At 45.0% G+C, this 230,686-nt stretch carries 251 protein-coding genes and 5 pseudogenes (2 of these 256 cut by a window edge); 35 read left to right on the plus strand and 221 right to left on the minus strand.

Annotated elements, in window-relative coordinates; all coding sequences use genetic code 11:
- Both ACFYU8_RS05650 and ACFYU8_RS05655 read right to left on the minus strand, forming a co-directional pair.
- Positions 1–61: the 5' portion of an SOS response-associated peptidase family protein gene (locus ACFYU8_RS05650; RefSeq protein ID WP_391365458.1), read on the minus strand. Its footprint begins 203 nt before the window's first position; only the first 61 of its 264 coding nucleotides appear in the window; it begins with the start codon at positions 59–61; its stop codon lies off the left edge, out of view.
- 63 nt (positions 62–124) lie between these two features.
- The gene (locus ACFYU8_RS05655; RefSeq protein WP_390295027.1) at positions 125–1,015 is read right to left on the minus strand and encodes a GNAT family N-acetyltransferase; all 891 of its coding nucleotides are present in this window, start codon (positions 1,013–1,015) and stop codon (positions 125–127) included.
- A 698-nt stretch (positions 1,016–1,713) separates the two neighbouring features.
- On the opposite strand from ACFYU8_RS05655, the gene ACFYU8_RS05660 reads away from it, so the two are divergent.
- Positions 1,714–1,977, plus strand: coding sequence for a CD3324 family protein (locus ACFYU8_RS05660; RefSeq protein WP_390295025.1), 264 nt, complete (start codon positions 1,714–1,716; stop codon positions 1,975–1,977).
- A 157-nt stretch (positions 1,978–2,134) separates the two neighbouring features.
- A complete protein-coding gene (locus ACFYU8_RS05665; protein WP_390295023.1) occupies positions 2,135–2,773 on the plus strand; it encodes a FusB/FusC family EF-G-binding protein in 639 nt (212 codons plus the stop codon).
- 59 nt (positions 2,774–2,832) lie between these two features.
- On the opposite strand, the pseudogene ACFYU8_RS05670 reads toward ACFYU8_RS05665, so the two are convergent.
- The 3 genes and pseudogenes from ACFYU8_RS05670 to ACFYU8_RS05680 form a co-directional block, all read right to left on the minus strand.
- Positions 2,833–2,994: pseudogene (locus ACFYU8_RS05670) on the minus strand (SRPBCC domain-containing protein); the annotation flags it as partial.
- Positions 2,995–3,069: 75 nt separating this feature from the next.
- Complete coding sequence (locus tag ACFYU8_RS05675; RefSeq protein WP_390295021.1) at positions 3,070–4,035, minus strand: SDR family NAD(P)-dependent oxidoreductase; 966 nt, start codon at positions 4,033–4,035, stop codon at positions 3,070–3,072.
- Positions 4,036–4,145: 110 nt separating this feature from the next.
- Positions 4,146–4,652, minus strand: a complete 507-nt coding sequence (locus ACFYU8_RS05680; protein ID WP_390295019.1) for a TetR/AcrR family transcriptional regulator — start codon at positions 4,650–4,652, stop codon at positions 4,146–4,148.
- A gap of 125 nt (positions 4,653–4,777) precedes the next feature.
- Here ACFYU8_RS05680 and ACFYU8_RS05685 point away from each other — a divergent pair, with 125 nt between their 5' ends.
- The 6 genes from ACFYU8_RS05685 to ACFYU8_RS05710 all read left to right on the plus strand — a co-directional run bounded on the left by ACFYU8_RS05685 (position 4,778) and on the right by ACFYU8_RS05710 (position 9,484).
- Positions 4,778–5,089, plus strand: coding sequence for a hypothetical protein (locus ACFYU8_RS05685; protein WP_390295017.1), 312 nt, complete (start codon positions 4,778–4,780; stop codon positions 5,087–5,089).
- Positions 5,090–5,851: 762 nt separating this feature from the next.
- Positions 5,852–5,989, plus strand: a complete 138-nt coding sequence (locus ACFYU8_RS05690; protein ID WP_158265767.1) for a hypothetical protein — start codon at positions 5,852–5,854, stop codon at positions 5,987–5,989.
- 452 nt (positions 5,990–6,441) lie between these two features.
- Positions 6,442–6,810, plus strand: a complete 369-nt coding sequence (locus ACFYU8_RS05695; protein WP_390295015.1) for a hypothetical protein — start codon at positions 6,442–6,444, stop codon at positions 6,808–6,810.
- A 575-nt stretch (positions 6,811–7,385) separates the two neighbouring features.
- Entirely contained in the window at positions 7,386–7,472 is an 87-nt protein-coding gene (locus ACFYU8_RS05700; RefSeq protein ID WP_016743434.1) for a YjcZ family sporulation protein, read from the plus strand.
- A 592-nt stretch (positions 7,473–8,064) separates the two neighbouring features.
- Positions 8,065–8,436, plus strand: coding sequence for a VOC family protein (locus ACFYU8_RS05705; RefSeq protein WP_390295013.1), 372 nt, complete (start codon positions 8,065–8,067; stop codon positions 8,434–8,436).
- A gap of 643 nt (positions 8,437–9,079) precedes the next feature.
- Positions 9,080–9,484: a hypothetical protein gene (locus ACFYU8_RS05710; RefSeq protein ID WP_390295011.1), complete on the plus strand. Its 405-nt coding sequence runs from the start codon at positions 9,080–9,082 to the stop codon at positions 9,482–9,484.
- 767 nt (positions 9,485–10,251) lie between these two features.
- Here ACFYU8_RS05710 and ACFYU8_RS05715 read toward each other — a convergent pair.
- Positions 10,252–11,199: an ABC transporter substrate-binding protein gene (locus tag ACFYU8_RS05715; protein ID WP_390295009.1), complete on the minus strand. Its 948-nt coding sequence runs from the start codon at positions 11,197–11,199 to the stop codon at positions 10,252–10,254.
- A 473-nt stretch (positions 11,200–11,672) separates the two neighbouring features.
- On the opposite strand from ACFYU8_RS05715, the gene ACFYU8_RS05720 reads away from it, so the two are divergent.
- Complete coding sequence (locus tag ACFYU8_RS05720) at positions 11,673–12,209, plus strand: hypothetical protein (RefSeq protein WP_390295007.1); 537 nt, start codon at positions 11,673–11,675, stop codon at positions 12,207–12,209.
- Positions 12,210–12,397: 188 nt separating this feature from the next.
- A complete protein-coding gene (locus tag ACFYU8_RS05725) occupies positions 12,398–12,670 on the plus strand; it encodes a YesK family protein (protein ID WP_390295005.1) in 273 nt (90 codons plus the stop codon).
- 218 nt (positions 12,671–12,888) lie between these two features.
- Here the strand turns inward: ACFYU8_RS05725 and ACFYU8_RS05730 are convergent, their stop codons facing one another.
- Complete coding sequence (locus ACFYU8_RS05730) at positions 12,889–13,095, minus strand: hypothetical protein (protein WP_390295003.1); 207 nt, start codon at positions 13,093–13,095, stop codon at positions 12,889–12,891.
- A 38-nt stretch (positions 13,096–13,133) separates the two neighbouring features.
- On the opposite strand from ACFYU8_RS05730, the gene ACFYU8_RS05735 reads away from it, so the two are divergent.
- Positions 13,134–13,955, plus strand: coding sequence for a DUF6492 family protein (locus ACFYU8_RS05735; RefSeq protein WP_390297235.1), 822 nt, complete (start codon positions 13,134–13,136; stop codon positions 13,953–13,955).
- Positions 13,956–14,436: 481 nt separating this feature from the next.
- Positions 14,437–14,901 carry a hypothetical protein gene (locus ACFYU8_RS05740; protein WP_390295001.1) on the plus strand — a complete coding sequence of 155 codons (465 nt, stop codon included), beginning with the start codon at positions 14,437–14,439 and terminating at the stop codon, positions 14,899–14,901.
- 300 nt (positions 14,902–15,201) lie between these two features.
- Here ACFYU8_RS05740 and ACFYU8_RS05745 read toward each other — a convergent pair whose 3' ends face one another.
- Both ACFYU8_RS05745 and ACFYU8_RS05750 read right to left on the minus strand, forming a co-directional pair.
- The gene (locus tag ACFYU8_RS05745; protein ID WP_390294999.1) at positions 15,202–15,420 is read right to left on the minus strand and encodes a stalk domain-containing protein; all 219 of its coding nucleotides are present in this window, start codon (positions 15,418–15,420) and stop codon (positions 15,202–15,204) included.
- A 74-nt stretch (positions 15,421–15,494) separates the two neighbouring features.
- Positions 15,495–15,782: pseudogene (locus ACFYU8_RS05750) on the minus strand (M23 family metallopeptidase); the annotation flags it as partial.
- Between the two features lie 823 nt (positions 15,783–16,605).
- Here ACFYU8_RS05750 and ACFYU8_RS05755 point away from each other — a divergent pair.
- On the plus strand, positions 16,606–17,715 hold the full coding sequence (locus ACFYU8_RS05755; RefSeq protein WP_390294997.1) for an acyltransferase family protein: 1,110 nt from the start codon (positions 16,606–16,608) through the stop codon (positions 17,713–17,715).
- A 108-nt stretch (positions 17,716–17,823) separates the two neighbouring features.
- Here ACFYU8_RS05755 and ACFYU8_RS05760 read toward each other — a convergent pair.
- From ACFYU8_RS05760 to ACFYU8_RS05780, 5 genes and pseudogenes are all read right to left on the minus strand, one after another.
- Positions 17,824–18,083 (minus strand): annotated as a pseudogene (locus tag ACFYU8_RS05760) (TSUP family transporter); the annotation flags it as partial.
- 45 nt (positions 18,084–18,128) lie between these two features.
- Positions 18,129–19,232 carry a threonine synthase gene (locus tag ACFYU8_RS05765; protein ID WP_390297232.1) on the minus strand — a complete coding sequence of 368 codons (1,104 nt, stop codon included), beginning with the start codon at positions 19,230–19,232 and terminating at the stop codon, positions 18,129–18,131.
- 73 nt (positions 19,233–19,305) lie between these two features.
- Positions 19,306–19,680: a RidA family protein gene (locus ACFYU8_RS05770; RefSeq protein ID WP_390294994.1), complete on the minus strand. Its 375-nt coding sequence runs from the start codon at positions 19,678–19,680 to the stop codon at positions 19,306–19,308.
- A 10-nt stretch (positions 19,681–19,690) separates the two neighbouring features.
- Positions 19,691–20,341 (minus strand): helix-turn-helix transcriptional regulator, encoded by a 651-nt coding sequence (locus ACFYU8_RS05775; protein ID WP_390294992.1) that lies wholly within the window; start codon positions 20,339–20,341, stop codon positions 19,691–19,693.
- A 1,255-nt stretch (positions 20,342–21,596) separates the two neighbouring features.
- Positions 21,597–22,163, minus strand: coding sequence for a DUF4062 domain-containing protein (locus ACFYU8_RS05780; RefSeq protein WP_390294990.1), 567 nt, complete (start codon positions 22,161–22,163; stop codon positions 21,597–21,599).
- 123 nt (positions 22,164–22,286) lie between these two features.
- Between ACFYU8_RS05780 and ACFYU8_RS05785 the strand changes: the two genes are divergently transcribed.
- Positions 22,287–22,418: a hypothetical protein gene (locus tag ACFYU8_RS05785; protein ID WP_390294987.1), complete on the plus strand. Its 132-nt coding sequence runs from the start codon at positions 22,287–22,289 to the stop codon at positions 22,416–22,418.
- Positions 22,419–22,718: 300 nt separating this feature from the next.
- On the opposite strand, the gene ACFYU8_RS05790 is transcribed toward ACFYU8_RS05785, so the two are convergent.
- From ACFYU8_RS05790 to ACFYU8_RS05815, 6 genes and pseudogenes are all read right to left on the minus strand, one after another.
- Entirely contained in the window at positions 22,719–23,405 is a 687-nt protein-coding gene (locus ACFYU8_RS05790) for a hypothetical protein (protein WP_390294985.1), read from the minus strand.
- A 367-nt stretch (positions 23,406–23,772) separates the two neighbouring features.
- Positions 23,773–23,898, minus strand: a pseudogene (locus ACFYU8_RS31490) (hypothetical protein); the annotation flags it as partial.
- Between the two features lie 145 nt (positions 23,899–24,043).
- Positions 24,044–24,736 carry a hypothetical protein gene (locus tag ACFYU8_RS05800; protein WP_390294982.1) on the minus strand — a complete coding sequence of 231 codons (693 nt, stop codon included), beginning with the start codon at positions 24,734–24,736 and terminating at the stop codon, positions 24,044–24,046.
- Between the two features lie 784 nt (positions 24,737–25,520).
- Positions 25,521–25,850 carry a helix-turn-helix domain-containing protein gene (locus ACFYU8_RS05805; RefSeq protein ID WP_390294979.1) on the minus strand — a complete coding sequence of 110 codons (330 nt, stop codon included), beginning with the start codon at positions 25,848–25,850 and terminating at the stop codon, positions 25,521–25,523.
- Between the two features lie 351 nt (positions 25,851–26,201).
- On the minus strand, positions 26,202–26,558 hold the full coding sequence (locus ACFYU8_RS05810) for a hypothetical protein (protein WP_390294977.1): 357 nt from the start codon (positions 26,556–26,558) through the stop codon (positions 26,202–26,204).
- 45 nt (positions 26,559–26,603) lie between these two features.
- Complete coding sequence (locus ACFYU8_RS05815; RefSeq protein WP_390294975.1) at positions 26,604–27,401, minus strand: hypothetical protein; 798 nt, start codon at positions 27,399–27,401, stop codon at positions 26,604–26,606.
- A gap of 359 nt (positions 27,402–27,760) precedes the next feature.
- Between ACFYU8_RS05815 and ACFYU8_RS05820 the strand changes: the two genes are divergently transcribed.
- Entirely contained in the window at positions 27,761–28,033 is a 273-nt protein-coding gene (locus ACFYU8_RS05820) for an HU family DNA-binding protein (RefSeq protein ID WP_173621504.1), read from the plus strand.
- Positions 28,034–28,360: 327 nt separating this feature from the next.
- Here ACFYU8_RS05820 and ACFYU8_RS05825 read toward each other — a convergent pair whose 3' ends face one another.
- The 13 genes from ACFYU8_RS05825 to ACFYU8_RS05885 all read right to left on the minus strand — a co-directional run bounded on the left by ACFYU8_RS05825 (position 28,361) and on the right by ACFYU8_RS05885 (position 35,823).
- Positions 28,361–29,728: a DJ-1/PfpI family protein gene (locus tag ACFYU8_RS05825; protein ID WP_390294973.1), complete on the minus strand. Its 1,368-nt coding sequence runs from the start codon at positions 29,726–29,728 to the stop codon at positions 28,361–28,363.
- Positions 29,729–30,174: 446 nt separating this feature from the next.
- Positions 30,175–30,888: a hypothetical protein gene (locus ACFYU8_RS05830; protein ID WP_390294971.1), complete on the minus strand. Its 714-nt coding sequence runs from the start codon at positions 30,886–30,888 to the stop codon at positions 30,175–30,177.
- 224 nt (positions 30,889–31,112) lie between these two features.
- Complete coding sequence (locus ACFYU8_RS05835) at positions 31,113–31,358, minus strand: YolD-like family protein (RefSeq protein ID WP_390294969.1); 246 nt, start codon at positions 31,356–31,358, stop codon at positions 31,113–31,115.
- Between the two features lie 12 nt (positions 31,359–31,370).
- Positions 31,371–31,712, minus strand: a complete 342-nt coding sequence (locus ACFYU8_RS05840) for a YolD-like family protein (protein WP_390294967.1) — start codon at positions 31,710–31,712, stop codon at positions 31,371–31,373.
- Positions 31,713–31,714: 2 nt separating this feature from the next.
- The gene (locus tag ACFYU8_RS05845) at positions 31,715–31,939 is read right to left on the minus strand and encodes a LexA family transcriptional regulator (RefSeq protein ID WP_390294965.1); all 225 of its coding nucleotides are present in this window, start codon (positions 31,937–31,939) and stop codon (positions 31,715–31,717) included.
- A 135-nt stretch (positions 31,940–32,074) separates the two neighbouring features.
- Entirely contained in the window at positions 32,075–32,509 is a 435-nt protein-coding gene (locus ACFYU8_RS05850) for a hypothetical protein (RefSeq protein ID WP_390294963.1), read from the minus strand.
- Between the two features lie 116 nt (positions 32,510–32,625).
- Complete coding sequence (locus ACFYU8_RS05855) at positions 32,626–32,796, minus strand: hypothetical protein (RefSeq protein WP_390294961.1); 171 nt, start codon at positions 32,794–32,796, stop codon at positions 32,626–32,628.
- A 5-nt stretch (positions 32,797–32,801) separates the two neighbouring features.
- Positions 32,802–33,536 (minus strand): peptidoglycan DD-metalloendopeptidase family protein, encoded by a 735-nt coding sequence (locus ACFYU8_RS05860; protein ID WP_390294959.1) that lies wholly within the window; start codon positions 33,534–33,536, stop codon positions 32,802–32,804.
- Between the two features lie 8 nt (positions 33,537–33,544).
- Positions 33,545–33,997: a phage holin family protein gene (locus tag ACFYU8_RS05865; protein WP_390294957.1), complete on the minus strand. Its 453-nt coding sequence runs from the start codon at positions 33,995–33,997 to the stop codon at positions 33,545–33,547.
- An 82-nt stretch (positions 33,998–34,079) separates the two neighbouring features.
- On the minus strand, positions 34,080–34,202 hold the full coding sequence (locus ACFYU8_RS05870) for a hypothetical protein (protein WP_390294955.1): 123 nt from the start codon (positions 34,200–34,202) through the stop codon (positions 34,080–34,082).
- 731 nt (positions 34,203–34,933) lie between these two features.
- On the minus strand, positions 34,934–35,098 hold the full coding sequence (locus tag ACFYU8_RS05875) for a hypothetical protein (RefSeq protein ID WP_390294953.1): 165 nt from the start codon (positions 35,096–35,098) through the stop codon (positions 34,934–34,936).
- A 13-nt stretch (positions 35,099–35,111) separates the two neighbouring features.
- Entirely contained in the window at positions 35,112–35,411 is a 300-nt protein-coding gene (locus tag ACFYU8_RS05880; protein ID WP_390294951.1) for an ORF6C domain-containing protein, read from the minus strand.
- 16 nt (positions 35,412–35,427) lie between these two features.
- Positions 35,428–35,823 carry a Rha family transcriptional regulator gene (locus ACFYU8_RS05885; RefSeq protein WP_390294949.1) on the minus strand — a complete coding sequence of 132 codons (396 nt, stop codon included), beginning with the start codon at positions 35,821–35,823 and terminating at the stop codon, positions 35,428–35,430.
- 210 nt (positions 35,824–36,033) lie between these two features.
- On the opposite strand from ACFYU8_RS05885, the gene ACFYU8_RS05890 reads away from it, so the two are divergent.
- The 3 genes from ACFYU8_RS05890 to ACFYU8_RS05905 all read left to right on the plus strand — a co-directional run bounded on the left by ACFYU8_RS05890 (position 36,034) and on the right by ACFYU8_RS05905 (position 37,989).
- Complete coding sequence (locus ACFYU8_RS05890; protein ID WP_390294948.1) at positions 36,034–36,159, plus strand: hypothetical protein; 126 nt, start codon at positions 36,034–36,036, stop codon at positions 36,157–36,159.
- Positions 36,160–36,773: 614 nt separating this feature from the next.
- Entirely contained in the window at positions 36,774–37,313 is a 540-nt protein-coding gene (locus ACFYU8_RS05900) for a hypothetical protein (RefSeq protein ID WP_390294946.1), read from the plus strand.
- 412 nt (positions 37,314–37,725) lie between these two features.
- Positions 37,726–37,989 carry a hypothetical protein gene (locus tag ACFYU8_RS05905; RefSeq protein WP_390294944.1) on the plus strand — a complete coding sequence of 88 codons (264 nt, stop codon included), beginning with the start codon at positions 37,726–37,728 and terminating at the stop codon, positions 37,987–37,989.
- Between the two features lie 66 nt (positions 37,990–38,055).
- Here ACFYU8_RS05905 and ACFYU8_RS05910 read toward each other — a convergent pair whose 3' ends face one another.
- The gene (locus ACFYU8_RS05910; protein ID WP_390294942.1) at positions 38,056–38,322 is read right to left on the minus strand and encodes a hypothetical protein; all 267 of its coding nucleotides are present in this window, start codon (positions 38,320–38,322) and stop codon (positions 38,056–38,058) included.
- 249 nt (positions 38,323–38,571) lie between these two features.
- Here ACFYU8_RS05910 and ACFYU8_RS05915 point away from each other — a divergent pair, with 249 nt between their 5' ends.
- Positions 38,572–38,706, plus strand: a complete 135-nt coding sequence (locus tag ACFYU8_RS05915) for a hypothetical protein (RefSeq protein ID WP_390294940.1) — start codon at positions 38,572–38,574, stop codon at positions 38,704–38,706.
- Positions 38,707–39,055: 349 nt separating this feature from the next.
- Here the strand turns inward: ACFYU8_RS05915 and ACFYU8_RS05920 are convergent, their stop codons facing one another.
- The 12 genes from ACFYU8_RS05920 to ACFYU8_RS05975 form a co-directional block, all read right to left on the minus strand.
- Positions 39,056–39,217, minus strand: a complete 162-nt coding sequence (locus ACFYU8_RS05920; protein ID WP_390294938.1) for a hypothetical protein — start codon at positions 39,215–39,217, stop codon at positions 39,056–39,058.
- A 28-nt stretch (positions 39,218–39,245) separates the two neighbouring features.
- Positions 39,246–39,377, minus strand: a complete 132-nt coding sequence (locus ACFYU8_RS05925; protein ID WP_390294936.1) for a hypothetical protein — start codon at positions 39,375–39,377, stop codon at positions 39,246–39,248.
- A gap of 364 nt (positions 39,378–39,741) precedes the next feature.
- Positions 39,742–41,463, minus strand: a complete 1,722-nt coding sequence (locus ACFYU8_RS05930; RefSeq protein WP_390294934.1) for a DNA cytosine methyltransferase — start codon at positions 41,461–41,463, stop codon at positions 39,742–39,744.
- Positions 41,464–41,511: 48 nt separating this feature from the next.
- Positions 41,512–41,964, minus strand: coding sequence for a tyrosine-type recombinase/integrase (locus ACFYU8_RS05935; protein WP_390297226.1), 453 nt, complete (start codon positions 41,962–41,964; stop codon positions 41,512–41,514).
- A gap of 190 nt (positions 41,965–42,154) precedes the next feature.
- A complete protein-coding gene (locus ACFYU8_RS05940) occupies positions 42,155–42,415 on the minus strand; it encodes a replication protein (RefSeq protein ID WP_390294932.1) in 261 nt (86 codons plus the stop codon).
- 258 nt (positions 42,416–42,673) lie between these two features.
- Positions 42,674–44,008 carry a type I glutamate--ammonia ligase gene (gene glnA, locus ACFYU8_RS05945; protein ID WP_390294930.1) on the minus strand — a complete coding sequence of 445 codons (1,335 nt, stop codon included), beginning with the start codon at positions 44,006–44,008 and terminating at the stop codon, positions 42,674–42,676.
- Positions 44,009–44,043: 35 nt separating this feature from the next.
- A complete protein-coding gene (locus tag ACFYU8_RS05950; protein WP_106842173.1) occupies positions 44,044–44,454 on the minus strand; it encodes a MerR family transcriptional regulator in 411 nt (136 codons plus the stop codon).
- 168 nt (positions 44,455–44,622) lie between these two features.
- Positions 44,623–45,900, minus strand: coding sequence for a methionine gamma-lyase family protein (locus ACFYU8_RS05955; RefSeq protein WP_390294928.1), 1,278 nt, complete (start codon positions 45,898–45,900; stop codon positions 44,623–44,625).
- Between the two features lie 7 nt (positions 45,901–45,907).
- Entirely contained in the window at positions 45,908–47,200 is a 1,293-nt protein-coding gene (hflX, locus tag ACFYU8_RS05960) for a GTPase HflX (RefSeq protein ID WP_390294926.1), read from the minus strand.
- Between the two features lie 86 nt (positions 47,201–47,286).
- Positions 47,287–48,204, minus strand: a complete 918-nt coding sequence (locus ACFYU8_RS05965; protein ID WP_390294924.1) for an RNA ligase family protein — start codon at positions 48,202–48,204, stop codon at positions 47,287–47,289.
- A 168-nt stretch (positions 48,205–48,372) separates the two neighbouring features.
- Complete coding sequence (locus ACFYU8_RS05970) at positions 48,373–48,930, minus strand: DUF3221 domain-containing protein (RefSeq protein ID WP_390294922.1); 558 nt, start codon at positions 48,928–48,930, stop codon at positions 48,373–48,375.
- A 69-nt stretch (positions 48,931–48,999) separates the two neighbouring features.
- The gene (locus ACFYU8_RS05975) at positions 49,000–50,331 is read right to left on the minus strand and encodes a S1 family peptidase (RefSeq protein WP_390294920.1); all 1,332 of its coding nucleotides are present in this window, start codon (positions 50,329–50,331) and stop codon (positions 49,000–49,002) included.
- Positions 50,332–50,991: 660 nt separating this feature from the next.
- Between ACFYU8_RS05975 and ACFYU8_RS05980 the strand changes: the two genes are divergently transcribed.
- The 3 genes from ACFYU8_RS05980 (at position 50,992) to ACFYU8_RS05990 (ending at position 53,536) form a co-directional block, all read left to right on the plus strand.
- Positions 50,992–51,567: a matrixin family metalloprotease gene (locus tag ACFYU8_RS05980; protein ID WP_390294917.1), complete on the plus strand. Its 576-nt coding sequence runs from the start codon at positions 50,992–50,994 to the stop codon at positions 51,565–51,567.
- Positions 51,568–51,588: 21 nt separating this feature from the next.
- Positions 51,589–52,185: a hypothetical protein gene (locus ACFYU8_RS05985; RefSeq protein ID WP_390294915.1), complete on the plus strand. Its 597-nt coding sequence runs from the start codon at positions 51,589–51,591 to the stop codon at positions 52,183–52,185.
- Positions 52,186–52,585: 400 nt separating this feature from the next.
- A complete protein-coding gene (locus ACFYU8_RS05990; protein WP_390294913.1) occupies positions 52,586–53,536 on the plus strand; it encodes an AAA family ATPase in 951 nt (316 codons plus the stop codon).
- Between the two features lie 80 nt (positions 53,537–53,616).
- On the opposite strand, the gene ACFYU8_RS05995 is transcribed toward ACFYU8_RS05990, so the two are convergent.
- Together ACFYU8_RS05995 and infC are read right to left on the minus strand one after the other, a co-directional pair.
- Positions 53,617–54,369 carry a DUF4184 family protein gene (locus tag ACFYU8_RS05995; RefSeq protein ID WP_390294911.1) on the minus strand — a complete coding sequence of 251 codons (753 nt, stop codon included), beginning with the start codon at positions 54,367–54,369 and terminating at the stop codon, positions 53,617–53,619.
- Positions 54,370–54,390: 21 nt separating this feature from the next.
- Positions 54,391–54,876: a translation initiation factor IF-3 gene (infC, locus tag ACFYU8_RS06000; protein ID WP_390294909.1), complete on the minus strand. Its 486-nt coding sequence runs from the start codon at positions 54,874–54,876 to the stop codon at positions 54,391–54,393.
- A gap of 202 nt (positions 54,877–55,078) precedes the next feature.
- Between infC and ACFYU8_RS06005 the strand changes: the two genes are divergently transcribed.
- The 3 genes from ACFYU8_RS06005 (at position 55,079) to ACFYU8_RS06015 (ending at position 57,370) form a co-directional block, all read left to right on the plus strand.
- Positions 55,079–55,546 carry a MarR family winged helix-turn-helix transcriptional regulator gene (locus tag ACFYU8_RS06005; protein WP_390294907.1) on the plus strand — a complete coding sequence of 156 codons (468 nt, stop codon included), beginning with the start codon at positions 55,079–55,081 and terminating at the stop codon, positions 55,544–55,546.
- A 47-nt stretch (positions 55,547–55,593) separates the two neighbouring features.
- Positions 55,594–56,826, plus strand: coding sequence for a multidrug effflux MFS transporter (locus ACFYU8_RS06010; RefSeq protein ID WP_390294905.1), 1,233 nt, complete (start codon positions 55,594–55,596; stop codon positions 56,824–56,826).
- A 112-nt stretch (positions 56,827–56,938) separates the two neighbouring features.
- The gene (locus ACFYU8_RS06015; protein ID WP_390294903.1) at positions 56,939–57,370 is read left to right on the plus strand and encodes a VOC family protein; all 432 of its coding nucleotides are present in this window, start codon (positions 56,939–56,941) and stop codon (positions 57,368–57,370) included.
- Positions 57,371–57,505: 135 nt separating this feature from the next.
- Here the strand turns inward: ACFYU8_RS06015 and hfq are convergent, their stop codons facing one another.
- From hfq to ACFYU8_RS06070, 11 genes are all read right to left on the minus strand, one after another.
- Positions 57,506–57,745 carry an RNA chaperone Hfq gene (hfq, locus tag ACFYU8_RS06020; protein ID WP_007719110.1) on the minus strand — a complete coding sequence of 80 codons (240 nt, stop codon included), beginning with the start codon at positions 57,743–57,745 and terminating at the stop codon, positions 57,506–57,508.
- A gap of 29 nt (positions 57,746–57,774) precedes the next feature.
- Entirely contained in the window at positions 57,775–58,734 is a 960-nt protein-coding gene (gene miaA, locus ACFYU8_RS06025) for a tRNA (adenosine(37)-N6)-dimethylallyltransferase MiaA (protein WP_390294900.1), read from the minus strand.
- Positions 58,731–59,516: a class I SAM-dependent methyltransferase gene (locus ACFYU8_RS06030; RefSeq protein WP_390294898.1), complete on the minus strand. Its 786-nt coding sequence runs from the start codon at positions 59,514–59,516 to the stop codon at positions 58,731–58,733. Before ACFYU8_RS06030 ends, miaA begins: the two co-directional genes overlap by 4 nt.
- A gap of 285 nt (positions 59,517–59,801) precedes the next feature.
- Complete coding sequence (locus ACFYU8_RS06035) at positions 59,802–60,998, minus strand: hypothetical protein (protein WP_390294896.1); 1,197 nt, start codon at positions 60,996–60,998, stop codon at positions 59,802–59,804.
- Positions 60,999–61,126: 128 nt separating this feature from the next.
- On the minus strand, positions 61,127–63,202 hold the full coding sequence (mutL, locus tag ACFYU8_RS06040) for a DNA mismatch repair endonuclease MutL (protein ID WP_390294894.1): 2,076 nt from the start codon (positions 63,200–63,202) through the stop codon (positions 61,127–61,129).
- Positions 63,203–63,226: 24 nt separating this feature from the next.
- Positions 63,227–65,815 (minus strand): DNA mismatch repair protein MutS, encoded by a 2,589-nt coding sequence (gene mutS / locus ACFYU8_RS06045; RefSeq protein WP_390294892.1) that lies wholly within the window; start codon positions 65,813–65,815, stop codon positions 63,227–63,229.
- A gap of 88 nt (positions 65,816–65,903) precedes the next feature.
- Positions 65,904–67,193: a putative amidoligase domain-containing protein gene (locus ACFYU8_RS06050; protein ID WP_390294890.1), complete on the minus strand. Its 1,290-nt coding sequence runs from the start codon at positions 67,191–67,193 to the stop codon at positions 65,904–65,906.
- A gap of 110 nt (positions 67,194–67,303) precedes the next feature.
- Positions 67,304–67,864 carry an outer spore coat protein CotE gene (gene cotE / locus ACFYU8_RS06055; RefSeq protein ID WP_390294888.1) on the minus strand — a complete coding sequence of 187 codons (561 nt, stop codon included), beginning with the start codon at positions 67,862–67,864 and terminating at the stop codon, positions 67,304–67,306.
- A 136-nt stretch (positions 67,865–68,000) separates the two neighbouring features.
- The gene (locus ACFYU8_RS06060; RefSeq protein ID WP_390294886.1) at positions 68,001–68,444 is read right to left on the minus strand and encodes a YlbF/YmcA family competence regulator; all 444 of its coding nucleotides are present in this window, start codon (positions 68,442–68,444) and stop codon (positions 68,001–68,003) included.
- Positions 68,445–68,450: 6 nt separating this feature from the next.
- Positions 68,451–69,962 (minus strand): tRNA (N6-isopentenyl adenosine(37)-C2)-methylthiotransferase MiaB, encoded by a 1,512-nt coding sequence (miaB, locus tag ACFYU8_RS06065; protein WP_390297223.1) that lies wholly within the window; start codon positions 69,960–69,962, stop codon positions 68,451–68,453.
- 604 nt (positions 69,963–70,566) lie between these two features.
- Positions 70,567–70,743, minus strand: a complete 177-nt coding sequence (locus ACFYU8_RS06070) for a hypothetical protein (RefSeq protein WP_390294884.1) — start codon at positions 70,741–70,743, stop codon at positions 70,567–70,569.
- A gap of 89 nt (positions 70,744–70,832) precedes the next feature.
- Between ACFYU8_RS06070 and ACFYU8_RS06075 the strand changes: the two genes are divergently transcribed.
- From ACFYU8_RS06075 to cbpB, 4 genes are all read left to right on the plus strand, one after another.
- A complete protein-coding gene (locus ACFYU8_RS06075) occupies positions 70,833–72,080 on the plus strand; it encodes an S-layer homology domain-containing protein (protein ID WP_390294882.1) in 1,248 nt (415 codons plus the stop codon).
- Positions 72,081–72,244: 164 nt separating this feature from the next.
- Complete coding sequence (locus ACFYU8_RS06080) at positions 72,245–73,087, plus strand: lipoate--protein ligase family protein (protein ID WP_390294880.1); 843 nt, start codon at positions 72,245–72,247, stop codon at positions 73,085–73,087.
- A gap of 56 nt (positions 73,088–73,143) precedes the next feature.
- Positions 73,144–74,283: an acyltransferase gene (locus ACFYU8_RS06085; RefSeq protein ID WP_390294878.1), complete on the plus strand. Its 1,140-nt coding sequence runs from the start codon at positions 73,144–73,146 to the stop codon at positions 74,281–74,283.
- A 265-nt stretch (positions 74,284–74,548) separates the two neighbouring features.
- Positions 74,549–75,016 carry a cyclic-di-AMP-binding protein CbpB gene (gene cbpB, locus ACFYU8_RS06090; protein ID WP_390294876.1) on the plus strand — a complete coding sequence of 156 codons (468 nt, stop codon included), beginning with the start codon at positions 74,549–74,551 and terminating at the stop codon, positions 75,014–75,016.
- 69 nt (positions 75,017–75,085) lie between these two features.
- Here cbpB and ACFYU8_RS06095 read toward each other — a convergent pair whose 3' ends face one another.
- The 3 genes from ACFYU8_RS06095 to ACFYU8_RS06105 all read right to left on the minus strand — a co-directional run bounded on the left by ACFYU8_RS06095 (position 75,086) and on the right by ACFYU8_RS06105 (position 77,694).
- The gene (locus ACFYU8_RS06095) at positions 75,086–76,186 is read right to left on the minus strand and encodes a YheC/YheD family endospore coat-associated protein (RefSeq protein ID WP_390294874.1); all 1,101 of its coding nucleotides are present in this window, start codon (positions 76,184–76,186) and stop codon (positions 75,086–75,088) included.
- 164 nt (positions 76,187–76,350) lie between these two features.
- On the minus strand, positions 76,351–76,911 hold the full coding sequence (gene mnmM, locus ACFYU8_RS06100; protein ID WP_390294871.1) for a tRNA 5-(aminomethyl)-2-thiouridylate-methyltransferase MnmM: 561 nt from the start codon (positions 76,909–76,911) through the stop codon (positions 76,351–76,353).
- 33 nt (positions 76,912–76,944) lie between these two features.
- Positions 76,945–77,694: an MBL fold metallo-hydrolase gene (locus tag ACFYU8_RS06105; RefSeq protein WP_390294869.1), complete on the minus strand. Its 750-nt coding sequence runs from the start codon at positions 77,692–77,694 to the stop codon at positions 76,945–76,947.
- Positions 77,695–77,747: 53 nt separating this feature from the next.
- Between ACFYU8_RS06105 and ACFYU8_RS06110 the strand changes: the two genes are divergently transcribed.
- Positions 77,748–78,782: a YkvI family membrane protein gene (locus ACFYU8_RS06110; RefSeq protein ID WP_390294867.1), complete on the plus strand. Its 1,035-nt coding sequence runs from the start codon at positions 77,748–77,750 to the stop codon at positions 78,780–78,782.
- 46 nt (positions 78,783–78,828) lie between these two features.
- On the opposite strand, the gene ACFYU8_RS06115 is transcribed toward ACFYU8_RS06110, so the two are convergent.
- The 112 genes from ACFYU8_RS06115 to ACFYU8_RS06670 all read right to left on the minus strand — a co-directional run bounded on the left by ACFYU8_RS06115 (position 78,829) and on the right by ACFYU8_RS06670 (position 191,484).
- Positions 78,829–79,695, minus strand: a complete 867-nt coding sequence (locus ACFYU8_RS06115; protein WP_106840354.1) for a 2-oxoacid:ferredoxin oxidoreductase subunit beta — start codon at positions 79,693–79,695, stop codon at positions 78,829–78,831.
- Complete coding sequence (locus ACFYU8_RS06120; RefSeq protein ID WP_390294865.1) at positions 79,667–81,445, minus strand: 2-oxoacid:acceptor oxidoreductase subunit alpha; 1,779 nt, start codon at positions 81,443–81,445, stop codon at positions 79,667–79,669. The genes ACFYU8_RS06115 and ACFYU8_RS06120 overlap by 29 nt, the downstream gene beginning before the upstream one ends.
- Positions 81,446–81,638: 193 nt before the next feature.
- Positions 81,639–82,577 (minus strand): dipeptidase, encoded by a 939-nt coding sequence (locus tag ACFYU8_RS06125; protein WP_390294863.1) that lies wholly within the window; start codon positions 82,575–82,577, stop codon positions 81,639–81,641.
- Between the two features lie 107 nt (positions 82,578–82,684).
- The gene (gene spoVS, locus ACFYU8_RS06130; RefSeq protein ID WP_003385776.1) at positions 82,685–82,945 is read right to left on the minus strand and encodes a stage V sporulation protein SpoVS; all 261 of its coding nucleotides are present in this window, start codon (positions 82,943–82,945) and stop codon (positions 82,685–82,687) included.
- Between the two features lie 118 nt (positions 82,946–83,063).
- The gene (locus ACFYU8_RS06135) at positions 83,064–83,858 is read right to left on the minus strand and encodes a TIGR00282 family metallophosphoesterase (RefSeq protein ID WP_390294861.1); all 795 of its coding nucleotides are present in this window, start codon (positions 83,856–83,858) and stop codon (positions 83,064–83,066) included.
- A gap of 121 nt (positions 83,859–83,979) precedes the next feature.
- Positions 83,980–85,521 (minus strand): ribonuclease Y, encoded by a 1,542-nt coding sequence (gene rny / locus ACFYU8_RS06140; RefSeq protein WP_390294859.1) that lies wholly within the window; start codon positions 85,519–85,521, stop codon positions 83,980–83,982.
- Between the two features lie 272 nt (positions 85,522–85,793).
- Positions 85,794–86,435 (minus strand): RecX family transcriptional regulator, encoded by a 642-nt coding sequence (locus ACFYU8_RS06145; protein WP_390294857.1) that lies wholly within the window; start codon positions 86,433–86,435, stop codon positions 85,794–85,796.
- A gap of 69 nt (positions 86,436–86,504) precedes the next feature.
- The gene (gene recA / locus ACFYU8_RS06150; RefSeq protein WP_390294855.1) at positions 86,505–87,563 is read right to left on the minus strand and encodes a recombinase RecA; all 1,059 of its coding nucleotides are present in this window, start codon (positions 87,561–87,563) and stop codon (positions 86,505–86,507) included.
- 167 nt (positions 87,564–87,730) lie between these two features.
- Complete coding sequence (locus ACFYU8_RS06155; RefSeq protein WP_327951498.1) at positions 87,731–89,320, minus strand: DEAD/DEAH box helicase; 1,590 nt, start codon at positions 89,318–89,320, stop codon at positions 87,731–87,733.
- Positions 89,321–89,328: 8 nt separating this feature from the next.
- Positions 89,329–90,573, minus strand: coding sequence for a competence/damage-inducible protein A (locus ACFYU8_RS06160; RefSeq protein WP_390294851.1), 1,245 nt, complete (start codon positions 90,571–90,573; stop codon positions 89,329–89,331).
- 107 nt (positions 90,574–90,680) lie between these two features.
- Positions 90,681–91,256, minus strand: a complete 576-nt coding sequence (gene pgsA / locus ACFYU8_RS06165) for a CDP-diacylglycerol--glycerol-3-phosphate 3-phosphatidyltransferase (protein WP_173607964.1) — start codon at positions 91,254–91,256, stop codon at positions 90,681–90,683.
- Positions 91,257–92,603, minus strand: coding sequence for a 30S ribosomal protein S12 methylthiotransferase RimO (rimO, locus tag ACFYU8_RS06170; RefSeq protein WP_390294848.1), 1,347 nt, complete (start codon positions 92,601–92,603; stop codon positions 91,257–91,259).
- A 111-nt stretch (positions 92,604–92,714) separates the two neighbouring features.
- Positions 92,715–93,614, minus strand: a complete 900-nt coding sequence (locus ACFYU8_RS06175; RefSeq protein ID WP_390294846.1) for a helix-turn-helix domain-containing protein — start codon at positions 93,612–93,614, stop codon at positions 92,715–92,717.
- A 12-nt stretch (positions 93,615–93,626) separates the two neighbouring features.
- Positions 93,627–94,406 carry a YmfK family protein gene (locus tag ACFYU8_RS06180; RefSeq protein WP_016743377.1) on the minus strand — a complete coding sequence of 260 codons (780 nt, stop codon included), beginning with the start codon at positions 94,404–94,406 and terminating at the stop codon, positions 93,627–93,629.
- 108 nt (positions 94,407–94,514) lie between these two features.
- Complete coding sequence (locus ACFYU8_RS06185; protein WP_390294844.1) at positions 94,515–94,784, minus strand: DUF3243 domain-containing protein; 270 nt, start codon at positions 94,782–94,784, stop codon at positions 94,515–94,517.
- A 99-nt stretch (positions 94,785–94,883) separates the two neighbouring features.
- Positions 94,884–95,621, minus strand: coding sequence for an elongation factor P 5-aminopentanone reductase (ymfI, locus tag ACFYU8_RS06190; protein ID WP_390294842.1), 738 nt, complete (start codon positions 95,619–95,621; stop codon positions 94,884–94,886).
- A gap of 7 nt (positions 95,622–95,628) precedes the next feature.
- A complete protein-coding gene (yfmH, locus tag ACFYU8_RS06195; RefSeq protein WP_390294840.1) occupies positions 95,629–96,921 on the minus strand; it encodes an EF-P 5-aminopentanol modification-associated protein YfmH in 1,293 nt (430 codons plus the stop codon).
- Between the two features lies 1 nt (position 96,922).
- Positions 96,923–98,218, minus strand: coding sequence for an EF-P 5-aminopentanol modification-associated protein YfmF (gene yfmF, locus ACFYU8_RS06200; RefSeq protein ID WP_390294838.1), 1,296 nt, complete (start codon positions 98,216–98,218; stop codon positions 96,923–96,925).
- A gap of 207 nt (positions 98,219–98,425) precedes the next feature.
- On the minus strand, positions 98,426–98,581 hold the full coding sequence (locus tag ACFYU8_RS06205) for a hypothetical protein (protein ID WP_164724468.1): 156 nt from the start codon (positions 98,579–98,581) through the stop codon (positions 98,426–98,428).
- 53 nt (positions 98,582–98,634) lie between these two features.
- Positions 98,635–99,678: a stalk domain-containing protein gene (locus ACFYU8_RS06210; RefSeq protein WP_390294835.1), complete on the minus strand. Its 1,044-nt coding sequence runs from the start codon at positions 99,676–99,678 to the stop codon at positions 98,635–98,637.
- Positions 99,679–99,806: 128 nt separating this feature from the next.
- On the minus strand, positions 99,807–100,766 hold the full coding sequence (locus ACFYU8_RS06215) for an ABC transporter permease (RefSeq protein WP_390294832.1): 960 nt from the start codon (positions 100,764–100,766) through the stop codon (positions 99,807–99,809).
- Entirely contained in the window at positions 100,766–101,839 is a 1,074-nt protein-coding gene (locus tag ACFYU8_RS06220; protein WP_390294830.1) for an ABC transporter permease, read from the minus strand. Before ACFYU8_RS06220 ends, ACFYU8_RS06215 begins: the two co-directional genes overlap by 1 nt.
- A complete protein-coding gene (locus ACFYU8_RS06225) occupies positions 101,832–103,373 on the minus strand; it encodes an ABC transporter ATP-binding protein (RefSeq protein ID WP_390294827.1) in 1,542 nt (513 codons plus the stop codon). The genes ACFYU8_RS06220 and ACFYU8_RS06225 overlap by 8 nt, the downstream gene beginning before the upstream one ends.
- A gap of 93 nt (positions 103,374–103,466) precedes the next feature.
- Positions 103,467–104,513, minus strand: coding sequence for a BMP family ABC transporter substrate-binding protein (locus ACFYU8_RS06230; protein ID WP_390294825.1), 1,047 nt, complete (start codon positions 104,511–104,513; stop codon positions 103,467–103,469).
- Positions 104,514–104,570: 57 nt separating this feature from the next.
- On the minus strand, positions 104,571–105,296 hold the full coding sequence (locus ACFYU8_RS06235) for a GntR family transcriptional regulator (protein WP_390297220.1): 726 nt from the start codon (positions 105,294–105,296) through the stop codon (positions 104,571–104,573).
- A gap of 239 nt (positions 105,297–105,535) precedes the next feature.
- Positions 105,536–107,914 carry an FtsK/SpoIIIE family DNA translocase gene (locus tag ACFYU8_RS06240; protein WP_390294823.1) on the minus strand — a complete coding sequence of 793 codons (2,379 nt, stop codon included), beginning with the start codon at positions 107,912–107,914 and terminating at the stop codon, positions 105,536–105,538.
- A 120-nt stretch (positions 107,915–108,034) separates the two neighbouring features.
- A complete protein-coding gene (locus ACFYU8_RS06245; RefSeq protein ID WP_390294820.1) occupies positions 108,035–108,265 on the minus strand; it encodes a YlzJ-like family protein in 231 nt (76 codons plus the stop codon).
- The gene (locus tag ACFYU8_RS06250; RefSeq protein ID WP_390294818.1) at positions 108,262–109,086 is read right to left on the minus strand and encodes a ClpP family protease; all 825 of its coding nucleotides are present in this window, start codon (positions 109,084–109,086) and stop codon (positions 108,262–108,264) included. Before ACFYU8_RS06250 ends, ACFYU8_RS06245 begins: the two co-directional genes overlap by 4 nt.
- 123 nt (positions 109,087–109,209) lie before the next feature.
- On the minus strand, positions 109,210–110,886 hold the full coding sequence (locus ACFYU8_RS06255; protein ID WP_391365495.1) for a ribonuclease J: 1,677 nt from the start codon (positions 110,884–110,886) through the stop codon (positions 109,210–109,212).
- 145 nt (positions 110,887–111,031) lie between these two features.
- On the minus strand, positions 111,032–111,898 hold the full coding sequence (dapA, locus tag ACFYU8_RS06260; protein WP_390294816.1) for a 4-hydroxy-tetrahydrodipicolinate synthase: 867 nt from the start codon (positions 111,896–111,898) through the stop codon (positions 111,032–111,034).
- Between the two features lie 56 nt (positions 111,899–111,954).
- Complete coding sequence (gene dapG, locus ACFYU8_RS06265) at positions 111,955–113,181, minus strand: aspartate kinase (RefSeq protein ID WP_390294814.1); 1,227 nt, start codon at positions 113,179–113,181, stop codon at positions 111,955–111,957.
- An 11-nt stretch (positions 113,182–113,192) separates the two neighbouring features.
- Entirely contained in the window at positions 113,193–114,233 is a 1,041-nt protein-coding gene (locus ACFYU8_RS06270) for an aspartate-semialdehyde dehydrogenase (RefSeq protein ID WP_390294812.1), read from the minus strand.
- A 57-nt stretch (positions 114,234–114,290) separates the two neighbouring features.
- On the minus strand, positions 114,291–114,887 hold the full coding sequence (locus tag ACFYU8_RS06275; protein WP_390294810.1) for a dipicolinate synthase subunit B: 597 nt from the start codon (positions 114,885–114,887) through the stop codon (positions 114,291–114,293).
- Positions 114,884–115,786 (minus strand): dipicolinate synthase subunit DpsA, encoded by a 903-nt coding sequence (gene dpsA, locus ACFYU8_RS06280; protein ID WP_390294808.1) that lies wholly within the window; start codon positions 115,784–115,786, stop codon positions 114,884–114,886. Before dpsA ends, ACFYU8_RS06275 begins: the two co-directional genes overlap by 4 nt.
- 137 nt (positions 115,787–115,923) lie before the next feature.
- Positions 115,924–116,184, minus strand: coding sequence for a YlmC/YmxH family sporulation protein (locus ACFYU8_RS06285; RefSeq protein WP_390294806.1), 261 nt, complete (start codon positions 116,182–116,184; stop codon positions 115,924–115,926).
- Between the two features lie 72 nt (positions 116,185–116,256).
- Positions 116,257–117,510, minus strand: coding sequence for a M16 family metallopeptidase (locus tag ACFYU8_RS06290; RefSeq protein WP_390294804.1), 1,254 nt, complete (start codon positions 117,508–117,510; stop codon positions 116,257–116,259).
- Positions 117,511–117,623: 113 nt separating this feature from the next.
- Positions 117,624–118,601, minus strand: coding sequence for a polysaccharide deacetylase family protein (locus ACFYU8_RS06295; protein WP_390294802.1), 978 nt, complete (start codon positions 118,599–118,601; stop codon positions 117,624–117,626).
- A gap of 158 nt (positions 118,602–118,759) precedes the next feature.
- A complete protein-coding gene (pnp, locus tag ACFYU8_RS06300; protein WP_390294800.1) occupies positions 118,760–120,907 on the minus strand; it encodes a polyribonucleotide nucleotidyltransferase in 2,148 nt (715 codons plus the stop codon).
- Between the two features lie 266 nt (positions 120,908–121,173).
- Positions 121,174–121,443, minus strand: coding sequence for a 30S ribosomal protein S15 (rpsO, locus tag ACFYU8_RS06305; RefSeq protein ID WP_015891708.1), 270 nt, complete (start codon positions 121,441–121,443; stop codon positions 121,174–121,176).
- 133 nt (positions 121,444–121,576) lie between these two features.
- The gene (locus tag ACFYU8_RS06310) at positions 121,577–122,518 is read right to left on the minus strand and encodes a bifunctional riboflavin kinase/FAD synthetase (RefSeq protein WP_390294798.1); all 942 of its coding nucleotides are present in this window, start codon (positions 122,516–122,518) and stop codon (positions 121,577–121,579) included.
- Between the two features lie 3 nt (positions 122,519–122,521).
- Positions 122,522–123,448 (minus strand): tRNA pseudouridine(55) synthase TruB, encoded by a 927-nt coding sequence (gene truB / locus ACFYU8_RS06315; RefSeq protein WP_390294796.1) that lies wholly within the window; start codon positions 123,446–123,448, stop codon positions 122,522–122,524.
- Entirely contained in the window at positions 123,441–124,436 is a 996-nt protein-coding gene (locus tag ACFYU8_RS06320) for a DHH family phosphoesterase (protein WP_390294793.1), read from the minus strand. The genes truB and ACFYU8_RS06320 overlap by 8 nt, the downstream gene beginning before the upstream one ends.
- Positions 124,426–124,791, minus strand: coding sequence for a 30S ribosome-binding factor RbfA (rbfA, locus tag ACFYU8_RS06325; RefSeq protein WP_007719226.1), 366 nt, complete (start codon positions 124,789–124,791; stop codon positions 124,426–124,428). The genes ACFYU8_RS06320 and rbfA overlap by 11 nt, the downstream gene beginning before the upstream one ends.
- 26 nt (positions 124,792–124,817) lie before the next feature.
- On the minus strand, positions 124,818–125,099 hold the full coding sequence (locus tag ACFYU8_RS06330) for a DUF503 domain-containing protein (protein ID WP_390294790.1): 282 nt from the start codon (positions 125,097–125,099) through the stop codon (positions 124,818–124,820).
- Positions 125,099–127,690 (minus strand): translation initiation factor IF-2, encoded by a 2,592-nt coding sequence (gene infB, locus ACFYU8_RS06335; RefSeq protein WP_390294788.1) that lies wholly within the window; start codon positions 127,688–127,690, stop codon positions 125,099–125,101. The genes ACFYU8_RS06330 and infB overlap by 1 nt, the downstream gene beginning before the upstream one ends.
- Positions 127,691–127,711: 21 nt before the next feature.
- The gene (locus ACFYU8_RS06340) at positions 127,712–128,011 is read right to left on the minus strand and encodes a YlxQ family RNA-binding protein (RefSeq protein ID WP_016743350.1); all 300 of its coding nucleotides are present in this window, start codon (positions 128,009–128,011) and stop codon (positions 127,712–127,714) included.
- Positions 128,008–128,298, minus strand: a complete 291-nt coding sequence (rnpM, locus tag ACFYU8_RS06345; protein WP_390294786.1) for an RNase P modulator RnpM — start codon at positions 128,296–128,298, stop codon at positions 128,008–128,010. The genes ACFYU8_RS06340 and rnpM overlap by 4 nt, the downstream gene beginning before the upstream one ends.
- Before the next feature lie 2 nt (positions 128,299–128,300).
- Positions 128,301–129,392 (minus strand): transcription termination factor NusA, encoded by a 1,092-nt coding sequence (gene nusA / locus ACFYU8_RS06350; RefSeq protein ID WP_390294784.1) that lies wholly within the window; start codon positions 129,390–129,392, stop codon positions 128,301–128,303.
- A gap of 53 nt (positions 129,393–129,445) precedes the next feature.
- The gene (rimP, locus tag ACFYU8_RS06355; protein ID WP_390294781.1) at positions 129,446–129,904 is read right to left on the minus strand and encodes a ribosome maturation factor RimP; all 459 of its coding nucleotides are present in this window, start codon (positions 129,902–129,904) and stop codon (positions 129,446–129,448) included.
- Between the two features lie 167 nt (positions 129,905–130,071).
- Positions 130,072–134,376 carry a PolC-type DNA polymerase III gene (locus ACFYU8_RS06360; RefSeq protein ID WP_390294779.1) on the minus strand — a complete coding sequence of 1,435 codons (4,305 nt, stop codon included), beginning with the start codon at positions 134,374–134,376 and terminating at the stop codon, positions 130,072–130,074.
- Positions 134,377–134,491: 115 nt separating this feature from the next.
- On the minus strand, positions 134,492–136,237 hold the full coding sequence (locus ACFYU8_RS06365; protein ID WP_390297214.1) for a proline--tRNA ligase: 1,746 nt from the start codon (positions 136,235–136,237) through the stop codon (positions 134,492–134,494).
- 43 nt (positions 136,238–136,280) lie between these two features.
- Positions 136,281–137,363, minus strand: a complete 1,083-nt coding sequence (gene ispG / locus ACFYU8_RS06370) for a flavodoxin-dependent (E)-4-hydroxy-3-methylbut-2-enyl-diphosphate synthase (RefSeq protein WP_390294777.1) — start codon at positions 137,361–137,363, stop codon at positions 136,281–136,283.
- A gap of 55 nt (positions 137,364–137,418) precedes the next feature.
- Positions 137,419–138,684, minus strand: a complete 1,266-nt coding sequence (gene rseP / locus ACFYU8_RS06375) for an RIP metalloprotease RseP (protein WP_390294775.1) — start codon at positions 138,682–138,684, stop codon at positions 137,419–137,421.
- Between the two features lie 43 nt (positions 138,685–138,727).
- Positions 138,728–139,876 (minus strand): 1-deoxy-D-xylulose-5-phosphate reductoisomerase, encoded by a 1,149-nt coding sequence (locus tag ACFYU8_RS06380; RefSeq protein WP_390294773.1) that lies wholly within the window; start codon positions 139,874–139,876, stop codon positions 138,728–138,730.
- 40 nt (positions 139,877–139,916) lie between these two features.
- Positions 139,917–140,702 (minus strand): phosphatidate cytidylyltransferase, encoded by a 786-nt coding sequence (locus ACFYU8_RS06385; protein ID WP_390294771.1) that lies wholly within the window; start codon positions 140,700–140,702, stop codon positions 139,917–139,919.
- 17 nt (positions 140,703–140,719) lie between these two features.
- On the minus strand, positions 140,720–141,490 hold the full coding sequence (locus ACFYU8_RS06390; protein ID WP_390294769.1) for an undecaprenyl pyrophosphate synthase: 771 nt from the start codon (positions 141,488–141,490) through the stop codon (positions 140,720–140,722).
- A 66-nt stretch (positions 141,491–141,556) separates the two neighbouring features.
- Positions 141,557–142,114, minus strand: a complete 558-nt coding sequence (gene frr, locus ACFYU8_RS06395) for a ribosome recycling factor (RefSeq protein ID WP_390294767.1) — start codon at positions 142,112–142,114, stop codon at positions 141,557–141,559.
- 2 nt (positions 142,115–142,116) lie between these two features.
- Entirely contained in the window at positions 142,117–142,839 is a 723-nt protein-coding gene (gene pyrH, locus ACFYU8_RS06400; RefSeq protein ID WP_106840312.1) for a UMP kinase, read from the minus strand.
- A gap of 159 nt (positions 142,840–142,998) precedes the next feature.
- Positions 142,999–143,886 (minus strand): translation elongation factor Ts, encoded by an 888-nt coding sequence (tsf, locus tag ACFYU8_RS06405; protein ID WP_390294764.1) that lies wholly within the window; start codon positions 143,884–143,886, stop codon positions 142,999–143,001.
- Between the two features lie 138 nt (positions 143,887–144,024).
- A complete protein-coding gene (gene rpsB, locus ACFYU8_RS06410) occupies positions 144,025–144,735 on the minus strand; it encodes a 30S ribosomal protein S2 (protein WP_390294762.1) in 711 nt (236 codons plus the stop codon).
- A gap of 247 nt (positions 144,736–144,982) precedes the next feature.
- A complete protein-coding gene (locus ACFYU8_RS06415; protein WP_390294760.1) occupies positions 144,983–145,660 on the minus strand; it encodes a DNA polymerase III subunit gamma/tau in 678 nt (225 codons plus the stop codon).
- A complete protein-coding gene (locus ACFYU8_RS06420; RefSeq protein WP_390294758.1) occupies positions 145,653–146,168 on the minus strand; it encodes a DUF6115 domain-containing protein in 516 nt (171 codons plus the stop codon). Before ACFYU8_RS06420 ends, ACFYU8_RS06415 begins: the two co-directional genes overlap by 8 nt.
- Before the next feature lie 32 nt (positions 146,169–146,200).
- Positions 146,201–146,539, minus strand: a complete 339-nt coding sequence (locus ACFYU8_RS06425; RefSeq protein WP_390294756.1) for a hypothetical protein — start codon at positions 146,537–146,539, stop codon at positions 146,201–146,203.
- A gap of 46 nt (positions 146,540–146,585) precedes the next feature.
- Positions 146,586–148,004, minus strand: coding sequence for a flagellar assembly protein A (locus ACFYU8_RS06430; protein ID WP_390294754.1), 1,419 nt, complete (start codon positions 148,002–148,004; stop codon positions 146,586–146,588).
- 31 nt (positions 148,005–148,035) lie between these two features.
- Positions 148,036–148,824 (minus strand): FliA/WhiG family RNA polymerase sigma factor, encoded by a 789-nt coding sequence (locus ACFYU8_RS06435; protein ID WP_390294752.1) that lies wholly within the window; start codon positions 148,822–148,824, stop codon positions 148,036–148,038.
- A gap of 16 nt (positions 148,825–148,840) precedes the next feature.
- The gene (locus ACFYU8_RS06440) at positions 148,841–149,224 is read right to left on the minus strand and encodes a hypothetical protein (protein WP_390294749.1); all 384 of its coding nucleotides are present in this window, start codon (positions 149,222–149,224) and stop codon (positions 148,841–148,843) included.
- Positions 149,225–149,227: 3 nt separating this feature from the next.
- Positions 149,228–149,713 (minus strand): chemotaxis protein CheD, encoded by a 486-nt coding sequence (locus ACFYU8_RS06445; protein WP_390294747.1) that lies wholly within the window; start codon positions 149,711–149,713, stop codon positions 149,228–149,230.
- Positions 149,700–150,326, minus strand: coding sequence for a chemotaxis protein CheC (locus tag ACFYU8_RS06450; RefSeq protein ID WP_390294744.1), 627 nt, complete (start codon positions 150,324–150,326; stop codon positions 149,700–149,702). Before ACFYU8_RS06450 ends, ACFYU8_RS06445 begins: the two co-directional genes overlap by 14 nt.
- 5 nt (positions 150,327–150,331) lie before the next feature.
- Complete coding sequence (locus ACFYU8_RS06455) at positions 150,332–150,808, minus strand: chemotaxis protein CheW (protein WP_390294742.1); 477 nt, start codon at positions 150,806–150,808, stop codon at positions 150,332–150,334.
- A gap of 16 nt (positions 150,809–150,824) precedes the next feature.
- Positions 150,825–152,849: a chemotaxis protein CheW gene (locus ACFYU8_RS06460; protein WP_390294740.1), complete on the minus strand. Its 2,025-nt coding sequence runs from the start codon at positions 152,847–152,849 to the stop codon at positions 150,825–150,827.
- A gap of 21 nt (positions 152,850–152,870) precedes the next feature.
- Positions 152,871–153,986, minus strand: coding sequence for a protein-glutamate methylesterase/protein-glutamine glutaminase (locus ACFYU8_RS06465; RefSeq protein WP_390294738.1), 1,116 nt, complete (start codon positions 153,984–153,986; stop codon positions 152,871–152,873).
- Positions 153,987–154,017: 31 nt separating this feature from the next.
- Positions 154,018–154,881 carry a MinD/ParA family protein gene (locus ACFYU8_RS06470; RefSeq protein WP_390294735.1) on the minus strand — a complete coding sequence of 288 codons (864 nt, stop codon included), beginning with the start codon at positions 154,879–154,881 and terminating at the stop codon, positions 154,018–154,020.
- 4 nt (positions 154,882–154,885) lie between these two features.
- Positions 154,886–156,232 (minus strand): flagellar biosynthesis GTPase FlhF, encoded by a 1,347-nt coding sequence (gene flhF / locus ACFYU8_RS06475; RefSeq protein ID WP_390294733.1) that lies wholly within the window; start codon positions 156,230–156,232, stop codon positions 154,886–154,888.
- Complete coding sequence (flhA, locus tag ACFYU8_RS06480) at positions 156,229–158,271, minus strand: flagellar biosynthesis protein FlhA (RefSeq protein ID WP_390294731.1); 2,043 nt, start codon at positions 158,269–158,271, stop codon at positions 156,229–156,231. The genes flhF and flhA overlap by 4 nt, the downstream gene beginning before the upstream one ends.
- 18 nt (positions 158,272–158,289) lie before the next feature.
- Positions 158,290–159,387: a flagellar biosynthesis protein FlhB gene (flhB, locus tag ACFYU8_RS06485; RefSeq protein WP_390294729.1), complete on the minus strand. Its 1,098-nt coding sequence runs from the start codon at positions 159,385–159,387 to the stop codon at positions 158,290–158,292.
- Positions 159,384–160,166, minus strand: coding sequence for a flagellar biosynthetic protein FliR (fliR, locus tag ACFYU8_RS06490; RefSeq protein WP_390294727.1), 783 nt, complete (start codon positions 160,164–160,166; stop codon positions 159,384–159,386). The genes flhB and fliR overlap by 4 nt, the downstream gene beginning before the upstream one ends.
- A gap of 3 nt (positions 160,167–160,169) precedes the next feature.
- On the minus strand, positions 160,170–160,439 hold the full coding sequence (fliQ, locus tag ACFYU8_RS06495; RefSeq protein ID WP_007719290.1) for a flagellar biosynthesis protein FliQ: 270 nt from the start codon (positions 160,437–160,439) through the stop codon (positions 160,170–160,172).
- Between the two features lie 30 nt (positions 160,440–160,469).
- Complete coding sequence (gene fliP, locus ACFYU8_RS06500) at positions 160,470–161,231, minus strand: flagellar type III secretion system pore protein FliP (RefSeq protein ID WP_390294724.1); 762 nt, start codon at positions 161,229–161,231, stop codon at positions 160,470–160,472.
- Positions 161,228–161,908 carry a flagellar biosynthetic protein FliO gene (locus ACFYU8_RS06505; RefSeq protein ID WP_390294722.1) on the minus strand — a complete coding sequence of 227 codons (681 nt, stop codon included), beginning with the start codon at positions 161,906–161,908 and terminating at the stop codon, positions 161,228–161,230. The genes fliP and ACFYU8_RS06505 overlap by 4 nt, the downstream gene beginning before the upstream one ends.
- Positions 161,908–162,270 (minus strand): response regulator, encoded by a 363-nt coding sequence (locus ACFYU8_RS06510; protein WP_007719294.1) that lies wholly within the window; start codon positions 162,268–162,270, stop codon positions 161,908–161,910. Before ACFYU8_RS06510 ends, ACFYU8_RS06505 begins: the two co-directional genes overlap by 1 nt.
- 36 nt (positions 162,271–162,306) lie before the next feature.
- Complete coding sequence (gene fliY / locus ACFYU8_RS06515; protein ID WP_390294720.1) at positions 162,307–163,665, minus strand: flagellar motor switch phosphatase FliY; 1,359 nt, start codon at positions 163,663–163,665, stop codon at positions 162,307–162,309.
- Complete coding sequence (gene fliM / locus ACFYU8_RS06520) at positions 163,658–164,653, minus strand: flagellar motor switch protein FliM (RefSeq protein WP_390294718.1); 996 nt, start codon at positions 164,651–164,653, stop codon at positions 163,658–163,660. The genes fliY and fliM overlap by 8 nt, the downstream gene beginning before the upstream one ends.
- Before the next feature lie 39 nt (positions 164,654–164,692).
- Positions 164,693–165,148, minus strand: a complete 456-nt coding sequence (locus tag ACFYU8_RS06525; protein WP_390294715.1) for a flagellar basal body-associated FliL family protein — start codon at positions 165,146–165,148, stop codon at positions 164,693–164,695.
- A gap of 15 nt (positions 165,149–165,163) precedes the next feature.
- Complete coding sequence (locus ACFYU8_RS06530) at positions 165,164–165,385, minus strand: flagellar FlbD family protein (protein ID WP_106840290.1); 222 nt, start codon at positions 165,383–165,385, stop codon at positions 165,164–165,166.
- A gap of 70 nt (positions 165,386–165,455) precedes the next feature.
- Positions 165,456–166,274 (minus strand): flagellar basal body rod protein FlgG, encoded by an 819-nt coding sequence (gene flgG / locus ACFYU8_RS06535; RefSeq protein WP_106840289.1) that lies wholly within the window; start codon positions 166,272–166,274, stop codon positions 165,456–165,458.
- A gap of 101 nt (positions 166,275–166,375) precedes the next feature.
- Complete coding sequence (locus tag ACFYU8_RS06540) at positions 166,376–166,771, minus strand: TIGR02530 family flagellar biosynthesis protein (RefSeq protein WP_390294712.1); 396 nt, start codon at positions 166,769–166,771, stop codon at positions 166,376–166,378.
- Positions 166,772–166,794: 23 nt separating this feature from the next.
- Positions 166,795–168,018: a flagellar hook-length control protein FliK gene (locus ACFYU8_RS06545; RefSeq protein ID WP_390294710.1), complete on the minus strand. Its 1,224-nt coding sequence runs from the start codon at positions 168,016–168,018 to the stop codon at positions 166,795–166,797.
- Positions 168,019–168,079: 61 nt separating this feature from the next.
- Complete coding sequence (locus ACFYU8_RS06550; RefSeq protein WP_390294708.1) at positions 168,080–168,982, minus strand: MotE family protein; 903 nt, start codon at positions 168,980–168,982, stop codon at positions 168,080–168,082.
- Positions 168,983–168,994: 12 nt separating this feature from the next.
- Positions 168,995–169,441: a flagellar export protein FliJ gene (gene fliJ, locus ACFYU8_RS06555; RefSeq protein ID WP_390294705.1), complete on the minus strand. Its 447-nt coding sequence runs from the start codon at positions 169,439–169,441 to the stop codon at positions 168,995–168,997.
- Position 169,442: 1 nt separating this feature from the next.
- Positions 169,443–170,762 carry a flagellar protein export ATPase FliI gene (fliI, locus tag ACFYU8_RS06560; RefSeq protein ID WP_390294703.1) on the minus strand — a complete coding sequence of 440 codons (1,320 nt, stop codon included), beginning with the start codon at positions 170,760–170,762 and terminating at the stop codon, positions 169,443–169,445.
- On the minus strand, positions 170,759–171,577 hold the full coding sequence (fliH, locus tag ACFYU8_RS06565; RefSeq protein ID WP_390294701.1) for a flagellar assembly protein FliH: 819 nt from the start codon (positions 171,575–171,577) through the stop codon (positions 170,759–170,761). The genes fliI and fliH overlap by 4 nt, the downstream gene beginning before the upstream one ends.
- Positions 171,561–172,574: a flagellar motor switch protein FliG gene (gene fliG, locus ACFYU8_RS06570; protein ID WP_390294698.1), complete on the minus strand. Its 1,014-nt coding sequence runs from the start codon at positions 172,572–172,574 to the stop codon at positions 171,561–171,563. Before fliG ends, fliH begins: the two co-directional genes overlap by 17 nt.
- Positions 172,575–172,586: 12 nt before the next feature.
- Positions 172,587–174,176 (minus strand): flagellar basal-body MS-ring/collar protein FliF, encoded by a 1,590-nt coding sequence (gene fliF, locus ACFYU8_RS06575; RefSeq protein WP_390294696.1) that lies wholly within the window; start codon positions 174,174–174,176, stop codon positions 172,587–172,589.
- A gap of 30 nt (positions 174,177–174,206) precedes the next feature.
- On the minus strand, positions 174,207–174,503 hold the full coding sequence (gene fliE, locus ACFYU8_RS06580; RefSeq protein WP_390294694.1) for a flagellar hook-basal body complex protein FliE: 297 nt from the start codon (positions 174,501–174,503) through the stop codon (positions 174,207–174,209).
- Positions 174,504–174,521: 18 nt separating this feature from the next.
- A complete protein-coding gene (gene flgC, locus ACFYU8_RS06585; protein WP_390294691.1) occupies positions 174,522–174,980 on the minus strand; it encodes a flagellar basal body rod protein FlgC in 459 nt (152 codons plus the stop codon).
- Positions 174,981–174,982: 2 nt separating this feature from the next.
- Entirely contained in the window at positions 174,983–175,396 is a 414-nt protein-coding gene (flgB, locus tag ACFYU8_RS06590; RefSeq protein WP_390294689.1) for a flagellar basal body rod protein FlgB, read from the minus strand.
- A 372-nt stretch (positions 175,397–175,768) separates the two neighbouring features.
- Positions 175,769–176,548 carry a GTP-sensing pleiotropic transcriptional regulator CodY gene (gene codY, locus ACFYU8_RS06595; protein WP_390294687.1) on the minus strand — a complete coding sequence of 260 codons (780 nt, stop codon included), beginning with the start codon at positions 176,546–176,548 and terminating at the stop codon, positions 175,769–175,771.
- A 40-nt stretch (positions 176,549–176,588) separates the two neighbouring features.
- Positions 176,589–177,986: an ATP-dependent protease ATPase subunit HslU gene (gene hslU / locus ACFYU8_RS06600; RefSeq protein WP_390294685.1), complete on the minus strand. Its 1,398-nt coding sequence runs from the start codon at positions 177,984–177,986 to the stop codon at positions 176,589–176,591.
- A 20-nt stretch (positions 177,987–178,006) separates the two neighbouring features.
- A complete protein-coding gene (gene hslV, locus ACFYU8_RS06605) occupies positions 178,007–178,549 on the minus strand; it encodes an ATP-dependent protease subunit HslV (RefSeq protein ID WP_015891764.1) in 543 nt (180 codons plus the stop codon).
- 15 nt (positions 178,550–178,564) lie between these two features.
- Positions 178,565–179,506 carry a tyrosine recombinase XerC gene (xerC, locus tag ACFYU8_RS06610; protein ID WP_390294682.1) on the minus strand — a complete coding sequence of 314 codons (942 nt, stop codon included), beginning with the start codon at positions 179,504–179,506 and terminating at the stop codon, positions 178,565–178,567.
- Positions 179,507–179,567: 61 nt separating this feature from the next.
- The gene (trmFO, locus tag ACFYU8_RS06615) at positions 179,568–180,881 is read right to left on the minus strand and encodes an FADH(2)-oxidizing methylenetetrahydrofolate--tRNA-(uracil(54)-C(5))-methyltransferase TrmFO (RefSeq protein ID WP_390294680.1); all 1,314 of its coding nucleotides are present in this window, start codon (positions 180,879–180,881) and stop codon (positions 179,568–179,570) included.
- Between the two features lie 39 nt (positions 180,882–180,920).
- Positions 180,921–182,999 carry a type I DNA topoisomerase gene (gene topA / locus ACFYU8_RS06620; RefSeq protein ID WP_390294677.1) on the minus strand — a complete coding sequence of 693 codons (2,079 nt, stop codon included), beginning with the start codon at positions 182,997–182,999 and terminating at the stop codon, positions 180,921–180,923.
- Between the two features lie 106 nt (positions 183,000–183,105).
- Positions 183,106–184,224 (minus strand): DNA-processing protein DprA, encoded by a 1,119-nt coding sequence (dprA, locus tag ACFYU8_RS06625; protein WP_390294675.1) that lies wholly within the window; start codon positions 184,222–184,224, stop codon positions 183,106–183,108.
- 133 nt (positions 184,225–184,357) lie between these two features.
- On the minus strand, positions 184,358–185,260 hold the full coding sequence (gene sucD / locus ACFYU8_RS06630; protein ID WP_007719376.1) for a succinate--CoA ligase subunit alpha: 903 nt from the start codon (positions 185,258–185,260) through the stop codon (positions 184,358–184,360).
- Positions 185,261–185,303: 43 nt separating this feature from the next.
- The gene (gene sucC / locus ACFYU8_RS06635; RefSeq protein ID WP_390294673.1) at positions 185,304–186,464 is read right to left on the minus strand and encodes an ADP-forming succinate--CoA ligase subunit beta; all 1,161 of its coding nucleotides are present in this window, start codon (positions 186,462–186,464) and stop codon (positions 185,304–185,306) included.
- Positions 186,465–186,650: 186 nt separating this feature from the next.
- A complete protein-coding gene (locus ACFYU8_RS06640) occupies positions 186,651–187,706 on the minus strand; it encodes a hypothetical protein (protein WP_390294671.1) in 1,056 nt (351 codons plus the stop codon).
- Between the two features lie 36 nt (positions 187,707–187,742).
- Positions 187,743–188,636: an AlbA family DNA-binding domain-containing protein gene (locus ACFYU8_RS06645; RefSeq protein WP_390294669.1), complete on the minus strand. Its 894-nt coding sequence runs from the start codon at positions 188,634–188,636 to the stop codon at positions 187,743–187,745.
- Positions 188,637–188,720: 84 nt separating this feature from the next.
- Positions 188,721–189,059, minus strand: coding sequence for an SCP2 sterol-binding domain-containing protein (locus ACFYU8_RS06650; protein WP_390294666.1), 339 nt, complete (start codon positions 189,057–189,059; stop codon positions 188,721–188,723).
- A 72-nt stretch (positions 189,060–189,131) separates the two neighbouring features.
- On the minus strand, positions 189,132–189,446 hold the full coding sequence (locus tag ACFYU8_RS06655) for a YbjQ family protein (RefSeq protein WP_390294664.1): 315 nt from the start codon (positions 189,444–189,446) through the stop codon (positions 189,132–189,134).
- Between the two features lie 123 nt (positions 189,447–189,569).
- Entirely contained in the window at positions 189,570–190,379 is an 810-nt protein-coding gene (locus ACFYU8_RS06660) for a CBS domain-containing protein (protein WP_390294662.1), read from the minus strand.
- The gene (locus tag ACFYU8_RS06665) at positions 190,376–190,732 is read right to left on the minus strand and encodes a hypothetical protein (RefSeq protein ID WP_390294660.1); all 357 of its coding nucleotides are present in this window, start codon (positions 190,730–190,732) and stop codon (positions 190,376–190,378) included. The genes ACFYU8_RS06660 and ACFYU8_RS06665 overlap by 4 nt, the downstream gene beginning before the upstream one ends.
- 29 nt (positions 190,733–190,761) lie before the next feature.
- Positions 190,762–191,484 (minus strand): EAL domain-containing protein, encoded by a 723-nt coding sequence (locus tag ACFYU8_RS06670; protein WP_390294658.1) that lies wholly within the window; start codon positions 191,482–191,484, stop codon positions 190,762–190,764.
- Between the two features lie 477 nt (positions 191,485–191,961).
- On the opposite strand from ACFYU8_RS06670, the gene ACFYU8_RS06675 reads away from it, so the two are divergent.
- Positions 191,962–192,270, plus strand: coding sequence for a protease inhibitor I42 family protein (locus ACFYU8_RS06675; protein ID WP_390294655.1), 309 nt, complete (start codon positions 191,962–191,964; stop codon positions 192,268–192,270).
- 489 nt (positions 192,271–192,759) lie between these two features.
- Here ACFYU8_RS06675 and ACFYU8_RS06680 read toward each other — a convergent pair whose 3' ends face one another.
- Positions 192,760–194,304 (minus strand): YifB family Mg chelatase-like AAA ATPase, encoded by a 1,545-nt coding sequence (locus ACFYU8_RS06680; protein WP_390294653.1) that lies wholly within the window; start codon positions 194,302–194,304, stop codon positions 192,760–192,762.
- Between the two features lie 85 nt (positions 194,305–194,389).
- On the opposite strand from ACFYU8_RS06680, the gene ACFYU8_RS06685 reads away from it, so the two are divergent.
- On the plus strand, positions 194,390–194,644 hold the full coding sequence (locus ACFYU8_RS06685; RefSeq protein WP_391365709.1) for a DUF6979 family protein: 255 nt from the start codon (positions 194,390–194,392) through the stop codon (positions 194,642–194,644).
- A 181-nt stretch (positions 194,645–194,825) separates the two neighbouring features.
- Positions 194,826–195,065, plus strand: a complete 240-nt coding sequence (locus ACFYU8_RS06690) for a DUF7660 family protein (RefSeq protein ID WP_390294651.1) — start codon at positions 194,826–194,828, stop codon at positions 195,063–195,065.
- Between the two features lie 103 nt (positions 195,066–195,168).
- On the opposite strand, the gene ACFYU8_RS06695 is transcribed toward ACFYU8_RS06690, so the two are convergent.
- From ACFYU8_RS06695 to ACFYU8_RS06755, 13 genes and pseudogenes are all read right to left on the minus strand, one after another.
- Positions 195,169–195,333 (minus strand): hypothetical protein, encoded by a 165-nt coding sequence (locus ACFYU8_RS06695; RefSeq protein ID WP_390294649.1) that lies wholly within the window; start codon positions 195,331–195,333, stop codon positions 195,169–195,171.
- 127 nt (positions 195,334–195,460) lie between these two features.
- On the minus strand, positions 195,461–195,991 hold the full coding sequence (locus tag ACFYU8_RS06700) for a 3'-5' exonuclease (protein ID WP_390294647.1): 531 nt from the start codon (positions 195,989–195,991) through the stop codon (positions 195,461–195,463).
- Between the two features lie 26 nt (positions 195,992–196,017).
- A complete protein-coding gene (locus ACFYU8_RS06705) occupies positions 196,018–196,434 on the minus strand; it encodes a GNAT family N-acetyltransferase (RefSeq protein WP_390294645.1) in 417 nt (138 codons plus the stop codon).
- A 26-nt stretch (positions 196,435–196,460) separates the two neighbouring features.
- Complete coding sequence (locus tag ACFYU8_RS06710; protein WP_391365522.1) at positions 196,461–196,643, minus strand: hypothetical protein; 183 nt, start codon at positions 196,641–196,643, stop codon at positions 196,461–196,463.
- A gap of 198 nt (positions 196,644–196,841) precedes the next feature.
- The gene (locus tag ACFYU8_RS06715; RefSeq protein ID WP_390294643.1) at positions 196,842–197,261 is read right to left on the minus strand and encodes a hypothetical protein; all 420 of its coding nucleotides are present in this window, start codon (positions 197,259–197,261) and stop codon (positions 196,842–196,844) included.
- 874 nt (positions 197,262–198,135) lie between these two features.
- The gene (locus ACFYU8_RS06720; protein WP_390294641.1) at positions 198,136–198,354 is read right to left on the minus strand and encodes a hypothetical protein; all 219 of its coding nucleotides are present in this window, start codon (positions 198,352–198,354) and stop codon (positions 198,136–198,138) included.
- Positions 198,355–198,383: 29 nt separating this feature from the next.
- Positions 198,384–198,698, minus strand: a complete 315-nt coding sequence (locus ACFYU8_RS06725; RefSeq protein WP_390294639.1) for a hypothetical protein — start codon at positions 198,696–198,698, stop codon at positions 198,384–198,386.
- A gap of 268 nt (positions 198,699–198,966) precedes the next feature.
- Complete coding sequence (locus tag ACFYU8_RS06730) at positions 198,967–199,161, minus strand: transcription initiation factor TFIIIB (protein WP_390294637.1); 195 nt, start codon at positions 199,159–199,161, stop codon at positions 198,967–198,969.
- Positions 199,162–199,189: 28 nt separating this feature from the next.
- Positions 199,190–199,588, minus strand: coding sequence for a hypothetical protein (locus tag ACFYU8_RS06735; protein WP_390294635.1), 399 nt, complete (start codon positions 199,586–199,588; stop codon positions 199,190–199,192).
- 234 nt (positions 199,589–199,822) lie between these two features.
- A complete protein-coding gene (locus tag ACFYU8_RS06740; protein WP_390294633.1) occupies positions 199,823–200,314 on the minus strand; it encodes a hypothetical protein in 492 nt (163 codons plus the stop codon).
- Between the two features lie 40 nt (positions 200,315–200,354).
- Entirely contained in the window at positions 200,355–200,600 is a 246-nt protein-coding gene (locus ACFYU8_RS06745) for a hypothetical protein (RefSeq protein ID WP_390294631.1), read from the minus strand.
- Positions 200,601–201,065: 465 nt separating this feature from the next.
- A pseudogene (locus tag ACFYU8_RS06750) lies at positions 201,066–201,725 on the minus strand (magnesium chelatase domain-containing protein); the annotation flags it as partial.
- Between the two features lie 274 nt (positions 201,726–201,999).
- Positions 202,000–202,476 (minus strand): DUF2716 domain-containing protein, encoded by a 477-nt coding sequence (locus ACFYU8_RS06755; protein WP_390294629.1) that lies wholly within the window; start codon positions 202,474–202,476, stop codon positions 202,000–202,002.
- A gap of 183 nt (positions 202,477–202,659) precedes the next feature.
- Here ACFYU8_RS06755 and ACFYU8_RS06760 point away from each other — a divergent pair, with 183 nt between their 5' ends.
- Together ACFYU8_RS06760 and ACFYU8_RS06765 are read left to right on the plus strand one after the other, a co-directional pair.
- Positions 202,660–202,968, plus strand: a complete 309-nt coding sequence (locus ACFYU8_RS06760; RefSeq protein ID WP_390294627.1) for a hypothetical protein — start codon at positions 202,660–202,662, stop codon at positions 202,966–202,968.
- A gap of 18 nt (positions 202,969–202,986) precedes the next feature.
- On the plus strand, positions 202,987–203,403 hold the full coding sequence (locus ACFYU8_RS06765) for a hypothetical protein (RefSeq protein ID WP_390294624.1): 417 nt from the start codon (positions 202,987–202,989) through the stop codon (positions 203,401–203,403).
- 47 nt (positions 203,404–203,450) lie between these two features.
- Here the strand turns inward: ACFYU8_RS06765 and ACFYU8_RS06770 are convergent, their stop codons facing one another.
- From ACFYU8_RS06770 to ACFYU8_RS06930, 33 genes are all read right to left on the minus strand, one after another.
- Positions 203,451–203,597: a hypothetical protein gene (locus ACFYU8_RS06770; RefSeq protein WP_390294622.1), complete on the minus strand. Its 147-nt coding sequence runs from the start codon at positions 203,595–203,597 to the stop codon at positions 203,451–203,453.
- Between the two features lie 101 nt (positions 203,598–203,698).
- The gene (locus tag ACFYU8_RS06775) at positions 203,699–204,244 is read right to left on the minus strand and encodes an RNA 2'-phosphotransferase (RefSeq protein ID WP_390294620.1); all 546 of its coding nucleotides are present in this window, start codon (positions 204,242–204,244) and stop codon (positions 203,699–203,701) included.
- A gap of 36 nt (positions 204,245–204,280) precedes the next feature.
- Positions 204,281–204,436 carry a hypothetical protein gene (locus ACFYU8_RS06780; RefSeq protein ID WP_390294618.1) on the minus strand — a complete coding sequence of 52 codons (156 nt, stop codon included), beginning with the start codon at positions 204,434–204,436 and terminating at the stop codon, positions 204,281–204,283.
- A gap of 16 nt (positions 204,437–204,452) precedes the next feature.
- Positions 204,453–204,644 (minus strand): hypothetical protein, encoded by a 192-nt coding sequence (locus tag ACFYU8_RS06785; protein WP_390294616.1) that lies wholly within the window; start codon positions 204,642–204,644, stop codon positions 204,453–204,455.
- Positions 204,645–204,748: 104 nt separating this feature from the next.
- Positions 204,749–205,078: a low molecular weight protein tyrosine phosphatase family protein gene (locus ACFYU8_RS06790; RefSeq protein WP_390294614.1), complete on the minus strand. Its 330-nt coding sequence runs from the start codon at positions 205,076–205,078 to the stop codon at positions 204,749–204,751.
- Entirely contained in the window at positions 205,075–205,629 is a 555-nt protein-coding gene (locus ACFYU8_RS06795) for an NADAR family protein (protein WP_390294612.1), read from the minus strand. The genes ACFYU8_RS06790 and ACFYU8_RS06795 overlap by 4 nt, the downstream gene beginning before the upstream one ends.
- 34 nt (positions 205,630–205,663) lie before the next feature.
- Positions 205,664–206,440 (minus strand): nucleotidyltransferase domain-containing protein, encoded by a 777-nt coding sequence (locus ACFYU8_RS06800; RefSeq protein ID WP_390294610.1) that lies wholly within the window; start codon positions 206,438–206,440, stop codon positions 205,664–205,666.
- A gap of 96 nt (positions 206,441–206,536) precedes the next feature.
- On the minus strand, positions 206,537–208,387 hold the full coding sequence (locus tag ACFYU8_RS06805; protein ID WP_390294608.1) for an Ig-like domain-containing protein: 1,851 nt from the start codon (positions 208,385–208,387) through the stop codon (positions 206,537–206,539).
- Between the two features lie 337 nt (positions 208,388–208,724).
- Positions 208,725–209,111 carry a YraN family protein gene (locus ACFYU8_RS06810; protein ID WP_390294606.1) on the minus strand — a complete coding sequence of 129 codons (387 nt, stop codon included), beginning with the start codon at positions 209,109–209,111 and terminating at the stop codon, positions 208,725–208,727.
- Positions 209,108–209,401 carry an EscU/YscU/HrcU family type III secretion system export apparatus switch protein gene (locus tag ACFYU8_RS06815; protein ID WP_390294604.1) on the minus strand — a complete coding sequence of 98 codons (294 nt, stop codon included), beginning with the start codon at positions 209,399–209,401 and terminating at the stop codon, positions 209,108–209,110. Before ACFYU8_RS06815 ends, ACFYU8_RS06810 begins: the two co-directional genes overlap by 4 nt.
- On the minus strand, positions 209,398–211,287 hold the full coding sequence (locus tag ACFYU8_RS06820) for a hypothetical protein (protein WP_390294602.1): 1,890 nt from the start codon (positions 211,285–211,287) through the stop codon (positions 209,398–209,400). Before ACFYU8_RS06820 ends, ACFYU8_RS06815 begins: the two co-directional genes overlap by 4 nt.
- A 40-nt stretch (positions 211,288–211,327) precedes the next feature.
- Positions 211,328–212,104 carry a ribonuclease HII gene (locus tag ACFYU8_RS06825; RefSeq protein WP_390294600.1) on the minus strand — a complete coding sequence of 259 codons (777 nt, stop codon included), beginning with the start codon at positions 212,102–212,104 and terminating at the stop codon, positions 211,328–211,330.
- 84 nt (positions 212,105–212,188) lie between these two features.
- Positions 212,189–213,082: a ribosome biogenesis GTPase YlqF gene (ylqF, locus tag ACFYU8_RS06830; RefSeq protein WP_390294598.1), complete on the minus strand. Its 894-nt coding sequence runs from the start codon at positions 213,080–213,082 to the stop codon at positions 212,189–212,191.
- 28 nt (positions 213,083–213,110) lie between these two features.
- Entirely contained in the window at positions 213,111–213,674 is a 564-nt protein-coding gene (lepB, locus tag ACFYU8_RS06835) for a signal peptidase I (RefSeq protein WP_017249364.1), read from the minus strand.
- Between the two features lie 135 nt (positions 213,675–213,809).
- The gene (gene rplS, locus ACFYU8_RS06840; protein ID WP_007719703.1) at positions 213,810–214,157 is read right to left on the minus strand and encodes a 50S ribosomal protein L19; all 348 of its coding nucleotides are present in this window, start codon (positions 214,155–214,157) and stop codon (positions 213,810–213,812) included.
- Between the two features lie 167 nt (positions 214,158–214,324).
- A complete protein-coding gene (trmD, locus tag ACFYU8_RS06845; protein ID WP_390294595.1) occupies positions 214,325–215,056 on the minus strand; it encodes a tRNA (guanosine(37)-N1)-methyltransferase TrmD in 732 nt (243 codons plus the stop codon).
- A gap of 12 nt (positions 215,057–215,068) precedes the next feature.
- Positions 215,069–215,596, minus strand: a complete 528-nt coding sequence (gene rimM / locus ACFYU8_RS06850; protein ID WP_390294593.1) for a ribosome maturation factor RimM — start codon at positions 215,594–215,596, stop codon at positions 215,069–215,071.
- Positions 215,593–216,030: a YlqD family protein gene (locus ACFYU8_RS06855; protein WP_390294591.1), complete on the minus strand. Its 438-nt coding sequence runs from the start codon at positions 216,028–216,030 to the stop codon at positions 215,593–215,595. The genes rimM and ACFYU8_RS06855 overlap by 4 nt, the downstream gene beginning before the upstream one ends.
- Before the next feature lie 86 nt (positions 216,031–216,116).
- Positions 216,117–216,344, minus strand: coding sequence for a KH domain-containing protein (locus ACFYU8_RS06860; RefSeq protein WP_007719711.1), 228 nt, complete (start codon positions 216,342–216,344; stop codon positions 216,117–216,119).
- Positions 216,345–216,367: 23 nt separating this feature from the next.
- Positions 216,368–216,640, minus strand: coding sequence for a 30S ribosomal protein S16 (rpsP, locus tag ACFYU8_RS06865; RefSeq protein WP_007719713.1), 273 nt, complete (start codon positions 216,638–216,640; stop codon positions 216,368–216,370).
- 113 nt (positions 216,641–216,753) lie between these two features.
- Positions 216,754–218,166 carry a signal recognition particle protein gene (gene ffh, locus ACFYU8_RS06870; RefSeq protein WP_390294589.1) on the minus strand — a complete coding sequence of 471 codons (1,413 nt, stop codon included), beginning with the start codon at positions 218,164–218,166 and terminating at the stop codon, positions 216,754–216,756.
- Positions 218,167–218,176: 10 nt separating this feature from the next.
- A complete protein-coding gene (locus tag ACFYU8_RS06875; RefSeq protein ID WP_390294587.1) occupies positions 218,177–218,515 on the minus strand; it encodes a putative DNA-binding protein in 339 nt (112 codons plus the stop codon).
- A 143-nt stretch (positions 218,516–218,658) separates the two neighbouring features.
- Entirely contained in the window at positions 218,659–219,666 is a 1,008-nt protein-coding gene (gene ftsY / locus ACFYU8_RS06880; RefSeq protein ID WP_390294584.1) for a signal recognition particle-docking protein FtsY, read from the minus strand.
- Between the two features lie 45 nt (positions 219,667–219,711).
- Positions 219,712–223,284 carry a chromosome segregation protein SMC gene (gene smc / locus ACFYU8_RS06885; protein ID WP_390294582.1) on the minus strand — a complete coding sequence of 1,191 codons (3,573 nt, stop codon included), beginning with the start codon at positions 223,282–223,284 and terminating at the stop codon, positions 219,712–219,714.
- A gap of 259 nt (positions 223,285–223,543) precedes the next feature.
- Positions 223,544–224,230, minus strand: coding sequence for a ribonuclease III (gene rnc, locus ACFYU8_RS06890; RefSeq protein WP_026043146.1), 687 nt, complete (start codon positions 224,228–224,230; stop codon positions 223,544–223,546).
- 54 nt (positions 224,231–224,284) lie between these two features.
- Positions 224,285–225,526, minus strand: a complete 1,242-nt coding sequence (gene fabF / locus ACFYU8_RS06895) for a beta-ketoacyl-ACP synthase II (RefSeq protein WP_390294579.1) — start codon at positions 225,524–225,526, stop codon at positions 224,285–224,287.
- 138 nt (positions 225,527–225,664) lie between these two features.
- A complete protein-coding gene (gene acpP / locus ACFYU8_RS06900) occupies positions 225,665–225,898 on the minus strand; it encodes an acyl carrier protein (RefSeq protein WP_005834336.1) in 234 nt (77 codons plus the stop codon).
- A gap of 85 nt (positions 225,899–225,983) precedes the next feature.
- The gene (gene fabG / locus ACFYU8_RS06905) at positions 225,984–226,724 is read right to left on the minus strand and encodes a 3-oxoacyl-[acyl-carrier-protein] reductase (protein WP_047068008.1); all 741 of its coding nucleotides are present in this window, start codon (positions 226,722–226,724) and stop codon (positions 225,984–225,986) included.
- Positions 226,718–227,668 carry an ACP S-malonyltransferase gene (gene fabD, locus ACFYU8_RS06910; protein WP_390294577.1) on the minus strand — a complete coding sequence of 317 codons (951 nt, stop codon included), beginning with the start codon at positions 227,666–227,668 and terminating at the stop codon, positions 226,718–226,720. Before fabD ends, fabG begins: the two co-directional genes overlap by 7 nt.
- 2 nt (positions 227,669–227,670) lie before the next feature.
- The gene (locus ACFYU8_RS06915; protein WP_390297208.1) at positions 227,671–228,687 is read right to left on the minus strand and encodes a beta-ketoacyl-ACP synthase III; all 1,017 of its coding nucleotides are present in this window, start codon (positions 228,685–228,687) and stop codon (positions 227,671–227,673) included.
- Positions 228,688–228,692: 5 nt separating this feature from the next.
- Positions 228,693–229,700 (minus strand): phosphate acyltransferase PlsX, encoded by a 1,008-nt coding sequence (gene plsX / locus ACFYU8_RS06920; protein WP_390294575.1) that lies wholly within the window; start codon positions 229,698–229,700, stop codon positions 228,693–228,695.
- Between the two features lie 13 nt (positions 229,701–229,713).
- On the minus strand, positions 229,714–230,304 hold the full coding sequence (gene fapR / locus ACFYU8_RS06925) for a transcription factor FapR (RefSeq protein ID WP_390297205.1): 591 nt from the start codon (positions 230,302–230,304) through the stop codon (positions 229,714–229,716).
- 126 nt (positions 230,305–230,430) lie between these two features.
- Positions 230,431–230,686, minus strand: partial view of an ABC transporter ATP-binding protein gene (locus ACFYU8_RS06930; protein ID WP_390294573.1) — the final stretch only. Its footprint extends 713 nt past the window's final position; the window shows 256 of its 969 coding nt (coding positions 714–969); its start codon lies beyond the right edge, outside the window — the gene reads right to left on this strand; its stop codon occupies positions 230,431–230,433.

A 230,686-nucleotide genomic window follows, 5' to 3' on the forward strand; every position in this document is an offset into this window, starting at 1 on the left:
TTTCCAAGTTCGTTACGAGAGTAAAACGGCCGCACATGCTTTTCCCCTCACATCCTTCCATACTGGACGTCTGCTTTTTTCTCTTCTATTTTACTGTTTCACCCTGCGTGTCATTTCAAACCTTTTATGCGTGTGAAGTAAGTGGAAAACGAAAATGTTCTCTCTCCATTTTTAACGAAGGACGAACAAATAAGACATCCTCTGTCGTGGTCATCAATGCAGACTGGATTTTTTCACTCTCACTATCCGGCATAAAATGAAAATGAATGATCGTTGTCTCAGCCGATATCAAGTGAGAAGTGACCGCTTCTATATCAACTGCTTTTTTACTTACGAGATCAAATACATGCAGCTGGTCATCTTCTTGTTCAAATAGGACAATCACATCCTCCTCTTCGACATAATAGATCGCATCCCGAAAAACGAGAAGAAAGTAAAACATCAACAGATGCTCGCTATCCTTGACGCCAAATCTCGATGAAACGGGGATTCGTTCGGCAGCAAATTCCTTCATGACGATAAAATCAGCCTCGTTATCAACATCCAGCTTGCGCAAGGCCGATTTTTGTCCTACTTGCTTTTTCAAATCGGATGCCAATATGTGAAAGCTACTTTCCTGTACTCTCTCAAATCCGAATTTCGGATAAAAATCGAGGACAGTTTCGTTGGCAAACAAATAAATAAAATCGTATTCCATCTCACATGTCTGGAGGATATGGTTCATCAATTTCGCTGCCAATCCTTGATTGCGATAATCCGGATGCGTCATGACCGTTCCGATCTGAAGTGCCTTATAGTCCTTACCGTTGGATGTCACGACCATCTTACTTGCAGAAGCGTTGGCAATGACCTGATCCCGATCCATATAGGAATAGCAGACATAGTTATCATTCCAAAAGCCCTTGTTATACCATTCTTTAAAATCGAGCTGAAAGACCTGCGTGGCGAGGTCATTAAAGCTTTCCCTGTATTTTTCGATCTGCTTGTAGTCGCTAATCAATTGATAGTCACCCATGTGAAAACCTCCCATTTGATTGTTTGTACATTTGGTAATCATCCATTTCTTTTCAGCAATCCCTTCCTTCAAATAAAAAAGACCACAAGAAGAATTCTCTTCTCATGGTCAAATTTATCGTTGTAATGAAGATACCTATCCCGAACAGAATAGATATCGTGCACAAACGTGAAATTTGTTTTGATGAGATATAATGCCTTCTAATCGCTTTTGAAAAAAGGTACAAAAAAATAAACCAAGGGCACGCCCTTCATTTGACCTTTTCCCATATAAAATTCATTAGAATTTTACTTAGCGATTGTCAGTTTCATCATACTCAGTCAAAACCTCTTTTCACGTTAGATATCTTTACTATATTTGAACTTCCATAGTTTGTAAATGTGCAATTCATTTCTTTTCGTTGTGTAAGTATCGTTATACAAAAAAGCCATTTTCTTATATAATTACAAATACTCCCTTCGCATACAGGAAGGGAACACCGTTTTCAAAATGGACCTCGAGGGGGGTGTACCAATGGCGAATGCTCTCAATTTGCCACATACCGCAGCGGCTCATGCAAAGCCTAGAAATAGTAAGGCGATACTTTGCATGAGGTGGTCTCTCGTTTAATCGATTCATCGCCTTCATTTGCGTATCTCATTTCCTATTTCTTGGCTTTGCCCCTTATTTGCCTATCTATAAATAAGGAGCGAGCAGAAATGAAATGTGTGAAAGCAAATTTAATCCTTCCTGAAACGTTACTGGCAGAAATTCAAAAGTACGTGCAAGGAGAAACCATTTATATCCCAAAGACAAAAGTAACACACCAAAAATGGGGGACACGCACAGGCGGAAGAAAACTCCTGGATGAGCGAAATACGGCTATTAAAAGCAGCTTTCGGGCCGGAACGTCTATTTCCCAGTTAGCGGAGGAATACTTTTTGTCTACAGAGACGATTAAAAAAATCGTATATACCAAATAGACGTTAATAAAGCACTGACGACCTTTTCATTCAGGTTGTCAGTGCTTTTTTATGGCGAGTATTTTTGCTAAATGTCTTACCCCTTTCTCCCCGCTTGTAAACACACTAAAGTAAAGAAGAACCCACCTAACAAGACAGAAACAGGAGGAACCGAAAGATGGAACCTTTTATCCATACGCATCAATTTCACTTCATAAAATCACGCGTTCAAGCGATCATGAACGCCTATGCCACCAGTACAGATGCCAACGTCATTCGTGCTCGCAAAGAAATCGCCCATGAAGAAATCTTTCAGTTGTTCCCGAACATAACGGAGGAACAAAAAGAGATTTTGCATCCGATTGACTCGATTAAAGAAAAAGCAGAAGGAAAGCAGTTTTTGCATCAACTTTCACCGTTTGTGATTCCATTTCCTGAACTCGCAGAGTCGTCCATTAAGAAGCTCTTTCCAAAAGTAAAGAAGCTGAAAGTCTCAAATTTAGCTGAGATCAATTTTTCAGAAATCTCATATGTAAGCTGGCTAGACACTGCGACGGAAAAGAAATACATTGTTGCCTACCACGAAGGAAAACTGATTGGCATTCACGGACAGTTTACAAACGTAAACAAAAAAGGCGTCTGTGCGATCTGTAATCGCCTTGAGGAACTCGGCATGTTCGTCCTTGAAGCCAAAGTATCTGGGGATGGAACGTATTTGAAAAAAGGAAACTACATTTGCCAAGACAGTGTGACGTGCAATCAAAATATCATTGCGTTAGATAAGCTAAACGATTTTATTGCACTGATGGTGAAATAAATCTGTTGACCAAAATGAAAACGGCCGCCGGGTCTCCATGCCAGGGGGCCTTTCATGCTTTACTTGATCGCGTTCAGACTCTCTTCCAAACGATCCCACGTTTGGGTGATACCCTCTAGCATGCCCATGTCCACAACTGTCTTAAGTGCTTATGCGGACACATATTCACTACGGCTAACCAGCTTCGTCTTGCCGCCCAAATCGATGAATTCCATCGTGACCTATGAGGTACGCTCTTTCAAAAACGCAGCGACAAGACAATCGTTAGTGATTGATCAATAACTAGTGGCTATTATTTATTTCATTGAAGTACGATTCTGCAAATGCTGGATCGTTGCCGTTATCCCCTCCTCGAACTTCGTCGCTGGGATTGGTCCAATTAGTCGTTTATATTTTTCTCCGCTTAAGATCAACGGTTTTTCGGTTAAGTACAGCATCTCAACAACCTCCTTCATCACTGGGACGAGCATGCCCAACAAAGACAAACCAATTTTCCCAAGAGGAATGACAGGTTTCACAGTGCCACTAGCTTTTTGGGCGATTCGGACGATGTCTCGACCGGAAATGATGCCTCCACCTGGAATGTGCCAGTTTTGTCCATAAGCAAACTCCCGGCTGGCCAACTCTACAATCATCTTCGCCGCATCCGGCAAATAAACAAACTCGCGAGGAACATGCATATTTCCAATGAAAAACCCCGGTTTTCCATCCGCAATTGCCTCAAGTGTGGAACCCAAATACGATGCTTGATTAGCAGTAGGTCCGTAATAATCCGGTAATCTGACAATCATCGTTCGCACATGATCCCAGCGGCTGCTAAACAGCATCTGTTCAAATTCAAACCTGATTTTTCCTTTCTTCGTATGCGGTTGCTTTGTGTGCTCCTCCGGTACTGGATCCATTTGCTTTCTCCCGTACGGATAAATGCCGTCTACCGCAACAACCTTCAAACCTCTCTTGTTGGCGGCTTCCATGATGGCTTCGCCAAGAGGGATCAGCTTATTTACCATCTCGTGATACGGGACGTTTGCACAATGGAATAGTACATCCGCTCCTTCCGATGCAGCTACAATGTCTTGAGATCGGAATGCATCCCCGACGGCCAGTGACAAATGTGCGGGATTCCCCAATTGTGAGGCCATTTGTTCTAGCTTTTGTCGAGAACGCCCAAAAGCAATCGTTTCAATTCCTCGCTTGATAAGCTCCTCCAAAATTACCGCACCCGTTCCGCCTGTTGCCCCGACTACAATTGCTTTTTTCATTCGTATCATCTCCACTTGTTTGATTTGTGATTGATCAATCACTAACTAATTTGAACTATAACGCCTTAGTTAGTGATTAGTCAATAACTAATTGTCAAAATTTTTCTCCACTACACCTCCATCAATTCTGGCATGTCCAAAGCCACTGAAATGTTACACAGCATTCCTCTTGCCAGGAAAACAAGCGTTCTCTCTTCGGAACTCGCGATGCCCGCTTCACGAAAAGCTGTTAGGACGATTTGACGAACCTCCCGAAATCCTTTGCGCATTTCCTCTCGAATCGCAGGCTCTTGTATCGTCTGAGACTGCATTTGAAGAAGCATCTCATTTTGATGGGAAGCCAAAATTCTTTCATATGCCTTGATTAAATCCTTTTCCAATTGCTCTTTTGATGCGGACTCCACAACGAGACGGAAAGAGTCAATAATCCGCTCCCACGAAGCCTCCAAGGCTGCCTGTAACAGAGCTTCCTTCGATGCAAAAAACTTGAAAATATACGGCTGTGAGATCTTCGCTCGCTCTGCAACCTGCGCAGTTGTTGCCCGGAAATATCCGATTTCAGCAAAGACTTCAATGGCAGCTGAAATGATTTCCGTTTTACGATTGACCGACGTCATTGCAAGATCGCCTCCCTTTTTTAGTGATTAATCAATAATACCTGATTATACGTCAGTTTGTGATCGGTTTCAAATGACATATATCACTTCCATACAGGCATCACGCTCAAGAAAGGTTGTTGCAAATGTTTAAGAAAGCCTTGATCATGCTGGCTGTAAGCTCTGTTGTCACGGTACCAAGTTTAGCTACAACCGCCCAAGGAGCAACGCGCCCTTTACAAGAGAAACCGACCAGCTTCGCAGCAAACATTACCCAGAATGACTGGAAAGGGAAAGAAACTAATTCAAAATCAACTGGGACTAAGCACGTAACTACTAAAATCAAAAATGCTGCATTTGGTGAGCAAATTTGGGTAATGCTAGGCTCCCCTATTCCTCCTGGCTGGATCATGGTTCAATCAACAGGAACAAGAAACCTAATCAGGTATATTGGCTAAATAAAACAAGTAGAATAACGTTTTCAAAACAACAAGCTGACGTTGAAACCCCATCGACTTCAGCTTGTTTCCTTTACTTGGTTCATTGGCTATGATTTCAAATGATGTTCCCATCCGTTTATGGTTACAAAATATTGTTATAGCAATCCTAGGAGAATTTATATCTTGTTTTATCCTTTTCCATCTAGGATAGAGACTAGGATCGTGCGTTGGAGAATACGTTCACATTTACTCCTCCCTGTTTATCACAATTAGCAGTTTGTAAAACTACCATACATACTTTTTATATCACCGAAATTATTTTCTGAATTTTTAGTAACTAATATATCAATTTTCATTCGGATGTGTTACTATATTACTGGAAGTTATATTTTTCCATTTTAGGAGGTGAATAGCAATGTTTAAGAAACTACTTCAAAAACTGGGTGCTAACTCATACCGTGCATGTCCACCGGAGTGCATACCAGCAGGAAAATACTGTATGTGTCCGGCGTAATGCTAGATAGTACTTAAAAAGGCTGTCCCAAAAGCCATTTATATGGTAGAGGGATGGTCTTTTTTCGTCTAAGTCCCAAAAGAGAAGTGGTATTGAACGTATTGGATCTACCCTTTGCAACAATGGTTGAATACGTTACTTTACGATTTGGCGGATTCGCTCCATGAGTAGCTCACTAGCTGCTCGATTTATTTTCAGAATATATGCTGTTCCAAAGCGTATACTTTTTTTGGAAGTTATACGTTAAACTTACGAGGGGGAAGATTATGAAAAAGTTTGCTCTGTTTGGTATTGCAGCTGCTTTATTTCTATCGCTTTCATTCCCTGGTGTTAGCAGCGCAAAAGAACAACGTGTACCTTGTGAAGCTGACGGGTATTGCGGATGGCCTACCTATAGCGTTTAACACAAGCCATTCAAATAAAGACTGTGATGGAACTTGGAAACAATCAACTGTCCAAGACCCTGAAGGCGACAAAGGTGCTACTAGTAAGGTAAAGGAAAGCACACGAAAACTACACCATTTATTTTAATAAAACATCATACCACCGACTATTTAACGATCGGTATGATGTTTTTCTTTTTTTCTCATTTGCTAAATCACAAGCAACCAATCGCGCAATAATCGTTTGTTTTGTTAAACCATGGAAATAAATTCGATTTTCGTGATACCATTTCACCAATCAAACCTTTTAAAGACGGAGCAAATTATGAAAAAACACATATGGATGTAAGCTGAGAATTGGGGTGATGCTGAACCAGATGATGACCTCTACCCTCCATTCTTTTTTGATTCATACTAGAATCTACTTTTTTCAATTACCGATTTGTAATAGAAATTGTCAGGGAGAAGAAAGCATGAAAAGTCTTATGAAAATGATAATCGGTTTGGCATTTGCTTTTTGGTTCTTTATTCTTTGGGCCTGTAAATCGCTTCTCTCAAGCGATATACCAGTAACCATTTCGACCTGGGACACGATCCTTTTCTCTTTCAGTTATCTCGTTTCTACGGTAGTCGCTCTTATCTATGTCAGGTTTACGAATAATGGAAAAATACATATCTTCCTGTCTATTCCAACCCTCTTGTGGCTACTTTCTACTGCTCAGGTATTTACTCATCAGTATCATCCTTATGATACGCTGATGAGTGTTATTGGCTTTATAGGCTCTGGAGCGGCCATGTTCTTTTCAATTTGGATGCAGCGTAGAGCTAGTACTTTACCTTAAAAGTTATTTTGTAAATACCCATTTCAATTTCAAATTAATTTATTGGAAGTATCTTGAGAAGATAGACTCCGATTTAGACGAAATCACTTCAGATTATTTTCAAGTCCTTCAAACCGACTTGAAACTTTGACACAGTACACAATTTGGAAATTCGTGTTCTAATATTCACTTCCCTACTATAAATATGGCATTACATGGAAATTAAATCTATCTGGGAGGTGAGTTTTCATGCTGAAGAAACTCCTTAAACAGTTAGGTTCAAATTATGCAATGGAGCCTTGCGGAGATTCATGCATTATTTATCATGGCAGATGCTTATGCCCTTGGTAGTGTGACTAAACTCATAAAAGTTTCAAGAAGGCTGTCCCAAATGCCATGAATGTGGCTAAGGGATGGTCTTTTTCGTCGTGTATCTTTCCTGATCATTTAACATAATTGAGCCTGTGGACATGACTGGTAACTGTTTGTTTCATGCCCAAATTTTCCACTTACTGTGGTATCGCCCGTACATAGCTCCTCAATTTGCATAGCTTGAGTTTGAGGTTCTTCCTCATACCTTTGAAGGGGTGATATCGATGGGATTCTTTGACGACAATTTTGCTTTGGTTTTGGTACTTTTCGTTTTGTTAACAATTGTTGCTTGCAGCTGTGATGAGTGCTAATATCTGTCCAATGTCATGGGCAGCTAAGCTGCCCTTTTTCCTCCCACGTTACGCTTTAGTAGAAGGAGTGTAGTATTTGTGGAGAGATTCTTTTACGATTTGGTCATCTAGTCAGGAACGAATTCACTAGTTAGGGATTATTCGATCGATTTTTCCGTTTGCACTCGTTTTTAAGTGGCTGCGTCGCCTCTGTTCTTTTCCACCCCAGCATAACTGTACCGTATCTTTTTGGGATGCATGCCAATCTGCTGATTTCCCACACTTTCCTCCCTCGCTTTGATGTTAGATTTGGACTCTCTGTTTTACCGCAGAAATTTTCAGCTCTATGTCTTTCACCTATCCTTTCAACAAAAGAGCCGCCCGGTTCTTTACCCGAGCGGCTTAATCATCATAGGTTGCACTCGTGTAATTGTCCCACTCCCGTCATGTTTCGCCTTAATTTGAGGCTTCTTTTCTCTATATCGTTTTCAATGAAAATAATGTTTTAGATTCAGAAGAAAGTGGAAGACTGTGAAAAAATAGTTCTGCCAGCTATATGAGGCGGAAATAGCTAGAAGTTCAAATGGTTAAACTAAATGGTAAGGAGAATAACATGAGCATTGGTGCATTTTCTATAAGTTTAAGTGTGAAAGACATCCATGCATCTAAAGAATTTTACGAAAAGATTGGGTTTCATGTTTTTGGCGGAGATATTACACAAAACTGGTTAATCATGCAGAATGGCGATTCCACAATAGGGTTGTTTCAAGGTATGTTTCCAAAAAATTCATTGACCTTTAATCCGGGGTGGAATAGCAAAGCTGAAGAAATAAATCCGTTCAAAGATATAAGAGACATACAAGAAGATTTTCGAAATAAAGGAATACATATTATTGGCGATGCAAGATTAACTCCAACAGGACCAGCCAGTTTTGCGATTGAAGACCCAGATGGAAATCCAATACTTATAGACCAACACAGATAGAACAAAAAGTTTTCATGTTTGAGTGTGAGTATTTTCGGCAGTCACTTAGCATTTTTGATAAGCATACGATTTTTATTAGATGAGTTCCTCATGCTTTCTCGATTGAGAAGGCATTTTATTTATTTCACAAAGTGTTAAAAGTCATGATCTGTCTGCTAACAATCATAAATCCACTCAAGGGCATTGTAGAGAGTGCTTTAATCTGCCTCTTATTGGATTCCCAATACTGCATTGAGCACAATGTCAAAATCGAGGCTTCTCATCAAGCGGACTCACTCTTTCTCGGCTTCTGTGAAGGCTGGATCAGAGTTATCTTCATCGCCGCCCTTTCGACATAGGAATTAGCTTCTTCAATACCCCCTGGAGAGATCCCCCTGTTGCTGATCCATGTCATTTACCATGTCAGCCAACGTGATTTTGGAATCAGATTGTCCGTGTGAGATACAACTTTGAAAAAACATTAGTGTACGGCATTCAAAAGTTGCGGAACACCTCTAGACTATGTAGTCATGAGGATATGAATAGGGATATTTCTAACATTTCATTATGTAAATATTTACCAAATCGTTTAATTTGATTATAATTACCTTTAGTTCATGTATTTAGAATTTAATCAGAATTAATACAAAGGAGTGTACTAGGTATGAAAAAACAGCTTCTCTCTATTACAATGCTCGCTTTACTACTCTCTGGCGCACCTGCTTATGCTTCCGCTTCTACAAATGCTCAAGTACAAGGTGAATCAAACAAAGTATCTACGGAGCAACAAAAACAAGCGCAACAATTCACAAAGTATTACTATCTTTCTCCTGGACAGTTAGGCCAGAAAGAAGCGATTTATCTAAAGAAAGGGCAGGAGCTCCGTATTAGTCCAAAAGGTAGCTTTGCTAATTACACAGTCTATGATGCTCAAAATAAACGGATTTGGAGCGGTACGACAGGAATCATTATTAAAGCTGATGCGGACGGTTATCGCTACGTACAATTTCAAGCCCCATATTCCTATGAGGATCCAAATGTCATTGTAGCTACTTATACAATTCAGTAAACGATGCATAGATTTTAGCCCGTCTTGGTTATGAAGACGGGTTTTTATTATGCCCTTGTCAGCTTGATACCGTGTTGTTCTTCAATCATTCCTGAGAAAAATCCGAATAGCCCATTTTCCCTTCTCCTCAAGAGTCAGATAGAACGATGATCCTTGCAGTAATTTGTTACAGCACTGCTTTATTAAGACTTTACATACTATCGCCAATACTAGTCCATTGCATAGCTTGCATCCCAAGCTGCTGAAGTGCCTGATTACTGATACATACATTTTCGATACATGGGTACATATGGCCAATCCTAAGGATAATTGAGATGGTGTATCCTACTTTTTAGTCTCAGCCTCCCTCATACCGCTCCAAGAAAAAAGAGTGTCGTTTTGTGGAGAGATCGTTTTACGATATCGTTACTTGGTCAGAAGCGAGTCCACTTGTTTGGGGAATTACCCGATCGCTTTATTCCGTTTGCACTCGTTCAATCAAAGCAGCTAAATATTCCACGGAATTCAATCGCCATTGTTTTTCCAACTCTTAACGTTTGCGTTTACGACGTGTTTCGTGGGTGCCGCCAAGATGACTTCTAATTTATTGACTACACCCACGAAAAGAAAAACCCCTCGCGCCAACAGGCACAAGGGGTTTCGCATATTAGTAAGCAGTCGCACGGGACATATACTTTGTCAAACCCACGTTAGCAAACAACTTTTCCGCAAATGGGAAGTCAAAACCGACTTTCTGAACATCCCCATCTTTTCTGTTGATCGCTTGGTTATTGCTTTTTCAGCAACATGCTACCAATCTCATCTAAGAGCATATCCTTGCCGATTGGGCCAAATGCTTTGATGTTGAATGTTTCATTGGTTACCTCATAGAGATGGCCTTGTTGAACTGCCTTGTTGCTTTTCCATACCGGGCTCTTTTTCAGTTCTGCATATATATCATCTGCTTTTCCGCCGAAATTGACGAGGAACATATGGTCTGGCTGAAACTTCGTCAGTCCTTCCAGCTCGATCATTTCCATTGTTTTATCGGTAGGTGTTCCAACTGCCGGCTTCAGGCCGAGGTCAGAGAACAGGATATCTGCATATCCATAGTTTCCGTACACGCGGAACAGTTTTGGCGTTACGGCCAAGAACATAAAGGTCTGGTCGCCGTACGCTTGCTTGAGTTGCTCGCGCATTCCGTTTGTCTTCTCGTCGTAGCCAGCCAGCCACTTGTTCACGTCCTCTTCTTGTCCAAAGAGGCGGCCGATTTCTTTAAATTTATCCCGCCATTTGTCCATGTCTGTTTCCAGAACGACAGTCGGCGCAATTTTGGACAGTTGTTCGTACATCTTTTGCTGGCGGTTGTTCATAATGATCAGATCTGGCTTTGTTTCTACCACAGCTTCCAGATTGATGGAATCATCCCACATCCATCCAACCGGTTTTACATCTGTCAGCTTATCCGCTACGTGGGACATGATTTTTGTCTTGTATGTATTGGCCGTAGCAACCGGCTTGTGTCCCAAAATCAAAAGCTCCTCCGCTGCTCCCGATACATCTGCAATCCGCTTTGGTTCCGCCGGGATCGTAACTTCCCCCATCAGATGCTTGACTACGCGTGTCTCAGGCTTCTTAGCTGCTTCCGAAGCCGGTTGGCTGCTTCCGCAACCTGCTGAAACTGCGGTGACTACTGCTACCAAGCAGGCCAGTACGATTCGTGTTCCTTTTTTCATGTGCTCATTTCTCCTTGTTACGTGGTGTTTTGTGTGAAGTATCCTCTGATAATGATTATCATTATAAGTGACATTGTAGATAATCACATATTCTATCGAATATGTCAATGATTTTTATATACATTGTGTATACAAAAATGAGATTATCCTACGTCCGCCAATTGAGGAATCTTTGACTTTACCCTCTATTCAGTTGCCAACTAATAAAAGCCGCCCGGTTCTTTCCCCGAGCGGCTTATTCATCGTGCGTTGCCTTAGTTTAGAGCGAATATCGATTTCCTTTTGTAACAGCTCAACCTCTTTGACCGACCATGTGTTCGATCAGCTTATCTTTCGCTTACACCGTCCACCTCTTTTCTTTAAGAAATATTATGTTAAATTTTTCATCATGAGGAGAAACGGTCTCGTTAGTTTTTCGTCCTACTAATTGTGAATCGTATTACATGTAAATCGAAAGGAACTGACACTCTGTTATGAGTAAAACATATTTGCTGCTTTCTTCTTTGATATTCTGTGTATTGTTTGTTACTGACGCTCATGCAGGTTCACACCAAGAAACGGTTGCACCTGTTCCTCCCCAAGTAATTGTTCCAACAAGTAGTAAGGATAAACACGGAAATACCCTTGAAAAATCAATGGCATATGTGAAAACGCTACAAGTGAAAAATGGAAAACGAATAGTCTCACTTGACTATATTCAATGGTTTTTCGGTGAGGCAGCAGTAAAAGCTTATCGTCAAGATCATCCATTAGAAAAAGAGGACTATCCAATGCCATATTACATTCGTAATAACAGTCCTAAAATTAGAACGTTTGAAATTTCTCCAAAAGCTTCGTTTACTCTTCAAACCAACTCTACTAAAGATGAGAATTTCCATTGGAATGAATCAGTAAACGCCGATACTTTTAACAAGTTTGTGCTATCCAAGGGAATTCCTTATCAGCTACCATTCCACATTGAAGTAACGAATGGAATCGTCACAAAAATTACAGAACAGTACATCCCCTAATTATTAGCAGCACTCCCTTTTTGGGATGCTGCTTTTCATTTTTTCTCTTTTGTAAAATAGCTATCCCTTTCACCCGCAATAAAGCCAATCATAGATTTGATGCAGATGGTACCAAAGATATTTGGTACTTTTTGTTTTTTCATTCAGTATTAAAATAAGTGTAACAACATGCACCAGGGAGGTAACATATGGAAGGTTTTGAAATCTTCATCTATATTTGCTTGGGAGTCACTTTACTATTTACTATTGCATCAATACTATTAAGAAGAACATTTCCTGAAAAGAATAGTATGTACCTTGGTATAGGTTTTGCTGGCTTACTTATTATAAGCATTGTCATTATAATCATCAGCTTTTTTGTTGGTGGTTGGAGCGGTATGGGATATGGATTGATAGGTATCTCCATTCTCATTGGTACACTATTAGGTGGTATTTTTAATAAAGTGATAAAACACAATTAATAGAGGAAATTTAGGGTAGCAATCTGCTATCCTTTTTTCTTTTGTACCCCTTGAACTATTAACAGTAGTAATGTTTTGTAAAGCAGTTACGCTTGTAACTAGAAATGCTTTTCCATAGCCTCTTGAGATTTTACAAACTGATTCTGCATTTAATAACACCTTCCGTACCCCCTACAAAAAGGCTCCATGGTCAAACGCCATTCATATCGACTTTCAATCTATCCTCCTCCATACGCTTTTTGCCGGTTTCGTCGGATTTCGTCGCGGCCATCACCGCGCTCCTGGTTGTCTGCCAGCTCCTTCTGTTCCAGTCTACTTTCAAACACCCATTTTGCAGGATTTCCATGTCTGTCATATTCACCCCAAGGAATAAAATCATATCCTAATCTGGAAAGTCGGACACTCTTGCCGACCTGATCAGACACATATGCTTGATCCTGCTTAGCGAAAAGGAGTTGAGATGTTGACACGTCCAGTGAAAAGCACCTTCAATAGCTCTATCAAAATTGATGTCCTGATCCCAGCTATCGAGAAAGATCTTGGCACTCTTCCCTATGTCATTGACAGTATCCGTAAGCAAGTGAAGCATCCGATCGGTAAGATCATGGTTGTATCGCCACCAAGCAAGCGAATCCAAGCCCTTTGCCGGCGTAAAAACTGCACCTTCATCAATGAAAGACGCGTCCTACCGATTACAAAAAAAGACATTCACTACCAAACCAAACGCACCAATCGCTCAGGCTGGCTGCTCCAACAATTGTTGAAGCTGGCGGGAGGAAACTTGACCAAGCAAAGGTATTATCTTGTGATTGACGCCGACACCATTCTCATCCGCCCTCATCTCTTTCTCGTCAACGGGAAAACTGTTTTTTACTGCCGTAACTGGAGTCGTCCCGAGTATTTTCGCACCTACAAGAAATTACTGGGAACCAAGCCAACCGCCTCGCGCTCTTTCGTTGCCCACTATATGCTGTTCGACAAATCGAAGCTCTCCCGGCTGAAGCGTAAAATTGAGGCCAGGCATAAGACTAGGTGGTACTGGGCGATTATCAAGAAGACCAACAAACAGAGTTATGCCGGCTTCTCCGAGTTCGAAACTTACGGTAATTTCGTGAAAGCTCACTACCCAGGTCATCTGGTTGTAAGAAGTTCTCTTAACAAAAGCTCCTCTTCAAAACCGGCATCACTTACTCGTAAACGAATCATCAGACTGGCCCAGAAGTACAGGTCCATCTCCTTTCATAAACGCGGCTGGTATATCAGGAAGAGGAACGTGAGAAAATGAAGAGCTGCCGAGCCCAACTGCTTGTTATGTAAGATCGTCTCGAGACCTTGACTTGAATGTGTCTGCGGCAATCTTGGATTCGTTACAGGTGTATGCGAAGAGAGATGGGCCAGTGCGAACCGGGTGAATCGTTATACGTTTGCTACCTGAACCAGCATTGTTATGCTCCTTTATCTCTATTTCTCCTTCCATCTCATGCGAAAACGGTACCGCTCGTCTCCTCGACTACATCACTCCTACACTCGTTACATCTATCCAGGCGTGAGTAATCATGCAACCTATTTTAGAATAAATAAAGAAAATGCTGATCCAAAGTCAGGCAACTTTATTTGAGGGTTTCATATGTTATTGCAGGAGGTGGTACAAGTGGCTCTCAGATGTCTTTGTCGAGGTAGTAGATGCACGATCTTTTGCAGGTGTGGGTGCAGGCGAAAAAGGAAGTAACAATAGTAGGAAAATAGTAGCGAACTAGGGAGGGCTTATGCTATTTCTAAACATGATTTTCCTCAGTTTAGTGACGGTTGGCAGCATCCTTTACACCTATAAAAATCGGTCCGAGCTTGCCTGTATGGATGGCATGATCATCGCTATGGTGTTAGGTGCTATGTCTAGTATCTCCTTGGGTATGAACATTCACGTATATCTGGTGAGCGATTTACAACTTGCGACAATCATTGCTGTCGCAATTGGCATGGCGGTTGGGTTTATCACGGGAAAATTGGTCTCTCTTACCGCTTCTATTGAAGGAGTAATGGCCGGAGTCATGGGCGGATTGATGTCACCTATGCTAGGTGCCATGCTTTCTCATCCCTTGGGGCTTATCTGGTTTTTCGACTTTGCCTACATCTTTGTTTTGATCCTGATTGTTTTCCTAGTAAAAGAAGCAAGGCAAGCCTTTTTGGAAGAAGCGATGGAGGTTGAGAAAAAAACAAGCAGTTTATCTTGAAACTCCTCAAAAACACGTCGCTCTAGTTTCTTTGCGAGTCTGTTCCATCGCTCTGGGATTAGCGTACAAAATCGCGTGGCGGTATCCCATTAAAAAATGCCATACGAATATATCGTATGACACATCATATCATTCCTTAGTGATTGAGGGATTTATCAAACGAAATTTTCACTCTATTTTACAAGTAATTCTTATTTTATGACGGGTGACGGAAAAAGAAAAGCCCCTCACCCAATTAAGGGCGAGGGGAGGACAATAACTGATCGACGATGTTAACGATTTTAAGTTTCCGGTCTTCGCTTAGGATATTCCTGCATCAATTGTGACTGTCAGCTGCTTGCCGTTTACTCGAACATCTTGTGTAGCTGCGTTCCACTCCACTTTTCCACGTGCAGCCTCTGCAACCGCACGCACTGGCAAGGTTGAGACGCCATTGTTGAGGTAGCCGTGAACCGGGAGCACCTCCCCATTGATAATGATGGAAACCTTATCCACAGTTTCTTCTCTGGTTGTGGACATTCCTTCGCATAAAAATCGTCGACATACTTCACTGGATGTACGTGGTTTCCAAAGCCAAAACTTGGACCATTTTTCCGAACCTCAAAATGCAAGTGTTGGCCTGCGGATTTTCCAGTGTTACCTTGCCGCCCGATCACCTGACCACGATCGACGAACTGACCAACAGCGACACGATAATCTGTGAGATATGCGTACATGTGTAGCTGATTGTCTTTGTCTTTGATGATTACTGTTTTTCCGACTCCGCCTACTTCAGTACCCGCTTGCCCCATATTTGCATAAACGACCGTCCCAGCAATGAAAGCTTTGATATTTGCGTATGCTGGGGTTGCTATATTCTCTAAACTCTGTAGAAATTTCATAGGTTACCTTCCTCCTCGCCCACTTGGGGCAAAAGTAAAAGGAGCCACGTTAGCAGCTCCTCAATCAGTCGTATTTGTCGAGTCAACCCATCCTGTGCCAGTCCACCATACGGGTTTCCCTAACGTTGTATTAAAATACATAAAGCCAACGCGTACCATTTTCAGTCTTCGTTCCGTAGTCCCACTTGTGTACCCCACGACATTGATCCAATTTAACTGATTTTAAAATAATCCTGGTCCCGGTCAGCTAGTTCATCCAGTGCAATAAAGCTTGTTCTAAATTTTTCTAAGTAGGTGAGTCCCCCATATTCATCACGTTCGTATTCCTGATTTCCTTAATCTCTCTTCTCTCTTTGCGCTCTGAGCAATAGCAATCCAAAGAGCAGCACCCATCACAGCGGCAAAAGCAATTCCACCGATGATAAATGAATTTGTATAGTAATATGCTCCGCCGAATGCAAATAAATAGGCGTGTTCTTAGTTCAGAAAATCTTATGTTTATGAACACTAGATAAAATACAGTCATAACAACGGCATCCAAATTCAGCTTTTATGACACGTAAATATGTTTATCTATGCTATAAATCTTAATAAATTTGAAATAAAATTTTTAAAGAACCTTTAGATATTGTTTCTTTTATCTTTCTATTATTATTATATGATTTATACCTAAATATGAATATCCTCTTCAAAAGATACACAGATTGATTTTGTACTGCTTGTATCAGAATTTCAAAGGAAAATAAGCAAAATATGTATAAGTATGCCACCTTACTAGTATCGTGGCATTTATCAACAACAAAGCTTACAAGGAGGGCCATTTATGAGTAAGAGAATAAAAGAATTAGATTCAATACGAGGATTGGCGGCTATTGCAGTGGTGATCGGGCATTTTTGTTTAATGCTACCATCGTTGCCTGATTCTATTAAATTTTCACCTCTTAGATTTTTATGGGCTGGTGGAGAAGCTGTAATCATTTTTTATGTACTCAGTGGTTTTGTCTTATCTATGGCAATTTATCATTCAAAAACAAATTATTGGGGATATTTAATTAAGCGATTTGTAAGAATTTATATCCCTTATTATTTCTGGATATTCATCACCTTTGCTTTATTTATTTTGTTTTCGCCATATGAAGTTACGGGACTACGTGATTGGTACTATGATAAGTGGCAAGGACCTATAACAATATTAGATATTGTCAATCACCTTGTGCTTCTTAACAACTTTTTTACAGATAATTATAATCCAGTTATCTGGTCATTGGCTCAAGAAATGCGAATATCTATCGTGTTTCCCTTGTTATTCCTTCTTTTTTATAAACAGAGCTGGAAGAAAACAATACTGTTTGCCATGAGCTTTTCTTTCATTAGTATTTTCCTTAATATATTGCAAATTGGAAAAGCTGAGGGATTTTATAATGGTTATGCTGATACACTGCATTTCACATCTATGTTTATGGTCGGAATGTTACTTTTTAAGCATCAGGAAGAACTTGTCTGTTTATATAGAAATATGAAAAAATTAAAAAGAAGACTTCTTATCACATTAGGAATCATTCTATATTTATACTCTTTTGGAATTTTGGGGATTTCTCGTAGTGATACGATGTTTCTATTAAAAGATTGGGGCGTTGTAATTGGTGTTACTATACTTATTGTAATGGCTATGAGTAACCTAAAAGTAAAAGCAATTTTAAATAAGAGTGTATTTGTATACTTAGGGGAAATTTCATATAGTATCTATTTATGTCATTTTCCAATTATGATGGTACTATTTAAACTTTTGTATGCAAAAATTCCAACCTCTTTGCTGTTCCTCTTATGTGTTATAACGGCAATATTGTTTTCTATCGTATCGTATCATTTTATTGAAAAGAAATGTATAAAATGGGCAAAACAAAGGACAATAAAATTCCAAAAAAAGGTGTAATATTTAATCGGTTCCTTATATATTTAGGAACCGATTAAAATGCGTGAGGGGGCATAGTGACAGGATTACTGCTCTAGACCGCAAAGCCTAGCATGTTTTGTACGTTTGAACAGTCCATGCACCAAAAATCGAGCCTATGAAAGTGAGTGGAAATAATTTAAAACCCGATTTAACATCATGATTACCTGAACGATAAAACATAAAATTACTTGTTATACAGCCTAATGTGGATGCTAATTTATTCGTAGCAACTGCGGAAGCTGGATTCAGCCCTGTAAATAATAATGCAGGCAATGCTATCAGTCCACCACCCCCTACAACTGAATCAATGAATGAAGCTAAAAATATCCAAAAACAATCAAAATAATTAATACGAATTAATCCGGAATACTATCACTACCTTATTTTCACAGTTATTTTGATTTAATTCCTGCACCACAAAGAGGTATTATAATTTTTTCATCTGCTGTCTTCTTATATTTTAAATAACCCGCATAGTTTACAGCTGTTGTGACTTCAACATAGAAACCTTTATCAGCAAGTATAGCCCGTGCACTTAGAATTTCATCCTCTTTAATATCAATAAATAAACCATTTGTTTCACGTACAGCTTCTAAAATTTGTCTTGAGCGTGCTGGGGCTGCAATGGCAATACCTTCTGCTAAAGTACCTTTATTAGTTACAGATTCTGCTATTTCTAGCCCATTTTCATATGCAATTATAAGAGGTGCACAGTTTGCTGCTTGGATTGCAACAATCTTCGGTATTTTTTCTATTAATTTGTTTTCAAATAACTCTTTAAAACCATTGTACGCACCAAGTACAAGTGTACCATTACCAACTGGGATGATTAATGCATCTGGGACTCCTTTTAATTGCTCGTAAATTTCATATGCGTATGTCTTAGTTCCTTCATAAAAATAAGGATTATACACATGACTTGCGTAAAAAACTTTTTCTTCGTCTACTGCTTTTTGTGCCGCAGCTGCAATGTCCTCTCGCGTACCATGAATCTCTTTAATCGTTGCTCCATGCGCTTTTATTTGAGCGATCTTTTTCGGTGAAGTTTCATCACTTAGATAAATATCACAGGCAATATTACAACGTGCTGCATAAGCTGCAATCGCCGTTCCTGCATTACCACTACTATCAGCAATTACTTTTGATACCCCTAATTCTTTTGCCTTTGTCATCAAAACAACGGCTCCTCGATCTTTAAAGGATAATGTAGGCATCATATAATCAACTTTTACATACGTATTTGGCTCCATAGGATCTAGCACGATTAAAGGTGATTGACCTTCACCCATTGTCACGGATTCCCATGTCTTAGAATCTTTTGCGAATGGCATGGTTTCAAAATAACGCCATAATGAGTTTGGATAGTTATTCCAAGCTGCAATATCAACTTTTGGGGTATCTTTTACTATGTTTAATACTCCTCCACATTCACATTTCCATAAAGTTGGTCTAATATCATGCTTTTTGCCACAACTGTTACAAATAAATTGCTCCATCATTTATCAATCCTTTTGGATAATTTTTTATATATATTAGACTTTTTTATACGAAACAGGTAAAAAAATATAACTAAATATATGCAATGGCATCAATTTCAATTTTGAATCCAAAATGTAATTCATTAGTTGGTACAACGGTACGAGCTGGTTTATGTTCACCGAAAAATTCCTTATAAACAGCATCTACTTTATCCCATAATTTCACATTTGGAATATATAATGTCATACGCAAAATCTGCTCTTTTTTACTTCCAGCTGCTTCTACAATCATCTCCACATTCTTAAGTGCTTGTAAAGTTTCTTCTTCGATGATGCCAAATTTCTTTTCACAGGTTTCTGGATTAATGGCAAATTGCCCTGATACATAGACAGTGTTCTGATGAACTGTTGCTAATGCATAGTGTCCATTTGATTTTAAATTTCCTACTTCAAAGATGCTTTTCATTTGATTCTCCTTAACTTGATTTATTTTTGATTTCATCCAAATAACTATAAACTGTTACTTTGGAAATGCCTAACAAAGATGCGACCTTCTCAACAGATCCTTTCATTAAAAAAATGCCTTTTTCGTCCATAAATCTTATTAATTCAATCTTTTCATGGCGTTTCATGACTGGATGTACACTGTTTTGGATAATTTGTTGAATCAATTGATCCACTATTCCTTCAACATTTTCAATATCATCATCAGATTTTGTTTCATTCTCTTGAACTTCAACTTGTGTAGAAAGAAAAGTATTCATAAATTGTTGCATTTGATTCAGTGCTTCAACATCAAAATTTATGCAGAAAGCACCAATCACTTTTTGCTTGGAATCACGTATTAATGAAGTCGAAGAACGAATAGTACGCTTATCTTCTGTTACAAATGTATAACCTGCAAGATAATCTTCTTTAAAGTCTTCTGATCGTAATACAGTCTTCACTAGGTGATCAAATGATTGACCGATTTCTCTTCCTGTAACATGGTTATTTACTGTAAACATTACAGATGCTTGAGGGTTCGTCAAATCATGAATAACGACTTCACAGTTTGGTCCAAACATTTTTGCAGTAGATTTTGCTATAGGGATAAAACTTTCAAATACTTTCTTACTTTTTTCCATGTCAACTACCTCATTTTTTAAATTTCATTCAATTATATATTTTTTTATACAAAAAAGAAATATGTAGATTTTTTTATATATTTTAAAAAACCGCCAGTTAGTGTAAGTGCGATTCTTCACAATTTATTTTTACCATAAATTTCCTAAATGCAGTTTTTAAACTTCGAAGTTTGGTGGCTTTGGTCCCAGGGGGCATGAGATTCCTTAACATTTGCTATTTATGTACAGTTAAGTAATTATGTTCATGAACATTTATGGAGATACTTTTGGTTCGTAGATGTGGCGTCCGTCTGAGAATGGTCTATCAGCTTGCTCGAGCAGCATTGGAGAAATAAACATGTGGACACCTCGAAACAAAAAAATCCCCAACTGCTATAAGCAAATTGGGGTACATAAGAAGTAGTACGTGAATAAAAAAGTTCTTATCAATATAGTAGGTTATCAGCTCAGTATTTACTACAAGTATATATAGGTATGCATACCTTCTCTTGCCATAAAAAAATAGCGCAGACTCATCTGCACAGATTAAGTCGTACGCTTTATCCCCAAGAGAATCTATACTAGAATACACAATTATTATCGGCCTGCTATTAAAATGATTTCATGTATAAATACTGGTAATTACTTCGCTCGAGTGACAACTACAGAGTATAAAAAACCATCAGTTGATTTCTGTACATGGATTTTCCGCCTAGCCGACCAAACTGACTTCGGAATTCGTGATGCTTCGTCTCAGCCCACATAGAAATAGTATCCATCATTGGGCGGTATGACATTTTGAGCTGATCTTGATTAAGGATTTCTGCATCCAGGGCAATTGCCTTAAACAGCATGCCATACAGAATCGTTTCGTGTAGGATTTCCCGCTATTGGTCAGGTTGTACCATCGTCCACTACACCCGCTCAACCTGCAGCATTTTTTCAATGGGTACTTACCATACTTGCTCCTCAAGACCGAGCAATTCAGGAAGCACAAGCTCAAGCAAAATGGGACGGGTCTTTTAGCAACAGCTATACAATTCCTAAAAGTTCCATAATTACTTCTGTTGCTGGTGGAACTGCCACTATCGCTAAATTATGTTCCGGAAAGACATACTACAGATGGAAAAAACTCCCGACAAAGTTAATGTGCTAAAAGACGTCCATTTGTTGGGTTTAAGCTTTCTGAGCGGATGGAGGTACCTGCGGAGTTAGGGAAGTTTAAGTTTGCCAGGCAGAAGTCTAAGCTGGCGGGGACCATTCGCCAGCCCCTCTTTCAGTTCTTTTTCTCCAACTCCGCCTTTAATCTTGCATTCTCTTCCAACAGCTTTTGAACGTCCGGGACATCCTTGCCGGAAAACCAGCCATACAAATCGTCTCTTGCTGCATACCCCGGCAATTGATCACGAAGTACCATTTTAATGTGCCGTACATCTTCAACATAATAGGTAGGAATTTGTTCCATGACCGATTGCTTAAACTCTTGAAACTTCTGATAGTATTCAATTGCTGCGAAGTCGTATGGCTTTTGTCTTAATGCTTCATCTGTGACAACAAAAGCAAATCTAGGTTTGCCCGCTTCTCCGGCATACTCATATTCCCAATGCGTATAGCTCTTGGATTCATCAGGAAGCGTTAAACCATAGAATCCTCCGAGAATCAGGATATATACATCGGACTCGTCGATCCATCTCTTCCTAATTTTCATTGGACTTTCCTTGAAAAATTGCTCGATTCCAGCAGGGATATGACCGGCTTGAAGTACTGCTTCAACAGCGGTATGTCTTTCCTCAATAAGATCGTTGAAAGTAGACGATATGTAAATTTGTAATTTTTTTCTCATAGGCCCACCCAAATTAAAGAATTAGTATAAATAGAATCTACCACTCACTCACTTTATTTGTCAAAATTGACTGGGGTTTTCATGCGGCAAGCTTGCACCAGACGGCAAATAGGAGGTTTATTCGTGCAGAAGAAATGGAAAAGAAAGATTCTGATCAATAATCCTGTTGAGCTGGACCGGGTTCAGATCGAGCAGGACTTGCGCGGCGGCAACCAAGTGATTGTCCAGTTCTCTCACCTGGATTTTTATGGCTAAGAAGGTTGACGGTTAAGCGCGTGACGGATTTTTCACTGATAGCCCCGTTAAAATAAAATAGCCCTCCCCGGATTGCTGGTCTTACCCCTGTCAAGTAGATAGTTTGAAACAAGCCCTCGCTAGGTCTTCGTTGAAAATTAAGTTTTAGACTTAACCTAATACATGAAACAGCGGCGACTTAAGACCTAAAAATAAAGTCTTAGACTCGCCGCTTTTTTTATTGAACTATCGTGTCCCGTTAGTTGAATTAAAATTGCCCATTTCTTTTCTGATACTATCGCTGAAACTATAGAAATTTTATCAGATCACGCCTTGCAAAACACTGTTCATTCCAGGAAATAGACGGGCAAAGACATTAAAATATATCATGATTAAAGATAAAATAATAGCTATTAGTAGAATGGCCAATAGTTTCTTTTTGTTTTTCGGGATTGTAAGTAACAAAATAACTATCATTATTAGATATATTCCCATAAGCCATGGTATTAAATAGTAATGAGTGTGAATGGGTAAGTAAGCGTTACGTAATTCAAACCCTTCTGACAGCAATACTGTGATTGGAAGGGCTAAAATAATATTAGAAAACAATCCGCTTCCATGCGCATACCACGTAATATAAGCACAAACAGGTGATACAGCCGCGCATATGCTCCAAAAAATAATTTCTCTTTCCGGGAAAAAATGTAGCACAAGCGTTGTGTACACATAATAAACGGTAAGCATCGACCCAAAAAAGGCGAGTATTTTTACAGCCGCTAATTTGGGCGAATAGCTGAAAACCGATAAAAGTGTTGCAACAAATACCCATATACCAAGACGATCACCAATATTAGTGAATATTGGGTTGAAATCAGGACTATCCACAATTTTTGCTGCTAAACCCAAAATAACTCCGGCAATAATTGCATATACTATTGAAAAAACTTTTTGTTTTGCAGTTGATTTGTTCGCAATTCTAATCTGATTCAACCTATTTATTATTTCCATTATACCCCTCTATTTTTTTGATTTATTTACATATCCAGAAATAAAAGCTTGAGAATGTCTAAAAAGAGAGGCTTTTTCTCGAGATCCTGTTCGTACATATAGATGCTGAGCTACCCGAAGTACTAATACTTCTTACATGTAGTCAACTCAGTCTTACTTCCTCCCATGAATTATTTTACCAGAATACGGTTGTGATTATTGTGCTAAACTGCCCGTTAGCGTAATGATTCGCATTCAGTCCAATTATTTATTTGCTTAATCTTTAACTATATTTTCACAGTCTAACACTAGATTTTTCGAGTCTAATACATTATTTTCAGTAAACACTAGGCAGTCTAAGCTCGGTATTGCACCGGTCTCAGTTTGTTTAAACGGACTTGAATACGCTCGTTATTATAAAAATGGATAGATCACCTTCCCTTTTCACAAATGTCTGTTTCCACAACTGGTGCCCCAGCGTTGCGATCCCGGCTGCGAGAATGCCCTGAATTGTCGCTTGTCTAGCTGGATTTAGGGGCTCGCTCGACCCTCATAGGTCCCCCCTCTGGGAAGGACCCGCAGCTGTAAAATTCCAATCGCTTGGAAAATGCTACTCAAGTAATAAGAAAGAGCACCAACTTGGGTGCTCTTTTGTTCGACTAATCGATAGCGTTAGTATTCTTTTTTCTATTCATTTTACGTTTTTGTTTTTCTTCAGTAAAAAAGGTCATTATAGAAATTAAAAATGCGCCGATGACAAGGGCGAAATTCAATAGCGATAACGAGTTTTCCGCAATAAATGTTGAGAACATCTCGATAAATTTATTATCTTTGAATGTCGTCAAAAGAAAAACAATTGTAGCAGCAAACATAGACGTGGCAGTGGAAAACATCAGAGACAAAGTTGTACTTTTTGTAGAAGTAAATGTTACATATTGTTTAACAGTAGTTGTCTCCTCGATATTTTTTGTGATTAAGCCATTCTGAGTATCCAACAATCTTTGGCAATAAAGCAGTTTATTATCGTGTGATAGGAAATTTGAATCCATTATCTCTTTGATCAAATCATCGAAAATTGCTTGAAGTGAATCAACATCCTCAAGTTTTACATTATACCGTTTTGCAGTCGCGATATGGATTGATTTTAATATCGATATTGATGGGAGTTTTTCTTCAGGTATACTATATTTAATTGTTTTAAATATTTCTTTATTTACTTGCCCTACTTTTTGAAAATAACTCTTCTTTTCTTTTAAACGTTTATATATATCAGTTAGATAAAATACTAACAAACCAGTAATAATACTTGTTACCCAACTATTATTGAAAAAAATCAGTAACCATTCAAACATATAGATCATTCCTTCTGATCGTCTTTTAATAAAGTTACCAGATATTTCCTGAATTGGGTAGTTTTTCTGAATTTTATTTTTGTTATCTATCCCGCTTGAATAAACAAGCCTCCCAATCACTCAGGCAGCTTAGTTTCTCTTTGTATATTTTTCCACTTTACAACGGGTCAAGTGACACTGTAAATGAACTCTTTTTGACATAGCAACTACTCCACACTTGACATCACAAAAAAAAAGGAAAACCCTCCAAATGTCGAATTTCGATAGCGTGACCCATCGTTCGACTGAAATGAAATATATCCAAGAGCGTCTAGGTCATGGCAGCATGCATATTACCGCAAATGTGATGCTCACATTTCTTAAAAAATCGAAAGCGACAACATGAGAAAATTTGAAGACCATATGCAGAAGATTTATGAGTGATTTGTGGGTGAAACGATTTTTACTCCCGCACCCACAAATAGAAAAACCCCCTCGCACCTACAGGCACAAGGGGTTTCGCTTATTAATAAGCAGTCATGTATTGCTCGCGCTCCCAATCGTGAACGCGTGTGCGGAACATATCCTTGGCTTTCGATCAGTTTTAAAACTCCATGAAAACCGCATAATATCAACAGTTTCACCTACTGTTGTTTCAAATGACATCAAAGCCTTTCAAATTTTCGTGGGCAAAAAGTGGGCAACTAAGTGGGCAAAATTCGAAAGAACTATTCTTTAAAAAAAGTGCACCCGTGAGGCATCAAACTCCTGGGTGCGCTTTGCTATATTGAATAATTTCTTTCCTTCATGCTTGTTTGTTAACAGGATCGCGAACCCCTCCAACTTCCATCCAATCATTTAATTTACTGAGTTGAAAGCGAAGTGCTGGTTTTCGTGAACTTAATGATCCGAGTCGAGATGCTGGTAATGTACCTTCACGTACCATGACGTAGATCGTGTCAGAAGAAATATTCAGGTATTTGGCTGCTTCATTAACAGTTAACCACTTTTCAATCGTAGGCTCGCCTCTCGTCTCCATCCTTTCTAGTATTCTCGGTATCAACATCTTTACCAGCGTATCATCCTCTAATAGTTGCTGAACTATTACTTCGAGAATATCTACGGATTTGTTCAATTATATTCACCTTTTAAAATTATTTAACTGACCTTATCCGCAGTTTAGACAAGGGATCTAAAGATTATTCAAGCCCTCATTCGCGAAAAAATGGACAATCCAATATTCTACGGGCGGGCGAAACGGAATCGGTCGCTGGGGAGTGCCCAGGCGTTTGTTGTTGAGCTGGCCCTTGCAGACAAATTGTTTCGTGAAAAACTCAAAGGGTACATGATTGGCGGCGGAAAGCATTTCGTCTATACCTCAGATTACATGGATAGATACTAAATGAAAAACCCGTCTCCTCAAAACAGGGACGGGTTGTTTCTTTAACACCAAAAATAAGGGCTTCGTAGAGACTGAGTGCTTAGCTTATTCAAAAAAATCATCACCATATTCAGCTTCTGAGTCACTAGAAACATCATCGATCTTTGCCATAATTGTTTGTAAATCACCTTCTCGAATAAGCTCATCCACTACTTTTTCAATCGTTTCACGACTCACATCTTCAACAATAACCATATTTATCGACCATAGATAAGTGCCAGACAGGTTCTCACCAGTATTTTTATTCTTCCGTCGTAATGTTTCGATGTTTTGATAAGTAAAAAATGTTCCCCACCATCTTGTTCTATCTGGTAAGGTGACAATTACATCTACATTATTATCATTTTTTTGTTGACTCTCGATATCAGATAATTCCGTGTTAATCCAAATATGCTTTTTCATAGTTAATAGATCCCTTCTCAATTGACAATAATAGACCAATATGCTCTAATCGTATAGTTTTCTCAAACGGTTGATAACGTCTTTCTGATTGTTTTTGTCAGATTTCGCTAGTACCTCAACAGTATCTCCTGACTTTCTCAAGTACACTCTTGCACCATTTTTTGATCTGAGTTCAAAGATGTCTCCAAAAATATTATTATTAGAGATCCCAGGATTATTATTCCCTTCTAGGTATCTTCTTAATAATGCATCAGCATCCTTCTGTATTTTCGGGTCTTTCATAGCCTTCTCAGCTTCTCTAACGAGAAGGCTATCTTCCTGTATACGAGACTCTACATAATATTTTCCGACTTTTACTTTTCCCGAAAGAGTACGATCAACAAACTTAGCAACATCTTCGTCAAATTTTTTTAGAAGTTTCATCCCTTTTATTGCCTTACCAGCAGGGAATAAAGATAAAGCAGCTAATCCCTTATCCGTATTACTGGATTTAGGGTCAAATAATGTTTTTACATCATCTAATACAAGAAAATCAAGACCTGCTTTGCCCGCTTCTACTGCAAAATCAGCTGCATCAGTTAACCATTGTTTCCCTATATCATACCATTCTGATACTATATCCTCTACGTCCTTCCAAGGACTACTGTATGCCGCACTTCTAGAACTTCTCAACATCAACTGCGCATCGTTTGAAATCTCTACAGTGTCGATATTATTACTCGGTACCTGTAATTTAGTTTCCTTTCCAGTTTTATATTTATCTTGTACACTATTTACGCTTGTCAATGAATCTCTATAGCTAGGCACAGCCTGAAAATTAAAGTTGTTGTCTATCCTTACCACAATATTACCTCCCAATATATTACATAACTACATGTAAAAATATTACATGGTAATTTAATCAAGTCAAGTTTTTTTATACATACTAAATTTTTATAAACTATAAAATATACAGGAAGCCATAGTAAAAATCCCTCCCCCGAATTATTCCGAAGGAGGTATCCGCTTTTAGAATCAATTAAAATTAACTCAAAATAACACGTCTCCTCAAAACAGGACGGGTCAGTTATTTCTTGAATGCATTCGGACATATCATTTTTCAGGCTACTAATCATGGTCACCACAAACAAACGTTCCCCAAGCACTTACATTTCCTCTATTTTTCTAGTAAAATGAGGATATCTTGAGGAAAGGGTGTTTTCATGAATAAGACTGAACTGGTTACAAGAGTCGCTGAAACCACAGAATTAACTAAGAAAGATGCTACAAAAGCGGTAGATGCTATATTAGATGCTATTGCAGATGCGCTAAAAGAAGGGGACAAAGTATCCCTTATTGGATTCGGCAATTTTGAAGTGCGGGAGCGAGCTGCTCGAAAGGGCCGTAATCCTCAAACTGGAGAAGAAATTGAAATCGCTGCGAGTAAGATGCCTGCGTTTAAACCAGGTAAAGAACTAAAGGATTCAGTAAAATAATCTATACATACAAAAAACGCCCCGATTATTCGAGGCGTTTTCCTTTTTTAAAGCAATAGTTGTCAATCAAGTTAATTCCCCGTTATGCCGGAGGTACCCTATATAGCATCACCGATATAATTGTATCAATCAGTCGTGAAATATTAATTGGTAATTACTTCGTCAGCACAAACATTAAACTAACGGGCAGTTATGGTTATGAAATCACTAGATCAACAACTCCAGTATATAACATTTTTTCATCGGACAGATGGAGTTGCGTAGAAAACAGTCTATACTTTCAGCCAGCACCCCTGATCGGCCACCTTCAAGTCGGATAGAATGTCACTACCTTGATGCGCTTATAACTTTTTTCGTGCGGAAGAAGCGTTGATCGATGAAAAAAGCGATAAGTAAGGACAAGATGCCGAGCAAAATTGGAACGCCAAACGCTTCATTAGTGAAGGATCTTCCTTCTAGCTTCAGGTGATCGGTGGCGCGATATTCGAGCCGTTTGGCAGCAAATTTCGCCGTCCCAATATCCTCCTGCTTGGCCAAATCCTCGAATGCAGGATCCATTGCAAACCGATCCGTTGCTTCGCGATGTAAGTACAGTAGTTCCGCGCTGTTGCCGCTTTCGTTCCATTGGTTAATGTCTTTGGCGGCGGCTAATTCGGCATCGGCACCGACGACAATCATTTTCGCTAGTTTCGGCACGTTTTTTATCTGATAACGCGCGACTAAGTTCAGGCCATGCTTCGTTACGATCGGTTCGTTTGCACTGGAAACGGTCAACGTCGTCGTCGTGCCAGAAGCAGCGTACGTATCGAATGCGGCGGACAAATCTAGTTCATCGACGCCGTTATACAGCAGCACGCCCGCTTTTACTTTGTTCCATTGATAAGCGTTGTTAAGTATGAACGTTATATCACTGAGCCCGACAGTGAACGGTTCCATTTGCGGTTTTTTCACGAAATCGTAAGATGGATAGTTCATCTCTACCGCCACTTTCTTCGCCGCCTCCTCACCCAACTGCTGGGAAATGACGTATAGTGTAGCATCAATTCCCGATGTCAGACCGGCAGAAGATATGATATTGCCTTGTGGGACATAGCGCAGATCTTTCACCCACTGAACTTTCGGATATTGTTTAATGAGTCGGTCGATGTCTCCCCAGTGCGTCGCGGCAGATTTGCCGTTAAGTAAGCCAGTATCGGCCAGGTTTTCCGCCCCATTGCAAATGGAGAGCAATAAAGTCTTGTCGCTCGAGTGCTTCTGAATCCATTCACGGACAGGCGTATATTTTTTCTCATCCAGAATCGGCATAAACGGTATGACGATAATGTCCGGGCTTTTGCCGAGCATCGCATCCATTTCGTCAAACGAATAATGCGGAACGACATCGAGTCCGCCGGTTAGTGATTTTATTTCACGATCGGGTGCAACGCCGTATACATTGTAAGCTTCCGTCATGGCAAACATCTCGTATGGGACGAGAAAATCGAACACTTCTGTTGATTCATTCGCCAGCAACACTGCCACTGTCGGTTTGTTTGCGTCATATTTCGGTACCTGCACATTCGGCAATGCAGGTGCGGCTTTATCGTAAACCGACATTACCTCATTCATTGTATTGACGAACCCGAGTGTGCCTGCACCTCCTACTAGGACAACAAAAACGATGAGATAAATACTGATTCGCCATACAGTTTTCACGTGCTTACTCTCCCTCAGGCTAAATTTCTTACCCATAAAATGTAACAAACCAATAAATACTTATCATCAGTCTGTAGCCCGATTACGATGCTGGCCTAATGTTGGAACGACCTATGGTCCCAAGTCTCTTTCCTTTTTTTAATGTGACTCGATAGAGCTATATGCAAAAAATGTTTTTAAATGATATACGGTAACCGAAATGGAGCTGCCTCGTTCAAGCTGGCTTATGGAGAGGTTTGTCGAAAGATCATAGAGCTGTTCAAATAAAAAATGCCCTCCAAGGATTTAACCGAAGGAGGACTTCCGCATTAGTTTAAATGGCTGTTGCTCCATGCAAATAAGGTGTTAATCTGACGGCAAGTTATTCAACTAACGGGCAGAATAGTGTAATAACATAGAAAAGCCCCTTCCTCAAGGGGGCCTTAGCATACCATCGGTTAATATTATTATTTGGTATCCAATTTAACCATAGACTTTAGAACTTTTACTAATTGCTCTGGTGTAGTTCGCCCAGTTATTATGTACCACGTTTTTCCATTGTCATAAGACCAACCAGCATCCGAACGGACACCCTCATTTGTATCAATAGCTGTAATCTGTCCTTTTATTGCACCGTGAACAGGATTACTTTCCTTTGGTATTGTAGCCATGACACGCTTCATGATATTAATAGCATTGTTAGTATTCTCTGCCCATACTAAGTATTCCCAGCCGTTATCTTTCCAGATAAATGCTCTTTTATTAGCATAATACTTTACATCATACCCGTTAAATTTAGTGGCTCCTTCTGATATCTCAAACATTTCGTATGTAGAGAAAGGCCGTTTTTGGTAACTGGGAAGAGTACCTGCTGACATTGTCATTACGTCAAAAGTAAGAATTTTTGATTCCCCATCACGCACTCTTTGGCGTGATATCTCGAATAAATAATGGTCGTTACTTACTTCAAGTTTGCTTACAAATAAAGAACCAAGTTTTCGAGAAAATTCAGATGAAGCTACATAAGACGGAACATACACAGCAACATCTACTTTTTTTAATTCATCAACATACTGTCTATCCCAAGTAAACGGTTCGACTTCCTCGTCTTGAATAGCGACAGCAACAGGAGCAAAACCGATAAGCAATGCAACAAAGAGCAAGATAATTTTCTTCTGCATAAAGCACCTCTCACCTATTTTTTGCATATTGGTAAAATCTATGCGAAGTGTTTTATGAAACAAAAAGTGGTTTGTCATTTGTCCAGTATTGAACTAACGGGGGCGATAGTAGAATAATGAGGTAAGACAAGCGGCAGCATTCCAGGACGTCATTCTCATCCTAGCTACCGCTTTTTTTCTGTTCAGTCATCGTCTTACCATATCCTCGATCTTCTTATGTACCTCTATTCGTAACTCACCTTCATAATGTCCAAGAATGGTATTTTCCGTATTGTTCCGTTTTCATCTACATGAACTAGCCTTGTACGCGAATCAAGAACTGTGATCCGCCCCCGCACTTTCTCAGGCATTCCCCAAACAATCAACGACCTTTCGTCACCATCATCTTTCACTTCAATGAGCTGAGTCCCCAATTCTTCTAATTCAAACTCATCCCGCGTCGGTCTTTTTGGAGTAGTTGCTTTTGCCATCTAATAACCCCCCTAGCTTCTAACGTCAATAATGGTATCCATGGGTATCCATTGAACATCTTCATCTGTAAGCAGCTTTACCTTTCTGATATTCGTATCTATCCACTCAACTTTTCCCCACATCCTACAAGTAGTTCCTATGCTATTCTTCTTGCGTTTCCACCAAGTAATCGCGACAGCATAGTTTTCTCGTCCGGCGTCTCTGAGTTGGTAATGAAACGATTCAAGCTCATCCTGCTCAAGTATAGGCATGGGTACGAGTTTGTCGTCTTCTTTCATTTGCAGGTATAGTTCACGTTGCTCCGGTAATACAAACCGTGATGATCCGAATAGATTATCAATTTTCTTTGCCATTATTACGGTCCCTTTCGCTCCAACGATTCAATGACTTCCATCTTGTCAGGTTCCGTCCGTCGCCACTCTATGTACGCTTCGCGTGCCAACACTTCAAGCACCAACATCACGTCTTCGCGGCTTCGTCCGGTCTTTACGCATATCTCGTCGACACTCGGAGGTCTCGGTTTCATCGCATAGTAATTTCCTATAATCCGTAATACCTTGCGCTCAATATCCGTGAGCAAGCGCCACCCCTCCAAACAAGAACGTTTGTTTGTATTATATGCGAACGAAATGCGAACACGCAAACAAAAAAAGAGGCGTCTCTAAGTCGAAAAATCGACTTTTGAGACAGCCCCTATACAGCGGTTTAGCATCTATTACTCGACATACCCGTTTCCAGCTACCGCCGAGTTTGATTCATTTATGATTTTAATATAATACTTTCCTTTTTTTAGATTTGGAAATTCAAACGATGTGTTTGTATTTGTATACGTACCTTCAATTAACTTTGAACCTTTTGCTTCAGCACTATTTATATTATACAGTTTATACGAAACTTTTGGCTTTCCTGTTGCTTTACTATCCGTAAACCATTGTACAACTGTAACTTTAATAGTTTCACCCTCAGCTACATTAAACTGATCAGATTCAAGATGACTGTTAATATCAAATCTGAAGGAAGTTTTTACAGATTGTATAGAAGACTTAGAGTTTACAATCCAATTCTCATTTGCCAATGCACCACCTGCCGTTACAGACGAAATTGCAGTAAATAAACCCAAAGCTACTAACATAGGCTTGAACCTTTTCATAAGTTTCCCTCCCATTATTTCCTAGATTACGAGTTTATATTACCATTTTATTCCAAATAATGTAAAGAATTTACTTTTTATTTATAAAGAATAGAATATAAACATCCTTCCCCCGTTTATCCGGTAGGAGAGCTATCACTTTTAGAATGCACTATGATCAATTCAAAAGCCTGCTGGAGAGCCTGGACTTGTTCATCTGACAGTAGTCCATAACCTGCTCCTGCAATTGCAAGAGCTCCCCCGACGATCATCAAAACTCCTTGTTTCTTTTTGTTTGTTTTATTCATAGTAATCATCCTTTCAATTTAACGATCTTGGTCTCTTGTACCCACTCCACCTGCATACCAAGTACAGCAGCCAACTCACGAGCAGGAGCATAGGACGTTCCTACATCAATTGTGACTATCAGTTGCTTGCCGTTTACTCGGACATCTTGTGTAGCTGCTATCCACTCCACTTTTCCACCTGCAGCCTCTGCAACCGCACGCACTGGTAAGGTTGAGACGCCATTGTTGAGGTAGCCGTGAACCGGGAGCACCAGCCCATTGATATCGATGGAAACCTTATCCACAGGTTTTTTCACTGGTTGTGGACATTCCTTCGCATAAAAATCGTCGACATACTTCACTGGATGTACGTGGTTTCCAAAGCCTAAACTCGGACCATTTTTCCGAACCTCAAAATGCAAGTGTTGGCCTGTGGATTTTCCAGTGTTACCCTGCCGCCCGATCACCTGACTTTGATCGACGAACTGACCAACTGAAACACAGTAATCTGCGAGATGTGCGTACATGTGTAGGTGATTGTCTTTGTCTTTGACGATTACTGTGTTTCCAAAACCGCCGACTCCAGTACCTGCTCGCCCCATGTTTGCATAAACAACCGTCCCAGCAATGAAAGCTTGGATATTTGCATATGCAGGCTTTACAAGGTCAATTCCAGTGTGGAATTCTTGTAATCCGTTCATAGGGCTCTTTCGTGGACCGTAAGGACTGGTGACTCGATACTCTTTCATCATAGGAATCATAATTACTTTTACTCCTTTCGTGCGGATCTCTCTGCTTTCGCTTTGATTTCTGATCCAACCAGATTCTCGATAGATTTCGGCATAGGCCAGCCTGCACGGTGAGCATTGGCGGTGAGGCTTGTCCAAGTGTGGTAAATGAGGCCGAAGGTGACGCCGTAGAACAGGAATCCTGGTGTGCCCATGACCCGATCCAACATATTTCCAACGGCCAGTAATGCAAATAGAAACAACGTCCGTGGAATACTGGATATGCCATAATCGGACGAATACGACTGGTTCTTTTTCGCTGCGGAAATGCCTGTGACCCAATCAAGGGCGATCATGAAAAAAAGCACGATCAGGATGTCCTGGCGGTTCGTGCCGTATAGATAGTGAAAGGCTGGCGATACGATTGCACCGGCAGTTGTCGCCCAGCCGTTTGCAGGGGTCGCTACATTTTCTAAACTCTGTAGAAATTTCATAGGTTACCTTCCTTCTCACCCGCTTGGGGCAAAAGTAAAAGGAGCCACGTTAGCAGCTCCTCATAAAAATGCTATTTGCTTTCTACATCCCGCAGCTATCAAGCCAATCGCTGAATGTCACGGTATCAATGTCAGCTCGCCGGGAACGTGGTGCAATGGCACTGTGTGGTGCAACACGCCTGTTGAATTTTATTAACCATTTCATGGCGATCCCTCCAATACAAAAAGCCACCCGATATACCGGATGGCTCGTACATTTTCGCTGTTAAAATTTTTTTATGATTAGGTACCTCGCTATTTTACTTCACTTCCGTTATAGCCTCTCTGAGCTGCTGTGCCCCGCTCCTGATTGTAAAGCTGCTCTTGGTTCTAATTTTCCTCACAGTTATTATCTGCGTCATCTTTGGACATCCTCGCTTACGGCAGACTTTTTCATAACAATGACCAGTTCCTCCTTCCATACTAATTGCATATTTAAACAACATCATCGGGCAGGCGTTATCTACTAAGTTTTTACATTATCTAGTATAATTTTCATTAAGCATTCTTATAGATTGGGGGGGTCAAATGAACTATGTTGTACCAAATTTTAATTTGGATGCTTTTAACTGTCTACACTGTGACGCATACTCCAGACATGAATGGTACCTTGCAAAAGGAGAGGATGATGATGGGCTATCACTCCAATCAACTGACGAATTACCTCATACAGCATTGGATAATTAATTGTCCCACTCCGGGCAGATCTCGACTTTACCAACGTGGAGGTTGTGGACACTACAGATCGATTTCTTGCCCCATTGAGTAGCGGGGCATTTTTCACATACTTTTTCGATCAGCTTATCTTTCACCTACACCACCTACCCTTTTCATAATGTTGTATTAACCATCAGTTTCTCTCTTTAAGTCCAGAAAAACCAAATAGCCGGCTCCCGATTAGTTAATTAATCCGTTTTTCTCTTCTGCTTCCATTGCCTTTTCATCTACATGACCTGACAAGCATCCCAAGCTACAGTAATGACTAACAGTTGGTTTCTTACTAATCAAAATCCATTCAAGCTTGCCCGTCTCGATCTTTTCGTCGCAAAATCCACATCTCATGGCATCTTCCCCCTTACGAAAATGCCAACTGGCTATTGGCATCTTCAATTTCTCGAAGGAGTTTTCCCTGTGGCCGCCAATCTTGGATGTACTCTCTCACCTTTTCTAGATCGAGCACCCGAGTATTTCGGTATGAATCGACGTTGAAGTACCCCTTGAAGTCCTTCCAAATTGAGGAGAACACCTTTCCGCGCAGACTGCTATTTTGATAGGCTTGTCCATCCTTGCCGCCTAGTACCTCGACCACTTGCTGCCTTGCTGCAGTTTGCAATACTAATTGCTGACCGTAGTCGATTGTCTTGTTATTTTCCAACCTTTGAACCCTACTCTCAATCCTCTTGAGTCTTCTTGTCCAAAAAGAAAATTGCTCGTACCTCTTGACTTAATCCGGTGAACGGCTGCTGAATCGCCCGCTCCATTTCTTCAAATTTTGTGACGTATGCTGCTGTGAAGTGAACGCCTTTTTCACCAGTCATTCTGTTAGCAACCATGTCGCATCCTTTACGAGTTAGTAGAAAGCAATCATATGTCTTGTTGTTACCTTCTACCCTGTAAGTGCTGGGTATGAAGAAATCTTGAGAACGGAAACTTCCGTTTTCTAAGTACCTTGTGTATCCACCGATTTTTTCAAGCAGGTCAGCATGTCTAACTGAAACCATTTCCGCTGCTTCTCTGCTATCTATCAGCAGTTGCCCCTTTTGATTTATGATAGTGAGATTCTTCATGCTTCTATCCCTCCTAGATACAAAGGAAATATTGTGTTAAATACTTTGGCTCTGCTGGCTGCCCACACTTAACGCAAAACAGCTTTTCTTCTCCATCGATCCACCACATGTGCTCAAACAGAATTTCACTTCCCCGCGCCAATATACTTTTACATAAATTGTAAATAATGGTATATTCTATTCAAGGAACTTCGACTGGAGGTGATACATATGAAAAAGTTGCTTGCTGTTGTTTTCACTGTAATGATTGTAGCTTCTGTTCCGGTTGCTGCTTCTGCTTCCGCTTCCCCGTTGGGCTGGGGGGTTTGCCCTCCGTGGATTACTCTTTGCAGTTGAGGATAATTGCTATTTTCATAGTGAACGAGGGCGATCATGCTCTCGTTTTCTTACTTTCTCTTATGTTAAACAGCTTCTAACAACTCAGGATTTTCGTAAAGTTTCCTATGATTATGTCATATTCACAAGCACTTTGATGCTTCCAGTAAGCTAAAGGGTCTGCACTCTCATGAACTCACTTCACTTCGCCAAGCACTCTCTCCGGACTTTGCAAAATATCATCCTCGTAAATCTATTGATTAGAGGATCATTTGCTTTTCTCACTTTTGCTCAAAATGTCGTCCACATGTCTACTATTCGACAATATCTCCTAAAGCAATAAGAATGGACATCATATATAGTGGAATATATTGGTATTATCATAGAAAGGTTGATGCTAATGTTTAAGTGTACGTTGTGTTAAATAAACCCTAAAAATTCCTGACCATACCTTCCTAAACGATCCAAACGCCAAACCACTAAGGTATCAGAAGGACGAACAAATTCGAAAAACATCTTCCAATCCTTGCCTTTTATCTTTTGCACCACTAGTTTTATCGGTAAATATTTCCTCACAACTACTTTATAACAAGCTTTGCACCAGCAATTAAAATACTATTAGAAAAGAGGTTATTATGAAAAAATTCTCATTAATTTTGTTTGCGGTATTCATGCTTCAGCTCTCCATTGTCTCAGCGGCGTCTGCAAAGAGTACGCTCAAAGTTGGTGAAACACTCGAAAAAGGTCAAGTGTTAACCTCGAATAATGGTATATATTCCCTAATCATGCAGAACGATGGAAATCTCGTACTTTATAAGAATTTCAATAATTCCACAACGTCTCTCTGGGCTTCAGACACTGCTAAATTTCATGCTGATTATATTGATCCAGCCACTGGTTATTATAAATCATATTATCCCGAATATTTAGGATTCGCCAAAACTCTTAATTTCCCAGTAGCTCTTGGTTTACAAGAAAGGGGAAAAGGCTATACTATATGGAGATTTGCTCCCGAAGATTGGGCTCCACGCCATTACGGAAAAAGTAATGTGCCAGCTGACCTCACTGGCGACATTCTAGTTGTTCAAGATGACGGTAATGCAGTTGTTTATAACACAAAGCACGCTGATAAAGGCTGGTATCCTGTCTGGGCTACAAATACTTACGGGAAATAAGATTATAATGAGAGAGCCGCTTACTGTGGCTCTTTTTTTGTCAAGCCAAGTGTCTCTCCCCGTCCGTCGCCGTATAGAAGAGAGAGACTTCTTTTGGGAGTAATTAAATTCAAAGCGAACGCAAATATTGGTCCCGTTAATAAAATTGCTCCAAACATAATCTCCTCTTCCCAAGGGTTTATCTATTCCAGCAGACACATGTCGAAATTTCGTTCCGTTAGGCAAAACAAGTGATGCATTACTTCCATTCGCTACTGCTCCCACTTCAACAAGTAACTTACCGTACAACCAATCATGTCTCATATCCCTTCGCCCACCTTTTCTTAAGTAATGTTTTGATAAATTGACTGTCTCCTTTTTGCAGGACTTTCCATACCCCTGTACTATTTAATCAGATAGAGGAGATGATCTTATGACTGAAACAAAGAAGCGAGCATATAAAAAACTAATTTCACAGGCTCTGCTAGATATAAAAAATACAGGTCAATTCAGCGAAGAAAATTTCCAACGGAATTTTCGGATAGCTCACGCATTCCATAATCTTGCACAGTATATCGTCTTAGATTTTGAGGGCTTCGATGAAGATGAATTCTGGAAAGTAGTTAGCGCATTAGCTGATCAATTTGATTTGCACCATTACAGCCAAATCTTCGAAGAAACCGTTATGGAAAGGTGAATTTTCTAGATTTCTGATGTCTTTTCATTGGGGCGATCGACTTGTTTATCACATCGATTGTTTTGTTTAGTTCTCGTCTGGATCGCACTCAGGGCAGCATTGTTTCTCGTTGCCAGTGCATGTTGACTCTATTCCGACTTTCTTTTCGACCATCATTACCCTGACCTCTACCAGCTGTCTTATGACTACATCGATGCTTTCAACTTTTTCGAAAGTCATCCGCACAGGTGTTTCGCTTGGATCCAGCGTGTGACCCGGACCGTTTTCTGTACGGGTGCCAACTTCCCGCGGCTCTTTCTGGTGAAATGTAACGACTCCCACCGTCTCTTCCATTGCCAGCAACCCACCGCCAACGCTAATGTCACCAGAACCAAAATGTAATTGTCTTGAGCCGTACTCGTCTACGATTGGAATGCCAATTCCTCCTATTTATCAAATCGTGTGTTGTGTTCCCATTCAAAGTGACGGCTTCACCATCCGTACTCTCTACAAAACTAAATATCTATTAATGCACTTTACTAAAAATCGCTTTTGGATTACCATTTATTGTAAATAAAACTACGTTATTAGGAGGAACTAACAATGCAAAAACAAGATTTGTTTGATTTAGATGTCCAAGTGAAATTCGTAAATCAAGTACAAGGAGAGCTTCCACCATTGACTGTGATTATGTGCAGCTATCTAGGATGCGGAAATTCTTACAATTTCTGCTACTAAAAAATTATAAGTTTTTAAAATATAAACTCACTGGCGACAGTGGGTTTTTGTTTTGTCTTAAGTAGATAATTGGACCTTTTTCCTCAATTACCGTTGTGTTAATTACTGCAGACTATGCTCAAAACTTGTAAATTACTAACTTTGGTTAGTATGCTTTCAGATTGAAAGAACAGTATATTCAGCCTGTCATGGAAGAAAGCATTGATTACTCAAATACTCCTGATAGTGACGGTAATTGGGCCGATGCAGTGCAATTTATTAAGACAAGATTGAATAAAAATTTGGTATTTGAAATTGTTTACGATTGATCGCTTTTATGGATTTTCTTATTACACAATTTGATAAACCCCTATCGTCTCGGGTCACTGATGCCGACCGCCTGTACTTTCCGCCCTGCGATTTGCTCGACCCTGTACCACTCGTCAGTAGCGTCATTCTTGATGACGTCATCCAATCTCGGTTTATAGCTCAATACCATCACCCGTTTACTGCCTGCGTACATTGGGAACATCTTCTTGCCTCCCTATCGTTGAATTAAATCAAATCGGCTCAATCCATCTATGACGACCAACTGGACACTCAGCAACAAGCTTTTCAGCAGTACGTTTTCCAATGTTTTTCCGAACAATCCAACGCCAGCGAAAAAACTCTTCCCATACCGTATACTTCATCGAACTTACCTCCCTGAGCAATTAGGAAAATGCGTCTTTCAGCATTGAACTGTGCTTTACTAATTGAATGATTTCAGCCGCGAGCATACTATTTACCCTTACATCATCATCAGACCATTCTGGTTTTGAGCATACTCCAATTTGATAAACGGAGTAATAATTAACGTTTTCTATAAAGACCATAAATCGATCATAAGTTATTGACTTATCGACAAAAGGTGTATCCGACCATTTTTGAACAGATAGAACCTCTGCATATTCACTTCGCTCTAAATATCGAGCTACAGCATCCTGTAGTTTCTGAGGGCATTCTTTTAATTCGACTTGTATGCATTCTATCTCTCCTTTCATAATGAGCAATTTGTTAAATCGATAGCGCCAACTGTCCAGCCGGCTGCTCTTTATATCTCTCGAATACAGCAACATTACCAGCCCCGGCACAATGTTCTGGTAGATTTGCGCGGACCAGAGCTTCCGCAAATGGCGGTGGTACTGAATTGCCGCAGCGTGCTACCTGGGCACTTTTGGGATAAGATTTGCCTCCTGCGTCCCGATCGATGATGTATGTGTCTGGGAAGCCTTCGGCGGCGAACAATTCGTGTGGCTCCAGTATACGCATACCAATGTCGACGATCTGATAGTCTTGACCGTGAATGGTCACCAATCCGAATCGATCCCGAGTTGTCACGGTTCCTAATGGTTCGTCTACCTTCTGCCCGACGCTGCTCCCGTAATAAGCCATTAAAAAGGCCCTGACCTCTCCGAAGTGATTCCCACCTGCTGTGATTGTCTGTAGCGGTGCCGCGACTGGCTGCCCAATGTTCGTTCCACGCATCTTTACCAGATGGCTTGTGACTAGTCCTAAAGCATGAGCTGCTCCAGCAGGTCGCTTGCTACCTGCGCCGGACGTTACCGTATGCAATGGTTCATCTACTCCATGTCCGGTTGCGCCAGTACGGAACTTTGTAATATGGGGCACAGCAATTAATTCAGCGGTCGCAAGCCCAAATTTGTTACCGCCTGCTGTAACCGTTCCAATTGTCTTTTCAAGATCAAGCACGCGCGGCTGTTGACCTTCACGTTCTCCGTATCCTATTTGGATAAGTGTTGGACTGATTAGCATGTGATGAAAGCCCGTGGTGATGGTTCTGATAGGTTTATCTACCGAGCTACCTGGGTGTCCGGATGTATTGACTCCCAGAGTCGGTGTGACTACTAGGTGTTCAGCCTTTGTTGTAATAGTCGTCAGTGGTTGATCGACTTCGTATTGCAATCTATCGCCACCGTACCCTGTCTGCCCAATTCGAACGATGAAAGGGCGTGGGTTATCGATTACAAAACGTTGAATTCCCCGAGCGATCCGGCGAAGGGTGTTCTCTGCCAGAGGCTTCTTTCGTGCAAATATCGACGGGCGTGGTAGCGACCAATCAATGATCTCCGCTGCTGTCCGCCAGGGAAGTAGCTTTCCAGACTTGACTTCCACGCTCTCTGGATCGCCATGTGTTGGCTTGGGCCAGACTATCGGGCGTCCATCGCAGCGCGCTATCAGGAAGAAACGTTTTCTAATGGTAGGTGCTCCGTAATCGCATGCCCGCAGCTCACGATAGTCTACCTGGTATCCTTGTCGCTTCAGTGCGTTCACGAATGCCTGAAATGTTCGTCCCTTCTTATCTGGGTCCGGCATACCATCCTTGAGCAGTGGTCCCCATGTCTTAAACTCCTCAACGTTCTCCAACATGATCACCCTTGGATTTACTGTAGCAGCCCATCGAACAGCGACCCATGCCAGCCCCCGGATACTCTTTTCTTTTAGCTTGCCACCTTTTGCCTTGGAGAAGTGTTTGCAATCTGGAGAGAGCCAGCATAATCCCACCGGACGCTCCCGCGTCACTTCGCGTGGATCAACGTCCCAAACATTTTCGTTGTAATGTTCTGTCTCCGGGTGGTTAACGAGGGGCATTGCGATCGCTGCTGGATCATGATTAATTGCGATATCCACGCTACGTCCAATTGCCAACTCGATACCACTACTTGTTCCGCCGCCACCGGCGAAATTATCGACAAAAAGTTCTCTGAAGTAATGCATGTTTTCTGCTCCTCCCCGTAGCTGTTTTACATAATTGAGAGTTTGTAACTACAAACTAAAGCCACTTACTGCATCATCAATCAAATCTTGAGTTATACCGATATAGCGCAGCGTGATCGACGGGTGTGAGTGATTGAAAATCATCTGGAGTGTCGCTATGTCCTTTGTACGCTGGTAGAAATGGTATCCAAACGTCTTCCGTAGCGTATGTGTGCCAATTTCATCTAGCCCAATCTTCCGCGCAGCTCCATTTATGATTTGATAAGCTCGTACCCGTGTAATGGGTTGGGGCCTTTTTGACGATGCAAAAAGGTAATCCTCATTCTTCTTGCCTACAATGAATTTGTTGACTTCCTTGCACAAGCTGTCGTTGATGAGGAATCTCTTTCGTTTACCCGTCTTCTTCTCAATTAGGATGATATGACTCTTGCCCTTCATGTCCGAAACCTTCAAGCGTAGCAAATCTGAGATTTTTAACCCTGTATTGATACCTAGAACCACCAAGAAATAAACTCACTCAGACTGTTGTTTCAACAGTGACTTGAGTTCGTCGTAATAGCGTTGACAATAAAACATTGGTGACCTCAATATTTTGTAAGCTGCTATTTACCAGCTTTTTCAGGTGCTCCGATGATGCTTTTTTCTTTCGAGCGATCTTCCATTGTTCAAAGTGCTTGTTGAACATGATGAGTCAATACTCGGAAAACCACTTAATGACTCCGTTCGCTTCCAAATACTGTAGTTCTTCGCTCACTACGTTTCGGTACACACCCACGGCCTCGAAATCGGCGTAACTGTCATACATCCATGCCTTTCTACCGCATCCCCAGCTCAACCGTAGAACTAAATCAATCATGCTTCGCTGACGCTTTGAGAAATCTCGCATCGCGATTTCTTCAAATAGTGCATGAGCTATTCTAATATGTGCATCTGTAGGTTGTGGGTTTACCATTGGCCTACCACCTTTTTATATTGTGACCTTACTGTATAGCGGGAGGAGCACTGTTTGCTGATACGTCTCGAACGCTAGGCGGCCCTCTCTTGTGTTATGAGCTTTCATGGACAAGTTTGAAAGCTACATGAAAAGTGTGTACTCAGAAAAAAATAGTGGGCAAATCGTGGGCAAAAATGTTAAACCTCTTAAAAAATCAAATTTGCCCACCAAATAGAAAAAACCCCTCGCACCTACAGGCACAAGGGGTTTCGCTTATTAGTAAGCAGTCATGTATTGCTCGCGCTCCCAATCGTGAACGCGTGTGCGGAACATATCCCACTCAATTTCTTTCGCTTCGATAAAGTGTACCAACGCATGCTCACCCAATGCTTCGCAAATCACCGGATCTGCTTTCAGGCACTCGATTGCTTCCTTCAACGTAGCAGGCAAGTTCTCGATACCGTTTGCTTCGCGGTCTTGCTCGGTCATCACATAGATGTTGCGATCAATGGCAGGTGGTGGCGTAAGCTTGTTTTTGATTCCGTCCAAACCAGCTTTCAGCATAACTGCCAGCGCCAGATAAGGGTTCGTTGCAGGGTCTGGGCTGCGTACTTCAATACGCGTGCTCAAGCCTCTGGAAGCAGGGATACGGATCAATGGCGAACGGTTTTTCGCAGACCAAGCTACATAGCAAGGAGCCTCGTAACCAGGAACCAAACGCTTGTAAGAGTTTACGAGCGGATTGGTGATCGCCGTAAAGCTGCGAGCATGCTGCAAAATACCTGCCAGGTAATGCTTCGCTGTTTGGCTCAGTCCCATTACATCGGACTCGTCATAGAAAGCATTTTCTTTACCACGGAACAGCGATTGGTTCGCGTGCATACCGGAACCAGCTACGCCGTACAGAGGTTTTGGCATGAAGGTCGCATGCAGACCGTGTTTTTGCGCGATGGTTTTGACAACCAGTTTGAACGTCAAAATTTGGTCAGCTGCTTGGAGTGCATTTGCATACTTGAAGTCGATTTCGTGTTGACCTGGAGCTACCTCATGGTGAGAAGCTTCCACTTCAAAGCCCATTTTTTCCAACGTCAATACGATATCACGACGGCAGTTTTCACCGGAGTCGAGTGGAGCAAAGTCGAAGTATCCGCCTTGGTCATTCAGATCCAGCGTAGGCTCGCCTTTTGCGTCCAGCTTGAACAGGAAGAACTCAGGCTCTGGACCTACGTTGAAAGCTGTGAAGCCCAATTCTTCCGCTTCTTTCAAAGCACGCTTCAGTATATAGCGCGGGTCTCCTTCGAATGGAGAGCCATCAGGCATGTGGATATCACAGATCAGACGTGCAATTTTGCCAAACTCATTGCCCCATGGGAATACAACCCATGTATCCAGATCAGGTACCAGGTACATGTCGGATTCCTCGATGCGAACGAAGCCTTCGATGGAAGAACCATCAAACATCATTTTGCCATCGAGTGCTTTTGGCAATTGGGACAGGGGGATTTCTACGTTTTTAATGATCCCCATCAGGTCGGTAAACTGCAGTCGGATATACCTTACGTCCTCTTCTTGGGCCATGCGCATGATGTCTTCTCTTGTAAACTTGCTCACATTTCTCTCCTCCTGTCTCTATATCGGCTTTCTATCTAGTGGAAGAAGCGGGAAAGCTCTCCACGTATCAATGCACCCTCGCCATGGCGGGAGGCATCGCGATACATAATCTGTTGCCTTAGGAGCTGATGCAGCTCTTTGTCGGACATGTCCTTGCGTTTCTCTTCGGACGTCGTGGAAATCTCTGTTTGTTCCATAGCAGGCTCTTGCATTTGCAGCACTTGTTTGATCCCGGCAATATTCAGTCCTTTTTCAATCAGAGCCTTGATCTCCAACAAGCGATCTACGTCGTTGAAAGAAAAGAGCCTCTGCTTCCCTTCTGTGCGGGCGGGCTGAATCAAGTCGTTTTGTTCGTAATAACGGATTTGCCTCGCAGTGAGATCCGTCAGCTTCATGACGATCCCGATGGGAAAGAGGGCCATATTCCGGCGAAGGTCATCACTCATGACTTGTCCCTCCTGTTTCGTATTTCTTAGTCTTATTCTATTTTATAACAAAATCCCTGTCAATAGATGTTAGATAATATTACACAGAAAGTTATGTACAGTTTTTTACATGAAAAAACGGCATCCTCCATCATCCAGAGAATGCCGTCCATTCCTTGCGCTTTCATCCTACTCACCCGATATTTCGAGTAAGCCTTTTTCCAGCATCCCGTTCAATGCCGTCAAAATCCCCACTTTTACGTGGGAGTATGTCAATCCGCCTTGAACGAAGCCCAAGTAAGGTGGACGGATCGGTCCATCTGCCGAGAACTCGATACTCGCCCCTTGAATAAACGTGCCTGCTGCCATAATCACAGGATCAGCGTATCCAGGCATTTCACTCGGATAAGGAGTGACGTGTGAATCGACCGGTGCGGCTTTTTGTATTCCTTGGCAAAACGTAATCAGTCGTTCAGCACTGCCGAATTCCACGGACTGAATCAGATCTGTCCGCGGCTCATGCCACAATGGATTCGTTTTGAAGCCCAGACGCTCCAGCATCGCCGAAGAGAATACCGCTCCTTTTAAAGCTTCGCCCACTACGTGTGGAGCCAAGAAAAAGCCTTGGTACATCTCCAGTAGCGAGTAGAGAGAGGCGCCACCCTCTGCGCCAATTCCGGGAGCTGCCATCCGATACGATGCAAGCTGAACCAAATCCTCGCGCCCTACTATATACCCGCCTGTTTTGACCAAGCCGCCACCCGGGTTCTTGATGAGGGAGCCTGCCATGATGTCGGCACCAACATGCAGTGGCTCTTGCTCCTCCGTGAACTCTCCGTAGCAATTGTCTACAAATACGATCAAATCGGGCTTAATTTCTTTTACAACCCGAATCATTTCTTTGATTTTCGCAATGGTGAAAGAAGGACGATCTGCATAGCCTCGCGAACGTTGAATCCCGATGACCTTCGTCTTCGGCGTAATCGCTTGAGCCACTGCCACAAAATCAATTTCACCTTCTGGCGTCAAAGGCACGTAGCTGTAGCCGATGCCGTAATCCTTGAGTGAGCCTTGCCCTTCGCCGCGCACACCTACAACTTCTTCAAGTGTATCGTACGGTTTGCCCGTAATATAGAGAAGATCATCTCCAGGGCGAAGAATCCCAAACAAAGAAATCGCAATCGCATGTGTACCCGAGATGATATGGTTGCGTACCAATGCCGCTTCTCCACCAAACACTTCGGCATAAATCGATTCCAGCGTTGCACGTCCGGAATCATCGTAGCCATAGCCTGTGGATGGGGAAAAGTGAAATTCATTGACTCCGTGCTTTTGGAAGGAACGCAATACTTTCAGTTGATTCGTATCCACCAAAGCGGAAATTTGACGATGTCTCTCTGAGATCGTCGCTTCCACCTCCATTACGAGGGGGCGAAGCTTTTCTCCATGGGAAAAATATGAAAACATCTGTTACTTACCAACTCTCTTCAACAGTCTCTGGTTTATCCAGGAGGAAAGGAGCAATCCTGCCGTATATCGGATTATCCTTGTTCACACGGACAGTGATCAAGTAGGCCGCTTCCTCTTCATTAAATTCTTGTTCCATCTCTACCCCATCCCGATGCAAAAGGGAGAGAATGTCTCCACGCTCAACTGGAACGCGCAGCTTCATTTCATTGAAGGACTGTAATGCAAATGACTCAATTCGTGCGAGCAATTGCTTCAGGTCATTTTCTAGCATGGCAGATATCAAAATCGATTCGTCTGCACGCGGCAAATAAGAGCCTTCTGTAAGCATGTCTGCCTTGTTGAAAACGACTAGCTGCGGAATTTCTTCTGTTTTTAGCTCACGTAAAATCTTGTCTACGACTTCCATGTGTACTTGGAAATCAGGGTGATGACTATCTACCACATGCAGGATGAGATCTGCTTCCTTTACCCCTTCCAGCGTCGAACGGAATGCAGCGACCAGACTCGTAGGCAAGTCTTGAATAAAACCAACTGTATCTGTCAACAGCACATCCAGTCCGCTCGGCAACTCCAATTGCCTTGTCGTTGGGTCCAAAGTGGCAAACAGTTTGTCTTCCTGCAACGTATTTGCATTCGTTAGCTTGTTGAGGATGGTGGATTTTCCAGCATTCGTATATCCGACCAATGCAATTTGGAACACATTGTTTTTCTTCCGACGCTCCCGATGCAATTGTCTCGTCCGTACGGTATCCTCTAGTTGGTGCTTGAGTTCACTGATTCGCTTGCGGATATGACGACGGTCGCTTTCCAGCTTGGTTTCACCTGGACCACGCGTACCGATACCGCCTCCGAGACGGGACAGCTGTTTTCCTTGCCCGGCAAGCCGAGGTAGCAGGTAGTTGTACTGCGCCAGCTCTACCTGGATTTTCCCTTCACGCGACTGTGCACGCCCAGCGAAAATATCCAAAATGAGCTGCGTACGATCAATCACTTTGCAATCAAAAACTTTATCCAAATTACGAGTCTGACTTGGCGACAACTCATCGTTGAAAATGATGACGTCCACATCCAGCTCTTCAGCTCGTTGCGCGATTTCATCAATTTTTCCTGTCCCCAAATACCAGGCAGAATCAACCCGGTCCCGATTTTGCGTAATGACGTCCAGTACTTCCACACCAGCAGTATCGGCCAGCTCATGCAATTCTTCCATGGAAAGACGGATTCTTTCTTCATCCCGGTTATCTAAATAGCAACCAACCAATATGGCCGTTTCTTTCGTTTTGATCAGATCGTTCACCGATTCACGCCCCTTCATGCACTATCATACCACATTTTGCCCAAAACGTTACGGCAGCGGAGCATGCCAAATGAAATCAACTTGCGTCATGGGTTACCTGCCGTTTTCTCTGAGAAAATCTCCTTCACGAAAAGCGGAATGACCTTGCTAATCGCTTTACGGAGTTCCTTCTCATCATATCCATCAGGCAGGGCATCCGCCTCTTCCTTCAGCAGATCAGCATGAATGCGGAGATTCAGATTTTTCAGGATAACCCCCATGTCATTTACGCCAAATGATTCTTCGAGTACGCCTTCATCTATAAGTTTGTAGAGAAACTTCTCCACACGCGCGAGCGTCACATACTGCTCGACAAACAACACTTCTTCCGACTTCGGTTGATTCGGGTCTTTCAGTGGCTTTTGGCTTTTGACCTCACTAAATATATCCGTGACGATTTTGACAAATAACTGTCGTCCAAAACGATCCCGGTAATCGGCATTTTTCACGACAATTCCTTCCCCGATTTCTTCTTCCCGTAGCTTGCCTCCTAGCGATGTTTTGCCGACAAACGATTTGAGATGCTCATCCCCTTGATATTCCCCCTGATAAAAGACCGGCACGAGATGCAAGCCAAGTCGATGCGCTTCCCTTTCCACGATCGAGAATTCCACATATTTGCAAGCAACGGTATCGTACATATCAAACAAAAAGAATTGTTTTTCATACTGGGGATATTTGATTTTATGCGGATTCAACCACTCTCCGAAATAAACCATGCCCGCCACGATTTCCTCTTTCGGGAGCTGTTGTGTCCATTGATAAAAGTCGTGCAGATTCTCTTCCTCATGCAATTCCATATTTCGCGAGAATGCCCGGATGCTGTCCGTTTCTTTATCGTATCGAAAGCTTGCATTTGCTCCGTCAAGCTTTTCTTGAATGATTACGAAATCCCCTTCTTTGAATACACCTTCTGTCGTTTGGTGGCCGAGACGTACAACGTCCGTATATTTCTTTTGCTCCATCTTGTTCCTCCACACGCTTGATAAAGCTCTTTATTTTGGAAGATTATATCATATTATGGAATTTCGGACGGGAATCGTTGAAGAAAACAGAACGACCATCACTCTTCGGTCACGGAGTAATGGTCGTTAGCTATAGCTTTCTTGAAAAGGGTCGCTGACGTCAGGGAGTCAAACTTCTTTTACTTCTCCCGTTTGTGCATTAATTTGTAGAATAATATCTACTTCATTATCATAATCTGTTGCTTTAATCTGCCAATGATCTTTCTGTCCATTTGCACTTTTAATAATGACTCCGTTATCATGTTTGCTCTTTAAGTATTTTATTGCGTATTGAATAGCCTTTTTTTCATCCATTTGATTACTCGGATTTTTGCTTTCTTCATTAATTACAAGTTTACTGAGTTCTGCTGAACTGGGGTATGACTGCGCGGATGGTGTCGTTGACCATGTAGATACCATGTGCCCCACTTCGATTTGATCAAATGAAATGTTACTACCCTTGCTATCTTGGAAGACTGCTTCTTCTTTTGGGAAGTACCACTCTGCTTCATAGTTCGTACTGTCTTTCGTCTTAGTTTCATCATTTTCTATGACTAAGAGACGTTTTTTTTCAATATCTTTTTCAATGACGTATCCAGTTAATGTTTGTCTTTCAATCTCATTGTTACTAGTTGCACATCCAGACATGAGTAATGCTGCTAAAAATAAGAGTAAAGCCTTTTTCATTGCAATCCCTACCTTTACCTTTCTAGTTTCCCATGAAAGGTGTGTTCTCATTGGAAACTAGATTTCCATTTAATTTTCAGTAAAAATTGCATCAAGGTTGAAATAATCTTCTTTTTTACGGATATGAGTATATACTCCTGTATCAGCACTATGCACTCCAATGGCTGTTCCCCCATAAAATATTGGTCCTCCACTATCTCCGCTTATTTCAGAATAAGTGGCTTGTCTCATATTAGTAAAGTATTGTGTGTCTCCATTTGGGCTTACTATATTCCCTCTCCAATTCGTAGATTCCAAAGTGCCACATTTCACTTTTCCCATTTGACTTCCTGAAATACACACAGTATCTCCAATGGTTTCGTCCCTTGTCCTCTGAACCTCTGTAATCGTACTGTAGTTTGATTTGCGATTTCCAAAAAGATAGTACGTAGCATCATCAGAACCTTTGGTTAGTTCGATAATGGCTGCATCCACGCTTCCACCGAAATTAAAATCTGCTGTTCTTCCAAACCTTGCCCCTCCTTGCTCAAACCTATCTCCAACATTATCTGTGCAGTGTCCAGCAGTTATGACATAAAAATTATTATTCTTTTGCGCAGAAAACGCTGACGTACAAGTTCGATTCTCCGTATCATTTTTGATTTCTAATCCTGCCTGAATAGGTCTGAATTTGTCATCTGGACGAGCCTGAGCTTTCCTAACTTCTTCTTCCTTGATATTGAAAATGTCAGCATCAAAACCCATTTCAGCCAATGCAGCCTTTTCATCTATTGCTGCCATAAAAAGCTTTGCAGCCTTTTTGACTGATGGCTTTTCCTTTACTCCGATGTTAATTTTTTGAGTTGGCAAGTCAACATTGACAGAAACGATAGCCAACCCTTTTTTCTCAAGGCTTGCTGCATTTTGAAAAACATGATCGGCTACTTCGTTTAGTTCATCCTCAGAGTATTCCGTATAATAGAAGATTAACTTGTCCTCTTCGTACAACTCTCGCAATTCTTCAAGATGATGTTCTACCTTCGTTTTAGCATTGGCTTTAAATCCAATATTAACTACTCCACCTGATCTTTGATCGATATAGATCCCGGCTAATTCTTCTTTAAGATTTTCTTCAATATAATCTTTAATAAAAGGAATCTTATCTTTTTGCTGATTGATTCTTTCGTCAAGTTCTTGTTCTTCTTCTACCGTTAAGTAAGCACCAAATTTAGAGAGTTTGAACTTACTATTGGAAAAATCTTGTTCCGTTAATTCTTCAAGACCCATTTCCTTTCGAAATCTATTAGTGTCATCAATGTCTGCTGCGTTCACATTTTCATTCGCAATAATAGGACTCATGTTCATTAATGACATGGAAGTAGCTACAACAATTGCTGCAAAAATAGTTTTACATTTACTCAAAACTTCCTCTCCTCCTTCTATTATCAATTACCATAATAGTTATTTTTTGTAATTTGGTCAATTTTGTGTTTGCCCATATATCGAACCACTCGTAGTTGCTTTCAACAAAGTATAACGTACCTTTTAATAGCTCAATGACCATCTCCCCTCTCCCGCGTTCAAAGCGATTGCCTTTTACTATTCCACTTCAGGCTAACTCGATCATTATTTTCGAATCGTGTTTTTTACTCGCATTCAAAAAAACAGCCTGTCAATAAGACAGACTGTCATCTCCACAGTAACATTAACTTATTTGAGTCGATTTATATCGATTATCCTCACACTGTTACATTTGGATGGACGAACAAGTCTGGCGAAGATGTAAGAATTTCAATAATACTGATTCTAGCATCCAAACTTGTCCTTTTCTAATCTCGATGCCACCAGCAGGTTTATTATTTTGCCAAGTTCAAAAGATTTCCATAAAGATTAACATCGTGTTCAGTTTCAAAGTAGATAATTATGTCGATTGCTTTCATCTAATTGCACCTCTCTCAATAAAAGTAGTTTTTCCACCAGGCAAGTGACACAACATTTCAAAATATGCTAAATATTTACAGTTTTCAATACAACCTATATACTGGTAATGTTATAAAATATTTTTGATCAGGAGGATTTTTTATGTCACGTAAAAGGACAAAAGTTGCTGCTGGTTTATTCACTGTCGTTGCTTCGCTTTCATTCTTTACAACAAGTGCATTTGCTGACTATCTCGGAGGTAAATGGGATGTATCGAATATCCTTTATGAGGACATTAATCTAAAATCAAAATATTCTCGAGTGCTCTGGACTGCTGTTGATAAATGGAATGGTATAAGTCCAAATATGGACCTTTCACCCGTGGATACTGACGAAACTGGCTATGTTAGTGTAAAACACCCTTCAAAAAAATCGGAAGATTACATGAAATCTGCTCAAATATATGGTTTAGGTGTACCTTATGATGAATTTGGTAGAGAAGGTCGTTCTCCTTACGCTTCTGCAGAGGTAATAATTTCTGCCAGTATGTGCGATAGCCTAGACGAAGACGACAGGATTAATACAATAGCACATGAATTTGGGCATATACTTGGTTTAGCGCATACATCTGATACGAGTGAAGATTCAATAATGGATAATAATGATGTTTTTGACTGGGACATTGATGGCCCAACAAGGTATGACAAAAGAAACATTAAGAACCTCTATAAAGACTAATATTGAAAGGGCGTGTAGTTAATGAAAAAATTAGTCACAATTATTTCAACAGCAGCTTTAGTTGTTGGGGTAGGTTCAGCGCTAGCTTTTCAAGAAATCAAGGAAACAGCACACGCAGACTCTCATAGCAATGCTTTGGCTAAAGTATATAAATCAACTGACGAGTTGGTTGAAAGCTCTAACGTGATTATCAAAGCAAATTTACCTAATGAGTACAGAAAAGAACAAGTTTCTGAAATAGTATTTTATGTATATGATGTTCAAGTAGATAAAGTATATAACAACGAGACTGACCAAAAGATTACAGAAGGTGATACTGTCGAAGTTTATCGTGTTATTGGTTTCGACACTGGCGGAGGTAAAGAAATGGCTGACATAGTAGCACCTAAATTTCAAGAATTAGAGCAGGGTGAATATCTCTTGTTCTTAAATGGTAGTTACGATGAAGATCTTAAGAAGCACATCTTGATCCCAAATTCACCTCACCAACTCTATAAGTCCGACAGCTCAAAAGGTTTGAATTCTAAAAAATCTGTTGATAGTCAATTTGAAAGTATTTCTGAATCAGAAGCACTTCCTTCCATCAACGAAGACGATCTTCTTGATGCAATCAAGTAGTTTCCCGAGGCACTTGTTTATCAGGTGCCTTTCTTATTCTATTAAAAACATCTTTTTAAAATAATTCGATCAACAATTCTTCTTTTCAGCACTACTTTAAGTTCGTTGAGTGACTTTCCTGCTTTTTACCAATGGTGCCTGAATCAGCGTCACCAAGACGCATTGAAACTCGATTTTTCGAAGCTTTGGTAATAATTATATATTTTTGTCGATTATAAATAACTTTCCATCAATTTTTATTCATCATTTCTTATATTCCCATTTCACCTACTTGAATAACATCAATTTCACAACAATCCATACAATGACTTGTCCAATCCGATCTCTTTCGTAAAAATTGGCAGGTTTTCCAAAGTTCCTGAGTATACTTTCTGTATGATGGTCAAGGCAGGTGAAACATGTGAAGCAAGCAGGAGCCAATCCTCAAACTGAGGTGCTCGAATCTTCAAGTAGTAATAATCGAATTCAAGTTGTATTCAATCGACCAGTAAGTGTTAAGCAGCGAAATACTTTACCTGAAATAGTTCGTACCACGTCGAGTTCAAATTTAACAACTGTTTTTGAAGAATTAGAAAGCCTGATTGGCTTACATGAAGCCAAGAAAACGATTTATGAAATTTATGCGCTTATCAAAATGAATAAAGCAAGAGAACGACACGGGCTTAAAATTGAGAAGCAAGTTTTCCATATGGTTTTTAAAGGAAATCCTGGTACTGGGAAAACAACAATTGCACGCCTTTTCGGAAAGATCTTTAAAGAAATGGGTGTTTTAACTAAGGGCCATCTAACTGAAGTTGAACGTGCAGATCTCGTTGGTGAATTTATTGGGCACACGGCACAAAAGACCCGTGATCTTGTTAAGAAAGCCATGGGAGGAATACTATTTATCGATGAGGCCTACTCATTAGCTCGTGGTGGTGAAAAAGATTTTGGAAAAGAGGCTGTAGACTGTCTTACAAAATGCCTTGAGGACTTTGGCAATGATTTCGTCTGTATAATCGCTGGGTACAATGATGAAATGGATACATTCCTTGAGTTAAATCCGGGACTGCCTTCACGCTTTCCCGTCCACATCAACTTTGCTGATTATGAGGTGGATGAGTTGATGGATATTGCAAATGTAATGGCAAAGAACAAGGAGTATAGAATCTCTGCCGAAGCAAGTGAAAAACTGAGAAGAAGACTGCTAACAGTAACGAGCGATCCATTTCATGTAAATTTCAGTAATGCAAGATATGTACGAAATAATATTGAAAAGGCAATACGTGTGCAAGCCGTTAGATTGCTCAAAATTCCTGACCCAACCCGTGATGATTTAATGAATTTGAAGTCTGAGGATTTTTCAATTTAGAAACAATAAAATCCCTCATATTGAGGGATTTTGTATTATATTACCGAAACAATTGAGATTCTGAACCAGGTAAACCTGCCCTATTTTTTCAATCTGAGCCTGTCCAAAGCGAAGCAGAGCACTACGATTCCAAGCAGTGATCCCGAGAGAAACGGGACCACATGCTGCAAAGGATGGACGAAGGGTGAAATTCCTTTTACCAGGAATGCGTGAAAAAAGACCGTCACGATACCAAACATCCCCACTCCGAACCAGAACAACCATTTTTCCAAGACAGGTACTTGTCTCATAACGATCTGTCTGTTTTTGTGCGCACTTCGCGCAATGACATACAAAATAGCCAAGCCGCCGAAAAGGGTACTTCCGTGCTGTAGCAGCTTGTAAACAGGCACTTGATAATGGGCGACCGAGATGGATTGTTGCAAAATCAAGAAGTGGTCTACCATACGTCCACCGTCATGGGTAAAGGCATCCCATGCGATATGACTCAAACTACCGAATAACGCGGAGTACATAAACACAATTACCGCTCGCCACGCTGGCATTCTGCTTCTATCATTTGTATAGTTCAGCCCTCGTCCAATCCACTCTGGCAAACGCGCAAGCATCGGCTTTTTGACCACATACTGGAACAAAAACGCTAATAGGATCGCGATAGGCAAATCAACCAGCCACAATCCGAGCATGGTGTGACTATAAACGCTATATGGCTGCATCCGGAAGAAATACTCAAAATCGGGTGCCATACTGCCAAAGACGAGGGCAGAGAACGAAAACCACTTGCATTTGCGTAACGGCAGTACAATAGCCGGATGAGCAAAAGTAAAAGGCATGCACTTACTCCTTTTTCGTGATTAGAGTGGCAATAGATTTGCAACTACCTGCTTGCCACTTACTTGAATCCCTTTGTCTTGTTTTCCGCAATGAGTCAGATCTCTGATGAGCTGCTCGATCAATCGCTTGGCTTCCTGACTTTCCTTTTTCTCCAGTTTTACAATCAATTGCACGGCGTCCCCGGATGTAAGAATTCGTTCTGCCTGTCTTTTTTTCGTATCGTAATCATGGTCTTCAATGTAGGCACTTAGGCGAATTTCTTTTACTTTTACGCCTTTTTCTACTTTCCGGTTTTTGGCGTTTTCCTTGATGACCTGTTCCTTATGATTCGCTCGATTCACTAACTGACAGGGCGGCGGACTCGAAGCCAAAGACAGGCATACCAAATCCACTCCCTGTTCTTTTGCCATTTGAAGCGCTTCTTTTGTGGAGACGATTCCGAGATCTTCCCCGTTTACTCCCGTTAATTGTACGACTGCTGCTTTTATTTTTTCATTCAGGATCATCTTGAGTCTCTCCTAACCTGTTCATTCAATTTTCAAGGACAATATTACTTCTACAAAGAATGTAGTGTATCCTTCCAAAGCTCGTAAATGCAAATCATTTTCATGACGAAGACCAATCGTTTTTGTATAATAGGACAAGGCATCAACTTACGGACGTCTTCAAACAGAATTTTCATTAGCAAACTAACTAATTGGGGGTACTTTGGTGGAGTTCAGTTATTCAACCGCATTAACGCATTCTGCGTCTCATGTGATGAAAATGCATCGGCAAAATGTAGAATTTCTGATTCAAAAATACGACGTCTATCCCGGTCAGCCCATTCTCTTGATGCGCCTAACTGAAAACGATGGAATGATCCAAAAAGAATTGGCCCGAAGAATCGGAGTAAAGCCCGCTACGCTAACCGTCATGATTAATCGCATGGCCAAATCGGGACTTGTCGAGCGCAGAGCAGATGAACGGGACCAACGTATCTCCCGCGTATATCTTACCGACAAAGGTCGGCAGGCTACCAAGCATGTCAAAGAAGTATTACGCGTTATTGAGGAAAATTGCTTCATCGGCTTCTCAGATGAAGAAAAGGATGTCTTGCGGGGCTTGCTTGACCGCATGCACAGCAACCTCCAAGCCTTTTACTTGCAAAATACGCAGCCCACTTCTGACTTGTAAAAAGCTTCTGTCCTGGAATAATAATGAGAAGGGTTTGACAACTTGCCGTGAATAATCTAGCAAAAGAACTTGATCCCTCATCCCTGACTGGCAATAAATCACGCAGGCTGTGGATGGCTGCGATTCTCGGATCGCTTTCTGCGTTTGGCCCGCTGTCCTTAGATATGTATTTACCTGCGCTTCCTATGCTTGCCGATGATTTGCAGACGAGCACCTCCATGACACAACTCAGTTTGACCGCATGCATGCTCGGCCTATCCATTGGCCAATTGTTCGCGGGACCGATCAGCGACGTACGCGGTCGAAGAATTCCTTTGATTATCGGACTCATTTTGTATGCGGTCTCTTCCTTTTTGTGTGCGGTAGCTCCCTCTATTTATACGTTCGTGTTGCTTCGCTTCGTACAAGGTCTTGCCGGTTCTGCTGGAATCGTGATCGCCCGTGCTACGGTTCGTGATTTGTACTCGGGGACAGAGCTGACGAAGTTTTTCGCCCTCTTGATGCTCATTAACGGGATCGCTCCGATCGCGGCACCTATCGTAGGGGGACAAATCCTTCAATTTACTACGTGGCATGGTGTGTTCGTCGTACTGGGTCTGATTGGCGCTATCATGTTCCTCGTCGTGCTGCTTGCTCTTCCAGAAACTTTGCCACAAGATCGCCGTTCCAAGGCGGGGATCGGCAATACATTGACGACCTTTGGTATCTTGCTGAAGGATCGCGTTTTCATGGGCTACGCCATGGCGCAGGGACTGGTGATTGCTGCCATGTTTGCGTACATCGCCGGTTCGCCCTTTGTGTTTCAAAAAATATATGAAGTGTCTCCACAAACGTTTAGTCTCATTTTCGCGATTAATGGTGTAGGTATTATTATTGCGAGTCAAATTACAGGAAAGCTTGCAGGCAAAGTGAAAGAAACTTCCATGTTCATTGCTGGTATTTCGATTGCAGGAGTCGGTGGAATCCTCCTTCTGGCGATGATTCTACTACAAGCTGGTCTTATTGCGGTGCTCGTTCCCCTCTTCTTTGTCGTATCCAGTGTAGGGATTGTCGGCGCAACAGGATTTTCCCTCGCCATGCAAAATCAGAGCAAGGCAGCAGGAAGCGCCTCTGCTCTCCAAGGGTTACTCTCCTTCATCAGTGGCGGAATTGTCGCCCCGCTTGTGGGAATCAGCGGCGAACATACCGCAATACCAATGGGGATCATCATGGCTCTTTCTACGATCGGCGCCATTGTCTGCTACGTGGTCATGGTTCGTCGGAGTTCATCAGCATCTTAATCAATCCACCACTTGCAAACATACGTTCCGTATATTACAATCACATTATGGGCAATATTAGTAAGTCGGCTTGACAAGTTGGTCATATGAAAACCAAGGGAGATGTTGACACATGGCATTGCGTTTGATTCCTTACATCGTTTTGAATGGCACTGCAGGTGAAGCGATTAGCTTTTACGAGCAAGCTCTAGGTGCTGAAGTACTGTTCAAGCAAACCTTCGGTGAAATGCCCGAAAATCCGGAGTTCCCATTACCTGAAGAAGCCAAGAATCGTATCGGACATGCTACTATTCGCGTCGGCGAAACGGAACTGATGTTTTCCGATACCTTTCCAGGACAACCGCATCAGCTTGGTGATCAAGTGACCATTTGCATCTCAACCGATGATAAAGAACAATCTCATAAGATTTTTGATGCCCTGCAAGAAGGCGGTCAAGTGCTTATGCCTCTGCAAGAAACGTTCTTTAGCCCAGCATACGGCAATGTGAAGGACAAGTTCGGCATCACGTTCCAAATTTACACGAATAATCATTGCATGGAGTAATAGGAAGGCCCTGTTCGCTTTAAAGGCGACAGGGCTTTCATTGATTCTTTTTACGTTGGTGGTATTTCTATCGCTCACACTAGATAATAAAAAGAACCAGGATCACATGTATCCTGGCTGTTGGTGTTGCTTCGCTTACTGTTGGTTGTTCTCCTGAGACATGAGTGATACAGGGCGTTGCGGAGTGAAAGTGGAGATCGCATGCTTGTATACTAATTGTTGCTTGCCTTCGCTATCAATCACAATCGTGAAATTATCGAATGCTTTAATATACCCGCGCAATTGAAATCCGTTCACAAGGTAAATGGTAACCGCGATGTTTTCTTTCCGCAAATGATTCAAGAACGTATCTTGAATGTTGATCGTCTGTTTCATGTACACTACCCCCTAAAAGGACTTGTATGTTATATATTCGGCAATTGTTGAAACTTTCCTGCCAATATTCGCTTGATAGTTTCCACGTTATTCCTCTGCTCGGCCGGATCGGTCATGTCAAACCATTGAATTTCTGCCATGCGACGGAACCAAGAAAGCTGGCGTTTGGCAAAATGACGCGTTCGTTGCTGAATGTCGTTCACTGCTTTTTCTAGCGTGATTTCTCCATACAGATACGGGATGAGTTCCTTGTACCCCAATCCTTGCATGGAGACCAGTGACGCGTCGTAGCCAGCATCCAAGAGCCCCCTCACTTCCTCAACCAGTCCCGCTTCGATCATGAGTTCAACGCGGTGGTTGATTCGTTCATATAGCTTTGCGCGGTCCATCGTGAGACCGATCATCACCAAATCATAGGGTGAATGCTGCGCCCGCAGCTGAAAGTCGGACATTTTGTACCCGCTGCTTTCATAAATCTCCAGTGCGCGAATCACTCGCTTTACATCATTGGGATGCAAGCGTTCGGCTGTAATCGGATCGACATCGGCCAGTCGGGCGTGCAGTGCTTCCACGCCTTCGCTGTCAGCCAATCTTTGCAGTCGGTCACGCAACTCAGGGTCTTGAGAGGTGGTGGAAAACTGAAATCGATGGGTAACCGATTCTATGTACAGACCTGTCCCGCCGACGATAAACGGAAGTTTGCCACGTTGGTTAATGTCTGTAATCAACGATGCAGCACTTTCCTGAAACATCGCGACAGAGTATTCTTCGTCTGGATTTTTAATATCAATGAGGTGATGCGGTATGCTCGCAAGCTCCTCAGGTTCTGCTTTTGCGGTGCCAATATCCATTCCACGGTATACTTGCATGGAATCTCCGGAAATGATCTCACCGTCGAACTGTTCGGCCAGCTCCAGACTAAGCTGGGTTTTGCCGACCGATGTTGGGCCAATAATCACGACTAGCCTTTCTCTCTGTTGCAAGGTCACTCCCCTCCACCTATCTCTTTGTAGCTGTACACGACCTGCTGGCCGCGGGAGCGAAACGGCGTAAAACCAAAGCGCTCGTACATCCTACCTTCTTTTCCTTCTTTCATTACCACGCGTTTTCTCGCAACTCGCTGCGCTTCCAAAACAGCCTCCTCTGAAAGAGCATCTGGATTGGCGAACTCACGAACTCCGGCAATCCCCGACGAGCTTTGTACAGTTACCTCGAACATTGGATCGAAATAAACCACATCGAAGGAACGTGCAGGCAGTCCTCTCAGTACTTCTAGATGGTTGCCACATCGCACCTCAATACGACGCATAGCTTGCTCTAGTTCTTCCGCATCGGATGACCAATGCCGCAGTCCATCTTCTACCAAGATGGCTAGCAATCGCTCAGATTCGATGCCGACAACTTTCCCATTTGCTCCAGTCGCATGAGAAAAGACTATAGCGTCTGCACCCAAACCCAAGGTTGCGTCCAGCACTTCATCACCTGGATGAATTTGGCAAGCAACAAGCATAGTATCATTATCGCCGCGCATGAGCCGCTTTATACGAAAAGCCGATGTGTTCGGGTGAAAAAAGAAAGGTTTTTTCCCCGGCACTTCCAGACGTGCTCCGAGAGCGGACACCACCAATAATTCTTCTACCCCATATCGCTTGCGCATTTGACCCAATGAAAAATCTCGCCGATTCACAACCTGTAGCCCCAATGTACTAGCCAATTCAGCTGCGTGACGCAAGGTTTCTTCACCAGGCTCAAGTCCGGTTGTAACAATCACGCCTTTGTTCCCTTCCTTACGTCTTCGCCCCTTTTGACAAGAACTGCTGTTCTAGAAAAACGACTCGACGGTTTTTAGATAAACGGTAACGATCATATTATTGTAAGCAGGATTAATTTGCCGGTCAAATAGAATCTGAACCAAACTGTGTTCCTCTTCGCTATGACAATCATACCATTTTTTATGAAAGCGCGTCGGACTGTAGTTTGATTTTTCAACCCATCCATTCCAGCCATGTGAACAAGACCCGCGAAGTTCCGTGAGTCTTGTTTATTGTAAGCATATCTACTTCTCTATGGAAAGGTTCGCCTGTCTGATCCAGTCCAGCCTGCGGTTATTTAACAAACCGAGATTGTAATAGGTAATGGATTGAGCACCTGCGTCCACGGCAGTTTTCACCCTCGCTGCCAGCTCGGCTGCTGACTGGATTTGGTTATGATGCAGGGACAAAGCTGCCCCCAACGTTGCTTCTGGGGCTACCAGCTTGATCGCATGAAACGTATACGCCACCTCATCGACACTGTCTCCATAGGCGAGCGGAACAAGACGATCGAGTGTAGCCGCAGCTTTTCGCAACGAAACCCCTTCCAAATAGGACTGATTCACAAAAAACGGTGTCGAGGACGGAAAACCATCCAGCGCAGTCCCCTTACTCTGCGCGATTTCCTTCAAGCTCCTCCATAACCCATCTACCACTTCCAAACGGGATTGCTGATAGTGATACAATTCCGGGTATTCCACCAGCAAAAAGGCAATCTCTCTCGCTTCTGCGGATACTTGCGAGATAGAATCTGCTTCCACCATCTGACTGACTAGCCTCGAAACAAGCAGGTGGACTGCCCCTACATCGATTCGCTTCGATTCAGCACGCTCCCTACATGCCCCACAAAAACAGAGCGAGAGTAACCATTGGAGTGATTCTCCCAGCGGTAGGAGGCATACTTCATGATGCTCGCCATGCTTCATGGGTAAAAAGGCGGTCGCTTCGATCAAGATCCGCTCTGGCTTGACCTGCTCCAGCGTATCTGTAAAAAGTGCCTTGGCGTAATGCTGAACCTCAGGCTGCGATGGACATAGGGCGTATGTGTATGTATCCCCCCAAATGTTTTGCACACAAAGATCTGGATGAGCCAAACCAAGCGTAGAATTATGAAGGCCAACCCACCATGTATGGAACCCCATCCCTGCCTGCCCACAACCATCTTTCATTTTGGCAAGAATGCCTGCTTGCGCTATTTGTTCGTGTACGGTCGGGCGTAGACGGTTGTACTTCGACCATTCCGGTGTAAACGATACTCCTGAAAACGGCAGCCTGCGAAACGTTTTGCTTCGCGGGTGAAAAAATCTCCCTTGATGGTAGCTGCTATTGACCACTGCTGTATTGCATTTAGCAGTTTGCAATGTTTGCATCAACGCTTCGATACCACTCTCAGCTATATCCCACGGATAAATAAACATCCCGGTTTGGCGTGATGAACTCATTTCGCTTCACCTCGTTTTTGCAAGTAATCATAAGTCAGTGTTTGTCTAAAATCAACCTTGATTTTCGAATCTTCCGAATAAACCGCAATAAAGAAACACTCCCAAGGAAGTGTCCCTGGGAGCGTCTGTTACATCACACGCTTAAACATTTTTTCTAAGTCATAGCCAGAAAAATGAATGACAATCGGCCTGCCGTGCGGGCACGTATACGGACTGCTCGTATTGCGCAGTTGGTTCAGCAAGCTTTCCATCTCCGCATGCGTCAGGAAGCGGTTCGCTTTAATCGATGCTTTACAGGACATCATGATGGCGGCTTTCTCGCGCATCAGCACGACATTGGCTTGGGCGTTTTCTCCCGTTTCCAGTACAAATTGAATGAGCTCCTCAATGACCTCCAGCTCCGCCCCTTCCGGAAACCAATGCGGGTGAGCGCGAACGATAAAGGTCCGTCCACCGAACGCCTCGATCTCCAGACCAAACGATTGCAAAAGCGACAGTCGCTTCTCCAGTTTGCTTGCCTCTGCAGTCGTATATTCCACCGTATGAGGAAACAGCATGATCTGGCTGGACATGACCTCCTCTGCAAGCTTGTCCATGAAATACTCGTAAAAGATCCGCTCCTGCGCGGCATGTTGATCGATCAAATACATCCCTTCGTCATTTTGCGCGACGATGTAGGTACCATGTACTTGACCAACTGGGTACATGACGGGAACAGGCGAATCCGTCTCATTTTCATTGGTAGCTTCCAAGAGTGGCAGTGATGGATCGGCACTTGCTGCGGCTGACGTGTCCTCGCTGCTGATTTCATTAATGGAATGTTGAACAGGAGACAGAGCCTGGGCAATGTCCAACTGTGGCGGAAACTTCGTCTCGTAAGATTGGAGAGATTCCCTCGGGTCCTTTTGATCCAACAGAGTCGCCTGCACGATTTCATTCGGGAAAGCCTCTACTTTTGCAGATTCCAGCTTTTCATAGTTGGCAGAAGACTCCTTCACTGTACCGTTCTCAATGGATGGTGCGATATGCGGCACCGTATCCACTTGCTTACCTGTCGTTTCCTGCTTGGCCATCCATTCCTGGAGCCGAGGACTCGCTGCTAATAAAGGTGATTGTGGAGTGTCAGGCTTGGTGATTTGCAGGTCGAACTGCGGTTGTACGACCTGCGTTATGACCTTAGCTTTTGGTTGCGTAGCCATGGGTCTGACAATTCCTAAGCCTTGCCGCAATGTCTCTTTTACCGACTGTTCTATTGCACTACACAATTCATCCTCTTTACTGAATCTCGCCTCTAGCTTGGCAGGATGTACATTCACATCGACCAGTGATGGGTCCATCTCGATCTGTAGAGCCACAATCGGATAACGGCCGATGGGTAACAATGTATGATAACCGCGCATAATCGCATTGTTGATCGAATAGCTGCGCACATAACGACCGTTTACCAGCGTCGAAAGGTAAGAGCGATTCGCCCTTGTCACTTCCGTCTTCGAAAGAAAACCAGACCATTTATAGTCGAGGGTCTCCCCTGCAATTGGAAGCAACAGCTTTGCTACTTGCACACCGTAGATAGCCGCCATGACGTGCAGTAGCTTTCCGTCACCAGACGTTTGCAAGAGTGTCTTGCCGTTATGAGTCAGCAGAAAGGAGATCGACGGATGCGTGAGTGACAGCCGGTTCACATAATCGGAAATATGTCCGACTTCAGTGGCGATCGACTTCATGTATTTCAAACGAGCAGGTGTGTTGAAGAACAAACTGCGTACACATACTTCCGTCCCTTTTACAGCAGCTTTATCGGAAATGGTGCCGAGGTGCCCACCTTCCATCAAGAGATGCGTCCCTACCTCACTACTGGACGTGCTGCTCGTCAGTTCCATGCGCGAGACTGCGGCAATACTCGGCAGTGCCTCGCCACGAAAGCCCAGTGTACGAATGCGGAACAAATCACGAGCATTGCTGATTTTACTGGTGGCATGGCGCTCAAAAGCCAACTGACAATCTTCCCGGTCCATCCCTTTGCCATTGTCAACGATCCGAATCATCTCCAGACCGCCTTCTTCAACGTGGATCTCGATTGTCGTTGCACTGGCATCAATTGCATTTTCGACCAGCTCTTTGACAACCGAAGCTGGTCTTTCCACTACTTCCCCTGCAGCAATCATATTGGCGAGATGCTCATCTAACACTTGAATGCTTCCCATGAGTTCCTCCCCTCCGGACGAAACCTATCGCTTTTTCAATTGCTGTTTCCATGCATACAGCTTCATCATGGCGTCCATCGGCGTCGTTGAATTCAAATCCAGCTCGCGTAGTTCAGCCATAATCGCTTCTTCGTCCTCCGATTGGAACTGCATTGGTTCTTCACGCACCGCAGCAACTGGTGCCGTCCACAGCGATTCAAGCGACATTTGCACGTCACTCGCTGCATTTCCATTGCCTGCATTTCCATTCGCTTCAAGCCCGGTTAAAATGCTGCGCGCCCGCTCAATGACCCAGGTCGGCATTTCAGCCAGCTCTGCCACATGGATTCCATAACTTTTATCTGCTCGACCTTCTTCAATTTTGTGGAGGAACAAGAGCTTCCCTTCCCGTTCTTCGCATCGAGCGTTGACATTCACGACACCACTCAACGTCTCTGCTAACCCAGTCAACTCATGGTAGTGTGTCGAGAAGAGCGTTTTGGCACCGATTTTTTGGCAAATATACTCAATGACCGCTTGTGCAAGCGCCATTCCATCGTACGTCGAAGTCCCTCGACCAATTTCATCGAGCAGGATCAAGCTCTTCGCTGTCGCTTTTTGCAGGGCATGTCTGGTCTCCAGCATTTCCACCATAAACGTACTGTGCCCACCTACCAAGTCGTCAGCTGCCCCGATCCGAGTAAAAATCTGATCGACAATCGCCAGCTTGGCCTGTTTAGCAGGAACGAAGCAACCGATCTGTGCCATCACCGTGATTAAGGCGATCTGTCTCATGTACGTACTCTTACCCGCCATATTCGGACCCGTAATGAGCAAAACTTGACGATTAGTCTGATCCATCACGACGTCATTTGCCACGTACTTTTCGCGCTCCAGAACCGCTTCTACTACTGGATGACGCCCTTCTGAAATGACGTATTCGCCGTTTTCCACAAGCTCAGGGCGTATAAATCCGCGCTCATCACTTACCGTAGCAAATGCCTGGAGAACATCGACAGATGCAATGCGCTCAGCGAGGTTTTGCAGTCTTGGTATATGCTTCGCGACTTCACTTCTTACAGCCACGAACAGTTGGTATTCCAGTTCAATCATCTTTTCTTCCGCTTCCAGAATGAGCGCTTCACGTTCCTTCAACTCTGGCGTAATGTACCGCTCTGCATTGGCCAATGTTTGCTTGCGCTCATACCGTCCGGCCGGAACGTTTGCCATATTGGACTTCGATATTTCGATGTAATAGCCGAACACTTTATTGAAGCCAACTTTGAGTGAACGAATCCCTGTCGCTTCCCGTTCTCCTTGCTCCAGTTGGGCAATCCACGTCTTCCCTTCACGACTTGCTGTATGGAGCTTGTCTAGGTACTCATCGTATCCCGTCCGAATCATTCCGCCTTCACGAACCGATATCGGGGGATCATCCACGAGTGCATTCGCCAAATAGTTGACAATATCCGTACACTCATCCATCCCTTGCGCCAGTTCCATCAATACAGGGGTATTCGTTTGGATCATATACTGCTTCAGCTCTGGAACAGCTTCCAAAGACATCCGCAGCTGAATGAGATCTCGAGCATTTGCATTCCCATAGGAAATACGACCCGCCAGACGCTCCAAATCATAGACACGATCCAAACAAGTCCGCAAATCGGAGCGAAGCAGCATGTCACCCTTCAACGCCTCCACAGCGCTCAGACGTGCCTCCAGCTGATCGCGACTGAGCAACGGCCGCTCAATCCATCTGCGCAAAAGGCGACCACCCATTGCCGTTTGTGTCCGATCCAACAGCCACAAGAGAGAGCCTTTTTTCGTCTTATCGCGAATGGTCTCTGTCAATTCCAAATTGCGTCTGGAAAAGCCGTCCATTTGCAGATACTGCTTGGCATCGTACTGCTTTAACAGGCGCATATGGGCAAGGCTGCGTTTTTGCGTCGTCCCTATGTAGAACAAGAGAGCATTGACCGCCGCTCGCATGGACATATCCAAACCTTTTGCCTGCTCCGCATATTGACTATCCATCGCAAATGCGTCCAGTTGGTGTGCATCCACGATAGTAGATGGCAGTGCTGTCTTAGGCAAAGCAGTCAGGCCAAAAAAAACGAGCTCCTTGGGGCGATATTGCAAGGCTTCATCCAGAACAGCATCTGCCTGTCCCACCAAAGAGGTAACGTACAGTTCGCCTGTACTCATATCACACGCAGCAATTCCCGTCCGACCTTCTACCTGGGCCAACGCTGCCATGTAATTGTTTTCCTTATCAGTCAGCCATTTGCCTTCCATCATCGTACCCGGAGTAATGACGCGTGTCACTTCTCGGCGAACGACCCCCTTGGCTTCTTTTGGATCTTCGACTTGCTCACAAACGGCTACTTTATGTCCTTTTTTCAGTAGCTCCGCAATATAGCCATCTGCCGCATGGTGTGGAACACCACACATCGGTATGCGCTCAGACCCACCACCCTCACGTCCCGTCAGTGTAATTTCCAACTCACGGGACGCAAGAATGGCGTCATCAAAAAACAGTTCGTAAAAATCGCCTAAGCGAAAAAATAAGAAAGTATCCGGATAATCTTTTTTGATAGCCAGATACTGTTGAATCATCGGGGTATATTGAGCCATTGTTTTCTTCTCCTAGCCTACTCATTATCGTCGCTATTATATCATGATTGTATGGTAATGTTGACCCTGCATCCAATGGTAGTTCCGTTTATAGTAGCTTCCATGTCTTTCGCAGGTCTTCATCCGTTATCCACGATTGGCTCTCGATTAAAAAAGAAAAGTACCGATCCAAATGAATGCGTGACAGCGTATAACCTGGCAGCTCTTTTAATTCTTGCCAGACTTGAGCAACGTACGGCAGGAGCTTTTCTTTCTCACTCTGGTAGTACGCTTTGATGAGCGGGAGCTTTAGATGAGGCGTCGCTTGTAGCTTCTCGTGATTGGTTGCAACCAAATGGGCCAAATGAAGAATACCGCGAGCGATAAGGGGATGAACGAGCCAACTGGGGAGTGTACGATATTCGAATCCATATTCCTTCTCTCTTACATCCCCTAAAAATCCATAACGCTCTCTGCGGTTCATACACCCTGCATCTTCAATCAGCACAAGGGGAAGAGCCAAGTACGCATCCAGCTTCCGCCGAAGAGAAAACGTAGGTGTGAGCCCGCCAAAATGAATATGACCGCCGATTGGGTAACCTTGAAACGGCATTCCGCCAGCGAGCCATTCGATTGACGAGTTCCCTATTTTTTTGTATGCGAGTGCCAGATTATCGTAGATATGCATAAATAATTGATCGGGGTCCTCCGATGGCACAGGTCTCAACTCTGCAACCGGGTGCTGATGGAGACCTAATTCTTCTCGATAGCGTGTCGTATCGCATCCAACCGTACCATTGATGCTCAGGAAGTCAGAAGCAAGTGCCATCTCTCCTGTGGGCTTGCGCAAAGCAAACTCGGGATCAGCCCCCATGCTTTGCAGCTTTTGCGGCTGTTTGCCCATCCGACCTTCCCACCAATCTCGTGCCCTCTGCATATATTCGTCAGCATGCTTGGCTGGCCAATTTGGTTCCACCTCGACGACCTTAAGTCGATGAGGAGAAGCCGCCATGACCGTCACTTGACCCGCATCGGCTCCGGCTGCATACAAACTGCGCGCAGCCAGCCCTTGCACCACCTGAATTTCTGTTTCGGTGGTAGGCAAGGAGACGGAATGCCACTCGGGTTCCTGTAGGCGGTGTAGCAGCCATTGTGATTGCTCCTCGCTTCGGGCGATATCCAGTACATAGTCTTGGTAAAGGCAGATCCTATATGTTCGCCAGCCAGGTCGCGCTGCTTTTCCTGTCGTTACAGGTATTCTCCCCTGCCGGACCAACCAGCGCCCGATTTCAGGACGATGCAAATACGCTACGACTTCTTTCGCGTTCGCCGTCATCGGTTGTGTTGCTGGCGTTTCCTGCCTGTTAGCTCGCTGACTCGCCTTTGTGCGTAGAATCATGCCTTCCACACTCCCCCACTATTCTCTCGTTATTTTATGAATGCGCCCAGAAAAAAGTGTAAAGTGTACGCATCCGAAAAAAAGAAAAAAGAGGAGATAATTTCTCCTCTTTAGTCAAGCTCGTCGAGTAGCGTAGCGGAATCAAAGTCATCAAACTCGTCACTGTTATCTTCAAAATCGTCAACCAGATGGAACTCTTTGTCATCACAACTGTTGCAGACAACAACGCACACCTTTGTTTCTCCAATGACCTCTACTGCATATTCGCTTTCAACTCTGACTGTGATTGTGCCACCACCACTTAACTCCGCTTTTATGCACTTCGGTTGCTCCACGGCGCGTGCAACGATTTCCAGATCGCCTCTGCAGTTCTTGTCGAAGAACGTAAGCGGTACGAGTACGGAGAACTTAACCGTTTCCCGCTTGACTTCGGTTTCCGTGTTATTAGCAAACGAAAACCACAGGTTGACGTCATACGTACCAGATACTTCAACGGCATCTCCGACTTTCTCTGCTTGGAAGTTCGTGTTTATAATCCAGCATCCGAGGATCGTCGAAGGAGTTTGCGACGGTATGATGGTGTGGGTGGTAGTAGAAAATTTATGGCCTTTGCCGCAGACTGCTTTCGCGATAAGTTCCCGGCACTGTAGATCTTTGTCTATACCCGACATTTCGTTACCTCCTCCATACAACGTTTCTGTACATTTGTATGCAGGGCATTCGACTAGCGTGCAAACAACCACCTTATATTTGGGAAAGTTGTTGGGTACTCATCAAAACAGCGTCGGGAAGACTTTCTATCAAGAATTAGGAGCAGCAGCCGCCAGATTTTTTCTTCTCAGGCCCGCCACCCGTCTCTCCAGTCAATGGGTTTCCGCCTGTATCCAAAATAATACGCTCCGAAACGGTGTTCGTGATCACGTTCGTGACCATTTGCAAAAGATCGTTCACATCGACCTGCGATTGCTTGAATTCCGTCACGATTGGAATGGCATCCAGTTCCACATGCAATTGGTTGTACTCGTCTTCCACTTTTTTCACCAGTTCCGGCTTGTTGATGGATTCAAACATCACCATTTGCTTTTGCTTCTGCTTCAATGTATCAATTAATTCTTGCACACGTTCATTGTGCTTGATTTGCAGTTCGGCACGTTTGAAGAAATCAACTTCATTCGTACGCGAGATCATAGCTGCCAGTTCGCGAGCTTTATCGAGAATTTCTTTCTGTGTATATGCGTTTGTTTGTTCCATAATGACCTACACCTCAACTTTGGATACGAGCTCTCCGTGGAGTGTCCACGTTTTCGCATCTGTAATTTTTATGTGTACATACTGACCGATCAAGGATTTGTCCCCGGTGAAATGGACCAACTTGTTCGTACGCGTACGACCCGCAAGCACTTCCGCATTCGTCCTTGATTCACCTTCCACCAGTACCTCGACAACCTGGTCCTGCAGTTTTTTGTTCTGCTCCAGACAAATGCGGCCCAAGGCTTCATTGAGTCGATACAAGCGGGCTTTTTTCACTTCCATCGGAACGTTGTCTTCCATGACAGCAGCTGGTGTACCTTCTCGCGGGGAATAAATGAAGGTATACGCAAAATCGTACTTGACCTCTTCGACCATCGAAATGGTATCTTCGAACTGCTCATCGGTTTCGCCTGGGAAGCCAACAATAATATCGGTAGAAAGCGAGACATTCGGGATTGCGTCCTTGATTTTGCGAACGAGCTCTAGATAATGCTCACGCGTATATTTGCGCGCCATCCGCTTGAGTACTTCTGTCGAACCGGATTGGACAGGCAAATGGATTTGTTCCACCAGGTTGCCGCCTTTTGCCAGCACCTCGATCAAGTGGTCGTCAAAATCGCGCGGATGACTTGTCGTGAAGCGCACACGAGGGATATCGATTTTGCGGACCTCGTCCATCAGGTCACCAAAACCGTACTCGATGTCCTCAAAATCTTTCCCGTACGCATTGACGTTTTGTCCAAGAAGCATGATTTCTTTAAAGCCTTGGCGAGCGAGATCACGCACTTCCGCGATGACATCCTCCGGGCGTCGACTGCGCTCTTTTCCGCGCGTATACGGCACGATACAGTACGTACAGAACTTGTCACAGCCGTACATGATGTTAACCCAACCCTTGGTGTTTCCTTCGCGGAGCTTCGGCATATTTTCGACGATATCGCCTTCTTTGGACCAAACCTCAATCACCATTTCTTTGCTGAACATCGCATCGCGCATCAGTTCTGGCAGACGGTGAATATTGTGCGTTCCAAAAATCAAGTCGACCTGCTGGTAGCTTTTCAAGATTTTCTTGACGACTTTCTCTTCTTGGGACATACAGCCGCAAACACCGAGGATCAGATTCGGGTTGTTATTCTTGAGCCGCTTCATGTGGCCGAGCTCTCCGAATACTTTATCCTCTGCATTTTCGCGGATCGCACAGGTGTTAAATAGGATGACATCCGCATCTTCGACAGAATCAGAGGACGTATAGCCCATTGCCTGCAAGATACCAGAAATCGTTTCCGAATCATGCTCGTTCATCTGGCAGCCATACGTACGAACATGATAACGCTTTCCTTTTCCGATGCTCTGCATGTCTTCTGGGATATTAAAATCGTAATGGACTAAAATCTCTTCCTTACCGCGCTTTTTCGCATCTTTCAGAGAGGGGGCCTGGAAGTATTTCGCATAGTCTTCCGTTTTCTTTGGAGACTTAACGGATTTTAAGTCCACAGTCGCCTCTTTGGTTTCCTTCATCATGTATCACCTCAGCTAAAATCATCTACATAAGTAATCAATAAAGAATTATAGCATTTTGGGTGATACAAAAGCTAATGCATAATAACCATAATGAGGCAAAATATGTACGAAACGGCGAGAAACCCTTCCGATCATCTCTAGGTATTCCCGGCAGGCAAAACGTTACGAATCGAAGGAAAAGCTGATGACAGTTCAGAAGACAATGTGTTGACGCGAATGAGTGAGCCGATTCCTTGCTTGAGAAGTTGAAACAAGGGCGTTCCCGGCAAGGGATGGAATTGTCATCGTTGACCCAGCAAAGGTTGAAAAGGTAACAACGCTCGTCCCTGCACCAGCCACAAATCCAGCCGTCCCTGTTGGCTACCCGGAAGTCGCTTGTTTTCGCAAGTGAAAAAACGAATTGATAGGGCAGATTAGGTGTGATAGCAACTATCTGCTGAATGTAGGAGAGTGTCATACCCCCTGCTAATTGGGCACTGCAAAAGCCAGTCTGAACATATTGCTGATGGAGATTCCTCTTTTTTCCTCGCCACTCGCTTAGAATGGTAATCAATTTGGGGATTTCATCGATGATCGCCTTTGGCTTGGACACCCCTTCCTGCTACGAAATCAATATGGTATGAAAAAATGGCTCAATCCCGATGGCTTGCAAGTTTTTCATTTGAAACTCACTGCGCCCATTCCCATCCAAATCAAACAAGCATGCGATGACCAGTGGTACATGCTCCTCCTTACCTGCCCATTTTTTTAGAACTCCGTCTTTTTTCCTATTTTCCATAATATTTTTTTCTTCTGCAACAATCCAAGCCCACTCGCCGTCTGAATAGCAGTCAACAAAAACTACATTGCCATTTTGAGGAGGTCAACATGAAAAGAGCACTAGCCGTATTTTTGTCGGTGTTGATGTTCTTGATGGTTATCCCTGTCGTCGGTGCCACTTCCACTCCTTCGTTCTCAGACGTTCCACGTAGCCACTGGGCATACAAGGAAATTACGGAGATGGCGGCAAAAGGAATCATCAAAGGGTACGACAATCGAACATTTAGACCGAACAATGAGGTTACCCGCGCTGAATTTGCCAAAATTATGATCGCAGCAGCAGATGTAGATATAAACAAACACTACGTCGACCAAACCTTTAAAGATGTACCACGTCAGCACTGGGCATTTCTGTATGTAGAATACGCCAAGCCTTACTTGACTGGATATAAATCCGGGTCAACTTACACGTATAAGCCAGATCAAGCGGCAGTACGTGAAGACATTGCTGTCGCATTGGTTCGCCTGTTGGGCTACGATCAAAAGTACAAAGCCGACTTGAATCAATTGAAAAAGTTCCGTGATTACGACGATATTTCGTCAGCTCTACGTCCGTATATTGCGATTGCGATCCAAACCGATCTGATGAAAGGTTACAATGGCAATTTCCGTCCACAAGATCCGATTACTCGTGCGGAAGCCGCTTCTTTGCTCTATCGCGCTATTTTGGATCGCAACGATGATGATGAAATCAAAATTGTTTTCCCTACCCCTGGTCAACCGCAACCTCAGCCAGAACCAGAGCGAATCAATATCAGCGACTCCTTCTCTGATTCCAAATTGAAAAACTGGGATACGGACAAAGCGACAGGAAACTGGGAGGTTTCAAGCAAACAAGTGACAGCTAAATCGGATGACGATGATCTGGATCACTACTTCCTGCCTCTTCGCTGGAATGAGTCTGACAACGTTAAGAATTATGAGTTGAGCGTAGATGTGAATGTGGTAGGCAGTGAAGGTTTAGGCGGTCTTTACTTCAACGGCAAAGATGGGAAAGCCAATGTTGTATTCATCCAAAAAGATCGCGTTGTTTTAGGAAAAGTAAATGATGTGGAAGAGGACGATATTGACGTCATCACCTCCAGCTCCTACAAGCTGAAATCAAGCAATCGCTTGAAGGTAGCTGTCACCGACAACACCGTTTCCATTTACTTGAACGATCAATACTTGTTTGGTCAGCAATCTGTGAAACAAGAAGGCAAAAAACTCGGTCTGTACCTACAAAAAGAGGCGACAGAAGGCGCTCCTCGCAAAACAACTTACCTGGACAATTTCTCCTTCAAGGAAACGAAATAAAGATCCATTTTCCACCCGACAAGCTACCTTGGCCTGTCGGGTATTTTTTCACTCTACTTGACATGCATGTTCTACCAAATGGAAAAAAGATAGCGAAAACGTAGAAATAAACGCATTTCAGATGTATAATGGTAGCTATTCTTGTCCTGTGAAGGGGTCTTTCTATGTCATTTTCCGTTAATCAGCCGTTTCGCTGGATGGACTCCGGTACTTACCAGGATAGTCCACTTGAGCCTTTAATCCGTGATGAAGCGTTGGTAGCCAGTATGAATTCTGAATCAGCAAGCCCTGTCATTCATCTCTGGGTGTACGATCAGGCGCTGTATCTCGGACGCAGAGACGCCAAACTTCCTCATCTTCAGAAAGCCTTGCACCAATTTGGTCAAGATGGCTTTGGTTGTGTTCTTCGCTCATCTGGTGGAGCTTGTGTTCCGCTTGATGCTGGCGTACTCAATATGGCTTGTTTATTGCCTGACACTTCGATTTCGATTGACTCCTTCTTTTCTTTTGTAGCCCAGCTTCTTGATGTGGGCCTGCGTGATTACGGGAAGCTGGAATTTGGAGAAGTGACGGGTTCCTACTGTGCAGGGGAATACGATTTTTCCATTCACGGTAAAAAAATCGGAGGTATGGCACAAAGACGCACGCGACACGGCTCTATTTTGCAGTTATGCATTAACGTTGACGATCGGCCAAGAGGGGAATGGATGGAGCGCTTTTACCATCTCGCCGGATTGGATGAAATGCAAAGTCATAAGCCAATTCCTTCCATCGATGCTTCTACAGTTGGCAGTATTGCGAGTTTGACTGGACAATTGGCAACCATGGATGATGTAAAAGCACGTCTATTGGAGACAATCCGTTCTGAGTGGGCTGTATCACCTACCCCCTTTTATGTGCAAAATGAGTTAGTGACAGAGTCGAGGCATCATTTGTCGCAACGATTACACTTATTTTCTTATACCGCAAAAGAACTGGCCGCACCTGACTGGCACTTACCCGAATAACGGGCATTTTACCTGCTTTGATTCTCCAGGTGCGCCGGTAAAATTCTGGAGGAATTATGAATAGCAATCGAAAGGGGACGTTTCAGGATCTGAATGCCCTTTTTGTTTTTGGGGCTCTTACTGTCTTGATAATCCACATCCTCAGTTTTTTTCTCTCTAACGAGAAGGACTATCCGTGGAATAGTGATTTGCAAGCCGTTCTAATCATCTTGTTAAAATTCGGTCGCTCTTTGTTTATTTTTGCAACCGGAATGCTGCTGTTTTACTGGTATCAGAACCGACAACTGGATTGGAGTTCCTTCTGGAAAAAACGCTGGCGCGCAGTTGTTTTGCCTTACGTAATCTGGACAGCCATCTTCTCCTATTTTAAGTACCAAACCTTTGATCCGGCCGTGCTGGTTGGACCGTTTTTCGATAGTCTGTTTACCGGTAGCTCATTCTACCACCTGTACTACATTCCGCTTTACTTGCAATTGTGCTTGTTATTTTGCCTAATCAAACCGTGGATGGAACGCTACCTGAACTTCCGCTGGATTATCGCCCTGTTTATTGGACAGGCTGGTCTGTACGTTCTCTACCACTATTTGTTCATTAAGCCGTTATGGGCCATTGATTGGGCTGCAAACCCATTCCTGTCCCTCATTAATCACAGCTATGTTTACGGACAGCACTATGTTTTCATGTACGTATTTACTTTTGCACTCGGCGCTTATGCGGGGATGAATGTGGATAAATGGCGGACGTGGGTGAGACGCCTTCAAATACCTTCTATGGTTGTGATGGCAAGTGCAGCCGTTTGGATGGCGTACAGCTATCTTTCCGGCTCCAAAAGCTATTACGAGAGCATGAATATTTTCGAACCGCTTTACTTGGTTTACACTCTCTGTGTGATCATCAGCTTTTACCCTGCATCCAGTTACCTCGGCAAACTGCCTAAACTCGGTCCGTGGCTTGCCCGGTTGGCCAAACAAAATATGGCTATCTACTTGGTTCATCCGTTGATCTTGTTCTTGCTGCAAAGCTACGTCATTCATCGACTAGGCTTGTCGACACCGTTATTGGTACTCGGGATGTTCATCATTACACCGCCACTGTGCATTTTCCTCTACGAGCTGACGACCTTGTCCTTTTGGTTCAATCGTAATAAGCGTGTGGAAGCAAAACCTATTTTCAAAAATCAAACGTATAAAGCCTAACGTAGAAACTGGTTTCCTCAAAACTCCTAATGTAATAAACAGCTTGATCTTGCATACTAGGACTAGGGACAATTGTTCCACACCTCGATTACTTGCCTGGCGTATCTGCCGGGCTTTTTTCGTCCAATTCCCCGCAATAGGCTTGGCGACGCCAAGTTTTCTTCATGTAGACCTACCGTTTGTACCTCGCTTACGGTATCATAGAAGAGGATCACAGGCAGTTCTTACTGCTATAGACGACAGAAAGAAAAGGTGGTGGATCTTGATGAATCAAGAGATCCCATTGTTACATATTCCGATCAAAGACCTTATAATCGCGTCCACAAAGGTCGCACATGTGCAGCTAGGTAATTCGCTTGAACACGCCCTGCTCGTCCTTATCAAGTCCGGCTATTCAGCCGTTCCTGTACTGGATCATCAGTATCGTTTGCATGGGTTAATCAGCACGAATATGATCATGAATAAGACTCTAGGTCTGGAACGTTTCGAGACAGAGCGTATGTCCGAAATTGTAGATGATGTGATGGATACGAAGATCCCTCGATTGCGTGACACCGATGAATTTTTGAAAGCATTGGAAGTATCGATTAATCACCCTTTCGTCTGCATTGAAGACGACGAGCAATATTTCCAAGGAATTTTGACTCGAAAATCCATATTGGCTTTGGTATATCGTCACTTTCGCAATCTGCCCTTTCCTTTGGCTGATCAACAACAGCCGGCAGAATCGTAGGTCACGGCCATACGAAAAGACGGGGCAATAAATGCCACCGTCTTTTTCGCATTCTTCTGCGTTACTTCTTTAGAGCAAAGGGCTTGGCGATAGAAGCTGATGTTTCCGTTTCTTTTTTTCAGCGAGTAATGTCTGCGCAAATTCCAGTGGATGACGGTACGTTTGCTTAAACATCGCCTTCTCTCCAGCCTTGAAAAAAGAATAGCGTTGATCACGTACATTGACTTCAATTAAATACGGATTGCCTCGCTCGTCAATTCCCATATCCATGCCTAAGTCTGCCAATGATGAAAAATGCCGACCGTACTGCTTCGCAATTTCCACTGCCGCTATACTAACTCTTTCGATAACGGCTTGTTGTTGTATCATCTCAGGAAAGATTGGTACCAAAGCTTCCGAAAACGGCACCGCTGTCCCACCTCGAGAGAGATTGCTCAGCTTGTTTTTCTTATTGGCGACCTTGGCAACCATCCCGCTCACAGTCCACTGTTTCTCTTTGTTTTTCTGCACCGAAACACGAATGTCAAACGTTTTGCCTCCATAGCGCGCCAAAGGAATTCCTCGCTGGATCAAAAATCTTTTGTTACCGACCCAACGTCGGACAGTGGAAAGTATCTGCGAATGAGATAGAATCTGCCGCTTTTTCGATGCAATGAAGTGATAGCTGCCTCCGTGCCGTTCAATTCGTGCTACCCCAATTCCGACTGATCCAATCGAAGGCTTGACGTACACCACCTGGTATTTATCCAAGAACAGCCGCAACTGTTCCATGGAATACGGCACTGTATGCGGTAGATAGCTGCGAATCTGTTCGTTTTTCCAGAGCATCTGGTGTACTTTTCTCTTATCCCGTACTACCAAGCCATTAAACACCGTCTTCTTTTGGCTCAGTCTTCGAATCACATTCCGTGCTGTTGTATCACCTGTCAGAACACGATTGTGGATAACTCGCGGGACTGAAACCAATTGTGAGACGAGTCGGTTTCCGTTCCAAAAATATCCTTTGACCCTTTCATCTCCTGGCCTCACATGCCGCGGATGAAAAAAAACAGGCTCCAATCCAAGCTCTTTACCGATTTCGACATAATAAGGCAGACGCTCATATGACTTGATGCCCTGAATTCCTTTCTCCATAAGGGCCCAATCCAACATTATCCCGATTCTGTCCACGTAGATCCCCCTTGCCACATTGCTCTACATAGGGTATGTGCCAGAAAGGGCAAGAGCGTGCCTATTTTTGTACACCTTTTCACTAGCTGACAAAATATTTGCTTTCCCAAAGGAATGATGTCGGATGCTGCGCTTGCCCGGGAAAGTATCGGATTGGCTTCTTTTTATTGTCCCCTGCGTTCAATGGCCAGTAAAAACGGTGCTTGGTTTTGCTGATTAATATATTGGTATTTCAAAACCAAATAATCCAATTGACTCAGCTCGTGGCAAAATGCTTCCACTGTCTCTTTTTCCGTCTCTCCCGCCGGATGCCCCCAGTAAATCATGACTGTCATGATTCCGCCGGGTCTGAGGACCCTTAACCCTGATTCAATCGCCTGAATGGTACTGCTCGCTTGTGTTGTGATTTCTTTGTCTCCACCCGGCAAATAGCCCAGATTAAACATGATCGCCGCGGCACTAATCTCCAACTTGTCAATTTCCTCATGACTGGCGAGCTTCATTTCTACCCTGTTCGCCAGACCTTCTCTCTCGAGTCTCTCTCGCGTTTTCTCAATCGCCTGCGGCTGGATATCGAAGGCGATTACTTTCCCTTCTTCTTGCACCAAATGTGCTAGAAACAAGGTGTCATTTCCATTCCCCATCGTGGCGTCTACAACCGTTTCTCCCGCTTGTACCCGTTCACGGATTAATTTGCGTGCGACTTCTAATACATTTGGAAACACAGTCAGCTCTCCTCTCTATGTACACAAACAACCTTATAAATCGATTTGCAGGCCGATGCGCGCCGCATAAACTGGACCTGCGACAAAGGCATTGGCCTCGGCAATTACTTGAGACGCATCATAGCCGTAAAACAGATGCGTGACTACTAACGAGCGGCAGGATAGGGATTGGGCCAGTTCTGCCGCTTGGCGAACAGACAAGTGACCATTTGGCTTCGCTGGTAAATTGTAATCCAAATAAGTCCCCTCGCAAATAAACAAATCCGCGTGACTTGCAAACCCCTCCCATGCTGTACCTGGTCCGCTGTCAGCTCCGTATACGAGGACACGTCCGTTTGCTTCCAAGCGCATGGCGTAGCATGGATCTCCGTCACCATGGTCTGTACGTAAAAAGCTAATCGCTACATCCCCAATGGTAACAGACATTTCTTCGGTGATTGGGGTAAATGTGGTCGCATCTCGATACACCAATGCCTGGGCATTGACCACTGGCAACGCTGGAGCGTAGATCGGAAGCGGCTTGTCAGCAGGTCTTTGGCCAAATAATTGATGAACCATCAAGCCATACTGCATCACTCCTACATCCGCAACATGATCATGATGGTAGTGAGACAAAAGCATGGCGTCCAGCTCATAAATGGGCGAATACTTGCCTAACTGCGCAAGAACACCACTGCCGCAGTCGAGAAGAATTTTGACATGGTCTGTCTCAATCAGGTAACCCGGAGTAGCACCACCTGGACCTGGATAAGGAGATTGATAGCCTAACACGGTAACGCGCATATTCGGTTCACTCCCTTTCATAGGATGGAATAAGGTGGGACAGGAGGTCTGAGATGCAAGGAACATGGAGAGCCGCATGGCAGATCGCTTTTACGTATATTGGGACAGTCGTAGGAGCTGGTTTTGCCTCTGGCAAAGAAATTGTAGAGTTCTTTGTTCAATATGGAACACAAGGCTTAGTAGGAATCTTTCTGGCGACGATGCTGTTTATTTGGGCCGGCATCCGCGTCATGCTGATAGCCTATCGAATTCAGGCCGATTCCTATCAAGAAGTCAGCACCTATTTATTTGGGCATCCGTTTGGAACCGTATTTAATACCTTGCTTTTAACCGTACTGTTAGGCACTACCTCCGTCATGCTCGCTGCTACCGGCGCGATATTTTGGGAGTCTTTTCAATTGTCTCCCCAAATTGGCATTTGGCTTAGCATGATTTTAATTTTTTTCGTGACGAAAAAAGGGCTGTTTGCCATCCATCACGTGAACAGCATTTTTGTTCCGATGCTCATTGGCTTTACTGTACTTGTCTTTTTTTATACGAAGCCATGGTTAGATACGAATGTCGCCGTAGAATCGTTACGGCCATGGGCGTGGCTTAGTTCTCCCTTTTATTATGTTGCCTTAAATGTCACGCTTACACAAGCGGTTTTGATTCCGATGGGCAGACAGAGTACGAGCGAGAAACCTCTCATCCTAGGGGGAATCATAGGAGGGGTAGGAATAGGTCTTCTGCTCTTGCTCGCTTATGCTTCTCTTTCTGTAAAAATGCCGGGAATCCATCACGCGGAAATGCCCATGATCGCTGTGCTGCAGGGCTTGGGGCCAACCATTCCCTTTTTATTCTCTTTATTGGTGTATGCCGAAATCTTCTCGACACTCGTAGCCAACGTTTTTGGCCTCGCCCAACAAATTAGACAAGTTACCCCCCTTCGAGGTCCGACTATTTTACTCGGGATTTTACTCATTTGTTATTTGATCAGTTTTATCGGGTTTAGCTCGCTTCTTCGCTTCCTATATCCACTCTTTGGTCAATTGGTCGTCTTTTTCCTTGTCATGCTCGTGTACAGGCAGTGGCGCGATCGAATGTAATAAAAAAACCTCTCCCGTAAAGGAGAGGTTTTTCACTCTATCAAACTTAAGCAAATTCTTTAACCAATTTTTCGAAGTCTTCTTCAGACAAGCGAATGTCTTGGTTAACCAAACCTTGTTCTTTGAAGCCGTTAACGAGTGCTTCATAAGGTTTTTGCTCCGTGTTTTGGTAGATCAGACCTGTAATCAGGCCTTTGTGTTGCATGGAAGTAGACATCGCTTTGATACGGTCATGCGGATCGTATCCTTCGATCGTGTCTACTGGTACGATGTTCTCTTTGAACCAGTCGTAAGTGTTTACCTTGTTGTAGGTTACACAAGGGCTGAATACGTTGATCAAGGAGAAGCCTTCGTGTTGGATACCTTTTTCGATCAGTTCAGTCAAGCCCTTCAGATCGCTGGAGAAGGATTGAGCAACGAATGTCGCACCAACAGACAGCGCCAGTTCAACTGGAGAAATGGAGGACTCGATGGAACCTGCCGGTGTAGACTTGGTCACGAAACCAGTCGCGGAACGCGGGGAGGTTTGACCTTTTGTCAGACCGTAGATTTGGTTATCCATTACGATGTAAGTTACGTTCATGTTACGACGGATAGCATGTACAGTATGACCCATACCGATCGCAAATCCATCCCCGTCACCACCAGCTGCAATAACTGTCAGCTCGCGGTTCGCCATTTTCACACCTTGTGCGATTGGCAGGGAACGCCCGTGAATCGTGTGGAAACCATAGCAGTTGATGTAACCGGAAATACGACCAGAACAACCGATACCGGAAATAACCGCCAGATTTTCAGGTTCCAGACCAACACTCGCTGCAGCGCGTTGAATAGCAGCTTGGATGGAGAAGTCTCCACAGCCTGGGCACCAGTTTGGCTTTACGTTATTTCGAAACTCTTTCATAGTCGCCATGTTTTACCAGCTCCTTCACTTCAGCATAGATTTCCTTCGGCAGGAATGGGTTACCATCATATTTGAGCACGGATTGGATTTTTTCAGCGTTTCCAACGTGTTGTTTGATCAAGCTCGTTACTTGTGCTTGAGCATTATGTTCTACAACAACTACGTGTTTTGCTTTTTCCACAAGTGCTTTGATTTCATCAGTAGGGAACGGATGCAGCAAACGGATTTGAGCGTGATTTACCTTCATTCCCTCTTGTTCCAGACGACCTTTTGCTTCTTGAATGGTACCGATAGTAGAGTTGATTCCGATTACCAGTACTTCTGCATCAGCATGAGGAGCATCTACTGTTACAGGGTTTTTAAAGGCTTTCAAAACGCCATCCATTTTGCGCATACGTTTATCCATTTGTTCAACACGGTTTGCTGCGTTCTCAGACGGACGACCCGTTTGATCATGCTCAACACCTGTTACATGGTGCAGACCGTATTTTTGACCAGGAATTACACGAGGAGAAACGCCGTCTTCCGTTACTTCATAACGCTTGAACAGGTCGTTTTGCTCTTTCTCTGGCAATTCTTGTCCAGCAAGCAATTTCCCACGACGGATCTCTACTTGGCTGTAGTCAAATGGAACAACCGTTTGTTTACCCAAGGAAAGAGTCAGGTCTGTCATCAGGATAACAGGCAGCTGGAATTCTTCCGCAATGTTAAACGCTTCAACAGCATCGTAGAAGCATTCTTCTACTGTGCTTGGTGTAATTACTACTTTAGGAATGTCCCCGTGTGTACCGTAAATCATAGCATTCACATCGGATTGTTCGATTTTGGTAGGCATACCGGTAGATGGGCCACCACGCTGTGTATTTACGATAACAACTGGTGTTTCCGTGATACCAGCCAAACCAATTGCTTCCATCATCAGAGACAGACCAGGACCTGCAGAAGCAGTCAAGGAACGAGCACCAGCGAAGTTAGCACCGATTGCCATCGTGATAGCAGCGATCTCGTCTTCTGTTTGGATAACAGTTCCGCCCAATTTTGGCAGCTTTTTAATCAAGTATTCCATTACCTCGGAAGCAGGTGTGATCGGATAAGCTGGCATGAAACGGCAGCCTGCTGCTACAGCACCCAGAGCGATCGCATCGTTACCGATGAGGAACAGTTGTTTTTGTGGATCAGCCTTTTCCATTTGGAACTCAGGCAGTTGACCACCAGTCAATTCATTTACGAAATCAAAACCGCGGCGAATGGCATCCATGTTCTTTTCAACCACTTTTTCGCCCTTGCGGAGGAACATATCTTCAACAATGGGACGGAAGCTTTCCACTGAAATGCCGAGGATGGCACTGGACGCACCAATCGACACCATGTTTTTCATCAGGGAAGTTCCCAGCTCATCAGCGATCTCAGTCAATGGTACAGTGAAGAAGCGAACTGGCTTCAAGCCGTCCGGCAACTTTGGATTAAATTTCGCATCCGCGATAATGATGCCGCCTTCACGCAGCTCATGCGCATTGAAATCGATCGTCTCTTGGTCAAACGCTACGAGAATGTCCAGATCGTCAGAGATCGCACGCATTGGCGTTGTGCTCACGCGAATTTTATTATTCGTGTGTCCACCCTTAATACGGGAAGAGAAGTGACGGTAGCTATACAGATGGTAACCCATCCGGTTCATTGCCATCGAGAAAATCTCACCAGTACTCTCGATGCCCTCCCCTTGCTGTCCTCCAACTTTCCAGGAAAGTTGACTAATCATTCAGATTCCACCCTTTCAGTGACTGTGAGAAAAGCTGCCTATCACACCTTGAAAAGACTGATAAGATGTGACATTTCTGTGCATAGACAGTAACAATTGTAGTCCTGTCCATGTCAAATTGCAAGTGCTTTTACTCAACTTACTTTTGACCTGAATTTTAATGTTGAACTTGGTACATTAATATCCTCATGCTTTATTGTAGCACGTTTCCGAAAACACGCAACCAATTTCCTTGTACAAATTTCAATACTTCCGCCTCTTTATAACGTTTTAGCAAAGCTTCTAGTAACTGGGCGTAATCTGCTGCGGATGTCATGTCTCCAAACGTCTTGGTGATGCCATCGAAATCGGAGCCAAATGCTACGTGCTCTACGCCACCCAACGTGCAGATGTGATCCAAGTGGCGCAACAAGTCATCGATCCAAACCGTGCGCTTCTCCGGTACGGTAAAGAAGTCTACAAACGTCAAGCCGATCGCGCCATCGTTGGCGATTAACGCTCGGATTTGCTCGTCCGTTAAATTGCGAGAGTGACTGCATATGCTTCTCACATTCGAGTGCGAAGCAATCACTGGTGCTTTCGAGCATTCTAGTACATCCCAGAATCCTGGATCGGCCAAATGTGAAACATCAATGATCATCCCTAGCCGATTCATTTCATCTATGACTTCTCGTCCAAATGAAGTAAGTCCACCTGGATTCGGCTCTCCGTTTCCACTTGCTAGGGCATTGCCATGATTCCAGGTCAGAGTCATTCCTCGTACACCAAGCTGGAACCACGTGCGTAGCTGAACGAGACTCTCTTCTAATGCATGCGCGCCTTCTACAAACAGAATAGCCCCTTTTTCTCCCTTTAATACGCGTTCAGCCAAATCTGCCTTTGTGTAAATGGGCCGGAATTGCTCGCTCGCCACCTTTTGATAAAATATATCGATCATTTCTAGTACAGTATGAAAACGACGTCCAAACGGCACCTGTGAAGGGACGAAACAGGCAAGCACTTGTATGTCTACATTCCCTTTTTCGAGGGCAGCAAAACCAGTTTGCAAGAGCTTGTCTTCTTTATAAAAGTCCAACTCGGGATTCTGCCATAGCTTGCATAATACATCGCTATGCGCATCAAAGATTTTCATAGGAAACGCTCCTTCTTTTCGATAACCTTGCCGATCATACTTCCGGACAAACGAAAAAACCTGTTCATTCTTCGAACAAACAGGCAGGTGAAGCATTTACAGTTGTATCATCTGGGTTCTACGATTAATTTGATTGCAGTTCGCTCTTCTCCATCAATCACGATGTCGGTAAAGGCTGGAATACAAATGAGGTCAACTCCACTCGGCGCTACGAACCCTCGTGCGATTGCTACGGCCTTCACAGCTTGATTAAGCGCCCCAGCGCCAATGGCTTGGATCTCAGCCGCGCCTCGTTCACGAAGAACTCCGGCAAGGGCACCAGCAACGGAATTGGGGTTAGACTTTGCTGAAACTTTTAATACTTCCATCCTTTTTGAACCTCCCGTCTGATAGGAATCCTGTCATCATTAGAATGATATTCGCATAACCCCTAAAAATTCCTGCTAACTCACTTGAAAGATTCAAAAAATTCTAATCTTATTCCCATTATTCCATAAACGGATGGTCAGAGTCAATTCTGATTCGTTCCATTTTTTTCGTTTTTCCAGTGGTTTTATCCAGGGTAATCAGCACCGCATTCAATTGCGCAGGATCTGGCGCTACCTCAAAGCGAACAGGGAGCTGCGTCAAAAATTTCTTAATAACAGCTTCGCGTTCCATCCCCAAAATGCCGTTACTCGGTCCACACATTCCTACATCACACAAAAATCCTGTACCTTGAGGCAAAATACGTTCATCCGCGGTTTGCACATGGGTATGTGTCCCCACGACCGCTGTTACCTTCCCATCAAGATACCATGACATTGCTTGCTTTTCCGATGTGGCTTCCGCATGAAAGTCTACAAAAATGAGCTTTGTGCGCTTCCGTGCTTGCTCGACTAGCTTGTCAGCCATCTGGAACGGACAGTCGAGCGGTGGCAAGAACGTACGTCCCATCAAATTAATGACGGCTAGTTCACCTTCAGGTTGTTTGATATATGTAATTCCTTTACCAGGAGTTCCTGCTGGGAAGTTCGCGGGTCTAATCATCCGCGGCTCATCATCAATAAAATCGAAAATTTCTCTTTGGTCCCACGTATGATTCCCGAGCGTAATCGCTTGAACGCCCCACTCGAAAAGTTCCTTGGTGATTTTCTCCGTTATCCCGCGACCATGCGCAGCGTTCTCCCCGTTCGCTACGATAAAGGTAGGGTTGTATTTTCGTTTCAACAACGGCAAATATGTTTTCACGATCTCTCTGCCAGGCGAACCCATAATATCTCCAATGAATAACAACTTCATTACCAAATCACCTCATTGCTAGTATACACAATTCCAATGCTCATTAGAAAACTTGACTTCGTCAAGCATTTGACGAGTCCTTGGTTTCGCTACAAAAAAAGTAAAGTGGCACGCAGCCACTTTACTTTGCATACTCAACTGCCCGTGTTTCACGGATAACCGTTACTTTAATATGACCTGGGTAGTCAAGTTCATTTTCAATTCGTTTCGTGATCTCCCGTGCCAGACGGGTAGCTTCCGCATCGTCAATCTTATCAGGTTGAACCATCACGCGAATTTCGCGTCCTGCTTGAATCGCATAAGACTTTTCTACGCCATCGAACGACTCAGAGATTTCTTCCAGTTTCTCCAAACGTCTGATATATGTTTCCAATGTCTCACGGCGTGCACCTGGGCGTGCAGCAGACAGAGCGTCGGCAGCTCCCACGAGCATAGCAATGACGGAAGTTGGTTCGGTATCACCGTGATGAGACGCAATACTGTTCACTACAACGTGATGCTCATTGTACTTCTTCGCTAGTTCTACACCGATTTCAACGTGTGAACCTTCTACTTCATGGTCAATCGCTTTTCCGATATCATGCAGCAAACCTGCACGTTTGGCCAGCTTCACATCTTCTTTCAGTTCTGCCGCCATTAAACCGGCGAGATGTGCCACTTCCATAGAGTGCTTCAGAACGTTTTGACCGTAGCTTGTACGATAACGCAAGCGTCCGAGAATCTTGATCAGATCTGGATGCAAGCCGTGAACACCTGTTTCAAACGTCGCTTGCTCACCATATTCACGGATTCGCTCGTCTACTTCGCGACGCGCTTTTTCCACCATTTCCTCAATGCGAGCTGGGTGAATGCGACCGTCTGCGACCAGTTTATCCAACGCTGTCTTGGCGATTTCCCGACGAATCGGGTCGAAGCCAGACAGGATGACTGCTTCTGGTGTATCGTCAATAATCAGATCGATACCAGTCAACGTCTCCAGGGCACGAATGTTACGTCCTTCACGTCCGATAATACGTCCCTTCATCTCATCATTTGGCAGTGTAACCACGGAAACGGTTGTTTCTGCTACGTGGTCTGCTGCGCAACGTTGAATGGAGGTCGTAATGATCTCACGAGCACGCTTGTCCGCTTCTTCTTTGGCCTGAGTCTCAATCTCCTTGATCATCACAGCCATTTCATGACGAACGGTATTCTCAACATCTGTGAGAATGATCGTTTTCGCCTCATCCTGCGTCAAGCCGGAGATACGTTCTAGCTCTGATACTTGTTCTTTATATAAGTGCTCTACCTTGCTTTGCAGTTCTGCGATGGCACGGTCACGCTCAGACAATTCTTCTTCTTTGCGCTCCAACTGTTCCATCTTTCGGTCCAACGATTCTTCTTTTTGTAGAATTCGTCGTTCCTGACGCTGGATCTCATTGCGTCTCTCACGCAATTCGGTTTCCGCTTCGGATCGAAGCTTGAACACTTCATCCTTTGCCTCCAGCACCTTTTCCTTCTTAACGGCCTCGGCGTCCCGTTTGGCTTCCTCCACGATCTGGTGTGCAGCTTCTTCTGCACTGGAGATCTTCGCTTCCGCAATGGATTTACGAGTGAAGTAGCCGGCACCCAAGCCGATCAGCAGGGCAACGAGCACAATGACAACAGTAAGTATAGGATCCATAGGCTTTTTCGTTTCACCTCCTTATTGTAAGACATCTCCCCGCTTTCCAAGCATTCGTTTTTCATGGAGTGCTCTCACATTTGAACATTCGGCTAAAAAACAAGACCGATTTACTCGATCCGCTGAATCCGTACAGCTTTCGCACGGTTTTTCAGTTGTTCCATAGGCAACGAGTGAGCAAATCACAAAAAGATATGATACACCAAGTAAATACAAACCTATTTTATTATTTGTGAACAAGAATTGTCAAGATCATGCAAATAGAGTTGGCCCTAACTATCGCTTCTATGACGCAATTCTTCACGCATTTGTTGAATGATGGCATGAGAAAATCCCTTGCGCATCAGCATGGACAGCAGTTTGCGCTCTTCATCAGGGGTCGGTGCGCCCTCTAAGCGTCGCGCCTTCTTCTCTATCAATGCGCGGGCAGCGTCTAGTTCAGCCTGCCTAGACACGCCACGGACTGCATCCTCTACAATCGCTCTGTCTACTCCGCGCTGGGAAAGCTCCATACGCAGCATATACGGGCTCCTCGGCTTCAAACGCAATCGCTCGTCTACCCATTGCTTCGCAAATGCTTCATCATCGATGTAGCCATGATCCTTGCAGCGCTGGCATATCTCTTCGGCAATTTGCGCAGAGAATCCCTTCTCTACCAAATACGAATGAAGCTGACTGCTCGTCCGTGGGCGTATTCCGAGGTATCGCAAAGCACCTAAATACGCTTTATGCTTTTCTTCTGCTACTAGGACTTCTCGGCAAAAAGCTTCATCTAATTCTGTTCCCTTAAATAGGTTGTACTTTACCAGTATGTCTTCATGTACGGTAATCGCATACTCGCCTTCTACATCGATATGGTAGCGTTGCTTTTGTTTGATATCTCGATGAACGGCAGTAATCAGGCCGCTCTTCATGATGATTCACTCCTTCGCAAAGCTAAAATAACAGCCTGTCTCATCGACAGGCTGCTCTTCTACTCTTCATTACTCCAGATCAAATGCAGGCTCTTCATCTTGCTCTGGGTCATGTACTGCCTCAGCTTCTGGCACAGATCCAGGATTAAGGCTGAAGTATTCGCGCACCTTTGTTTCGATCTGCAACGCAATGTGCGGATTCTCCTTCAGGAACACTTTCGAATTCTCTCTACCTTGGCCGAGACGCTCTTCATTGAAGGAATACCAAGCACCACTCTTCTGAACCACATCGATCTCAGAACCGATGTCGAGAATGCTACCTTCTCTGGAAATACCTTCACCGTACATGATGTCCACTTCTGCAACCTTAAATGGTGGAGCCACTTTATTTTTGACAACTTTGATCTTCGTCTTGCTTCCCAAAATGTCGTTGCCGACTTTGATAGATTCCGCTTTACGAACGTCCAAACGAACACTCGCGTAGAACTTCAATGCGCGGCCACCTGGAGTTGTTTCTGGATTACCGAACATGACTCCCACTTTTTCACGAAGCTGGTTGATGAAGATTGTAATTGTTTTGGACTTGTTGATCGCACCGGACAGCTTGCGGAGTGCTTGGGACATCAAGCGTGCTTGCAAACCTACGTGGGAATCTCCCATCTCGCCTTCGATCTCTGCTTTTGGCACGAGTGCCGCAACAGAGTCGACTACGATAATGTCTACCGCACCAGAACGCACCAGCGCCTCTGCGATCTCCAACGCTTGCTCACCAGTGTCTGGCTGAGACAGCAACAATTCATCGATGTTCACACCCAGCTTCGCAGCATAAACCGGATCCAAGGCATGCTCTGCATCGATAAATGCAGCCTGACCGCCTTGTCTTTGCACTTCTGCGATCGCATGAAGCGCTACCGTTGTCTTACCCGAAGACTCTGGGCCGTAAATCTCAACAATCCGTCCGCGTGGGAATCCTCCCACACCAAGTGCGATATCAAGAGCGAGCGCACCGCTAGAAGCCGTAGATATCTGTATGTTGGATACTTCCCCCAACTTCATAATGGAACCTTTTCCGAACTGCTTTTCTATCTGACGCAATGCACTCTCCAAAGCTGCGCGACGATCTGACAAATGGTACACACCCTTTCAACTTTTCGCTTCTGTTTTGCTTGTCTTCATCATACCTCGAGACAGAAGTGTTTGCCAAGTATTTTTTACGAACAAATATTCGCATCGCAAAAAAGCAGCCATTCCCTGGTTATTTCCAGTGAAATGACTGCTTTGTAAATACGCTCTAATTAGGACCGCTTCGCTCCGCGAGGCTTTGCAGGCTCCAGATTGATTCGTTTTCCGTTGATACGCGTTTGACGCAGTGATTCATATACGAATGCCGCAACCTCTTCTGGAACCTCAACAAACGTGAAGTTCTCGAAAATGTCGATGCGACCTACTGATTTTCCTGGGATACCAACAGATTCAGAGATCTCTCGTACCAGATCCTGTGGCTTCATGTTTGCATTGCGGCCTACGTTCAGGAAGAAGCGAACCATGCCTTTTGCTGCACCCGTCTCACCAAAGTTGTACGCTTCTACTTCCTGTCCTTGTCCCGCTTCGGTATGGAACGCCAGGTGCAATGCAGCAGCTGCTACTTTTTCAGCCGGGTATTGACCTACGAGTGAATCTGCTACTTTTTGATACATATCCGCGATTGCATCGCTTTCCAAAAGGCTAGTCAACTGTTCGCGCAATTGTTCTTGCTTACGCTCAGCCACTTCCTCCAGGGAAGGAACGTTGCGAGAGAGCACTTGTGCTTTTGTCTGCTTTTGGATAAACATCATTTGTCTTACTTCACGTGGCGTAACCAAGGTCATCGCAATTCCTTTGCGACCTGCGCGACCAGTACGGCCAATACGGTGTACGTAGCTCTCAGAGTCTTGCGGAATATCGTAGTTGATTACGTGAGAAACGTTTCCTACGTCGATACCGCGTGCTGCTACATCCGTCGCGATCAAGAATTCAATCGAGCCCTCACGGAATGCATTCATGACCTTGTCACGTTGTGCCTGCGACAAGTCGCCATGCAAGCCATCCGCAAGATATCCGCGGGATTGCAGCACTTCGGACAACTCATCTACACCGCGCTTGGTGCGGCAGAAAATGATACCCAGCTCGACATCCTCACTGTCCAGAATACGGCAGAGGCTCTCTACTTTGTTACGGTCAAATACTTTGTAGTATACCTGTTCGATCAACGGCGCGGTTACTTCTTCACGGCTAACCGCGATCGTTTGCGGCTGCTTCATGTAACGGGTAGCCAAACGCTTGATTTCTGGCGGCATCGTCGCAGAGAACAGCAAGGTTTGACGCTCTTCCGGCATATGTGTGATGATCGTCTCGATATCTTCGATGAAGCCCATATCCAGCATTTCATCCGCTTCATCCAAAACGAGTGTATGCACGTGATCCAGCTTCAGTGTTTTGCGGCGCAAGTGGTCCATGATACGACCAGGAGTACCTACGACGATTTGTACACCTTGACGCAGTGCACGGATTTGATGTCCGATCGATTGTCCGCCATAGATTGGCAACGTACGAACTTTGTTGTATTTCGAGATGCGCAAGAGCTCTCCCGCAACCTGGATAGCCAGCTCACGAGTTGGGGTCAGCACGATCGCTTGTACACGATTGGCAGGCGTGATCTTTTCTACAAGTGGAATCCCGAATGCAGCAGTCTTACCAGTACCTGTCTGTGCTTGACCAATCAGGTCTCCGCCATCCAGAACTTTTGGAATGCAAGCTGCCTGAATCGGTGATGGCTCCTCGAAGCCCATATCGTGAATCGCTTGCAGAATAGATTTATGTAAAGGAAAATCAGAAAAAATCGTCATGAAAAAAATCACCTTTCTTTTTGCATTTGCAGCGCATAAAACAGCGCGTATTTGGCGGCACGCCCTACGATTGCCTGCCTTCTTCCAGCAAGACGCAGCTCTTCTACAACTGTGGGCATTCCTTCTGCCGCGATCCCTACATAAACAAGGCCAACAGGCTTGCCCTCGGAAGGATCGGGTCCAGCCACTCCCGTAACAGAAATCCCGTAGGTAGCTCCTAGCTTTTCTCGTACATGTTCAGCCAGCAATTGAGCTGTTTTCTCACTGACTGCCCCATCTGTTTGCAAAATGGAATCAGGTACTTCGAGCAGCTGATTTTTCACTTCATTGGTGTAGCACACTACCCCACCACGAAACACTTGCGAGCTTCCCGGTACAGCGGTAATCAACGAGGCAATTGCTCCTCCTGTGCAGCTTTCTGCACAAGCAATCGTCTCATTTTTCTTTTTCAGTTCAGAAACCAGCACATCATGCAGCGACGAGTTCTCACCCATCCCGTACATATACTGGCCAACACGGCTGAGAATTTCTTTTTCTACAGGCAATATCAGGGCTTCCCCTTCTTCGACTGTAGCAGCTCTTGCAGTAATCCGCAGTGTTACTTCGAATTCTTTGGCGTATGGCGCGATCGTTGGATTGTCCTGCTTTTCGATCAAATCGAGCAGTTGTTCCTCCAAAGCAGATTCGCCTATTCCATAGAATCGGAGTACACGAGAATGAAACACTTGTTTTTCAGGAAGCAAATCGGTCAAGTAAGGCATCACGTAATTCTCCACCATTGGATACAGCTCGCTTGGTGGTCCAGGCAACAGCACGAACGTACTACTGTCATGACGGATAGCCATCCCTGGCGCCATCCCGAAATCATTGGAAAATACATGGCTGTCCGAAAGCACCAGCGCCTGCTTACGATTGTTCTCCGTCATGACAATCCCACGTTGCGAAAAGAATTTTTCAATTCTCTCCATGGCCTCTGAATTCGTTTCCAATCCAATGCCTACATGCCCCGCCAAGGTTTCTTTCGTCAAATCATCTTGAGTCGGCCCTAACCCACCCGTGAAAATGACGAGATCAGATCGCCCTGATGCCAATCGAATCACTTGTAGCAATCGCTCCGTGTTGTCTCCCACAACCGTATGAAAATATACTCCAACGCCAATTTCAGCCAGCTTCTGAGAAAGAAACTGTGCATTTGTATTAGCGATCTGGCCTAACAAAAGCTCGGTACCAACCGCGATAATCTCCGCTCTCATCTTCCTCATCCATTCTCTTTGAGAGTAGAAAAGCCTCTAAACTAATAGTTTATCACTTGCAAACACTCAAGAGAAGAGTCTTGTGAAAAAAGAGACCAATACCCGCATTACGAGTATTGGATCACGTTACGATTTTTCGCAAAGTAGTCGTACCCGGAGTAAATCGTGATGATCACCATAGCCCAAGTAGCTACTTCGTCGAACGGAATGCCGAAGAACCCAAATGGGAAGTTGCGAATCATGACAGCCGTAATCGCTACGATCTGCACCCATGTTTTCAGTTTACCCAATGCACTCGCAGCAATTACCTGTCCTTCTGCCGCAGCAACTAGCCGCAGACCCGTAACCGCGAACTCCCGGCTGATAATGACAATCGCAATCCACGCTTCCAGACGCTGCATCTCTACGAGTGAAATGAGTGCTGCAGATATCAACAACTTATCAGCAAGCGGGTCCAGAAACTTCCCTAAGTTCGTCACGATTTTCTTTTTCCGTGCAATGTAACCGTCGAGTCCGTCCGTACTGGCTGCTAGGATAAACACCAAAGCCGCAATCAGCTCGTTATACGTCATCGTCAGGCTGCCAATCGAAAATGTCCCGATGTTGTAACGCACCAGCAGAAAAAACATAACTACCGGCACCAGAAAGATCCTGGCGAGGGTGATGCGGTTGGCGAGATTCACCTAGACTACCTCCCCGGCTAAATCGTATTCATAGGAGTGTGTAATTTTTACTTTCACGATGGTGCCCAGTTCGCCTTTAAAACCAGTGACGAATACTTCACCATCGATTTCCGGAGCGTCATACTGTGTTCGACCTACATAAATATCGTTACGTCCCTCGTAACGTTCAATCAAAACATCCAAGACTTGACCAACAAAGCGTCCGTTGCGATCTCCGGCTACTTCACGCTGAATTTCCATCAGTATGTTCGCACGTTTTTCCTTAACCTCTTCGTCTACATGGTCAGGCAAACGGGAAGCTGGAGTGTCATCCTCGTTGGAGTAAGTAAACACACCCAGTCGATCAAAGCGAATATCCTTCACAAACTCGCTCAGGCGCTCGAAGTCTTCGTCTGTTTCCCCAGGGAACCCTACGATCAAAGAGGTACGCAGTGCAACATCTGGAACCTGCGCGCGAATTTTTGCTACCAGCGCACGAATGTCCGTCTGTCTTCCAGGGCGACGCATTCTTTTCAGAATATGGTCTTCCGAGTGCTGCAAAGGCATATCTACGTATTTACAAACTTTTGGATTGGTAGCAAAGGTGTGGATCAAATCATCCGTGAAAAATCCAGGGTATGCATAGTGAAGACGAATCCACTCGATGCCCTCGACTTCTGCCAGACGGTTTAATAGTTCAGGAAGCATCAGTTTTCCATCGTAAATATCCGTTCCGTAGTTCGTAGAATCTTGTGCGATCAAGCTTACTTCTACGATCCCTTGTGCGGCCAAATGACGCGCTTCTTCCACAATGGACTCGATTGTACGACTGCGGAATCCCCCACGCATCAATGGAATCGAGCAAAACGTACAGGCGTTGTCGCAGCCCTCGGCAATTTTAATATATGCGGTGTACGTGCCTTGTTTTACTTTCCGCTTCACTACATCTTCGTACGTAAAAATGGGATTTCCTACAAAAATCGGTCGCTTGCCCTCTAGAGATTCTTCGATAATACCTGTAATCGACATAAAATCGCCTGTTCCGACAATGCCGTCCACCTCAGGAATCTCATTCAAGATATCCTCTTTGTAACGTTGTGTGAGACAGCCTGCCACCACAAGCGATTTCAGTTTTCCGGATTCCTTCAATTCACCCATTTCCAGAATCTTATTCACAGATTCTTCCTTGGCTGCATCGATGAAACCGCAGGTATTGACGATGACCACAGTTGCTTCTTCTGGGTTATCAACCAGTTCATAACCTTTTTCATCTATCAGATGGGCCATCATATCCGAATCAACGAGATTCTTTTCACAGCCCAGCGTAACAATCGCTACTTTTTCACGCGTGCCTACCTTCTCTGTCATCTTTTTTCCTCCAATTGGTCACACCAACCCATATTACACCTATCCAGTATAATATAAGCCTAAAGGAAGTGTCAAAACAGACAAAAGTACGAAAGGCAAGCATATGCTTGCCTACTGGGTGACCGCCTCTTTTACTTTTATCGTAATGTTGGACGGCATTGACTTCATTTTGGACGTGTCTACCAAGACTCCGTTAACCTTCAATTCCACTGCAGTCGGTTTGCCCAAACGAATATAAGCGGATTTCCCCAGCTCAATCGTTTTTTCCTGATCCTTTTTGAGCGTGTCCTGGTCAACATAATTTTTGCCTTTTCCTTCCGAAATACCAAACCAGCTTGTGCCTTCTTTCACCTTCAGATAAACCGTGATTTTTTCTCCACCTTGCAAAGAGTAGTTATACATCGATCCTTGCTGGGATTCGAATGTGATCGTTGCCTGAGGAGTTTCCGTAGTGGAATCAGGTGTGTTCGTTCCTGTTTCAGGAGGCGGTGTGGTAATAGAAGGAGGCTTCGGTTGTTGTGCAATCGGAGATGTTGACGCCCCACCACCATTGCCAGGTGTGACAATTTCCGCTCCAGGGTTAACTGTTCCACTTGGCACTGGCTGAGTCAACGGACCTCCGTTATTGTTGACGACAGCGAAATAAATCACCCCGATAATCAAGGCAATAAACAATACCAGCAAGGTCTTGGTAACCCATCGACCTGCTTGCAATGGATTGTTCGCTGAAGCAACTCGTCTGCGACGCAGTCGTTCTACTTGCTCAGTAGGTGGCTGGGCCGGCAAATCGGACTGAAAGTGAGTCAGGATGTGGTTAGGGTCGAGACCGACAGCTTCCGCATAACTCTTTATAAATGCACGCGCGTAAAAGTGGCCAGGAAGTACGTGAAAATGGCCCCTTTCAATGGCTTCCAAATATCGCCGCTGTATCTTGGTGATACGTTGGATGTCGTCGAGCGTGATTCCTTTTTCTTCGCGGGCCCTTTGCAGGACTTGACCTAGCTCAGACACAGCTGCCCCTCCTTAATTCATTTCGAAATTATCAAAGCCGCGATTGTTGATAAGCTCATATGTAATCTCTTCATCCGGATGATGACGCAGCTCAATAATGTAATGGAAATCATCAAGTTGGTACTCTGATTCCCTTACGAATATATCCGGATGCTCAATGATTTTTGCAGCAGGAAAGTTCATAATCTCCCGAAGCAAGGTAAAGTGCTTTTCTGTCGATCGCAGCGTTGAGACAATTCCATCTATCAAATATACATGATCAGTAGACATTTCATCAATGGCTAAGGAGCTACGCACCGTTTGGCGCAACAACGTAGAGGAAATGAATGTCCAACGTTTATTGGCGGATACGCTGGCTGCAATCATGGATTCAGTCTTCCCTACGCGAGGCATTCCGCGAATCCCGATGAGCTGGTGACCTTCCTTCTTCAAGATTTCTGCCATGAAATCAACGAGCAAGCCCAGCTCCTCACGAACAAAGCGAAACGTTTTTTTGTCCTCGCTATCCCGTTCAATATAGCGACCGTGGCGAACAGCCAAGCGATCCAGCATTGTTGGGGGACGTAACCTCGTTATGGTTATGTTGTCCATTTTTTGCACAACGTTGCGCAAAACCTCCATTTTTTCATCATCATCGGTCAAGAGCAGCATACCTCGACGCATGGTATCCACACCATTGATCGTCACGATATTAATGTTCAACATCCCCAGAATAGAAGATACGTCCCCTAAGAGACCGGGACGGTTACGGGCAATCTCGTACTCCATGTACCATTCTTTCTTCGCTTCCATATGCAATCCTCTCCGCCAACCAGAATTCTTTTCTTATGTAGTATATCACGTTCGTATCATTCGACAATCGCGAAAAGAAAAATCCCCAAAAGTAGGGGATTTGAATGGCTAGCTGCCAGCGTTCGCGTCATTGCGATTCTGAACAAGCTTCACCATGAGTGATGCCAAAGCCTGTTGCTGCTGTTGATCACCTGCGTCCCACAGCTGTTTCAACAGACGCTCCTGATCGTTTTTCGGATCTACTTGCTCAGACAGATAGCTACCGATTTGATAAGCTACATTTTGAAGCGTATTGCTTTCCATCCCGGCTTGTTTCGCTTGTTCTACCCGATCTCCGAGAAACGATTTCCAGTCGCTAAAATTGTCAAGAATCGACATAGGAAAATTCCCTCCTTTCGTACGTTGCGAACAGATTTGCTGCCCACACAAAAGGTATAATTCCATCATTTCTCGGATTTTATTCATGCATAAGGCCTTCTACGTGTACCATCCACCGTTTGGACTAATCACTTGCCCCGTCACATAACTGGAATCCGCCGACAGCAAAAAGCGCACGACTGCGGCCACCTCATGGGGTTGTCCGAGACGGTTGGCTGGTATTTCTTCCTCGATCATTTCCATTTCATCTGGAGCAAAGCGCTCCATCATTCCACCGGCAATGGCTCCTGGAGCGACTGCATTTACCGTGATCCCGTTTGGTGCCATTTCCTTCGCCAGCGCTTTGGTGAACGTATTGATTGCACCTTTGGTCATAGAATACAGCACCTCACACGAACCACCTGTAAGCCCCCAAATAGAAGAAATGTTGACGATACGTCCATACCTAGCGCGCAGCATAGCAGGAACAGCAGCTTGGCATACAAAAAAAGCAGATCGAACATTAAGTGCGATTAGCTCATTGAATTTCTCGACAGTCACATCCGTAAATAAGCCGACATCATCCACAGAGGCGTTATTAACGATCAACAGTGGTGCAACCTGCATTTGAGCAAACATCGCAGCAATTTGCTCGGGATCCCGTAGGTCAGCTTGAACGATGACGTACGGAACGCCCCGCTCCTGGCATTTCTGCACCAACGGCTCCAATTTTTCCACGTTTCGATTGTAATGCAGATAAAGGGGAACCCCCGCATCAATCAGGTAGGCACCGATTGCCTGCCCAATCTCACCGGAAGCTCCCGTAATTAACGCCCACGGCGTCTCTTGCTTGAACATGAATACATTACTCCTGTGGCGAAGCGGAACGAACGATGGAAACAGCCATCTGCTCGGTTAGAAAATGCTCCTTCAAACGTTTTTCCACATCTTCGCGTGTGATCGACTCCAAGGTCGGCACTACGGAAAACAGATCATTCCCGTTAAATTTGAAGCTGGTAAACTGGTTAGCGATAAACTCCACGGAGTTTAGAGAACGCAGGAAGCTTCCGATTTTTTTACGCTTCGCACGCTCAAAATCATCCTGAGCTATACCGTTTTGCTTCAATTGCTCGATTTCCGATTTGATCGTTTCCAACAAGCGCTCCGGATCAGGTGTATCTCCGCCAATGATCGTATACGCATAGTCCTGCTCGCTGCTGTAGTCAAAATCAAAGCTTTCCGTAATCAGCTCGCTATCATACAAACGCTCATAGACAGCAGAGCTTGTGCCGAACGCGATGTCCAATACCAGTTTAGTAGTCAACTCGCGTTTTAACAAGGCTTCCTTGGTTAGACCGTTTTCCTTTTCCTTGATTCCGATCATGCATTTGGGCAGACCAACTGTTAGAAAAGCTTCTACTTTTGCCTCCGCTGGAGCTGATGGCTCTTCTGGAAAAACGCGCGTGATTTGTGGCGCAGGAGGAAACTCCTTTGCTCCCTGGTTTTCACGAATGAGCTTCATCATCGCTTCTGGCTCGAAGGATCCCACGACCAATAAGAGCATATTTGCAGGATGATAAAACGTTTCATAGCACTGATACAAATATTCTTTTGTAATATGAGAGATCGTCTCGATCGTACCCGCAATCTCAATGTTAATCGGATACTTTTGGTACATGGCCTTCAGGAGGTTCATGTACACCTTCCAGTCCGGATTGTCATCGTACATGGTGATTTCCTGGCCGATGATACCTTTTTCCTTTTCTACACTGGCATCTGTAAAATACGGATCCTGCACATAATCGAGCAGCAGATTCAGATTGTCGTCTAACTTATCTGTGCACGAGAACAAATAAGCCGTACGATTGAAGCTCGTAAACGCATTGCAGCTCGCTCCGTTTTTGCTGAATTCGTGCATGACATCCCGATCTTTTTTCTCAAACATTTTGTGCTCAAGAAAATGCGCAATGCCATCGGGAACATTGATTTCTTCCCCGCTTCGGGTGCGGAAATGGCTATCAATAGAGCCATAACGCGTAGTGAACACAGCGTATGTTTTGCTGAAGCCTTGTTTGGGAACCAGATAGACTTGCAATCCATTTTGGAGAGTTTCATGATATACCGTTTCATTTACTTGATCAAAGACAGTGGTCTGCATCTTATACCTCTCCCTTCTTGTCCCGCAGCAGATAAATCGTGTCGATTGTCACCTTGCTCGCTACTTTTTTGATATCCTCAATTGTCGCTTCGTTGATCCCCACCAAAAGCTCTTCGATTTTCCGAGGTCGTCCGCTAATCACACCATTGTACGTAAATTCAATCATGCCGCGAGCACTGTCCAACAGCTCACGGAACTGGTTAGACAAAGTCGCACGCGTCTGGCTCATTTCCTCATCCGATATGGTTCCTTGTCGCATCAGATCAAGCTGCTGCTTAATAATCTCAACTGCACGCTGATATTTGCTAACATCAATCCCAGACATAATCATGAGAATTCCTTTGTGGCTCTCTAGTCTGGATACGGCATAGTAAGCGAGGCTCTCTTTTTCTCGGACGTTGACAAACAACTTGGAATGAGGAAAACCGCCCAATATACCGTTGAACAGCAACAGTGTCGGGTAATCGTCATCCTTATAAGTGATCTGCGTGCGGCATCCGATGTTGAGCTTTGCTTGGTTGACATCGAGTCGATCGATCACTTCGCGCTCAGCAGATACTTCCTTCGCCGCCGAATCGATCTGCAGTTCTCCTACTTGGGAGCGCTCCATTGGAATATGCTTGCGAATAGCCTCGCTTACTTCTTGCTGCTTAACATCGCCCACCACGAACATATTGATCGGATTCGTCGTCGTTACTTCTTTAAAATATTGATACAGCTCCTGACCAGTGATCTTCGGCAAATCCGCCACGCACCCTTGGACAAGTAGAGAAAATGGTTCTCCTTTACACATTTCTTCTGTCACGCGTTGGTTCGCATACTTCATTTTGTCGTCGATCAAACTCTCCATCCGTTTGCGCAGCGTCTCTTTTTCCTGTGCCAAGTACTTTTCGGAAAAAGCGTTGTCCTGTACATACGGTCTGACGAGCATATCTCCAACGAATTCGATTGCCTGCTCCAAAAGAGAAGCTTCATTGGACAAATACTTTTCATTCGGTACTTCCATATAAATTTGCAGGATTTGCCGCTCGCCTTTTTTCATGACATCGACATCAAAAATGGCACCATACAGGAAGTCCAAATGCGCTCGCAATCGCTTCGTTTCCGGAAAACGAGCGCTAGCACGTTTCATGACCATCGCAAGCAATGCTGTTTTTGTTACGTGCTCCTCCGTTAGCGCCTGTTCAATCATCGTCACGATTGTCGTTGTCTTGAACTTTTCTGTTGGAAGGATATGTACGTTCATCCCATTGATTTGGGAGCTTTGAAATGCAATTTCGGTTGTAGAAGCAGTCATAGTCCAATCTCCCTTCTCCATCAGCTTACTCATACTCTTCTCTATTGTAACCAATTGTCAGGGCATCAAGCATCAGAATCTTCCATTATATACCCCAGTGCTTCATCCTATGCGCTCACGCAAGTCCCGTAATACGCAAATCACAGTGCTTCCATTGTACAAAAAAAGTGAACGGCACCTTTTTACAAAGGGCGTTCACTCTTTTCCTTACATATCCATTGCATCCCACTCTCGAGGATCATCCGATGTGCTATGCTCTTCAACAAATCGACCGCAATCAGACGAGAGACAGAGCATGCCATCCAACTGCTCATCGTGAAAGGGTAAGCCGTGGCTTCCCCCACAGTACGGACAAGTCCACATACGAAGGGCCTCCTTTTATTCATGAAGGTACTCCGTAGTAGTTTGTCCAAATATTAGAGGGGACTCTCCACTTTATTTTGCTCCCAGATCCGCAAGTAATCATAGGGATCGATCGCTTTACCCGTGCTATTACGATAGAGGCCAAAATGCAGGTGCGGTTCAAACATTCCCACTGTACCAGTTCCACCGTAGCCTGTGTCTCCAACAAACCCGATCAGCTGTCCAGCTGTTATTGTTTTCCCTACATGCAATCCTGGTGCATACGCCTGCAAATGAGCGTAATACATCCGATATTGACCATTCTGATCCGTAATGTTCACTCTCCAGCCACCGTACGTATTCCAGCCCACTTTGTTGATCGTCCCATCGGACACTGAGTAAATCGGCGTTCCTTTCGGTGCCATAATGTCAATGCCCTCGTGACTGCGGACACTGCCGCTATTCGTCTCCGTCCACTCTCGATCAGACCCGAAGCTATCACCATACGGCTCATACCAACTTTTATTGTGGAAAGGAAAGCGAAATTGACTGCCAATCAATCGATCATCTGCAACTTTTGATAAGATATCTCCCTGTTGAACCAAATCTGGATTCCGGGAGTATTGCACACTCGCAGCCCTGTCTTCCACCGGTTTGGATTGTATGTATGCAACGGCCGACTTGTCATCCCATTGAACTTGATAGCCAAATGCCTCGGAGATAAATCGGATCGGAACAAGCGTCCGCTTATTCACAATGATTGGAGAAACATCGCTCTTCAATCGTTTTCCGTCTACGTACGCTGTCTGGCTTCCGATTGTAAGGGTTATATGCTTGCCTTTTTTGTTGAGCATTACTTTTTGAGTGGCGGCATCGTAGCTTACTTCTGATCCTGTTGCCTCCGCTACTACCCGTATCGGAACAAGCATGCGCCCATTTTGATGGATTGGCGATACATCTGATTGGACTCCTATTCCATCGACAACGACAGAAATGACCGGTCCTGGCTCTTTTGCAGAAGCCATTCCACCGGATACTGCTATCATCAGGCAAAAAACAAAAGCGCCTAGAAGCCTGTTCCATCGATAACTGCTGTACTTCTGTAGACAGCGGTTCATCTTTTTCCCTCCCCACAGACAATTTGCAAAAACGGATTTGACCGTTTTTTGCGGACCGCAAGCAGTCACAAAAATTATCGCACAGGGGAAGTGACAGGTTCTAGACGCTAAATTTTGTCAACGAATGATTAACGCGATCCCGTATCGTAAGGTTTTCCGAGGGCCGCTGGAGCACTGGATCGTCCTACTAGACCAGCCATCACGAGAATCGTCAGTACATACGGAAGCATGAAGATAAATTCAGTTGGAATGTAATTGGTCAATCCGAAGATTTGCACCAAGGACTTGATCGCTTGAGCGACACCGAAGAACAAGGCTGCTCCCATCGCACCCGCTGGATGCCATTTACCAAAGATCAAGGCCGCAATCGCGATAAATCCTTGTCCGGAAACCGTGTTATGGGAAAAGTTACTGGTTGTCGTCAAAGAGATGGTAGCTCCACCTAATGCAGCCAGCATACCACTGATCATTACAGCCATGTAGCGCATTTTCTTAACATTGATCCCTACTGTATCAGCGGCACGCGGATGCTCCCCAACTGAACGCAAGCGCAATCCGAATGGTGTCTTAAATATTACATACCATGTAACGAAAACGGCAATGAAAGCTAGATAGCTTGTAGGATACGCCTCAAAAATGGCATGTCCGATATACGGAATTTCACTCAATCCAGGAATACTGAATTTGTTAAACACAGTGGACAATGTTGTTGTCTGACCTGCTCCATCGAAAATAATTTTGGTCAGGTAGATGGAAAGTCCAGCTGCCAAGAAGTTCAGGGCCACACCACTGACGGTCTGGTCCGCTTTAAACGTAACAGAAGCAACGGCATGCGGTAGTGCAAAAATAGAACCAGCTATTCCCGCCGCAATAAAACCGACCCACGGTGCCCAAGCACCAAGTGAATCTTGGAAAGCATAGGTCATTACGGCACCGGTAAAAGCACCGATAATCATCATACCTTCTAGCGCAATATTCACGACACCGGAACGCTCGGAGTACAATCCACCCAATGAGGCAAAAATCAAGGCAGTGGAAAACACGATGGTATCATGAACGAGGTTGCTAAGAATTAATCCCCAATCCATCAGTTTCCACCTTCCTTTTTCTTCTTCAAGATCGGCTTAACAAAAATTTTCACGATGCCATGTGCAGCAACGAAGAAAATAACAGAAGCAATCACGACACGAATCAACTCAAACGGTACACCCGCACTAAACTGCATGCCGCTCGCACCAAATGTGAGAACACCAAACAGAATGGCAGCAAGGATAACCCCAAGAGGTGTATTCCCGCCAATCAACGCTACCGCGATTCCATCAAAGCCATATCCAGTATGTTGCGTCATAATCGCTTGATAGTGGAATACGCCTAATATCTCAGTAGCTCCGCCAATCCCTGCAAACATACCACCAAAGAACATGGCCTTTACGATATTGCGATTCACGTTCATACCAGCATACTCAGAAGCATGCGGGTTCAAACCAACGGAACGCAATTCAAAACCAGATTTTGTTTTCCAAAGGAGGATATAGAAGAAAATAGCTGCAAGTACGGCAATCAGTGTACCCCAGTGCAAACGAGCATTGTCAAACATTTCAGCGAGCCATCCAATTGTAATGATCGCCGAATCCTTAACCTGTTCAGATGTTTGCTTGCCTGCTGGAATAAAGAAGGCATTCATAACCCAGTTAGCCAAGTAAAGAGCTACCCAGTTCAGCATGATGCTGGTAATAACTTCGTTGACACCACGGGCTGCCTTCAAATAACCAGCAATTGCACCCCACAAACCACCTGCTACAGCACCTGCAAGGATAGCAAGTGGAGCATGAATGATAGCTGGAAGGTCAAAAGAAACACCTACGACAGTAGAAGCAATCATCCCTACGATAAATTGACCTTCTGCCCCAATGTTAAATAGACCGGTACGGAATGCAAACGCCACAGCCAAACCTGTAAAGATCAAAGGCGTGATTTGGCGAATCGTTTCACCAAAGTTATACGCGCTACCAAATACTTTTTTAAGCAAAGCCATATAGGCATCGACTGGATTAAATCCACCTGCCAGCATTGCGATTGCTCCGGTCAAAAGACCAAGAATGATCGCAACAGCAGGAACGAGAAACGATTCTTTTGTGAAGACCGCAATAAATCTATTCATCGTTTCCCCCTCCTTGCATTACTTTTCCACCGGACATCATCAAGCCGAGCTCTTGCTCCGTTGTTGATTTCGCATCTACAATCCCCACAATGGCTCCTTCATAAATAACCGCAATCCGGTCGGAAAGGTTAATGACCTCCTCCAGCTCCAAGGAAAGCAAGAGAACCGCTTTTCCTTGATCGCGTTGATCAATCAGTCTGCGATGAATGAATTCGATAGCCCCTACGTCCAAGCCACGAGTAGGTTGAGCCGCAATCAGCAAATCTGGGTTCTTGTCCACTTCGCGGGCAATAATTGCCTTCTGTTGGTTTCCTCCTGAGAGCGCTCGTGCTGGCGTGTAAATACTCGGAGTCCGCACGTCGAATTCTTCGATAAGCTTGGCCGCATGCTTGTCAATAGCGCCATAATCAAGAAAACCGTTTTTGCAAAACGTTGGATGGAAGTACGTTTCCAATACCATATTTTCACTCATGGTGAAATCAAGAACCAATCCACGCTTATGTCGGTCTTCTGGAATGTGAGACAATCCTGATTCCGAAATGTTACGCGGGTTTTGGTTTGTAATTTCTTTGCCATTAAGAAGGACACGCCCACTTGTTGCTCTACGCAAGCCAGTTAATACTTCAATCAGTTCACTTTGACCATTTCCGTCGACTCCTGCAATTCCAAGAATTTCTCCAGCGCGAACCTCTAAGCTGAGATTGTTCAGCGCATTCACGCCGCGGTTACCCATCGCAGTCAAACTCTCTACGGCCAAGATCGTTTCTTTTGGTTTTCCTTCCGTTTTATCTACACGGAAGTTCACTTCACGTCCAACCATTTTTGCAGCCAAGTCGTCTGGATTCGTATCTTTTACCAATACGGAATCAATGACTTTTCCGCGTCGAATGATCGTAACCGCGTCACATACAGCCATAATTTCTTTCAGCTTGTGTGTGATCAGGATAATCGTCTTACCTTCTTTTACCAAGTTATGCATGATCTCGATAAGTTCATGGATTTCCTGCGGCGTTAATACAGCCGTAGGCTCATCAAAAATCAAGATGTCCGCACCGCGATAAAGCGTTTTCAAAATCTCAACACGCTGTTGCATCCCTACTGAGATATCTTGAATTTTTGCTCTCGGATCAACCTTGAGCCCGTATTGATTCGACAGTTTTTCTACCGCTTTCTCAGCGCTTTGAATATCTATCTTCAACCCGTTTTTCGGTTCATTTCCTAGCACAATGTTTTCTGTAACTGTAAATGTTTCTACGAGCATAAAATGTTGGTGAACCATTCCGATACCAAGTTCATTTGCAATCCTTGGACTGGTGATCTGTACAACTTTCTCGTTAATCAGAATTTCGCCTTCATCCGGCTGATATAGACCGAACAAGATATTCATGAGTGTGGACTTGCCTGCGCCATTCTCGCCGAGCAGCGCATGAATTTCACCTTTACCTACGGACAGCGTAATACTGTCATTCGCAATTATGCCTGGGAACCGTTTCGTGATCCCTCTCATTTCAACCACTGTTTTTACCGAGTTCATGCATGCTCACCCCATTTTTCGGGTCTAGTGTGAAGGTAAAGGACAAGGCTAGTAGCTCGTACCAGCCTTGTCCATTTGCAGCTTCCTTAGTTTTTACTTGTCAGGAACTGTGATTTCGCCTTTAACGATTTTTTGCTTATATTCTTCAACCAGCTTCAGTACGTCTTCAGGAACGTTCTTCGTGGAAGTGTCAGCCAGACCTACACCGTTTTCAGCCAGTCCGAGCCATTGTACTCCACCTTTGAATTTACCTTCAGACAAGTCTTTCGCTACGCGAATAACTGCTTCGTCAACACGTTTTACCATGGAAGTCAAAGTGATCTCATCGCCGAAAGTCAGGGATTGGTCTTTGTCAACACCGATTACCCATACGTTCTCGCCTTTAGCTTTACGATCTTTTGCTTCGTTGAACACACCGTCGCCTGTACCGCCGGAAGCGTGGAAGATGATGTCCACACCTTGACCGTACATGGAGGAAGCCGTAGACTTACCCATGTCTGGTTTGTCAAAAGCACCTGTGTAAACTTTGATTACTTGAATGCTTGGATCTACAGCTTTTACACCCGCTGCAAAGCCAAGATCAAAACGTTTGATTACCGGGATGTCAACGCCACCCACGAAGCCAACTTTTTTCGTTTTGGTCATCTTCGCTGCAACTACCCCAGCGAGGAAGGAGCCTTCATGCTCTTTAAAGAGTACAGATGCTACGTTAGGAGCATCCACTTCAGCGTCGATGATCGCCAGTTTTGCGTTTTTGTTTTCATCTGCTACTTTTTTCAGGTGGTCACCCATCAGGAAGCCAATACCCCAAGTCAGATCCCAACCGTCTTTTACGAATTGAGTCAGGTTTGGTACATAGTCAGCATCTGATTTTGATTGCAGATAGTTTACGTTTTCTTTCGGGAGATTCAAATCGGTTTGGAGTTTTTGCAGCCCTTCCCAAGCACTCTGGTTAAAGGAGTTGTCATTTACACCGCCAACGTCAGTAACCATACCTACTTTGATAGCTTTAGCGGCTGGAGCGCCTCCATTGCTACCAGTTTGGCCTTGAGGCTGTGCTTCTGGTTTGCTTCCGCACCCAGCAAGAACGAGCGACAGGCTGAGTGTTGCCACAGAAAGCACGGATAGAACTTTCTTCATCTGAGATTACCCCCTGTTTTTAGTTGATGAAATTGTTGAGTGAGGTTACCCCCACAGTTACAACCGTCTCCGTACGACATGAAAGTGAATTTTGTCAGCCCTGAAGTAATTATGGGAGTATAGCACTGGCTTTTCACTTTCGTCGTAATGAATCTGTTTGAGCAAGAGCATGGGAGCAGATTTATCGCAGTGCAGCAGGTTGGAAACCTTTTCATTGTAGCCCATGGGTTCAATATCGGCCACTGCGTATGCGATCCTTACCCCTGTTACGCTCTCCAGCCATTTGAAGATAGACTCTCCACTTGCCGCATAGCCCTCAGGCACCAGACGTGCAGGAATGCGGTCCACACAATAAACCACAGGCTCACCGTCAGCCGTTCGAATTCGCTCTACAATGAGAACGCCTTCACCCGGATTTAAGGCAAGCCGCTTCCTCTCTTCTTCAGCAGATTCGCCAAAGGATGTTTTCAGGATCAATGTTCCTGCCGTATATCCTTGACGCTCGATTGCATCCGTTACACTAAAGAGTTCCCCAATCCCGCCTGAAAAAACAGGCTTTGAATTAATAAAGGTACCTACTCCGTGTCTACGAATGACAATCTTCTCTTCCTCAAGAAGTCGGAGTGCCTCGCGAAGCGTCGCCCTGCTTACACCAAGCTGTTTGGATAGTTCAGCTTCAGAAGGGAGGCGTTCACCAGGCCGAAGAAGTCCGGTTTCGATATCACTCTTGATCTTGTCCATTACCAAGAGAAACAGTGATCGAACATTCCCTTTGATGCTCATCATCATTCACTCCTGCTGTCCGCAAGCCACCCCAACAGGTAGGACGTCAGACCTCTGATTCGTATGAGACATAATAACAACAATTTCCGTCAATCTCTTAAAAAGTTTACATGAGGGGCGAGTATCATGCAAGCCAAATATTTATGAATAATAATGCAAAATGATTAATTTCGACAGGGATTTTTCTCCTAAATTAGGTAAAAAGACCCTGCCTTTACAAATCATGGCAGGGTCTTTTTCTATGAAATATTACTTTCTATGGATGGGCGTGGAAGACGAACCTCACGAGGCTTGCTTCCCTCATAAGGCCCAACTACTCCTTGGGCTTCCATCATATCAATCAATCGTGCCGCTCGCGTATAACCGACACGAAGGCGACGTTGCAGCAAGGATGCTGATGCTGTCTGGGCTTCTGAAACGATTTGGACGGCTTGATCGTACAGTTCATCATCCACGACTGGCTGCTGTTCCTCCTGTACGTCACCCGGGATCATCTCTTCATTGTAGCGAACCTCTTGCTGTTCTTTTACAAAACGAACGACCTCTTCTACTTCCTTGTCGGATACAAAGGCACCCTGAACACGGGTCGGCTTGGATGCGCCCATCGGCAGCGACAACATATCCCCTCTTCCGAGAAGCTTTTCTGCTCCTCCCATATCGAGAATCGTTCTGGAGTCAGCCATCGAAGACACTCCAAAGGCAATACGAGATGGGATATTTGCCTTGATCACACCCGTAATGACATCTACGGAAGGTCGTTGAGTCGCGATGATTAGATGAATCCCGGAAGCACGAGCCATTTGCGCGAGTCGACAAATCGCATCCTCTACTTCTCCCGGAGCTACCATCATCAAGTCCGCAAGCTCATCGACTATAACAACAATATAGGGAAGTGGCGTGCCTTCCACTTGCGCATTGTACATTTCAATGTTGCGGCTCCCTGTTTTGGCAAACAAATTATAGCGCCGCTCCATCTCGGCCACGACCTTTTTCAATGCAACAGAAGCCCTTCTCGGGTCAGTAACAACAGGAGCCAACAAATGCGGAATTCCGTTGTACACATTCAGTTCCACCATTTTCGGGTCAACCATCATCAGCTTAACTTCTTCTGGTTTGGCCTTGAACAAAATACTCATGATCAAGCCGTTAATGCATACTGATTTTCCGCTTCCCGTCGCACCCGCTACGAGCAAATGGGGCATTTTGGTCAAATCTGCTACGATCGGCTCTCCGGAAATATCACGGCCAAGTGCAACGGTAAGCTTGGCTGACGCATCTTGATACTCGGGAGCTTCCAGCACTTCTCGCAATGATACGACCGCTACCTCCGAGTTCGGAACCTCGATGCCGATAGCTGATTTTCCTGGGATCGGTGCCTCAATCCGGATATCTTTTGCCGCCAATGCCAAAGCAAGGTCATCCGTCAAGCTGACAATCCTGCTTACTTTTACCCCTGTAGCAGGCTGAACTTCGTAGCGTGTAACAGCCGGTCCTCGATGTACTTCGGAGACTGTTGCATTGACGCCAAAGCTCTTCAATGTCTGCACTAATTTCGCCGCATTTGAGGTATGATCGACGTCTTTTCCGGTTGAACTCGCTTTGGGCCTTGCGAGCATTTGCAGATTTGGAAGCTCATATGGTATGGTTTTCTGTTCTTCCCCGGTATTTAGTGTACCGAAGATTTCTTCTTCTCCTTCGAGCGCAACCGTAATTTCCTGATTCGGTTTCAGTTGAGAAGCTCTCGCTTGATGAACTGGATTATTCGGTTCCTCATCCTCTTCCAGCGCAATGCGATCCGTAAAATCATGAATTAACGGGGCGTTCGGTTGCTGGACTTCTTCTTCCTGAATAACTGACTGTGGATGAATTTTTTGCTCTTTCAACGCAGTAACCGCGATCGCCTCGTTCTCTGACTCCGATTGCTTTTGCTTGCGTGCCCCTTCGGCTTCCTTTGCTTCTTTCTTTTTCTTCTCGTTCTCTTCCTGCAAAAGCTGTACAGAGTCCTTCACTGTATCCTTTGCCTTTCCGTAAAACAAAGCGAGCTTGTCCTTGGCAAACATCAAAATGTTTACATAAGAAAGATTGAACAGAAACATCAGTCCAACGAGGAAAAGGAAAACAATCATGAGACCAGTACCTATTGTCCCAACAAGCCCATTTGTTACCGCAAAAAACAGAGCACCAATCATCCCCCCGCCTACCCCGGTGGTGGACACTTTCTGACTATGATCAATCCAAATTCTGTCCCATGTGACCCGAATAATGCTTTGCTCTGCAAATTTTCCATCTGCGGTAATTTGTTTGTACAAAATCATGTGATCCCAGGTCAAAATCGCCACACCAATAAGAGCTATCCCTAAGACGCGGTAAGTAAGCTTTGGTGACTTTCTAGTAAACATCATATGTATGGCCATACCGATTAGCAGAACGGGAATGATAAAATCCCATGAGCCCGCAATAAACCGAAATAGAAGTGCCAGTACATTTTTGCCCAGCCATCCACTCTCCAAAAGCCCGATCAAGGACAACACGATGATGAGAAGTCCCAGCAGCTCTATTTTGACAACTGAGGCCAATGCCGCTTGTGAACGCTCTTTTTTTCTCCTACTCAATGGCACGCCTCCTCCTCATTACACTCGTTATGTACCGTAATGGTAAAAAAGGCAGCCGTCGCGTGTTCGGCTGCTGTTCGTACATCACTAGTATAACACAGGAAATTCATAGAAATACAGGACTTCTTAGGCGAGCCATTCAGGTTGAAACTGAATTTTTTGTCCGGGTGCGAACTGCTCCTTCAGGTAATCTTGCGGATCTGGACTAATCAGCCTGACGATCTTTCCTTCAAACGGTCCAGTCTGCTCAATCAGCATCGTGGCATGACCAACCGAAATCTCTTTTAGCTCTTGTTTTTCCACTTGCTCCATGTTCTCAAAAACGGTTTCCATCGGAATGATGGAGTATAAAATCATTGGAGTACACTCTCCTCGCCTTTTTGCGCTTTGATCAGTTCGTTTAGCTTTTTCAGCGCACTTCCAAGGCCGCCGACTTCATCTATCAGCCGGTATTTAACCGCATCCACGCCTATCACATTGGTTCCGATGTCACGCGTCAATTCACCCGTTCTGGTCATGAGCTCGCGAAACTTTTCTTCTGAGACCTTGGAATGACGTGCGATGAAGCTCACTACCCGATCTTGCATTTTATCCAAGTACTCAAACGTTTGAGGTACACCTATCACAAGACCTGTCAAACGGATCGGGTGAATCGTCATCGTGGCGGTTTCTGCAATAAACGAGTACGAACCAGCTACGGCAATCGGTACACCGATACTATGACCGCCCCCGAGTACGAGAGTGACTACTGGTTTGGACAAGGACGCTACCATCTCCGCAATCGCCAAGCCCGCTTCCACGTCCCCACCAACCGTATTCAAAATAACGAGTACGCCCTCTATTTTGCTATTTTGTTCTGCCGCAACCAATTGAGGGATAAGATGCTCGTATTTGGTCGTCTTATTTTGAGGAGGGAGCTGAATATGCCCTTCTACTTGTCCGATGATGGTCATACAATAAATATTACTTTCGAGCTGTGGGACGTTTGTCTGACCCAGTTGCGTAATGGAATCGAGCAATTTTTTCTTCGGATCTTCCTGTGCAGGTGCTTCTGTTGGCGGCGAAGCAGCAGGCTCTTGATCATCGGTTGGTGATTGTGGCTGGGATTCCTTACTATTTAGTGCTGTGTTTGCAAACGGCGGCCTATTTAAAAAATCGCTAAATTGTTGATTCGACATGGATAATCCTCCCTCACTTTCCTCTGTAGTATGGATAAGGGGAGGTAAAATCATGCGCCCACGAAGCCAAAAAAAGCCAGAAACCCTTCTTTTAAAGGATTTCCAGCTCTTTATCATGTGATCCTACACTTCCATAATAATCGGCAAGATCATCGGACGTCTGCGTGTTTGCTCGTACAGATAACGACCTAATGACTCTTTTACGTTATTTTTCAGTGAAGACCATTCATTCACATTTTCTTCCATGCATTTGACAAGTGTTTGGGTCACTATGCGATTTGCCTCATCCAGCAACTCTTCGGATTCACGCACGTAGACGAAACCGCGAGAAATGATGTCTGGACCTGACAAAATCGTGCCATTTTGTTTGCTGAGTGTAACGACAACTACCAGTATGCCATCTTGTGACAGTAATTTGCGATCTCTAAGTACGATGTTTCCTACATCACCAACACCCAAGCCGTCAATCAAAACGTTGCCAGCATGGACTTTCCCACCGTAACGGGCCTTGCCACCTGAGAATTCAACTGTATCGCCGTTATCCAGCAAGAACGTGTTTTCTTCAGGAATGCCAACCTGTTCAGCAAGTAAGGCGTGCGTTTTCAACATGCGATATTCACCGTGCACAGGAATAAAGTACTTAGGCTTCATCAAGTTAAGCATCAGGCGCAATTCTTCTTGGCTACCATGACCGGAGACGTGGACGGTTCCGTTAGGTCCATGGCCACCATAAATGACATCTGCACCAATGCGTGATAATTGATCAATTGTACGCGCCACGTATTTTTCATTCCCCGGAATGGGAGTGGCTGCAATAATAACTGTATCCCCTGGAAGGATGTCAATTTTCCGATGGGCGGATCGGGCCATCCGAGTGAGCGCGGACATAGGCTCTCCTTGGCTTCCAGTTGATAAAATAACGACTTGTTCAGCATTCAGCTTGTTGATTTCATCAATCTCAACAATCAAGCCCTCAGGGACCAACAAGTACCCTAAGTCTCTGCTGATATTAATGACATTTTGCATGCTCCGGCCGACAACCGTCAATTTGCGGTTGAACTGTGCTGCAGCGTCCACTACTTGTTGAATGCGGTGAACATTTGATGCAAACGTAGAAACAACGATACGTCCAGATGCTTTGCTGAACACATCCATGAGTGCTTTGCCCACTGAGCGTTCCGATCCGGTAAATCCTGGCCGTTCTGAATTCGTACTGTCAGAGAGCAAGCACAAAACGCCTCTGTCACCGATCATCGCCATTTTTGCCAGATCAGCTACCTGATTGTTAACAGGCGTTTGATCGAACTTGAAGTCTCCTGTATGAACGATGTAACCTTCCGGCGTATCCAAGCATACCCCTACACAATCCGGGATGCTGTGGTTCACGCGGAAAAAGGTCGCCTTCATCTTTCCGAGAACGACTTCCGAGTCGCTGTTGATCAATACGCGTTTTGTTTCGTTTAGGATGCCCGCTTCTTTTAACTTTGCATCAATTAAACCAAGGGTAAGTTTTGTCGCATAAACCGGGACTTTCAAATGCTTCAGCACGTAGCTGAGGCCGCCGATGTGGTCTTCGTGTCCATGCGTAATAATAATACCCCGAACCTTGTCGCGATGTTCCTCCAAGTAGGTGATATCCGGAATAACCATATCAATCCCCAGCATTTCCTCTTCCGGGAATTTCAATCCGGCATCAATCACTACGATGTCGTCACCGCTTTGTACCACGTACATATTCTTCCCAATTTCGCCGACTCCGCCCAGGGCGAAAACGAGAACAGAGTGATTCGACTTTGCCAAAACGTGTAACCTCCTATATTTAGTTGTCATGTCCACTCAAAAAAACCGCCCCAAATCACTTGTTCTTATTATACCCGAAGTGAAATCATGAACACAAGGAAAAAGAGCCATCCCGGGCAGGAATGGCTCTTGATCTTTTATGGAGTTAAACAAGCAGGGAATATACGAATGCTTTTTCTTGTTCGTTCAGCTCGACTAAAGGCAGTCGAACGCCCCCAACTTGAACCCCAAGCTTTTCTAAAGCGACCTTTGTTGGTCCAGGGCTCGGGTAGGCAAACAGGCCTTCAAAAATCGGCAACAGTTTGCGATGGAGTCTTGCTGCCTCCGTATAGTTACCGGCATAATGGGCGTCCATCATGTCTGACATTGGACGGCCAACTACGTGACTCGCCACACTGACAATGCCCACACCACCGATAGACAGGATCGGCAATGTTAAGCCATCATCGCCACTATACAGCTCAAACCCTTCTGGCGCATTCTCAATAATTTGCGCCATCTGCGACAAATTGCCGGAGGCTTCCTTAATGCATACCACATTAGGCAGTTCCGCCAAACGAAGTGTCGTTTCCGCAGCCATATTGACCACGGATCTTCCTGGCACATTATACAGCATCACGGGTAGCTCAGTCGCTTCCGCTATTGCCTTGAAGTGCGCGTAAAGCCCTTCCTGTGATGGCTTGCTGTAATAAGGAGCAACGACCATTACAGCGTCTACTCCAATGGATTGTACTGCTTGGGTGAACTCTATGCTTGATGCAGTATCGTTACTGCCTGTTCCTGCAATAATGTGGCATCTTCCTTTTGCGTAAGAAACCACATGACGGAAAAGATCGAGCTTCTCCGTGCGGGATAAAGTCGGTGATTCACCGGTGGTACCACTCAGTACGATTCCAGTTGTGCCATTTGCAATCAAATGGTCAATCAGTCGCTCTGTTTTATCGTAATCGACCTGAAGCTGCTCATTAAAAGGCGTTACCATAGCGGTAACCAGTCGGCCAAAACGTGCCACTACCTCTCCAACTCCTCATATCGTGATCAGTAGGTATTTTAAGTCAGGATATGCTCTTACATATGTTGAACATGCAGGTTGAACTGCTGATGAAGCGCACGAACAGCCTTCACCATATCCATTTCATGCACAAGTACCCAGATAGTTGTATGGGAGTCTGCCGATTGAAGAATTTGAATGTCTTCTTGCGTAAGTGCCTCCACGATTCGCGCCATCACGCCGGGCACGCCCGTCATCCCAGCACCGATCACGGACACTTTTGCGCAGTGCGGCAACAGCTGCGGCTCGTATCCCATTTCCGTTAGCAAACGAGCAGCTTTTTCTCCCATTTCATCATGTACCGTGTAAGCAACACCCATTGGGTTCACATTGATGAAATCTACGCTGATGTTATTGGTTGCCATCGTTTTGAAGACTTGTAGCTGTGTATCATATGACCCTTCTTTGTTCGCTACCTTGATCTGGGTAATGTTCGGTACATGTGCAATTCCCATAACGACTCTGTCGTGTACCGTGTAGCCCATTTTTCCGATCTCCAGCATTGTCGTAACAAGTGTACCGGGGTCGTCCGAAAACGTAGAGCGAACACGAATCGGCACGTTTGCGTGCATCGCGATCTCCACCGCTCTAGGATGAATGACTTTTGCACCCAGGTGAGCCATGTTGCAAATCTCCGTGTAAGTCACCATGCCGAGCCGCTGCGCTTCTTCGACGATTCGCGGGTCCGCCGTCATGATGCCTTCCACGTCGGTGAAAATATCCACCGTATCAGCCTTCAAGGCGACACCGAGAGCGGTTGCAGTGGTATCGCTCCCGCCCCGTCCCAGTGTCGTAATTTCCCACTCGGCTGTACGTCCCTGAAACCCCGGAACGATTACAACTTGACTTTCCTGCAAGTCCTGCAAAATGCGACTTGGATCGATCGACGTGATTTGTGCATTCGTAAAGTCGTCGCTCGTCACAATATTTGCCTGACCACCTGTCAAAATCGTTGCTTTTATTCCTCGTGCATTCAGCATGCTGCACATGATTGTAGCAGAGATGATTTCTCCGGTATGCATCAGCATATCCATTTCTCGACTTGGCAGTTGGTTTCCATTCGCACGAACCAACTGCAATAGTGTATCGGTTGCGTATGGATCACCCTTGCGTCCCATCGCCGATACGACAACGACGAGGGCATAGCCCTCATCAATTGCTTTTTCCATATGGTAGATTGCCCGCATCCGGCAATCCTCCGTCGTCAAGGAAGAACCACCGAACTTCTGGACGAGAATCTTCACTAACCTCTCCCCTATACTCTTGCTTTTATGAGTTCTTCAGCGATTTGTACTGTATTCCATGCGGCACCTTTGAGAAGATTGTCAGAAACGATCCACATATGCAGTCCACGAGGATGATGGAGATCACGACGCACCCGGCCCACGAATACTTCCAGTTTGCCTGTTGCATCTGTAGCGAGTGGATACTGCTGTTCCTCCGGCACATCTACTAACACGATGCCAGGAGCGTTTTCCAGCAGGGCCTTTACTTCTGCCAGATCGTAATCCTGTTTCAGCTCTACATATACCGATTCGCTATGGCTATAGACCACTGGAATACGTACGCAAGTAGCTGAAACAAGTACAGTGTCATCACCAAAGATTTTTTTGGTCTCATTGACCATTTTCATTTCTTCATAAGTAAAGCCATTGTCGGTGAACACATCAATCTGCGGAATCGCGTTGTAAGCGATCTGATGATGTACAGGCAATTTGCCTACGGGAAGTACGTTACACTGCGGTTCTTTACCATCCAAAATGTCTCGACTCTGGTCGAGCATTTCATTGATCGCAGATTGACCTGCACCAGATACTGCCTGGTAAGTAGAAACGATAATACGGTCTATACCAAAACGATCATACAGGGGTTTTAGAGCGGCAACCATCTGAATCGTAGAGCAATTCGGATTCGCAATGATTCCATTATGGGCGAGCGCAGCATCCATGTTTACTTCTGGCACAACGAGAGGAACATCTGGATCCATCCGGAATGCGCTGGTATTGTCAATGACAACGGCACCATGACGCACCGCGTGATGAGCCAGTTCCTTGCTGACCGATCCGCCAGCACTAAACAAGGCAAAATCTACCCCAGCAAAACTGTCTGGAGTCGCCTCTTCCAGTACAATTTCTTGTCCCTTGAACGTGACTGTTTTTCCTGCAGAACGTCCAGAAGCAAGCAGCTTAAGCTGTTTGATTGGGAAGTTGCGCTTTTCTAATAGTTGAATCATTTGCTGTCCGACTGCACCAGTCGCACCGACTACAGCAACATTGAAAGTCAGTTGGTTTGCCATCTCTTACTCTCCTCCTAATCGCGAAAAAGCAGGTTTATTGTTTTTTCTGTAGTCTTATTAGTAGTTAAATCTTTCGATGAGCAAGGGTTGCAATTGTCGTCCTTCCAAAGCTGCTTCGCATGTTTCCAATAGGAGATCCATCCGAGCTACAAGCGAATTCGGTTTTTTATCCGGGGCATCCTGCCCGAACGGTACGAAATACATGTGTTTCGCAGCCAACAGCTTGGCAATATTGGCTGCATTTAATCCCAGACCATCATTGGTGGAAATGGCAATCACAACGGGTCGCAGATTACGCATCGTAGCTTTAGCCGCCATCAGTACGGCACTATCCGTAATGGCATTTGCCAGTCGACTCGTCGTACTTCCTGTGCAAGGCGCAATCAGCATGACATCCAACAACTTGGAAGGTCCCAACGGCTCAGCCTGAGGAATCGTCGAAATAAGCTCTTCCCCTGTCAGTTCCTTGATTTGTTGCTGCCAGCTCTGAGAAGTACCGAAGCGTGTATCCGTGGTCATAATCGTATTCGATACGATGGGTACCACCCGTGCTCCAGCATCCACAAATCGCTTAATTTGCGGCATGGTTTCCTCAAAAGTGCAATGCGATCCAGACAAACCAAATCCAATGGTCTTTCCCTGAAGCTTACTCATGTTGCATCCCCTCCTGGCGCTTTCCTTTGATCCGCAATAAGACGAGACAATGTTTGGGCTAAAATTTGTCCAGCGGTTTTAGGTGCAACGATTCCAGGCAATCCGGGAGCAAGAAGAGCTTTGATACCTCGTCTTTCAGCGTAACGAAAATCTGTTCCTCCTGGCTTGGAGGCAAGATCAAGAATAAACGCCGATTGAGGCATTTGAGCAATCACTTCTGCCGTGAGTAATAATTGCGGGATGGTATTAAAAATGAAATCAGCATTCGTAACCTGTTGCCTTACTTCGCTTATATGGAAGGGAGTCAATCCCATCTCATAAATGCGTGCCAAGTGTTCTTGACGCCTGGCCCCCACTCTTACGCGGGCTCCCAACGCATGCAATGCCCGAGCCATGGACAAACCTGTTCGGCCTAATCCCAAAACAATTGACTGTGATCCATGAATCGTAATATCCGTATGTTGAATCGCCATCATTAACGCTCCCTCTACAGTAGGGATAGAGTTATAGATAGCTACGTCATCACGATCCAAGAGCTCCACGAGAGGAAGCTGTGTGGAAGCCAACAGCTTTTTCAGATAAGGCTTTGCCATTCCCGTGTAAACCACGCAATGACTCGGCAGACTTGCCAAATGTTCGTCTAGCAACTGCAGTTGTTTGGAGCAGAAAATACTTTCCACGTATCCTTGGTCATCGGTCCCTACGATGGGTAGGATGAGGGCGTCCACGTCTTTCAACACATCGCATGTTAATGGTTTCTTCGTTGCCCCTGTAAAATTACTTTCCAGGTTGTCGAAGCCAACTAACGTGACGCTTGCATCCAGTTGTATGCATCGCTTAATGACTTCCAACTGGCGAGCGTCTCCGCCGATGAAGGCAACATGTATGCCCGTTAGCATGCTGCGTTCCCCTTTCCACACATTTTACTGCATTAAATGATCGAAACGCAAAGGTTTTCCATTTGGAAAAGTTGACGGAAATCCGTGCGGTCTACCCCCATCCTATTCCGCTCCTGCTACTTCGGTGACAGTAGCGCCTACTTTTGAGAAGCTTGTGCCTCCGGCGCTTGAAGCTGGATGATGACCATATCTGGCCCAATTTTTACGATGGAGCTCCATGGAATCACGAGATCCTCTCGCTTCTTGCCGAACCCAAAGAAACTGCCTCCTGGCAGGATGATGGATTGAATCGTACCGTTTTCGGGATGGATTACTAAATCGGAATCACTGATGACTCCCATTTTCTCCCCTTTGTCCAGTCCGATAATCTCCTTCCCACCCAACTCGCTTAAGCGCATGGAGAAGCCCCCTTTGTCCTTTCATTTACTGTTGATATACGCAAAAAAATCCGGGCTATGCCGGATTTTTGCTTACAACAAAATATCGTTCTTCACGTTTGCAGGGAAGCTGTCGAGCGGACTTACCATCGCCATAGACATCTTGGAACGGAACAACTGCTGCGCTACAGCCAGAATAGTTTCATGTGAAACACGGTCAATTTTGGCGATGATCTCATCTAGGGTAAGGTGACGGCCCAGCAAGAGTTCATTTTTTCCAAGTCGACTCATACGGCTATTCGTGCTCTCCAAGCTAAGCATCAAGCTGCCTTTCAGCTGCTCTTTACCTTTGTTCAGCTCTTTGTCAGTAATTCCGTGATCAGCGACATCTCGCAGGACGTGCGAGACGATGTCAAAAACCTGTCCCACTTGCTCTGGTGCGGTTCCTGTATACACGTGGAACGTTCCCGCTTCTTTATAGGACGAATGATAGGAATAAACAGAGTATGCTAAGCCGCGTTCTTCTCGAATTTCTTGGAATAGACGCGAGCTCATGCTACCACCCAGCACATTGTTGAGCAAAATCAAGGAATAAACTTCAGGATGCCCCACCTTAAACCCAGGTAGAGACAGGCACAGATGCGCTTGCTCTGTCGCCTTATGATGCGCAATAACGTTCCCAGCAAAGTCAGGAGTAGACAAGGTCGGCATACTGCCTGGACGCGAGAAAGACTGAAAGCGCTTTTGAATGTCTTCAATCAAACTGTCTTCAAAATTACCCGCTACCGTAATCACCGTATTCGTTGGCAGATAATGCTGATCAATATAAGCGAGCAAATCGTCACGCTTCAAGCTGCGAAGGACATCTTCCGTACCCAAAATCGAATACCCCAGCGGATGTGTGCTGTAAGAAGCGCGTGCAATCAAATCATGCACCAAATCATCTGGCGTGTCTTCATACATGCTAATCTCTTCAATGACGACATTCTTTTCCTTTTCCAACTCATCGGCATCAAATACAGAGTTGAAATACATATCGGAAAGAACGTCGAGGGCGATCGGAGCGTGTTGGTCGAGCACCCTTGCGTAATAGCAGGTATACTCCTTTGAGGTAAAGGCGTTTACGTTCCCGCCAATCTCATCAAAGGTTTCCGCAATTTCCTTTGCAGAACGAGTTGTCGTCCCTTTAAAAAACATATGCTCGAGAAAATGGGAGATCCCGTTGTTTTTCTCATTTTCATATTTCGAACCAGTCCCTACCCAGATGCCTAAGGCAACAGAGCGAACGGACGGAATCCGTTCCGTCACGATTCGAAGACCGTTATCACACGTATGACGTTGTATCACGTAAATCCTCCTCGGTTGTTCATCTGTCTCTATCCGCAAACTCGGGGAATTTCCTTGTAAACACGTCTAACTATAGCAAACTTCCTTTGTCTCCACAATAAATGAACATGTATTTACGGTGACGGGAGTCTACCACTCGATATGACCTCCGAAACAGTCGTCGGTTGTAGCCCCTTCTTTTTGGCGATCGTCAGAAGTTGATCTAAACTGGCTTCCGAGGTAGAAGTAGGATGCATCAGTACGAGGACACCATTCCCCATTTTACGGCTAATTTTATTGATCACGGAAGCAGGCGAAGGTTTCTGCCAGTCTATTGTATCCGCCGTCCATAGAATCGTCTTCATTTGAAAAGGCGAATGCGCGATTTGTACAACGCGTTGGTTAAAAGCACCAGATGGCGGTGCAAACAGTAAAGGCTTCACTTCCAGCGTTTTATAAATAACATCTTGCGTACGACTTATCTCTTGATGAATCCGTTGTGTCCCCAGTGTGTTCATATCAGGATGGGAATACGCATGATTCCCAATCTCATGGCCACGAGCCATGATCTTTTTTGCTTCTTCTGGATAACGTTTTACCCAAGAGCCATCCAGAAAGAAAGTTGTCTTAACCTTATGTTTATCGAGCGTATTGAGCATCGAATCGAGATACTCATTTCCCCAGGCCACGTTGATCATAAAAGAAATCGCTGGTTTATTTGGATTTCCTCGATAAATGGGATGTGCTCCTAATTGCTCAAGTGAAACAGCTGGAGGTATTTCCTTGTATACCAGCAAATCTGGACTGGACACACCCGCAGCCAGCATTTTATTGAGCGAAGCTTCTACATCGACTACACGGCCATTATAGCCGGGAATGGCCTTCCACGTCTGATCGACGACGGCATCTATCGGCTGTTCCTCTCTGTCCTCTTTCCACTTTTCAATCTGCGCCCGTAAACGCGCCTTTTCGTTTTCGTTGATATCTCCATTCACTACTTGGGCATTTTTTACCGTACTGATGTAATGATGAATAGGCTGATAATTCAAGAGAACGATCAGCACTGCGCCATATACAACTGTGAACCAAAGTCTCCTGGTCCTATTCGTCATTAGGGCGTCGCCCTCCTCTATCGCTCGTACGAGTCTCTCTTGTCCAATGTATGAGGGGAAGGAACGACTTAGACATACGAAACGGGAGCATCTGGCACACAAAAGAAAAAAGCTTCCGTACACGAATTTCTTCGAGTGACGAAGCCTTTTGTTTTTCTTTATTCTGCTTGTGTTGGTGTTTCAGCAGCTTGTGCTTCAGCAGCTTGCTCTTTCAAAACTGCTTTGCGAGAGAGATTCACACGACCTTGGTCGTCGATCTCGGTTACTTTCACTTCTACTTTATCACCAACTGCGACAACATCTTCTGTTTTGGCTACACGCTCTTCAGCCAGTTGAGAGATGTGGCACAAGCCTTCCTTGCCTGCGAACAACTCGATAAACGCACCATACTTCTCTACGCGTTTTACTGTCCCCAGGTACACCTGACCAACAGCTACTTCACGAACCAGATCTTCAATGATTTGTTTCGCGCGCAGATTCGCTTCGTGGTTGATGGATGCGATGAAGACACGTCCATCTTGTTCAATGTCGATTTTTACGCCGGTTTCTTCGATAATCTTATTGATGACACGACCTTGTGGACCGATTACATCGCGAATTTTCTCCGGATTGATCGTCATGGTCATGATTTTTGGTGCATAAGGAGACAGTTCTTTACGCGGTTCGGAAATCGTGCTCATCATATGGTTCAGGATGTGCAAACGACCTACACGCGCTTGCTCCAAAGAGAGTTCTAAAATCTCACGGTTGATACCGGAAATTTTGATGTCCATTTGGATAGCCGTTACACCAGCCTCCGTACCCGCTACTTTGAAATCCATGTCTCCCAAATGATCTTCCATACCTTGAATATCAGTCAGGATCGAGAAAGATTTCTCATCTTTGCTCATAATCAAGCCCATCGCAATACCTGCTACTGGTGCTTTGATCGGTACACCTGCATCCATCAGAGCAAGTACGCTCGCGCAAATCGACGCTTGCGATGTGGAACCGTTGGATTCAATGACTTCTGATACGAGACGAATCGTGTATGGGAACTCTACCTCAGATGGAATGATCGGCTCAATTGCACGCTCACCCAACGCACCGTGTCCGATTTCACGACGCCCAGGAGGACGCAACGGACGTGCTTCACCCACGCTATACGGCGGGAAGTTGTAGTGGTGCATGAAACGCTTCGATTCTTCCAGACCGAGTCCATCGAGAATTTGAACATCTCCCAGCGCGCCCAATGTGCAAACGCTCAGCGCCTGTGTTTGACCGCGGGTAAACATAGCAGAGCCATGTGTGCGGGAAAGAATGGTTGTCTCACTGGACAGCGGGCGGATTTCGTTCAGAGCTCGTCCATCAGGGCGAACTTTCTCGTCAGTAATCAGACGGCGAACCTCATCCTTGACAATATTGCCAAGTACTTCGCTAATCATCTTTTCCTGCTCTGGATAAGCATCAGGGTCCTTGGCAGCAAAATGCTCTTTGGTTTCTGCCTTGATATCGTCAATAGCATCGTAGCGCGCTTGTTTTTCTTCAATGCGAACAGCTTCTTTCAAGCGAGCTTCCGCATATGCACGCACAGCTTGATTGATTTCAGGATTAACCTCATGCAAGATGACTTCCATCTTTTGCTTGCCAATTTCGGATACGATCATGTTTTGGAATTCTACCAGTTGCTTAATAACGTCATGACCTGCCATGATCGCTTCGAGCATCACTGCTTCCGGCACTTGATTCGCTGCTGCTTCCACCATGTTAATCGCTTTGTGCGTACCTGCGACAGTCAGGTGAATATCGCTTTTCTCCGCTTGCGCTACAGTAGGGTTGATGACAAACTCTCCGTCAATTCGTCCTACGATCACTCCTGCAATCGGTCCTTCAAAAGGAATCTCTGAAACGCTTAGCGCTGCGGAAGTACCGAGCATCGCAGCGATTTCTGGTGAGCAGTCTTGATCCACAGACAGAACAGTATTTACGATTTGTACATCGTTACGGAATCCTTCTGCAAAAAGAGGGCGGACAGGGCGGTCAATCAAGCGGCTAGCCAAAATCGCCTTTTCGCTTGGACGTCCTTCTCTCTTAATAAAGCCGCCAGGAATTTTCCCAACCGCATAGAGACGCTCCTCATAGTTGACAGTCAGTGGAAAGAAGTCAAGTGGTTTTGGTTCCTTCGAGACTGTAACTGCAGACAGGATTGCTGTATCGCCGTAACGAACCAAGACCGAACCATGCGCCTGTTTAGCCATTTTGCCAAATTCCAGGGTCAGTTTTCGGCCTGCCAGTTCGAAGTCATATGTACGGTATTGTTGCTCCATGATGCTAGCAGTCCTCCTTCACAACAATGTGCATTTCACACTTTGTTTTCTACCTATATGTATTATTTCCTGCCGTGATAAAAATTAAATGGGTACCTTTGGCAGTCGTTCTAGATAATAAAAAAAGCTTCTTTTGTGAAGCTAATGAAAGCAAGCAAATTGTTTCCAGCTTTTTACTCGTTTCGGATGGGCTTAGCGCATTGCTACGCCAAACCCTCCTACACGATAGAAAAAGCGGGAAGAACCCGCTTTTTACAAAACGCTGATTAGCGGCGCAGACCCAGACGGTCTACTACCGAACGATAGCGTTGAACATCTGCTTCACGCAGGTATGTCAACAGGTTACGACGTTGACCAACCATTTTCAAGAGACCACGACGGCTGTGGTGATCTTTCTTGTGCGTACGCAAGTGTCCGTTCAGATTGTTAATGTTTTCGGTCAAGATAGCGATTTGCACTTCCGGTGAACCGGTGTCGTTCTCATGAGTACGGAACTCTTGAATCAGTTGAGTTTTACGTTCTTGAGTCAATGCCATCATGACTCACCTCCTAATTTTTTATACCGTTCGCCGAGTCTGCCGTCGGTGAGAATCGGACAGCCAAGCTACGGTTATCTGTACAACGTTATGAATTATAGCATACCATTTTGTGAAAAGCAAAGAGAATCCTTTACGAGATTCCCTCTGCGATTTTTTGCTTCGCCGTTTGTACATCTCGTCCAATTTGCGCGATGAGTGCATCGACTCCAGCAAATTTCTGTTCTTCCCGAATGTAGAAAAGGAACTCTACTTCAACTTCTTTGTCATAGATTTCACCGGAGAACTCAAAAATGTGCACCTCTAGTGACTTTTCTTTTTTCTCCAGTTCAAATGTAGGTTTGATCCCTACGTTCATGACACCATAGTAGCTATGTTCATCCACGGTAAAGCGAACACCGTAGACCCCGTTTTTTCCGATCAAATACGGCTGATTCACTTGGACGTTAGCTGTAGGAAAGCCAATGGTACGACCACGTTTATCTCCATGCACGACTGTCCCGCGCACTTTGTAGGAGCGGCCCAGCAGATGGCGAACCTGCTCAACATCCCCATGATGAAGATATTCACGGATGATGGTACTGCTAACTTTTTCACCCAAGCGATTAACCGGCCCCACTATGTCGAGCCCATAGCGACCTTGGCTCATTTCTTGCAAGGTATGGGCAGTCCCCATCCCGCGATAACCAAAGGTGTAGTCGAAGCCAACGACAATATGGCGGCATTCCAATGGGAGAATGCATTCCGCGATGAAATCTTCTGGATAAATAGCCGCAAAGCTAATATCGAACTTCATCACATAGGTGGTTTCTACGCCCATCTTTTCAAATTGCTCGAGCTTGTCTGCAAGTGGTGTCAAATAGCGGGTATAACCGCTTTGCCCCAATACTTCTCGAGGATGCGGATCAAAGGTCACTACCGTACTTTGCCATCCGTTTGCTTTCGCTGTATCAATCGCCTTTTGGATTACACGGCGATGCCCAATATGTACACCATCAAAGTACCCCAGTGCAATCGCACAAGGATTCGCTTGCAGGTCAGACGGAAACGGGTATGTCAGGTAGATCGTTTTCACGGATTACACCTCGGCTGGAAAGACTTTTTCTGGCTTGGCGAAAAGTCCTTTGTCTCCACAGCATACCCGATGGATGCCGAGTAATTCTTCCCCTTCAAACAAGCAAATCAAACTTCCTTCCTCCGCAGTGACGCCTGGAAGCGCGGTCGCAAGTCCATTGCGTACTGCTTTGGTCCGTTCTGGCTTAACCTGAAACGATGGTAAGAACGAGATTGCCTGGGGGATGGAGACCAAGTAGCGGGAAATGTCTTCCCCGTTTGCTGCCTGTTCCTCTATTTGCTGGAGGTGGATTGCCTCTTGCTCCAGGAACGGGCCGCTTTTTATTCGCCGCAACAGCTTCATATGGGCAGGATAACCCAGAGCGCGTCCGAGGTCAACACATAAGGTGCGCATGTATGTGCCTTTGGAGCACGTGCACGTGAAAGCAACATCGACATTGTCCCCATCCACGCTAATCTTATGAAGTGTCAGCTCATACAACGTCACTTTTCGTGCCTGCCGCTCGATCACGGTGCCTTCACGAGCCAGGTCATACAGCCGCTTGCCGTTTACCTTTACCGCAGAGAACATGGGAGGCACTTGCTCCATTTCACCCAAAAAGGACTCGAACAGCGCTTGAATACGCTCCGTCGTAATCGATGCTGCATCTACAATAGCTTGCTCCACCATTTCTCCGGAAGCGTCTTCTGTCGTGGTAGTTGAGCCGAGGCGCATGACTACATCATAGCGCTTAGGCAGCTCTTGCAAATATTCAACTAACCTCGTTGCGTGTCCCACACAAATGGGGAGTACACCTGTCACATCTGGATCCAGTGTACCCGTATGCCCCACTTTTTTCGTTCCATACAATCGACGAATACGTGCTACACAATCATGGGAAGTCATACCAGCTGGTTTGTCGATAACCAGCACGCCGTTCACGTTACTCATCGAATTTCACTCCTACTGCATCGTCCAGCACAGTCCATACTTTTTGCTGTACTTCCGAAAGTGGTCCTTTGATCGTGCATCCCGCTGCTTTTGCATGTCCACCGCCACCGAGCTGTTTAGCAATGACCGCTACGTCAACCCGATCGCGAGCGCGCATGCTCACCTTGACCACTCCTGGTTGCGCTTCCACAAAAGAAACGCCGACCTCGACTCCTTCAATGTTGCGGCAGTAATTCACCAATCCACCAGCATCTTCTCGTTCCGCACCCACTTCGGCAAAATCTGCAACTGAAACCGTGATGGAGGCAACCAGATTTTGATGGGACAGTTGCAAGGTTTGGAGAGCACGTCGCAATACTTTCACATGAGCAAAAGTGATTTCCTCCAGACAGCGCTCTGCTACGTCTCCTGGCTTCACACCGTATCCGAGCAATCGAGCTGCGATTTCCATGACGCGCGGTGATGTATTCGAATAGCGGAAACCGCCTGTATCCGTCAGAAGGCCCGTATAGATGCACAGCGCAAGCTCTTCATTGAAAGAAACCCCTGCTGCTTCTGCAACATCAAACAAAACCTCTGCTGTTGCGGCTGCATCCGGACGAACCAGGTTTACCGTTCCAAAATGATCGTTGGTCGGGTGGTGATCGATATTCAGCAAAACAGCGCCAGACGCAAATAAAGACCGTACATCGCCCATCCGCGATTCATCCGCGCAGTCTACGGCGATAACGGCCCCGAACGTCTCGTTCAGTGGTTGTTTGCGCAGGTTATAAAGTCGGTCAAACCGCGGCAAGAAGTTAAACTTGACCGGTGTCTCTCCTTCATTTACAACCACATACTCTTTACCCAATTGCTCTAGCATGAGCACGACTCCCAAAGCAGATCCTGTCGCATCTCCGTCAGGACTTACATGAGAGAGAACCAGGAAGCGGTCGTGCTCCTGCATAAACCGCGCCGCTTCCTGTACTGCCATTTGATTAAGATTCATCCTGTTTCTCTCCCTCTGTGGAGATTTCCCGCAGGATTGATTCAATTTTGCTGCCATAGTCAATAGACTCGTCCAGCTTGAATACAAAATCAGGAATGTGACGCAGCTTTACGCGTTTCCCGATCTCCGTACGCAAATAACCTTTTGCTTTTGTCAAACCGGCAAGAGAAGCTTTACGCTCTTCCTCACTGCCAAAAATGCTGACAAATACTTTTGCCAATTGCAGGTCACTGCTTACCTCTACATCTGTTACTGTTACGAAACCGACACGAGGGTCTTTGAGTCCACGCTGCAATACGAGGCTCAATTCTTTTTTGATTTCTTCGCCTACGCGGCTGATACGTGTTTTGTTCATCGATTTTCACCTCCGCTGGCCGCTCTTTAATCGTAGTATTCCGTATCCACGCGAATCAACTCTACCTCTGGATTGTTTTCCACGAATCGAATGACAGCCTGCATTTCTTTTTGTAAAAAAGAAATCTCATTAGCAACGGCAGCGATACCCAACACGGTACGCTGCCATTGCTCGAGATAAGCCACCTCTGCCGCGGAGACATGGAATCGGCTCCGCAGCTTGCCGATCAGACTTTTGACGATGGCCCGTTTTTCTTTCAGGTTTTGGCTAGCGGGCAGAAACAGTTCAATCTGCACACCTGCTATCATTATTGTTTCACTTCAACCATGACGAATGCTTCGATTACGTCGCCGATTTTGAGGTCATTGAAGCGTTCCAAAGTCAGACCGCACTCATAGCCAGCTGCAACGTCTTTCGCATCATCTTTGAAGCGCTTGAGGGTATCGAGCTTACCTTCATAAATTACAATGCCTTCACGGATCAAACGCGCACCAGCATCGCGGCTCAATTTACCTTCAGTCACATAGCAACCTGCAATGTTTCCGACTTTGGATACTTTGAACACTTCACGAATCTCAGCTTGGCCGATAATATTTTCTTTGAAGACTGGATCAAGCATACCTTTGAGAGCAGACTCGATCTCTTCGATTACAGTGTAGATGACACGGTGCAGGCGAATGTCGATTTTCTCTTGTTCAGCCATGCTGCGTGCATTCGGTTCAGGACGTACGTTGAAACCAATGATGATGGCATTCGAAGCATTTGCCAAGGTAACATCGGATTCCGTAATCGCCCCAGCACCTGTATGAATGATTTTCACACGCGTGCCGTTGACATCGATTTTTTCCAAAGAACCACGCAGAGCTTCTACAGAACCTTGTACGTCACCTTTTACAATCAGGTTCAACTCTTTGATGTCGCCTTCTTGGATGTGTTGGAACAAGTCATCCAAAGATACGCGGGAGCTCTCACGACGCTCGGATTCACGCTGCTTGGATGCACGTGCTTCCCCAATTGCGCGAGCCTTTTTCTCGTCTTCAAAGACACGGAATTGGTCACCTGCTTGTGGTACATCATTCAAACCAGTAATTTCTACTGGTGTAGATGGACCAGCTTCCTTCAGGCGGCGTCCTTTGTCGTTAACCATCGCACGCACACGTCCAAATGCGGAACCGACAACGATAGGATCACCTACGCGGAGAGTACCTTGTTGAACCAGGATGGTTGCAACTGGACCGCGTCCCTTGTCAAGCTCTGCTTCCACTACAGTACCACGAGCACGCTTGTCTGGGTTTGCTTTCAGTTCTTGTACTTCGGATACGAGCAAGATGTACTCAAGCAGTTCTTCAATACCTGTACGTTGCTTTGCAGACAATGGGGAGAAAATCGTCTCGCCGCCCCACTCTTCGGCAACCAGCTCATACTCGGTCAACTCTTGCTTGATCCGATCCATATTGGCTTCTGGTTTATCAATCTTGTTTACCGCTACGATGATTGGAACATTTGCCGCTTTTGCATGGCTGATTGCCTCTACGGTTTGTGGCATAACACCATCATCTGCTGCAACTACCAGAATGGTAATGTCTGTAATTTGAGCGCCACGAGCACGCATGGTTGTGAAGGCCGCGTGACCAGGAGTATCCAGGAAAGTAATTTTCTTTCCTTTGATCTCTACTTGGTACGCACCGATATGCTGAGTAATTCCGCCTGCTTCTCCTGCTACTACGTTAGTAGAGCGGATCGCATCGAGCAATGTTGTTTTCCCGTGGTCAACGTGACCCATGATCGTAACAACAGCCGGGCGTTCCAAAAGGCTTTCTGGTGCATCAACTTCTTCCAACGTCTCGAAGTTTGTCTCATCAATGATGATTTTTTCTTCGACTTCAATACCGTAATCCGTGCAAATGAGTTCAATGGCTTCGCGATCGAGGTATTGGTTAATCGTTGCCATGATCCCCAAGTTAAACAACTTTTTAATTACTTCTGCAGGTTCTTTGCGAAGCTTAACAGCCAATTCGTTTACAGTCAAAGACTCTGTAAATGTGATCTTTGTTGGTGGGTCAAAAACAGGACGCGGTGTCTTTTGACCACCACGCGAATTATTGCCACGGCGGTTGTTGTTGTAGCGGTTATTACCACCACCACGGAACGGCTGACTTTTTTTATTATCTTCAAAAGTCTTTTGAGTCTGTGGACCCTTTTTGATTTTCTCACGTTTTTCCGTACCTACATTTCCTACGTTTGAAGGAAGTTTAACTTTGTCTTCAAACTCTTCACCAGTACGTCCCTCTGTTTGGTTAGCAGTAGGTTGAGTGGTAGACGCAGCTTTCTGAGCTGGACGCTGTTGGTTTTGCGGTCGTTGCTGATTGTTCTGTGGTCTTTGTTGGCCTTGGCCTTGTGGTCGTTGCTGGTTACCTTGTGGCTTGCGATCATTCGGCTTTGCGGGTTGACTTCTCATATTGTTTGGTTTTCTCTCCTGATTCTTCCCCTGATTTTTTCCATGCTGAGGACTACTTTGATCGGAATTGCTACCTCCACTGTTGATAGCTGGACGATTGGTGTTTGAGGTACTTCCTCCACGATCATTATTTGGTCTGTCATTTCTAACCATTTGAGCTTGCCCCGCTTGCTGCTGGGGTTTGATCTGTTGTCCTCTGGAGTCGATGGGGCGTCGTTGATCGTCCGTTTGTTTAGGTCTTGCATCACTAGGTGTGCTACGCGTTTCCGGTTTGGCACCAGAACGCAATTTGGCCATGTGATCCTCGATCCGCTTAATCGTCCCTTCTTCCATGATACTCATATGATTTGCTACTTCTATATTCAATCGTTTTAGCAAATTGAGGATTTCCTTGCTGCTCATGTTGTGCTGTTTGGCATATTCATACACACGTGTCTTCAAATATACTTCACCCTTTCTCAGTTAGGTGAGCAGACGCTGAATGCTTTCGGCCAATTTCCCATCGGTTACCGCCACGGTAACGCGCCCATCTTTTCCGATTGCGTGTCCCAATGAATGTCGGTCGCCAGTGGTTACACATGAGACACCGTAATAGGAACATTTATCCTTTACTTTCTTGGCGGTATTGTCTGATGCATCTGATGCGAGCAAAACCAGGCGGGCCTGCCCATTACGAACAGCGGTAATGACCAGTTCCTCCCCGGTGACGATCTTTCTCGCACGCATCGCCAATCCGAGTAATTGTGCTGCTTTTGGGGTCATTTTCCCATCATCTCCAGCCATTTCTCACGGAAAGCATCATACTTTTCTTGGGAGATGGACATATTGAGGGCACGTTCCAGCACTTTTTTCCATTTTCCCGATGCGAACGCATCCGGCTTCAGACAGCTTTCCTGCCGACACACATAGGTACCGCGTCCCGCCGCCCTTCCAGCAAGATCAATGACGATCTCTTCTTCTGGCGTCCGGACGACGCGGATTAATTCCTTTTTCGGAAACATTCCTTGGCAAACAATGCACTTACGCAACGGGATCTTTTTTTGCTTCATGATTATACGTTGTCCGTCCCTTCATCGCTCTCTACTTCTTTTGGATAAGCGATGCCTTCTTGGTCGGCTTGGGACTCGCTCTTAATATCGATCTTCCAGCCAGTCAGCTTGGCTGCCAGGCGTGCGTTTTGGCCGCGTTTACCAATCGCCAGTGACAATTGATAATCGGGAACGATCACACGTGTAACCTTCTCCGCAACGTTAACCTCAACATGCAGAACCTTTGCAGGGCTGAGTGCATTGGCTACGTACTCGGCAGGATCTTCAGACCAACGAACAATGTCGATCTTTTCTCCTTTAAGCTCAGTAACGATCGTTTGGACGCGCATGCCCTTTGGACCGACACAAGCCCCTACTGGATCAACATCTGCATTGATGGAATGCACAGCGATCTTCGAGCGATCACCAGCTTCACGCGCAACAGATTTGATTTCAACCACACCGTCATATATTTCTGGCACTTCTAATTCGAAGAGACGCTTCAAAAGCCCCGGGTGAGTACGGGAAACGACGATTTGCGGTCCTTTAGTGGTTTTCTCTACTTTGATGATGTATGCCTTCACACGATCTTGTGATTTAAAATCTTCAGATGGCATTTTTTCGGTGATCGGCATAACGGCTTCCGCCTTACCCAGATCAATGTAATAATTGCGAGCGTCCATACGCTGAACGACGCCTGTTACGATGTCGTCTTCACGCTCAATAAACTCGCTGTAGATCAAACCGCGCTCCGCTTCGCGAATACGCTGCGTAACCACTTGCTTCGCTGTCTGAGCGGCAATACGACCGAAATCACGAGGCGTTACCTCAATTTCGACGATGTCCTCCAGACGGAAGTTAGGATCGATTTCTTGTGCTGCTTCTTGAGAGATCTCAAGGCGCACGTCCAAAACCTCTTCGACTACGCTCTTCCGCGCAAACACACGCACCATACCTGAATGACGATTTACATCCACCCGCACATTTTGGGCCGAGTTGAAGTTACGTTTGTATCCAGAGATAAGAGCCGCTTCGATGGCCTCGATCAGTACGTCTTTGGTGATGCCTTTCTCTCTCTCAATGGCTTCTAAAGCCTCGATAAAATCGCCGTTCATGACTTTCGTTGCCTCCTCCTTTACTTACCACAGGCTAACACTGGCCACGACAACTAAAAAATAATTGCCATTCTAGCCGTGTCAATTTGCTCTTGGGAAATTACATACGTTTTCTTTGCTTCTTTTACTGTCAGCTTGCCATCCTCATAGGATATCAGTTCGCCTTCGAACGTAGTTGCACCTTCTATTGGCTCTTTTGTTGTGATATGCACATTTCTGCCGACAGCTTTTGTGAAATCCTTATCCTTGCGCAATGGGCGCTCAGCACCCGGCGAAGATACTTCTAAAAAGTATGCAGTAGGGATGGGATCTACTTCGTCTAGTTTTTCGCTCAGCTTCTCGCTGACAAGGCGGCAGTCATCAATGTCGATGTTGCCAGTTTCATTGTCGATAAACACGCGCAGAAACCAGTTGCTGCCTTCCTTTTTGTACTCGATGTCAACCAGCTCCAGACCCACATCTTCTACAATGGGCGTGACGAGTTCAGTGACGATGATCGTTACCTTGCTCAAGCAAGTACCTCCTTCTCATTTGAACCATGAGGTGTAGCCAGAAAGAAAGAGTGGGTTTCCCCACTCTCGATCAGCCATGCGTATAAAACCAGTATTTCCAAAAAAATTATAGCATAACAGCCCTCCGCTGACAACCTTTGGATGACTGTCTGCCTTGACAGTGCTCCTTAGAACAAGGATAGCTGATTGGATTCTGGCAACCCTTTCAAGGCACCCTGCTCGTCCAAGAACTCCAATATGGTCTTGGAGATGCGAGAACGGGATAGGAGGTCTTCCTTGGACAAAAACTCTCCTTGCTCTCTCGCAGCTACGATACTGATCGCTGCGTTCGTCCCTAAGCCAGGCAGGGCGTTAAATGGAGCGATCAAGGATTCACCCTCGATCAAGAAGCGAGTGGCGTCCGATTTGTACAAATCGACGTTGGTAAAACGGTAGCCGCGCTCTATCATCTCCAGCGCCATCTCCAATACAGTCAGCAACGCTTTTTCCTTAGGCTGCGCATCGTGCCCCTTACCCTCGATCTCTTCGATCTTTTGCTTAATCGCTGCTGAGCCTTTGACCATCAGCGGGATGTCAAAATCATCTGCGCGAACAGTGAAGTAGGTCGCGTAAAACTCCAGTGGACGATGTACCTTAAAGTAAGCAATCCGCACAGCCATCATGACGTAAGCAGTCGCATGCGCCTTCGGGAACATGTACTTGATCCGCTGGCACGACTGAATATACCATTCTGGCACATTGTTATTGCGCATTTCTTCTTGATCGTCCTCAGGAACCCCTTTACCCTTACGCACGGACTCCATGATTTTAAAGGCACGAGAAGGCTCTAGCCCTTTGTAAATCAAGTAAACCATGATATCGTCACGACAACCAATTACATCCGGCAGCTTGCAAGTGCCGTTGCGGATCAAGTCTTGCGCGTTGTTCAACCAAACGTCCGTACCGTGTGATAGTCCAGAAATCTGAACGAGCTCGGCAAATGTAGTCGGTTTCGTGTCTTCTAACATCTGACGTACGAATTTGGTTCCAAACTCCGGGATACCAAGTGTCCCCATGTTTGTACCTATTTGTTCCGGTGTGACCCCCAACGCTTCGGTGGTGCTGAAGATGGACATGGTCTTTTTATCGTCGAGTGGAATGGTCTTAGGGTCCATCCCCGTCAAGTCCTGCAGCATACGAATGACGGTCGGATCATCGTGTCCCAGAATATCGAGTTTCAGCAAGTTATCGTGAATGGAGTGGAAGTCGAAATGTGTCGTGCGCCATTCTGACTCGTTATCGTCCGCCGGGAACTGGATGGGACAGAAATCCTCAATCTCCATGTAGTCTGGAACTACAATAATTCCGCCTGGATGCTGTCCTGTCGTTCTTTTTACACCTGTGCACCCGTTCACGATCCGAGAGATCTCCGCATTACGCAAGGTCATGCCTCGTTCATCGGCATATTTTCGCACGTATCCATACGCTGTTTTTTCCGCAACAGTACCTATCGTTCCGGCACGATAAACGTATTCTGGTCCGAACAGTTCTTGTGTGTACTTATGAGCACGTGGTTGATAGTCACCGGAAAAGTTCAAGTCAATATCTGGTACCTTGTCCCCTTTAAACCCAAGGAACGTTTCGAACGGAATATCTTGTCCATCCTTGGCATAGCTGGTACCACATTCTGTGCATACCTTGTCCTCCAAGTCAAAACCGGAGGCGATAGAACCGTCTGTGATGAATTCACTGTGCTTGCAATTTGGGCAGCGATAGTGAGGAGGTAATGGGTTTACCTCTGTAATCTCAGACATCGTCGCAACAAAAGACGAGCCTACAGACCCACGTGAACCTACCAGATAACCGTCATTCAACGATTTCGTTACCAAACGCTGTGAAATCAAATAAATCACACCGAAGCCGTGCTTGATGATACTGTTCAATTCTTTTTCCAAGCGATGCTCGACCAGTTCAGGCAATGGGTCACCATACAACGCCCTGGCTTTGTCATAGCACATTTGACGAAGCTCATCGTCCGCCCCTTCAATGATTGGCGTGTACAGCTTGTCTGGAATGGGACTAATATCCTCAATCATGTCCGCGATGCCATTCGTGTTTGTCACGACAATTTCTTTTGCGGTCTCTTCTCCCAAGAAGGAGAACGCCTCCAGCATCTCTTCCGTTGTATGGAAGTAAAGAGGCGGCTGGTTGCCTGCAGTCGGATCACCTTTTGACAATAAGAAAACATCACGAAAAATTTCATCTTGGGGATTCAGGAAATGCACATCCCCTGTCGCTACGACCAGCTTGCCGAGCTCTTTTCCCATCTCTACGATCTTTTGATGATAGCCCTTCATCGTATCAAGCGACGGAATTTCTTCATTACGCAACAGAGGTGAGTAATGAGCAATGGGCTGTAATTCTATATAGTCGTAAAAAGCTGCTACTTCCTTCAACTCTTCAGGTGACTTACCGCGCAAAATCGACTGCATCAGCTCGCCGTCCTTGCATGCTGTCCCGATTAGCAAGCCTTCCCGGTGCTTGGTCAACTGGCTGCGCTGGATACGAGGCCAACGGAAGAAGGTTTCCACATGGGAGCGGCTTACGAGCTTGTACAAATTTTTGAGGCCTTCTTTATTTTGCACGAGAATCGTCGCATGGAATGGACGTCCACTCTTGTAGTCCGCCTCTTCGTTGCTTTTTTCATTTAGCTCCGCGAGCGATTGGATCTGTGCTTCCTTTATATCCTTCAACATCTGCTGGAACACCTGGGCAAGTGCCACGGTATCGTCCAACGCACGGTGAGCATTAATTAGATCCACGTTAAACTTTTTGGCTAATGATCCCAAACGATAATTGCGCATTCCTTTGTACATCAACCGAGCTAATGGCAACGTATCTAAAAATGGATTGTTCCACGGTTCCATGCCAATCCGTTTGGCACATGCGTTGATGAATGCTTTGTCAAACTCCGCGTTATGCGCGACAAGAATACCATCGCCAGCAAAATCCTTAAATTTGCGCAGCACTACATCAAGTGTCTCTTGCCCGCGGAGCATCTCGTTAGTAATACCTGTGATCTCCGTTGTTTTCGGTCCTATCTCCAACTGTGGGTCGATCAGCTCTGTCCATTGATCAACAATTTCTGCGCCCTTCATTTTGACCGCAGCGATTTCGATGATCGTATGCTCTGAGGCGTTCAAACCAGTCGTCTCCGTATCAAAGACAACGTATTCTGTGTTCTCATCAATGGAAAGATTATTGTCCGGTTGCAGGTTGTAAACAATATCGATACCATCCTCGACTACATACGCTTCCATACCGAGAATGCATTTGATGTTGTTCTTTTTGGCAAGCGAATACGCCTCTGGGAAGGCTTGCACGACGCCATGGTCAGTGACAGCAATCGCTTTATGGCCCCACTTTGCTGCCGTCGAGACCAGTGATTTTACGGATGCAACGGCATCCAGCGCACTCATCGGCGTATGGCAGTGGAGCTCGACACGTTTTTCTTCCGCGTGATCTTTGCGAATAACCTGCTCAATCTGATTCAAATCATTGGCATTCATGACAAGATCGCGTACAAATGTGTCATGCTGTACACTTCCCCGTACTTTTACCCACATGCCGTCTTTCAGCAATTCAAGCATTTTCACGTCTTCTTTATCGCGGGAGAACATCTTCACCGTGAGAGAATCCGTATAGTCTGACACGTTGAACGTGAGCAAATGGCGTCCACTGCGAAGCTCTTTGACTTCTACGTTAAATACTGTTCCTTGGATGACGATACGGCGTTCCTCATCTTGAATCTCGCAAATCGGGATCGGTGCATCTTTGATTTCATAGCCCATCATGAGCGTAGTGACAGAATCAGCTTTATCAGACGATTTGCTCTCTTGTTGAACTGCCGTCATCACAACTTCAACGAGAGCACGTTCTTCCTCTTTACGTTGCTGTTCAAAAGCCTTATACGCGTCATCGCTTTCTTCCCCATGGAAAGTAAAACGCATCGAGCAGTCGGTAGCTTTCTGGAAAGCAGCCAAAAGCTCATTATCCGCACGTTTACGCTTGGCTACCTCAACGGACATCTCCGTTGGCAAGTACACCTTGACTTCCTGTTGGTCGACTTGCTTTCGTGCTTGACGCATAGTACCCGCCAAGGAGTTCAGCGTTGGCTCCAGCCCTGCCAGTAAGACATCCCAATACTCTTCGACTACATGATCGAGAGACGGCTTTTGGTGATAGTGAAATCGGGTGTCTACTTTGGCAAGATGTGAAAATGTATGCGTCAATCGCTTGGTAAAAGCTGCATAAACATCCGCAGGAATCATTCTCGGGAGGGCAAAGTGAAAAATCCATTCTTTGTTTTGCTTATACAGCTCTAACTTTTCAATCTGAGCATCAAGAAAAAATCGCTCCACCCATTCGTCAGGAACTTCCATTTGCTTGACCAATAGGGAGAAGCGATGTTTTTGCTCTTGTAAACGGTCCACGGTTTTCCCACCTTCCCTATAAGTGAGCGTTCAAACAAGAAAAAGAGGCACTCCCCGTTAAACTAGGGGAGTACCCCGTAAAAATTCGACAAAATCCTTCTTATTCCTGCAACAACTAGTTGCCGAACAACGCAGCTCCAGTTTGGTCAACACGAGATAAGAAGCCTTTCACTTCATCGACCAATTGATCCAGCTTCACATCATGTGTTTCACCGTTTTTGCGGATTCGCACTTCAACGGTTCCTTCTTGAGCCGCTTTATCGGAAACCGTAATACGCAGAGGTAATCCAATCAAATCAGCATCTTTAAATTTCACGCCAGCACGCTCAGGACGATCGTCAAACAACACTTCTACGCCAGCCTTGCGCAATGCTTCTGTAATTTGTTCACTGACTTGGCGTTGCTCTTCTACTTTAACATTGACCGGAATCACATGTACATGGAAAGGTGCAACAGATACTGGCCAAATAATACCATTTTCATCATTGCACTGCTCGATTACTGCTGCAATTGTACGAGATACACCGATTCCGTAGCAACCCATGATCATCGGTTGACTGCGACCGTTCTCATCCAGGTACGTAGCACCCATCGCTGTCGAGTATTTTGTACCCAGCTTGAATACGTGACCCACTTCCACACCACGTGCAAACTTGATGACTCCACCTGTACGAGGGCATTCGTCGCCTTCTGTAATGTTGCGCAAGTCAGCGTACTGGGAAACCGTGAAATCACGGCCAGCAACGACGTGTGTCAGATGATAGTCTGTTTCATTGGCACCGACGACACCATCATAAACATCTTGAACAAAATTGTCCGCAATGATTTCCACTTTTTCAGGATCAATGCCAACTGGGCCAACAAAACCTGCAGGCGCACCTGTTACCGAAACGATATCCGCTTCAGAAGCGAGCCCTACGATCGCCGCATCATACAAGTTTTTCAGCTTCACTTCATTGATCTCATGATCGCCACGCACCAGCACCATAACCAGCTTGTCGTCTACGCGATAAATGAGGCTCTTGATGATTTGCTTTGCTTCGATTTGCAGTGCTTGCACCAATTGGTCGATTGTTTTGGTGCCAGGCGTATGCAATTTTTCTCGAGCTGGCGCTTCTGTTGCAGGCTTAGCAGATGGCTTGTACACGACTTCTGCCTTTTCCAAGTTGGCCGCATAATCGCCTTCTTCAGAATAAGCAATCGTGTCTTCTCCAATTTCGCACAACGCCATGAATTCGTAAGTGCCTTTTCCGCCAATAGCACCTGCATCCGCTTCTACTGCACGGAAGTTCAAGCCTACACGGGTAAAGATGTTTGTGTACGCATCGTACATAGCCTGGAAGTTGCGATCCAAACCTTCCTGTGACGTATCAAAAGAGTAAGCATCCTTCATAATAAACTCGCGGCAACGAATCAAGCCGAAGCGTGGACGCACTTCATCACGGAATTTGGTTTGAATTTGATAAAGGTTGATCGGGAGTTTTTTGTATGAATTTATTTCATCACGCACGAGACTCGTAATGACTTCTTCGTGGGTTGGACCCAAGGCAAAAGGACGATCATGACGATCACGCAGGCGAACGAGCTCGGGACCGTATACATCCCAGCGACCCGTTTGATGCCACAGCTCAGCTGGTTGCATCGCTGGCATCAACAGCTCTTGTCCCCCAGCATTGTTCATTTCTTCACGCACTATCGCTTGGATTTTGTGCAGGGAACGGAGCGCCAGGGGCAGGTACGTATAAATACCGGAAGCCAATTGGCGGGCCATACCTGCGCGGAGCAGTAGCTTGTGGCTGGCAATCTCCGCGTCGGATGGAACTTCCCGCAGGGTAGGGATCAACATTTGACTTTGCTTCAACACGTGCGTGTCCTCCTTATGCCTTATCAGCAATCAACGTGCATTACCCTACGGTTGTAGGTTTTTGCTCGTTTACTATTTCGTTAATTTCCTTCATCAGCTCTTCAAACAACTCGGTTTCTTTTACTTTCCGAACAATTTCACCATTACGGAAAATCAAGCCCTCGCCATTTCCGCCGGCAACGCCTACATCTGCTTCACGAGCTTCACCAGGACCATTTACCGCGCAACCCATTACCGCTACTTTTAACGGAACTTTCAGCGTGGAAACAGCATCCTCGACTTTTGTCGCTAGGCCGATCAGGTCAATTGCGCATCGACCACAAGATGGGCATGCAATGACAACTGGATCGTTGTTCACGATATCCAAGCTGCGAAGGATTTGTTTCCCTACTTTAATTTCTTCAACAGGGTCAGCCGTCAGGGATACGCGGATGGTGTCACCGATTCCCATCGACAATACCGTTCCGATTCCAACTGAAGACTTAATGCTGCCCGAAAACTGTGTACCTGCTTCTGTCACACCAACATGCAGAGGATAGTTGCGCTTCTGTGCCATCAACGAATACGTTTGGATCATCGTCGGTACATCAGAAGACTTCAAGGAAATGACAATGTTGTCGTAGTTCAAGTCTTCCAGAATTTGCACGTGGTCCATCGCACTTTCTACGATCGCTTCTGGGGAAGGATAACCGTATTTTTCCAAAAGTCTTCTCTCAACTGAACCTGAGTTGACACCGATACGGATTGGTACATTGCGCTCACGGCACGCTTCCACTACGCGTTGCGTTTTTTCTTTCGAACCGATGTTTCCCGGGTTGATCCGGATTTTATCAATCCCGCTCTCCAGTGCAATCAATGCGAGCTTGTGATCGAAGTGAATGTCGGCAACAAGCGGCAATGGGGAGCGTTCTTTAATTTTTTTGATGGCACGGGCTGCATCTTCATTGATGACGGCCAAGCGAACAATTTGGCAACCGACATCGTGCAGTCTCTGAATCTCGGCCAGAGTTTTTTCTACATCACGCGTGTCTGCTGTCGTCATCGACTGGATGACAACGCTTTTTTGGCCCCCGATTTGCACTCCACCTACAAAAACCGGTTTCGTCTCCTCGCGCTTGAACATTTTGCACCATCCTTTTACATATGTCTGTTTTTCTTTCTATCGTGTTAGTACGTGATTAGGAGAACAATCGTTGCAGATCGTTCCAAGTCACTACTAAAATCAGCAACATCAAAAAGGCAAAACCCAAGAAATGAACCATTCCTTCTTTATGTGGGTCAACAGGTCGACCACGCAGCGCCTCTACTCCCAAGAAAGCGAGACGTCCGCCATCCAAAGCTGGCAACGGCAACAGATTGAACAATCCAAGGTTAATGCTCAATACAGCAGCCCATTTCAGCAGAATCGCCATACCTTGTTGGGCAACCTCTCCAGTCATCTTGAAAATACCGACTGGACCACTCAAATCCTTCAGTCCGTATTCCCCCGTTACGAGCATTCCCAAGCTTTTCAAGATCATCATCGTAAAATCGTAAGTGGAGGTTGCACCGTATTTCAGAACTTCTCCTGGGGCAAAGGTGAGTGCATTAGTAACCATGATTTTGCCCACGTTGTTTTCGTCTTTCCCTACTTTAACTGGCACAGTCATACGCTGGCCATTGCGCTCGTACTCAAAGGTTAATTGTTGGTCCGGCGCTTTACTAATCTTCTCGACAACGTCTTTCCACGAGGAAACAGGCTGACCTTGAATCGCGATCACCTTATCACCTGGCAATAATCCAGCTTGTGCAGCAGGTCCTCCCGGGATCACATTCCCCAGATGGCTGCCATTCGGTACGCCGTACAAGAAGCCGATCACGATAAACAAAACAAACGCCAGCAGAAAGTTGGCCGCAGGTCCTGCAAAAATCGCCCAAAAACGTTGTGATACTGTCTTGCCTTTGAACTGTCTGTTCAGAGGGGCAATCTGTACTTCTTGTCCATCCTTAACCAGATGAGCCTGTGGATGAACAGCAAACGTCTTCTGCTCTCCATCCAGTTCAAGCACGATATTTAAATTTTGCTCCAGATCAAATTGTACCACCGTACCGGTGATCGCACGAGCAGAACCAGAACTTGGCCCATCGAGCAAAATATGTGTGACCTTTCCTAACGCATCCCGCTCCACGCTTACTTCCATGTGCGGTTTCAACATATCCATCTCCGGGTCTTCCCCCGCCATGCGAACAAGTCCTCCGATGGGTAAAAGGCGAAGGGTGTATTCCGTTTCTCCCCGCTTCACGCGAAAAATTTTTGGCCCCATTCCCAGTGCAAATTCACGACATAAGATCCCTGCCCTCTTGGCCAGAAGGAAGTGTCCTAGTTCGTGCACAAAGACAAGTACCCCAAATACAACTACAATCGCGAGAATTGATTCAACGGAATCCAGGTTGGGCAAAGGCAAGTGAACAGCCACCTTTCTGTCAAGTATCTAACACTCAAATTCCTTAGATGGAGACGAGCGCATAAGAGCGTGCCCACTCATCAGCTGCAAAAATATCTGCAAGCTCTGGACTCGCTACACCAGGGTGAGCTTCGCAAGTTTTTCGGACGACCTTTTCGATGTCTAAAAAACTGATTGCTCCCTTCAAGAACCTATCAACTGCGACCTCATTGGCTGCATTCAGTACTGCCGTATGCGTACCACCTGCTATACCGCACTCATACGCTAATTTTAACAGAGGATAGCGTTCATAATCCATGGCTGCAAAATGAAGCGTGGCGATTTTGACCAAATCAAGTGGTTCCGTAGGCAGTTCTTTTCTGATGGGATAGCTCATGGCGTACTGAATCGGAACCTTCATATCCGGTGTACCAAGTTGGGCCATGACCGCTCTGTCTTTGTATTCTACCATAGAGTGTATGATACTTTCATAATGCAATACGCATTCGATCTGCTCATAAGACAGATCAAACAGCCAATGAGCTTCAATCACTTCGAAACCTTTGTTCATCATGGTAGCAGAATCGATGGTAATTTTTGCACCCATGCTCCAATTCGGATGAGCCAATGCCTGCTCTACTGTCACTTGTTGCAGATCCTCGCGCGAGAGGTGACGGAAGGAACCGCCTGAAGCGGTCAAAATGACCCGTGCCACATCTTCCTTGCGCTCTCCTTGCAGACATTGGTAGACAGCTGAATGCTCGCTGTCTACTGGAATAATCGATACGCCTTTTTCTTTCGCTCGTTTCATGACGACAGGGCCAGCGCTCACTAGTGTCTCTTTATTGGCCAGTCCAATTGTTTTTCCCGCCTCGATCGCAGCAAGTGTAGGTGCGACCCCTACACTGCCGACAACAGCGGTCATAACGAAATTGGCAGCTTCATGACGGGCAACCAGTTCCAATCCATCCGCACCATAAACGATTTCTGGTTGAGACTTGCCCGCCAATCTATCTCGCAGTTCAACGGCAGCCTGCTCATTTCCTACAGAAACGAGCTCTGGCTTGAATTTTTCTACCTGGCGAGTCAATAGATCGACGTTTGTGCCAGCAGCCATAGCCACCACCGAAAAATCCTCAGGATGCTGGTCTACGACCTCGAGCGTGCTCGTTCCAATTGACCCCGTTGAACCTAAGAGCGCTATTTTTTTCACAGATTTCACCCTCTATATCTCTTTCTATATGCAAAAGGTTTTAGACAATACCTAATAGATGTAGAACCGGAAAGACGAGCAAAAAGCTATCAAAGCGATCCAAAACGCCCCCGTGACCTGGAATGAGCTGTCCTGAATCTTTTACATGGAAATGCCTCTTGAAAGCCGACTCAACCAAATCACCCAATTGCCCGACGATCCCCGCAACTAATGCGATGGTCAAAGCCTGATCAATCGCCAAATGGCCAAAGCTTGCATTGATGGAAAGAACAATCAAGACAGAAGCGACAAGACCTCCTATGGCCCCTTCCACAGTCTTGTTTGGACTTATTTCTGGCCACAGTTTACGCTTACCTATTGCTTTTCCGACAAAATAGGCGCCCGAATCAGTCGACCAAATTCCCATAATGACCATGACCGTAAGCATGAATCCTTCTGGAAGGTTTCGGGTAGCGGCCATATAAGTAAAACCGTAGCCTATGTATAACGCCCCCACCAACGTAAGGGCGACGTGTTCAATGTGAAACTGATTTTTCCGTAAAACGGAGTAAATCAACAAGAGCAGGATGACGGGCAGCATCAGATCCGGCATGCTGATACTGAGCCAATCCGAAAATAACAGAGACGGCCACAAAATGCTTAACATCAATACATATCCGAGCAATCCTGCCAAATAAAATGACTGAATGCCAGCCATTCTCATAAATTCAAAATAGCCAATGACAGCCAGTAAAAACACCAAAAGTGAGTACCAAGCTCCACCAGCATACATCAATAATAGAAACGCAGCCCCACCAATCAGGCCTGTTATTATACGTTGCTTCAACTGATTCCACCTCTCGGTTATACCGCCCCGTAGCGACGAGCTCGGCCTTGGTATTCCACGATTGCTTGATAAAAATGTTCACGGGTAAAATCAGGCCATAGCACATCCGTAAACCATAATTCTGTATATGCTAATTGCCACAGCATAAAGTTACTCAAGCGAATCTCTCCACTTGTTCGAATCAAGAGGTCTGGATCGGGAATTTCGCTTGTATACAGGTAGCTCGATATCAATTCCTCAGTCAGTTGCTCTGGTTGAAGCTCACCTGCTTTTACTTGTGCTGCCATCACTGAAAATGCTTTTGCAAGTTCATCTCGCCCACCGTAATTCAGGGCAAAATTCAATTGTAGACCGCTATTGTCCTTCGTTGTCTCTTCTGCTTCCAGCAGCGCTTTCAGCGTATGAGAAGGCAGCTCGTCTTTACTGCCCAGCATGCGTATGCGGACACCACGTTCTATTAATTCATCCAATTCTGTCGACAAAAATTCCTGCGGAAGTTTCATGAGAAAATCCACTTCATCGCGCGGACGCTTCCAGTTTTCGGTAGAGAACGCGTACATCGTCATATAGCGCACGCCGATCTCGTCTGCAGCCTTGACGACTTCTTTTACTGCTTTCATTCCTGCACGGTGCCCCGCAACCCGGGGTAAACTGCGCTTGCTGGCCCAACGACCGTTGCCATCCATAATAATCGCCACATGTTCCGGAATCTTACCGGAACGATCCAACTCGGCTGGCTCCGATTGCTTTTCTTTGCGGCCCCATTTGCGCGCCAGATGTTCTAACATAAAGTGTTCCCCCGTAATGAGAGATATAGACGTACATCCCCCTCAAAAGAGGGGGATTACCCTTACCTATACTTCCAAAATGTCTTTCTCTTTGTCCTTGACGGTCTTGTCAACTTCAGCAATGAATTTATCCGTAGTCTTTTGGATAGTTTCTTGGTGACGATGGGAATCGTCTTCAGAAATGGTAGCAGCCTTTTCCAGCTTTTTAATTTCATCGTTTGCATCACGACGGATGTTACGAATCGCTACCTTTGCTTCTTCTCCACCTTTTCCAGCCAGCTTCACTAGCTCTTTACGACGCTCTTCTGTGAGTGGAGGAATGATCAGGCGGATGACCACGCCATCATTGGATGGGGAAATACCCAGATCCGATTGTTGCAGGGCACGATCAATTTCTTTTAGTGCCGTTTTGTCCCATGGCTGAATGATCAGCATACGTGGTTCTGGCACGCTGATGTTAGCCAATTGGCTAATCGGTGTTGGTGAACCGTAATAGTCTACAGCTACACGATCCAGCATTGCTGGGTTCGCTCGGCCTGCACGCAGGCTGGACAGGTCTTTTTTCAAAGCATTGATTGCTTTATTCATGCGATCTTCCATGTCTTTTAGCACAGTTTGTGGCATAATTATTCCCCTTTCACTAGAGTACCGATTTTGTCGCCCATTACTGCCCGACGAATATTGCCTTCATCAGAAATGTTAAAGACGATCAACGGAATACTGTTATCCATGCACAAGCTAGATGCTGTTGAATCCATGACACCTAAACCTTTATTCAGCACTTCCAGGAATGTCAACTGGTCGTACTTCTTAGCGTTCGGGTCAAGGCTTGGGTCTGCAGAGTACACACCGTCTACCTTGTTTTTGGCCATCAGGATTACTTCAGCTTCAATTTCAGCTGCACGCAGAGCAGCAGTCGTATCCGTTGAAAAGTAAGGGTTACCAGTACCGGCAGCGAAGATGACCACGCGCATTTTTTCCAAATGACGAATGGCACGACGGCGTATGTATGGTTCTGCTACCTGTCTCATCTCAATCGAGGTTTGAACACGAGTCGGGACGTTCACTTTTTCTAACCCATCCTGCAAGGCGAGTGAGTTCATAATTGTGGCCAGCATCCCCATGTAATCGGCTGTTGCCCGATCCATTCCTTTCGAGCTGCCGGAAAGTCCGCGCCAGATATTACCTCCTCCGACGACTACAGCGACTTGTACACCCAATTCTACGATTTCCTTGATCTGGTTAGCGACGGAGAAAATAACTTTAGGGTCAATACCATAACCCAAGTCCCCCGCCAGTGCTTCCCCACTCAACTTTAACACAACCCGTTTATAGGCAGGAAGTGGCATGTGAAACGGCCTCCATTCATGAATCATTCTCTGTGCCCAGTCTTCATTCCTTCTAATTGGGAACAGGTACACACTGCTATTTACATGCAGAGAGTTTCACACAAAGTGAAACTCTCGCTTTGAAAATAGGGAACACGAAGGTGTTCCCTATTTCCTTTATTATTGCTTATTAACTTGAGCCATAACTTCAGCTGCGAAGTCTTCTTGTTTCTTCTCGATACCTTCGCCTACTTGGAAGCGAGCGAATCCTTGCAAGGTAGCACCTGCTTCTTTCAACAGAGCAGCTACTTTCTTGTCTGGATCTTTTACGAATGGTTGCTCAACCAGCACGTATTCTTCGAAGAATTTGGAGAGGCGGCCTTCTACCATCTTCTCAACGATGTTAGCAGGTTTACCTTCAGCCAGTGCTTGGTTTTTCAGTACTTCACGCTCACGCTCGATCTCATCAGCGGCAACTTCTTCACGGTTAGCAAAACGTGGGTTGGACGCAGCTGCGTGCATGCCCAGGTCTCTTGCCAGTGTTTCGTCTTGTGTGCCTTCCAGAGTTACCAATACACCGATACGGCCACCCATGTGCAGATAAGCGCCGAATACGCCAGCGTCAGTTTTCTCAGAAAGTACAAAACGACGGAAGGAGATGTTTTCTCCGATAGTCGCGATTTTCTCGTTGATTACATGACCCAGAGTCTCGCCAGCACCTTTGAATGGTTGCTCCAGAGCTTCTTCAACTGTTGCAGGACGTTGGGATACAACGTGCTCAGCGATGTCTTTTACGAGTGTTTGGAACTCAGGGTTTTTACCTACGAAGTCAGTTTCGCAGTTTACTTCTACAACTGCTGCCACGTTTCCAGCTACCGCAGTTCCAGTCAAGCCTTCTGCTGCGATGCGTCCGGATTTTTTCGCTGCTTTCGCTACACCGCGCTCACGGAGCAAGTCAATTGCTTTTTCCATGTCGCCTGCTGTTTCTTCCAACGCGCGTTTGCAATCCATCATACCTGCGCCTGTACGCTCGCGCAGTTCTTTAACCGCTTGTGCACTAATTGCCATGAGTGAAACCTCCTCGAAAAGTTACGATCCTATTATAGTCGAAAAGCAAGCCGCCTGTTAACACCTCGGCGACGCTAATCAGCAAAAAAGGATGGACGGGGGTTCTGACACCCTCAGTCCACCCTTTAACACACATGCTTACGCAGTTGTTGTTGCTTGTTGCTCTGTACCTTGGTTTCCTTCTTGCAGAGCGTCTGCCATTTTAGCAGTGAGCAATTTCACAGCGCGAATTGCGTCATCGTTACCTGGGATCACATAATCGATCTCATCTGGATCGCAGTTAGTATCTACGATTGCAACGATTGGGATACCCAATTTGCGAGCTTCTGCTACAGCGATGCGCTCTTTACGAGGATCGATAATGAACAGAGCGTCAGGCAGTTTATCCATGTGAGCGATACCGCCCAAGAATTTTTCCAGACGATCCATTTCTTTGCGCAGAACGATAACTTCTTTCTTAGGCAATACTTCGAAAGTACCATCGTTTTCCATACGCTTCAGCTCAGCCAAGCGAGAAGTACGTTTTTTGATGGTAGTGAAGTTTGTCAGAGTACCACCCAACCAACGTTGGTTGATGAAGTAGTGACCTGTGCGTTCTGCTTCTTCTTTAACGGATTCTTGTGCTTGTTTCTTCGTACCAACGAAGAGCACTTTACCGCCGTCTTGAGCGAGTTCACGTACGAAGTTGTACGCTTCCTCTACTTTTTTAACGGTTTTTTGCAGGTCGATAATGTAGATTCCGTTACGTTCGGTGAAGATATAGCGAGCCATTTTCGGGTTCCAACGACGAGTTTGGTGACCGAAGTGTACACCAGCCTCGAGCAATTGTTTCATCGAAATTACTGCCATATTTCACACCTCCTTCAAAAATGGTTTTTGTGATGCCTACCTCCGTCTCACCGCATGTTCCAAGCAATTCTGCCAGAGGCAGCACCGTTGCCGGAATTGGTGGACGTGCGATTTCAACACCGTAAACGAATATATCATATGGGAGTTTCAATTGCAACAAACGAATTCCATTTATTTCGTAAAAAAAGTTATGACCGTTCTAGGCGGACGACAAACGGACACTTTCCGTAATATTGAAAAAAACCGCCTATTTTTTAGGCGGCGTTGTTATCAACTTGACGATGTCTGCTTCCTTAGTAGCACTCGACACTTCATAGGTACCGACACGAATACGATTTAGCTTGTCGCTCTCACGTAACTGGTCCACAAATTGATTATCAGCAGGAAGGATTCCTTCCTTTACTAGAATCTGTGCTACATCCTCTGCAGTTGCTTTGTAAGGAACAGTGAAAGATACCTTCTTAGTTACTACAGGTGCTTCCACTGTTGGAGCTTTAGGTGCCCCTGTATTAGGTGCCGTTGGGGTCTGCGTATTTGGTACTGTTGGGGTAGGCTGGCCGTCCTTGCTCACTGGATTTGTTGGCGGAATCACCTTTTGCTCTGATGAAGCTACAGGTGTCGCAGGCTGCACAGCTGGCGTCTGCGGTTGCTTTGTAACAGGCGCTACTGTTTGACCTACGTTTGGCGCAACTGGTGCCTTAGGCACTCCAGGGGCTGGCTGTACGTTCACTTTCTTTTCTTCCTGCCACTGTTTGTATTCTTCTGCTGTAAGTACGACCATTTCCAGCTCTTGTGCAGCTACTTTCATTTGATCTGCAGTCATGGCCGGGGCTTGCGCAGTCTGCTTTGGCGCTAACAGTCCGATGATTGAGGTAGCCACAATCAGTCCTGCTCCAAATCCAAATAGTAGCTCTTGTTTACGCATCGGCAAGTCCTCGCTCATGCCTGTCAGCCAAGGAAAAGATCAAATCCATTTCCCCTCTTCCGGCACCGAGTCGTTTTGCGATCTCATCCCGAGACAAACCTTCTTTACTCAGCTCAAAGGCACGGCGATAACGTTCTCGCAGTGCCAGCATATCCACCTCTTGAACTTGAGGTGCTGGTTCGATCCTATTGTTCTCCTTTGGAGCCTCTTGCTTGTGGCTGTCACTCTTTTCCCACTGTTCTTCCATATTGTCCAATCTCTTGCGCAAACTAGTGATATCCTCGAGAAGATCCGCCCTCATTTCCTGCCATTCTGCAGCAAGAAGATTGGTTTCTTGCTTTAACTGTTTTTGAAGACGCTGCACGCTTTTTTCGAGCTCGTCCTTGTCCGTCGTGCGATGTGTCGGTAAGGAGGAAAAGGAGTCAACAGGCTGCTTCTTTTTAATGACTAAAGCAAGAAGCATACTGATAATTCCTGCTCCAATCAGGATGGGATACACTACGTCCATGTTGTCCACCTTTATTTCTGGCTTGACTTCGTTTACAAAGAAATATCTATAATACGTCCACGCAACGGATCTCTCATGAGATCAGCGTTCGCAGATACACCCTCGCTCGATTCGGACATTTGACTCCCAGTGGATTCTTTCTTGTCCTGATGTTCTTGTTGTCCTTGCTTTTTTTCTCTTTCACGTATCTGGTTCTTTTGTGATTGCTCAATATCGCTCGGGCTCTGGCGCATATGTTTATCCAGGTCTCTTCGCTGATCAATCATCGATTGTTGTTCATGCATGGATCGTTGTTGCTGATGCTCCTGAATTCGGCTGACTTCTAGCGTTCGTGGTATTGCCACCTGCAATTCAACCGCTTTCAAACTCATATGGCCCCAACTCCCTTTGTCACACTAAGTATGTAAGCATCCTAGATCAGATCAGGGTCGCTGTGCTAATTTCTCCGTCTAGCACAATAAATCGCGTTCTGGCATACTCGTGCTTGATAAAGTGCACCAGCTTTCCAAACGTCATTTTGATTCCTGGATACATCACATGATATGCCTCAATGGCTGCTGGGCCTTCCCCTTTCAGCTCGAGTTCAATATCATTTCTGCGTGCTTCCAGTTCCTTGCTTTCTTTTTCCAGAACCAAACGAGTATTGGTTAGCTTAATTTGCATGAGACGTTTGTCTGCTGGAAGTTCTTTGCTGACTTGGAGGATCTGATTCATAACCCCTAGACCTTGATCTGTTTTGCGTAAATTTTCATACACATTTTGCAGTTCTTTTTGAATGTTCGCCAGCTCTTGTCTTAATTCCGGTTTTACTCCTACTTCTAGTATTGTAGGAGTGGCGCTGCTGTTCCCAAATACTCGTGCCACAATCTTTTCCCCAGCTTGCAGCACGCCACCAATGATGAAGCCTTTCGACCCTTTGCAAATGATTTGCTTTCCGGCTCGTACGGTTGAGAACATGATACTTTGTGAAACAATCACTTGATTACCAGCCGTTACATTGGCGTTTTGGATAAAGGATGTCCGGACATCTTTCCCCGCAACAATGCAGCCCTTGTCCTGGGCAACAATCCCGCTTTTGATTTCAATGGAACCTTCCGCATACAACTCGGCGCCTTCTACACTGCCAAGTACGCGGATATCTCCTGATGACTTTACACGAAAGCCATTCAATACGTTCCCGCGAATGACCACCGTTCCCACAAAATCAATATTGCCAACACCAAAATCAACATCCCCGTTTACTTCAAATACGGGAAACACATTCATTTTAGCCTGTTCTGTGAAGGATACTTGTCCGTCAATAGCGGCGTATAGCATCGTTCGCTCTTGGTTGAGAACAACATTTTTCCCAGGCTTTATGTTTATTTCCTTGCCGGCTTTGGGAGCGATGGGCTCTCCGGTAACTGCTGTGCCTGGTTGTCCCTGGCTTGCTGATATTTTACGTGCCAAGAGTTGTCCTTTTGCCACATTGGGGATTGTCGTCACATTATAAAAATCAACCCGGCCATCCTCTAGCTCTTTTGGACCTTCCCCTTCATTAATAGAAGCCAAATAGGGGTACTCAATCGTTGCATCGGTTCCGGCCACGGGAGCAATCCCTTGAGCAACTTTTACTCTCGCATTTGCATACTTCGCGGGTAAAGTACACAAATTCTGGACTACATCATCGAGAATTCCATACTTCACATTGCTTGCCTGTAATACTTTATATACATCTGTTTCCAAGATAACAATTTCGTCGATATCTTGTTCGTCTACGCGTAGAAGAACCTCAGCCTCCAGTTTATCAGCTGAAATTTTTACTTCTATTTTATATTTCCCGATCCCATCCATCATTCTACCCCTCTCAAGCTTGGGTAATGTCCCTTTACATCAATTGCGATTTCCATCTGGACAACGCAGAACGAAGTCGGAAAAGAGCTTTGGAGTGCAGCTGGGATATTCTTGAAGGTGACAAGCTCATTATTTCCGCAATTTCTGATAAGGTCATTTCTTCAAAATAAAACAAGGAGACAACCAGTCGTTCCTTTTCAGGCAATTTGTCAATGACCGTTACGAGAACCTCTTTTAAGCTGGATACTTCCGCCACATTCTCAGGACGTGGTGTAAGCTCGTCGATGATATACGAATGTCTTGCTGTTTTTTGTTCATCTTCATCGCCTACTGCCTCATCAATAGAAACCATGCTGGCAAGAGAGGTTTCCAAGAAAACCTGTTGAAGTTCCTTTTTGCTAATTCCCAGATAATCAGATACTTCTTGATCGGTTGGCATTCGCAGCATTTGCTGTTCCAAGTTGGTGTATGCTTCTTCGATTTTTTTGGCCTTGTCTCGAACAGTACGAGGGATCCAGTCGTTCTCGCGTAGTCCATCGATCATCGCACCACGAATCCGCCACATGGCATACGTTTCAAATTGGAGACCCCGTGTATGATCGAATTTGGCCAAAGCGTCCAATAGCCCAAAGCGGCCATAACTAATCAAGTCATCCTTGTCCACATTTGCTGGCAGATTAATTGCCAACCGATTTGCCACCTTATCAACCAGTGGCAAAAACCGCGTGATCAACTCAATCTCCGCCTCGCGACTACCCTCTTGTTTCCACATGACCCATTTATCGAACTCTTTTGCTTTTTCTTGACTGGTTAGCCGTGCCACGAATAGTCACCAACCTTTACTCATCTGATAAGCGCCTAACGACCTCTGCAACGGTGGCTGGATCCTCAGTTGGATGAATCCTTTCCATGTTGTTGACTGAGAGTGGTGCAAATGGTTGATCTTCCTGTTCTAATTGTTGTCCAATTTCCAGTACGACCCCACCTTCTGCTAGAGGAGAGCTTGTCCCCTCTAGCGTGTCCGTAACCATTGGTGGAGTAGATGACTGTATGAACGTTGCAATCAGCCAACGAATTGGAAATGCAGCGAGGAAGAATAGGACAAATGCGATACCTGCTCTCTCCAATGATACGAGCCAAACATTACTTGCCACAGCCGTACCTAACGTTACAAGAAATGCGAGCATCCCTAATCCAAAATTAATCCAAATGGTTCCTAACATTGGTTATACTTCCTTCACACCTTGATTTACGGTCCTGATTTGAAGAATCCCGTTAGTGGCATCTAACTCTATTGTCCGACCGCAGTTTCCCCCTGTATCTTCTGCCACGATCTTTATATGAGCATCCTTCAATGCAAGCTTGCATGCCTCTACATTCCGAGGCCCAATCCGCATGGTGTCATTATTCCCTAAAAATGCGAACATTTGTGCACCGCCAGCCAATTTCGCAACTGTGTGTCTGGTCTCCGCGCCAGCCTTCACCATCAACTGAATCAGATGGGGAATTGCTGTATCCGCATACTTGCCTATCGTTAGCTCCCCGCTTTTAGCCAAAGACGATTCAGGGAGCATAACATGTGCCATACCTGCAATTTTATGGATATGATCGTAGAGCACTACCCCTACGCAAGATCCTAAACCGGTAGTACGCAGCTTATTCGGCGGCTTTGCCACACCGAGATCAGCCATTCCTATCTTAATAATCTCCATCGAACGGAACCCCTAATGAACGAAATAGTGTTGGGAGCGATTCAGGATCAGGAATTAAGAAAAAGTTCCCTTTTACTTGATCATTGCCTTCGAAAAAAGCGGTGTCAATCGTGAGGGCAAAGTCACCCGCTTGACCCAACGCTATTAATCCATAACTTAGAATAGCTCCAGCCATATCCACAGCGAGTGCGGGTACGGACGGCTGCAAATTCAATTGTGTAAAATCAGCTAACGATGAAAGATAAGAACCTATTAAGATATTGCCAATCTCATGCAGCGCTGAGATCTCCAGCTCTTCCCACTCGTACACATCTTTATTAATTCCTGTAATTTGTTCGAGCAGGTGCTTGGCGGAATCCAAATCAAGGATGAAAAACATGTTCCCTGGACAATCCCCTTCAACCCGGAGGAAGACGGTCACTACTACAGTTTCCGCTCCTCCTACACAATCTGCGACTTCGTCGAAGGAGATAATCTTGACTTGTGGAACTTTCATATCGATTTCTTTTTGTATGAGCTTGGAGAGAGCCGTGGCAGCGTGACCAGCACCAATGTTCCCGATTTCCCGTAAAACGTCAAACTGGAAATCCCCAAACTTCGTAAAGTCGCCCATTTTGCTTACCCCTCAATTGCATCCAACTGCTTGATTTCCTCAGTGCTCAATACTTTATCGAGGTTTAAGAGGATTAAGAGTCGTTTATCCAGCTTAGCGACGCCTCGCAAATATGCAGCTTCCACTCCTCCAACAACCTCTGGAGGCGGCTCAATCGCATTAACTGGTATATCGATAACATCGTTTGCTGCATCTACTATGAGACCCACTTCCAATTCACCTACGGCCACGATAATGATCCGAGTCGCTTCGGAATAGATGCTTTCATCGAGACTAAATCGATTGCGAAGGTCAATAATCGGTGTCACAACGCCACGCAGATTAATAACCCCTTTGACGAAACTAGGCGTTCGAGGAACTCTTGTGATGTGCTCCAGTTTTTCAATGGATTTGACCTGATGAACCTCTACGCCATACTCTTCGTCCTTCAATCGAAAGACAATCACTTTAACTTCGCTAATGACTTCTTTTTGATCGAGCATGTGGCTGCCCCTCCTTCTACTTAATCAGCGAGTTACAATCTATGATGAGCGCGACCTGACCGTCTCCTAAGATCGTTGCACCTGAGATAGCAAATACATTAACCAGATATTTGCCGAGAGATTTTAGAACAATCTCTTGTTGGCCGATGAACGAATCGACGACAAGGCCTGCCATTTTCTCACCTTTACGTACGATGACGACTGCCACTTCATCTTCCATCGTCTCCCCATTATCAGGCACTTGGAAAATGTCCTGCAGCGAAACGAGCGGAACAACACGTCCCCGGAAGTCGATCACTTTTTGGCGGTGAGCCATCATGATCTGTTCTTTTTTAAATACAGCTGTCTCAATAATGGAACTGAGTGGGACAGCGTACTTCTCATCTTTCACTTGTACCAGCATCGCGGAAATGATAGAGAGCGTAAGTGGCAATTGAATGAGGAAAGTCGTGCCCTGGCCGCGCACAGAATCGACGCTTACGCTGCCACCCAACGATTCAATTTTGGACTTAACGACATCCAGTCCAACACCACGACCGGAAATATCAGAAACAACCTCCGCTGTACTAAAGCCAGCTGCAAATAGCAACTCGTGGATTTGCCTGTCACTCATGCTGTCTGCATTGGCAGGATTGACAATCCCTCTCTCAAGCGCTTTCTTGAGAACTTTATCTTTATTGATTCCGGCACCGTCATCTTTTACTTCAATAAATACATGGTTCCCACTGTGGAAAGCGCGCAGCTCGATTTTTCCTTCCTCTGGCTTACCCGCCTTTTTCCGGTCTGCTGGAGACTCAATTCCGTGGTCAAGCGAGTTACGCAGCAAGTGATTGAGTGGATCCCCGATTTCGTCGATGACGGTACGGTCCAACTCTGTCTCCGCACCGATAATCTCCAGATGCACTTTTTTATTCAGATCTTTTTGCAAATCACGAATCATACGTGGGAAACGATTGAATACTTGCTCCACTGGGACCATGCGCATCGTCAGAATGATGTTTTGCAAATCGCCACTAATCCGGCTCATGTGTTCCACGGTTTCTTGCAGTTCGTTCTTTCCGATTTCCCGTGCCAACTGCTCCAGACGACCACGATCAATGACTAATTCGCTAAACAGATTCATCAAGATATCCAGACGTTCGATATCCACACGAATTGTTTTTCCACCAGCCGTTGCCTTCTTCACAGGTGCTTGAGGAGCTTCTGCTGCTCCTTTTTCTGCTGGTGCAGGTGCCTGTTGTACAACGGGAGCAGGTGGAGCTTCACTCTTCAATTGAATGGTTTCGATTGTCACATCTTGGATTTCCGAAATGTTAAGAATCGTATTACGGACTTTTTCAATCGATTGCTCCGTCACATACGCGATTTCAAACGATTGTTCAAATCGCTCGTTCTCGATATCTTCAACAGCCGGCTTCGTTTTGATCACTTCACCCATGGATTCCAATTGATCGAAAACCATGTAAGAGCGAGCAGCCTTGAGCAAGCAGTTTTCATTTAATGTCACTTTGATCCACAAAACGTTGTTTCCGAGCTCCTGAGACTGCTTCAAGACCATCATTGCATAATCATCCAGCTCATGATCTTCAGCTGGCGTACTTTCCTCTTGCGGTGCTTCCACTGTCATCGTAGCAGCTGCTACTTCCTGCTCGGCTGAAAAGTCTCCAGCTACAATCGCCCGCAGCTTCTTTACAATAGCGGATACATCCGCTGAACCGTCTCCACCTTCAGTGATATCGATTACCATGCCTTCAATCAAATCTACACTCTGAAAAATAGCGTCCATAATATCACTGGTAATCGTTAACTTCTGGTTGCGAATCAGGTCAAGTACATTTTCCGCTTCGTGAGTCAAACTCGCCATGTCTTCAAAGCCCATGGTCGCCGACATCCCCTTCAATGTATGTGCGGAACGAAAAATTTCTTTGACGTGGCCAATATTACCCGGATCACTTTCCAAGAGTAACAAGTTGGCGTTGATTGCCTGTAGGTGTTCCTTTGACTCCTCAATAAACATGTCCAAATACTGATTCATATCCATAGGTGATCCACCTCCCAAAAATCAGTGCAAGAGCTTGCACAACAGCTCCGGAATCTTTTCTAATGGGGCCACATTGTCTGCCAAGCCTGCTTGTATCGCTGCTCGTGGCATTCCGTATACGACACAACTCGACTCATCTTCGACAATACTTGTGACACGGCTAAGCTCCTTCATGAGTTTTAGCCCTTTAGTCCCATCATTTCCCATGCCTGTCATGATGATTGCCCATTTGTCTACATTTGTCAATTGACTGACTGATTCAAACAGGATATCGACAGACGGTCTGTGACCACCTCGTGGCTCCTCTTGATGTAAATAGGCCTGCAGTCTCCCATTTACTTGACGAACTTCGAAATGGAAGCCTCCTGGAGCGATATAGGCTGTACCATTTTCCAAATACTCACCATCGACGACCTCGGTTACTCTAATTTGGCATAGCGAGTCTAGCCGATTTGCTAACGATTTTGTGAAACCTGCTGGCATATGCTGAACGATGGCAATTGGTGCCGGAAAGTTCGCCGGAATGGCAGTTAGTACACTCTGCAATGCTTTAGGTCCACCCGTGGAAGTACCTAAAACCACCAGTCTTGCCTTTCCGCCCACTAGTGACCGCATCACGGCAGGCGGGCTCGGTATTTTCGTACGAATTACTGGAGATGCCGGTGTACCAGATGCAGCTTTTGATTCTGAAGATACCGGTTTGACTACGCGAGGGATCTGTTTCCTCAAACGTACTTTCGATGCTGCCGCAGCCTTTACTCGCTCGATAAGACGATCGCCCACTTTGTGGATGTCGAGAGAAATTGGACCAGAAGGCTTCGTTACAAAGTCAAACGCGCCTAGTTCCAACGCATGAATCGTAGCTTCGGCCCCTTCTTTTGTCAGGCTACTCAACATGACGATCGGAACTGGACACTCATTCATCAGTTTTTCCAGAGCGTCCAAACCGTTCATGACCGGCATTTCAATGTCGAGTGTGAGAACATCCGGCGCCAGTTCTTTACATTTTTCAATACATTCGAGTCCATTTTTGGCTCGATCAATGACTTCAATCTCAGGATCAGTAGATAGAATGTCCGAAATCACTTTACGCATGAAAGCAGAATCGTCCGTGACGAGAACGCGGATTTTGCTCATTTGAAAGTCGCTCCCTTCCTACTTTTATGTCTCATCGTATGAAGTGCCTCAACTTCGCAAGAAAACCTTTGAGACCACTGTCAGAAGCATCTGTAGTAACCGGATGATCCAAATACCGTTCTACCAGATTTCGTATGCTTCTCGCGGCTTGCGATTGTGGATATGTAAGTAGAAAAGGACGCTGCTGTTTAACAGCTTTTGAAACATAAGGATCATCCGAAACATATCCAAGCGACTGAATATCCATATTCAAAAAGCGTTTGGAAACCATCGCAAGCTTGTCCGCCGTCATTTTCCCTTCTCTCTCCGTCGACGCTCGGTTTATCACCAGACGAATAGAGACAGCGGGATTACGTGCGTGTAGCATTTTGATGACTGCGTATGCATCGGTTATCGCAGGTGGTTCGGGGGTGGTAACGAGAATGACCTCATCTGAGGAGAGCATGAATCGCATGGATTCTTTAGAAAAGCCTGCTCCCGTATCAAAAATGATTGTGTCGGCATAGCCTTGCAACGGGTCCAGATGCGAGAACAAGCGATCGAGCTTGTGATCATCTAACTGCATAATCTGCGTGAATCCAGAACCACCCGCGATGAATTCTAAACCTCCTGGCCCGTGCTCGATAATGTCCCAAACAGTCGTATCTGGCTCTAACAAATGAAATAGATGCTTTTTTGGTGTGATTCCCATTAATACATCCAAATTTGCCAGACCCAGATCCAAGTCAAACAAAACCGCCTTATGACCCTTCTCAATCAAACCAAGCCCAAAATTCAAGCTGAAATTGGACTTGCCGACACCACCTTTTCCACTCGTCACTGTCACCAGTCTAGTTGGTCGTGTCTTCTTGTTTTGTAGCATCCGCTCACGGAGTTGCTCTGCTTGGTCACGCATCTGTTTACTCTCCCATAATCTTCGTTGAAACTAGCTCGGGTGTAGCCACAACGATATCATCTGGTACATTTTGACCTGTCGTTACATAGGAGAGTTGTAGATTCATCTCCTGACAAACATTCAGCATCGTGCCAAAGCTGTTCGTTTCATCCGCTTTTGTAAAGATGACTTGCTTCACTTGAACTTCCGAAAAGTTTTGAACGATCGCTTTCATATCGTTGAATTTAGAGCTCAAGCTAAGTACTAGGTAGTTCACGCTGTCTTTTCCATGCTCCAACAATTCACGAATGCCTTCCACGTATTCATCGTTGCGAAAATTTCGTCCAGCCGTATCTACAAAAATGAGGTCACAATCACTTAAGCGTTCCATCGCTGTCGCCATTTCTTTAGGAGAAAAGACAACCTCTAGCGGGACATTCAGGATGTTTGCGTACGTCTTCAGTTGTTCTACAGCCGCCATTCGATACGTATCAGCCGTGATAAAGCCGATTTTTCGCTTTTCCTTCAACATGCTGTTCGCCGCGAGCTTTGCAATAGTCGTTGTTTTTCCAACCCCTGTCGGACCGAAAAAGAAAGCATACCGTACATTCTTACCCAGCTTTGGCGAAGATGCCGTATATGGCTCAATCATGGAAGTGATAATCGTTCGGCATGCCGTAAACGCTTCTTCTTCCGTCCACTTTTCACCCGGCTGAGGCATTTCCATTACTTTTCGAATGATTTCCGCTGTTAGCTCTTCAGTCACTTCCTGCTTCAATAACTGAACACGAATAGACTGTATCGCCGGAGGAAGTTGTTCACTTAAGTCATGCACCAACAACTTTTGAAACATTTGACGCATATCTCGCATTTCAGTAGCAATCGCGTCATGATTGCTTGCGTGTAAAGCTCTTTCTTGGGATGTCGCGACAGGAGCATGCTGCTCAGTTGGTTCTACTTGCTGTGGCACAGCTCTCGTATCTGAGATCTCTTCTTTGGGAGGCATCGTAACCGCGGTTTGTGTCATCGCGGCTACGACCTGCTCCCTACCTGTTGATTCAACATGTTGAGTCTCCGATGTTTTTGTCACAATCGGTTTTCGATACGCTTGAGCAGCCGTGTACGTACCCGTCTGCGATTTGGGCAAAACGTTGTTGGTTCGATGTTCAGCTGCTACCGTGGAATTTTCTCGCTCGGATCCCTTTTCATCGACAGCGGCGATTACTTCGATTCGTTGTTTGCCAAACATCCCGAACAATCCACCTGTTTTGATCGACTTGGAATTAAGAATCACTGCATCTATTCCTAAGTCCGTCCTGATTTTTTCCATTGCTTCTGGCATCGAATCGACAATGTAACGTTTTACCCTCACGAAATGTTCACCATCCCTACGCTTTGCACTTCAACATGTGGTTCGAGCTCGCTGTACGACAAAACGGGAACGTCTGGCATCATGCGTTCTACTAATTGACGCAAGTACATTCGGACCGCTGGTGATGAAAGAATGATCGGCTGTTGACCCGAGTTGATCATTTTGCTCACTTCAGTCGACATGTTTTGGAATATTCGCTGCGACGTTTCCGGATCCATCGCCAGATAGCTTCCTTGCTCAGACTGTTCCACACGTTCAGAGATTGCTTTTTCCAATCCTGCTCCAGCTGTAAGCACGCGAAGTGGCTGTCCAGGCTCCGAAAATTGGAGTGTAATCTGTCTCGCCATGGCTTGTCTCACATATTCAGTCAACACATCTGGATCTTTTGTAAACAAGGCATGATCCGCGAGTGCTTCGAGAATGACGTGGAGATTTCGAACAGATACTTTTTCACGCAACAGCTTCTGCAATACTTTTTGTACGTCCCCAATGGCAAGCATACTTGGAATCAGCTCGTCTACGAGAACTGGTGCTGTCTCCCTTACATTGTCGATCAGTGCCCTTGTCTCCTGGCGACCTAACAATTCGTGGGCATGTCGCTTAATGACCTCTGTCAAGTGTGTAGCCACAACAGATGGCGGATCGACAACTGTATAGCCAGACAGCTCAGCAATCTCCTTATTCTCTTCTGTTACCCATAATGCAGGCAATCCAAACGCAGGTTCTACGGTTTCTATACCAACAATAGAATCATCTTCGATCCCTGGGCTCATCGCCAGATAGTGATCCAGCATGATTTCCCCTTTTGCGACTTGGTTGCCTTTTATTTTGATCATGTATTCATTCGGTCGAAGCTGGATGTTGTCACGTATACGAATGACCGGTACAACGATCCCCATCTCGAGTGCGATTTGTCTTCGAATCATAATGACCCGATCTAGCAGATCTCCTCCCTGCTTCACATCGGCAAGCGGGATTAATCCATAACCGAACTCGAATTCGATCGGATCGACCTGTAACAGGTTCACGACGCTTTCTGGACTGCGTACTTCTTCCAATTGCTGCTCTTCCACCTGGTCGGCGGATTCTTGGATTTGCATCTTTTGGTTCTTCTCCATTTTCCAAGCAGCAAATCCCATTATCCCGCATACCGGAAGTACAGGTAGAATTCCAATCGGTGTAAAGAGCCCCAGCAATAACATGCATCCGGCTACGATATAGAGAAGACGCGGAAAGCTGAACATTTGCTTGACGATGTCTTCACCAAGACCTTCACCAGAAGTGGAACGCGTTACAATAATACCCGCTGCGGTCGAGATTAAGAGCGCTGGAATCTGGCTCACCAGTGCGTCACCGACAGACATGGTAGTGAATCGAGAGGCAGATTCTGCAAAGCTCATATCGTGGATGAGCATCCCGATGATAAAACCACCGATAATATTTACGATAAAAATGATAATACCCGCGATGGCGTCCCCTTTTACGAATTTGCTGGCACCATCCATTGCTCCATAAAAGTCAGCTTCGTTCTCAATCTTTTTTCTTCGGACACGTGCATCTGCTTCTGTGATCATTCCTGCATTCAGATCCGCGTCGATACTCATCTGTTTACCAGGCATCGCGTCGAGCGTAAAACGTGCTGCTACCTCAGCTACACGCTCAGAACCTTTCGTGATTACGATAAACTGAATGATGATCAAGATCAGAAACACGACGAAACCGACGACTTGATTACCACCGACTACGAAGCTACCGAACGTTTCGATAACTTTACCGCCTTCACCGTGCGATAGAATATTTCTCGTCGTCGACACGTTCAAGGCTAGTCGAAAAAGTGTTGTAATAAGCAAAACCGTTGGAAAGATCGAGAATTCCAAAGTTTCTTTTGTATACATCGACACAAGCAAGATGGTCAATGCAAGGGAGATATTCAAAATCAACAGCAAATCAAGTAGCGCTGAAGGAAGTGGGATTACCATCATGACAACAATGCTTATGACAAAAAGGATCGTACCAACTTCTTTAAATTTGAATCCCACTGGTTATCCTCCTTCCATTTATTTCACTTTCCCTTGCAGCTTGTAGACGTACGCGAGAACTTCCGCGACCGCTTTAAACATCTCTTCGGGAATTTGTTGCCCAACTTCAACTTGACTATAGAGAGCCCGGGCCAAGGGCTTGTTTTCCATGGTAACGATACGATGCTTTTTCGCTACTTCCCTTATTTTTAATGCTAGATAGTCTTGCCCCTTGGCGATTACCGTCGGTGCACTCATCGCACTTGCGTCATAGCGAACGGCAACAGCAAAGTGTGTCGGGTTCGTAATAATGACATCCGCTTTGGGAAGCTCCTGCATCATACGGCGAATGGCCATACTTCTTTGCCGTTCACGAATCTTCCCTTTGATGAGTGGATCACCTTCCGCTTGCTTATGCTCGTCCTTGAGATCCTGCTTGGACATCCGCAGATTCTTTTCATGCTCATAACGCTGATAGGCGTAGTCCAGAATCGCGAGAATGAAAAGCAATAACCCGAGATAGATTCCTAGCTTTGTCACCTCTTCGGCAGTAAACGATAAGACTGCACCGAGAGACATTAAGGAAAGCTGTACAACTTGTTCCTTTGCATTCCACAAAATGACATACGCGACATAGATGCCTGCGCTTATTTTTAATAAAGACTTCAGTAGCTCTACGAGCGAGCGTAAGGAAAAAATTCGTTTTGCCCCTTTAATCGGATCGATCTTTTCCAGCTTCATTTGAAGGGGCTCTGCACTAATTAGCCAGCCTACCTGCATGTAGTTCACCGCAAATGCAATCAGAAAACTCAAGGCCAAGATAGGTCCTACAATTTTTATCGCTTCAAATACGAGCTGCATCACGATGACTTTTAAATTCTCTTCATTTAGTTGCCACGTGGTGTATGTAATCAATGACTCGCGCATCAAATCTTGAAATGTGCCTAGCATGGTAGAGCCAAGCATCATCAACAGAAAGAAAAATGCGGTCAAAGATAGGGCTGGGGAAAGATCCTGACTTTTCGCGACTTGCCCTTTTTTGCGTGCGTCTTGCTTTTTCTTGGGCGTGGCTTTTTCTGTCTTTTCCCCATTAAAAAATTGAAGATCTACTTGATAAGAAACTCTCAATTGATTCATGGTGATCCTCCGAGCGATTTCATCATTTCTGCAAGTGCCCGGAACATGTTTCCAAACAATCCGTTCAGGGTCAGCAAGAACGCAGGCATCACCACAATAAGCAGTAAAAAGCCGGCAAGCAGTTTAATGGGCAAACCCACCACAAAGATATTAAACTGCGGGACAGATTTGGCGATAATACCAAGAGAGAGATCAACCAGAAACAATGCGACGACGATCGGTGCCGCAATCATAAATGCACTTACAAACATTGTTTGAAATGTTTTTACTGCTGTCATCATGACGTTTTCGCTTCCGAAAGCCGCCCACATGATGTCCACCGGTATAACCTGGTAACTGCTTATCACACCTCGTATCAGCATGTGATGCCCGTCAATACTGAAAAAGTACAGGACAGCGAGAATGTTTTTGAAGTTACCTGTCACCGGGATGTATGTACCCGTTTTGGGGTCAATAACGTTTGCCATTGCGAGACCCATCTGCATGTCCATCAGTCCGCCGGCAACCTGAATCGCGATAAACATCATTTCGCATATGTAACCAAGAATGAGACCAACAAGCGCTTCCTTCATGACGTACAGAATAAATGTCAAATCCATCGGAATCTCGCCTTGTACCGGTAAAGATTGAAAACTGATGACGGCCATGATAAACGCCAGACCGATTTTAAACTGATTCGGTACACCACGAATAGAGAAGAACGGAGCCGTTACAAAAAACGCACTCATTCGGACAAAAACCAGCAAGAATACGGGCAAATACATCAGAAAAAGATTCATAGGCTACCCAACAAAACGATGAAGGTTACCGAAGATCCCCATCGTAAAATCAAGCAGTACCCGAAGCATCCATGGGCCAGCAGCCAAGATCACGACAAATACGGCCACGATCTTTGGAATGAAAGCGAGTGTCTGCTCCTGAATTTGTGTCGTTGCCTGAAAGACACTGACCATCAAACCGACCAGTAAGGCGACCCCAAGTGCGGGTGCCGAAATCAGCAGGATGGTATAAACAGAGCTTTGGGCAATCTGCATAAGTAATTCTTGTGTCATGCTCTACCTCCTGAGGCATTCGGAATGTCGCTAAAAACTGGTCAAAAGTGATCTCACAATGAGATACCAGCCGTCCACCATGATGAACAATAAAATCTTAAACGGCAATGAAATCATAACCGGCGGCAACATCATCATCCCCATCCCCATCAAAATACTGGAGATGATCATATCAATTACGAGAAATGGAATGAATATCATAAATCCGATCTGAAAAGCCGTCTTCAATTCACTAATAGCAAAAGCAGGTACCAGCGCATTCAATGGAATATCTTGAATCGATTTTGGTCGTTCGGCTTTTGTATACTCCAGAAATAGTGCTAAATCTTTTTCACGTGTCTGCTTTGCCATAAATTCCTTAAACGGTGTGACCGCTGCGTTTAATGCTTGCTCTTGCGTTAGCTTTCCTTGCATAAATGGCTGTACGGCTGTTTCGTTTACTTGTCCGAGTGTCGGAGCCATTATGAAAAAAGTCATAAATAACGCAAGGGCAATCAAGACCTGATTCGGGGGCATTTGCTGAGTTGCCAAAGCATTTCGTACAAAAGACAAGACAATGATAATTCGCGCAAAACTGGTCATTAAAAGCAAAATGGCTGGAGCTACAGATAGTACTGTCAAAATCAGTAACAGCTGAATGGCCGTTGATGTCTCCTGCGGTGTTCCTGTTCCGCCGCCTATCTTCAAATCAATGCTCGGAACAAGCGGTGTACCCGCTGGCGCCGCCATGACTATCTCAGGTACGGATAGCAACACTGCGACAAGCATCAGCACCTGCAAAAAATATTTCATTTTTGGTCCCCTCTGTCCTGAGCTTGCTCATTCTCCCAATGTTCTGTTTGGTGTGGACGATTTTTCAAGTCGTTCCATTGACCCTGCAACAGATCTTGAAAGCTTTTGCCGTCCATATCAGAAGAAAACAAGATTTCTTCTTCTGCCTGCTTTTTCTTACCGAAGGGGAGCCAATCTAGCGAGATTGGACTTTTCATCGGTTTGATCTCTGCGTCAGCCAAGATCAGATCTACTTCTTCACCCGGTTCGATCCTACGAAGCAATTGAACGTTTTCTCCCACTCCCACGATGTACAATGACTCGCCGATCATGACAACCTGCAGCGTTTTGCCATTACCTAAGGCAGTAGCGCTAACCACTTTAATCGGTCCATGACTTTGAGCACCTTGACGTCGACCAAGAAAACGGAGCAATAAAAAGATCAATACTGCAATAAAGCCAAGCGAAAAGATGACTTGAACTAGATACCCGATCATACTTCCTGTTCCGCTGCCCGGAATGGCCGCCGGCTGTTCACTGCCGGCGGGCGCATTGCTAGTTGGCACTTTTCCCTGGTTGTACGCATCCGCTACTGAACCTTCCGCAAAAACGGTACTCGGCAGGGAGGAGACGAAAAGCAACAGGATCAGACTGAAGGCTAAAATGAGTCTTGCCCCTGCATTCCGGATCATCATCATTAGCTCATTGTCTTTTTGATCGCTTCCAGAACGCGATCCGCCTGGAATGGTTTTACGATGAAGTCTTTTGCGCCCGCCTGAATCGCATCGATTACCATCGCTTGTTGTCCCATCGCGGAGCACATGATCACGCGTGCGTTAGGATCCAACTTTTTAATTTCTTTCAATGCAGAAATTCCATCCATCTCTGGCATGGTAATATCCATGGTTACGAGATCAGGTCCCAACTCTTTGTATTTTTCAACTGCTTGTGCACCGTCACTTGCTTCCCCTACGACGCTGTACCCATTTTTCGAAAGAATTTCCTTGATCATCATACGCATGAATGCTGCATCGTCGACGATTAAAACTTTGTTAGACATGAATAGCTCCTCCCTAATACTTCCCTCTTGATTGTATTATTGTAATTTTTGAACACGATCTATCTGACTGATGATGTCTGTAACACGAACCCCAAAGTTCTCATCAATGACGACAACCTCGCCCTTGGCAATTAATTTGTTGTTCACCAATATGTCTACATGCTCACCTGCCAGCTTGTCCAACTGTATAATCGATCCAGCGGACAAGTCAAGGATTTCTCTAATAAGCTTTTTCGTACGCCCTAACTCTACTGTTACTTGCAAAGGAATGTCGTGAAGCAGGTTCAAGTTCTGTATGTCTCCTGTATACATAGGAGCACCTCCAAGCGGAGCAAATTGTGCTGGTACTACATTCGCCTGACTAGCGACAGGACCCCCGAAATGCTGAGGTGTTGGCGGAGCCATTGGAGCCTGCTGATACATGCCTGGGTACGGAGCGTAGCCAGGTGGCATCATTGGTTGTCCATACGCGTCAGGATACATCGGCTGTCCTGGGTAGCCCATTGGCTGTGCGTAACCCGGCGGTTGCTGATACATCGGCTGTTGTTGTTGTGGCGGCGCTACAGGCGGCACGTGGCTCTGTGGCTGCTCTGGCGCACTTGATTGGATAGAAGGAGCCGACAGACTCATAGCAGGCAGAGAAGGCAACTCTATCTCATCTATGAGAGCCGCCGCTGCTGCTTCATCCTCTGAACCTCCAACCAGTCTATCAATCATCTTTTTCGCAAAGGAGAGCGGAAGAAGCTGCATAATATTTGAATCGATAAGTTCACCTTGCTCTCCTACCTTTAAGCGGAAAGATACTTTCACCAAAGGACTGTCATCATCAGAGAAGCTGTCTCCACCCTTGCCTTGCGCAAGATCCATTACATCAATGCCTGGTGGCGTAATATTAATGAACTGGTTGAAAATCGTCGACATGGACGTAGCAGCGGAACCCATCATCTGATTCATCGCTTCCTGAACCGCGCTAATATGAAGCTCTGACATTTCAGTGTTCGCCGGTCTGCCGTCTCCACCCATCATCAGATCCGCGATAACTGCAGCATCTTCCATGCGAATGACTAACAAGTTAATTCCTTTGAAACCATCTGTATATTCCACGTGGACTGCCACGTGAGGAATCGGAAATTCGCTTTCCAATTCATCGACATTGACTACGGTAACAGTAGGGGTTGTAATATCTACTTTTTGACTTAACAAAGTAGATAACGCAGTAGCTGCGCTCCCAAAGGAGATATTACCAATTTCTCCGAGTGCATCCTGTTCAAACGGGGACAGAAATTCGGCAACATCCTTGGTCACTACCGACACAGCTTCCTCTTCGTCCTCAACCAAGTTGTTCGCACGTAACAGCGCGTCAATCTCGTCTTGAGAAAGCATATCTCTACTCATTTTGTTCCTCCCCCTCTTCTATGACTTCATCAATCTGTACGGCGACTCTTCCTTTAAGTGTTCCTGGCTGACCCAAGAACTTTAAATGGTCGCCCACTTTAATTTTCAACTTGTTGTCAATCGATTGATCTAATTGAATAACATCGCCTTTTTGTAGCTGCAGGAAATCTCCTACAGTAATCGTAGCCGTTCCCATTTCAGCAACAATCGGCAATTTTGCAACTTTTACTCGATCTTCTACACGCAGACGCTCTTCTTCATCCCGCGTTTTCTTTTGTTTGGAGAACCAGTATTGTCCAGACAGCTTTGCCATGATTGGCTCCAGTACCACGTGAGGCAAACAGAGGTTGATCATTCCCGTTGTATCCCCGATTTTGGTACTAAAAGAGATTACCACGACAATCTCGTTTGGCGAGACGATCTGCATGAACTGTGGATTCATCTCCAAACCTTCCTGATACGGATCCAGCTCAATGATTTGCTTCCATGCCTCGTGGAAAGTATCCAGCGCTTTGCCGAATACACGTTCCATCACCGTTGTTTCAATTTCCGTAAGGGCGCCCATCTTTTCCGGAATCGCCCCCTGTCCTCCCAGAAGTCGATCCAGCATGGTATAGGCGATGTTTGGATTTACTTCCAAAACCATTCGTCCTTCCAGTGGAGGAGCTTCAAAGATGTTCAAGATGGTCATCTTGGGAATAGAACGTATAAATTCGTCATACGGCAATTGATCGACGGAGGCAACCGTAATTTGCACGAAGGTACGGAGCTGAGCTGAAAAATACGTAGTCAACAGCCTCGCGTAGTTTTCATGGATTCGCGTTAAACCGCGGATCTGATCTTTTGAGAACCGCAGGGCGCGTTTGAAATCATATACTTTGATTTTACGCTCAGTTTCTTCCTTTTTCAGCTCGTTGGCATCCATTTCGCCCGAAGATAGGGCAGCCAACAGCGCATCAATCTCACTCTGTGAGAGAACCTCGGCCATATGTCGTCACCTCCTTGCTATGTATACCATAATCGCTTCCTATGACAAGACGCGTTTGGTTGTCACTACTTGAACAATCTTACCTTCTTGCATCAGGGAGCTGATTTCATTCATGATTTTTGCTTCCAGCTTGTTCACACCTTCAGTTCCTTTAATGTCTTCTGGTGTCAACCCCGCCAATGTTTTAATAATCACCTGATTGACTTGCGGCAAACGCTGCTCCAACTCAGTTTTAGCATCAGCACTGTCGGCCGTAATGCTAAAGCGGACAATCATGTAATTATTCGTTAGCAAGTTCGTAGTAATTTCGCCAGTGTCAACGGAGAACTCTTTCATTTTCTCAGCCGTTAGCTGCTTCACTTCTTGCTCTTCCGTTGTGGCTGTTTGAGCAGCCGGAGAGAGATACGTTTGCCAGAGAACAAACGTGATCACTCCCAGTAGCGATATCGCGATAATAATGATTAGAGCCATGTTAAACAATCGATTTTGAAACATCGCTAATGCCTCCCGCTATTCATTTGAATCACCCGGCATTCTCGGTATAGACGTTGCCGGAGGAACATTATGATAAAAAGCCTGAACACGTTCAGCGATGGATTCCACCGAATCCTTCACGATGTACTTTCTGTCGTTGAACAGCGTAATCACGCTATCCGGAGTTGCTTCAACAGTTTCAATGTGAGTGATGTTCAGATAAAAAGTCGAGCCGTTAAATCGAGTTAACTTAATCATTGGCTGCTCCTTTCCGGATCAAGCTGGGGAAGGCTTAGAACACTTCCCCGGCCATTTCCGTTAAACGAAATTATCGTTTCAGGTTCACCAGTTCTTCTAGTACTGTGTCTGATGTCGTGATGATCCGAGAGTTTGCTTGGAAACCGCGTTGCGCCACGATCATTTCTGTAAATTCTTCAGAAAGGTCAACGTTGGACATTTCCAGTTGTCCTGCGATGATGCTTACTTTTGCATCTGCTGGCGTCACTGGTGTCAACGGGTCATCATCATTCGCTCCAGCGTTTACTGTGTTTTCGTAAAGATTGTTCCCAATCTTCTTCAAACCACCTGGGTTATTGAAGGTCATTACCCCAATGGTATTCGCAGAGTCTAAGGCACCTGTCTCATCCACCGTTGTGATGACTCCGTCTTTTCCGATGGAGTAAGAAACAATTCCATCATTTTGGTTGATCTGAATGACACCTGGATCAGAGTTCATCAGCTTCATACCTTGGGAATTTACCAGGTAACCCTCAGCATCACGTGTAAAGTTGCCTGCACGCGTATAATAGATCGTGGCTCCTTCATCCGGGCTTACCATAAAGAATCCATCGCCCTCAATAGATAGATCTGTCGGAAGGTTGGTTGTCATTGGACTACCTGCTGAGAAAACAGTATCAATAGAAGCAATGGAAGCGCCAAGACCGATCTGAGTCGGGTTAGTCCCGCCCTTTCCACCAGCTGTAGGAGCCCCAGCCCCTTGAACGTTCTGGCTCAAAATATCTTGAAACATGACGCGACCCTTTTTGAAACCAACGGTGTTTACGTTTGCGATATTATTACCAATAACATCCAACTTTGTTTGAAACCCACGCAAGCCTGAAATACCTGAATACATAGATCGAAGCATACTAACTTCCTCCTTTACCTTCTCATTTACAACGGCTACCTCAGTCAGTCGGTAGCCGAATGGGCTTCCTCAAAAGGAGGTCCAGCCCAGTAAACAGCCACCTACACGAAAATGGCACTGTCAATGTTAGTAAATACGTTGTCCTTCATGCTGCCATCGTCTACGGCGGTAATAATTTTCCGATTTACGATGCTCACGACGTAGGCCACATTATCCATCATAATGAGAGACTCTCTGGCGCCTTTGGCGGCTGCTTTTTGTACAGCGGATTCCAAACGCTCCATCTGCTGTCTTTCTAGCGTAATGCCCCGCTCCTGCAAGCGATTGACGGCGTGCTGGCTAAAGCTAAGTGGCTCCGCCTTGGTTACAGCGCCAATCGATTCCGTTAAATACTGCTGAAATAACTTGTTGTTTCCCGGCGCAGTTTGGGTAGTAGCTTTTGCGACGTGATTCGTTTTCGGAGGAAAGTAGGGTTGCCCGACTCGAAAATGGTTCATGGCGCTTCCTCCTTTATCCAATCCTAGACGATGTCGTCAATGCCGCGAGCCGTTTCCCGCAATCGATTCCATAGCACTTCTGATGATTCATTGCTGTCTACCAGGGCATCGAGAGCAAATTCTTGCTCGTCTTTATCTTGCTGTTGTCGATTCTCTTGTTGCTGTCTTGCTTGTTCACGCTGCTGTTGGAAGTTAAAAGCTGTATCCTGCTGCTGGTTTACCTCCAAGCGATCAACCTGCAAGCCTTGTTGAGTCAAAGCAGCTCGAAGCTGCGGAAGCTGATTGTCCAGCATTTCCTTTCCAGCCTGTGTTTCGGCATGGAACTGTGCTGTAATCACTCCATTTTGGGAAGTAATCGTTACATCTACTTGACCCAAAGCTTGTGGATTCAAAATCAGCCTTGCCTCATGTACACCATTGTTTTGCGTCAACTGCATTTTGGACACGAAAAGCTGTGTGACTTGCTGTGTCAGTTGATTGGCGTTCACATGATGCGTTGGAACCGCCTGCTGCGAAAAGGTCTGCACAGATTGTGTCTGCGTATTAGATGAAGCAATGATCGGTGTCTGACCATTTCCATTCAACATACCCTCTTGTGCATTGCCTTCTTGATTCAAAAGGCCGCCTTGCAGGGTAGGCTGTACAGTCTGAGACTGAATCCCTGCCTCCAGCTTGTAAGCCGAGAGACCTTGGTTCAAACGCAGTGGAGAAATCGTCTTAAATGTGTCCTGCTGGGTTGTGTTCATGTTTGCCGTCACATCAGATCGCAAGTTCAGTCCACTTCGTTTTGACTCCTCAGCATTTCCTTTTTGATTCTTCAGGGATTCGAGAAGAGCTGCCAGCTTGTCCAATTCATTTGGAGTTGCTTCCCCTTTTTTCAGGTTAGCTAAAATCTGCTTTAAATCCTCACTCACTTGACTAGCATTTCCTTGCGCTTTACCCAAGAGTTGTTCAATTGCAGTTGCAAATTTTTCTTGGGCGTCAGGCGGTAATTCGTCTTGCGTAGCTTGACCGGAGCCAAGCAGTTGAGCAAATAATGCCATGAGCTCAGCTAACGCTAGCATTTCCTCTTCACTTAAACCCTCTGGCGCCACCATTGTATCTTCTGGGTTCCCCACCTGATCCAGCACCTGCATCAATTGCATGGAAAACATTTGACCTAAACCAGTTCCTCCCGCATTTGCTACAGGTGTAGCTGTTACAGATCCTGCTGAACCTACGGCAGGAGTCAAATTGGCCACATTCATCTCGTTCACCTCCTCTTTTTAATTTGTTGCTTATAGGAACGAAAACAGATGATTGCTCAATCTATTTTCGAAGCAACTCTGTCGTGATGCGAGCCGCCAGATTGCCATCTTCTTTCTTGTCTTCATTGGCGATCGCAGAGAGAGTTTGTGCCCGTTTATCCACAGGCAAATTTTTCATTAAAGCGATGGCTTGACCCTGGTTTGTCTGCATAAGTGAACGAATGATAGCAGCAGCATCCGCTGGTGGCAATTGTGCGAAAGTCTTTTTCAGTTCCTCTGCAGATTCAGAACCATCACGCGTATCGCTTAACGCTTTTGTCAGAACATCAACTCGTTGTTGCAGAGCCGCGATGTCATCATCTTTGTTCACTACTGAATCTTTTAATAAGATCGAAATATCGGCAGCTTTCTTCGGTTCCATCTTGGCCAAAATGTCTGCCTGTTGTGCAGGCTTCATTTTTGTCATGACGGCAACTGACTCTTGCAGCTTTAGATTTTCAATAATGGCTGCCGCATTCTTTGGAGACATGGTTGTATACACTTTTGCCAAGTCTGTAAATTGCTTTTGACGCTCTTCCTCAGTCGTACGCTTATCTTCCATTGCCTTGTTTACATCATCCAGCTGCTTTTCCAGCGCCGTAATGGTGGCGTCTTTCTTTGCTGACTCTTCTGTTAGCGTCGTAATCTGCTGCTGGTTTTTTGATTGATTTTGCTGTAGGGTTGCCACTTGTTTGTTCATATCAGGTTGTTCTTCCGAATCGGGAGTTGCCGCATATTCGTCCGGGACTAATTTTTCCACGTACGGTATGGAGTTAGCCCAGTTGAGAACAGTCCCTAACACGTTTACTCCGAGCAAGCTCAGGAGTACACCGCCAAGGAGGCTGGCAAACAGTGCAGGAATGACAATCATATAAAAAAACCATTCCCACCTGCCGTATTCCCGTTCTTCTTGGATTTCTTCCATTTGGAACCTCCCTCAGTAGCTTCGGCGAAGATAGAGCTGCGTACCGATCTCATCCAACTCTTTTTGCTCTCTTTGCTTCTGGTCGTCCAGAAATTGGTGGAGCGACTTTTCCCGAAGGCGTTGCCATAGTTGGGACTCTTTCATACGTTCCGTCAATCGTGACTGACAGCGTTCCACATCCTGTTCACAACCGTGCAAGGTATGTTGCTGATTGTGAATGGATCTCGCAACAGATTGCTGATATTGCGTAATGGAAATGAGCTGCGCAGCACTGCATGTCTGCATCTGTACTTCCTGGAGCTTTATCGTCATCTCGTCATGATGCACGGTTAGTTGAGAAAGCTTCCACTCTTCTTCGTTTTTACGCTGGATCGACTTTCCGAAAGCCCACTCTGCTTGTTCTTTTTCTTTTTCCTTTAAATCAAGAACCTTTTGGAGATGAAACTGAAACACTCGCACGTTAGTTCACTCCTCCGAAATGAGCTGTCAACGCTTGGATAGCGCCCTGCAAAGTAGATGGCTCATGCGTTCCTTGTGCCGTAAAACCCGAGATGATATCACGATAGCGAATGGCCGCATCGATTTCCCGGTTGCTTCCCGGCTTATACGCCCCAATATTTATGAGGTCCTCCGCTTCACGAAACGTAGCCAAATGCTTTTTCAGCTGACGAGCAGCATCCAAATGGTTACTATCGACGATTTCATTCATAACACGACTTACACTCGCCATGACATCAATGGCAGGGAAGTGACCTTTGTGAGCGATTTTTCGGTCAAGAACGATGTGACCGTCCAAAATCCCCCGCACCGCATCCGCAATCGGATCGTTCATATCGTCAGAATCAACCAATACGGTATAAAAGGCGGTAATACTTCCCTTATCCGCTGTTCCTGCGCGCTCCATCAACTTTGGCAACATCGCAAACACCGATGGCGTATAACCACGCGTAGCCGGCGGTTCTCCGATTGCCAATCCCACTTCACGTTGTGCCATGGCAAAGCGCGTGACGGAATCCATCATAAGCATGACATTCATTCCACGATCTCGGAAATATTCCGCGATGGATGTCGCAATCATCGCTCCCTTGATTCGAATCATGGCAGGTTGATCGGAAGTAGCTACGACAACAACAGACCGCTTTAGTCCTTCTTCCCCAAGATCGCGCTCGATAAACTCCATGACTTCACGGCCGCGTTCTCCAATAAGACCAATGACATTGATATCTGCCGTAGTATTTCGGGCGATCATTCCCATCAATGTACTTTTTCCTACCCCTGATCCAGCGAAGATGCCGACCCGTTGACCTTTCCCGATGGTAAGCAGACCATCTATCGCTCTCACACCTACACTTAATGGTTCTTGAATACGCGGTCGAAGGATCGGATTTGGCGGCATATTGTTCGTAGGATAAGACGTTAGCCCAAATGGCAGAGAGCCTTGATAGGGTCGGCCCAATCCATCGAGGATCGAACCCAGTATTTCAGGTCCAACTTTTACATCTAACGAACGTCCTGTCGCGACCACATCGCAACCTGGACCAATTTCAGTCAATTCGCCTAATGGCATTAAAAGCACTTTGTTTTCACGAAAGCCAACGACTTCGGCTATGATTGGTTCCTTTGTGTTAGTCGGATATAGATGGCATATCTCGCCTAACTTCACTTCTGGCCCTTGTGATTCGATAGTGAGTCCAACAACTTGCGTCACTTTGCCATTCACGCGCATCGGATCTAATCCATGTAGCATGTGCTTGTACTTCGAGAGATCTAAGATGCTCATGGAGCCTCACTTCCTCTGGCAATCGTAAGCAGCGCTTGTTTAATCTCCTCCATTTGTGTATCAATGCGGGCATCGACACTACCTAAAGCAGTACGGATGACACATCCACCGTCTTGTACCGTATAGTCGGGGTAAATGGAGAGTTCTGCTTGTCCATCTAACAATTCCAGAAAACCAGCACGATGTTCGAGCACATAATCGAAGTACTTATGGTTGACGCACACCGTAATCTCACCGTGAACACGTGAGCGGCGGAGTGCTTTTTTGGTCATTTCCAGGACCTGCTCGGGATGCTGTTGCAAATCCTGTCCAATGATTTTTTTAGCGATCTCCATGCTGAGTTCCACTAGAAAAGGCTCCGCTTCAGCTATGATCTGTTTTTTCTCGGCAAACGCAGTTTCCAAAATGGATTTTGCTTGGCTGAGAGCATCTGTTTGCTCCTCGTACGCCTCACGTTTTCCCGCTTCGAAACCTGCCTCGTGTCCTTCATTCATAGCTTCGTCTTGTACTTGTTGAAACAGTTGCGCAGCTTCCTGACGCTTTTGTTCCCACCATTCTTCCATCTGAGCAAGCGTCTCTTGTCTCAATTGTTCTGCTTGATCCGCAGCTTGCTGCAGGATGTTTTGCGCGGTTTCTTCTGCATCTGAGATGATCGTTTTCGCTTCTATCTCAGCTTGATTTAAAATTTCTTGATTTTCTTGCAACCTTTCGGCAACTTCTTCCGTCTTAAGTGGTACAGGCGTTACCGAGAGGAGAAAAGATTCCTCAGAAGGCCGATAATTGGCGCTTTTGATGATCCTAGACAATGATATCATCTCCTCCACCGCGGGCGATGATGATCTCACCAGCCTCCTCTAAGCGACGGATAATTGCAACGATACGAGATTGTGCCTCTTCGACGTCGCGAAGGCGAACTGGGCCCATAAACTCCATTTCTTCTTTGAAGGTATCCGCCATCCGTTTGGACATGTTCCGGAAAATAACTTCCCGAACCTCTTCGCTGGATACTTTGAGAGAAAGTTGCAGATCGGCATTTTCCACATCGCGGATAACGCGCTGAATCGAACGATTGTCGAGTGTAGCAATATCTTCGAAGACGAACATACGCTTCTTGATTTCTTCTGCCAGCTCTGGATCTTGAATTTCGAGGGAATCCAGAATCGTGCGTTCGGTTCCACGATCGACACCGTTGAGTACAGCCACGATCGCTTCGATCCCGCCTGCCTGAGTGTAATCTTGGGTAACAGTGGCAGAGAGCTTTTGCTCCAATACCTGTTCAACTTGAGTGATTACTTCTGGTGATGTACTGTCCATTGTCGCAATACGCTTCGCAACCTCTGCTTGACGTTCTTGCGGAAGAGCGGACAAGATCATGGCTGCTTGTTGAGCCTCCAGATAAGAAAGCACCAAGGCAATCGTCTGTGGATGCTCATTTTGGATAAAGTTAAGGATTTGACCTGGGTCAGCCTTTCTAGCAAAGTCAAACGGTCGAACTTGAAGGTTTGCCGTCAAGCGATTGATAATGTCCATCGCTTTGGTCTCACCCAAAGCTTTTTGCAAAATTTCTTTGGCGTACGTAATCCCGCCTTGTGCAATTACCTCTTTGGCAACTGCTATCTGGTGAAATTCAGATAAAATTTTATCTTTTTCATCCGTATCCACTTTTCGCACATTGGCGATTTCTAATGTCAGTTGCTCGATCTCATCCTCACGCAAATGCTTGAAGACCTGGGCAGAAACTTCCGGCCCGAGTGAGATGAGGAGGATAGCTGCCTTTTGTCGTCCTGACAACTCTTTAGCGCCGCGAGCCATACCATTCACTCCTTAATCTTCTGCTAACCAAGTACGAAGCAGAACAACAAACTCATCTGGTTTGCTTCGCGCCAATTTTTCAAGTTGCTTTCTGACCACTACCTGGTCTCCATCTTCTTGGTAAATCAAGTCTGGTATTTCGGCCGCGTTCAACGGTGTCAGTAAGTCTGGCAATTCCTCTTCTTCTTGTTGTTGCTTCGCTTCTCTGCGTCTGCGATAAACAAGGAAGGCAACAGCAGCAAGTGCCAAGACTGCAATACCACCAACTGTCCATAGAACAGCAGGACTTAGTGCACTGGAATCCTCAATCTCAGCTTTTCCTGAGAACTGACGAGGGAGTACAGAAATATGCTTGTCCAACTCAACATCAGTTAAATCAGATGCCTGATCACTTAATGTGACACGAACAACATTACGCAACACTTGCTTGATGCTCTCGAGCGTAGCCGCATCCATCGTTCCACCATCTGGCGGTTCTACCCCAACGTTGATTGTGATGTCTTCGATCTTGTATGGGCTCGATGTAACATTTCGTGTGATGCGATTTACTTCACGGTTAATCGTATCGTTCAACTCTTCGTATTGACTGTTACTTCCTTGCGGGGTAGCTCCCGGGTAGTTCGGAACTGCATTGTTATTTGTTCCTGCGATTCCTCCTGGAGGTTGACCTTGTCCAGAGAAGGCTTTTGATAATTTTTGAGAAGAAATGATAAGACCTTCGTTGTTCTCTTTGTCAGGTGCCTCGACGATATTTTCTACGCGGTTTTCTTTGTCAAAGTTCATTTTAATGAACGTATGGACGATGACTTTATCGCGGCCCATGATTGTTCCCAACAGGTTGTACAAGTTTTGTTGAATTTTCTTTTCAACATCTGCTTTGATTGTTTCCTGTTGCTTGAAACTGCTCAATGTTCCTTCGTTTTCGTTGCCTTCAGAACGTTCAAGCGGATTGGAATACTGGTCAGTAATCGCAATCGCGTCCATCGGCAATTTCGGAACGCTTCGGGAAACGAGTAGATAAAGCGAGTTAATTTGCTTTTGGTCGAGAGTCGTTCCTGGTTCCACATCGACGATAACAGAAGCAGTCGCTGTATCTGGAGTCTCCGTCACCCAAACGCTTTCCTGCGGCAATGTAATCATCACTTGTGCAGAACGTACACCTTTTACACGTTCCAGCATCTTGCGAAGTTCTTGCTGCAAGGCCTCTTTCTTCATGACATCAAACTGGCGATCTGTAACTCCGAGCGTACTGGAGAAAATTTCTGCATTAATTCCTGCTTGACTCGGAATACCTTGTGCAGCCAAATCGACAATGACATCTTGTGCCATTTTTTCTGGAACCTCGATGCCTGTACCATTCCCTGTGATGCGATAAGGAATTTGTGAAGCTTCCAGCTCTTGCTTGATAGTCCCGATTTCTTGTTCACTCAATTTTTGGTTGTAGAGTGGCTTGTACACCGGCTGAGAAGCGATGTATATGTATAGACCAAGAGAAATCAAGAGGAAGAGTGTAGTACCGATAATCATCCATTTTTGTTTCTTGGAAAATTGGTTCCATTTTGACGTAAGCTGGTCTTTGTATACTGCTAAACGTTCGTTCATGTTTCACCTCTCAAAGGATACAAACAACGATCAAATCGACATGCGCATGACTTCTTGATAAGACTCAATCATCTTGTTCCTGACCTGCATAGTCATTTGTAGCATCACGGAAGCTTTTTGCCCTGCAACAGTCAATTGATGCAAGTCGGTAATTTCTCCCGCTGCAAACTTGTCGGCAAGATTCGACGATTCTACTTGCGCCTGATTCACTTTATTCACGGCATCCGATAGAAACGATGAGAATTCTTGGGAAACTTCAGCTGGGGTTGGCTTGTTTACAATCGGTGTACGAATTGGCGTTAGTTGGGAGATTGCACTCATTTCCATTCCTTACTGTCACCCGCTTTACTTGATTTCCAATGCTTTTAGCATCATCGATTTGGAAGCGTTCAATGCTGTCACGTTGGCCTCGTATGATCTTGATGCGGAGATCATGTCCACCATCTCTTTCATCGGGTCGACATTCGGCATCAAGAGATATCCGTCTTGATCTGCATCTGGGTGAGATGGATCAAATACTCGCTTAAACGGCGTATTGTCTTCTTGAATCGCTGTAACCCTCACACCTTGTCCACCTCGACTTCCAGAGACCGTTCCCACGGCTGCTTGCAGGAAGTTATCAAACGTTTCGTTTGTTCGTGGTGACAACTCCACCATTTTTCTCCGATAAGGCTGCCAAGCGCCATCTACGAAGTTTGCGCGGGTCGTTTCCGCATTTGCAATGTTGGAAGAAATCGTATCCAGGCGCAAGCGGTTAGCTGTCAAGGCAGAAGCACTTGTATTAATTCCCTGAAACAAGCTCATCCTTATTTACCTCCACCTTCAATTACACTGCGTAATTTTTGAAAATGCCCTGCAGTCAACTGCGTTAATCCACTGTACCAAATTTGGTTTTTTGCCAGTTCTGATGTTTCTGTTTCTAAATCCACGTTATTTCCATTGTTCTGCACGAAGTAATTCGGATTGGACACAACCTGTGGTGCTGCAACGCCTCCTGCATTTCCAAACGGGAGGTGTCTTTGATTGGTCCGATACGCTTCTAACTTGCCATTTCCCGCTCTTGCGTTCAACTCATCTTGCAAAAAGCTCTCGAAGATGACTTGTTGACTTTTGAATTGAGGGGTGTCTATGTTGGCAAGGTTGTTTGCGATCGTTCTATGTCGCAATGTTGCAGCGTCGAGTGATCTCTCCAGGACCTGCAGATGGTAACTATCCAGCATTTTTCCTTCTCCCCCAATATGAGTCAATTGTTTTCCCTAAAACCACCTATATTTCCTGTATTTTCGACACTCTAATACGATTCAATCATAGCAAAATCAATTTGGACAAAAAAGCCCCTTTTCATGACGTTTTTCAAAATGATTCAATGGGACTAAATCCCTTATCTTTCCTGTTTTTTTACTGCATTTTACAAGGAAACCATATTCAAACCATCGCAAACCCCTAGTCGTGCATTAAAAATCATTATATAATTTATGGTAATAATGTGTCGGTTTTCGCTATAACCAGGACAAAAGACCTATGAAAAAAGGTGCAGCAACATGAGTTGCTACACCTTTTGTTTACTTTCTTGTAACTTTTGGCAAGGTATATTACGAGCTTTTGAGCTTCTCAAGTTCAGGCAGCAGCTTTTCATTCAGCACTTTAATGAAGGTACCTTTCATCCCCAAAGAACGGGATTCGATAACACCCGCACTCTCCAGCTTACGCAGTGCGTTTACAATTACGGAGCGAGTAATCCCAACGCGGTCCGCGATTTTAGAGGCAACGAGCAAGCCTTCTTTGCCTTCGAGCTCTTCAAAGATATGCTCAACTGCTTCCAACTCACTATAAGAGAGGGAACCAATAGCCATTTGTACAACTGCTTTGCTGCGTGCTTCTTCTTCAATCGCTTCAGAACGCTCGCGCAAGATTTCCATACCTACTACAGTTGCCCCTACTTCCGCAAGAATCAGGTCGTCATCGACAAATTGATCGTTAATACGACCCAAAATCAGCGTACCGAGACGATCTCCTCCACCCATAATTGGAACGAGCGTCGTCCAACCTGTGCGGAATACATCTTTCATTTCAACAGGGAAAATCGTGTAAGGGCTATCTACATCCAGGTTCGCAGATGTTTCATCTACTTTCAGTAACCCCATGCTGTACTCTTCTGGAAAACGGCGCTCTTCCAGCATTTTGCGCATACGGCTGTTATCCATCTCTTGATGAATCGCATATCCGAGAAGTTTTCCTTTACGGCTTACAACAAAAGTATTTGCTTCAATAACGTCACTCAATACTTGGGACATTTCATTGAAATTCACGGCATGACCCGCGGATTTTTGCAGCATGCGGTTAATTCTTCTTGTTTTTGACAGTAGATCCATCTGTATTTCCTCCTAATTATATGTGCTACCTATCCAATGTTTATAAAATATATTGACTTAAGTCTTTGTTCCCCACGATTGTACCTAATTTCTGTTTGACATAATCGGGGGTAATCTGTACAACTTCTAGGTGGATTTCTGGGGCTTCAAAAGAGAGATCCTCCAGTAGCTTCTCCAATATGGTGTGCAATCGTCTAGCACCAATGTTATCTGTGCTCTGATTGACCTCAGCAGCGAGACGAGCGAGCTCCTGAATGGCTTCCGGTGTAAATTCAATACGCACACCTTCGGTTTCCAAGAGGGCCACGTACTGCTTGAGCAACGCGTTTTTAGGCTCTGTCAAAATTCGGACAAAATCTTCAACGCGCAAGCTAGTCAGTTCCACCCGAATCGGAAAACGGCCTTGCAATTCAGGAATCAAATCTGATGGTTTTGCCATATGAAAAGCACCAGCTGCGATAAACAGAACATAATCTGTTTTGACAGGACCATACTTGGTCATGACAGTTGAGCCTTCCACAATCGGTAAAATATCACGCTGGACCCCTTCACGGGATACATCCGGGCCACGCCCATCCTTACCCGCAATCTTGTCAATTTCGTCAATGAAGATAATGCCGTGGTGTTCGGCTCGACGAATTGACTCCTGCGTAACTTCGTCCATATCCACCAGTTTTTGCGCTTCCTGCTGAATTAATACCTTTCGCGCATCTTTTATTCGCAATTTTCGTTTCTTCATCCGCTTAGGCATCAGGCTACCGAGCATATCTTGCATTTGCATCCCCATTTGTTCTGTACCCGGAACCTGGAACATGTCAAACATCGAAGGTGATTGATCTTCGACTTCAATCTCAATCATTTGCTCTTCTAACTGGCCATTCGTCAATTGCCACATGATTTGTCTGCGTTGCTGCTGGATCGACACTTCTTCTTGATCAGTGGTATCCTGCTCCTGTTGCTGCTGTCCACCGAAGAACATCTCCAACGGATTTTTGAACGAGTTCGACTGCTTGCGTGATGGGACGAGTACGTTCACAATCGCTTCATTCGCAAGCTTCTCGGCTTTCTCTTTCACCGACTCTACTTTTTCCTGTTTGACCGTACGGATAGAAGCTTCCACCAGATCACGGACCATCGATTCCACATCTCGTCCTACATAACCGACTTCCGTAAACTTCGTTGCTTCTACTTTAATAAAAGGAGCACCTGTCAGTTTTGCAATCCGACGTGCAATTTCCGTTTTTCCAACACCAGTAGGTCCGATCATCAAGATGTTTTTTGGAACAACCTCTTCAATCATTTGCTCCGGCAAACGACTGCGACGATAGCGGTTGCGAAGCGCTACAGCGATTGCTTTCTTGGCTTGTGCCTGCCCGACAATGTATTTATCCAAATGCTCTACGATCTTACGCGGGGTTAATTGCTCAAGATTCAGCACAGTAGGTTCCTCCCTTTCGCTCAATTCAACTCATCCACAACAAGATTGTTGTTTGTGAACACGCAAATTTCAGCAGCAGTACGAAGCGATGCTTCCGCAATTTCACGTGCGCCGAGATGAGGCGCATATGTCTTCAATGCACGACCTGCTGCGAGGGCAAAGCTACCGCCAGAACCAATTGCAAGAATCCCATCATCAGGCTCAATGATTTCGCCATTTCCGGAAATAAGCAGCAAATGCTCCTTATTGGCAACAATCATCATTGCTTCCAAACGACGCAAAATTTTATCCATGCGCCACTCTTTCGCCAGCTCTACAGCAGCACGCTGCAGATTGCCGTGATACTCCTCCAGCTTTCCTTCAAACTTCTCAAAAAGCGTAATTGCATCAGCAACAGAGCCAGCGAATCCTGCTAAAACTTCGCCGCGATATAGACGTCTTACTTTTTTGGCACCGTGCTTCATCACCATGCTGTTGCCAAAAGTAACCTGACCATCTCCGGCCATCGCTACAGACCCATTGTGCTGTACAGCAAATATGGTTGTTGCGTGAAACTGTTCCATCACTGATTCCTCCCGTTATGTCCGATTGGCGGAACCTGTATTGCCCGGGTTTGCTCGTGGGTGAGCGGTGTCATATACATGCCGAAGTCGCTCTTTGGTCACATGCGTGTACACCTGTGTCGTCGAAACATTGACGTGTCCCAATAATTCTTGCACGGTACGCAGATCAGCGCCACCGTTCAACATATGGGTCGCAAACGTATGACGAAAGGTATGTGGTGAAACCCGCAATTGAAGAGCGTACGTATCTACGTATTTGTCTACAATCCGCCGAACACTGCGGTCGGATAACGGTTCTCCCCGATAGTTTACCAGCAAATTACCGTGTTCTACTTTTCCAGCCAACAGTTTTTCTCTTCCATACTCTAGGTATTGCCGAAGAACGTCGCAGGCATAACTTCCAACCGGCACATACCGTTCTTTCGCTCCTTTTCCATAAACCAAGGCGACTCCCATGCTCGGATTTACATCATTCACAGATAAAGTTGTAAGCTCCGTAACACGCATGCCGCTTGCATACAACAGTTCAAAAATCAGCCGATCACGAATTCCCAATGGAGCGGTTGTATCAGGTAGATCGAAAAAAGCTTGAACTTCTTGCGGATATAAAAAGGAAGGAAGTTTTTTTTCCATTTTGGGAGTGGAGACTAGTTGAAATGGGTTCTGTTCCAGTTGACCTTCACGCAACAGAAATCGGTACAAGCTACGCAAACTCGAAAGCTTGCGGGCAATACTTCGCCGGGAAAGCCCCCTGCCAGCCAATTGCGCGAGAAAGGAGCGACCATGCAAATAAGAAACAGCAGCAAATACGGTGATTTGGTGCTGTTCCATAAAGGAGACAAATTCACTGATATCTGCCACATACTGCTTCACCGTATGAGGAGAGGCGTTTTTTTCAACTCGCAAATAGCGGGTAAACATCTCAATATCCGCTGAATTTTGATGCGAAATGTCCATTCGGGATGCACCCTCCTCGAAGCACCTATATAGTAACACAGACGAAAATCGGATATCAATGTTAATTGTGTCGTTCTTGTGTAAAATTCTGAATTGTATCTAGCGCCCGCTCAGCGAGCTTTTCGTTTTTCACACGCTTGTCTCGGATTCTTTCTGGCCATTCCGGTACCAATCCGAAGTTTGCGTTCATTGGTTGAAAATGCTTTGGATCTGCCGTTGTAATATAACGAGCCATGCTTCCCATAATTGTTTCAGGTGGAAGCACGATCAATTCTTCGCCTTTTGCAAGCCGTGCTGCATTTATCCCGGCAAGCAAACCAGATGCAGCTGACTCTACATATCCTTCTACACCAGTCATTTGACCAGCAAAGAAAAGTGTTTCCCGATCTTTATACTGATACGTAGGCTTCAACAGTTTTGGCGAGTTGATAAAGGTGTTGCGGTGCATAACGCCATAACGAACGATTTCGCAGTTTTCCAACCCAGGAATCAGTGAAAAGACTCTTTTTTGATCCGGCCATTTCAGATGAGTCTGGAAGCCTACGATGTTATACAATGTCGCAGCACTATTGTCCTGACGAAGCTGTACAACCGCGTAAGACTTTTTGCCTGTCCGCGGATCAACTAGACCTACTGGCTTCATGGGACCAAATGTCATGGTTTTGTGCCCACGCTTTGCCAATACTTCAATCGGCATGCAGCCTTCGAAGAAGATTTCCTTTTCAAATTCCTTCAATGGAACTGTTTCTGCGGAGATCAGTGCATCATGGAAGCGATTGAACTCCTCTTCTGTCATCGGGCAATTCAAGTAGGCTGCTTCACCTTTATCATATCTGGAAGCAACGAATACCTTGTTCATATCAATCGAATCTTTTTCGATAATGGGCGCAGCTGCATCATAGAAGTACAGATATTCTTCACCAGTCAGTTCTTTTAACTGTTGAGATAAAGCTGGAGAAGTAAGTGGACCCGTCGCAATGACTACAATCCCATCAGGAATCTCGGTAATCTCTTCCGAAAAAACCTCAACCAACGGATGATTACGAACGGCATCTGTAACATGAGCCGCGAACTCGTGTCTGTCTACAGCAAGCGCGCCTCCAGCTGGAACCGCGCAGCGATCTGCCGAATCGATAATGACAGAGTTCAGTCGACGCATTTCTTCTTTTAATACACCCACTGCATTCGTCAACGTGTTAGCACGCAATGAATTACTGCATACCAACTCTGCAAATTTATCGGTATGGTGCGCAGGCGTTTGTGTCTTCGGTCTCATTTCATACAGCTTTACTTTTACACCCGCCTGCGCGATTTGCCATGCTGCCTCACTACCAGCGAGGCCAGCGCCCACTACTGTAATTGTTGGTTGTGACATGCTGTTAATCCTCCAAACTACAAAATCAAATCAGGCTGCTTAGGAGTCTGCCTCTTCTTGATAATCACACTTGGTGCAAACAATGCTAACTCCTTGCTTCTTGCGCTTTTTCTCCACGAGCATGCTAGAGCATTTTGGACAAGGTCTGGCAATCGGTTTGTCCCAGGATACAAAATCGCATTCCGGATATTGATTGCAACCGTAAAAAATACGGCTCTTCTTAGATTTACGTTCGATAATCTCTCCGGTTTCACACTGTGGACATTTTACTCCGATGTCTTTTACAATCGGCTTTGTATTACGGCAATCCGGGAATCCGGAACAAGCTAAAAACTTACCAAATCGACCGAGTTTATAAACCATCACGCGGCCGCAGAGCTCACATGTTTCATCCGATTCTTCTACTTTCAGCTCTACTTCTTTCATTTCTTCTTCTGCAACAACTACGCGCTTTGCAAAGTCTTGGTAAAAATCATCAAGCACTTGCACCCAATTCGTAGTTCCTGCTTCGACGTTATCCAAGCCCGATTCCATATGAGCAGTAAATTCTACGTTAAGAATCTCCGGGAAAAACTCCTCGACAAGCGTGATCACAATCTCGCCCAGCTCAGTCGGTACGAATCGCTTCTCCTCTAACGCCACATAGCCCCGCTTTTGAATGGTCTCTAACGTAGGAGCATAGGTAGAAGGTCGTCCAATTCCCATCTCCTCCATCGATTTCAGCATGCGCGCTTCGGAGAATCGAGGTGGTGGCTGTGTAAAGTGCTGACTCGGCTCGATTTCTTTTTGTTCGAGGATTTGTCCTTCTTCAATGGGTGGTAGGAAGCTTTCTTCTTCTGCACCATCATCGTTTCCTTCAATATATACCTTCATGAATCCAGGAAACTTCACTTTTGAACCTGTTGCTCTGAAGGTTACTCCACCTGCGTCAATATCTACGCTCATCGTATCAAGAACAGCAGATGACATTTGACTAGCGAGGAAACGCTCCCAAATTAATCGGTACAGGCGAAGCTGATCTCTCGACAAGTATTCCTTGATTTCATCTGGTGTACGCATCACACCTGTTGGACGAATCGCTTCGTGAGCATCTTGTGCATTTTCGTTTTTTGCCTGATTGCGTGGCTCAGATAAAACATAGTCTGAACCGTACTTCTCAAGTATGTAGTCTCGTGCTTCGTTCTGTGCAGTTACAGATAGGCGAGTAGAGTCTGTACGCATATAGGTAATCAAACCAACTGCGCCTTCTTTATTCCCAACGTCGATCCCCTCATATAGCTCTTGGGCGATCCGCATAGTCTTAGAAGTGCGGAAGTTCAGCTTACGTGCTGCCTCTTGCTGTAAAGAACTCGTGATAAAAGGAGGTGCAGGATTGCGCTTACGCTCACGCTTCGTTACCTTTTGTACCACGTATGGTTTTTTCTTCATTCGTTTCAAAACCGCTGCTACATCCTCTTCCGAATGAAGCTCAACCTTTTCATCTCCATAACCATAAAACTTCGCGTTAATTTCTTTTCCGCCGCTGATCAAAGTACTCGCAATCGTCCAATACTCTTCCGGTATAAACTCTTGGATCTCCCGCTCACGATCCATGATAAGTTTTACCGCAACCGATTGAACACGTCCGGCACTCAAGCCTTTCCGAACCTTTTTCCATAGAATTGGACTGATATTGTAGCCCACAAGTCTGTCGAGAATACGACGTGCCTGTTGAGCATTTACCAAGTCCATGTTTATGTGTCGTGGATGCTTGAAGGCTTCTTTGATGGCATCTTTGGTAATCTCATTAAATACCACACGAAGTGGCTGATCTAAATCGAGTCCCAAGTATTGTGCCAAATGCCAAGCAATAGCCTCCCCTTCGCGATCCGGGTCGGCTGCGAGATATACTTTTTTTACTTTTTTAGCGGCATCTTTTAAGCCCTTCAATACATCGCCTTTGCCGCGAATGGTTATGTATTTGGGTTCAAAATTACGCGTAACGTCTACACCCATTTGGCTTTTCGGCAAATCGCGTACATGCCCGATAGACGCTTTCACGATATATTTACTACCCAGGTATTTTCCAATGGTCTTGGCCTTCGTAGGGGATTCTACGATTACTAGCGTATCAGCCATTTTTTTCCTCCCCTTTTAGTAAGGAATCTTCCCTATTATTAAATACCCTCATCCGGTTTGTCAAACACTTGTGCCTCTAAGCATTGCCAAAAAGGTACCGGATATGCTAACGTCGTGCAAAATAACCGCCAGGAAGTGCCACGATTGCCCCTTTTGCTTCCAAACGAATTACCAGTTGATGCAGCATCCTGCGTTGGTCTTTTTCTAAGCTGCTCATTAGCTCATCCAGATGAATGCCCTCATAGGTTACAGCTTCAACAATAGCTTTTTCTTCATTAGATAAGGGAACAACGTCCGATCCATTTCTTTTTTCGACCCGCTGCTTCTGCTCAGCTTGTGGAAGATGGTGTTTGATTTCCTCCCATATATCGTTACTGCACGTTACTAGCTTTGCACCTTGTTTGATCAAGTTATGCGGTCCCGCGCTCATCAATGAAAAAATCGGTCCAGGAATTGCAAAAACTTCCTTGCCTTGCTCAAGTGCGCAGTCTGCCGTAATCAAGGATCCACTTTTTTCTGCTGCTTCCACTACTAATACACCGATAGCAAGTCCACTTATGATACGATTTCGCTCTGGAAATAATCCAGCTACAGGTGGAATATAGGGAGGATATTCGCTGAGGAGTAGGCCAAAAGATTCAATTTCGCGATAAAGTTCTTTATGCCGCGAAGGATAAACATGATTCATCCCGCAACCGAGTACTCCAATTGTCTTACCTCCTGCTTTCAAGGTAGTTTGGTGAGCTTCCGCATCAATTCCATACGCTACCCCTGAGACGATGACTAGGCCTGCCTGTACCAGCTCTCGGACGAAAAAGTTACAACTCGCCCTTCCATATGGTGTCGGCTTGCGTGAACCAACGACGCCAATCGACAATTTCTCCAACAATGTGTGATCGCCACGATAAAACAACGTCAGTGGAGAATCTGGGATATTGCGCAGCGAAACAGGATAAGCATCGTCAAAAGGACATAAGAAGCGCGTTCCCTCTTCTTCACGCTTTTCCAATAGTGCCATCACTGAAGCTTCATTGCTTTGTTTGTCAACTTGCCCAGTGATCAAGGTAGTCAATCTGAGCTCACGTGCCAGTTCATGCCAATTTTCGATCGCGAGCTGAAAAGAACCAGCGATTTCAAAAATTTCTCGGATTTTCTTTCTTCCCAAACCCGATATCATCGTCAATACATACAACCAGTCTCTCTCGTCGAGTTTCGCTTTTTCCATCCGAAATCCTCCTTCATCCCGATCACAATTGTCACAGCGGACGGTTTTGAAAGCTATTCTATCGAAAGAAAGAGGCTGCTTCAAAAATAAAAAAGTGGACAAGCCTAAGCCTGTCCACTTCTGTCTTATCTACTTACTTGCCCATTACTTTCTCGAGCATACCGCGCTCTTTCAGCAATTCAACAAGTGTTTCACCGATAACTGCAGGTGTTTTCGCTACGCGAATACCGCATTCTTCGAGCTTCGCGATTTTCTCAGCAGCTGTACCTTTACCGCCGGAAATGATCGCACCAGCGTGGCCCATACGTTTACCTTCAGGAGCAGTTTGTCCCCCGATGAAGCCTACAACTGGTTTTTTCATGTTAGCAGCGATCCACTCTGCTGCTTCTTCTTCCGCAGTACCACCGATTTCACCCAGCATGATAACTGCTTCTGTGCCTGGATCTTCGTTGAACATTTTCAGTACATCGATGAACTCCATACCTTTTACAGGGTCTCCACCGATACCTACAGCAGTGGATTGACCAAGACCGCGAGTAGAAGTTTGGTGTACTGCTTCATAAGTCAAGGTACCGGAGCGAGATACGATACCCACTTTACCTGGAACATGGATGTAACCAGGCATGATACCGATTTTGCACTCACCTGGAGTGATTACGCCAGGGCAGTTAGGACCTACGAGAAGGGTTTTCTTGCCTTCCATGTAGCGCTTAACTTTTACCATGTCCAGAACTGGGATACCTTCTGTGATGCAGATTACCAGATCCAGTTCAGCGTCAACTGCTTCCATGATCGCGTCAGCAGCGAAAGGAGGAGCAACGTAGATAACGGATGCAGTTGCACCAGTTGCTTCAACTGCTTCTTTTACTGTGTTGAAAATTGGAATACCGTCAACTTCGGTTCCACCTTTACCAGGTGTTACACCGCCCACCATTTGTGTACCGTATTCAACGGCTCCGCGAGTGTGGAACAGACCAGTTGCACCCGTAATCCCTTGCGTAATTACTTTTGTATTTTTGTTAACGAGAATACTCATCGCGTAATTTTCCCACCTTTTTTAACGTATCTACTCGCAATAACTACTTCACCAAGGATACGATTTTCTCAGCACCATCTGCCATAGATTCTGCAGCAACGATGTTCAGACCGGACTCATTGAGAATTTTCTTACCCAATTCTACGTTTGTACCTTCGAGACGTACAACGAGTGGTTTGTCCAATTTGATTTGTTTTGCTGCATTCACTACGCCGTTTGCGATAATATCGCATTTCATGATGCCTCCGAAGATGTTGACGAAAATGCCTTTTACTTTTTCGTCACGGAGAATAATTTTGAACGCTTCCGTTACTTTTTCTTCAGTAGCTCCGCCGCCAACGTCAAGGAAGTTAGCAGGGTCTCCACCGTAGAATTTCACGATGTCCATCGTTGCCATCGCCAGACCTGCTCCGTTTACCATGCAACCGATGTTACCATCGAGAGCGATGTAGGACAGATCGAACTTGGATGCTTCGATTTCCTTCTCATCTTCTTCATCCAGATCGCGCAGAGCTACGATGTCAGGGTGACGATAGAGAGCATTACTGTCGAAGTTCAGTTTCGCATCAAGTGCCATTACTTCACCGTCGCCAGTTACAACCAGAGGGTTGATTTCAGCGATAGAAGCATCTTTATCAACAAAAGCTTGGTACAAGCTCATCATGAACTTAGCAGCTTTGTTAATCTGTTCTTTAGGAATGTTGATCGCATAAGCCAGGCGACGAGCTTGGAAGCCGTTCAGACCTGTAACTGGATCAACTACTTCTTTGAAGATTTTTTCTGGACTATTTGCTGCTACTTCCTCGATGTCCATACCGCCTTCTTCAGAAGCCATCATTACAACGCTTCCAGTCGCACGGTCAACTACTACACCTACGTAGTATTCTTTCTTGATGTCGCAGCCTTGCTCGATCAGAAGACGCTTAACTTCTTTACCTTCTGGTCCTGTTTGATGAGTAACGAGTACTTTGCCAAGAATTTCGCTGGCATATGTACGAACTTCATCAAGATTTTTTGCAACCTTTACACCGCCAGCCTTACCACGGCCACCAGCGTGAATTTGCGCTTTTACTACGTTTACTTGGGTGCCCAGTTCTTTCGCTGCTTCAACAGCTTCTTCCACTGTGAATGCTACGCGTCCTTCAGGAACTTTTACACCGTACTGCTTAAGTATCTCTTTACCTTGATACTCATGAATGTTCATTCTCCATCCTCCTATGGCAGATAAAGATCGGCAGGCTTTTAGACCGGTCCAAAGACGTCTGTCTTTTTCCGGTCATAACCTCCACTATCAGTGCAACGTAACTATTCTACGACAAAAACTGCAAAAGTGGTAGTAATATGTTCTTTTTATCGTGACCATAAGTACGAAACTTCATGAGGAAACCCCTCATTTTCGTAGAGATTGAAACAATTTCCACTCGTTTTCAGCCAGTTCATCGTGAATATACCAAGTTTGATCATACTTAAAGTAACGCGGATAAAGTTCAATGCTCTGTTCTGTATCATTCACCAAAAAGTGAAGTTCGTATTGTTTTAAGCCTGGTTCTTTTGGTGGATCTTTTAGTGGATCTGCATTTTTTAGCAATCGGACAGATTGATGGGCAATTCCTTGCTCGATTGTCGTCTGCGTGACATCCACTTCTGTATCATGGACGCTCATTTCACCATTTGCTGTGATGCGAATATGCGTAGATTTAAATAACTGGTCGATCCTGTCTTCCTTACGATTGCTTGGCGGTAACCATTCCGTTAACCGCGAAAAGAGGCTACCCTCTACGTGAAAGAAAAACGTTTCTCTCCCAAAGGGAACAGCAATCAGCGTCGGCGTTAAAATAGCCACTTCGACTGGTTTGTCTGCAGAATTTATTCTCATCCGATAGTTGGGGTAGAGAGGATACTGCTTACTGCGACTGTCCATCTCTGGGACTGCCGTTCCCATTACTTTCCTGATGTACTCTGCTTCTGATTCGTTCAACACGCGCGCCTGACCAAGGTCCTCTGCTGCTAAACGCACGCTTTGAATTTTTTGTGAGAGCACTCCTTTGCCAGTTAACTTGTTTACCCACTGATAAAAGTAGCTGGCACCCGCTCCACGATACGTGTGTCCACCAAACTCACTTGCTGACTCCCCCACCGTCACGACAAGTGGAGCCTGCTGTGTTCGGTAGAGGACAAGCGTAAAACGTACATCTTCTTGCTTTAATGGCTCGGACGATATTTGTAAATCTTGTCCCTGTCCAGACAGTTCTTGCAAAAACAAACGCAAGTCCAATAATACTTCCTGTCCATCCGTTGACATTACGGTTACTTTTTCAACCGCACCAAGCTCTGTCTCGATATGATCTTTCATGTCATCAGAAACCTTGCCTGACTGTGCGCAGCCAGTGACGAACAAGCTACTCACCATCATAACCAGTAGACAAGTACGTAAAGACGATATCACGCAGTAACCCTCCTCGTGTGTTCCTGTAAGATAACGCTACAGAAGTCCCAATCGACGGCTGATCTCACTGCCAAGCTTTCGTTTCACGTAAATTTCACCAATTTGGTGCGGATCTTTTACGACTACGGAGCGATTGTTCGTACGAATGACCACATACTTTTCATTGTTTTTGTCCAAACCACAAATCAAATCAGATGAGGCTTCTACAAAAATAGCTACCACCGTTTTCCCATCTATTTTTTTTAACGAAATTTTGGGAAATGGGGCCACAAACGGTGACGTCTTATCTTGAATGTATTGCGTAATAGCAAGAATGTATTTGTCCGGGTCTCCATACTGCTCGATTTCATGGTCAACCCCACACACTGTACCCTCATCCGTAATGCCTAAAAATAAATTCCCGTTGTTTGAATTCGCAAACGCCACAATAGACTTAATAATTCCTGTCTTCGAATAAAGAAAGTCGCGTTTGAATTCAATCATGTCGTTTTCACCAAGCTTGGTTGCTGTTACGGGATCATCAATTCGTCCTAAATAGCGAAAGCGACTGATAGCGCCTAAGCGATAGACATATTCTTCAAATATATCAGCAGGCAAAGAAAGGTCTTCTATGCTTGCATCTGTGTTTTGCCACAATTTATATGTTTGCGGAGCAAAGCACATGTCAAACAATACATTCCCGCCGAGCGAGCGTATGTTCATACCGATAGATGCAGGCATGATCTTCCCCGGCTGATACGGAGCATCTGTTTCTACTTCCAATACTCCTGAATGAATTAAATAATCGAAATAATGACGCGGTAATTGTGCATGATGCTTTAATAATTGTCGTTCTGGCTTGGGGCGTCTGATTTCTTGATAAAAATCAAAACGCACAGATTGTTCTTCCAGTTGGCTTACAATCGCAATCAATGAACAAATATGGCGCATGTTTCCCCTCGTTTTGTGTTGGAGTAGGTGTCATTGTTTGGTCATATTTTAACGCAACCTTTTAAGAATTGACTAGTTTTTTCGTTATTTTTGTGACTGATAGTGATGTAAGATTGTTTGTAATTTAAACGAAAGTCCCATTTCTCCGCTAATTTTTAGCTTACCCGTTACAAAAGCAACGGTGGGATTCAAACGTCCCTCTACGAGCTTAATAAAATCCTTGTCTGACAACTCTAGCTTGCAGCCAGCTTCCCTCGTCACACCCATCGTGTAGTCCGCTTGATTATCGGCAAAAACAACCTCGTAGGTGCCCCCCTCTTCTCCACTTAGGACGAAATGGTAAACCGCATGTAATCCAGCGATCCTTTGTGGTTGTGCGTTTATCTTATTCGATAAATCCTGAAGAGTTTTTTGTACCTGCATGCCCACTTCTCCTTGCTTACTATGTATTAGGACTGCTTCCGGTAAAAAAAGAAAGCCGGGTATTTTACCGGCTTACTTCACACGGACAGCTGTGCCTGTGGCAATGACCATCATCATACCTTCTCGCAATGTTTCGAAGTCGAGATCAACTCCAATTACTGCATTTGCACCTAATACCCGTGCTTTTTCTTTCATTTCACGCAAGGCCAATTCACGACCTTCTGAGAGCTTGCTCTCATACGAACCACTTCTGCCTCCGATGATGTCCGTAATCCCTGCGAGAAAGTCACGGACTACGTTTGCGCCCATGATTACCTCTCCGCTGACGATATCCAGATACTCTTCAACTTCTTTTCCTTGGATTATACTAGTAGTAGTTACAATCATGTCATTGCCTCCTCATATCGATCTATTCATATCAAGTATTACGTTACACAGAATAATCGGTTGCAAAGAAAGTTCTTAACCTGTCCAAAAGTCTATGCGCATTGCTGGCAAACTATACTTTTCCTAGCCGACCGTAGAAGTAAGTGTTTTGGATTTGGCAGCTGAAGAGCCTAAACTTGCTTCAGCGATTAATTCTCGCCAGGATCTAGCGAAGAAGTCTGGTGTTTGGTACCCGTTCACATGACCAACTGCTGCAGATACAAAGATATCCAGAACGTTTGTTGGACGTGTAATAAGCGTAATGTATTCCTGAATCTGTTCATCGGAAATCGTAGAGATCAAAACAAACTCGTCCCCTGCATAACGACATAAGTAATCGCCCTGTTCTTCAGTTAAAGAAGAGAGAACCGATGAATAGGTGCGGATGACATCATCCCCGAATGGATGGCCATGCAGCTTATTAATTCGGCCAAAGTCGTTCAAATCGATAAAAAGCAAATGGAAAGGTTTACGCTCCTTCAAAAAATTTTCTCCAATAAACTGGATGTATGGAGCGCGATACAAACCCGATAATGGGTCTCGATACTCTGCTATTTTCATCTCTACGATTTCTTTTGTGATGAATCCGATCAATTGATCCTCTTGCTTGACCAAAGCCAGCCCATTTTGTTCTTGATGAAGCGCGTGATAAGCCTCCCAAACATTGTGATTGGCAGACAGGTAGAACGGCTGACTGCTCATGGCATCGGCAACAATTCGGTTAGGATGAGCGGATAGCACGTCTCTCGTCGTAACCATTCCCAGCACCTCTCCGTGATCCATGACAACTAACGAATCAACATGAGATTCGTTCATTCGCTCCGCCGCATAAGAGACACTTTTGTCAGAGGTGATGGTACAAATCGTCGTCGTCATGATGTCGGAGATGTTCATAATAGATCCACCTCTCGTTGAACAGTCAATGCTATTTTCAACTCAGATCGCAGAACCATTGAGTCGCTAATCATACGCTCTGCCTCTTCCAGAATGATTTTCATCAATAATTTTTCATCAATCATTTGCAAAAGGGTATTTCGTAACAAGACCGCCTCAATCTTCGGATGATTCATTTTCAGTAAAGTAAACTGCTCTGGGGACAGGGCATCCGCCATTCTCCTTACAGCCTCAGGACCAATTGGTGCTTTCCGTCCGATGATCAACAGATCCTGCATCGGAGGGACTTCAAACTCAGATATTTTTAAGGAAAGCGTCGCCTTCCGAGAATATACGTTGTTATCACTAGCCATAAAAATTCCTCCAATTCTGCATTGTCTTCTTATTCGTCCGGCAAGCTGCCTGGTTTACCAAACAAATATCCCTGGCCGATTGCAACGCCCAATAAAGAAGCACAAGCAAAATCTTCTTCTTCTTCAACTCCTTCGAGAATGAGTTGAGGTGCATCTTTACAAAAATCGACAAACAATTTTACAGTCTTTTGCTTTTCTAATGAGCTCGATAACTCTTGCGAAAAAAAACGATCAATCTTGATGTAGTCAGGCGAAATATCTTCAATTTTACTAAATATATTCGCGCCATCTCCGACATCATCCAACGCAATTAAGAACCCCATCTTTTTCAATTCAGCTATGCGTCGTGTAAAAATGGGTTCGCTCCAACATTCTCCTTCCATAATTGATTCGTTGATCTCCAAAACGATTTGGTTTAAAAAGGGACGGAAGGAACGAACCATTTTTTGCATGAAGCCAGGAAATGTGTCCTCTATTATGGTAGAAGGAAAAATATTCACAAATAAAAGCTCGTTTTTGTGTTCAATCGACGAATGAAAAAAAGTCGAGAGCGCATAATGCAGGGAATGGGCGTCGAGTTCTGGCAGCATTTTATTTTCCTTTGCCAAAGAAAACAATGCCTCTGGATGGATCCCCGCTTTACTGCGAAGTAATACTTCATACCCTATCCTACTTTTCTCAGGAAGTTGACATATGGGCTGAAATGCGTGGTAGTACTCTTTTTTCTTAAATAATTCTGCAATACTCTCCATCAATTTTCCTTTCCCTTTCCTAGCAAGTATGAACACAAAGAAAAAGCTTCTTCTATGCGCAAGATATTCTGCGCCATGGAAGTGCTGGGAAATGTACCTACATGCACGAGCAAAAGAAATTCTACTCTCTAGATATTTCTAGTCATAACAATAACTAGGTAATAAAGATTACAAATATCAGCAGACATTTCGACAATATATGTCTTTGTCCCTACTTATTCGCCAGCATCTTGCGTATTCCTTTCCAGATCATACTAATTGTTTCAAATTAATTAGGAACATTGTACGTATAATAGCTATTTTCTATCATTAAATGATAGATGTATCAAGTAATTCCATAACTTGTAAACGGCTCTGAATCGCATAATATAAATGAAAATAAATTTTTTACTGCTTGTTTCGTCGTTAGCAGCTAGTAAGCTTTATTCATATGGTATGGAAAATGGGGATCGTCTTCATCCAAAGGGAGGATGAGCAGTGGTCAAGACCTCAACGTATACACTACAAGTGCAGGCAGGCCATTTGTTTACGATTACGCTAGTGGCAAATCCCTCAACCGGCTACCAGTGGGATTTGTCTAATCCAGTGGATGCACGCTTTTTATTGTTGCATGCGAATCATTTTGTTCCTCCACCATCGCCAGCTCGAATTGGGCAACAGGGGCAACAGGAGATGTCCTTCCTAGCTCTGCGGCAAGGGATGACGTCGATCTCTTTGAAGTATTGTCGGCCTTGGGATAATGGGGATTGCGGGGAATTTGTGTTTTATGTTGTTAGGATTGTATAGGGGTTATGTGTTAAAAGTACCGATTGTTAAATGCTCAGTAGCGGAGCGTTTAGTCTGTATGGGCTGCGTACATTTACTAGGCACATGCTAACTAAACGCTTCGCTTCGCAAATTTGACTATTTGTCACATGGACAAGCACTGACATCTTTGAAGTCGAAACCATGTAGCAAAGCATACTGATCCAAACTGCGCATATTGATAATCCCCCAGAAGCATATGGTATAATTTGGATGGGGTGAATGATATGGGATTTATTGTTTTTTTAGCGTTATTCCTTAATCCAATTCTGGCTATTTTGTTCTTTGTAAACTTTACATTTATTATGAAGAAGATTGTCAACAATAAGGATTATAGGCGAAATGCCGTCTTTGGATCGTTCCTGATCGTATGGATCTTTTTTTCCTATGGATTGCTCGCTATGGCAAGATAATTTTTTCACTGAAGAATTGCCTTTACCTTTCCAATTTTTCATTTGTTATCACTTAAGTTTAAAACAGTAGGCCTCGGTCCAAGGCTCTAAAACGAATTGCCTCTGCTACATGTGCAGCATCAACTCGGGAAACCCCATCTAAATCTGCAATCGTTCTCGCCACTTTCACAATTCTATCGTAGGCTCTTGCACTCAAACCTAATGTCTCGAAGGCAAGCTGCAGCATCTCCTGTCCTTCTTTGTCCAGCTGGGCGAATTGTCGAAGTTCTTCACCATTCATCACACTATTAAAAGGAGATCCGGGACGATAGTGGTATCTTTCACATTGAATAGCCCTCGCTTGTTCTACTCGCTGCTGAATGTCTTTTGAGGATTCCTCTGCTTTCCTGTTGTGAAGAAGTTGAACTGGTACTTTCGGCACCTCGATGTGCAGATCGATACGGTCTAGCAAGGGACCTGAGAGCTTTGAGCGGTATTTGTAGATTTGTTGAGGAGAACATGAGCAGGTTTGCTTCTCTCGAGTACCGAAAAATCCACACGGACAAGGATTGCACGAACCGATTAACAGAATCCGAGCAGGAAAGGTAAAAACCTGCTTAGATCGTCCAATCGTGACAACCCCTGATTCCAGCGGTTGACGCAGTACCTCTAATACATGCCGAGAAAACTCGGGCATCTCATCCAGGAAGAGGATTCCACCGTGAGACAAGCTACACTCTCCGGGACGCGGGATTTGCGCACCACCGCCAATCAGTGCGGTAGCCGTAATCGTATGGTGCGGAGCACGGAAAGGTCTCTCCTCTACAAGTCCACTCTCCCGCTTCAATTGACCAGCAATACTGTATATTTTCGTCACTTCGTACGATTCATGAATGGTCATGTTAGGCATGATACCAGGCAGGCAAGTAGCTAAAAGAGTTTTTCCTGAACCTGGGGGCCCCACCAATATCACATTATGAAATCCAGCTGCTGCGATCTCCAAGCCACGTTTTACAAAGTGCTGTCCGTAAACATTGGCAAAGTCCGGAGGCAGCTGGTTGGCATTTATCTTGGCTGTTTGTGCTTCATGAAAAGATAAGTCTGAGTATTTACCATGAAGTCCTTCTTTCCAATAGTTCACTGCCACTTCCAGATTACTCGCAGGCAATACGCTAATCTCGACGAGTCGTGCCTCCGCTGCATTTTGATCGGGGAGAATTACGTGGGTAAATCCTAATTGTTTGGCTTCTAACAAGATGGGGAGTACACCCGTTACAGGGCGAAGAGAGCCGTCTAATGCCAATTCTCCTAAAACGAGGATTCGCTCCTGCCTGGGTAGCATTTGCTTGGAGGCGAGTAAAATACCAAACGCAATAGCAAGGTCAAAACCAGAACCTTCCTTGCGCTGGTCTGCTGGAGCCAGGTTGACGGTGATCCGCTGCATTGGGTAGTCGTAGCCTGCGTTGCGCAAGGCAGCCCGAACACGATCTCTCGCTTCTTTTACTGCTGAACCGCCCAGTCCGACCAAATCGAATTGAGGCAACCCATTGGCTATGTCTGTTTCTACAGTGACTACCATACCGTCAATGCCAAGCACAGTTCCTGAATAACTGCATGCGTACATGTCCTCTCCCCCTCTGGTTATAGGGTAGGAAAAGATAGAGGGGGTGAGCAAGTAAATTGGAGCTTTTGCCAAAACGTTTATACAAATTTGTCAAGTTTTTTTATTCTGGGCTTCATTTTTTGTTGTAAACTGTGCTCACCTTTCAGACTTCCCTCGGTGGCTCACTTTGGAGCTTTGCGAGGAAGGCTTTGTACGTGGAATAGAGCCTGGTAATTACACAAAGTCACTGGATAATAAAACCTATGCGCTGCAGGCAGCTGAATTGTTAGTGACGGACCCTTCTCCGCTCACAAAGTCCATCAATCTTATGCAAGGCAATCAATATACCAAAGAGTCATAACAGTCAGATGGATGTTGTGATCTCCCTTTGCAACTATGACATGCTTCTGAAGTAGCCCCAAACTGATTTAGAACATGTCAAGTATACCCTTGAGCCTTGTTGTTGCCGCGTAGGAAATAGAGTGTGACTACGATACTATCTAAACGATCCGCATCTTTACAAGGGAGGACAAATCTTTAGTATGGACCTTTTTGATAAATGCAACAATGTTGATTCCAAAGATGAGCTTATTCAAATTATAAAGGCATTAAGAATCGACCTTCAAGTGAACCCTGAGGAATGGGAAAACCTCTCGCTCGCTGCCTTTTTAGAGACAATGGAATCCTGGATGGAAGATACAATAGATATGGGGTATATACCTGATCAACCCGAGTGGAAGTCACTCGCTGCCATATTGTACATGGGGAAGATTTATGAGTAGTATTTTTGGGAGCATGTGATGTACTTAAGGTATCTTACTAAGCTGAAGAATTAGTAATAAAAAGACACGCTACATAAAGCGTGTCTAAAACCATCATTAATATTTATTTCTTATTGTTTAAACAAATTTCTTTTAGTTTTGCTTCAAATTCTTGATGCTTTTCATCCCATATTTGCCTTTCTATAAACATCTTCTTAATATTATCATATTCTCCGTGCTCCAAAATTGTAGTGGCAACTGTGGCACTATAACTCTCAGTAGGTAACAATACTTTCAGAACTCCCAGATGGATCTTCAACATTTTCATATCCTGCATATTCAATTTTAGAAGAGCCACATTTAGAGCATTTCATAAAAACTGTCCCCATTTCAATTTAGTTAAAACCCTCATTTTATTAAAATTCTAGTTTATCAAATATTTTAACAAAGATTTTCGATATATTTCTTGCATCGTCAATTCCGCGATGATGGGTGCCATCAAGAGGAATGTTGAGCATTTTCAGCGCCTTTTCCATGCCTACGCCACGTTCAGCACCAATCATCTTTCCATGCTGATGCTTGATACTAATATGATTTCGAATCCAGCTTGTAGGTGTCATATGTAGTTCGCAATCCATCTTGAATTGCTTCTTGTCATAGAAACCCCATGAGCATAGATAGTAGTCATTATCAATCCAGTTTTTAAAATTACTTATTGCTTTCCCAAAACTAGGAGCATTATCAACTTCTTCTTGTTTTATGGATGTAAGACTCTTACAGAAATCTGACAACACAGGATTTAATTTGGGTTTAATAAATGTCTGAAATTCTCCCACTACGTTTAAGTTCTCATCAAGCTTTACAGCTCCAATTTCAATGATTTCATTTTGTTTTGATCTGTCGTTTTCCCAACATGTCGCTTCTAGGTCTAGTATAATATAGTTCATTAGGCGCTCTCCTTTTTCTGATCAAATTAACATTTCATCCATTCCCAAATGTTGCTACCTGTCTTTTCTTCTTTCAATCTCCAACTACTCTTTTCATAATAGTCATTCATTTTAGAAGCAATCGGACATGCTACCTCAATTGGGTACTCCCCCAAGATCTGAAGCATTTTATCAATTAACCCCTGCCCTCGATGACTTGGACGGATTGCAAACTGATATAGCGAAATAGTTTGATCAGACTTTCTAGGATAAAAGCGCAATGCTCCTACAATTTGGTTATCGTATATTGCTACAATCACCTGTCTTCTTCGAACAGCGGCTAACGCTCCATCAGGACATAAAAATTCCCTATTAGAAATACCGTCATTATCCTCTTGAATGTTGTCCTGAAAGAAAAATGCAATATCATTCCCTAACCATGAATCAGCTAATGTTATCTTCATTATTTTAACCTCATCAAATCCCCAATTTATTCTGTTTCTTTTAAGTGTTTGTCCCACAAGTCTTTATCATAGTAATCAACACAAAGACCTTGAGTAGTGCTAGGTGTGAAGGTGTCTAGATGATAATGGTCATGACCGTAATTTCTTAAAAATGAACCTGCGCCTGTTCTTGAAAGTGGCTCAAAGAAACCTGAAGAGTATTCAAACACTATTTTACTCCCGATTAAAAACAGAGTGTCATAAATACTCTTGATTAATATAGTGTCTTTGTTTTCTTTATAATGAAATTTCTGATAGTCATTATAACGTATCACCCTCTGGTAACTTGTTAAAATGCCAATTCTATAAGGTTTCTATCCTCTCTATTCGTGTAATCAACTCAATCTTCACCTTCAAAATGCTTTGATTCATTCAATATTCCAATTCTTCTCATACGGAATCGAGTCGATCAGACAGCTTGAAGTGTCATTTTGCCCGACAAATATATAGTATTGATCGTCTCTTATAATTAAAGAGCCCGGTGGTTGGTTCTTTTCTTCTTCCGTTAATTCTAGTACAGGCGAATACTCAATACGAATATCTTTAAACCTGTAGATTTCTTTCCATCTGTCAAAGTCTATACATTCTCTACTTGAAATAGCTTCAATGATCTGTTCAGCATCCTGTAATACAATTTCATAATTATACGGATAGAGTAAACGAACTTTTGCAAGTGGCACTCCTGGAGAATTTTCGTATGTCTCGTTAAACGCTATAGTTACTTGAAATGTTCTATTTTCTAGAATATGATATATCCTCATTGCCGCGATATGTTTACTTTCATCCACTACCTTATCAAAATGCCAGCCTTTAAAAGTATTTTTGATTTTCTTTAATAAAAATAGGTTTGAAATTTTACAGTTAAATCCATCATTATCAAGGTGCTCAATAATAAACCCCTTGCTGTATGCTTCGCTCCGATATGTTTCCCCAAAATAATGGTCGAAGACAATCTGATGCTATGTTTTCTTATACTCATTTGAATAAGGATAACTATAGTTCTCTTTAGATTTCTGACTGGTAGGAATTCTAAACCTAGCCTTACTGATTAACTCATACATTTCAGGAGAATAATCTACATATGCTAATTTATTTATTCCTTCGATATTTATTGAAATAGTGTCATTCCATACTGTAACGTTGCTTGTTCATTGTTACCCATGAGTTCTCACCTTCTAATATATAGTCAATCAATATATGTGCCGAATAATAACGATATTTTACCTTGTCTTTCGGTCTGCTCTCTCATCACGATGAACTTTATAAGTTTTAAACTCATTCCCCCTATGAAATCGCTGTTTTATGGTTTTTTATAAATCCAAATACCATGAGGATTTGTCATCGTATCAATTATGAAAAAAACTACTAGTAAGAATAAAGAGAGTTGCATGAAACTCGTCCATAAGATCATCGTGCCACGTCCTTTATCTTTTGTACGATGCAATGTAACGAAAGTAACTACTGCCAAAATGATCGACATGATAGGAAGTATCACTGTAATTACGAAAGCATCTGTTCCCGTTAGTATCAGATAAACGAGCAGCATTAGAGCATAGTAGTTTATAATGGAGACTATTGAAACAATAGTCCTTGAAGCAAGCGTAGAAAATACCCTACTCATTTTTCCCTCCAAAACATAATCAAATTACCTTTTCATCAGTTTTAATACTGCTCATTTATAATCTCCAGAATCGCATTTTCCTCTAAACAGACTTCTGTGATTCGTTCATGCCATGTTACGTGACAACGTGCTGGTTCATTTGTTTCGTTAGCAGTCTCTGACAAATCTAATGCGGCTTCGAATATTTTGTCTATAATATACTTTGGACACTCAACAAACTCATATACATTTGTTCCAAGTTTTTTAATTGTGACTTTCACTACACATCACGTCCCAATCAAATTTGTTTTCATTCGGATTCAGTCTTCCAAATTGGAAAGATTTCTTTTGTCTTTTTCTTTCTTCTGTAGTGAGGAAACATGAGTTGTTCTCTAGTGAATACGCCAGCTCCACCGACTGAAATAAACTCAATACTATAACCAGTATCTTCTCGATGGAAAATGTATCCCCACTGCTTGAAGTATTCAGAATCGGAATCTTTCACTTCTACAAGTCTTCCAATTAGGTCGGCGCGTTTCTTTTGCTCTTCAGCCTTCTCAATAACTCGCTGCCTAATTGCTACATAATCCTTTTTAGGCTTTTCTGGCTCTGGTTCGAATGGCACTAGACCTAAGCTAGTCTCTTTTATATTCGTGCGTACTTCCTGCCATTTTTCACATAAGAAATAGTGTATATAAACTCTGAATACTTGTTGTATTGCTTATCAATAGTTGCCTCAAGGCCGCCTTTAGTGAACACCCTCTGACCTTCTTTAAATAATGGTGCACTTTTCTCAATTGGGTTTGTGCGAGGCTCTAACCCATCCCAATCCCAACTAATTGGCAATGAAATCATCCTCTCTCCGGTCCGGTGTCAGTTGCATGTTGACCGCTTTATCCTTTAAATTTAGACGGGTTTTCTACATAACTATCAATAACATAGCCACATTTTGTACAAATCCTATGAATTATAGTTGATCCAAAAGCAAAAAACTTGTCTAAAGGAAGTACTACCGCATGCCCAGCTTGCTTACCTCTTCCGATTTCATGACATCCACATTTCGGGCATTGTTCTTTTTGATTGTCCATTTTTGCACCTCGCTTCTATATCAAATCTTCATTTTATCTTGGTTCTCATCTTCATTCCTTGAGTAAGGAATACAATACCTATTGCTGCAAAAGTAGTGAAATTTCCTATTTGTGCCACAATAACTTCATCTAGAAAGTTCGAGTATAAAAAAGTTATTCCTACGAAACTCAGACCTATTAGTATCAACATGAGTACAATAAACACAGAGGTCACCTTACGCTCAATTTTAGTCCATGTTGATTGGTTTTTATTCTCACGAGAAATTTGGTTCGCAGACATAAAAAACTCATATGCCGTGATAAACAAGGCAATAGTTCCAGCAGAAGCACTGTATTCAACAGGGAAGTTTTTAATACAAAGTGAAATTAAAGCAAGTAAAATATATCCGCCAGAAATGCTATAGACAAGAATGTTTCCTTTACTCATTAACAATCTCCTTATGAAAACCATCTTTTATTATATTAGTGACGTCTTGTATTTTCTCTAATATGCCTTCTTTCTTGTCTCGTTTTAACGTAGTACACTTTAAATCCTTTTTGCTTTTTCTGTTTATTGCCAGATGCGCTATTATTAATAAACAATCCTATCAGCAATCCAAGAATGATTGTCCAAAATAATGGGCTGCTTAGTAATGAGGATAAATTCATTCAATCTCTCCTTTTATTCAAGATGGTGTTTTGTAACACTATCAAATTTCCAATCGGCTCCGATTTTCTTCAATACATAAGTTGCCTTACCAACTGAGCTATCTTCCCATTTACGCTGTACTTTCACAGTAATCTCTGAGTTAGATATAACTTTAATAGCAATGATCTTAGATTCTGTTATGTGTAAAATTTCCTCACTGTAATACTTATCTAACTCTTCTACTTTCTGTTGTTTATTCTTTGCTCCCTGATCACCTAAACACGCATAATATAAATAATCAATGAATGCATCGGTACTATACTTTGAAAACTCTTTTGGAGAGTTGACGTTTATTAAGTAATTTGATATAGCATTTTTCACAGCTTCATCTTTATCTAAATAGCCAATGGCAAGCTCCTGCTCAACCTTAATGTCGGTGTATGTAGCTTGATTTACTTTCCCTTCATAATCATCAGCATTATTTAACAATGAAAAAACACTAAATAGGATAATAAGCTCTTTCATTAAACTCTCTCCCTAGTCTAAAGTAGATCAAATATTGATTTTATAGCGAATGACGCTGAGAACTGAGATATTCAATACATTTGCCCATGACTTCGTTTGCTTCTCTTGCATCTCTAAACTTTTTAAAGTAATTTCTATCATGTTCAATTAAGCCATCACTAAATACTTTGAATTTTGCAGTGTCCACTAGCATCACTACTCCTTCGACATCTGCGATGTACTTTAAGGATACTTCCTTATAATCGGGGAGCAAATTGACCTCCATTACTTCAAAACGATAGTTCATAAATAACTCCTTCTTTCTCGTTAAAATTAGACATTTATTTCTACAATTTCATTTTTCAATTCATCTATGACGCCTTCTTTACTTTTGGAAGTTCTTACAATAAATACACAATCTCCATTTATAGTGACATCTTTTTCCTTTGATAGACTTAAAGAATTATTTATGCTTTTGACAATCTTCGGTTTGTAAGTTGAACATTTATAATTGCCACTAGTACCATCACAGTTTAATTCTGAACAGAATATCTTCATAACCCACCTTCTTTAATAAAATGGAATTATATTCATATGACAATTATACCAAATGTTTCTAAATCCTTCGATCTATACTGGAGATATCTTCCTTGTTTTGAATACTACTCACTAGTGTGGTAATGTGGCTATTTATCCACTCAAATAAATACAAAAAGACACAAGCAATAGGTTTGCTCATGTCCTTTCGTATTTACTTGTCTTTGTTTCAGTTAACGATCACATTATGAAATCCAGCTGCTGCGATCTCCAAGCCACGTTTTACAAAGTGCTGTCCGTAAACATTGGCAAAGTCCGGAGGCAGCTGGTTGGCATTTATCTTGGCTGTTTGTGCTTCATGAAAAGATAAGTCTGAGTGTTTACCATGAAGTCCTTCTTTCCAATAGTTCACTGCCACTTCCAGATTACTCGCAGGCAATACGCTAATCTCGACGAGTCGTGCCTCCGCTGCATTTTGATCGGGGAGAATTACGTGGGTAAATCCTAATTGTTTGGCTTCTAACAAGATGGGGAGTACCCCCGTTACAGGGCGAAGAGAGCCGTCTAATGCCAATTCTCCTAAAACGAGGATTCGCTCCTGCCTGGGTAGCATTTGCTTGGAGGCGAGTAAAATACCAAACGCAATAGCAAGGTCAAAACCAGAACCTTCCTTGCGCTGGTCTGCTGGTGCCAGGTTGACGGTGATCCGCTGCATTGGGTAGTCGTAGCCTGCGTTGCGCAAGGCAGCCCGAACACGATCTCTCGCTTCTTTTACTGCTGAACCGCCCAGTCCGACCAAATCGAATTGAGGCAACCCATTGGCTATGTCTGTTTCTACAGTGACTACCATACCGTCAATGCCAAGCACAGTGCCTGAATAACTGCATGCGTACATGTCCTCTCCCCCTCTGGTTATAGGGTAGGAAAAGATAGAGGGGGTGAGCAAGTAAATTGGAGCTTTCTGCTAAAACGTTTATACAAATTTGTCAATATAGTTCGAGAAACAGTTCCAATTACCTACTTTTAATTTGATATAAAACAATAAAACCTCTTGATCATTGATCAAGAGGCATAGTGGTTATCTTGTAAAAAACGCTTGTAAAAATGGAATCTAACATCCGGTTACCATTAATGTTGTTTTAGATATACAAACTAAATAGACTAATCCTTCATCGATTACTGAGCACTATCTTCCCAAAAATACTTGGTCGATTGGTTTCAAACTGATGAATCAATTCTTCTCCAAAAATACTAATGGATTGTTCCCAGGGATGCCCTAAGTATCCCCACTTAAAATCTTTGTTCAAAAAGAAGTAATAATCACCATCAGGGTAAAATCCTATCCTCCTACTTTCATTGCCATTCTCTAGATGCCGATTATAGAGGTAACATTTGTGTTGCCAATCTAGTGCATAGATATATTCGTCAGACCCAGTCACCGCTCTTAGGTTGGTAACACACTTCTCGTCAAGATCATCGATATCGTCATCCGTATATTCAGTGATATCAAAAGTAACAAAAGGAATCGGTAAAAGAAAGGAAGGCCAGTCACCGCTATGGATACTTGGTTTGAAATTGAAATCCTTATAAAATTTACCCCAAACCAGACCATATTGCTCATCCGACAATGGTACCCAATTGTTCATTTTACATCTCCTCTGGATTTATTATTGATCCATCCATCTACTCCTGTTTGATCTCCTCGCGAGGAACATCTGACTAAAAAGGTCTGCACTCTGCCCAAGCAGGTTCTACTCCTCCATACATTTATGGAAAACTTTCACTCCAACAGGTATACTGCAATTAAACAGGTAAGGAGTTGGTTCTATTTGATTTTTGCTGTTGATCGCCATCAAATTTCCATCCACTACGAACATGCTGAACCTGTTCAGATCGACTGGGACGAAGTCTACAGTGTCTCTTACTATAAGATCGATTGCATTGAGTATGACATGGGGTACCTCGTTTTTGACTTGGTATACGGTGAGTTCATTGAGATTAGTGATAGTGATCAGGATTGGGAAAAAATCGTAAATGACCTCGAAAAATGCTTACCCTCGCAAACAAGCGATTGGAGGTATTCATTACGTAGTTGGTCGATCGACGACGGCATTCTGTATCTTTATGAAAAAACGTAAGAACGAAGGTAAACTGGATTGAGAATTTTTGAACACATTTCCTTTTACAGCGACCTAGACCTCACCACTTTATCCAACGCTTTAGAGCGGGTATTATTGCTGAAACCATTTGAATATGACTGGGAAAACGATAATCGCTGGTCCTGGACTTATGATCGAGACCACATTCAAATCAATATATCTTGGCCGTATCTTTCTGAAAATCTTCAAGAATGGGACGACAGCGTGCCAGATGGATGCAATTACAGTTTACTCCTAATTAGTGATTTACCCCTGATCGACTACGCACATGACAAATACAATTCGGATTTTGTCATCTCGGTCCTGATTCCAAAATATGTCGCCGTTTTACGCAACATCGCTGGAGAAGTTTACTACCACTCTGGTAATCATCATGCGGAATATGTAAAAAAACTGCTCACCATCACTCCATGAATGCCCTATCGTGACAGCTGCGCACTTGTGCGCGGTCACTTTTATCCTCACTGCTTTTTCTTCAATTCATTCAGTAGTTCAATAATTCGTTGGTTTTGATCCACTTGCGTTACGATGTTCTGGTTCAGCCCCCTAATCGCGTCGTAGATTGCAAAAAGTCCTGCCAACAGTAGAAAAGCAAACAACAATTCCATGCCGCTCTTACCTCCTTACGATTAACGTTGATACAAAAAAGACCCGCGATCGAATGCGAGTCTTTTCCCATGCTGTGATGTTCCTACTTGAGCAAATCGAGTTACTTCTGATAGACAGAGATGTACTCTTTTTGCACGTGATCTGCTAACCAAACGAGCTCATTTCCATGGTAAAACTTCACACCGTCTTGCCAAGCTTGCCTCGCATCGATTCGCAAAAGTACGGGATGATCATCTCGTCTTTTCCCAACCTGTTGTGCTGTTTGGACGTCTTCAGACAGATGCACGTACTGTCTTCCTTTTGGAACAAGCCCGCTAGCCAAAATAGAATCGAGGAATCTTTGCGGCGTGCCATGAAAAAGATACGCAGGCGGTTCTTTTTCTTCCTTTTGAATCTTTTGTGGCACTGAATGTCCATAGAGGGCTCGAATTTTGCTTTGGTTGATCTCATGGCGCTTTTTTTCTGATAACGCAATCATCGTATGTAAATCTGTTTCGGTAACCGCTCGCCACTTGCGCTGTTCATGAAGTGACAAAAGCAATTGATTGATAGGAACCCATCCTTGTTCGTCTAACTCAAGCTCGTATTCATGAGGTGCATGACGAAGCGCATAGGACAATTCTTTACTCAATTTTTGATAATCCATACACTCATCTCCCATTACAGGTCATAGCCACTTCTTTTATGTAAAAAAGTAACCGAGACTCACTATTGCAGCAATAAATAAGTGAACGATAAAATTTCCTGTTAGTCGAACCCATAGCTGTCCACTTTTCATCGTCCAAAATCCATAGAGGAGAGCAACAATCAGGTAAGCCAGAACATAAACGAAAAACACAAGACTGCTCTCCTTTTTAAGACATTTGTTTTTTTATGTTCGCAATTAGCTTGTCCGCATTATTTTCATCGTTATCAAACATAACCAGGTCTTGCAAGGCAATCCCTTCCACGGATTGAATCGCTGTGGACAGAGAATCGGCCAGTTCCTGCATATCCGCTTTGTCTGCTACTTCAACATCTAGAACCAGTACTAGTTTTTTCTTCATGGTGAAAGTCCTCGCTTTACGATAAGTATGGATAGTGCCATCGAGCCATATCATCCCCATTATACAAAATAATCGGGTATACATCGACAACGGCTACTAACAGCTTAATCCAGAATCTCTACATATGCGGAAACACTCGATTTCAATATCTCGATCAGCTCCTCATCCATGTACATGTATTCATCAGGGATGCCCAAGCAAATGATCCTTTTATCCATCAGTTCCGAGCTAAACTTTTCTTGTAACCGCCTTACATGTTTTTTCTCCATACAAAAAATGAGATCAGCCCAGCCGATCAGACCACTTGTTACCTTGATACGCGCCCCAGTTTCAGTACCTGCTGATCTTACTTCATAGTCACGGATCCCGTGAAAAATCTTTTCTGCCGTCAAGCTCCTCCATTTATTTCTGCTGCAAATGAACAGTAGCTTCATTCTTCCTCCTCATCCAAATCTTCAAACTTCCATTCCTCTGGTACCGGAAAATAAGCGTCATACTCTTTCCTGGCATTCTCGCTCATTTCCTCTAACCATGGCCAATAATGCATGACATAGTCCTCACCAAATCCCATCCGCCAAAACAAACTATAAGGATGCTCTTCTGGAAATATTATCCATGTCGGCAAATAGAAATGCGGTTGATACTCCTCTAAGCTTTCACGTACTTTCATCCACAATTCTCCAAGTGTATTTTGACCGCTACTCGTACGATCGATTAAGGCTGCATCCCCAGTAGAGAGCAGAATTTCACGAATGGCAGGGTACTGTTCCACTTTTGCTTGTAAAGCTTTAAGCATGATCTCTTTTTCTAAGATAGTTCCTGAAACTTTCTTGGCCTGCAAATAGTGTTCCGAGGTTATCCATAGTTCCCCTTCCAACTCTATTGGATGACCGGAGAAATTGGAGAAGCAGCCGTAAGATTTGTCTGGTTGATCAAAGTGAATTTCGAGAGGTTGCTGTACATGTTTTCTGATATGATCCTGCATGAATGTTTGTACCTCCCTATCGGTTCAATAATGACTAATTGTCAAGCCACGCCTTCTGTAAATACTTCCGAAATACTTCATCCAGCTTATCTGTTGGGTCCTCCAGATCATTTGTATATTGGCTAGTCAGTACAGTCAGACGCTCTATTTGATTCTCAATAAAGTGGTGAAGCTCTTCGATTCTTGGCTCCAGGTTCAACTCATCCCCAGCTATTTTTCTTTGGAGCAGCTCAGAAATTTTACCTTTTAGCGTCGAATCCGGTATCAGCTCTGCAACTAGCCGATCAAATCCAATGGGAGGATTCGTATGATACGTTTCAATCCAGATACATGCGAGGATCGGGCGTAACACGTAAAAGTATTTTTTGATTTTGACTTGCTCCCCTTGCAGATAGTCCCGAAAATTCCCTTTTGCCATACTTAGATAATGATGCAAAGAAGTCTTTGACGAAAATACTTCCCCGTGCAACCTTACCAGCTCATCTCGAAAGCCTAGCGTATCGAGATAAACAATATCTGATACAAGCCATTCTTGTAGGGGCGGATTCGATTTTCGATATAGCTTGAGGGCTTTTCGAATATCCCAGCCGTTTATATCTAAGAGGTCATTGATTGGTACTTCCACAACATCCCGTTTGTCGTCAATGGACAAATACCAATCCGGTTTCTTCACATAGACAAAACGCACATCATAATCGCTATCTTTTGACGGAAATCCCCAAGCCCGGCTTCCTGATTCAACAGCAAACAATATTTTTATGCCATGCGCTTGTTCGATTTCTTTTAATTTTCCCAAGATAGTCTCTCTCATGACTCTTTCCTCCTCCTCAACAAGTAACAGGGTTTCCTTTCTCTTGGAAAAAAACTCGCTGAATCAGTTACGATTCAGCGAGTTTCCTGTCATCCATTATTTTACCGTTACTTCGATTTCCACTTCATAGCCTTTGTATTCAGCTGTAATAGTGGCCTTACCTTTCTTTTTACCTTTTACCGAACCGCTGCTGGATACTGACGCTACGGATGATTTATTGGACTTCCATTTCGCTTTAGTGCTGCTGATGTCATCGCCATCATAGGTGAGTTTGATCTTTTCGGAGTCACCCTTTTTGATGGTAATGCTTGTGTCATCTGCTTCCAGCTTGCTTGAGCCCTTGCTGTCAACTTTTACTTCAATTTCAACTTTTTCGCCTTTATACGTAGCTGTAATGGTTGCTGTACCTTTACCTTTTGCAGTAATCGTACCACTGCTGGTAACGGTTGCTACAGAAGATTTAGAGGTTTTCCATGATGCTTTTGAATTGCTAATTGTGTCGCCATCATATTTCAGTTTTACAGTTTCTTTCTCGCCTTTTTTCAAGGAGATGCTCGTATCGTCTGCTTCCAACATTCCTGAGGAGCTATCGACAGTCACTTCAATTTCTACTTTTTCGCCTTTGTATTGAACGGTAATGGTAGCTTTACCTTTACCTGTTGCTGTAATCATACCAGAGCTACTTACTGTTGCTACTGAGGATCGGGATGTGGACCAAGATGCATTCGAGTTACTAATGGTGGAGCCATCATATTTCAATGATACGGTTTCTCTTTCCCCTTTTTTCAAGGAGATCGTGCTATCGTTTACTTCCAGTTTACCAGAGTTGTTGTAATCGACTTTTACACGAATTTCGACCTTATCGCCTTTGTATGTTGCTGTAATGGTAGCTGTTCCTTGGCCTTTTGCCGTAACGACACCATCATCAACAGTTGCCACGCTGGAGTTGGATGTTTTCCAGGTTGCTTTTGATCCAGACAATCTTTCATCATCATAAGTTAGTTGAATCGTGTCTCTGTCGCCTTTTTTCAAAGAGATGCTGGATTCATCTGCTTCCAGTTTACCAGAACTGTCTGTATCTACGTAAACTTCAACCTCTACTTCGTAGCCTTTGTATTTTGCAGTGATCGTTGCTGTACCTTTGCTTTTTGCAGTAACGACACCATCATCGTTTACAGTTGCTACAGATGACTTCGAAGTTTTCCAGGTTGCTTTTGAACCAGAAAGTTTATCGTCGTCATACGTCAACTTAATGGTTTCTTTATCGCCTTTTTCCATTTTCAGCTGGGTAACATCTGCTTCCAGCTTACCGTCTGAATTTCCGCCTTCAACATCAACCCGGATTTCTACCTCTTGGTCTTTGTAGCTAGCAGTAATGACTGTGCTTCCTTGGCCTACACCTTTGATTTCACCATCGTCAACAGTTGCAACGGTTTTATCCGCGGTTTTCCAAGTCGCTCTTGATCCAGGGAGACTGTTGCCCGCAAATTTCAAACTAACGTTTGTTTTTTTGCCTTTATTAACAGAAACCTCTGTTTTCGTTGCTTCGAGAGTCTGTGCTCTGTCAACAGTCACTCTAACTGTAGCTCGATAACCGTTGTATCTAGCTGTAGCAACAGTTGTTCCTACTTTCTTACCGTACACAACGCCATTGCTGACAGAAGCGATGCTAGAGCTGCCAATTTCCCAATCGACCAATGCATTATCGATAGGACTGCCATTATAAGTAAGGCGAATGGTTTCTGAATCCCCAATCGTGACATTCACCGAGCCTACGCTTGCCTTCAAGCCATTAGAAACTGAGCTTGCTACTACGCTATAAGCTTCTAGAGGTTGTGGTGTCACGACTTGTGCTGAAGCAATACCTGTCACTGAAAATTGAACAGTACAAATAGTTGCAACCGCTAAGGAGACGTTTTTCATTAAGTTGCTTTTCATCTTTTTCATGTTTTTACCTCCAAATTATTTCCTATACTTGTATTGACGAATGAGATGGAAAAATGTCACACCAAATCCGTTATTTTTTTTGAAAAACATTTGTTTTTCTTCCGAACAATTGTTATTAGGCCGAATTCAAAAGCAAAAACAGTGCCAGTTATGGGCTTGTCTGAACGAATTGATCCGTTTCATCACAAAAAAAATGCTTCCCAGCTTTTGAGCCGGAAAGCGAATGTTGATGCTTGGAGGAGTTTCATCGCGTCGAGTACAGTACATAGTACGCTGGCTCTGCGACTGATGCTGTAGACATATCCCCAATATATTCGTGGTCAGGAGCCCGTTTTTCCTAGAAAGCACTCTCATAATGTTCAATGACTGGCCTCATGAAGTCTGTACCTTGCGTTGATGTATTTGATGTACCGGTGTAAATCCCGATGACGTCAAAACGAAACGCTGGGATTGGCTGTGCGTTTTTTTGCAAGTATTCGATGGCAAGCTCACGCAGTTTCTGTTTCTTCTTCCAAGTAATGGACTCGCTCGCTGATCCAAAAAATTGGCTGCTCCTCGTTCGGACCTCAACGAAAACCAAGCAGTTTCCGTCTAACGCAATCAAATCCATTTCTCCACGTTTTGTTCGAACATTTCGATCGACAATACGGAAACCCTTGTTCACTAAATAGCTTTCAGCAAGCTGTTCTCCTCTTTGACCAAGAAGACGGCGGCCATCGCTCATTTTTTGGTTCCTCCGCCTTTATCAATGCGATAGACAAAAGCAAGGATTTCTGCCACAACTTGATACAGCTCCGGAGGAATTTGTTGATCCAAATCCAGTTTGCCCAAAACCTCTACGAGCGATGGGTCCTCTTGTACCGGTATAGCATGCTCCTTTGCTGTCTTCAGTATATTGTCAGCCACGTACCCCTTGCCTTTTGCCACAATTTTTGGCGCTTCCATGGTACCCGCTTGGTATTTTAGTGCAACTGCCTGTTTGCGTTTTTGCTCTGAAGAGGATGCCTGCTTCATACGCGAAGGTCAACCCCTTTATAATCAGCCAGAATGGGGCCTTTTGCTTGGATCGGACCAGTCGACTTGCCACGCTCGGCCGGGACTGGCTGGATCCGCATAGCCGATAGATGGTAACCAACATCCTGTAATTGGTCAGCAAAACGATCTTTGGACCCTTGAATGAGTGCTTCAACCCATGGTGTATCGTTAAAAATTTGCAAGTTAACGATTCGATTTACGATACTTACATCTATCATGGTTGGCCCCATACTTTGGAGTTCCAAATGAAAGAAAAGACGACAGTTCTCCGGATCAAGCTGTCCCGAGCCTTGCTTTTTCGACTCAATTTGGACAAAAGCCGTCTCATCCCCCTCCGCTTGACGAATCGGAATTTGCATAACGATTTGAGACAAAGCATGGTTAGAAGGCTGTACCATCATCAACTGTTGTCCGGTCACTTGTTGTAGCAGTTGATCTGCCGCTTCACGCAAGGCCGTTGGAAGTGCCTGAGCTGGCGCTTGACTGATTTGCAGCAAGAGGGATTTGACTGTATCCATTTGCTTTAATGAATGGGAATCGATCGCCCCTTGTGAAAATGCCTGTCCCATCAATTCTCTCTCGTGAGTTACGCCTAAATGACGAAACAATTCAGCAATCGGATTAGCAGTTGTGGAGCCATTCGCTGCACCAGATGCTTGAGACAACATTTGTGGAATGACTTTTTGCCCTCCATCTGTCTTTACCGCCTTTTGCTCTGCCATCTGCTTGTTTTGGATCGGCTCCTGATTCATCTGTGATGACTGAGGAATAGGTAATGGCTCATTTCGAGCAATTTTTGACTCGACGCTTGGACCACTGGTCTGGTTAGGCACCAACTGATTACTTTTACCGGTCATGTCCCTTTGTAGCGAGTCTACCTGCTTACCGGCTGTGTTTGATACAGGGACTGTCTCTGTGGGAACACTTGACGAAACAGCTTGTGATGGTGCATTACTCAAAGCCTGCGTTGATGGTTGGGGTGATGTCTGCACTTGCGATGAAGGCTGACCGCTCTGCGCAGGCAACGGCTGAGTTTGGCTTCCTCCAGTCGCGTTCTGCGAAGCACTTTGACTGGGTTGAGTTCCTTGTGGCATTTGTTTGACTGCCAGTCCCTCGTCTGCACTATCGTTGCCCGTGATGAGTAAAGAGAGTCCCGTCAATTTTTCTTTTAACTGACTAACGAGCTGTTTGATATCTCCTGTTGCTGCATTGGCTTGTCCGGGTACTTGCTGTGATTGGCTTTGCGGCAATGTACCTGCCGCCGTCTGTGAAGCTTGGCCCTCGTTATCTAAAAAGAGCGTGGCTTGCTGCAGCAGGTTTTGTATGAGTTGACCCATCGGCCTGTCTGATAAAAAAGCTTTGAGCCCTGCGATCGTATCGGGAGTAAGTGGCAGATTTCGTTTCATGGCAGTCATGAATGCTTCAATGGTGGCATTGTCTACGCCTAATCGCCCAGCAACGGCTGAAAAAGCTTGTATGGTTTCCTTACTGACAGGAAGATTCGCACCAAGTAGAGCTTGCACGATCGCTTTGTTCTCTTTTGTATCAGCAATTCCTAGTGACCGCATCAGCCCTTCTAGAGAGGCGTCTTTGCCGGCTCCTTCCCCGACGCTTTCCAAAACCTTCAACGTAACGACACCTGTTGATGGCTGGACTTGCAGCCAAGCTTTTTGGCCCGGTTCCAGATTTGCTTCCATTTTAGCCTGAACCTGCATTCCCCCGACTTGCACGAGCGCCATATTGTCCGGGTAATGCTTGATTACCGTGCCTTTAAACACTTGTCCGGGAGTAAGCTCAACCGGCTTCGGAGCAGATATGGGTGCTTTTTGCACGAATGATTGAATAAGTTGCGACGGGGAAAACATGCAGATCCTCCTCCTATAGGCAGTAATTTACTAGCACTTTTTAGGCGTGTTCTTTTACGCCAGTGAATGTCTTACGGTGGATCGGAGTAGGTCCAAATCGAGCGATTGCTGCCAGATGCTCAGGGGTACCGTAGCCTGCGTGTTTGTCAAAGCCATAGGCTGGATATTGTTCGGCATACTGGGCCATCAAGCGATCACGGGTGACCTTTGCTACGATCGATGCGGCTGCAATCGAGACACTCTTGGCATCTCCCCCGATAATTGGAACCTGCTCGCAATCCATTCCGGTTAGCTGCACGGCATCAATCAGTAAAGCATCTGGCGCTTTACCTGCCTGTTGGATCGCCAGCTTCATCGCCTCTTTTGTTGCAGCTAATATATTGATCGCATCGATTCTTGCTGCATCGATAATTCCGATTCCCACAGCAAGTGCATCTCTTTGAATGATTTCGCAAAAAGCTTCCCGAGTAGATACAGGTATCTTCTTCGAGTCATTCAGGCCTGGCAAGTAAAAATCCTTGGGCAAACACACGGCACACGCTACGACCGGACCAGCCAATGGCCCTCTTCCGACCTCATCTACCCCGAATATGTATTGATGCCCCTTTTCAAACATGGCTTTCTCATATACGGTCATGTCAGCCCACATCTGCGCGAGCTTTTCTTGACGTGCAATCGCTGCTTCCGCCTGCTTCGCCAGAGTCTGTACACCCGCTCTTTTATCTTCTTTCAGCAATTGTAAAAAATCTTTGGGTACCTCGTCCAACTTTTCCATCTTCACTCGTATTTCTTTTATCGACATATCCGCTAGATTCATTGACTCATTTCTCCTTACCGATCCTCATAGTAAAAAACCTGCCTACCGTATATGCGATAGACAGGTTTTTGATGGCTGAAAAGCTTATTCTGGAAAAGATACTGGCTTACCTATCGGTTCGTCCATTTCCCAGTCAATCGGGCGCTCGACAGAGATCGTTCCCAGCTTGCCAGAACGCAGCTCACGCAGAAAAATTTCCGCTGCCTTGTCGTAGTCGATATTTCCGCCAGAAACGAGGCATCCGCGCTTCTTCCCGATTTCTTCGAGCATTTCTACTCGATCCTCAGGCAATTCTTTTAGCTTGAAGCGTTCGATCAGGCGTTCCGGATAGTAGTGCATCATGTAGCTGATGACGAATAATGCTACCTCCGTAAAATCGATGAGCTCGTCTTTAATTGCCCCACTTGCCGCCAATCTCAGACCTACCATCTGATCTTCAAATTTCGGCCAAAGAATACCAGGTGTATCGAGCAGCTCCAGTGTATCGCCCATTTTTACCCATTGTTGCGCCTTGGTTACCGCTGGACGATCACCTGTTGCCGCTACCGAGCGCTTGGACAAACGGTTTATGAGGGAAGACTTCCCAACATTGGGGATTCCCAAGATCATGATGCGGATGGCACGACCTTGCATCCCCCGCTCGCTGCGCTTTGCCAGCATGTCAGCAGCTAGCTCCTTACACATTTCTGGCAGCTTACTGACGCCTTTTCCACTCAGGGCATCAATCGGCAATGTGCGAATGCCTTGTTTGCGAAAATAAGCAATCCACTCATCTGTTGCCCGATCATCTGCCAAATCTGCTTTGTTAAGCAATATTAAACGTGGTTTATCACTGACAATCTCATCAATCATCGGATTACGGCTGGAAAGCGGCAGACGTGCATCGAGAAGCTCAATGACTACATCGATTAATTTCAGCTTTTCCGTTACTTGACGACGTGCTTTAGCCATATGGCCAGGAAACCATTGGATCGTCATGATGTCTCACCTACCTTGAAGCTTTACGTTATCTTGTCAAGCGAATTCCCGCAACCGGCCAAAATGTAAATTCAGCTCTACCAACAACCGTACTGACGGCAACAGGACCGATGGCTCTGCTGTCATGACTGTTCAACCTGTTGTCGCCCATCACAAAGATATGGTCTGCTGGTATTTGGACAGGGGGAAAATCGTGGGTAAAGAACGGCTCTCCCTGCTGCTTCGCTTGTTCTTTAAATTGTGCAAGATACGGTTCCTCTACCACTTTGCCATTGACCAGCAGCTGATCGCTTTTGACCTCAACTGTATCACCCTCAACAGCAATGACTCTCTTGATGTAATCCCGTTCCTTTTCAGCATGGAACACGATGATTTCACCAGGCTTTGGATCTTGCAAAAAGTAAATAGCCTTGTTTACCACTAATTTTTCGCTATTATGTAATGTACTTTCCATGGATTCGCCTTCTACAATAAACGGTGCGAACAAAAAGGTACGAATGAGAAACGCCAAGACTAAAGCGATCCCAAGTGCCTTTATCCATTCCCATAGTTCATTTTTCTTCTTATGACTGGAGGTAATTTCTTCGCTCATAGCTTACGATCCTCCCATGAAAGCTCGTCCAACCTTAGCTGTAACATATGTCAAGATGAACTATTTTATTTCAAGATCGTTAAATGGAAAAAAGAGGCCTGGCAAGCAGGCCAGTCCTCTTTCTAAGCGTTACGCTTATCGACGAATTTCTTTAATACGAGCTGCTTTACCTACGCGATCGCGCAGATAGTACAGTTTCGCACGACGTACTTTACCATGACGCACGATTTCGATCTTGTCGATCTTAGGCGTGTGTACTGGGAATGTACGCTCAACACCTACGCCGTAAGAAATCTTACGAGCAGTAAATGTTTCGCTGACACCTGTACCGCGACGGCGAATGCATACGCCTTCGAACAGCTGGATACGCTCACGCTGACCCTCGATAACCTTAACGTGTACACGAACAGTGTCACCAGGTCGGAACGCAGGAATGTCCTGTTTCAGTTGCGCTTTTTCCAGTTCACGGATAATTTGGTTCATTTGAATTTCCTCCTTCCGATAGACGTTCTTACTCGTCTAACCCATAGGTCCAGCCGCTTGGGCTGCGTTACGAGTAGCGGACCGCCTTAGTCAGCGGGCAAAATTGCCACAAGAAATATAGTAACACAGTAGGCACAAATCTACAAGACTCTTCTCCTATTTGTTCCCTACTTTTTTTCTTGTTCCAATTCAGCCAATAGCTTTTTCATTTCAGCTGTCAGCGCAAGCTTTTCCAACAAATCTGGACGCCGTGCTTTTGTTCGACGCAGCGATTCTTTTAACCGCCAGCTTTCAATATTGGAGTGGTGCCCCGACAACAGTACGTCTGGCACCTTCCAGCCACGAAACTCAGCCGGTCTTGTGTAATGAGGGTATTCGAGCAGTCCCGTTGAAAAGGAATCTTCGACAGCTGACGTCTGGTTGCCCAACGCTCCTGGTTGCAAACGAACGACACTGTCAATGACCACCATCGCCGCGAGCTCTCCCCCTGTCAGAACGTAGTCGCCAATCGAAATTTCATCTGTGACGAGATGCTCCCGAATTCGCTCGTCGTACCCTTCATAATGACCGCAAATGAAGACAAGGTGCTCTTCTTGTGCTAACTCTTCTGCCAGCTTCTGATGATAAGGCACACCCTGTGGACACATCAGAATCACTCGGGGTTTTTTCTCTCCCGTCAAGGCTTCTACGGCCCGGAACAACGGCTCTGGTTTCAAGACCATTCCTCCACCACCGCCATATGGGGTGTCGTCTACCGTACCGTGCTTGCTCTCAGAGAAATCGCGAAAATTGGTGACGTGAAAATCAACCAGGTCTTTTTCGCTTGCTTTTCCCAAAATGCTGCTGGACAAGACGCCTGTAAACATCTCGGGAAAGAGCGTAAAAATATCGATCCGCATCTGAAATTCCTCCTACAGCAAGCCTTCCATCAGATGGCAGACCACACGTTTGTTCGCGATGTCCACTTCCTTGATGCATTCATCGATGTACGGCAGCAGAATTTCTCCACGTTTCCCCTTCACTACCCACACATCGTTTGCTCCTGGCTGCATGACATCCACGATTTTCCCCAGTTCTTCGCCCTCGTCGGTTACCACAACGCATCCGACGAGCTGATGAATGTAGAACTCGTCCTCTTCTAATTTCATCAACGCTTCCTCTGGAATTTTCAACTCTCCGCCCTTGTACTTTTCGACATCGTTAATATGCTCATAGCCATGAAAGCTCACAATTTCAAAATTTTTATGAGAGCGGCGAGAAGCGATTTTCAATTTTAGCGGCTCACTAAGTGTCGGATGGAACAAGTACAGCTCATTTCCTTTGCGAAAACGCTGATCTGCAAAGTCAGTCGTTGGTGTTACACGCACTTCACCACGCAGGCCATGCGTATTAACCAGTTTGCCTACTCCGTAAAAACTATTTTGGCTCAACGTGTTCATTCCTCCTTTTCTTTGTTCCCATTATTCGTTTGTAACCGAATCTCATGCACCAGGCCATCTTTTATCATGATTTCCGTTCCGGACATTATTTCATCCCATACATCGCCCTCTTGAATCGTGACAGGGCTTTGAACAGTCTGGTAATCGATCTCGCTACCCTCTGGGAGATTCTCTACCTGCTGGAGAGTATATGTCAGGTTATCTATTTTTTCCTTGCGTCGACGCTCTTCTTGTGCGATTTTTTCTTGCGCCAATGCATATGTATCCGCAGACTTTTTCTTCGCCTCGGTTAAAAGCTTTTTCGATTGAAACTGCCACTGCTCCCACTCTTTACGCTCCAAACGAAGTCGCTGGCTGTACTGATCAATGAGAGCAGCACGTGATGCTTCCGTAATGATCAGTTTGACTTGTACTGTCCGAAATATACTAAGCACCTTCGCCACTCCTTTCGGAAAAAGCATCATGGTTTATGAGCATCTTGGATACTAGAAAAAAGACTGGGAAAGCTCCCAGCCTTTTCTCATACAATTTCAACCGTGACACGCTTGTCCGTTTCCACGGAAGCAGCGATCACGACCGTGCGCAGGGCTTTCGCGATTCGACCTTGCTTGCCAATAATCTTCCCCATATCATCAGGGTGCACCGACAATTCAAAGACGAGGGTTCGCTCTTTGTCCACTGCGTTAACACGAACCTCATTCGGATGATCGACGAGAGCTTTAGCGATCGTTTCGACCAGCGCTTTCATCATCAAACCTCCAGATGACCGACTTATTTGCCGTATTTGGTTTCGTGCACTTTTGCCATAACGCCTTCTTTGGAGAGAAGGTTACGAACGGTATCAGTCGGAGCTGCACCATTCAGGATCCATTGTACCGCTTTGTCGGTATCAATTTTCACCACTGCCGGTTGTGCAACCGGATTGTAGTAACCGATTTCTTCAATGAAACGGCCATCGCGAGGGGAACGGGAGTCAGCTACTACTACACGGTAGAAAGGAGCTTTCTTGGAACCCATACGCTTAAGACGGATTTTTACTGCCATGTTGTGTCACCTCCTGTATTAATCAACGCTAGAAGAGCATCTGCGTTGGTGCTACTATATCTGAACCATCGCGGCCAGCTGACAAGTCAGTGTCGCGAAGAGATCATGCCTACTCACTTGAACGGTGGCTTGAAGTTAAAGGGGAAGTTCATCCCGCCTTGGTTGTTGCCTCCGCCTTTACCCATGAACGGTAATCCTAAGCCTTTTTTCTTCGACTTCTTGACCATCTTGTCGGCAGCGCCTGAGAATTGCTTCATCATCTTTTTCATTTCCTCGAATTGCTTGAGGAAGCGATTGACTTCTTGAATGCTCGTTCCGCTTCCGCTTGCGATGCGCTTGCGACGGTTGGCATTCAATAAATCAGGATTAGCGCGCTCTTGTTTGGTCATGGATTTGGCGATCGCTTCAACGCGGGCAATCTGCTTCTCATCCACGTTCATTTTGCCCTTCATCTTGTTCATTCCTGGCAGCATGCCGAGAATGTCTTCAAAAGGACCCAGGTTACGAAGCTGCTGCATGGAATCCAGGAACATGTCGAAGGTAAACTCACCTTGACGCATTTGGCGTTCCATATCGCGTGCTTTGTCTTCATCCACGGATGCCTGTGCTTTTTCAATCAGGCTGAGTACGTCACCCATACCCAAAATACGAGAAGCCATACGATCCGGATGGAACGGTTCGAGCGCATCCAGCTTTTCACCCATCGCCGCGAATTTGATCGGCTTGCCAGTGACAGCTTTGACGGACAGTGCCGCACCGCCTCGGGTATCACCGTCGAGCTTTGTGAGAACCACACCAGTCAGTTCGAGCTGGCTATTAAAGCTCTCTGCTACATTGACGGCATCTTGACCTGTCATCGCATCCACGACGAGCAAAATCTCATCGGGCTTGGTTACCTCGCGAATCTGCTTCAACTCGTCCATTAACGCTTCATCAATATGCAGACGACCTGCGGTATCGATAAGAACTACGTCGAGATGATTCGTCTTCGCGTGTTCAATCGCTTGGCGAGCGATATCAACAGGACTGACTTGATCACCGAGAGTGAAGACGGGAACATTCAATTGCTCCCCTAAAACCTGGAGCTGCTTGATCGCAGCAGGACGGTAAATGTCCCCTGCCACTAGAAGCGGCTTGCGGTTTTGCTTTTGCAAGTACTTCGCCAGCTTACCAGTTGTGGTCGTTTTACCTGCCCCTTGCAGACCTGCCATCATAATGACAGTTGGCGGGCGGTGAGACATCGTGAGCTGAGCGACATTGCCACCCATCAGAGCGACCAACTCTTCATTCACGATCTTGATCACCATTTGACCAGGCGTCAGGCTCTTCATGACTTCCTGACCAACTGCGCGCTCCTTGACACGAGCAACGAAGTCTTTTACTACTTTAAAGTTAACGTCTGCTTCCAACAGGGCCAGACGAACTTCACGCATCGCTTCATTCACGATGGTCTCGTCTATTTTCCCTCTGCCGCGCAGTTTGTCAAACGCGTTTTGCAGCCGATTGGCTAAGCTCTCAAACGCCATGCGAGCCCTCCTAATCCATCTCTGACAGTTGGTGGAGCAAAGTGTTCAGCTCGTCTCTTGTCTCGCTCTCCGAAAGCTCATTTACAAGTTCATTCATGCGATTCAACACGGCCATGCGTTTTTCATGACGCTCAGCGAGTTGAAGCTTCTGATCGTATTCAAACAGTTGCTTCTCTGCCCGCTTAATATGATCATAAACAGCTTGGCGGCTGACCTCATGCATCTCGGCAATTTCTCCGAGCGATAAATCGTCCAGATAATACAGCTCAAGATATTCTTGTTGCTTGCCCTTGAGTAGCGGCGCGTAAAAGTCAAACAAGAGATTGACTTGATTGGTCTTTTCTAACATGAAACCAATCCTTTGCTATGAGGTACTCGTTCCAAAACTGTAAAGTCATTTTCTTTACAGCACGTAGATTATAGTACCTAATTCCACACCTAGTGTCAAGGTTTTTTATTGACATCATTTTTTTATCTTCCAAACACTATGTTTTACGTGTTTTCCTGCTGTTCTGTTTCATCTTTTTGAATCAATCCAGCAAACAGGGCATGAACAAATTGCTCTGGATCAAACTGCTGCAAGTCATCCATTCTTTCACCCAAGCCGACGTATTTCACAGGAATGTTCAACTCGTTGCGAATCGCAATGACGATACCGCCCTTTGCTGTACCATCCAGTTTGGTCAGGACTAAACCTGTTACACCAGCAGACTGTCCAAACGTTTTCGCCTGTGAAAGCGCATTTTGCCCAGTAGTAGCGTCCAAAACTAGCAGGACCTCGTGCGGAGCTCCTGGCAATTCGCGTTGCAATACGCGGTGAACCTTCGCCAGCTCTTCCATGAGATTGACTTTGTTTTGCAAGCGGCCTGCGGTATCGCACAACAGTACATCGACCTGTCGGGATTTCGCTGCATGAATCGCATCGTAGATTACTGCTGCCGGATCAGAGCCTTGCTGCTGCTTGATTACGTCGACACCTACGCGCTCTCCCCAGACTTCCAGCTGTTCAATCGCTGCCGCGCGGAACGTGTCACCCGCTGCCAGCAGCACTTTTTTATTCTGCTGCTTGAACATATGCGCCATTTTACCGATCGTGGTCGTTTTCCCTACTCCGTTTACCCCTACGAACAAAATGACGTTCAGGCGACCGTCCTCTACGTTCAGAGTCGTATCCGCGGCATCATCATTTTTCAAAAGGGCAACCAGTTTTTCTGAGAGAATCGGCTGTAGATCAATCGCATCCTCGATTTTTTGCTTGCGCACTTCTGTACGCAGGTCGTCAATGAGCTCCATCACGGTATTGACGCCCACATCGGACGTAATCAAGATTTCTTCTAATTCATCAAAAAAGTCATCGTCGATCTTTTTATAGCGACGTACCAGATCCTCTACTTTTTCTACTAGCAGGTCTCTCGTTTTCGCCAGACCATCTGTAAACTTCTGGGTGACCTCTTCGGACTTTTGGACAATAGCATCACGAAGGCGCTTGAAAAAACTCATGTTCATCTTCCTTTGCGGGTAATATCAATTGAATGGCAAATCCGTTTAAGAGGCTGATTCGATAAACTTGTCACTGTCCTCCAGCTTCACGGAGACGAGTTTGGACACGCCGCCCTCCTGCATCGTGATACCGTATAGCACGTCTGCGCTCTCCATGGTGCCTTTTCTGTGTGTGACGCAAATAAACTGGGTCTGGTTGCTGAAATGGTGCATGTACTCGGCGAAACGGTTAACGTTTGCCTCATCCAAAGCGGCTTCTACCTCATCCAATACACAGAATGGCACTGGCTTCACACGCAGGATGGCAAATAGCAAGGCCATTGCAGTCAACGCACGTTCGCCCCCGGATAAGAGCGCAAGATTTTGCAGCTTCTTGCCAGGTGGCTGTGCCACAATATCGATACCCGTCTCAAGCAGGTTATCTGGGTTGGACAGTACGAGATCTGCGCGTCCTCCTCCAAACAGTTGGACAAACACGTCGCGGAATTGCTCCGAGATCGCATCAAATGTTTCTTTGAAGCGGCGCGACATCTCTGCGTCCATTTCTTGAATCACTTGATAGAGCATGTCTTTTGCTTCATTCAAATCAGCTTCCTGCGAGCTTAAGAACTGCTGACGCTCGGACAAGCGCTCATATTCCTCAATCGCGCCGAGATTCACAGTGCCAAGTGCCCCAATCTGCTTTTTGAGACGATTGACCACTTGTGTCTCTTCCTGAATCTCGCCACGTGCCGGATATTTTTGCTTCGCCAGGTCGTAGCTCATTTCGTATTCTTCGGAGAGTTTTTTCAACAGATGATCGAGCTCTACCTCGTTGCGGTTGACTTTTACTTCTTCCTGATGGAGCTTTTCCTCGAGCGATTTAACCTCGCGGCGGATTTCCTTCACCTGCTGTTCTACTTGCTCCTGTTTGTAAAAGAGAGTCGCCCGCTCACTTCGCCGCTCTTGAATCAAGCCAGCTACACGGTCTTTATCCTGACGCAATTCGCTAATGCGCTGATCCAACTCAAGCCCGGACGATTCGTTCGTACGTTCCAGCTCATCAAGAGATGCCAAGTTCGCATTTTGCTCTTCCCATTCGTGCTGCAACTGACTTTTTTGCTCCTGCAAGCGTTCTGTTTGCTCCAAGCGTGATTGATACTCTTGCTTGACCTGCGCATTCAGTACTTTGAGACTGGTTATTTTTTGATTCATTTCTTCTTTGGATTCGAGCTGCTCCTGGCGTTTCGCCTCTGCTTCTGCAATCCGCGCACCGAGCTCTTTTTCCTCTTGCTCCATGGCAGTCAAAGAGGCTTGGAGCTGCTCTTGCTTGCGCTTGGCTTCTTCCATCTCGCGGCGATAGCCTTCAATATCTTGTTCAACAAGCTTTGCTCGCTCGCCCAAGGATCTGCCTTCCGATTCTTTTTGCTGCAAGAGCCCTTTTACTTCCTGTTCTTTCAGTCGCAGACTCTCGCCTTCTGTACGCAGGGCTTCTTGCTCCTGCTCCATTTGCGTCAGTTCCTTCGTTAGCTGCTCCATTAAGGTAGTATGCCCAGAAATTGCCTGGTCGATTTCTACCAGCTGCGTTTCCAACTCTTCTGATTGACGGTTACGTCCAAGCAGGTTCGTGCTGTTCTTTTTCAAGGCCCCCCCTGTCATGGAACCACCTGCATTCACGATATCGCCTTCCAGCGTCACGACGCGATAGCGGTAGCCAAGCGTACGGGCTACACGGTTTGCCTGCTCCAGCTTTTCCGTAATAATGACGTTGCCCAACAGACCTTCGAGAATGGGTCGGTACGTTTCCTCAAAGGTCACGAGCTCACTCGCGATTCCGACGACTCCGCTCTCCCCTTCCAGCTGGCGCTTATCGCTTGCCTGCAAGGTGCGAGGACGGATGACATCGAGCGGTAGAAATGTCGCCCTACCTGCATTGTGCTGCTTCAAGTGAGCAATGGCTGCACGACCTGATGCTTCGTCGTCCACAACGACGTTTTGCAGTGCGCCACCCAATGCGACTTCCATCGCCGTCTCATATTGCTGTGGAACGACAACGAGCTCAGCCACCGCTCCATGAATTCCTTTGAAGCCCCGCTCGCGTGCTTTCAAAATTTCTTTTACCCCTTGCTGAAACCCTGCGAACTCCGACTGCATTTCTTTTAACAGGTCAAAACGCGACTTGGCTGCTTCCCGCTTTTGTTCCCAGTGACGCAGCTCTCGACGGGCTGTTTCGAGGCGGGCTTGTCCTTCGCGCATGCCCTCGACAAGCTCTTTGTATCTGACGCCTGTTTCTTGAATGGTAGAGACGATCTTCTCCAGTTGATCGTGGAGCTGGCTCAGCTGAGCTTGTCGCTGCTCTTCTTCCTGATCGAGCTGTTTCTTTCCAGACAACTGACGTTCCACTCGTGCCTCGCTTGTCTTGAGAAGTTGCTCTTGATGGCGATTTTCGTTGCGCAGATTCGCCATTTCGTTGAGCTTTTCGAAGTAATCACTCTTCAATCGCTCTACATCATCTGTCAGAGATTGCACCATGGAAAAAAATTGACCTTCTGCTTCTTGCAACGAAGCGTGGGCTTCGGTCATTCGGCGATCCGCTTCCTTGGCCCGCTCTTGTTCTTCTGCCAGTTCTGCCTCAAGACCGTGCTGCTTCTCTGTAATCCGATGCATTTGCTCCATCGTTTGCTGGCGATTGGCATTGAGATTGCGCATACGCTCCCGCAATACCTCACGTTGTCCTTCGACTTTCTCAGTCTCTTCACTGACTGTCAAAAGTACTTGTTGCAGCTCTTCGATAGATTGGTCAATTTGGGTGACATGAAAACGTGCCTGCTCCAAATCAGCTTCTTGCTTGGATGCTTCGGTCGTTTGTCCAATTAACAGGTGCTTGAGTTCCTCTACGCTTCCTGTGGCTGCTTCCCACTTCGTGTGAGCTGCTTCGATTTGTTGCACGTAAAGAGCTACCTCATGCTCAATCAGCTTGCGATGAAGCTCCTTGTACGTCTTGGCTGTTTCTGCCTGTTCCTGCAAAGGTCCGATCTGCTCCGTAATTTCACTGACGATATCGTGAATACGCACCAGATTTTGTTCGGTGTCATCGAGCTTTTTCTCAGCCTCGCGCTTGCGTGTTTTGTATTTGACGATTCCGGCTGCTTCTTCAAATATTCCACGGCGATCCTCGGACTTGGTACTGAGAATTTCCTCAATTTTTCCTTGACCGATAATGGAATACGCTTCTTTTCCCAGCCCGGTATCCATGAACATCTCCATGATGTCTTTTAGACGGCAGGATCTGTTGTTTATGTAGTACTCACTGTCACCAGAACGATACACTCTGCGGGTAACGGAAACCTCCGAATATTCCACATCGAGTGAACGATCAGTATTGTCCAAGGTGAGTGTCACTTCTGCGAAATTCACTGGCTTGCGCTTGTCACTACCCGCGAAAATAATGTCTTCCATTTTCGCTCCACGCAATGACTTCGCGCTCTGTTCCCCCAGTACCCAGCGGATTGAATCAGAAACGTTACTTTTCCCACTACCATTCGGTCCAACTACGGCTGTTACCCCTGGTACAAATTCCAATTCCGTGCGATCGGCAAAGGACTTGAATCCAGCCAGCTCCAGGCGTTTCAAATACATACTTACGGTCCTCCTTAAGAAACCATCCAAGACTGCCTGCCAAACTGATAGATTTCAAACATGCAAGGATCGGATGGTACCCGAAAAGAAGCCCCTGCATCGAACAGGAGCTACCTACTACGAGCCTACATGGTCATCTGTAGGTAAGTGTATCATAGATAGCAGTCATCTCGCAGTATTTTCCCTATGTTTCCCACTCGAAAGAAAAAAGCTGCACCATCTTATAGCAGATGATGCAGCCCTTCTCACTGACGAATGATTATTTATCCCCCAGCTTGACCAACGCTCGTGCGGCAGCTTGCTGTTCCGCTTCTTTTTTGGAACGGCCCGAGCCGATGCCAAGCGAACGATTGTTCAAAAGCACCTCAGATACGAATTCTCGATTATGAGCTGGTCCTTTTTCTTCTACAATTCGGTAATGGATGTCTCCCAGATTGTCTTGTTGAACAAATTCCTGCAACTGGCTCTTGAAGTCGGTTACCTGGGCAAACTCTCCCTTGTCGATGCGCGGGTAAACGTATTTTTCCATAAAGGAAAAGACAGCATCTAAGCCCTGATCTAAGTAAAGCGCACCTACAAATGCCTCAAAAACGTCCGCTAGCAAGGCTGGTCGCTGACGTCCACCTGTCAGCTCCTCCCCTTTTCCCAGCAATACGAGATCGCCAAAATTTAACAGTTCAGCAAACTTGACGAGAGAAGGTTCACAGACAATGGCCGCACGCAGCTTCGTCATTTCCCCTTCGCTCATCTTCGGAAAAGTTTTATATAGAAACTGGGAGACGGTCAATTCCAACACAGCATCCCCCAAAAACTCCAGCCGCTCATTGTCTGATATTCGTTTGCCGCGTTGCTCGTTCACGTAGGAAGAATGGGTGAATGCCTGCCGCAAAACACTTTCATCGCGAAAGCGAAAGCCTATCGTTTCTTGCAGCTGTGCAAAATTCATCACCCTCACCACCATTCCAGGAGACTGCCTACTTTTTCTCTCAGTAGGGCTCATTTATGCTTCGTATCGCTTCAGGATTACCGTTGCATTGTGACCGCCGAATCCAAATGTATTGGAAACAGCCACATTGACGGTCGCCTTGCGCGCATGATTTGGAACATAGTCCAGATCACATTCTGGATCCGGGTTTTCCAAGTTGATTGTTGGAGGCAGTACTTGATCACGCAACGCATATGCCGTCGCTATTGCCTCGATACCACCTGTAGCACCCAACAGATGGCCTGTCATCGATTTGGTCGAACTGACAGCCAGCTTGTAGGCATGCTCGCCAAACACACTCTTGATCGCTTGTGTTTCTGCGATATCGCCTTGGCCAGTGGAGGTACCATGTGCATTAATATAGTTTACCTCAGATGGGTCTACGCCAGCGTCTTTCAGCGCGCTTGCCATGCAACGTGCCGCCCCTTCGCCACCAGGAGATGGAGAAGTAATATGGTGAGCATCTGCACTCATCCCGTAGCCAATGACTTCCGCGATGATCGTTGCTCCACGTTTTTTTGCATGCTCGAGCTCTTCCAGGATCAGAACACCAGCGCCTTCACCCATAACGAAGCCATCGCGATCTTTGTCAAACGGACGGCTTGCTTTTTGTGGCTCATCGTTACTGGTGGACATCGCCTTCGCTGAGCAGAAGCCTGCAAATGCCATTGGACGCACGGTTGCTTCTGCCCCACCTGCGATCATGACATCTGCGTGATCGAACTGAATCAGACGCAGTGCATCACCAATCGCATTTGTACCTGTCGCACAAGCGGTAATCGCACTGGAAGTCGGTCCTTTAGCACCGTATTGGATGGATACTGCTCCAGACGCCATGTTCGCAATCAGCATCGGAATGAAGAACGGACTTACACGACGTGGCCCCTTCTCCAAAAGTACAGAATGCTGTTCTTCCCATGTAGACAGACCACCGATTCCGGACCCGATGTATACACCCACTCGTTCCGCATTTTCTGGCGTGATCTCCAGTTTCGCATCTTCTACAGCCATTTTGGCAGCAGCTAATCCAAACTGAACGAATCGGTCTGTACGTCGAATATCTTTCTTGTCCATATATTGCTCAGGATCGAAGTCTTTCACTTCGCCTGCAATTTGCGTTGGATAATCAGAAGCGTCAAAAGCAGTCAGACGGTCAATGCCTGATTTTCCTTCCAGCAAGCTGTTCCAAAAAGTCTGCGCGTCATTTCCCACTGGAGAAACGACACCAACACCCGTAATCACCACTCTGCGTTTCATTGTGCAATCACCTCTATATGAAAGTCCAGCAGTCAGCTTCTTACATTCACTTCATGCAAAACGTGTATTTGTTTGAAATATGTACAGGTGGCTATTGAAGGAGAAGTCCCGTATGGTACGGGACTTCCAACAGATCAACTACTTGTGAGATTCTATGTATTTAACAACCTCACCAACAGAAGTGATCTTTTCAGCATCTTCGTCGGAAATCTCTAAATCAAACTCATCTTCGAGTTCCATTACGAGTTCAACCACATCCAGGGAGTCAGCGCCCAGGTCTTCTTTAAAAGAAGCTTCCAAAGTAATTTTGGACTCATCTACACCCAGACGATCGACGATGATTTTCTTCACACGCTCCAAAGTATCTGCCATCTTGCTTCACCCCCTCTCCCGTATTATAGTGGATGAGCTTTCAAAAAACCAGTTTTCGTGAAAACGCTCGATTGGGGTTTTCTTCCTACATGTACATACCGCCGTCTACATGCAGAGTTTGACCTGTCATGTAGTTCGCTGCATCAGATGCCAGGAACAGTACAACAGATGCGATATCATCTGTTTGTCCCAAACGAGCAAGCGGGATTTGGCTAGTCAATCCTGCTTTTACATCCTCCGGCAATACAGCAGTCATTTCTGTATCGATAAATCCTGGTGCGACAGCATTCACCGTGATGTTACGGCTAGCCAGTTCGCGAGCAGCTGTCTTCGTCAAGCCGATGACGCCAGCTTTTGCTGCCACATAGTTAGCCTGTCCTGCGTTCCCCAAAACACCTACCACAGAAGTGATGTTGATGATTTTGCCTGAACGTTGCTTCATCATTGGGCGAGTCGCTGCCTTTACGCAGTTGAATACACCCTTCAGATTCGTCGCAATCACATCATCCCACTCGTCTTCTTTCATGCGCATGATCAGGTTGTCGCGAGTAATTCCCGCATTGTTCACGAGAATATCGATCGCACCAAAATGATCCAGAGCAGCTTTGAACATGTCATTGACATCTTCTGTAGAAGAAACGTTCGCGCGAATCATGATGGCATCGCGGCCCATTTCTTTAATAAGCGCAACGGTCTCGCTTGCTGCCGCTTCACTACCTGCATAATTGACAACTACATTGGCGCCAGCTTCTGCCAGCTTCAATGCAATTGCACGCCCAATACCACGCGAAGCACCTGTGACGAGTGCTGTTTTTCCTGTTAGCATAGTACCCCTCCGTTCAAAAGCTCAGTAAGCGAATCCATATCCTGTACAGAGATAATCGTTGTATCCGCTGGTGCGATTTTCTTGATCAAACCGGCCAAAACTTTTCCTGGACCGATTTCTACAAAGGTCGTCACTCCTGCTTCGACCATCCATTGTACAGAATCCTCCCACAAAACAGGGGCGGAAACTTGTTGAACTAATTGATCCGCAATCGTTGTAGCCTCAGTCACTGGTCTAGCCGTTACGTTTGCCACTACAGGCACAGTTGCTTCTTGTACCGTAACGCCAGCCAAAACTTCTTGCAGTTTATCTGCTGCCGGCTGCATCAAGCTCGAGTGAAACGGACCACTTACATTTAATGGAAGAACGCGTTTTGCTCCCGCTTCTTTCGCTTTTTCACCGGCCAGCTTAACACCTTCGGCAGAACCAGAGATCACAATTTGCCCTGGGCAGTTCATGTTCGCCAATTGAACAGGATGTCCAGATGCTGTTACTTCTTCGCAAACCGCATGCAGTGCCGTGCGATCCATGTTCAAGACAGCGGCCATTGCACCTTGTCCCGCTGGCACTGCCTCTTCCATGAGCTGACCACGAGCTCGCACCGTTTTGACTGCATCAGTAAAGGACAAGGCCCCTGCTGCAACCAAAGCAGAATACTCACCCAAGCTGTGACCCGCTACGAACGCAGGCTTATAGTCAGGCAATTTTTCGTTCAATGCTGCCAAAACAGCGATGCTTGCTGTCAAAATAGCTGGCTGTGCGTTTGCTGTCAGCTTCAAATCCTCTTCTGGTCCTGCAAAACACAGTCCCGACAAGGAAAAGCCGAGCGCTTCATCAGCCTGCTCAAATATGCGACGAGCCGCTTCTGATTGTTCGGAGAGGGCTTGCCCCATTCCTACAAATTGTGAACCTTGCCCTGGAAAAACAAAGGCTACTTTACCCATTCCTACTTGCTCCCTTCTGCCGGGGTCGTGCACCACTTCAAGAGCGTCGCTCCCCAAGTCAAACCGCCACCAAACCCAACCAGAATAAGGTTATCGCCTTCTTTTACGCGACCAGCCTTTACTGCTTCATCCAACGCTACTGGAATCGAAGCAGAGGACATGTTTCCATAGCGATCCAGGTTAATCGCTACTTTATCCTCAGACAGACCGAAACGCTGTACGGCAGAGTCAATGATTCGTTTATTTGCCTGATGCGGCACCAACAGGTCGATCTCATCCTTCGATACACCCGCTTTGACCAAAACAGCTTCTGTTGCTGAATTCATGACGCGAACAGCGAATTTGAAAACTTCTCCGCCTGCCATGTAGAGGTAGTGCAATCCTTGTTCGACAGACTCAGCAGATGCAGGCGTTCTGGAACCACCTGCCGGCTGGCACAAGAGGGAACCGCCTGATCCATCTGCTCCAAGCTCAAAGGCCTGGAAGCCGTAGCCCTCGGTCACTTCACCGATAACAGCAGCGCCCGCACCATCTCCGAACAGAACACAAGTATTTCGATCTTTGTAATTCGTAATTTTGGACAAGGTCTCAACGCCTACGACCAATACTTTTTTATAAAATCCATTTTCAATAAACTGAGCCGCTGTCGTAATTCCGTACAAAAAGCCCGTGCAAGCCGCGGAAAGATCCATCGCAGCGGCACGTGTAGCACCCAGCTTTTCTTGCAGCAAGCAAGCAGTAGACGGGAACGACATGTCAGGCGTTACGGTAGCTACAATGATCATATCCAACTGTTCCGCGCTGATGTTTGCTTTATCGAGCGCTTCTTTGGCAGCCTCGTAAGCCAAATCGGAGGAAGCTTGCTCCGGTGAGCTAATGCGGCGTTCTCTGATTCCAGTACGGGAAACAATCCACTCATCAGAAGTTTCCACCATTTTCTCCAGATCAAAGTTCGTCAACACCCGCTCTGGGGTATAAGAGCCTGTAGACAAAATCCCTACTGAACGCTTTCCACTCATCTGCTTCACTCGCTTTCTCCCAAAGTATTTTTCTGTAATGATTGCTGGATAATCTCGTTCACGTCCTGCTGAATAAACCGCGTAGCACTGACGATCGCGTTTTTCATCGCGCGTTCATTTGAAGAACCGTGGGCCTTGATCACAGGGGATTTCAATCCCAGTAATGGAGCACCACCGTACTCCGCATAATCCATTTTCTTTTTGAAGCGAACCAATCCCGGTTTCAGAATAGCCGCTCCTACCTTATTAATCAGGCTGGAAGTAAACTCCTGTTTCAACTGCGAAAAGATTGTGGAGGCAGCACCCTCTACGGCTTTTAACAAAACATTTCCGACAAAACCGTCGCATACGAGCACATCACATGCTCCTTGCATAACATCGCGTGCTTCCACATTTCCTACAAAGTTCAAGTCAGCTTCTTGAAGGAGAGGAAAAACAGCTTTCGTCAGCTCGTTACCTTTTCCCTCTTCCGTTCCGACGTTGAGCAAACCGACTGTCGGACGCTCGAAGCCCAACACTTTTTCAGCATACAAGCTACCCATCAGCGCGTATTGTACGAGCTGATGTGGCTTAGCATCCATATTGGCACCAACGTCCAGCGTCAATGTTACCCGGCCTTTTGTATTTGGGATATAGGCACAAAGCGCAGGCCGCTCGATTCCATCCATGCGACCTGCGTATAACAAGCCTGCTGTCATTAATGCACCCGTATTCCCTGCAGAGATCATCGCGTCCACTTTTTTCTCGCGCGCCATCTCAACAGCTACGACCAGCGAAGAATTTTTCTTACGCCGAACAGCTCGAACCGGTTCATCATCTGGCATAATCACTTCCGCTGTTGGAACGACTTCGATGTTTGCCGGCAGATCTTGCGGCAAGTGGTTCCGAATAGCCTGTTCATCTCCCACCAATACAACCGTAATGGCTGGGTTTTCCTTGATGGCAGCTAACGCCCCTAATACAGTACTCTTCGGTGCGTGATCGCCGCCCATCGCATCCACTGCAATTCGCAACCGTGACTCCTCCTTACTCCTCATCCATGCTGTTATTGTAACGCGACATTTCAACCACACGGAAGGTGGCGGTAAAGACTAATTCGCCTTGGACCTTCGTCTCTACACGCACCTTGCATTCGTCGCCGCTACGGCTTCTCACCACTGCTTTGGCAACCAATTTCTCTCCTGCTCGTACAGGACGGACAAAGCGGATTCTCGCCGTTGCTGTCAGCGCTACCTCTGCGTTGATTACTGCTACTGCCAATGAGTTGGCCTGAGCAAATATATAATGCCCTCTGGCAATTTGTGTTTTCGAAAAAACGTGCTCATCTTTAATTTCCAGTACGGAAATGGCCTGTGAATCGAGCTGTAGATCAATTATTTCACCGATGATTTCATCGATGCCCAGTGCTTTTACAGGATCAAGACTTTTCTCTGCGACTGTCTTGATACGTTCACGCAGCTCCGGTATTCCTAATTCCAGTCGGTCTAAACGTATGGTTTGAATACTGACGTGAAATAACTCAGCCAGATCTTCGTCCGTCGCAAATGGGTTTTCCGCCAGATACTGCACTAAGCGGGACTGGCGATCTTTTTTTGGCAAGCGGGCGATGCCGAACACCCCCTGAGCAGGATTCAGTTCTACTATGTATGATTGCGATCTGTTTTTAATACCTGGTACCAAAACACAGTATAAGGGAGAAGGTGTGGAATTACAAGTGTCGATCACGAAAATAGGTAGCCTTCCCTAGCGATAAATAAGCCGAATGATCTCCTCAATCCCCGGTTCTTTCATCTGAATGTCCAAAGGCTCACCCCAGCCCGCCACATCGGCAAGGATTCTTGGCGAAGAGATTTTTCCTTTGTCGAAGTAAATCGAAAGCACATTCTCTGATAGCTCCATCCGCTCGATTCCCTCTAGCTCGTAAAGCTTTTCAGGCGGTTGTCGAAATTCAATTCGAATAAGGCTTGGCAGCCCTATCTGGCGTCGCAAATCGGCCAAG

The organism is Brevibacillus sp. NPDC003359 (assembly GCF_042878995.1).
Taxonomy (GTDB): Bacteria; Bacillota; Bacilli; order Brevibacillales; family Brevibacillaceae; genus Brevibacillus.

Excerpts from the sequence above, each read along its gene's own strand:
- ACFYU8_RS05655 (WP_390295027.1), bottom strand. The coding sequence starts at position 1,015 with ATGGGTGACTATCAATTGATTAGCGACTACAAGCAGATCGAAAAATAC.
- ACFYU8_RS05660 (WP_390295025.1), top strand. The coding sequence starts at position 1,714 with ATGAAATGTGTGAAAGCAAATTTAATCCTTCCTGAAACGTTACTGGCA.
- ACFYU8_RS05665 (WP_390295023.1), top strand. The coding sequence starts at position 2,135 with ATGGAACCTTTTATCCATACGCATCAATTTCACTTCATAAAATCACGC.
- ACFYU8_RS05675 (WP_390295021.1), bottom strand. The coding sequence starts at position 4,035 with ATGAAAAAAGCAATTGTAGTCGGGGCAACAGGCGGAACGGGTGCGGTA.
- ACFYU8_RS05680 (WP_390295019.1), bottom strand. The coding sequence starts at position 4,652 with ATGACGTCGGTCAATCGTAAAACGGAAATCATTTCAGCTGCCATTGAA.
- ACFYU8_RS05685 (WP_390295017.1), top strand. The coding sequence starts at position 4,778 with ATGTTTAAGAAAGCCTTGATCATGCTGGCTGTAAGCTCTGTTGTCACG.
- ACFYU8_RS05690 (WP_158265767.1), top strand. The coding sequence starts at position 5,852 with ATGAAAAAGTTTGCTCTGTTTGGTATTGCAGCTGCTTTATTTCTATCG.
- ACFYU8_RS05695 (WP_390295015.1), top strand. The coding sequence starts at position 6,442 with ATGAAAAGTCTTATGAAAATGATAATCGGTTTGGCATTTGCTTTTTGG.
- ACFYU8_RS05700 (WP_016743434.1), top strand. The coding sequence starts at position 7,386 with ATGGGATTCTTTGACGACAATTTTGCTTTGGTTTTGGTACTTTTCGTT.
- ACFYU8_RS05705 (WP_390295013.1), top strand. The coding sequence starts at position 8,065 with ATGAGCATTGGTGCATTTTCTATAAGTTTAAGTGTGAAAGACATCCAT.
- ACFYU8_RS05710 (WP_390295011.1), top strand. The coding sequence starts at position 9,080 with ATGAAAAAACAGCTTCTCTCTATTACAATGCTCGCTTTACTACTCTCT.
- ACFYU8_RS05715 (WP_390295009.1), bottom strand. The coding sequence starts at position 11,199 with ATGAAAAAAGGAACACGAATCGTACTGGCCTGCTTGGTAGCAGTAGTC.
- ACFYU8_RS05720 (WP_390295007.1), top strand. The coding sequence starts at position 11,673 with ATGAGTAAAACATATTTGCTGCTTTCTTCTTTGATATTCTGTGTATTG.
- ACFYU8_RS05725 (WP_390295005.1), top strand. The coding sequence starts at position 12,398 with ATGGAAGGTTTTGAAATCTTCATCTATATTTGCTTGGGAGTCACTTTA.
- ACFYU8_RS05740 (WP_390295001.1), top strand. The coding sequence starts at position 14,437 with ATGCTATTTCTAAACATGATTTTCCTCAGTTTAGTGACGGTTGGCAGC.
- ACFYU8_RS05745 (WP_390294999.1), bottom strand. The coding sequence starts at position 15,420 with ATGTCCACAACCAGAGAAGAAACTGTGGATAAGGTTTCCATCATTATC.
- ACFYU8_RS05755 (WP_390294997.1), top strand. The coding sequence starts at position 16,606 with ATGAGTAAGAGAATAAAAGAATTAGATTCAATACGAGGATTGGCGGCT.
- ACFYU8_RS05765 (WP_390297232.1), bottom strand. The coding sequence starts at position 19,232 with ATGGAGCAATTTATTTGTAACAGTTGTGGCAAAAAGCATGATATTAGA.
- ACFYU8_RS05770 (WP_390294994.1), bottom strand. The coding sequence starts at position 19,680 with ATGAAAAGCATCTTTGAAGTAGGAAATTTAAAATCAAATGGACACTAT.
- ACFYU8_RS05775 (WP_390294992.1), bottom strand. The coding sequence starts at position 20,341 with ATGGAAAAAAGTAAGAAAGTATTTGAAAGTTTTATCCCTATAGCAAAA.
- ACFYU8_RS05780 (WP_390294990.1), bottom strand. The coding sequence starts at position 22,163 with ATGAGAAAAAAATTACAAATTTACATATCGTCTACTTTCAACGATCTT.
- ACFYU8_RS05790 (WP_390294985.1), bottom strand. The coding sequence starts at position 23,405 with ATGGAAATAATAAATAGGTTGAATCAGATTAGAATTGCGAACAAATCA.
- ACFYU8_RS05800 (WP_390294982.1), bottom strand. The coding sequence starts at position 24,736 with ATGTTTGAATGGTTACTGATTTTTTTCAATAATAGTTGGGTAACAAGT.
- ACFYU8_RS05810 (WP_390294977.1), bottom strand. The coding sequence starts at position 26,558 with ATGAAAAAGCATATTTGGATTAACACGGAATTATCTGATATCGAGAGT.
- ACFYU8_RS05820 (WP_173621504.1), top strand. The coding sequence starts at position 27,761 with ATGAATAAGACTGAACTGGTTACAAGAGTCGCTGAAACCACAGAATTA.
- ACFYU8_RS05830 (WP_390294971.1), bottom strand. The coding sequence starts at position 30,888 with ATGCAGAAGAAAATTATCTTGCTCTTTGTTGCATTGCTTATCGGTTTT.
- ACFYU8_RS05835 (WP_390294969.1), bottom strand. The coding sequence starts at position 31,358 with ATGGCAAAAGCAACTACTCCAAAAAGACCGACGCGGGATGAGTTTGAA.
- ACFYU8_RS05840 (WP_390294967.1), bottom strand. The coding sequence starts at position 31,712 with ATGGCAAAGAAAATTGATAATCTATTCGGATCATCACGGTTTGTATTA.
- ACFYU8_RS05850 (WP_390294963.1), bottom strand. The coding sequence starts at position 32,509 with ATGAAAAGGTTCAAGCCTATGTTAGTAGCTTTGGGTTTATTTACTGCA.
- ACFYU8_RS05855 (WP_390294961.1), bottom strand. The coding sequence starts at position 32,796 with ATGAATAAAACAAACAAAAAGAAACAAGGAGTTTTGATGATCGTCGGG.
- ACFYU8_RS05860 (WP_390294959.1), bottom strand. The coding sequence starts at position 33,536 with ATGATTCCTATGATGAAAGAGTATCGAGTCACCAGTCCTTACGGTCCA.
- ACFYU8_RS05865 (WP_390294957.1), bottom strand. The coding sequence starts at position 33,997 with ATGAAATTTCTACAGAGTTTAGAAAATGTAGCGACCCCTGCAAACGGC.
- ACFYU8_RS05870 (WP_390294955.1), bottom strand. The coding sequence starts at position 34,202 with ATGAAATGGTTAATAAAATTCAACAGGCGTGTTGCACCACACAGTGCC.
- ACFYU8_RS05875 (WP_390294953.1), bottom strand. The coding sequence starts at position 35,098 with ATGAGATGTGGATTTTGCGACGAAAAGATCGAGACGGGCAAGCTTGAA.
- ACFYU8_RS05885 (WP_390294949.1), bottom strand. The coding sequence starts at position 35,823 with ATGAAGAATCTCACTATCATAAATCAAAAGGGGCAACTGCTGATAGAT.
- ACFYU8_RS05890 (WP_390294948.1), top strand. The coding sequence starts at position 36,034 with ATGAAAAAGTTGCTTGCTGTTGTTTTCACTGTAATGATTGTAGCTTCT.
- ACFYU8_RS05900 (WP_390294946.1), top strand. The coding sequence starts at position 36,774 with ATGAAAAAATTCTCATTAATTTTGTTTGCGGTATTCATGCTTCAGCTC.
- ACFYU8_RS05905 (WP_390294944.1), top strand. The coding sequence starts at position 37,726 with ATGACTGAAACAAAGAAGCGAGCATATAAAAAACTAATTTCACAGGCT.
- ACFYU8_RS05910 (WP_390294942.1), bottom strand. The coding sequence starts at position 38,322 with ATGGAAGAGACGGTGGGAGTCGTTACATTTCACCAGAAAGAGCCGCGG.
- ACFYU8_RS05915 (WP_390294940.1), top strand. The coding sequence starts at position 38,572 with ATGCAAAAACAAGATTTGTTTGATTTAGATGTCCAAGTGAAATTCGTA.
- ACFYU8_RS05920 (WP_390294938.1), bottom strand. The coding sequence starts at position 39,217 with ATGTTCCCAATGTACGCAGGCAGTAAACGGGTGATGGTATTGAGCTAT.
- ACFYU8_RS05925 (WP_390294936.1), bottom strand. The coding sequence starts at position 39,377 with ATGAAGTATACGGTATGGGAAGAGTTTTTTCGCTGGCGTTGGATTGTT.
- ACFYU8_RS05930 (WP_390294934.1), bottom strand. The coding sequence starts at position 41,463 with ATGCATTACTTCAGAGAACTTTTTGTCGATAATTTCGCCGGTGGCGGC.
- ACFYU8_RS05940 (WP_390294932.1), bottom strand. The coding sequence starts at position 42,415 with ATGGTAAACCCACAACCTACAGATGCACATATTAGAATAGCTCATGCA.
- ACFYU8_RS05950 (WP_106842173.1), bottom strand. The coding sequence starts at position 44,454 with ATGAGTGATGACCTTCGCCGGAATATGGCCCTCTTTCCCATCGGGATC.
- ACFYU8_RS05955 (WP_390294928.1), bottom strand. The coding sequence starts at position 45,900 with ATGTTTTCATATTTTTCCCATGGAGAAAAGCTTCGCCCCCTCGTAATG.
- ACFYU8_RS05965 (WP_390294924.1), bottom strand. The coding sequence starts at position 48,204 with ATGGAGCAAAAGAAATATACGGACGTTGTACGTCTCGGCCACCAAACG.
- ACFYU8_RS05970 (WP_390294922.1), bottom strand. The coding sequence starts at position 48,930 with ATGAAAAAGGCTTTACTCTTATTTTTAGCAGCATTACTCATGTCTGGA.
- ACFYU8_RS05980 (WP_390294917.1), top strand. The coding sequence starts at position 50,992 with ATGTCACGTAAAAGGACAAAAGTTGCTGCTGGTTTATTCACTGTCGTT.
- ACFYU8_RS05985 (WP_390294915.1), top strand. The coding sequence starts at position 51,589 with ATGAAAAAATTAGTCACAATTATTTCAACAGCAGCTTTAGTTGTTGGG.
- ACFYU8_RS05995 (WP_390294911.1), bottom strand. The coding sequence starts at position 54,369 with ATGCCTTTTACTTTTGCTCATCCGGCTATTGTACTGCCGTTACGCAAA.
- infC (WP_390294909.1), bottom strand. The coding sequence starts at position 54,876 with ATGATCCTGAATGAAAAAATAAAAGCAGCAGTCGTACAATTAACGGGA.
- ACFYU8_RS06015 (WP_390294903.1), top strand. The coding sequence starts at position 56,939 with ATGGCATTGCGTTTGATTCCTTACATCGTTTTGAATGGCACTGCAGGT.
- hfq (WP_007719110.1), bottom strand. The coding sequence starts at position 57,745 with ATGAAACAGACGATCAACATTCAAGATACGTTCTTGAATCATTTGCGG.
- ACFYU8_RS06035 (WP_390294896.1), bottom strand. The coding sequence starts at position 60,998 with ATGAGTTCATCACGCCAAACCGGGATGTTTATTTATCCGTGGGATATA.
- mutL (WP_390294894.1), bottom strand. The coding sequence starts at position 63,202 with ATGGGAAGCATTCAAGTGTTAGATGAGCATCTCGCCAATATGATTGCT.
- mutS (WP_390294892.1), bottom strand. The coding sequence starts at position 65,815 with ATGGCTCAATATACCCCGATGATTCAACAGTATCTGGCTATCAAAAAA.
- ACFYU8_RS06050 (WP_390294890.1), bottom strand. The coding sequence starts at position 67,193 with ATGATTCTACGCACAAAGGCGAGTCAGCGAGCTAACAGGCAGGAAACG.
- cotE (WP_390294888.1), bottom strand. The coding sequence starts at position 67,864 with ATGTCGGGTATAGACAAAGATCTACAGTGCCGGGAACTTATCGCGAAA.
- ACFYU8_RS06060 (WP_390294886.1), bottom strand. The coding sequence starts at position 68,444 with ATGGAACAAACAAACGCATATACACAGAAAGAAATTCTCGATAAAGCT.
- miaB (WP_390297223.1), bottom strand. The coding sequence starts at position 69,962 with ATGAAGGAAACCAAAGAGGCGACTGTGGACTTAAAATCCGTTAAGTCT.
- ACFYU8_RS06070 (WP_390294884.1), bottom strand. The coding sequence starts at position 70,743 with ATGGAAAATAGGAAAAAAGACGGAGTTCTAAAAAAATGGGCAGGTAAG.
- ACFYU8_RS06075 (WP_390294882.1), top strand. The coding sequence starts at position 70,833 with ATGAAAAGAGCACTAGCCGTATTTTTGTCGGTGTTGATGTTCTTGATG.
- ACFYU8_RS06080 (WP_390294880.1), top strand. The coding sequence starts at position 72,245 with ATGTCATTTTCCGTTAATCAGCCGTTTCGCTGGATGGACTCCGGTACT.
- ACFYU8_RS06085 (WP_390294878.1), top strand. The coding sequence starts at position 73,144 with ATGAATAGCAATCGAAAGGGGACGTTTCAGGATCTGAATGCCCTTTTT.
- cbpB (WP_390294876.1), top strand. The coding sequence starts at position 74,549 with ATGAATCAAGAGATCCCATTGTTACATATTCCGATCAAAGACCTTATA.
- ACFYU8_RS06105 (WP_390294869.1), bottom strand. The coding sequence starts at position 77,694 with ATGCGCGTTACCGTGTTAGGCTATCAATCTCCTTATCCAGGTCCAGGT.
- ACFYU8_RS06110 (WP_390294867.1), top strand. The coding sequence starts at position 77,748 with ATGCAAGGAACATGGAGAGCCGCATGGCAGATCGCTTTTACGTATATT.
- ACFYU8_RS06115 (WP_106840354.1), bottom strand. The coding sequence starts at position 79,695 with ATGGCGACTATGAAAGAGTTTCGAAATAACGTAAAGCCAAACTGGTGC.
- ACFYU8_RS06120 (WP_390294865.1), bottom strand. The coding sequence starts at position 81,445 with ATGATTAGTCAACTTTCCTGGAAAGTTGGAGGACAGCAAGGGGAGGGC.
- ACFYU8_RS06125 (WP_390294863.1), bottom strand. The coding sequence starts at position 82,577 with ATGAAAATCTTTGATGCGCATAGCGATGTATTATGCAAGCTATGGCAG.
- spoVS (WP_003385776.1), bottom strand. The coding sequence starts at position 82,945 with ATGGAAGTATTAAAAGTTTCAGCAAAGTCTAACCCCAATTCCGTTGCT.
- ACFYU8_RS06135 (WP_390294861.1), bottom strand. The coding sequence starts at position 83,858 with ATGAAGTTGTTATTCATTGGAGATATTATGGGTTCGCCTGGCAGAGAG.
- rny (WP_390294859.1), bottom strand. The coding sequence starts at position 85,521 with ATGGATCCTATACTTACTGTTGTCATTGTGCTCGTTGCCCTGCTGATC.
- ACFYU8_RS06145 (WP_390294857.1), bottom strand. The coding sequence starts at position 86,435 with ATGAAGAGCGGCCTGATTACTGCCGTTCATCGAGATATCAAACAAAAG.
- ACFYU8_RS06155 (WP_327951498.1), bottom strand. The coding sequence starts at position 89,320 with ATGACGATTTTTTCTGATTTTCCTTTACATAAATCTATTCTGCAAGCG.
- ACFYU8_RS06160 (WP_390294851.1), bottom strand. The coding sequence starts at position 90,573 with ATGAGAGCGGAGATTATCGCGGTTGGTACCGAGCTTTTGTTAGGCCAG.
- rimO (WP_390294848.1), bottom strand. The coding sequence starts at position 92,603 with ATGACAGAGAAGGTAGGCACGCGTGAAAAAGTAGCGATTGTTACGCTG.
- ACFYU8_RS06180 (WP_016743377.1), bottom strand. The coding sequence starts at position 94,406 with ATGGAAGCGAAGAAAGAATGGTACATGGAGTACGAGATTGCCCGTAAC.
- ACFYU8_RS06185 (WP_390294844.1), bottom strand. The coding sequence starts at position 94,784 with ATGTCGATTCTTGACAATTTTAGCGACTGGAAATCGTTTCTCGGAGAT.
- ymfI (WP_390294842.1), bottom strand. The coding sequence starts at position 95,621 with ATGTTCAAGCAAGAGACGCCGTGGGCGTTAATTACGGGAGCTTCCGGT.
- yfmH (WP_390294840.1), bottom strand. The coding sequence starts at position 96,921 with ATGCAGACCACTGTCTTTGATCAAGTAAATGAAACGGTATATCATGAA.
- yfmF (WP_390294838.1), bottom strand. The coding sequence starts at position 98,218 with ATGACTGCTTCTACAACCGAAATTGCATTTCAAAGCTCCCAAATCAAT.
- ACFYU8_RS06205 (WP_164724468.1), bottom strand. The coding sequence starts at position 98,581 with ATGTGGACTTGTCCGTACTGTGGGGGAAGCCACGGCTTACCCTTTCAC.
- ACFYU8_RS06210 (WP_390294835.1), bottom strand. The coding sequence starts at position 99,678 with ATGAACCGCTGTCTACAGAAGTACAGCAGTTATCGATGGAACAGGCTT.
- ACFYU8_RS06215 (WP_390294832.1), bottom strand. The coding sequence starts at position 100,766 with ATGGATTGGGGATTAATTCTTAGCAACCTCGTTCATGATACCATCGTG.
- ACFYU8_RS06220 (WP_390294830.1), bottom strand. The coding sequence starts at position 101,839 with ATGAATAGATTTATTGCGGTCTTCACAAAAGAATCGTTTCTCGTTCCT.
- ACFYU8_RS06225 (WP_390294827.1), bottom strand. The coding sequence starts at position 103,373 with ATGAACTCGGTAAAAACAGTGGTTGAAATGAGAGGGATCACGAAACGG.
- ACFYU8_RS06230 (WP_390294825.1), bottom strand. The coding sequence starts at position 104,513 with ATGAAGAAAGTTCTATCCGTGCTTTCTGTGGCAACACTCAGCCTGTCG.
- ACFYU8_RS06235 (WP_390297220.1), bottom strand. The coding sequence starts at position 105,296 with ATGAGCATCAAAGGGAATGTTCGATCACTGTTTCTCTTGGTAATGGAC.
- ACFYU8_RS06245 (WP_390294820.1), bottom strand. The coding sequence starts at position 108,265 with ATGATTTTATACTCCATCATTCCGATGGAAACCGTTTTTGAGAACATG.
- ACFYU8_RS06250 (WP_390294818.1), bottom strand. The coding sequence starts at position 109,086 with ATGTCGAATCAACAATTTAGCGATTTTTTAAATAGGCCGCCGTTTGCA.
- ACFYU8_RS06270 (WP_390294812.1), bottom strand. The coding sequence starts at position 114,233 with ATGGCAAACCAACTGACTTTCAATGTTGCTGTAGTCGGTGCGACTGGT.
- ACFYU8_RS06275 (WP_390294810.1), bottom strand. The coding sequence starts at position 114,887 with ATGAGTAAGCTTCAGGGAAAGACCATTGGATTTGGTTTGTCTGGATCG.
- dpsA (WP_390294808.1), bottom strand. The coding sequence starts at position 115,786 with ATGCTAACGGGCATACATGTTGCCTTCATCGGCGGAGACGCTCGCCAG.
- ACFYU8_RS06285 (WP_390294806.1), bottom strand. The coding sequence starts at position 116,184 with ATGCGCTTAAGCGAGTTGGGTGGGAAGGAGATTATCGGACTGGACAAA.
- ACFYU8_RS06295 (WP_390294802.1), bottom strand. The coding sequence starts at position 118,601 with ATGACGAATAGGACCAGGAGACTTTGGTTCACAGTTGTATATGGCGCA.
- pnp (WP_390294800.1), bottom strand. The coding sequence starts at position 120,907 with ATGGAGCAACAATACCGTACATATGACTTCGAACTGGCAGGCCGAAAA.
- rpsO (WP_015891708.1), bottom strand. The coding sequence starts at position 121,443 with ATGGCATTGACTCAAGAACGTAAAACTCAACTGATTCAAGAGTTCCGT.
- truB (WP_390294796.1), bottom strand. The coding sequence starts at position 123,448 with ATGAGTAACGTGAACGGCGTGCTGGTTATCGACAAACCAGCTGGTATG.
- ACFYU8_RS06320 (WP_390294793.1), bottom strand. The coding sequence starts at position 124,436 with ATGAATCTTAATCAAATGGCAGTACAGGAAGCGGCGCGGTTTATGCAG.
- rbfA (WP_007719226.1), bottom strand. The coding sequence starts at position 124,791 with ATGAACAAAACACGTATCAGCCGCGTAGGCGAAGAAATCAAAAAAGAA.
- ACFYU8_RS06330 (WP_390294790.1), bottom strand. The coding sequence starts at position 125,099 with ATGATAGCAGGTGTGCAGATTGAACTGTTTCTGCCCGCTAGCCAAAAC.
- ACFYU8_RS06340 (WP_016743350.1), bottom strand. The coding sequence starts at position 128,011 with ATGACCCCAAAAGCAGCACAATTACTCGGATTGGCGATGCGTGCGAGA.
- rnpM (WP_390294786.1), bottom strand. The coding sequence starts at position 128,298 with ATGAAGCAAAAAAAGATCCCGTTGCGTAAGTGCATTGTTTGCCAAGGA.
- nusA (WP_390294784.1), bottom strand. The coding sequence starts at position 129,392 with ATGAACGGCGATTTTATCGAGGCTTTAGAAGCCATTGAGAGAGAGAAA.
- ispG (WP_390294777.1), bottom strand. The coding sequence starts at position 137,363 with ATGTTCAAGCGCGAGGAGACGAAACCGGTTTTTGTAGGTGGAGTGCAA.
- ACFYU8_RS06390 (WP_390294769.1), bottom strand. The coding sequence starts at position 141,490 with ATGTTAGAACATCTGGCGCGCAAATGGGGCCGCAAAGAAAAGCAATCG.
- frr (WP_390294767.1), bottom strand. The coding sequence starts at position 142,114 with ATGCCACAAACTGTGCTAAAAGACATGGAAGATCGCATGAATAAAGCA.
- pyrH (WP_106840312.1), bottom strand. The coding sequence starts at position 142,839 with ATGCCACTTCCTGCCTATAAACGGGTTGTGTTAAAGTTGAGTGGGGAA.
- tsf (WP_390294764.1), bottom strand. The coding sequence starts at position 143,886 with ATGGCAATTAGTGCACAAGCGGTTAAAGAACTGCGCGAGCGTACAGGC.
- rpsB (WP_390294762.1), bottom strand. The coding sequence starts at position 144,735 with ATGGCAGTAATTTCGATGAAACAATTGCTCGAGGCTGGTGTACACTTC.
- ACFYU8_RS06415 (WP_390294760.1), bottom strand. The coding sequence starts at position 145,660 with ATGCGTAAACAAGAGCTACTATTTGGATTTGGAGCAGGACTGATTGTG.
- ACFYU8_RS06420 (WP_390294758.1), bottom strand. The coding sequence starts at position 146,168 with ATGGACGTAGTGTATCCCATCCTGATTGGAGCAGGAATTATCAGTATG.
- ACFYU8_RS06425 (WP_390294756.1), bottom strand. The coding sequence starts at position 146,539 with ATGAGTTTGAAAGCGGTTGAATTGCAGGTGGCAATACCACGAACGCTA.
- ACFYU8_RS06430 (WP_390294754.1), bottom strand. The coding sequence starts at position 148,004 with ATGATGGATGGGATCGGGAAATATAAAATAGAAGTAAAAATTTCAGCT.
- ACFYU8_RS06440 (WP_390294749.1), bottom strand. The coding sequence starts at position 149,224 with ATGTTAGGAACCATTTGGATTAATTTTGGATTAGGGATGCTCGCATTT.
- ACFYU8_RS06445 (WP_390294747.1), bottom strand. The coding sequence starts at position 149,713 with ATGGAGATTATTAAGATAGGAATGGCTGATCTCGGTGTGGCAAAGCCG.
- ACFYU8_RS06450 (WP_390294744.1), bottom strand. The coding sequence starts at position 150,326 with ATGGGCGACTTTACGAAGTTTGGGGATTTCCAGTTTGACGTTTTACGG.
- ACFYU8_RS06455 (WP_390294742.1), bottom strand. The coding sequence starts at position 150,808 with ATGCTCGATCAAAAAGAAGTCATTAGCGAAGTTAAAGTGATTGTCTTT.
- ACFYU8_RS06460 (WP_390294740.1), bottom strand. The coding sequence starts at position 152,849 with ATGGATATGAATCAGTATTTGGACATGTTTATTGAGGAGTCAAAGGAA.
- ACFYU8_RS06465 (WP_390294738.1), bottom strand. The coding sequence starts at position 153,986 with ATGAGCAAAATCCGCGTTCTCGTCACGGACGATTCTGCTTTCATGCGT.
- ACFYU8_RS06470 (WP_390294735.1), bottom strand. The coding sequence starts at position 154,881 with ATGCGTGACCAAGCAGAGCAACTCCGTGAGCGGATGCTACAAAACAAG.
- flhB (WP_390294729.1), bottom strand. The coding sequence starts at position 159,387 with ATGAATCAATTGAGAGTTTCTTATCAAGTAGATCTTCAATTTTTTAAT.
- fliR (WP_390294727.1), bottom strand. The coding sequence starts at position 160,166 with ATGAATCTTTTTCTGATGTATTTGCCCGTATTCTTGCTGGTTTTTGTC.
- fliQ (WP_007719290.1), bottom strand. The coding sequence starts at position 160,439 with ATGACACAAGAATTACTTATGCAGATTGCCCAAAGCTCTGTTTATACC.
- fliP (WP_390294724.1), bottom strand. The coding sequence starts at position 161,231 with ATGAAATATTTTTTGCAGGTGCTGATGCTTGTCGCAGTGTTGCTATCC.
- ACFYU8_RS06505 (WP_390294722.1), bottom strand. The coding sequence starts at position 161,908 with ATGATGATGATCCGGAATGCAGGGGCAAGACTCATTTTAGCCTTCAGT.
- ACFYU8_RS06510 (WP_007719294.1), bottom strand. The coding sequence starts at position 162,270 with ATGTCTAACAAAGTTTTAATCGTCGACGATGCAGCATTCATGCGTATG.
- fliY (WP_390294720.1), bottom strand. The coding sequence starts at position 163,665 with ATGAGTAGAGATATGCTTTCTCAAGACGAGATTGACGCGCTGTTACGT.
- fliM (WP_390294718.1), bottom strand. The coding sequence starts at position 164,653 with ATGGCCGAGGTTCTCTCACAGAGTGAGATTGATGCGCTGTTGGCTGCC.
- ACFYU8_RS06525 (WP_390294715.1), bottom strand. The coding sequence starts at position 165,148 with ATGTTTCAAAATCGATTGTTTAACATGGCTCTAATCATTATTATCGCG.
- ACFYU8_RS06530 (WP_106840290.1), bottom strand. The coding sequence starts at position 165,385 with ATGATTAAGTTAACTCGATTTAACGGCTCGACTTTTTATCTGAACATC.
- flgG (WP_106840289.1), bottom strand. The coding sequence starts at position 166,274 with ATGCTTCGATCTATGTATTCAGGTATTTCAGGCTTGCGTGGGTTTCAA.
- ACFYU8_RS06540 (WP_390294712.1), bottom strand. The coding sequence starts at position 166,771 with ATGAACCATTTTCGAGTCGGGCAACCCTACTTTCCTCCGAAAACGAAT.
- ACFYU8_RS06545 (WP_390294710.1), bottom strand. The coding sequence starts at position 168,018 with ATGAATGTGGCCAATTTGACTCCTGCCGTAGGTTCAGCAGGATCTGTA.
- ACFYU8_RS06550 (WP_390294708.1), bottom strand. The coding sequence starts at position 168,982 with ATGGAAGAAATCCAAGAAGAACGGGAATACGGCAGGTGGGAATGGTTT.
- fliI (WP_390294703.1), bottom strand. The coding sequence starts at position 170,762 with ATGAGCATCTTAGATCTCTCGAAGTACAAGCACATGCTACATGGATTA.
- fliH (WP_390294701.1), bottom strand. The coding sequence starts at position 171,577 with ATGATATCATTGTCTAGGATCATCAAAAGCGCCAATTATCGGCCTTCT.
- fliG (WP_390294698.1), bottom strand. The coding sequence starts at position 172,574 with ATGGCTCGCGGCGCTAAAGAGTTGTCAGGACGACAAAAGGCAGCTATC.
- fliF (WP_390294696.1), bottom strand. The coding sequence starts at position 174,176 with ATGAACGAACGTTTAGCAGTATACAAAGACCAGCTTACGTCAAAATGG.
- fliE (WP_390294694.1), bottom strand. The coding sequence starts at position 174,503 with ATGGAAATGAGTGCAATCTCCCAACTAACGCCAATTCGTACACCGATT.
- flgC (WP_390294691.1), bottom strand. The coding sequence starts at position 174,980 with ATGAGCTTGTTTCAGGGAATTAATACAAGTGCTTCTGCCTTGACAGCT.
- flgB (WP_390294689.1), bottom strand. The coding sequence starts at position 175,396 with ATGCTGGATAGTTACCATCTGCAGGTCCTGGAGAGATCACTCGACGCT.
- codY (WP_390294687.1), bottom strand. The coding sequence starts at position 176,548 with ATGGATCTACTGTCAAAAACAAGAAGAATTAACCGCATGCTGCAAAAA.
- hslV (WP_015891764.1), bottom strand. The coding sequence starts at position 178,549 with ATGGAACAGTTTCACGCAACAACCATATTTGCTGTACAGCACAATGGG.
- xerC (WP_390294682.1), bottom strand. The coding sequence starts at position 179,506 with ATGGACATTTCGCATCAAAATTCAGCGGATATTGAGATGTTTACCCGC.
- trmFO (WP_390294680.1), bottom strand. The coding sequence starts at position 180,881 with ATGTCACAACCAACAATTACAGTAGTGGGCGCTGGCCTCGCTGGTAGT.
- topA (WP_390294677.1), bottom strand. The coding sequence starts at position 182,999 with ATGGCTGATACGCTAGTAATCGTAGAATCCCCTACGAAGGCCAAGACC.
- dprA (WP_390294675.1), bottom strand. The coding sequence starts at position 184,224 with ATGGAAAAAGCGAAACTCGACGAGAGAGACTGGTTGTATGTATTGACG.
- sucD (WP_007719376.1), bottom strand. The coding sequence starts at position 185,260 with ATGAGTATTCTCGTTAACAAAAATACAAAAGTAATTACGCAAGGGATT.
- sucC (WP_390294673.1), bottom strand. The coding sequence starts at position 186,464 with ATGAACATTCATGAGTATCAAGGTAAAGAGATACTTAAGCAGTACGGT.
- ACFYU8_RS06645 (WP_390294669.1), bottom strand. The coding sequence starts at position 188,636 with ATGCGCCATATTTGTTCATTGATTGCGATTGTAAGCCAACTGGAAGAA.
- ACFYU8_RS06650 (WP_390294666.1), bottom strand. The coding sequence starts at position 189,059 with ATGCAGGTACAAAAAACTCTTCAGGATTTATCGAATAAGATAAACGCA.
- ACFYU8_RS06655 (WP_390294664.1), bottom strand. The coding sequence starts at position 189,446 with ATGATTGTAACTACTACTAGTATAATCCAAGGAAAAGAAGTTGAAGAG.
- ACFYU8_RS06660 (WP_390294662.1), bottom strand. The coding sequence starts at position 190,379 with ATGAACATCTCCGACATCATGACGACGACGATTTGTACCATCACCTCT.
- ACFYU8_RS06665 (WP_390294660.1), bottom strand. The coding sequence starts at position 190,732 with ATGGCTAGTGATAACAACGTATATTCTCGGAAGGCGACGCTTTCCTTA.
- ACFYU8_RS06670 (WP_390294658.1), bottom strand. The coding sequence starts at position 191,484 with ATGGAGAGTATTGCAGAATTATTTAAGAAAAAAGAGTACTACCACGCA.
- ACFYU8_RS06680 (WP_390294653.1), bottom strand. The coding sequence starts at position 194,304 with ATGTACGCATGCAGTTATTCAGGAACTGTGCTTGGCATTGACGGTATG.
- ACFYU8_RS06690 (WP_390294651.1), top strand. The coding sequence starts at position 194,826 with ATGGACCTTTTTGATAAATGCAACAATGTTGATTCCAAAGATGAGCTT.
- ACFYU8_RS06700 (WP_390294647.1), bottom strand. The coding sequence starts at position 195,991 with ATGAACTATATTATACTAGACCTAGAAGCGACATGTTGGGAAAACGAC.
- ACFYU8_RS06705 (WP_390294645.1), bottom strand. The coding sequence starts at position 196,434 with ATGAAGATAACATTAGCTGATTCATGGTTAGGGAATGATATTGCATTT.
- ACFYU8_RS06730 (WP_390294637.1), bottom strand. The coding sequence starts at position 199,161 with ATGGACAATCAAAAAGAACAATGCCCGAAATGTGGATGTCATGAAATC.
- ACFYU8_RS06735 (WP_390294635.1), bottom strand. The coding sequence starts at position 199,588 with ATGAGTAAAGGAAACATTCTTGTCTATAGCATTTCTGGCGGATATATT.
- ACFYU8_RS06740 (WP_390294633.1), bottom strand. The coding sequence starts at position 200,314 with ATGAAAGAGCTTATTATCCTATTTAGTGTTTTTTCATTGTTAAATAAT.
- ACFYU8_RS06745 (WP_390294631.1), bottom strand. The coding sequence starts at position 200,600 with ATGAACTATCGTTTTGAAGTAATGGAGGTCAATTTGCTCCCCGATTAT.
- ACFYU8_RS06755 (WP_390294629.1), bottom strand. The coding sequence starts at position 202,476 with ATGAACAATTGGGTACCATTGTCGGATGAGCAATATGGTCTGGTTTGG.
- ACFYU8_RS06770 (WP_390294622.1), bottom strand. The coding sequence starts at position 203,597 with ATGGAATTGTTGTTTGCTTTTCTACTGTTGGCAGGACTTTTTGCAATC.
- ACFYU8_RS06775 (WP_390294620.1), bottom strand. The coding sequence starts at position 204,244 with ATGGATTATCAAAAATTGAGTAAAGAATTGTCCTATGCGCTTCGTCAT.
- ACFYU8_RS06785 (WP_390294616.1), bottom strand. The coding sequence starts at position 204,644 with ATGAAGAAAAAACTAGTACTGGTTCTAGATGTTGAAGTAGCAGACAAA.
- ACFYU8_RS06790 (WP_390294614.1), bottom strand. The coding sequence starts at position 205,078 with ATGAAGCTACTGTTCATTTGCAGCAGAAATAAATGGAGGAGCTTGACG.
- ACFYU8_RS06795 (WP_390294612.1), bottom strand. The coding sequence starts at position 205,629 with ATGCAGGATCATATCAGAAAACATGTACAGCAACCTCTCGAAATTCAC.
- ACFYU8_RS06800 (WP_390294610.1), bottom strand. The coding sequence starts at position 206,440 with ATGAGAGAGACTATCTTGGGAAAATTAAAAGAAATCGAACAAGCGCAT.
- ACFYU8_RS06805 (WP_390294608.1), bottom strand. The coding sequence starts at position 208,387 with ATGAAAAAGATGAAAAGCAACTTAATGAAAAACGTCTCCTTAGCGGTT.
- ACFYU8_RS06810 (WP_390294606.1), bottom strand. The coding sequence starts at position 209,111 with ATGAGCGATGGCCGCCGTCTTCTTGGTCAAAGAGGAGAACAGCTTGCT.
- ACFYU8_RS06815 (WP_390294604.1), bottom strand. The coding sequence starts at position 209,401 with ATGAAGCAGGCATCCTCTTCAGAGCAAAAACGCAAACAGGCAGTTGCA.
- ACFYU8_RS06820 (WP_390294602.1), bottom strand. The coding sequence starts at position 211,287 with ATGTTTTCCCCGTCGCAACTTATTCAATCATTCGTGCAAAAAGCACCC.
- ACFYU8_RS06825 (WP_390294600.1), bottom strand. The coding sequence starts at position 212,104 with ATGAATCTAGCGGATATGTCGATAAAAGAAATACGAGTGAAGATGGAA.
- ylqF (WP_390294598.1), bottom strand. The coding sequence starts at position 213,082 with ATGACGATCCAATGGTTTCCTGGCCATATGGCTAAAGCACGTCGTCAA.
- lepB (WP_017249364.1), bottom strand. The coding sequence starts at position 213,674 with ATGAGCGAAGAAATTACCTCCAGTCATAAGAAGAAAAATGAACTATGG.
- rplS (WP_007719703.1), bottom strand. The coding sequence starts at position 214,157 with ATGAACCAAATTATCCGTGAACTGGAAAAAGCGCAACTGAAACAGGAC.
- trmD (WP_390294595.1), bottom strand. The coding sequence starts at position 215,056 with ATGCGGATCGATATTTTTACGCTCTTTCCCGAGATGTTTACAGGCGTC.
- rimM (WP_390294593.1), bottom strand. The coding sequence starts at position 215,596 with ATGAACACGTTGAGCCAAAATAGTTTTTACGGAGTAGGCAAACTGGTT.
- ACFYU8_RS06860 (WP_007719711.1), bottom strand. The coding sequence starts at position 216,344 with ATGAAAGCGCTGGTCGAAACGATCGCTAAAGCTCTCGTCGATCATCCG.
- rpsP (WP_007719713.1), bottom strand. The coding sequence starts at position 216,640 with ATGGCAGTAAAAATCCGTCTTAAGCGTATGGGTTCCAAGAAAGCTCCT.
- ffh (WP_390294589.1), bottom strand. The coding sequence starts at position 218,166 with ATGGCGTTTGAGAGCTTAGCCAATCGGCTGCAAAACGCGTTTGACAAA.
- ACFYU8_RS06875 (WP_390294587.1), bottom strand. The coding sequence starts at position 218,515 with ATGTTAGAAAAGACCAATCAAGTCAATCTCTTGTTTGACTTTTACGCG.
- ftsY (WP_390294584.1), bottom strand. The coding sequence starts at position 219,666 with ATGAGTTTTTTCAAGCGCCTTCGTGATGCTATTGTCCAAAAGTCCGAA.
- smc (WP_390294582.1), bottom strand. The coding sequence starts at position 223,284 with ATGTATTTGAAACGCCTGGAGCTGGCTGGATTCAAGTCCTTTGCCGAT.
- rnc (WP_026043146.1), bottom strand. The coding sequence starts at position 224,230 with ATGAATTTTGCACAGCTGCAAGAAACGATAGGCTTTCGCTTTCGCGAT.
- fabF (WP_390294579.1), bottom strand. The coding sequence starts at position 225,526 with ATGAAACGCAGAGTGGTGATTACGGGTGTTGGTGTCGTTTCTCCAGTG.
- acpP (WP_005834336.1), bottom strand. The coding sequence starts at position 225,898 with ATGGCAGATACTTTGGAGCGTGTGAAGAAAATCATCGTCGATCGTCTG.
- fabG (WP_047068008.1), bottom strand. The coding sequence starts at position 226,724 with ATGCTAACAGGAAAAACAGCACTCGTCACAGGTGCTTCGCGTGGTATT.
- fabD (WP_390294577.1), bottom strand. The coding sequence starts at position 227,668 with ATGGGTAAAGTAGCCTTTGTTTTTCCAGGGCAAGGTTCACAATTTGTA.
- ACFYU8_RS06915 (WP_390297208.1), bottom strand. The coding sequence starts at position 228,687 with ATGAGTGGAAAGCGTTCAGTAGGGATTTTGTCTACAGGCTCTTATACC.